General features: G+C 39.0%; 173 protein-coding genes and 1 tRNA gene (2 of these 174 running past the window's edge). 73 read left to right on the forward strand and 101 right to left on the reverse strand.

Going from position 1 to position 230,686, the window contains the following annotated elements; genetic code table 11:
• A protein-coding gene (locus BUR11_RS01070) for a mechanosensitive ion channel family protein (RefSeq protein WP_084560827.1) crosses the window boundary here: on the reverse strand, positions 1–1,495 show its 5' portion. It extends 1,031 nt beyond the left edge of the window; the window shows 1,495 of its 2,526 coding nt (coding positions 1–1,495); its start codon is at positions 1,493–1,495; its stop codon lies off the left edge, out of view.
• Positions 1,496–1,724: 229 nt separating this feature from the next.
• On the opposite strand from BUR11_RS01070, the gene BUR11_RS01075 reads away from it, so the two are divergent.
• From BUR11_RS01075 to BUR11_RS01085, 3 genes are all read left to right on the forward strand, one after another.
• A complete protein-coding gene (locus BUR11_RS01075) occupies positions 1,725–2,153 on the forward strand; it encodes an Hsp20/alpha crystallin family protein (RefSeq protein WP_074223000.1) in 429 nt (142 codons plus the stop codon).
• Between the two features lie 166 nt (positions 2,154–2,319).
• Positions 2,320–3,825 carry a S1C family serine protease gene (locus BUR11_RS01080; RefSeq protein WP_074225045.1) on the forward strand — a complete coding sequence of 502 codons (1,506 nt, stop codon included), beginning with the start codon at positions 2,320–2,322 and terminating at the stop codon, positions 3,823–3,825.
• A gap of 123 nt (positions 3,826–3,948) precedes the next feature.
• Positions 3,949–5,238 (forward strand): serine hydrolase domain-containing protein, encoded by a 1,290-nt coding sequence (locus tag BUR11_RS01085; protein ID WP_074223001.1) that lies wholly within the window; start codon positions 3,949–3,951, stop codon positions 5,236–5,238.
• 39 nt (positions 5,239–5,277) lie between these two features.
• Here the strand turns inward: BUR11_RS01085 and BUR11_RS01090 are convergent, their stop codons facing one another.
• The 8 genes from BUR11_RS01090 to BUR11_RS01125 all read right to left on the reverse strand — a co-directional run bounded on the left by BUR11_RS01090 (position 5,278) and on the right by BUR11_RS01125 (position 19,247).
• Positions 5,278–6,807 carry a SulP family inorganic anion transporter gene (locus tag BUR11_RS01090; protein ID WP_074223002.1) on the reverse strand — a complete coding sequence of 510 codons (1,530 nt, stop codon included), beginning with the start codon at positions 6,805–6,807 and terminating at the stop codon, positions 5,278–5,280.
• A gap of 186 nt (positions 6,808–6,993) precedes the next feature.
• Complete coding sequence (locus tag BUR11_RS01095; protein WP_074223003.1) at positions 6,994–10,131, reverse strand: VPS10 domain-containing protein; 3,138 nt, start codon at positions 10,129–10,131, stop codon at positions 6,994–6,996.
• Between the two features lie 118 nt (positions 10,132–10,249).
• Complete coding sequence (locus BUR11_RS01100; protein ID WP_074223004.1) at positions 10,250–11,668, reverse strand: DUF6600 domain-containing protein; 1,419 nt, start codon at positions 11,666–11,668, stop codon at positions 10,250–10,252.
• 457 nt (positions 11,669–12,125) lie between these two features.
• Positions 12,126–12,635 (reverse strand): heme-binding domain-containing protein, encoded by a 510-nt coding sequence (locus BUR11_RS01105; RefSeq protein WP_074223005.1) that lies wholly within the window; start codon positions 12,633–12,635, stop codon positions 12,126–12,128.
• 138 nt (positions 12,636–12,773) lie between these two features.
• A complete protein-coding gene (locus BUR11_RS01110; protein WP_074223006.1) occupies positions 12,774–13,775 on the reverse strand; it encodes a Gfo/Idh/MocA family protein in 1,002 nt (333 codons plus the stop codon).
• 164 nt (positions 13,776–13,939) lie between these two features.
• Positions 13,940–15,199, reverse strand: coding sequence for a S8 family peptidase (locus tag BUR11_RS01115; protein WP_074223007.1), 1,260 nt, complete (start codon positions 15,197–15,199; stop codon positions 13,940–13,942).
• A 145-nt stretch (positions 15,200–15,344) separates the two neighbouring features.
• Positions 15,345–16,769, reverse strand: a complete 1,425-nt coding sequence (locus tag BUR11_RS01120) for a DUF1501 domain-containing protein (RefSeq protein ID WP_074223008.1) — start codon at positions 16,767–16,769, stop codon at positions 15,345–15,347.
• A gap of 6 nt (positions 16,770–16,775) precedes the next feature.
• Positions 16,776–19,247 carry a DUF1549 domain-containing protein gene (locus BUR11_RS01125; RefSeq protein WP_084560828.1) on the reverse strand — a complete coding sequence of 824 codons (2,472 nt, stop codon included), beginning with the start codon at positions 19,245–19,247 and terminating at the stop codon, positions 16,776–16,778.
• 376 nt (positions 19,248–19,623) lie between these two features.
• Here BUR11_RS01125 and BUR11_RS01130 point away from each other — a divergent pair, with 376 nt between their 5' ends.
• Positions 19,624–20,214 carry a DUF4136 domain-containing protein gene (locus BUR11_RS01130; protein ID WP_074223009.1) on the forward strand — a complete coding sequence of 197 codons (591 nt, stop codon included), beginning with the start codon at positions 19,624–19,626 and terminating at the stop codon, positions 20,212–20,214.
• 149 nt (positions 20,215–20,363) lie between these two features.
• Here the strand turns inward: BUR11_RS01130 and BUR11_RS01135 are convergent, their stop codons facing one another.
• The 8 genes from BUR11_RS01135 to BUR11_RS01170 form a co-directional block, all read right to left on the reverse strand.
• Entirely contained in the window at positions 20,364–21,158 is a 795-nt protein-coding gene (locus BUR11_RS01135) for an SDR family NAD(P)-dependent oxidoreductase (protein WP_074223010.1), read from the reverse strand.
• Positions 21,159–21,263: 105 nt separating this feature from the next.
• Positions 21,264–21,980 carry a hypothetical protein gene (locus tag BUR11_RS01140; protein ID WP_074223011.1) on the reverse strand — a complete coding sequence of 239 codons (717 nt, stop codon included), beginning with the start codon at positions 21,978–21,980 and terminating at the stop codon, positions 21,264–21,266.
• 75 nt (positions 21,981–22,055) lie between these two features.
• The gene (locus BUR11_RS01145) at positions 22,056–22,568 is read right to left on the reverse strand and encodes a DinB family protein (RefSeq protein ID WP_074223012.1); all 513 of its coding nucleotides are present in this window, start codon (positions 22,566–22,568) and stop codon (positions 22,056–22,058) included.
• Positions 22,569–22,679: 111 nt separating this feature from the next.
• The gene (locus BUR11_RS01150) at positions 22,680–25,115 is read right to left on the reverse strand and encodes an ABC transporter permease (protein ID WP_074223013.1); all 2,436 of its coding nucleotides are present in this window, start codon (positions 25,113–25,115) and stop codon (positions 22,680–22,682) included.
• A gap of 310 nt (positions 25,116–25,425) precedes the next feature.
• Positions 25,426–26,262, reverse strand: coding sequence for a prohibitin family protein (locus BUR11_RS01155; protein WP_074223014.1), 837 nt, complete (start codon positions 26,260–26,262; stop codon positions 25,426–25,428).
• Positions 26,263–26,374: 112 nt separating this feature from the next.
• On the reverse strand, positions 26,375–28,072 hold the full coding sequence (gene ggt / locus BUR11_RS01160; RefSeq protein WP_074223015.1) for a gamma-glutamyltransferase: 1,698 nt from the start codon (positions 28,070–28,072) through the stop codon (positions 26,375–26,377).
• Between the two features lie 116 nt (positions 28,073–28,188).
• Entirely contained in the window at positions 28,189–28,680 is a 492-nt protein-coding gene (locus tag BUR11_RS01165) for a helix-hairpin-helix domain-containing protein (RefSeq protein WP_074223016.1), read from the reverse strand.
• A gap of 121 nt (positions 28,681–28,801) precedes the next feature.
• A complete protein-coding gene (locus BUR11_RS01170) occupies positions 28,802–30,271 on the reverse strand; it encodes a Gfo/Idh/MocA family protein (protein WP_074223017.1) in 1,470 nt (489 codons plus the stop codon).
• 407 nt (positions 30,272–30,678) lie between these two features.
• On the opposite strand from BUR11_RS01170, the gene BUR11_RS01180 reads away from it, so the two are divergent.
• The 4 genes from BUR11_RS01180 (at position 30,679) to BUR11_RS01195 (ending at position 35,379) form a co-directional block, all read left to right on the forward strand.
• Positions 30,679–31,803, forward strand: a complete 1,125-nt coding sequence (locus BUR11_RS01180) for a Re/Si-specific NAD(P)(+) transhydrogenase subunit alpha (RefSeq protein WP_074223019.1) — start codon at positions 30,679–30,681, stop codon at positions 31,801–31,803.
• A gap of 14 nt (positions 31,804–31,817) precedes the next feature.
• The gene (locus tag BUR11_RS01185) at positions 31,818–32,105 is read left to right on the forward strand and encodes an NAD(P) transhydrogenase subunit alpha (RefSeq protein ID WP_074223020.1); all 288 of its coding nucleotides are present in this window, start codon (positions 31,818–31,820) and stop codon (positions 32,103–32,105) included.
• Positions 32,102–33,487, forward strand: a complete 1,386-nt coding sequence (locus BUR11_RS01190; protein WP_074223021.1) for an NAD(P)(+) transhydrogenase (Re/Si-specific) subunit beta — start codon at positions 32,102–32,104, stop codon at positions 33,485–33,487. The genes BUR11_RS01185 and BUR11_RS01190 overlap by 4 nt, the downstream gene beginning before the upstream one ends.
• 308 nt (positions 33,488–33,795) lie before the next feature.
• The gene (locus BUR11_RS01195) at positions 33,796–35,379 is read left to right on the forward strand and encodes a calcineurin-like phosphoesterase C-terminal domain-containing protein (protein ID WP_074223022.1); all 1,584 of its coding nucleotides are present in this window, start codon (positions 33,796–33,798) and stop codon (positions 35,377–35,379) included.
• Between the two features lie 13 nt (positions 35,380–35,392).
• Here BUR11_RS01195 and BUR11_RS01200 read toward each other — a convergent pair whose 3' ends face one another.
• From BUR11_RS01200 to BUR11_RS01220, 5 genes are all read right to left on the reverse strand, one after another.
• Entirely contained in the window at positions 35,393–36,892 is a 1,500-nt protein-coding gene (locus BUR11_RS01200; RefSeq protein WP_074223023.1) for a sodium:solute symporter, read from the reverse strand.
• Between the two features lie 23 nt (positions 36,893–36,915).
• Positions 36,916–37,848 (reverse strand): dihydrodipicolinate synthase family protein, encoded by a 933-nt coding sequence (locus BUR11_RS01205; protein WP_074223024.1) that lies wholly within the window; start codon positions 37,846–37,848, stop codon positions 36,916–36,918.
• Between the two features lie 20 nt (positions 37,849–37,868).
• Positions 37,869–38,882 (reverse strand): sialidase family protein, encoded by a 1,014-nt coding sequence (locus tag BUR11_RS01210; protein ID WP_074223025.1) that lies wholly within the window; start codon positions 38,880–38,882, stop codon positions 37,869–37,871.
• Between the two features lie 89 nt (positions 38,883–38,971).
• A complete protein-coding gene (locus tag BUR11_RS01215) occupies positions 38,972–40,105 on the reverse strand; it encodes an alpha/beta hydrolase family protein (protein WP_234982039.1) in 1,134 nt (377 codons plus the stop codon).
• A 63-nt stretch (positions 40,106–40,168) separates the two neighbouring features.
• Complete coding sequence (locus BUR11_RS01220) at positions 40,169–41,620, reverse strand: PhoPQ-activated pathogenicity-related family protein (RefSeq protein ID WP_074223027.1); 1,452 nt, start codon at positions 41,618–41,620, stop codon at positions 40,169–40,171.
• A 268-nt stretch (positions 41,621–41,888) separates the two neighbouring features.
• Between BUR11_RS01220 and BUR11_RS01225 the strand changes: the two genes are divergently transcribed.
• Complete coding sequence (locus BUR11_RS01225) at positions 41,889–44,489, forward strand: alkaline phosphatase D family protein (RefSeq protein ID WP_074223028.1); 2,601 nt, start codon at positions 41,889–41,891, stop codon at positions 44,487–44,489.
• Positions 44,490–44,549: 60 nt separating this feature from the next.
• Here BUR11_RS01225 and BUR11_RS01230 read toward each other — a convergent pair whose 3' ends face one another.
• The 3 genes from BUR11_RS01230 to BUR11_RS01240 form a co-directional block, all read right to left on the reverse strand.
• Positions 44,550–45,008 carry a hypothetical protein gene (locus BUR11_RS01230; RefSeq protein WP_074225047.1) on the reverse strand — a complete coding sequence of 153 codons (459 nt, stop codon included), beginning with the start codon at positions 45,006–45,008 and terminating at the stop codon, positions 44,550–44,552.
• 84 nt (positions 45,009–45,092) lie between these two features.
• Positions 45,093–46,874: a BamA/TamA family outer membrane protein gene (locus BUR11_RS01235; RefSeq protein WP_074223029.1), complete on the reverse strand. Its 1,782-nt coding sequence runs from the start codon at positions 46,872–46,874 to the stop codon at positions 45,093–45,095.
• Positions 46,875–47,002: 128 nt separating this feature from the next.
• Positions 47,003–48,169 (reverse strand): sialidase family protein, encoded by a 1,167-nt coding sequence (locus BUR11_RS01240; RefSeq protein ID WP_074223030.1) that lies wholly within the window; start codon positions 48,167–48,169, stop codon positions 47,003–47,005.
• Between the two features lie 164 nt (positions 48,170–48,333).
• Here BUR11_RS01240 and BUR11_RS01245 point away from each other — a divergent pair, with 164 nt between their 5' ends.
• Entirely contained in the window at positions 48,334–50,151 is a 1,818-nt protein-coding gene (locus tag BUR11_RS01245; RefSeq protein WP_084560829.1) for an alkaline phosphatase, read from the forward strand.
• A gap of 7 nt (positions 50,152–50,158) precedes the next feature.
• Here BUR11_RS01245 and BUR11_RS01250 read toward each other — a convergent pair whose 3' ends face one another.
• Positions 50,159–50,350, reverse strand: coding sequence for a hypothetical protein (locus BUR11_RS01250; RefSeq protein WP_074223031.1), 192 nt, complete (start codon positions 50,348–50,350; stop codon positions 50,159–50,161).
• Positions 50,351–51,180: 830 nt separating this feature from the next.
• Between BUR11_RS01250 and BUR11_RS01255 the strand changes: the two genes are divergently transcribed.
• Together BUR11_RS01255 and BUR11_RS01260 are read left to right on the forward strand one after the other, a co-directional pair.
• Positions 51,181–54,465 carry a SusC/RagA family TonB-linked outer membrane protein gene (locus BUR11_RS01255; RefSeq protein ID WP_234982043.1) on the forward strand — a complete coding sequence of 1,095 codons (3,285 nt, stop codon included), beginning with the start codon at positions 51,181–51,183 and terminating at the stop codon, positions 54,463–54,465.
• A gap of 73 nt (positions 54,466–54,538) precedes the next feature.
• Positions 54,539–56,050, forward strand: a complete 1,512-nt coding sequence (locus BUR11_RS01260; protein WP_234982153.1) for a RagB/SusD family nutrient uptake outer membrane protein — start codon at positions 54,539–54,541, stop codon at positions 56,048–56,050.
• A 111-nt stretch (positions 56,051–56,161) separates the two neighbouring features.
• Here the strand turns inward: BUR11_RS01260 and BUR11_RS01265 are convergent, their stop codons facing one another.
• The 3 genes from BUR11_RS01265 to BUR11_RS01275 are packed head-to-tail and all read right to left on the reverse strand — an operon-like array spanning position 56,162 to position 60,417.
• Positions 56,162–57,640 (reverse strand): sulfatase-like hydrolase/transferase, encoded by a 1,479-nt coding sequence (locus BUR11_RS01265; RefSeq protein ID WP_074223033.1) that lies wholly within the window; start codon positions 57,638–57,640, stop codon positions 56,162–56,164.
• A gap of 48 nt (positions 57,641–57,688) precedes the next feature.
• Positions 57,689–58,903 carry a glycoside hydrolase family protein gene (locus BUR11_RS01270; protein ID WP_074223034.1) on the reverse strand — a complete coding sequence of 405 codons (1,215 nt, stop codon included), beginning with the start codon at positions 58,901–58,903 and terminating at the stop codon, positions 57,689–57,691.
• Positions 58,904–58,908: 5 nt separating this feature from the next.
• Positions 58,909–60,417 carry a sulfatase gene (locus BUR11_RS01275; protein ID WP_084560831.1) on the reverse strand — a complete coding sequence of 503 codons (1,509 nt, stop codon included), beginning with the start codon at positions 60,415–60,417 and terminating at the stop codon, positions 58,909–58,911.
• 176 nt (positions 60,418–60,593) lie between these two features.
• Here BUR11_RS01275 and BUR11_RS01280 point away from each other — a divergent pair, with 176 nt between their 5' ends.
• Positions 60,594–62,147: a carboxylesterase/lipase family protein gene (locus BUR11_RS01280; protein ID WP_074223035.1), complete on the forward strand. Its 1,554-nt coding sequence runs from the start codon at positions 60,594–60,596 to the stop codon at positions 62,145–62,147.
• 66 nt (positions 62,148–62,213) lie between these two features.
• On the opposite strand, the gene BUR11_RS01285 is transcribed toward BUR11_RS01280, so the two are convergent.
• Together BUR11_RS01285 and BUR11_RS01290 are read right to left on the reverse strand one after the other, a co-directional pair.
• Entirely contained in the window at positions 62,214–63,275 is a 1,062-nt protein-coding gene (locus tag BUR11_RS01285) for a hypothetical protein (RefSeq protein ID WP_074223036.1), read from the reverse strand.
• Positions 63,268–63,897, reverse strand: coding sequence for an ABC transporter ATP-binding protein (locus BUR11_RS01290; protein WP_074223037.1), 630 nt, complete (start codon positions 63,895–63,897; stop codon positions 63,268–63,270). Before BUR11_RS01290 ends, BUR11_RS01285 begins: the two co-directional genes overlap by 8 nt.
• 270 nt (positions 63,898–64,167) lie before the next feature.
• Here BUR11_RS01290 and BUR11_RS01295 point away from each other — a divergent pair, with 270 nt between their 5' ends.
• Positions 64,168–65,865, forward strand: coding sequence for a sulfatase family protein (locus tag BUR11_RS01295; RefSeq protein ID WP_074223038.1), 1,698 nt, complete (start codon positions 64,168–64,170; stop codon positions 65,863–65,865).
• Positions 65,866–65,991: 126 nt separating this feature from the next.
• Positions 65,992–67,689 carry a sulfatase family protein gene (locus BUR11_RS01300; protein ID WP_074223039.1) on the forward strand — a complete coding sequence of 566 codons (1,698 nt, stop codon included), beginning with the start codon at positions 65,992–65,994 and terminating at the stop codon, positions 67,687–67,689.
• 161 nt (positions 67,690–67,850) lie between these two features.
• Here the strand turns inward: BUR11_RS01300 and BUR11_RS01305 are convergent, their stop codons facing one another.
• The 6 genes from BUR11_RS01305 to BUR11_RS01330 form a co-directional block, all read right to left on the reverse strand.
• Positions 67,851–69,134 carry an aminotransferase class V-fold PLP-dependent enzyme gene (locus tag BUR11_RS01305; RefSeq protein ID WP_074223040.1) on the reverse strand — a complete coding sequence of 428 codons (1,284 nt, stop codon included), beginning with the start codon at positions 69,132–69,134 and terminating at the stop codon, positions 67,851–67,853.
• Positions 69,135–69,229: 95 nt separating this feature from the next.
• The gene (locus BUR11_RS01310; RefSeq protein ID WP_074223041.1) at positions 69,230–70,135 is read right to left on the reverse strand and encodes a sugar phosphate isomerase/epimerase family protein; all 906 of its coding nucleotides are present in this window, start codon (positions 70,133–70,135) and stop codon (positions 69,230–69,232) included.
• A 76-nt stretch (positions 70,136–70,211) separates the two neighbouring features.
• Complete coding sequence (locus BUR11_RS01315; protein ID WP_200800376.1) at positions 70,212–70,670, reverse strand: RidA family protein; 459 nt, start codon at positions 70,668–70,670, stop codon at positions 70,212–70,214.
• A 67-nt stretch (positions 70,671–70,737) separates the two neighbouring features.
• On the reverse strand, positions 70,738–72,063 hold the full coding sequence (locus BUR11_RS01320) for a Zn-dependent hydrolase (protein WP_143185789.1): 1,326 nt from the start codon (positions 72,061–72,063) through the stop codon (positions 70,738–70,740).
• Between the two features lie 196 nt (positions 72,064–72,259).
• Positions 72,260–73,354 carry a DUF6544 family protein gene (locus BUR11_RS01325; protein ID WP_074223042.1) on the reverse strand — a complete coding sequence of 365 codons (1,095 nt, stop codon included), beginning with the start codon at positions 73,352–73,354 and terminating at the stop codon, positions 72,260–72,262.
• Positions 73,355–73,436: 82 nt separating this feature from the next.
• Positions 73,437–74,756 (reverse strand): aminotransferase class I/II-fold pyridoxal phosphate-dependent enzyme, encoded by a 1,320-nt coding sequence (locus BUR11_RS01330; RefSeq protein ID WP_074223043.1) that lies wholly within the window; start codon positions 74,754–74,756, stop codon positions 73,437–73,439.
• Positions 74,757–74,947: 191 nt separating this feature from the next.
• Between BUR11_RS01330 and BUR11_RS01335 the strand changes: the two genes are divergently transcribed.
• Complete coding sequence (locus BUR11_RS01335; RefSeq protein ID WP_074223044.1) at positions 74,948–78,223, forward strand: glycosyl hydrolase; 3,276 nt, start codon at positions 74,948–74,950, stop codon at positions 78,221–78,223.
• Between the two features lie 75 nt (positions 78,224–78,298).
• On the opposite strand, the gene BUR11_RS01340 is transcribed toward BUR11_RS01335, so the two are convergent.
• The 3 genes from BUR11_RS01340 to BUR11_RS01350 form a co-directional block, all read right to left on the reverse strand.
• Complete coding sequence (locus BUR11_RS01340) at positions 78,299–80,473, reverse strand: TonB-dependent receptor (RefSeq protein ID WP_074223045.1); 2,175 nt, start codon at positions 80,471–80,473, stop codon at positions 78,299–78,301.
• A 55-nt stretch (positions 80,474–80,528) separates the two neighbouring features.
• The gene (locus BUR11_RS01345) at positions 80,529–80,852 is read right to left on the reverse strand and encodes a hypothetical protein (RefSeq protein ID WP_143185790.1); all 324 of its coding nucleotides are present in this window, start codon (positions 80,850–80,852) and stop codon (positions 80,529–80,531) included.
• A 101-nt stretch (positions 80,853–80,953) separates the two neighbouring features.
• Positions 80,954–83,461: a phosphocholine-specific phospholipase C gene (locus tag BUR11_RS01350; protein ID WP_074223047.1), complete on the reverse strand. Its 2,508-nt coding sequence runs from the start codon at positions 83,459–83,461 to the stop codon at positions 80,954–80,956.
• 465 nt (positions 83,462–83,926) lie between these two features.
• Here BUR11_RS01350 and BUR11_RS01355 point away from each other — a divergent pair, with 465 nt between their 5' ends.
• Complete coding sequence (locus BUR11_RS01355) at positions 83,927–84,421, forward strand: cupin domain-containing protein (protein WP_074223048.1); 495 nt, start codon at positions 83,927–83,929, stop codon at positions 84,419–84,421.
• Positions 84,422–84,508: 87 nt separating this feature from the next.
• Here BUR11_RS01355 and BUR11_RS01360 read toward each other — a convergent pair whose 3' ends face one another.
• The 9 genes from BUR11_RS01360 to BUR11_RS01400 all read right to left on the reverse strand — a co-directional run bounded on the left by BUR11_RS01360 (position 84,509) and on the right by BUR11_RS01400 (position 96,501).
• On the reverse strand, positions 84,509–85,837 hold the full coding sequence (locus BUR11_RS01360; RefSeq protein WP_074225052.1) for an ammonium transporter: 1,329 nt from the start codon (positions 85,835–85,837) through the stop codon (positions 84,509–84,511).
• Between the two features lie 253 nt (positions 85,838–86,090).
• Positions 86,091–88,310, reverse strand: a complete 2,220-nt coding sequence (locus BUR11_RS01365) for a T9SS type A sorting domain-containing protein (protein WP_084560832.1) — start codon at positions 88,308–88,310, stop codon at positions 86,091–86,093.
• Positions 88,311–88,442: 132 nt separating this feature from the next.
• Complete coding sequence (locus BUR11_RS01370; RefSeq protein WP_074223050.1) at positions 88,443–88,940, reverse strand: GtrA family protein; 498 nt, start codon at positions 88,938–88,940, stop codon at positions 88,443–88,445.
• Positions 88,941–88,942: 2 nt separating this feature from the next.
• Entirely contained in the window at positions 88,943–90,118 is a 1,176-nt protein-coding gene (locus BUR11_RS01375; protein WP_074223051.1) for a glycosyltransferase, read from the reverse strand.
• A 20-nt stretch (positions 90,119–90,138) separates the two neighbouring features.
• Positions 90,139–90,675, reverse strand: a complete 537-nt coding sequence (locus BUR11_RS01380; protein WP_074223052.1) for a hypothetical protein — start codon at positions 90,673–90,675, stop codon at positions 90,139–90,141.
• Positions 90,676–90,677: 2 nt separating this feature from the next.
• The gene (locus BUR11_RS01385; protein WP_074223053.1) at positions 90,678–91,496 is read right to left on the reverse strand and encodes a hypothetical protein; all 819 of its coding nucleotides are present in this window, start codon (positions 91,494–91,496) and stop codon (positions 90,678–90,680) included.
• Positions 91,493–94,504, reverse strand: coding sequence for a hypothetical protein (locus tag BUR11_RS01390; protein ID WP_074223054.1), 3,012 nt, complete (start codon positions 94,502–94,504; stop codon positions 91,493–91,495). The genes BUR11_RS01385 and BUR11_RS01390 overlap by 4 nt, the downstream gene beginning before the upstream one ends.
• Before the next feature lie 17 nt (positions 94,505–94,521).
• A complete protein-coding gene (locus BUR11_RS01395) occupies positions 94,522–95,607 on the reverse strand; it encodes a mannose-1-phosphate guanylyltransferase (protein ID WP_074223055.1) in 1,086 nt (361 codons plus the stop codon).
• A gap of 15 nt (positions 95,608–95,622) precedes the next feature.
• Positions 95,623–96,501, reverse strand: a complete 879-nt coding sequence (locus BUR11_RS01400; protein ID WP_234982047.1) for a glycosyltransferase — start codon at positions 96,499–96,501, stop codon at positions 95,623–95,625.
• Positions 96,502–96,677: 176 nt separating this feature from the next.
• On the opposite strand from BUR11_RS01400, the gene BUR11_RS01405 reads away from it, so the two are divergent.
• The 5 genes from BUR11_RS01405 (at position 96,678) to BUR11_RS01425 (ending at position 106,024) form a co-directional block, all read left to right on the forward strand.
• Positions 96,678–98,030, forward strand: a complete 1,353-nt coding sequence (locus tag BUR11_RS01405; protein ID WP_074223056.1) for a sigma-54-dependent transcriptional regulator — start codon at positions 96,678–96,680, stop codon at positions 98,028–98,030.
• A 140-nt stretch (positions 98,031–98,170) separates the two neighbouring features.
• Positions 98,171–98,713, forward strand: coding sequence for a heme NO-binding domain-containing protein (locus BUR11_RS01410; protein WP_074223057.1), 543 nt, complete (start codon positions 98,171–98,173; stop codon positions 98,711–98,713).
• Positions 98,710–102,792 carry a PAS domain S-box protein gene (locus tag BUR11_RS01415; protein ID WP_159439195.1) on the forward strand — a complete coding sequence of 1,361 codons (4,083 nt, stop codon included), beginning with the start codon at positions 98,710–98,712 and terminating at the stop codon, positions 102,790–102,792. The genes BUR11_RS01410 and BUR11_RS01415 overlap by 4 nt, the downstream gene beginning before the upstream one ends.
• Before the next feature lie 129 nt (positions 102,793–102,921).
• A complete protein-coding gene (locus BUR11_RS01420) occupies positions 102,922–103,308 on the forward strand; it encodes a response regulator (protein ID WP_074225054.1) in 387 nt (128 codons plus the stop codon).
• Positions 103,309–103,318: 10 nt separating this feature from the next.
• Positions 103,319–106,024, forward strand: coding sequence for a DUF4184 family protein (locus BUR11_RS01425; protein ID WP_074223059.1), 2,706 nt, complete (start codon positions 103,319–103,321; stop codon positions 106,022–106,024).
• 68 nt (positions 106,025–106,092) lie between these two features.
• Here the strand turns inward: BUR11_RS01425 and BUR11_RS01430 are convergent, their stop codons facing one another.
• The 6 genes from BUR11_RS01430 to BUR11_RS01455 all read right to left on the reverse strand — a co-directional run bounded on the left by BUR11_RS01430 (position 106,093) and on the right by BUR11_RS01455 (position 112,005).
• Complete coding sequence (locus tag BUR11_RS01430) at positions 106,093–106,938, reverse strand: N-acetylmuramoyl-L-alanine amidase-like domain-containing protein (protein ID WP_074223060.1); 846 nt, start codon at positions 106,936–106,938, stop codon at positions 106,093–106,095.
• Positions 106,939–107,389: 451 nt separating this feature from the next.
• Positions 107,390–108,058, reverse strand: a complete 669-nt coding sequence (locus BUR11_RS01435; protein ID WP_074223061.1) for a DUF6624 domain-containing protein — start codon at positions 108,056–108,058, stop codon at positions 107,390–107,392.
• Between the two features lie 45 nt (positions 108,059–108,103).
• Positions 108,104–108,313 carry a helix-turn-helix domain-containing protein gene (locus tag BUR11_RS01440; RefSeq protein WP_074223062.1) on the reverse strand — a complete coding sequence of 70 codons (210 nt, stop codon included), beginning with the start codon at positions 108,311–108,313 and terminating at the stop codon, positions 108,104–108,106.
• The gene (locus BUR11_RS01445; RefSeq protein WP_074223063.1) at positions 108,313–108,849 is read right to left on the reverse strand and encodes a DUF2975 domain-containing protein; all 537 of its coding nucleotides are present in this window, start codon (positions 108,847–108,849) and stop codon (positions 108,313–108,315) included. The genes BUR11_RS01440 and BUR11_RS01445 overlap by 1 nt, the downstream gene beginning before the upstream one ends.
• 741 nt (positions 108,850–109,590) lie before the next feature.
• Positions 109,591–110,763 (reverse strand): alpha/beta hydrolase family protein, encoded by a 1,173-nt coding sequence (locus BUR11_RS01450; protein WP_159439196.1) that lies wholly within the window; start codon positions 110,761–110,763, stop codon positions 109,591–109,593.
• A 123-nt stretch (positions 110,764–110,886) separates the two neighbouring features.
• Entirely contained in the window at positions 110,887–112,005 is a 1,119-nt protein-coding gene (locus tag BUR11_RS01455) for an AraC family transcriptional regulator (protein ID WP_074223065.1), read from the reverse strand.
• Positions 112,006–112,615: 610 nt separating this feature from the next.
• On the opposite strand from BUR11_RS01455, the gene BUR11_RS01465 reads away from it, so the two are divergent.
• The 11 genes from BUR11_RS01465 to BUR11_RS01515 all read left to right on the forward strand — a co-directional run bounded on the left by BUR11_RS01465 (position 112,616) and on the right by BUR11_RS01515 (position 130,627).
• Positions 112,616–114,181, forward strand: a complete 1,566-nt coding sequence (locus BUR11_RS01465; RefSeq protein WP_159439197.1) for a MotA/TolQ/ExbB proton channel family protein — start codon at positions 112,616–112,618, stop codon at positions 114,179–114,181.
• Positions 114,182–114,247: 66 nt separating this feature from the next.
• A complete protein-coding gene (locus BUR11_RS01470) occupies positions 114,248–114,895 on the forward strand; it encodes an OmpA family protein (RefSeq protein WP_200800377.1) in 648 nt (215 codons plus the stop codon).
• 2 nt (positions 114,896–114,897) lie between these two features.
• On the forward strand, positions 114,898–116,337 hold the full coding sequence (locus BUR11_RS01475; RefSeq protein ID WP_159439198.1) for an EH signature domain-containing protein: 1,440 nt from the start codon (positions 114,898–114,900) through the stop codon (positions 116,335–116,337).
• Positions 116,337–119,006: a DEAD/DEAH box helicase gene (locus tag BUR11_RS01480; protein WP_084560833.1), complete on the forward strand. Its 2,670-nt coding sequence runs from the start codon at positions 116,337–116,339 to the stop codon at positions 119,004–119,006. The genes BUR11_RS01475 and BUR11_RS01480 overlap by 1 nt, the downstream gene beginning before the upstream one ends.
• A 91-nt stretch (positions 119,007–119,097) precedes the next feature.
• A complete protein-coding gene (locus tag BUR11_RS01485) occupies positions 119,098–119,649 on the forward strand; it encodes a DUF6642 family protein (protein ID WP_074223070.1) in 552 nt (183 codons plus the stop codon).
• 6 nt (positions 119,650–119,655) lie between these two features.
• Positions 119,656–121,137 carry a type I restriction-modification system subunit M gene (locus BUR11_RS01490; protein WP_074223071.1) on the forward strand — a complete coding sequence of 494 codons (1,482 nt, stop codon included), beginning with the start codon at positions 119,656–119,658 and terminating at the stop codon, positions 121,135–121,137.
• A gap of 2 nt (positions 121,138–121,139) precedes the next feature.
• Positions 121,140–122,933 carry a DUF262 domain-containing protein gene (locus BUR11_RS01495; RefSeq protein WP_074223072.1) on the forward strand — a complete coding sequence of 598 codons (1,794 nt, stop codon included), beginning with the start codon at positions 121,140–121,142 and terminating at the stop codon, positions 122,931–122,933.
• Positions 122,933–124,393 (forward strand): type I restriction-modification system subunit M, encoded by a 1,461-nt coding sequence (locus tag BUR11_RS01500; protein ID WP_074223073.1) that lies wholly within the window; start codon positions 122,933–122,935, stop codon positions 124,391–124,393. The genes BUR11_RS01495 and BUR11_RS01500 overlap by 1 nt, the downstream gene beginning before the upstream one ends.
• Positions 124,394–124,395: 2 nt before the next feature.
• Entirely contained in the window at positions 124,396–125,580 is a 1,185-nt protein-coding gene (locus BUR11_RS01505; RefSeq protein WP_074223074.1) for a restriction endonuclease subunit S, read from the forward strand.
• A gap of 30 nt (positions 125,581–125,610) precedes the next feature.
• Positions 125,611–125,970 (forward strand): hypothetical protein, encoded by a 360-nt coding sequence (locus BUR11_RS01510; protein WP_074223075.1) that lies wholly within the window; start codon positions 125,611–125,613, stop codon positions 125,968–125,970.
• 193 nt (positions 125,971–126,163) lie between these two features.
• The gene (locus tag BUR11_RS01515) at positions 126,164–130,627 is read left to right on the forward strand and encodes a sacsin N-terminal ATP-binding-like domain-containing protein (protein ID WP_143185793.1); all 4,464 of its coding nucleotides are present in this window, start codon (positions 126,164–126,166) and stop codon (positions 130,625–130,627) included.
• A gap of 227 nt (positions 130,628–130,854) precedes the next feature.
• Here BUR11_RS01515 and BUR11_RS21140 read toward each other — a convergent pair whose 3' ends face one another.
• On the reverse strand, positions 130,855–131,022 hold the full coding sequence (locus BUR11_RS21140) for a hypothetical protein (protein ID WP_159439199.1): 168 nt from the start codon (positions 131,020–131,022) through the stop codon (positions 130,855–130,857).
• A 12-nt stretch (positions 131,023–131,034) separates the two neighbouring features.
• On the opposite strand from BUR11_RS21140, the gene BUR11_RS01520 reads away from it, so the two are divergent.
• From BUR11_RS01520 to BUR11_RS01560, 8 genes are all read left to right on the forward strand, one after another.
• Complete coding sequence (locus BUR11_RS01520) at positions 131,035–132,357, forward strand: AAA domain-containing protein (RefSeq protein WP_159439200.1); 1,323 nt, start codon at positions 131,035–131,037, stop codon at positions 132,355–132,357.
• Positions 132,350–134,104 (forward strand): RNA-directed DNA polymerase, encoded by a 1,755-nt coding sequence (locus BUR11_RS01525; RefSeq protein WP_074223078.1) that lies wholly within the window; start codon positions 132,350–132,352, stop codon positions 134,102–134,104. Before BUR11_RS01520 ends, BUR11_RS01525 begins: the two co-directional genes overlap by 8 nt.
• On the forward strand, positions 134,101–134,718 hold the full coding sequence (locus tag BUR11_RS01530; RefSeq protein ID WP_074223079.1) for a hypothetical protein: 618 nt from the start codon (positions 134,101–134,103) through the stop codon (positions 134,716–134,718). The genes BUR11_RS01525 and BUR11_RS01530 overlap by 4 nt, the downstream gene beginning before the upstream one ends.
• A 6-nt stretch (positions 134,719–134,724) precedes the next feature.
• Positions 134,725–137,691: a type I restriction endonuclease subunit R gene (locus tag BUR11_RS01535; RefSeq protein WP_074223080.1), complete on the forward strand. Its 2,967-nt coding sequence runs from the start codon at positions 134,725–134,727 to the stop codon at positions 137,689–137,691.
• Between the two features lie 137 nt (positions 137,692–137,828).
• Positions 137,829–138,431 (forward strand): recombinase family protein, encoded by a 603-nt coding sequence (locus tag BUR11_RS01540; protein WP_074223081.1) that lies wholly within the window; start codon positions 137,829–137,831, stop codon positions 138,429–138,431.
• A gap of 894 nt (positions 138,432–139,325) precedes the next feature.
• The gene (locus tag BUR11_RS01550) at positions 139,326–140,969 is read left to right on the forward strand and encodes a hypothetical protein (protein WP_074223083.1); all 1,644 of its coding nucleotides are present in this window, start codon (positions 139,326–139,328) and stop codon (positions 140,967–140,969) included.
• 9 nt (positions 140,970–140,978) lie between these two features.
• The gene (locus BUR11_RS01555; protein ID WP_200800378.1) at positions 140,979–141,152 is read left to right on the forward strand and encodes a hypothetical protein; all 174 of its coding nucleotides are present in this window, start codon (positions 140,979–140,981) and stop codon (positions 141,150–141,152) included.
• Position 141,153: 1 nt separating this feature from the next.
• Positions 141,154–142,707, forward strand: a complete 1,554-nt coding sequence (locus tag BUR11_RS01560) for a recombinase family protein (protein ID WP_074223085.1) — start codon at positions 141,154–141,156, stop codon at positions 142,705–142,707.
• Here BUR11_RS01560 and BUR11_RS01565 read toward each other — a convergent pair.
• Positions 142,670–142,746: transfer RNA gene (locus tag BUR11_RS01565), tRNA-Asn, on the reverse strand. The two genes, BUR11_RS01560 and BUR11_RS01565, sit on opposite strands and share 38 nt — an antisense overlap.
• 244 nt (positions 142,747–142,990) lie before the next feature.
• On the opposite strand from BUR11_RS01565, the gene BUR11_RS01570 reads away from it, so the two are divergent.
• The 5 genes from BUR11_RS01570 to ctlX all read left to right on the forward strand — a co-directional run bounded on the left by BUR11_RS01570 (position 142,991) and on the right by ctlX (position 149,123).
• Complete coding sequence (locus BUR11_RS01570; RefSeq protein ID WP_074223086.1) at positions 142,991–144,280, forward strand: Gfo/Idh/MocA family protein; 1,290 nt, start codon at positions 142,991–142,993, stop codon at positions 144,278–144,280.
• A gap of 50 nt (positions 144,281–144,330) precedes the next feature.
• The gene (locus BUR11_RS01575) at positions 144,331–144,789 is read left to right on the forward strand and encodes a (2Fe-2S)-binding protein (RefSeq protein ID WP_074223087.1); all 459 of its coding nucleotides are present in this window, start codon (positions 144,331–144,333) and stop codon (positions 144,787–144,789) included.
• 24 nt (positions 144,790–144,813) lie between these two features.
• On the forward strand, positions 144,814–147,093 hold the full coding sequence (locus BUR11_RS01580; RefSeq protein ID WP_074223088.1) for a xanthine dehydrogenase family protein molybdopterin-binding subunit: 2,280 nt from the start codon (positions 144,814–144,816) through the stop codon (positions 147,091–147,093).
• Between the two features lie 228 nt (positions 147,094–147,321).
• Positions 147,322–148,188 (forward strand): hypothetical protein, encoded by an 867-nt coding sequence (locus BUR11_RS01585; protein ID WP_074223089.1) that lies wholly within the window; start codon positions 147,322–147,324, stop codon positions 148,186–148,188.
• Positions 148,188–149,123: a citrulline utilization hydrolase CtlX gene (gene ctlX / locus BUR11_RS01590; protein WP_143185795.1), complete on the forward strand. Its 936-nt coding sequence runs from the start codon at positions 148,188–148,190 to the stop codon at positions 149,121–149,123. Before BUR11_RS01585 ends, ctlX begins: the two co-directional genes overlap by 1 nt.
• Positions 149,124–149,181: 58 nt before the next feature.
• Here the strand turns inward: ctlX and BUR11_RS01595 are convergent, their stop codons facing one another.
• From BUR11_RS01595 to purB, 5 genes are all read right to left on the reverse strand, one after another.
• On the reverse strand, positions 149,182–149,826 hold the full coding sequence (locus tag BUR11_RS01595; protein WP_074223091.1) for a carbonic anhydrase: 645 nt from the start codon (positions 149,824–149,826) through the stop codon (positions 149,182–149,184).
• 80 nt (positions 149,827–149,906) lie between these two features.
• Positions 149,907–150,569 (reverse strand): NAD-dependent epimerase/dehydratase family protein, encoded by a 663-nt coding sequence (locus BUR11_RS01600; protein WP_074223092.1) that lies wholly within the window; start codon positions 150,567–150,569, stop codon positions 149,907–149,909.
• A gap of 70 nt (positions 150,570–150,639) precedes the next feature.
• Entirely contained in the window at positions 150,640–151,008 is a 369-nt protein-coding gene (locus BUR11_RS01605) for a DUF1801 domain-containing protein (protein ID WP_074223093.1), read from the reverse strand.
• Between the two features lie 46 nt (positions 151,009–151,054).
• Positions 151,055–151,504, reverse strand: coding sequence for a GNAT family N-acetyltransferase (locus tag BUR11_RS01610; protein ID WP_074223094.1), 450 nt, complete (start codon positions 151,502–151,504; stop codon positions 151,055–151,057).
• Between the two features lie 106 nt (positions 151,505–151,610).
• Positions 151,611–152,954, reverse strand: a complete 1,344-nt coding sequence (gene purB, locus BUR11_RS01615) for an adenylosuccinate lyase (RefSeq protein ID WP_074223095.1) — start codon at positions 152,952–152,954, stop codon at positions 151,611–151,613.
• Between the two features lie 219 nt (positions 152,955–153,173).
• On the opposite strand from purB, the gene BUR11_RS01620 reads away from it, so the two are divergent.
• Positions 153,174–154,268 carry a ferredoxin--NADP reductase gene (locus tag BUR11_RS01620; protein ID WP_074223096.1) on the forward strand — a complete coding sequence of 365 codons (1,095 nt, stop codon included), beginning with the start codon at positions 153,174–153,176 and terminating at the stop codon, positions 154,266–154,268.
• A gap of 13 nt (positions 154,269–154,281) precedes the next feature.
• Positions 154,282–154,770 (forward strand): hypothetical protein, encoded by a 489-nt coding sequence (locus BUR11_RS01625; protein ID WP_074223097.1) that lies wholly within the window; start codon positions 154,282–154,284, stop codon positions 154,768–154,770.
• 50 nt (positions 154,771–154,820) lie between these two features.
• On the opposite strand, the gene BUR11_RS01630 is transcribed toward BUR11_RS01625, so the two are convergent.
• The 9 genes from BUR11_RS01630 to BUR11_RS01670 all read right to left on the reverse strand — a co-directional run bounded on the left by BUR11_RS01630 (position 154,821) and on the right by BUR11_RS01670 (position 163,559).
• A complete protein-coding gene (locus tag BUR11_RS01630; RefSeq protein ID WP_074223098.1) occupies positions 154,821–155,747 on the reverse strand; it encodes a DUF4097 family beta strand repeat-containing protein in 927 nt (308 codons plus the stop codon).
• Between the two features lie 11 nt (positions 155,748–155,758).
• Positions 155,759–156,562: a hypothetical protein gene (locus tag BUR11_RS01635; protein ID WP_074223099.1), complete on the reverse strand. Its 804-nt coding sequence runs from the start codon at positions 156,560–156,562 to the stop codon at positions 155,759–155,761.
• Between the two features lie 40 nt (positions 156,563–156,602).
• Positions 156,603–157,643: an outer membrane beta-barrel protein gene (locus BUR11_RS01640; RefSeq protein ID WP_074223100.1), complete on the reverse strand. Its 1,041-nt coding sequence runs from the start codon at positions 157,641–157,643 to the stop codon at positions 156,603–156,605.
• A gap of 30 nt (positions 157,644–157,673) precedes the next feature.
• Positions 157,674–158,468, reverse strand: coding sequence for a hypothetical protein (locus BUR11_RS01645; RefSeq protein WP_074223101.1), 795 nt, complete (start codon positions 158,466–158,468; stop codon positions 157,674–157,676).
• Entirely contained in the window at positions 158,461–159,030 is a 570-nt protein-coding gene (locus BUR11_RS01650; protein ID WP_074223102.1) for an RNA polymerase sigma factor, read from the reverse strand. The genes BUR11_RS01645 and BUR11_RS01650 overlap by 8 nt, the downstream gene beginning before the upstream one ends.
• Positions 159,031–159,203: 173 nt before the next feature.
• Positions 159,204–159,662: a peptidase associated/transthyretin-like domain-containing protein gene (locus BUR11_RS01655; RefSeq protein WP_074223103.1), complete on the reverse strand. Its 459-nt coding sequence runs from the start codon at positions 159,660–159,662 to the stop codon at positions 159,204–159,206.
• A gap of 29 nt (positions 159,663–159,691) precedes the next feature.
• Positions 159,692–161,092 (reverse strand): MBL fold metallo-hydrolase RNA specificity domain-containing protein, encoded by a 1,401-nt coding sequence (locus BUR11_RS01660; RefSeq protein WP_074223104.1) that lies wholly within the window; start codon positions 161,090–161,092, stop codon positions 159,692–159,694.
• Between the two features lie 96 nt (positions 161,093–161,188).
• The gene (locus BUR11_RS01665; RefSeq protein ID WP_074223105.1) at positions 161,189–163,144 is read right to left on the reverse strand and encodes a PspC domain-containing protein; all 1,956 of its coding nucleotides are present in this window, start codon (positions 163,142–163,144) and stop codon (positions 161,189–161,191) included.
• Between the two features lie 85 nt (positions 163,145–163,229).
• Complete coding sequence (locus BUR11_RS01670) at positions 163,230–163,559, reverse strand: PadR family transcriptional regulator (RefSeq protein WP_074225056.1); 330 nt, start codon at positions 163,557–163,559, stop codon at positions 163,230–163,232.
• A gap of 406 nt (positions 163,560–163,965) precedes the next feature.
• On the opposite strand from BUR11_RS01670, the gene BUR11_RS01675 reads away from it, so the two are divergent.
• Together BUR11_RS01675 and porU2 are read left to right on the forward strand one after the other, a co-directional pair.
• Complete coding sequence (locus tag BUR11_RS01675; protein ID WP_074223106.1) at positions 163,966–165,045, forward strand: putative type IX sorting system protein PorV2; 1,080 nt, start codon at positions 163,966–163,968, stop codon at positions 165,043–165,045.
• On the forward strand, positions 165,042–170,066 hold the full coding sequence (gene porU2, locus BUR11_RS01680; RefSeq protein WP_074223107.1) for a putative type IX secretion system sortase PorU2: 5,025 nt from the start codon (positions 165,042–165,044) through the stop codon (positions 170,064–170,066). The genes BUR11_RS01675 and porU2 overlap by 4 nt, the downstream gene beginning before the upstream one ends.
• Positions 170,067–170,186: 120 nt before the next feature.
• Here the strand turns inward: porU2 and BUR11_RS01685 are convergent, their stop codons facing one another.
• A complete protein-coding gene (locus BUR11_RS01685) occupies positions 170,187–170,882 on the reverse strand; it encodes a VTT domain-containing protein (protein ID WP_074225057.1) in 696 nt (231 codons plus the stop codon).
• Between the two features lie 129 nt (positions 170,883–171,011).
• Here BUR11_RS01685 and BUR11_RS01690 point away from each other — a divergent pair, with 129 nt between their 5' ends.
• The gene (locus BUR11_RS01690) at positions 171,012–172,157 is read left to right on the forward strand and encodes a cystathionine gamma-synthase (RefSeq protein WP_074223108.1); all 1,146 of its coding nucleotides are present in this window, start codon (positions 171,012–171,014) and stop codon (positions 172,155–172,157) included.
• 60 nt (positions 172,158–172,217) lie between these two features.
• Here BUR11_RS01690 and BUR11_RS01695 read toward each other — a convergent pair whose 3' ends face one another.
• The 9 genes from BUR11_RS01695 to BUR11_RS01735 all read right to left on the reverse strand — a co-directional run bounded on the left by BUR11_RS01695 (position 172,218) and on the right by BUR11_RS01735 (position 184,650).
• Positions 172,218–172,709 (reverse strand): hypothetical protein, encoded by a 492-nt coding sequence (locus BUR11_RS01695; protein ID WP_074223109.1) that lies wholly within the window; start codon positions 172,707–172,709, stop codon positions 172,218–172,220.
• Positions 172,710–172,781: 72 nt separating this feature from the next.
• Complete coding sequence (locus BUR11_RS01700) at positions 172,782–173,681, reverse strand: hypothetical protein (protein ID WP_074223110.1); 900 nt, start codon at positions 173,679–173,681, stop codon at positions 172,782–172,784.
• A 97-nt stretch (positions 173,682–173,778) separates the two neighbouring features.
• Complete coding sequence (locus BUR11_RS01705) at positions 173,779–174,315, reverse strand: VanZ family protein (RefSeq protein WP_074223111.1); 537 nt, start codon at positions 174,313–174,315, stop codon at positions 173,779–173,781.
• A gap of 97 nt (positions 174,316–174,412) precedes the next feature.
• Positions 174,413–175,147, reverse strand: coding sequence for a hypothetical protein (locus tag BUR11_RS01710; RefSeq protein WP_143185797.1), 735 nt, complete (start codon positions 175,145–175,147; stop codon positions 174,413–174,415).
• Between the two features lie 437 nt (positions 175,148–175,584).
• Positions 175,585–176,793: a cupin domain-containing protein gene (locus BUR11_RS01715; RefSeq protein ID WP_074223113.1), complete on the reverse strand. Its 1,209-nt coding sequence runs from the start codon at positions 176,791–176,793 to the stop codon at positions 175,585–175,587.
• Between the two features lie 142 nt (positions 176,794–176,935).
• A complete protein-coding gene (locus tag BUR11_RS01720; protein WP_074223114.1) occupies positions 176,936–177,766 on the reverse strand; it encodes a hypothetical protein in 831 nt (276 codons plus the stop codon).
• Between the two features lie 3 nt (positions 177,767–177,769).
• A complete protein-coding gene (locus BUR11_RS01725) occupies positions 177,770–178,720 on the reverse strand; it encodes a Smr/MutS family protein (RefSeq protein ID WP_074223115.1) in 951 nt (316 codons plus the stop codon).
• Positions 178,717–180,015: a cryptochrome/photolyase family protein gene (locus BUR11_RS01730; RefSeq protein WP_074223116.1), complete on the reverse strand. Its 1,299-nt coding sequence runs from the start codon at positions 180,013–180,015 to the stop codon at positions 178,717–178,719. The genes BUR11_RS01725 and BUR11_RS01730 overlap by 4 nt, the downstream gene beginning before the upstream one ends.
• A 9-nt stretch (positions 180,016–180,024) precedes the next feature.
• The gene (locus BUR11_RS01735; protein WP_234982051.1) at positions 180,025–184,650 is read right to left on the reverse strand and encodes a translocation/assembly module TamB domain-containing protein; all 4,626 of its coding nucleotides are present in this window, start codon (positions 184,648–184,650) and stop codon (positions 180,025–180,027) included.
• Between the two features lie 29 nt (positions 184,651–184,679).
• Here BUR11_RS01735 and tsaD point away from each other — a divergent pair, with 29 nt between their 5' ends.
• The 5 genes from tsaD (at position 184,680) to BUR11_RS01760 (ending at position 187,949) form a co-directional block, all read left to right on the forward strand.
• Complete coding sequence (gene tsaD / locus BUR11_RS01740; RefSeq protein ID WP_074223117.1) at positions 184,680–185,693, forward strand: tRNA (adenosine(37)-N6)-threonylcarbamoyltransferase complex transferase subunit TsaD; 1,014 nt, start codon at positions 184,680–184,682, stop codon at positions 185,691–185,693.
• Between the two features lie 2 nt (positions 185,694–185,695).
• Positions 185,696–186,163, forward strand: a complete 468-nt coding sequence (gene smpB, locus BUR11_RS01745; protein ID WP_074223118.1) for an SsrA-binding protein SmpB — start codon at positions 185,696–185,698, stop codon at positions 186,161–186,163.
• Positions 186,126–186,923 carry an SH3 domain-containing protein gene (locus BUR11_RS01750; RefSeq protein ID WP_074223119.1) on the forward strand — a complete coding sequence of 266 codons (798 nt, stop codon included), beginning with the start codon at positions 186,126–186,128 and terminating at the stop codon, positions 186,921–186,923. The genes smpB and BUR11_RS01750 overlap by 38 nt, the downstream gene beginning before the upstream one ends.
• Before the next feature lies 1 nt (position 186,924).
• Positions 186,925–187,434, forward strand: coding sequence for an HNH endonuclease (locus tag BUR11_RS01755; RefSeq protein ID WP_074223120.1), 510 nt, complete (start codon positions 186,925–186,927; stop codon positions 187,432–187,434).
• Positions 187,435–187,496: 62 nt separating this feature from the next.
• A complete protein-coding gene (locus BUR11_RS01760) occupies positions 187,497–187,949 on the forward strand; it encodes a hypothetical protein (protein ID WP_143185800.1) in 453 nt (150 codons plus the stop codon).
• 68 nt (positions 187,950–188,017) lie between these two features.
• On the opposite strand, the gene BUR11_RS01765 is transcribed toward BUR11_RS01760, so the two are convergent.
• Together BUR11_RS01765 and BUR11_RS01770 are read right to left on the reverse strand one after the other, a co-directional pair.
• Positions 188,018–188,620: a ribonuclease HII gene (locus BUR11_RS01765; RefSeq protein WP_074223122.1), complete on the reverse strand. Its 603-nt coding sequence runs from the start codon at positions 188,618–188,620 to the stop codon at positions 188,018–188,020.
• Positions 188,592–191,264, reverse strand: coding sequence for an MGH1-like glycoside hydrolase domain-containing protein (locus tag BUR11_RS01770; RefSeq protein ID WP_074223123.1), 2,673 nt, complete (start codon positions 191,262–191,264; stop codon positions 188,592–188,594). Before BUR11_RS01770 ends, BUR11_RS01765 begins: the two co-directional genes overlap by 29 nt.
• Positions 191,265–191,570: 306 nt before the next feature.
• Here BUR11_RS01770 and BUR11_RS01775 point away from each other — a divergent pair, with 306 nt between their 5' ends.
• Both BUR11_RS01775 and BUR11_RS01780 read left to right on the forward strand, forming a co-directional pair.
• Positions 191,571–191,939 carry a BlaI/MecI/CopY family transcriptional regulator gene (locus tag BUR11_RS01775; protein ID WP_074223124.1) on the forward strand — a complete coding sequence of 123 codons (369 nt, stop codon included), beginning with the start codon at positions 191,571–191,573 and terminating at the stop codon, positions 191,937–191,939.
• Complete coding sequence (locus BUR11_RS01780; RefSeq protein ID WP_074223125.1) at positions 191,936–194,146, forward strand: M56 family metallopeptidase; 2,211 nt, start codon at positions 191,936–191,938, stop codon at positions 194,144–194,146. The genes BUR11_RS01775 and BUR11_RS01780 overlap by 4 nt, the downstream gene beginning before the upstream one ends.
• A 13-nt stretch (positions 194,147–194,159) precedes the next feature.
• On the opposite strand, the gene BUR11_RS01785 is transcribed toward BUR11_RS01780, so the two are convergent.
• Complete coding sequence (locus BUR11_RS01785) at positions 194,160–195,281, reverse strand: glycosyltransferase family protein (protein WP_074225059.1); 1,122 nt, start codon at positions 195,279–195,281, stop codon at positions 194,160–194,162.
• A gap of 1 nt (position 195,282) precedes the next feature.
• On the reverse strand, positions 195,283–196,149 hold the full coding sequence (locus tag BUR11_RS01790) for a UDP-2,3-diacylglucosamine diphosphatase (RefSeq protein WP_074225060.1): 867 nt from the start codon (positions 196,147–196,149) through the stop codon (positions 195,283–195,285).
• A 243-nt stretch (positions 196,150–196,392) separates the two neighbouring features.
• Here BUR11_RS01790 and BUR11_RS01795 point away from each other — a divergent pair, with 243 nt between their 5' ends.
• The gene (locus tag BUR11_RS01795) at positions 196,393–198,876 is read left to right on the forward strand and encodes a S9 family peptidase (RefSeq protein WP_074223126.1); all 2,484 of its coding nucleotides are present in this window, start codon (positions 196,393–196,395) and stop codon (positions 198,874–198,876) included.
• Between the two features lie 54 nt (positions 198,877–198,930).
• On the opposite strand, the gene BUR11_RS01800 is transcribed toward BUR11_RS01795, so the two are convergent.
• Together BUR11_RS01800 and BUR11_RS01805 are read right to left on the reverse strand one after the other, a co-directional pair.
• Positions 198,931–199,392 carry a hypothetical protein gene (locus BUR11_RS01800; RefSeq protein ID WP_074223127.1) on the reverse strand — a complete coding sequence of 154 codons (462 nt, stop codon included), beginning with the start codon at positions 199,390–199,392 and terminating at the stop codon, positions 198,931–198,933.
• 97 nt (positions 199,393–199,489) lie between these two features.
• The gene (locus BUR11_RS01805; protein WP_074223128.1) at positions 199,490–199,804 is read right to left on the reverse strand and encodes a sialate O-acetylesterase; all 315 of its coding nucleotides are present in this window, start codon (positions 199,802–199,804) and stop codon (positions 199,490–199,492) included.
• A 391-nt stretch (positions 199,805–200,195) separates the two neighbouring features.
• Between BUR11_RS01805 and BUR11_RS01810 the strand changes: the two genes are divergently transcribed.
• Together BUR11_RS01810 and BUR11_RS01815 are read left to right on the forward strand one after the other, a co-directional pair.
• Positions 200,196–202,184: a tetratricopeptide repeat-containing sensor histidine kinase gene (locus BUR11_RS01810; protein WP_074223129.1), complete on the forward strand. Its 1,989-nt coding sequence runs from the start codon at positions 200,196–200,198 to the stop codon at positions 202,182–202,184.
• 15 nt (positions 202,185–202,199) lie between these two features.
• Positions 202,200–202,829 carry a response regulator gene (locus BUR11_RS01815; protein ID WP_074223130.1) on the forward strand — a complete coding sequence of 210 codons (630 nt, stop codon included), beginning with the start codon at positions 202,200–202,202 and terminating at the stop codon, positions 202,827–202,829.
• Here the strand turns inward: BUR11_RS01815 and BUR11_RS01820 are convergent.
• Entirely contained in the window at positions 202,826–203,905 is a 1,080-nt protein-coding gene (locus BUR11_RS01820; RefSeq protein WP_074223131.1) for a hypothetical protein, read from the reverse strand. The genes BUR11_RS01815 and BUR11_RS01820 overlap by 4 nt on opposite strands.
• 111 nt (positions 203,906–204,016) lie before the next feature.
• Positions 204,017–204,214, reverse strand: a complete 198-nt coding sequence (locus BUR11_RS01825; protein WP_074223132.1) for a hypothetical protein — start codon at positions 204,212–204,214, stop codon at positions 204,017–204,019.
• Positions 204,215–204,558: 344 nt separating this feature from the next.
• Here BUR11_RS01825 and BUR11_RS01830 point away from each other — a divergent pair, with 344 nt between their 5' ends.
• Positions 204,559–205,359 carry a hypothetical protein gene (locus BUR11_RS01830; protein ID WP_074225061.1) on the forward strand — a complete coding sequence of 267 codons (801 nt, stop codon included), beginning with the start codon at positions 204,559–204,561 and terminating at the stop codon, positions 205,357–205,359.
• Between the two features lie 65 nt (positions 205,360–205,424).
• Here the strand turns inward: BUR11_RS01830 and BUR11_RS01835 are convergent, their stop codons facing one another.
• From BUR11_RS01835 to BUR11_RS01845, 3 genes are read right to left on the reverse strand one after another with little or no spacing between them, the layout of a single operon-like run.
• Positions 205,425–206,951 carry a glycosyltransferase family 39 protein gene (locus BUR11_RS01835; protein WP_074223133.1) on the reverse strand — a complete coding sequence of 509 codons (1,527 nt, stop codon included), beginning with the start codon at positions 206,949–206,951 and terminating at the stop codon, positions 205,425–205,427.
• A 12-nt stretch (positions 206,952–206,963) separates the two neighbouring features.
• Positions 206,964–208,307 (reverse strand): sensor histidine kinase, encoded by a 1,344-nt coding sequence (locus BUR11_RS01840; RefSeq protein WP_074223134.1) that lies wholly within the window; start codon positions 208,305–208,307, stop codon positions 206,964–206,966.
• Positions 208,297–209,679 carry a sigma-54-dependent transcriptional regulator gene (locus tag BUR11_RS01845; RefSeq protein ID WP_074223135.1) on the reverse strand — a complete coding sequence of 461 codons (1,383 nt, stop codon included), beginning with the start codon at positions 209,677–209,679 and terminating at the stop codon, positions 208,297–208,299. Before BUR11_RS01845 ends, BUR11_RS01840 begins: the two co-directional genes overlap by 11 nt.
• Positions 209,680–209,860: 181 nt before the next feature.
• Between BUR11_RS01845 and BUR11_RS01850 the strand changes: the two genes are divergently transcribed.
• Positions 209,861–210,289 carry an FKBP-type peptidyl-prolyl cis-trans isomerase gene (locus tag BUR11_RS01850; RefSeq protein ID WP_143185801.1) on the forward strand — a complete coding sequence of 143 codons (429 nt, stop codon included), beginning with the start codon at positions 209,861–209,863 and terminating at the stop codon, positions 210,287–210,289.
• 46 nt (positions 210,290–210,335) lie between these two features.
• On the opposite strand, the gene BUR11_RS01855 is transcribed toward BUR11_RS01850, so the two are convergent.
• Complete coding sequence (locus BUR11_RS01855; RefSeq protein ID WP_074223137.1) at positions 210,336–211,889, reverse strand: hypothetical protein; 1,554 nt, start codon at positions 211,887–211,889, stop codon at positions 210,336–210,338.
• 195 nt (positions 211,890–212,084) lie between these two features.
• Between BUR11_RS01855 and BUR11_RS01860 the strand changes: the two genes are divergently transcribed.
• Positions 212,085–213,662 (forward strand): solute:sodium symporter family transporter, encoded by a 1,578-nt coding sequence (locus BUR11_RS01860; protein ID WP_074223138.1) that lies wholly within the window; start codon positions 212,085–212,087, stop codon positions 213,660–213,662.
• Positions 213,663–213,702: 40 nt separating this feature from the next.
• A complete protein-coding gene (locus BUR11_RS01865) occupies positions 213,703–214,560 on the forward strand; it encodes an inositol oxygenase family protein (protein WP_074223139.1) in 858 nt (285 codons plus the stop codon).
• A gap of 38 nt (positions 214,561–214,598) precedes the next feature.
• Here BUR11_RS01865 and BUR11_RS01870 read toward each other — a convergent pair whose 3' ends face one another.
• The 4 genes from BUR11_RS01870 to rsfS form a co-directional block, all read right to left on the reverse strand.
• On the reverse strand, positions 214,599–215,429 hold the full coding sequence (locus BUR11_RS01870; RefSeq protein ID WP_074223140.1) for a hypothetical protein: 831 nt from the start codon (positions 215,427–215,429) through the stop codon (positions 214,599–214,601).
• The gene (locus tag BUR11_RS01875) at positions 215,426–216,205 is read right to left on the reverse strand and encodes a UDP-2,3-diacylglucosamine diphosphatase (RefSeq protein ID WP_074223141.1); all 780 of its coding nucleotides are present in this window, start codon (positions 216,203–216,205) and stop codon (positions 215,426–215,428) included. Before BUR11_RS01875 ends, BUR11_RS01870 begins: the two co-directional genes overlap by 4 nt.
• Before the next feature lie 63 nt (positions 216,206–216,268).
• Positions 216,269–218,335 (reverse strand): ATP-dependent zinc metalloprotease FtsH, encoded by a 2,067-nt coding sequence (gene ftsH / locus BUR11_RS01880; RefSeq protein WP_074223142.1) that lies wholly within the window; start codon positions 218,333–218,335, stop codon positions 216,269–216,271.
• Positions 218,336–218,400: 65 nt separating this feature from the next.
• Complete coding sequence (gene rsfS / locus BUR11_RS01885) at positions 218,401–218,748, reverse strand: ribosome silencing factor (protein WP_074223143.1); 348 nt, start codon at positions 218,746–218,748, stop codon at positions 218,401–218,403.
• A 60-nt stretch (positions 218,749–218,808) separates the two neighbouring features.
• On the opposite strand from rsfS, the gene BUR11_RS01890 reads away from it, so the two are divergent.
• Together BUR11_RS01890 and ahcY are read left to right on the forward strand one after the other, a co-directional pair.
• Positions 218,809–219,570 carry a biotin--[acetyl-CoA-carboxylase] ligase gene (locus BUR11_RS01890; RefSeq protein ID WP_074223144.1) on the forward strand — a complete coding sequence of 254 codons (762 nt, stop codon included), beginning with the start codon at positions 218,809–218,811 and terminating at the stop codon, positions 219,568–219,570.
• An 82-nt stretch (positions 219,571–219,652) separates the two neighbouring features.
• The gene (gene ahcY / locus BUR11_RS01895; protein ID WP_074223145.1) at positions 219,653–220,972 is read left to right on the forward strand and encodes an adenosylhomocysteinase; all 1,320 of its coding nucleotides are present in this window, start codon (positions 219,653–219,655) and stop codon (positions 220,970–220,972) included.
• A 46-nt stretch (positions 220,973–221,018) separates the two neighbouring features.
• On the opposite strand, the gene BUR11_RS01900 is transcribed toward ahcY, so the two are convergent.
• Positions 221,019–221,825 carry a hypothetical protein gene (locus BUR11_RS01900; protein WP_074223146.1) on the reverse strand — a complete coding sequence of 269 codons (807 nt, stop codon included), beginning with the start codon at positions 221,823–221,825 and terminating at the stop codon, positions 221,019–221,021.
• A 103-nt stretch (positions 221,826–221,928) separates the two neighbouring features.
• Here BUR11_RS01900 and BUR11_RS01905 point away from each other — a divergent pair, with 103 nt between their 5' ends.
• The gene (locus BUR11_RS01905; RefSeq protein WP_074225062.1) at positions 221,929–222,801 is read left to right on the forward strand and encodes an SDR family oxidoreductase; all 873 of its coding nucleotides are present in this window, start codon (positions 221,929–221,931) and stop codon (positions 222,799–222,801) included.
• A 42-nt stretch (positions 222,802–222,843) separates the two neighbouring features.
• Here BUR11_RS01905 and BUR11_RS01910 read toward each other — a convergent pair whose 3' ends face one another.
• Positions 222,844–223,920: a PAS domain-containing protein gene (locus BUR11_RS01910; protein ID WP_074223147.1), complete on the reverse strand. Its 1,077-nt coding sequence runs from the start codon at positions 223,918–223,920 to the stop codon at positions 222,844–222,846.
• 70 nt (positions 223,921–223,990) lie between these two features.
• Here BUR11_RS01910 and BUR11_RS01915 point away from each other — a divergent pair, with 70 nt between their 5' ends.
• The 3 genes from BUR11_RS01915 to BUR11_RS01925 all read left to right on the forward strand — a co-directional run bounded on the left by BUR11_RS01915 (position 223,991) and on the right by BUR11_RS01925 (position 226,434).
• Positions 223,991–224,599 carry an HD domain-containing protein gene (locus BUR11_RS01915; protein ID WP_074223148.1) on the forward strand — a complete coding sequence of 203 codons (609 nt, stop codon included), beginning with the start codon at positions 223,991–223,993 and terminating at the stop codon, positions 224,597–224,599.
• A 69-nt stretch (positions 224,600–224,668) separates the two neighbouring features.
• On the forward strand, positions 224,669–225,400 hold the full coding sequence (locus tag BUR11_RS01920; RefSeq protein WP_084560837.1) for a DUF2092 domain-containing protein: 732 nt from the start codon (positions 224,669–224,671) through the stop codon (positions 225,398–225,400).
• Between the two features lie 20 nt (positions 225,401–225,420).
• Entirely contained in the window at positions 225,421–226,434 is a 1,014-nt protein-coding gene (locus tag BUR11_RS01925; protein WP_074223149.1) for a DUF6515 family protein, read from the forward strand.
• Between the two features lie 52 nt (positions 226,435–226,486).
• Here the strand turns inward: BUR11_RS01925 and BUR11_RS01930 are convergent, their stop codons facing one another.
• Entirely contained in the window at positions 226,487–226,987 is a 501-nt protein-coding gene (locus BUR11_RS01930; RefSeq protein ID WP_234982054.1) for a DUF4494 domain-containing protein, read from the reverse strand.
• A 215-nt stretch (positions 226,988–227,202) separates the two neighbouring features.
• Here BUR11_RS01930 and BUR11_RS01935 point away from each other — a divergent pair, with 215 nt between their 5' ends.
• A complete protein-coding gene (locus BUR11_RS01935) occupies positions 227,203–229,491 on the forward strand; it encodes a patatin-like phospholipase family protein (protein WP_074223150.1) in 2,289 nt (762 codons plus the stop codon).
• Here the strand turns inward: BUR11_RS01935 and BUR11_RS01940 are convergent.
• Positions 229,485–229,964 (reverse strand): Mpo1 family 2-hydroxy fatty acid dioxygenase, encoded by a 480-nt coding sequence (locus tag BUR11_RS01940; protein WP_074223151.1) that lies wholly within the window; start codon positions 229,962–229,964, stop codon positions 229,485–229,487. The genes BUR11_RS01935 and BUR11_RS01940 overlap by 7 nt on opposite strands.
• A 103-nt stretch (positions 229,965–230,067) precedes the next feature.
• Between BUR11_RS01940 and BUR11_RS01945 the strand changes: the two genes are divergently transcribed.
• Positions 230,068–230,686 carry the 5' portion of an NAD(P)/FAD-dependent oxidoreductase gene (locus BUR11_RS01945; RefSeq protein ID WP_234982056.1) on the forward strand. It continues 479 nt past the right edge of the window, so only the first 619 of its 1,098 coding nucleotides appear in the window; the start codon lies at positions 230,068–230,070; its stop codon lies beyond the right edge, outside the window.

Below are 230,686 nucleotides of genomic sequence, written 5' to 3' on the forward strand. Positions count from 1 at the left end.
AGCCTTTTTTATTGTATTCTGTAAAAAGGTAAACCGCCTCCATGGTTACCATGATAAATAGAAATAAACCAACAGCTCTATAAAAATTGATTACTCCTGTGACAGCAAAGGTTTTCGAGAGATTGAACCTACCAAAGGCATTAAGAAATAGGCTGCATACTTGAAAGATAATAAGAAATATAGAAGCACTTCTGAGGAAAATAGAACCTGTGAAGTTTTTATGTTTTAAATCTTTCAAAGTGAGGATTCCCATCACAATAAATAACACAGAAATGAGTAGGATGAACCATCTTTCTTGAAAGGCTATTCTCCATTGAAGGCCACTGAGAGCGATTAGGATATATGCAGGGAAAAAAGTTAACCAATAGCGATGAAATTTACTTCCAAATTGCTGCTTAACCAGAAATGTCGAGCCAATTGCCAGTAAAAGAGAGAGTATGGAAACAAAAATCAGGGGTGGGTTTTTAAAAATAATCAAACTAAAAGGCATGATCAAAATGATCGTGGAAGCCAACGTGTATTTTCTAAAATATTTTACCCTGTCTAAGATCAACGAAGCAAATTCATTTTCGTTGGAAATTTTTGATACAATCCTTTTTATCTTTAGATAGATCCCAATTATTAATGCGAGTACAAGTAAAAGAGTTAAATATTGCCTCCCGAAATAAAGGACAATAATGAGCAAATTTACCAAGGTAGACTGCTTGGTAATCTCCATAAAAGTGATGGATTGTTCGAAGTTGGAAGGCTCCCAGATAAAATTGATCTCTTTCCCTAAAGCTTCCTTTTCAAGCCGTTTTTGGTTTTCAGTAATGAACTGCCGCATTTCCATTAATAAAATGGCGTTTTCACTAGCACTGGCTTGAAACTTCACCAATGAGATTTCTGAAAAGAGAAAAATACTGTCTACACTCCTAAGAGATTTTTTCAGCGAATTGAGTTCAGAATTAATGATAGGTGCTAGAGTCGTGTCTTTTAGTGATAGGTTGAATAAACTATCACTTTTTATTTCTACTAGTTTATTCCCGATTTCATTGTAGACTTTTACTCTTTCATTGATATTGTTTGCATGCTTTTGGTTTTCCTCATTGACCGTACGGATCAGGTTATCCAATCCTTTTAAATACCTCAGGTTAATAAAATCTTTATTTTCAGAAATATTCTGTTTGATCATATCAGCAAAGGTTTTGATGGTAGGTAATTCATTGCTGATTTCAGTGGTGTCCAGGTTGTCCCCTAATTCCAACTTTATTTCACTTAAAGAAATAGCGTGCTGTTGTGCCTTATTAATTACTCGGGTTAAAACTGAACCAACAGATAGATTGGTTTTTACACCAAGTTTCATTGAATCCGAAGTGATAAATAGACTATCTAATGTTACTTCTTGGGAAAGTAATTCATTACTAATGCTGTCTGAAACCAATAAGTTTTGTTGCGCATGTAATATCGGGAGATAACTTACTATAAATAGTAATAGAGCAAAGAGGCGTTTCATAGAGAAAAGTTTCAAATTCAATATAGAAATAATATGGATTTCCTGCTTAGTGATTGATTAACCAAAATTAGCTATGGTGAAAATTGAATTTTAAATCCCGTCAGATTGACAGTTTTTTCGATTAAAATCGGTGTTATTATGCCGGAATGACTGGGTTTTTTGAGTTGGAATAGAATTTACTGATAGATGTGTATAAAATTTACATTGATCATCTAAACCAATAAAAAAAATGAAACTAGTAAGATTTAACCAAGCGGAACCCTATTTCCCCTCTACCTTTAGTGGGATGTTGGACAAGTTTTTCAACGAGAATATGGGAAGTTCATTGAAACATTTCAGCCCTGCGGTGGACATTTCAGAAGACGATAAGTCCTATGAGATCCAAGTTTCGGTACCAGGAATAGACAAAAAAGATTTCCAAGTTGAATTGTTGGACGGGAAATTGACTATCTCTGGAGAGAGAAAAATGGAAGAGAAAAAAGAAGGAAAAAATTACCATAGCTTGGAGACTAATTATGGAAGTTTTAGCAGATCCTTTTTCGTTCCTGAAGATATCCTAGCTGAAGAAGTTTCTGCTACTTATGAGAATGGATTGTTAACTGTGGTTCTTCCTAAAAAGGAGAAAAAAGTAGTGAAAGCAGCGATTGAAGTGAAATAATTTTAGAGCAGGGAAAACCTGCTCTATTTTTTTTTAGTTTAATTAAGAAAGGGCCTGAATGCGGTTAATTCTTGTTAATTTGGGTGGAAAACCTGTTTAAAAGGTTCAGTTTTTGGATCGATTTTCAACACCAAACGTTGTGGAGGTATAAAAAATGAAAAACAATATGAGCAAAAAGCAATTCTTTATCGGAATTATCCTTGCCTCACTAATCGGAGGTATTGTCGCCTTGGCAGGCGTGGGCTTTTTGATGCAGCCCCAAAGTGCCAACAGTTTTGATGAAAAACAACAAGCTAGCTTTGTGAACCTATTGTCTGGAGAGGATTTCACCATACCAGATGGTATCAATTTCGTCGCATCAGCAGAAGTAGTCACCCCGGCAGTAGTCCATATTACCAGTCAGATTTCGTATACTCAATCTCCGGGTAGAGGACAAAGAGATCCATTGCAGGAGTTCTTTGGATTACCAAGCCCTGAAGGGAGAGATAATCAAAGATCTCCACAAGGAATGAGTTCAGGATCAGGTGTCATTATTTCGCCAGATGGCTATATCGTAACCAATAACCACGTGGTTGAAAATGCCACCAAAGTGGATATTTCCTTAGAAAATAATAAGAGATATTTAGCTAAAGTGGTGGGTACAGATCCAACCACTGATCTGGCATTATTGAAAATAGAAGGTGAGAACCTGCCTTTTGTGAAATTTGGAGATTCTGACCAGACCAAAATCGGTGAATGGGTCCTAGCAGTAGGAAATCCATTTAACTTGAATTCTACGGTAACCGCAGGTATTATTTCTGCAAAAGCCAGAAACATCAATATCCTTCAGGATGAAAACAATATGCAGATTGAATCTTTCTTGCAGACGGATGCAGTCGTGAACCCTGGTAATTCAGGTGGTGCATTAGTAAATCTTGCAGGTGAACTGATCGGGATTAATACTGCCATTGCTACTAGAACCGGAACCTTCTCGGGTTATTCATTTGCTGTGCCAAGTACATTGGTAAAAAAAGTAATGGATGATTTGATGAAATATGGAACAGTACAAAGAGGTTTGTTAGGAGTAACTATTCAAAGTGTCAGTCCAGAACTTGCAGAGTATCTGGATAAAGACTTCGGTGTAGATCAAGGAGTATATGTGAGTGGGGTAAATGAAAACAGTGGAGGAGCGGAAGCTGGCCTGAAACAGGGAGATATTATCATCGGTGTAGATGGAAGGGAAACTAATAACGTTTCTAACCTTCAAGAGCTGGTAGCTAGAAAACGCCCAGGAGACGAAGTTGAAGTGGAGTACCTGAGAGATGGAAAGACTTATAAAACCAAGGCTACCTTGAAGAACTTTGATGGTGATACCAAAATCATTAAGAAAGAAGTTCCTAAAACGTATGAGTTCGGAGGAATGGTATTCGAAGAATTGAAAAGCCAATTAAAAGAAGGCTTGAGAATTGATGGAGGAGCAATGATCAGTGTGGTAGGAGAATCAGAGTGGAGAGAGGCAGGAGCAAGACCTGGCTTTATCATCACTTCTATCATCAGTGATGAAGGCAGAGTGAGAATTAAATCTGTTGAACAGCTACTAGAAGTGTTGAATGATAAGTCAGGAGAAGATGTAGTAGTTCTGGGTATGTTCCAAGATGGTACAGAATATTATTTCGAAGTTGAGTTAGATTGATTGTAGATTGAAAGTAAAGACAGGCCGGTGAAAATCGGCCTGTTTTTTTTGTCTAAAGCATTGGTGGATGGGAGTTTTTGGCTTGATTTTCTTACTTTAAAGGTTCTTTAAACCCAGAATTTCATGAAAATAACCATTCCATTCTTAAGTGGGCTATTGATTTCAGGACTGATTTCAATCCACGCCTTTTCTCAAACAGCGAATGAATTAACTCCTATAGGAAACCAAGATCTTCCTGGCATCTCTGAAGAGAGAATAGATAGAATTGATCAGATGTTAGAGGAGACTCTCTCTAAAAATCAAGTTCCCGGATTGGTAGCTATGATTGTAAAAGATGGGAAAATCGTCTACCATGAGGCAAAAGGATTAGCGGATGTCCCTTCCAAAACGCCCATGTCGAAGGACCAAATTTTTAGGATTGCCTCCCAGTCCAAAGCCATTACTTCTACTGCAATTATGATGCTTTGGGAAGAGGGGAAATTTGGCTTGGATGATCCTATTTCTCGCTATATTCCTGAGTTTGCAGACCCACAGGTGTTGACGAGATTTAGCTATGGTGATACCACTTATTCTTCGCGCCCTGCATCAAGAGAAATCAGAATCCGGGATTTATTGACCCATACTTCAGGGTTGGGGTATGGAGTGATCGATGGGAATGAACAGATGAGAATGATTTATCATAAGGCGGGAATTGTGGATTTGTTTACCACGGAACCCGTGAAAATCAGCGATAACATTAAGAAATTGGCAAAACTTCCCCTTCATCATGATCCAGGTACGAAGTATACCTATAGTGAAGGATTGGATGTGATGGGATATTTGATCGAAATAGTTTCGGGAATGCCTTTTGATCAATTTTTGAAGACCAGAATTTTTGATCCACTTGGTATGGATGATACTGGTTTTTATCTAAATGAGGCCCAAGGTAAAAGATTGGTTACAGTCCATCGTAAAGTAAATGGGGAATGGGAATCCTATCCTGTTACCTTTTACGATCCTGATTACCCTAAAACCGGAGCCAAAACATTTTTTTCCGGAGGAGCAGGGCTTTCCTCCACAGCATTGGATTATGCTAAATTCCTTCAAATGTATTTGAATGGAGGGACCTATAATGGAGTAAGGATTTTGAGTCCTACCACGATCCAAACCATTATGTCTAACCAAGTGGGGGATTTGCTGGGAGACGGAGGTAAAGATTATGGCTTGGCTTTCGGGCTGGTGGATCAAAATGGTGTTGCAAAGGGAGGAATAGGTAGTTTGGGTACCTTCGATTGGGGAGGTTATTTCAATACCCAATATTTTGCAGACCCTGTTACCAAGACGATTGGGATTTTAATGAAACAAACGCAAGGAGGAACCGGAGATCAATCCAGTTGGAAATTCCGACAAATGGTCTTTTCAGCAATTGAATAGGAATAAAAAATGGCAGCAATTAATTGCTGCCATTTTTTATTATAGCTCGTCTACGGCCAGTTTATAATTTGGATCTTCAATGACATTGATGTCAATTAGGTTGTCCGCATTTTGAAGGAGTTTCCTACAATCAGGGCTTAGGTGTTTTAAGTGAATCTTCTTCCCCGCTTTTTGGTACCTCTCCGTGATTTTATTGAGGGCTTCTATAGCTGACATGTCTACTACTCTGCTTTCTGCAAAGTCAATGATTACCTCCTCAGGATCATTGGCTACGTCAAATTTATCTGCAAAAGCAGTAGTGGAGGCAAAAAATAGTGGGCCAAACATTTCATAATGTTTTACTCCATTTTCATCTATATATTTTCTTGCTCTAATTCTTTTGGCATTATCCCAGGCAAAGAATAGGGCTGCTAAGATCACTCCTACCAAAACAGCCAAGGCTAGGTTGTGTAAAACAGCGGTTACCACTGTGACCAAAATCATTAAGAATACGTCTGATTTTGGCATTTTATTCCAGGTTTTTAAACTGGCCCATTCAAATGTTCCGATGGATACCATAATCATCAAGCCTGTTAAAGCGGCCATTGGAACCTGCTCAATCAAGCTTGAGCCAAACATGATAAATACCAATAGCATAACAGAAGCAACGATTCCTGACAGTCTTGCTCTGGCTCCAGAGGATATGTTAATCAGACTTTGTCCAATCATGGCACATCCTCCCATTCCTGAGAATACCCCAGAAAGCATGTTTGCAATTCCTTGTGCTACCGCTTCTTTATTTCCTCTACCTCGGGTTTCAGTGATTTCATCAATGATGTTTAGGGTTAGCAAGCTCTCAATTAAGCCTACGCCGGCTACGATAGCCGCATATGGGAAAATAATCTGTAAGGTCTCAAAAGTCAGAGGGACTGCAGGTAAATGAAAAGGAGGGAAGCCTCCTTTAATATCAGCCATATCACCTACCGTCTTCGTATCAATATGAAGGGCAGTTACTAAGCCAAATACAACCAAAATGGCTGTCAATGAAGCAGGTACAGCTTTCGTAAGTTTAGGGAGCCCCCAAATGATTAACATGGTCAAAGCAACGAGCCCCAACAAAATATAAAGAGTTGATCCTGTTAGCCAATTGCCAGTAGCATCCTTGAACTGGTCTAATTGAGACATGAAAATGATAATGGCAAGACCGTTTACAAATCCAAAAATTACTGGATGAGGTACCAAACGCATTAATTTACCAAGCCTCAAGGTTCCAGCAGCTACTTGAAGAATTCCTGCCAATACCACGGCTGCAAAGACATATTCTACTCCGTGAGATGCTGCCAAAGAAACAATGACCACAGCAACAGCTCCAGTAGCTCCTGAAATCATCCCTGGTCTTCCTCCCAGGATGGAAGTGACAAAGCCCATCATAAATGCTGCATATAGTCCAGTCAATGGAGATAGACCAGCTATAAAAGCAAATGCAACGGCTTCAGGAATAAGTGCCATGGCTACAGTAAGTCCGGAAAGAACCTCTGTTTTGTAATCTACTCGTTGGTTGAAATCAAATAAATTGAAGTACTTTTTCATGGAATAGGTTTGAGTATCTCTTTCAAAGGTTTGGATTGTGAAAGAGGTGGTTTTTGAAAACGAAATGCAAAGATAGATAAAAAAGAATAACCCGAATTTTATTTGGCGAATATCCAGACCCTGATTCTGTGGAAACAAAAAAACTCGCAGGCTGAGACTGCGAGTTTGATAGATGTTTCATCCAAATTAGTTTACAAATAAAATACCTATTCCGGCTTCCTGAACGAGCTTGTTAAAGGCAGGGATGGCTGTTTCCAATAATCTCTTTCCTTCGGCTTCTAATCCTTCCCATTCTTTTTCCAACTCTTCTCTTCTTTTCCTTGAGCCATTATTTACTTTAGGAATGGAACTATTGGTTTGGTTGATCAAATACATGTAATTGGCCGTGAATTTATTTGGGAAATTTTCCACATCATCGTAAGCTTTGGATTTTCGTTGGATCATGGATTCATCCCAAGCTTTCAATTCTTTTAATAATTCTTGACCTGTTGAATAAAGACTGGAATAAGTTTGATCGTCTTTTATTTTTTCAAGGAAAGAAATTAATTGAAGTTGGTAGTCCATTTCTTTATTGACCATCTGATGCATTTTGGTCAGTTCCTGCTCCATACTCCACATAAATTCATGGTATTCTTCATACTCGTCCATGGAGATCTCATAAAGTGGATTTTTAGAGATCATCCCCTTGGACTCTGCATTGCCTAGTTCCGAAGAAATCGTAATGGTGTATTCTCCTGGGATGGCTGTATGTCCACCATACCCTGCTTCTATGTATGCACCCTCTACGCCCGGCATCGTTGGATAATTAAGATTCCAGACAAATCGATTGATTCCTTTTTTTACTGAAAGAGTGGGCTCTGCAGATGGACCACCGTCGTAGGACTTAAAATCTTCATCTTTTATAGAAGTAAAAGTTCTGACCAGTTCACCCTTCGAATCGTGGATTTCCATTTTCAATTCAGTGGAATCAGGGAAACTTTCAGGTAGATGGTAGTAGATGACCATTCCACTGGCTGGATTGACTCCTGCAAAATCGTCAGTACCATCAAAATTATCGATGTTGCCATTCATTCTACTATACCAATTTCCTAGAATCACTTCGTCAGGAGAATAGACGAATGGAGAATCCACTGTTTCTTTCGCTTCTCTCACTAAGTTAAGGTCATCCAAAATCCAAAATGATCTTCCAGCGGTTGCCACAATTAAATCACCATGGGCCTGGATGAGGTCCGTGATGGGTGTGACCGGTAGATTTAATTGAAAAGATTCCCAGTTTGCACCCCCATCACGGGATAGGTACATGCCAGTTTCCGTACCTGCATAAAGTAAATCTTTTACCTGAGAGTCTTCTCTTACTACCCTTGTAAATGCCCCATAAGGAATGTTTGAACTGATGTTGGTCCAGGATTTCCCGTAGTTAGTGGTTTTGTAAAGTCCGGGTGTCTTGTCATCGAATTTATATCGGGTGGTCGCAATATAGGCCGTGGCAGGGTCATGGGGTGAAACTTCAATCGCATTGATTAAACATTCCTCAAGTCCTTTTGGTGTCACATTTTCCCAGTTTTCTCCATTGTCTTTGGTTAGGTACACCAATCCATCGTCAGATCCAGTCCAGATAAAGCCTTCCTCATGGGGAGACTCTTTGATGTAAGAAAGGGTGCCATAGTTTTCTGCACCTACGGCTTCATTGGTATATGGGCCACCGCCATTTCCTTGTTTTTCATCTATGTTTCGGGTCAAGTCAGGGGATATGACTTCCCAACTGTTGCCCATGTCTTGAGTTTTCAAAACGTATTGAGCTCCGTGGTAGAACGTATTGTCCTCATGCGCTGATCGGATAATCGGGGCATTCCAATTGAACAGATACTTCATCTCCCTTGCTTCCATTCCCAGGTATTGGATGGGTTCAATCATGATGTTTGTACTCGCGTTTGATTTCATATCCAGGACTTCAATCGTGCCCAGATAACTACCTCCTAAGACATACCTTGGGTCATCCGGGTCAAAAGCAAGAAATGCACTTTCACCTCCCGCAGAATAATTCCAATGTTCGGTAGTAATGTTACCTCTTCCCAAAGCGATGCTATTGATCACAACAGAGGTGTTGTCTTGCTGTCCACCGTAGATTCTATAAGGAAACTGATTGTCCACATTTACCCGGTAGAATTGTGCTGTAGGCATGTTTTCCTGAGTAGACCAGGTTTTTGCTCCGTTAAACGAAATGGCTGCTCCACCATCATCGGCTAGCACCATGTTTTTAGAGTTTTTGGGGTTGATCCAGAGGTCATGGTAATCACCATGCGCACTGGGGAGATTTTCCCAGGTTTTACCTCCATCAATAGATCTGAGGGCGGGTGCACTCATGACATAAACCGTATGTTCATCGTTAGGGTCAGCAAAAACTTCAATATAGTACCATGCTCTTTGCACCAATCTATTGTCACCACTAACCATACTCCAACTTTCCCCGGCATTATTAGAAACAAAAAGCCCGCCTTGATCTTTATTGGTATCAGATTCTATTAAGGCATAAACCTTATCGGAATTGGCTCTAGAAACTGAAATTGCCATTTTTCCCTTCTCTTCGGGAAGTCCTTTGTGGATTTTTTTCCAGGTCTTTCCTGCATCAGTTGACTTGTATAATCCAGACCCTGGGCCGCCACTGATTACCTTCCAAGGAACTCGCTGATGCTCCCACATGGCAGCATATAATATTTCTGGGTAATTCATGTCCATAGATAATTCTACGGCTCCCGTTTTCTCATCCACAAATAGGACTAATTCCCAAGATTCACCTCCATCTACAGATTTGTAGATTCCTCTTTCAGGATTTGGAGCATGTAGAGCGCCCTGTGCAGCTACATATACAATATCAGGATTGGTGGGGTGAATTTGAATTCTAGAGATATGCTGAGTCGCCTCAAGACCAAGCTTTTTCCATGTTTTACCTGCATCGGTTGATTTGTATACCCCGTCTCCATGGGAGGTCATGACACCTCTTGGAGCATGTTCTCCCATACCTGCATAAATAATATTTGAATTACTTTCCGAAACAGCGATTGCGCCTACGGATGAGGTGGTAAAAAATCCATCGGAAATGTTTTCCCATCTCTGGCCGGCATCTGTAGTTTTCCAGATTCCTCCGCCAGTATTGCCCATGTAATAGGTGAGAGGATCGTCCACTACGCCTGTTGCAGTAACGGAACGTCCACCTCTAAATGGACCGATATTCCGGTATTTCAGAGGGAGGTTATTCTTTTGTATTTCCTGAGCAAAGCAGAAAAATCCTGAAAATATCAGGAGAAGGGTATAGGTGAATTTCATGGTTGAATTGGTGGTTGATCTTCCAAATTACTCAAAAAGTCTTAATTCAACCAGATTAGAAAAGGGACAAAAAAAAATGCCTTGGATTCCAAGGCATTTTTTAATCAGGTTTTTTGGGTTAGATGTTATTTCCTCTTTTTCTACTGGTAGTGCTTCTTTGAGTAGAAGCTGAAGTAGATGATTTTCTGGAAGTGTTTGTTTTACTCTTCACTTGAGAAGAGCTTCTACTGGTGGAACCTCTTTGATTAGAACTTGATGATCTCACAGCAGGGCTGGATTTTCTGGATTGAGTGGGTTGAGAAACTCTTCCTTTCGTGCTTCCTCCATTAGAGCTTCTGACAGCAGGAGAAGATGGTGTTCTAGTTCTGTTGTTTTGCGGCTTTGCCTGTTGGGTTCTATTAGTTGGTTGAGTACTTCTTCCTACATTTCCTTCTCTTGTTGATGTTCTGTTTGGAGAAGATGGGGTAGTTCTGCTTCTAGAAGGTGGAGATGTAGGTTGTTGGGTTTTTGTAGTCCTGCCTTGATTATAAGGTTTACTTTCAAAGGATTCATTTCTAGTGGATGGGGCAGCACTTCTTGACCCATTACCTGACCTACTTGGGGAGGTGTTGGTGCTTCTATTTCCTGAATTAGACCTTGTTGTAGGGCTAGCAGATCGTGTAGCAGGAGCACTTCCGCCACGAGCATTTCTAGAAGGCGAATTTGAATAAGTGTTTCTAGATTGTGCTCTTTGCGTTTTTACTTGCTCAGATGATGCCACTCTACTTGGTCTTGCTTCAACGGTTCTTCCTCTTGAGGCACTCAAATTAGGTTGGTACAACTCCACGCTATTTCTAGAGACAGCCGCTCTTCCTGGGGCTTTACTTCCTCTTACAGAGTAAACAGGTACCGAAGTTCTGGTTACTCTTTCTATTTCCCTTCTGTTAGGTCCAGAAACATAACGGTTGTTGTTATAAACCACTGTATTGTTGATTACAGTAGTATTATTATAAATCTTGATTTTAGTCTTTCGTGGTGCATAGTAGTTATATGCATAGGGATGGTAGATTCTATGAGATGGTAAAAATACCCAATGAAAGCTCGGAATATTAACCCGTACACTTATTGAAACGCCAGGCCCCATTGGGGCCCAACCGTAATGACCTCTACCAGTTCTCCAGTTGACCCAAGCAGGTCCCCAATCATAACCAGGAATCCATGCCCAACTTTGGTAGTAATCGTCAAAATACCAACGACCATAATGGAAAGGAGCCCAGCCCCAATCATAATAAGAAACCCAGGTGTTTCCATATTCCGTCATTACCCAGTGGCCATTGGTACCATAAGGGTGGAAATCCTGATTGACGGCAGGTAGCCAGATGTATCCATAATTGGCATCTTTTACCCAATCTCCATAGGGCATTAATTCATCATAGAAAACCTGAAATGAGACACCATAAGGAGTTTCTGCCATGGATTGTTTGGGGGCAAATAAACTGATTGCCAGCCAAAGCACCAGCGTGCTTGCGAGTCCAAATTTTAAGTTTTTCTGTTTCATTGCTTTGTGGTTTAGTTTGTTGAAATGGTGTCGGTAGGTTTTTTAGCAGGAAAAAGCTTGGTCTTTAGTTCGTCATAGTCTCTTTGGTTAAGTAGATGCAATTTTTTTATAAAAGGATGCATGCATACTAAATCTAAAATCGTTCCAATTTTGAATCTTCTTCAAAAAAAATTCAATTAAGACATAGGAACGGAAGAAATTGAATGGAAGTTTTCGATATATTCTTAAGATAATCTTAAAAATAGAATCCAATTTTTATACTTAATTAAAAAAATTAAATAACTCTCCTAGGAGTGGAATAATTTTTTAGTGAAACGAGGGATGATTTTAGGCGTTGTTTTAGAAAGTTTTTATTTCAAAAACCTTGATGCGATTATTTATTTGGTAAAGAGAAAAAATGAAAAAAATAAAAAAGCCATAAACTTTTGCTTATGGCTTCTAGGTTTGAAGTGTTTCTCTATTGTGCAGGAGGTGGAGTTGGTCTACGACGCACCAAACTGTCAGCGGGGTAGGTGGCTTTTAGCATCGCCATTTGATCTTTTGCCCAATCAATTAAAATTTCCCTTTCCTCTGAAGTCATGTTTGCTTCTGGGTGAAGGCCCAGATAGGTGTAAGATGGCAGAGGCATTTCATTTTCTTCCACCATCTCAATGGTTTCTTCTAATTTATGATTTTGATAGGCCAACGGGCGGTTGATAAACTCCGAAAAATTTAGATGTCGCTTCCCGTCATTCACATGTCCATTTAACCAAAGGCCTATAGGTTGGAGATTACTGTACCAAGGGTAGGTGGTCAAGTTTGAATGACAATCGTTACAGGCATTTTTTAGGATGGTGTTCACATTGTCGGGGATATCATATGATTTGGAGATATGATAAGTATCATCATTACTGATGTTTTTTTCAACGGGGATAAATTGAATTGCTATCAAGACGACAACTATTCCAATTGAGATTTTTTTGATCATAGCTAGTGTAAATGGTAGTAAAAAGGTACTCTTTAGATCGAATTTTAACCAATAGGTTTAAGATATTAAGATTTATTTAAGAATATATTGCTGAGCCCATGTTAATGGACAAAAATAAATTTGAAAACAGGGTATATCTTAACTACGGTTCTTGACTAATTGGTCCATTACCCAATTGGTCCTAGCTCCAGTTATGCCGGTGCTAGGGCAGGTGGAGGTTCCCAATAATTCTCCGACTATGGTTTCAATCAAAGGTTGTTGAATATGTTTGGGTAAATCAAAGTAAAACTTTTCTATAGGCCGATTGTCTAATTGAAGAGTGAATTCCCCTTGCCCAAAAGTTTCAAAACGGATAGTTCCTTTATTGCCATAAATAATTATCTCATCAATTTCTGAATTTTGGGAGCTCGTGAAGCACCAATTTCCCGTTCCAAGTACTCCAGATTCAAAAACAAAGCTTCCTGTGACAATATCTTCTGCTTCATAAGCACCTCCCTGATTGGAAGAAAAACCAGTCGCTTTAGTAACTGATCCGAAAAAGAAGTCCAATAAATCCAATTGATGCGAAGCCAAATCAAAGAAGTAACCACCCCCAGCTATTTCTGGGTCTATTCTCCAATTGTTGTCCAAATTAGCTACAATGGTTGGGGTCAGTACTTGTTTTAAGTTGATGTGAACCGTTCGGATTTCACCAATTCCGCCTTCTTCAAGAATTTGTTTGATTTTCACAAAGTGAGGAAGGGCTCTTCTGTAATAAGCCACAAAAAGTGATACGTTTTCTGACTCGCAGATTTGAATCATTTCTTGGCATTCAGCATAAGTTCTGGCCATTGGCTTTTCTACATAGATGGGCTTTCCCGCTTTGGCTGCTAGTTTCACCAAATCCAAATGGGCATTTGGTGGAGTGGCTATGTAAATGGCATTGACTTCAGGATCATTTATGAGCTCTTGAGCATTTGTATACCATTTTGATACCTGGTGTCTTGATGCATAATCTTTAACTTTTTCTTCATTCCTTCTCATGACAGCTACCAACTTGCTGTTTGGAATGAGTTTCATGGCTGGAGCAGACTTCACTTCGCAAACATTACCTACGCCAAGGACTCCCCAGCGAACTTCTGAATCCTGATTTTTTTTCATTTTCACAATTAAAGACAAAAGTCGATCAATACAATTTTTTAAAATTGATCACTTTCATCAAGTATTTAAAATTGTATGGAACTTAAATAAACTGCATTAAAAAAAATATTCCCAAAAGAAGAAGGCAAGGTGGATTCACCTTGCCTTCTTCTTTTAGATAAAACTTACTTCTTTTTGCCTTTGTTAGGTTTGACTTTTCCGTTAAAAAGAAGGTTGTTGTTTGCTGAATTTGAATTAGTGACAACTCCTACGGTAGCATTTTCCATAAGGTAATCGGTAACTTCTTGAGGTGTGGCAGTGGGGTTCTTACTTAGATAAAGTACTGCTGCACCAGCGACATGAGGTGCTGCCATGCTAGTGCCCTGAAAATTAACGTATTGATCTGGGCCATTTACAGAAGCTGAAGTTATATTTACCCCCGGAGCAAAAATATCAATACAGGAACCATAATTGGAAAAACCAGCTCTACTGTCTGAATCATTCGTAGCCCCTACAGAAATAGCTTCCGGAACAGATGCAAGGGCTTGCCAACATGCATCTTCATTCGAATTTCCAGCAGCCACTACTACCACTATACCATTATTAAAAGCTGACTTAACTGCATTGGATACCGCATTACCAAAGGAGTAACCCTGAATAGACATATTAATTACTGAAGGGCCGGTTTTATTGGCAGATACCCAATCAATTCCTCCGATGATGTTTGACCAAGTGCCCCTATTATCATCACCTAATACTTTAACCGAAACTAGTTTGACTTTTTTAGCTACCCCATAAATAGAGCCACCTACTGTGCCGGCAACATGAGTACCATGCCCAAAAACGTCGGAGGCATCACCTCCATAAAAATCTGCTCCTGGCATTGCTCTTCCATCAAAATCTTCATGATCATATCTTATTCCTGAGTCTAAAATGTAGGCTGTGATATCCGAACCAGGGGAGTTGTAAGAGTATTCTCCGTCCAGTGGGAGTTCGGCTTGATTTATTCTATCCAATCCCCATGTCGCACCAGTTTGTACCACATCGGCACCATAAGCATAACCATCCTGTTCGATATAGGCTACTTTTGGATCCTCCGCCAATAATCTGGCTTGCTCAGAGGTTAATTCAGCGGAAAATCCATTGATCACGTTTCCATATACTTTTTCAACTTTGTTGGATGAAACGCCATGCCTAGCAGCAAGATCATTTGAAATTACTCTCATTCCGGCTTGAACATCTTCATACCTTCCTGTTTTTCTAAAATTTAACGTTTCCTCCTTTAAGACAACAATATATTTGTCAGGTATTAGTGAAGGTTTATTTACCTGTGATAAGACCTCATCTTGAGGTATCTGTACCTGATCGATTTGTAAATCACAGGAGGCAAATGCAAATACAATCAGAATTGCATACCATTTTTGGTTAATTTTTAAGGTTTTCATGTGAAGTGTTTAAAATAAAAATGATTGAATAAAAATTAGGCATGAAAAATTATCAGCCCTTAACCTTGTGTGGTTATTAAAAATGGGAAAAAATCCTGATTTTATCTAATAATTATTGCACTATTTTAAGCGTAACTATTATTTATTAAATAAGAAGATCCAATTCAGCTTTTCCGTGACCGTCTGGTGTGGTGTAAAATGGTCTTCTTTCTATCTCGTAATTGGTTTCCGGAGAAATACCCAAGGCATGATATATGGTCTGATGAATACTGTCTATTTTAATAGGATTTTCTATGCTTTTGCAAGGTCTTTCATCTGCAGTTTTACCAAAAACATGTCCCTTCTTAATCCCTCCGCCAAACATTAAGATGGAACAGCCATCTGTAAAGTGTCTATGCATCCCATAATTTTTCATATCCTCTATGATATCAGGAACCTCTACTTGATCTTTTACCTTTAGACCCGGTCGGCCTTCGGTTAGCATATCTCTACTGAATTCACTTGCTACAATTACCAAGGTTCTATCTAGCTTTCCACTTTCATCCAAATCAGTGATCAATTGTGCAATAGGAGAATCAATCATTTTCTTCATGTCTTTCAATCGGGTATGACCATTGTCATGGGTGTCCCAACCAAAAAATGGTTCATATTCCGTAGTTACCGTGATATATCTTGCTCCCTGGTCTATCAGTCGACGAGCCAATAAGCAACCTTGCCCGAACTTACTGGTATTGTATTTATCATAACTTTCCTTAGGTTCTTTACTTAAGTCAAAAGCTTGAGCTTCCGGAGAGTTTAATAAAATATATGCCTGCTCCATAGACCTTTTTAAAGACTCTTTTTGATAATCACTACCAAAATCTCCCATAGGTCCAGCAGAAAGCAAATCCTCATAGAGTTTGTTTCTAGCCTCAAAACGCTTAGTGGTCATACCCACAGGTGGCCTTACGCTGTCCAATCCTGAAGTTGGATCCGGAATTAGGAATGGCCCGAATTCACTTCCCAAAAAACCAGCACTATGAAAGGCTTTGAGTTCTTCCCCTTCGCCGACTGTAAATCGTTGCCCAATATTGATAAAAGGAGGGATTACTGGATTTAATGCACCTTTTTCTTTGGCTATCCAAGAACCTAAATGGGGAACCACAACGGACTGAGGAGGTTCATAACAAGTATGAAAATGGTATTGATGTCTTGTGTGAAGAATGTGTCCTAAATCTGCAGCGACATAAGAACGAATCAAAGTTCCTTTATCCATGACTTTGGCAATGGATTCCAAACCCTCTGAAAAATGAATCCCATCCAAAGCTGTAGGGATGCTTGGAAATGTACTGAGTACCTCTTTTGATTCCATTCCTTTCCGGAAAGGAGTGTATTTTTTAGGGTCGAATGTTTCCGTATGGGCCATTCCTCCGGCCATGAACAATAAGATCACAGAGTCAGCTGTAGCTTTCATAGTAGGGCTGCCGCAGGAACTTAGCAAGCCGCTCACAGGAGCACCCGCTGCCAATGCAGAAAGCATGGCCGCACTGGTCTTTTTTAAAAATTCTCTTCTGTTATATCCTTCTTTCATATGAGCTCAATAGATAAGTTGGAATTCTGGCAATAACAAAACTGCCCATAGAAAATCTTGTATTTGTTCCTTTTGAGGGTCGCTCCCCATGACTTTTCTTGCCACTTCTAATTCCTTTTCTTCTGGTTTTCGATTTAATGTTTTTTCATAGATCGCTTCAGTAAGTTGATCGGTGTTAGGATAGTTTGCTTCCCAATTTTTTGCCCCCATAATCAATGCAGAATCCAAAAGGATTCCATTGGTTAACTCAAGAGCCTGAAGTAAACTTGCCTGAGAATCTCTGCTAGTGGAGACGATTTCTCTATTGGGTCTTCCTAAAGCTTTCAAAAAATCATTGTTTGCCACTAAAGCTGCTCTGACATAATTGACTGAGCTCCCGCTTTCAGGCGTCAGTTCATAGGGTTGATATCTTTGTTCCTCTGGTTTAAACAGTGGGTACACCACAGTGCTTACGGCATCAGAGAATTGCTCTGCCGTCAACCTCCTCCGTACCATTCCTTCAAATTGAAAATCCTCAGCCAGTAGCTGATCTGCAGTTTTGTATCCTGTGGATTTTGCCTGGTAAATTTTTGAATTTCCTATTTGGGCAATTAAACGCTTGATATTGTATCCGTTTTCCACAAAGTCTGTAGCAAGCCAATCCAATAAATCCTGACTCCATGGCTCATTGTCCATTTCGTCCACCGGTTCTACGATTCCTCTTCCCATCATCTGCTTCCATATCCTGTTTACGATGGTCCGGTACATTCTTCCATTGGCAGGTTGTACTAAGTTCTCTGCCAACTGCTTGAGTTTTTCAGATCGACTGGCAGCATAAGCTATATCCCCCAGTTCTTCCCATAATATTCTGGTGTCAGCCATTTTGCCAGTTGGCTGCTCACATCTACTGATTTCCAAAGTAGAGTCTGCAAAAATATTTGCAAAGGCATAAGACTCTTCCAGTTTCCAGTCACTGATAAATGAATCGTGGCAGGAAGCGCATTTTAAATTCAGTCCCAATATAACCTGTCCTACATTTTGGGCAGCTTGCAATTCAGTTCTCTGGCTTGCATTGACCGTGCCCCTCCATCTAATCCCCTCGATAAAACCTTTTGATTTTTCGCTTGGGTTTAACAGCTCTTTGACAAACAAGTCATAAGGCTTGTTTTCTTCCAAAGACTTATACAACCAATCGGTGATGTTATATCGGCCATTCGTAATGTAGCCAGTTCCGGTATAGTCATTTCTTAAGGCATCGTTCCAAAAGGTTAGCCAATGTGTGGCATAATCCTGATCTCTATTCAGCAATTCATTAAGCCAAATACTCCTTTTGTTTGGACGGTTATCCTTGATAAATGATTCAAATTCCGCCTGAGAAGGGATGAGTCCTATTACATCCAAGTAAATCCTCCTTAAGTAAACTCGGTCCGAAACTTCTTCTGGCCAATTGATTCCATGTTGGTTAAAATACTGATTCACCCATAGGTCAATAGGATTACTTAATCCATTGGAAGGGTTGGGTAATTCGGGAGATCTAGGGGCCAACTCTGCTACTCTATAGACACTTTGTTGAGCTGCTCCGTCCGGCCAAGGCGCTCCTTTTTGGATCCATAATTCCAAAAGCGCTTTTTCTTGATCATTAAGTAGATTTCCTTTGGCCGGCATTACCTCTTTATGACCTTTTTTTAGATTGATTCTTCGAATCAGCTCACTTTCGGAAGGACTTCCAGGAACAATGACTTTTCCGTTTTCACCTCCTTCAAAAACATATTCTTTTTCATCAAGCCTTAGCTCACCTTCAATTTTTGCTCCACTATGACATTTATAACAGTTATGTGCAAATACCATTCGTACTTCACCTATCAATTTCATTTCCTTTTCTGGGGAAAGCTCAGATTGATAAGAAGCCAGGTTAATGTTTAATTTTTCAATGTTTTGACTGCTTTCATTACCGGGAATTACTTCCGTTAGAAAGTCCTCTCCATGTGTCAAGGAACCTCCGAAATGACCCGTGATAGAAACACCAATGGTAGTTAGGAATAATACACTCCTTAATGTTCGGACGTTTGATCTGCTTCGATTTTTATGGATTCGGTAAAGATAGAATAGAAGAAAGGCACTCAGACCAGCTGTTACCAAACCCACCTGTTTGTGAAGATCCAACGTTGCTCCACTGGTTCCCTCTGAGGATGCAAGCAGAAGTCCGAATATGGCAGAAACGATGGCACTGATTCCTCCTGCTATCAATAAAGCTGAAATGGCGGGTCTAAATTTGGATTGGTAATTTTTCAATGAAAAAATCTCCAAAGCTGCAGCGAATAGAAGAAGGGCAATTGGAAAGTGCACGACCATTGGATGGAGTCTTCCCAAAAATGTCCAAAGCCAAAAAGGGCTTGATTCTGCAGGGGCTGTTTCTTGGCTAAATACTGGAAGCGCAAGGAATAGCAATGCGAATGCAAGCAGCCTAAAGATGATATGTTTGCCTATAGTCTTAAACATGTCCACTGATTCAGACTAGAAATTAATGGATTTAGGGAATTATGCTATCCTGATTGAAGCCTGTTTTTATGAATGGTACCTATTTCCTGTATTCTTCCTCCACTTTTTCACTCATGGAAGGTGATTTTACTTAGTTCCATGTCGGGATAAGAAGCTTTATGTAATATCTCCTGAATCCCTTAGTTGATATCTTGGCATCCTATTCGCACTATATATGACCTATTCAGCCATAGGCAGAATGATAGAACAGTATCAAGCTGTTAATAAAATTGTTTTTGTATTAGTACGACTTAAAGATGCTAGACAAAAGTTATTCTCAATTAGAGAAACTTCTGTTTGTGGTTTTACATGATTGTTCAATTTAAAACTAAGAGCCATGAAAAACCGATTAAATATTTTAATGATTTCCATTTTTGCATTTGCAGCATTTGCTTGTTCACCTTCAGGAATGAAAGTAGTGACCCAAGAAAAAGAGACTGCAGATGTAACCGATTATCAAACCTATAATTGGATTTTTGAGGATGCAATTATCCCTGAAGATAAAATGATTGTCGCTTCTGATGGGATTTTGGTATATAATAACCAATCTGACCGTAAGAAGCTAAAAGATGCCATAGAGCTTCAAATGGAGGCTAGAGGCTTTAAAAAGGATGTTTTAAACCCTGATATGCTTGTTGATTTCTCCATTTTGGAAAATGATACCGAGCTGAGGAAGTTCGTCATGACCAATGGACAGGATTACCTAGGATTTGGACCAAGGTCTGAAACCACAGAAATGGTACCTGTCGATGAAGGAACTGTTATCATCAATTTTCTTGATGCAAATACAGGATATCAAATATGGCAAGGATTTGCTTCAGGTACTCTTGAAAAAGAGGACATGAATAACCTATCTACTATTAAAAATAAAGTAGGTGCAATCTTTGAAGATTTCAATTTTGATCAATACGGTACAAGTGGGCAATAAGCCACTAAACCTTACCTAATGTAAAAGGGTAGACGCGATAAGTTGCGTCTACCCTTTTTTTGTGGATGTGGAATGTTTTCCACAATCTGTTACATTATAAAGACAAAAATCAAATCCTATAAATTTGATCTTCAATGAATTAGATTTTTTTATAAGATTGACTTGACCAAGCCACCTTCTACGCGGATGGAGGCTCCATTGGTCGCAGAGGCTAAAGGACTGGAGAAATAAACTACAGTATTGGCAACTTCCTCCACACTTGCAAACCGTTGAATTAAGGAAGTAGGCCTCATGTTTTTGAAGAAATCTTTTTCTACCTCCTCAGTCGATGTTTTATTGCTTTTTGCCAAATCCTCTATAAAGATTCCTACTCCTTTAGATTTGGTAGGTCCTGGTAGAATAGAATTTACAGTCACATTCGTCCCTTTGGTTAATTCTGCTAAACCTCTACTTATACTAATTTGAGCTGTTTTGGTCATGCCATAATGAATCATTTCTTCGGGAATAAAAACTCCGGATTCACTGGATATGAAAATTATTCTCCCCCAGTTTTTTTGAAGCATTTTTGGAAGGTAATGTCGGGAGAGTCTGACGCCGCTCATGACATTCAATTCAAAGAAACGAAACCAATCTTCATCAGGAATTTCTTCAAATGATTTGGGTTCGAAAATCCCTGCATTGTTAATCAAAATGTCAATTTCTGGAACTGTTGAAATTAATCGATTGACATCTTCCACTTTGGAAAAGTCTGCAGCAACCCCAGAGACTTTCTCACTTCCAGTGGAGGTTTTAAGACTTGATACTGCCTTACTAACACTTTCTTCTGTCCGGCCATTGATCACTACTTCGGCACCTTCCTTTAAAAATCTCTCTGCTATTGCATAGCCGATACCTGCAGTAGATCCGCTAATAAAGGCTTTTTTGTCTGCTAATTTTAAATCCATGAAATTGAAATGTTTTAGTTTTTAAAAATGGCGATCGTTTCGCCTTGCTTTTAAACTGATAGGAACTTCATATAATTCGTTTAAATCAGAGAATTTCTAGAAATTTTAGTTTGGTTGGTTGAGGTGGTGTTTTTCTTGAGTTTCTAGAAAAGGTAGGAATTCAATTGCTTCACTTTCAAAATAATATTGAATTACTAATCCATCTGGATTAATAAGTACCGATGTGGGAGATTTTATAATATGATACCTTTCAAAAAAACCACGTCCATTATTAACCAAATGAATAATTGGTTGGTACTCTCCAAATGATGTTTTTAGATCCTCCTCATATGCAAATAGACTGAAACACTCAATAGAATAGTTTTTTTTAGCCTTTTGTAAATCTAGGTACAACTTATCCCAAACTGGTTTTTTAATAAATTGAGTTAAATGATTGAAATGAATCAAAACCCATTTTTCGTTTAATTGGTCTTTTCCAAACTCTTCTCCTTCTATGGTCTTGAATACAAATTCCGGGAAGTTTTCTCCAATCTTTGGCCTTAGTTCTGGGTCTCTACGATATTTTTTATAAGGTTCATTTGGATCATACAAAGCTTTTTCGAGTTCCCCATATTTTCCGTATAAATGTTGTAACTCCAAACCAGGTTTCTCTTTCAACAACTCCATCAATTGTTTATTGGATATTTTTTCGCCGGAGACTTTATTAAAAACCTTGCCTTCTAAGTTATAGTTTGATACTGTTCTGGATCTTGATATAATTTGCTGAGCAGTTATTTTGAAAGAGAAAAGGAAAAATAAAAAAAGAAATAGTGGTGATTTCATGAATTCAATTTGTTCAAAAATAGGGTTCAGGGGCTTGTTTTCAAAACTAGTATCTCTTTAATAATTAAAACATTTTTAATTTCTCCACCAACCATTTTGTTTTCGGATATACACTATTTGGCCCGTATGATAGGCATTGTGGGCAGCGATATTAGCCAAGGTTTCTTTCCAGCCAGCGAATTGTTCCTCATTCATTTTTTTGGTTTCCTCTTCTATATCAGAAAGAATTTGATCCAGTTTCTGAGTCATATTCTTCCAGTCCTCTTCAGATATTTCACTAAAGGTGAGATCATTGTTTCCATCAAATTCTGCTACATCATTTCCTTGCATTGCTTTTAAAAGCCGCTCATTCCAAAAAACCAAATGAGAAACCAATTGAGCAATGGAATGATTTCCAGAGTCATCATGCCAATTTGCATTTTTGGCGCTCAAATCATCCATAGCAGTATTGACTGGGGCAAACCAGTTTTCATTTGTATGGGAATATTCTAACTGTTTAACCAGAAATTCTTGATCTATTTGTCCAAATGCCTGTTGAAGCCCTCCAATTAAGAAGGAGAGAATGAAAAGTAGCTGAAGTGTTTTCATGATGATTGGTTTTTGTAGTGTCTTCTTTATGAAAATTACATCATTTTAATGATTATATCGGGGTTAGCCTTCGTGGATGGACAGTTGATATAGTCTTTTTTTTCTAGAAAATCATCTTTGAAGGGTATCATTACTTCCTTCTTGCAATGAAGCAATAGGATTGATTAAATAGCTTCTAAAGGACTGGATTAGAATTAGGGTAATAGAAAGAAATGAAAAAAGAATTACGGGGGCAGATAGGATCCAAAATGTGATTTTGGTCTGGAAGGCGTAGTTTTCAAGCCATTTATTTCCTAGTAAATAGAGGAATGGGATGCTGAAAATCCCAGCAAAAAGGAGTGAGCCAAACGTGCCTTTCCCAAGGATTTTTGTAATATCCGTAAATCCCGCTCCCAAGGTTTTTCTTACACCAATCTCCTTAATTTTAGAGGAAGCGAGGAAATAAGTTAACCCGAAGAATCCCAAGGAAGCTACTAAAATAGCCAAGCTTGAAAAGATTTGGAATACCTGGAAAAAGTTCTCATCCCGCTGGTATTGTTGATTATAAAAATCATCAAGGAAGTAATAGCTGAATGGGTTCTCTGGAAAAGATGAATTCCAATAATCTTTCATTTCACTTAATAAAACATCTTCCGAAGCTTCTTTGTATTTGATAAAGACGAATAAATCAGGTTGATCTCTAAGCTCAAAAATGATAGGTTGATAGGCCTGTTGAAGTGAAAATTGATGGAAGTTTTTTACCACTCCAATAATTTCGGGTGTTGAATTTACCCTGTAATGTATTTTTTCACCAATAGCTTCCTCAGGAGAATTGAAGCCTAATAATCTTACTGCCTCTTCATTTATGATAATGGATCGCTTTTCATTTCTTTGTACGTCAAAATCTCTTCCAGCTAAAATTTCTATTTTGAACTGGGAAATGAAATTTTCGTCGATTTGAGTAAATGAATACGTATTAGCTTCTTCTTCCGGGCTGCCTATTTTTCTTACATAACCTTCAGCTTGTCCCCGAATGAGTTTTCCCGGAATAAAATTCGCACTTGTCAACCCAATAATCTTTGAGTTTGCAAGAAGTGCATTCTGGAAGCTATTCATTCTCTCCTCTAGGTTAACACCTTCACTTTCTACACTTGGACCAGCAAGTACCAAGGTTTTTTCTAAATCCAACCCAGAGTTCGAGTTCTTCATGAATCTTAATTGGGAAGCAATCAGTAGCGTAAATCCTATGACAAAAATGGAAATTGCAAACTGAAAAATAACTAGGGGGCGCTGGATCCGAAGCTGAATTTGGGACTTGGAAGTGATAGACCGAAAGGAACCTTTTGACACCAACCAGGCAGGATAGATACCTGAAAATATAATGGCTAGGGCCAATATCCCCACTTTTACACTCCAGGAGGTGGAGTATAATAACTGTTGTAAAAGATCGATGCTGGTTATTTTGATTAATAAAGGATTAATCAGAATTATCAATAAAACTGCAGACCCCAATGCGATTATGTTGATGAAAATTGCCTCGAAAAATAATTGATTGAATAGATGCCTTTTTCCTGCCCAGAAAATCTTTCTAACACCGATTTCTTTATTTCTCAAAATCACCCGGGCAGTTGCGAAATTGATGTAATTACATGCTGCGATTACTAAAATCAAAAATGCCAAGGCTGCCAAAAGGAATAAAACGGGTTCGCTTCCATTGGCTTTAAATTCATTGATTAAATTTGACTTGAGATGTATTTCTTCTAATGGCATAGCATGAAAACTGATTCCAGATTCTGGGAAGCCCTTTTCTTCAATAGCCTTTAAAGAGGCCTTGAATTCAGAAGCCTGATTGGAGGAAGGGATTTTGACATAGGTATAAAAATCAGGCCCCCAGTTTGAAAATTCTTGATCTGGATTGGGATAAAGGTTTAAAGAGATCAATGCTGAAAAATCCAGGTGTGTATTTGAAGGCAAATCTTCTATGACTCCAGCTACCGTATAGTTTTTAAATTCTTGGTATCCGTTTTCCTGATAAATTCCATAAACCCCGTTGATGATTAAACTTCTATTGATGGGATTTGTCTCGCCAAACAGTTTTTCTGAAAGTGATTTTGTTAAAATAATTGCCTGAGGGGTATTTTTCCACTGCTCTTCAGAGCCAGCAATGAATGAAAAATCAAAGAAATCGAAAAAAGTGGTTTCTGCTCCAATAATCCCATCTTGGGCGATTAGGTTTTCACCTGCTTTTATGCTGGTATTTTGACCTGCTTTATGGATTCTTAAGACAGACTCGGTATTACTAAAACTGTTTCTGAGTTCTTCTCCTGCTTTTGAATAGATTCTTGCAGAAAAACTGGAACCACCGTTTTCCAAGGATTTTTCCTGATAGATTCTGTATATTTTTTCTGAGTCAGAATGGAAATTGTCAAAACTCTTTTCAAAAGCCCAATAAGAAAAAATCAACAAGCATGAAGCCAATCCTACACTCAAGCCAAGTATACTGATCAACGAATAAAAAGGATGAAACTTGATGCCCCGAAGCGTTGAGATGAAGTAATGTTTAATCATAGTGGAAATTTTTCTCCCCCATGTGAAGGCTAAAGCTATGCCAACAAAAAGCTTTTAAAATAGGCGAAATAGCTGATAGTCTTAATATTAATTTACCAAGGCGAACAAAAACGTTCGAAAATGGACGAGAATATTTTTAGGAATACGCTTCTAGAACATGAGAAAAAACTCCGTCAATAGCAGCTTGTTAAAGGCTATACTCACAGTTGGTAGAATCGAGCATTTCATTCAAGAAAATCTAGTTGAAAAAAAGCGTGTTGTTAGATTTTTGTCCCAAAACACGCTTTTTCAAAACTTTAAGGTTAGAGTTTTATTCGTTCTTGGCAGCTCCTACACCAATGAAAGGAATGGCTCCTGCTCCCGTCACTTCAGGAAGTATACCGTTCCATTTTTCAATGGCTTTTAGGTTAGCTTCAATTTTTCTCAACTCGATCAGATCTGGTGAGATATTCATTTTCTGAAGCCTCAAAGCCTCCGCTTCTGCTGTAGCAGCTGCAATAGTTTGCTCAGCTTCTACCCGAATTCGGTCCAGATCCCGCTTTGCTTTCAAGGCATTTTGCTCCGCTGTTTGCTTCGCTTCAATGGCATCGGTGAAGGTTTTTGAGAAACTAAAGGAAACGATTGAAAAAGCATCAACAGCAATGTTCGATTCAAGTAATCTAGAAGTTAAAGCATCTTTCATTTCTGTACTGACAGCTGGTCTCTTTGTGATTAATTCCTCTGCTGTATATCGAGCGGTTACAGCTTTCATTACCTCCTGAATTGCTGGGTCAATAATTCTTGCTTTAAACTCAACTCCGATAGACTGGTAAACGATATTTGCTTTATCAGGAATCACGTGATAATTAAGTGCTACAGATAAGTCCACATCCTGAAGGTCTGAAGAGGCTGAGGCAGCATCAGTAATTGCTTTTTGGATTTTTACATCCATCAATTCTACAGTCTGCACAATAGGTATTTTAAAGTGGATACCTTCCCCCAATACAGTGTTTTGCACTGCTCCAAAATTCAGGACGATTCCACGTTCTCCAGCTCCCACTTGAGCCCAGGGTTTAAAGGCAAATAGTAGAATTAAAATTATCCCTCCTATAATGACAGGCTTCCATGAGCCCTTTCTCATTTCATATTTTACGTCTTCGAAATCCATTTTTCATTTGTTGTTATCTTGACAAGGTAGTCTTTTCCTACTAGAAAAGGCTTTCAGCAATGAAAGCATGGATTCCAATCAGAATTCAGAGAAAATTAGGGGGGATACTTTGTTAATATCCTGCTGCTTGGCCATCTTTTCGGGATTCAGAAGCCCCAGAATACACTTTATTTTCCAAGTCTACTCCAATAGCTTGGTACCCACCATAAATTCCCACAGCAAATGATATTCTATGCCCCATCTTTCTTAGTTCCCGGAATACTTTCGGTTCAAAACCACTTTCAAGATTGAGGGTGCCTCCATTGGTCATTACGGATCCAGTAGGTTGTGAACTTCCGGAATGTCTCATTCGAGGAGCATCTCCAGCCTCTTGTAAATTCATCCCAAAATCCACCAAATTCACAACAATTTGAGCATGGCCTTGCGGTTGAACGGATCCACCCATCAAGCCAAAACTTACATATGGTTTTCCATCCTTGGTGATAAAAGCTGGAATGATGGTGTGGAAAGGTCTTTTACCAGGTTCCAATGCGTTTGCATGATTTCGATCTTGTACATTAAACATCCCTCCTCTGTTTTGAAGTACAAATCCTAATCCATCGGGTACCATTCCTGATGCAAACTCCGAATAGATACTTTGGATCAATGAAACCATGTTTCCATCCTTATCGGCGACAGTCAGGTAGGTCGTGTTTCCGGATTCAATTTCCATGTCCCCAGCAGGATAGCTATTGGCTGCTTGTTGAGGGTCGATTAATGCACGACGTTCAGCGGCATATTCTTTGGAGAGTAATTCTTCCAGAGGTATTTTATTGAATTCCGGGTCGGCATAAAACTTAGCTCGGTCTTCATATGCCAGTTTTTTTGCTTCCGTCAACACATGTAAATATTCCGTGCTTCCAAAACCCATGGATGCAATATCATATCCTTCTAAAATATTAAGCATTTGCAAAGCTGCAGTTCCCTGCCCATTGGGAGGTAATTCCCAAATATCATATCCTCGATAATTTGTGCTTACAGGTTCCACCCAGTTTGAAGTATGACTCGCTAGATCCTCATAGGAAAGAAAGCCGCCATGTTTCTTCATATAGGCATCAATAGTTCTGGCTATATCTCCTTTATAAAATGTGTCCCGGCCTTCCTTGGCAATTTTTTCATAGGTGTTGGAAAGGTTAGGGTTTTTGAAAACTTCCCCTTTCCTTGGAGTATGTCCATTCGGCATATAGGTTTCTGCAAATCCCGGTAATCCTTCCATTCCCCGATAATTACTTTCCATCTCAAAAGCGATTACCTCTGAAACTGGAAATCCTTCCCTTCCATAATCAATTGCTGGTTTCAAAAGGGTTTCCATGGGGAGTTTTCCGAACCTCTCATGCAAGGCAAACCAGCCATCTACGGCACCAGGTACGGACACTGGAAGTGGACCTAGATTCGGTATATACTTTATTCCTCGATCTAAAAAATAATCGATATTGAGAGATTTAGGAGCTCTACCACTTCCATTAAACCCAATGAGTTTTTTTTCCTTTGCATCCCATACAATCGCAAAAAGATCTCCTCCGATCCCACAACTAGCAGGCTCTACTAAACCCAAAACAGCATTGGCAGCAATCGCAGCATCCATAGCGGTACCCCCAGCTTTTAAAATATCCAAGGCAACTTGGGTGGCCAGAGGTTGACTAGTTGCAGCCATTCCATTTCTGGCAAGAATTTCTGATCGTGTAGTAAACGTTTCTCCAGTCAAGCGATCTTGAGCTGAAAGTTGGCCGATGAGAAATAGAGATAAACAAGCTGTAATTATCCGGTGCATAATATTCCTGATTTGAGAGAGATTTAAGATAGCGAAAAATGAGTTAAGCGATCAAATCAATAATGAGGACAGGTACATAAGCGTTTGAATAGTACTCCTTTTTCCCTAGTTAGTGCTTAGGCCTTTGTTTTCCATTGAATAGGCTTCACCTCATACCAGGCTCTCTTTGGTCGGTCTGCCGGATAGCCATTTTCAAGTCTGTAATTTTTTCTTTCTTGGGTATAGTCCCACCAATTTTTGTCAATTCTAGGATTCCTTGCATAATCAGTAATCAACCAAAACTGATCCTCTACACAAGGGTCTGTCCAATACCCTTGTTTTCGCTCAAACTCTTCGAGTAGTTTTGCCCCGTTTTTTTCTTTTAGGTCTTTCAATGAGTAATATCCCATAACTATCAAATCCTCCGAGAGCTTTACTCCAATGGATGGTACAGTCTGAAATTCTGCCAATGCATGAAGGGTTTTTACCCTTTCAGAACTTGCGTTCAAAATAATTTCCAATTCATCAAAAGGCATTTCCAATATTCCTGAAATCTTAATCTTTGCTTTTCTGAGGTTTGTCCTTTCCTCAAGACTTAGGTTTAGTTTTGGGGACGCTTTTTTCTTCATCCGATTAAATTATTTACGGGGAATATAGTCTTTTCATGATTCCATATAAAAAGAAACAAACCCAGCCAAAACAAGATTGACTGGGTTTGAAATTTTTGGTAAAGGATTAAAGAGAATTCAATTAACCCATTCCAAAGCCTTCTCGGTAAGTTCTGGTGACGAACTGATTGGCATCCTCGAAATTGGTAATTCTCAAATTATCTCCATCCCACAGCAATTTCTTACGTCCATAGAACTCCATTTGACCTTTGCTATTTTCTCTTCTTAACATGTAACTTCTGATAGCAAGATTTCCCATTAAAACAGTTTCTGTCATTGGGCCTGCATAATCAAAAGAAGAAGTTAATCCTTTATGTTCCGTACTTCCAAAACCAGCTTTACAAGCATCCACCCAAAGTCTTTGATGTCCATATTCTGGTTCATCATTCGGTTCTGTTTGAGGGCCAAATTCTTGGGTTCCGTCATTGAGGTAAAGTTTCGGCATGAGAGGTGAGGAATCATTAATATTGGTAGAAATAATTCCTTTGTCTCCTATGATCAATACTCCATTGGCGGAGTTTGCTCCTCCTATATCGTGATCCGCAGGAATAATATCAGGGTGTGCTGGTCGAATTCCACCATCCATCCAAGTCATATTGATTGGAGACTTGCTTTTTGGAGTTGCTGCAAAGTTCAATGAGATGAACGAGGATGCAGGGCAACCATCAGGATGGTAATCAGGGGTCCACATGCCGCTGTATACTGACCCTACGCTACATTCTGCATCAGTAGGATAGTGAAGTCCAAGGGTTCTAAATGGAATATCTATTAAGTGACATCCTACGTCACCAAGGGCTCCAGTACCATAATTCCACCAACCTCTCCAACTAAATGGAGCCAATCCTGGAGTATAAGGAATTTCAGGAGCTGGGCCTAACCAAAGATCCCAATCCAAGGCACTTGGTTTGGCACTTGGGTCTGGTTTTGGGAATGCTCCTCCCTGAGGCCATACTGGACGGTTGGTCCAAACTTCCACCTTGGAAACCTTTCCTATTTTATCCGAATCAATCCATTCTTGAACCAAGTTAAGGAGCGGGTTTGAACCTCCTTGGTTTCCCATTTGAGTAACTACTTTTTGGGTTCTTGCCATCTCTGTAAGCATTCTCGCTTCTTTGATGTTATGGGTCATGGGCTTTTGTACATACACATGCTTCCCTCTTTCCATGGCATATTTTGCAGCTGGACCGTGTACATGGTCAGGGGTGGAGATGGTTACCGCATCTATGTCTTTCTCTGTATCCAGCATTTTTCTGAAATCGGCATAAAGTTTCGCGTCAGGGAACCTTTCTACAGAAGCCTTCGCAGAGCCAGAGAAATCAACGTCACATAATGCAACCACTCTTTCTCTTCCATTTACCGAGGCATTTCTGATATCACTTGCACCTTTTCCACCTGCGCCTATGGCAGCAAGGTTCAATTGGTCAGAAGGAGAGGTAAATCCAACGCCTCCTAAAACGTGTCTAGGTACAATAAAAAATGAGGATGCAATTGCTGCATTTTTAATAAAATCCCTTCGGCTTTGACCTTCAGAATCTTTCTTGTGCTGTGTCATGGGTTTTTGATTAGGTTAAATAAGTTTATGTAAAATAGAAATTTATCCAATAGGTTGAATCCTGTTTGTCTTTAAACTGCCATACTTTAAGGATTAACGGTAAAGATAATTTTCATGTAAAAGTTTGTCAATTTTTTTAGGAGAGGGTTTAAAATACCCGGTGCTGAAGGATTTTTGATGGAAATTTCAGAGTCAAGGGTTAAAATACAGTTGTTTTTGAGTTGGTTTTTGATAATTGCGGTTTTTATAGTTTGAAATAGACTTTGGTTAGGATGTAAAAAGGCCAAAGAAAATATCAAAAAAGTGTAAGAAATCAGGACAATGCAGGTGGGCTAAGCGGTATTTTCAGACTTTCTTTGGATATATTGAATGGATAAAGCATTTAGAATAGATTCAACAGGCCAAAAATGAAAATAGGAGTACTAAAAGAGACAAAAGAGCGGGAAAATAGAGTAGCTCTAAGTCCAGAGGTCATCAAATTATTGGTAAAGAAAGAGTTTGAAGTGTTAGTGGAAGAGGGAGCAGGAAATGCTTCTTATTTTTCGGATGCAGAATATATCTCTGCAGGGGCAAATGTAGTAAAGGCTCAAGAGGTTTTTGGTTCGGATATTTTGTTAAAAGTCAATCTCTTCACGCTTGCTGAGATTGATCAGATGCAAGCTGGCACAGCCTGTATTTCCATTATGTATGCCTATAATCATCCTGATGTCTTGGATGCCATGAATAAAAAATCCATCACGTCCTTCTCGATGGATGCTGTGCCTAGGATTTCAAGAGCCCAGAAAATGGATTCCCTTAGTTCTCAAGCCAATTTGGCTGGATATAAATCGGTAATCATGGGAGCCAATCACCTTGGGAAAATCTTCCCTTTGATGATGACTGCTTCCGGTACCATTACTCCTTCTAAAGTATTGATTTTTGGAGCTGGTGTAGCCGGCTTACAAGCTATTGCTACTGCTAAAAGGTTAGGGGCAATTGTTGAAGTAAGTGATGTAAGGCCTGAAACCAAAGAGCAAGTGGAGTCTTTGGGGGGGCGGTTTTTGATTGTGGAGGGAGCAGAAACAGTGAAAGTAGAAGGAGGGTACGCAGCTGAAGTTTCAGAGGAGTTTTTGAAGAAGCAAAAGGAACTCATTCAATCTAAAATCAAAGAGTCTGATCTGGTAATTACCACAGCCTTGGTCATGGGTAAAAAATCACCAATTCTTGTGACAGAAGAAATGGTGAAGACTATGAAAAAGGGAGCTGTGATCGTAGATATGGCCGTGGAGTCAGGAGGGAATTGTGAGATTTCCGAGAAAGATAAGACCGTAGTCAAGCATGGGGTGACCATCATTGGAGAATCCAATCTGCCTTCCTTGTTGCCTACCAATGCCAGTCAACTTTATGCTACCAATATTAGTACGCTTTTATTGCACTTGGCTAATAAAGATGGCTTTAATCTGGATTTGGAGGAAGAAATCACCAAGGGAGTATTAATCACTTACCAAGGTGAGACTGTCCATGAGTTTACCAAGAAAATCTTAAATAACTAGTAACCCTTTTTATCATGAGCTCAGAAGCATTAATTATTCTGATTTATATTCTTGTTTTGGCAAGTTTTCTGGGATTTGAGCTAATCGCTAAAGTTCCCCCTACACTCCATACGCCCTTGATGTCGGGATCGAATGCAATCTCAGGAATCACGATTGTGGGTGCGCTATTAGCCTGCAATGAAATGGGCTATGTCACACTTAGTAAATGGTTAGGAATGATTGCCTTAGTTCTAGCTACCATCAACGTGGTGGGAGGGTACACGGTGACAGATCGAATGCTTAAAATGTTCAAGAAAAAATGAGTATTGCCATCCAAATAGCCTATTTGATTTCCTCCATTCTATTTGTGTTGGGAATTAAAATGTTGAACAAAACCAAGTCTGCCAGACAGGGAAACCGCTTATCTGCCTTGGGGATGTTTATTGCAATTTTAGCTACCTTGGTACAGATACAAGTCATTTCCTTTGTGGAGATTTTTGCTTGTATTGTAGTAGGTGCTGCGATTGGTTTATATTATGCCAATAAGGTGGAAATGACGAAGATGCCAGAAATGGTAGCTCTGTTCAACGGGTTTGGAGGCTTAGCTTCCTTCTCAGTCGCCTTGTCGGATTATTTCCTTCGAACCAACGTAAATCTGGAGTCCATTGAGCTGGTAACGGTCATCAGTATCATTGTATCGGTTTTTATCGGTGGAGTGACTTTTACGGGATCTATTATAGCATTCTTGAAACTGAATGGAAATATCTCAGGATCCCCCATTACCTTCAAAGGGCAGCATCCACTCAATTTAGCCTTGTTTCTAAGTTTTTTGACTGCGGCAACCTTTACCGTAATTGATCAAACTGACCCAGTGTTAATCATTGTATTGATCGTGATTTCGCTCGTTTTAGGAGTGCTGACGGTAATTCCCATTGGAGGAGCTGACATGCCGGTGGTGATTTCACTTTTGAACTCCTATTCTGGAATGGCAGCCTGTGCGACGGGTTTTATTTTAAATAACAATGTACTGATCGTGGCTGGCTCCTTGGTAGGGGCTTCGGGAATCATTTTGACACAGATTATGTGTAAAGCGATGAACAGGTCATTGGTCAATGTCCTATTAGGTGGTTTTGGTCAGACTGTTTCAAGTGCTGGTGAAGATGGACCTTCCATCACCGTCAAGGAAATAGGAGTGGAAGAAACAGCCATGCTGTTTGATTCAGTGTCTTCTGTGATTGTTGTTCCGGGATATGGGATGGCTGTTGCGCAAGCCCAGCATGTGATCCGAGAATTGATGGAACAATGTGAGAAGCGGAATATAGACTTCAAATTCGCGATACATCCCGTGGCAGGGAGAATGCCAGGTCATATGAACGTGTTATTGGCGGAAGCCAATATATCCTATGATAAATTAATCGAAATGGAATCCATTAATGATGAATTCCCAAATACTGACTTAGTATTGATTGTTGGTGCCAATGATGTGGTGAATCCTGCCGCCAGAAATAACCCTCAAAGCCCAATTTATGGGATGCCTATTTTGAATGCGGACAAAGCAAGAACAGTGATTGTCAGCAAAAGAAGTATGGGTAAAGGATATGCAGGAGTAGAAAATGAACTCTTTGGTTATCCAAACTGCCTGATGCTTTTTGGGGATGCCAAACAAACCATTACAAAAGTAGTCTCCGAAATGAAGGAGATGTAAGAATATTTTTTTCTCAAACCTATACCTAGGGCTACCGGATCACTCCGGTAGCTTTTTTTATTACATGGAAATTAAAAAACTGATAATAAATCCTTGATCTTTAGGTATTATCCTTTCTCCAGATTCAATCTATTTTTGAAAAACCCTGTTTTAAGATTGATTTTCTGATTTTATAAGATTCTGGCTTTTCCTGAATCGATCAGGATAGTAGAGTGATAAGTTTTTGTTATCTAGGGTTTTACCGGTCGGGGTTGCCTGATTGGCAGTCAGATTTACTTCAAGGATTTGTTGAAATAATTGATAGAATAATGCGAATAGTGACATTTACTTTAAAACGGGGGTTTGTTGCAGTGCTCATGCTGTTAAGTATACATGCCTTCCCTCAAGAATTGGCAAAAGGTTATGTTTTCAATGATGAAAATGGAAACGGAAAGAAGCAGCGACGAGAGGCGGGGCTACCAGGAGTCAGTATATCCAATGGCAAGGAGGTGGTGCAAACAGATGAAAATGGATATTATGAAATATCTATAGAAGATGGGCAATTACTATTTGTTATTGAGCCTTCGGGTTATCGTGTTCCCTTGGATTCTTTGAATAGACCCCAATATTTTTACATCCATAAGCCTTCAGGTTCCCCTGAATTGGTCTATCCTGGTTCGGCTCCCACGGGTGATCTTCCCAAAGAAATCAATTTTGCTTTGACCAAAACAGAGGAAAAAGAAGAGTTTACGGCATTGATCTTTGGAGATCCACAACCTTATACCTTAGAAGAAGTGGAATATTTTGACCGAGGGATTGTCAGTGAAGTGGCAGGTATAGAGGATGTGGTATTCGGACTTTCTTTGGGAGATTTGGTAGGGGATGATTTGACGCTATTTACTCCTTATTCTCAAGCGGTTTCCAGGGTGGGAGTTCCTTGGTACAATGTCATGGGAAATCATGATGAAAACTATGATGTAGCATCGGACGAACTCTCAGATGAAACTTTTGAGGCGAATTTTGGACCGAGTACCTATGCTTTTAATGTTGGCAAAGTGCACTTCATTGTGATTGATGATATCCTTTGGCCAGATCCTAGAGACGGTCAAAGTTATTGGGGTGGATTGAGAGCAGACCAGTTAGAGTTTTTAAGGAATGATTTGAAATTTGTCCCTAAAGACCATTTGATTGTGATGTCCATGCATATCCCGTTCTTTGAGCAAGGAGACTCTTTTCGAGATCAGGATAGACAAGCGATTTTCGATATGCTGGAAGACTTCCCATATACCCTTTCCTTATCTGCCCACACACATCTTCAGAGGCAAGATTACTTCACCAAAGTAGAGGGGTGGAAGCAAGACACTCCACACCATCATTACAATGTGGGTACTACCTCAGGTGATTGGTACAAAGGAGTATTAAATGAAAAAGGAATTCCGGTATCTACCATGCGTGATGGTACTCCCAAAGGGTATGCATTTATTCATTTCACGGGAAATCAATACAAGGTGAATTATCAAGTAGCTGGAAAATCCAATGCCTATCAAATGGAAATTTTTGCACCCAAGGTATTGGAGAAAGGGAAGCGGACTACAGCTGGGATTTTTGTCAATTTTTTCATGGGATCAAAAGGAGATGAGGTCTTAATAGGCATTGATGGAGGTGAAATGAGACCGATGTCCTGGGTGGAAGATTACGATCCTGCCTACTTAATCGATTTGTATCAGTGGGACACTACAGAAACCCTACTGGACGGAAGAAGACCATCCAACCCTGCTCAGAGTAAACACCTGTGGAGGATAACTATCCCAAATGGATTGGAAGCGGGAGAACATACTGTAAAAGTCCAGGCGACTGATCGTTTTGGACAGGTGCACCTAGGGACACAGAAAATAATGGTATTAGAAAAGTAAGTTTTGGATCAGTTTAAAATGCCGGGTCAATCGTGGTCCGGCCTTTTTTACTACCTAGGATAAAACCCAGGATAAAAATGGTAAGCGTTCCTACGACTATTGTCATGTTGCTATGTAAAGGGTTTTGAAATGGAGCAAGGTCTCCTAATAGAATATAGGAGGATAAACTCATCCAAATGATTACTAAAACTCCCACCGAAACAGCAATAGAAGCATTTCTGCTGTTGCATTTTTTCACTATAAAACCAAGAAGGAAAAGTCCCAGAATTCCTCCGCTGAAAATAGAAGCCAAGGCCCACCAAGCATCTAATGCGCTGGTGACTCCATTGAATGCCAGTCCTACCAAAATACTGAAAATTCCCATGATCAAGGATGCAACCCAAAGTACTCTCATAGAAGTTTTCTCTGAGGGGTTGGGGTGAATGTATTTTTTAAAGTGATCAGAAAGTATTACTGTGGCAGAGCTATTTACACTGGTGGAAACAGAACTCATCCCCGCAGCAAAAATAGAGGCAATCAAAAGGCCTGTAATCCCAGTTGGTAATTGGGATACGATAAAATATGGAAAGACCTTGTCTGAATTTGCTGCCCCTGAAATGTCTGAGGGAAGTAATTCCGGTTGGGCCTGATAATAGGCAAATAAGGCAGTGCCTATAAAAAAGAAGATGGCAGAGACAGGAACATATAACAGACTCCCTAGCCAGGTTGATTTAATGGCTTCCTTCTCAGTTTTGGCACTCACGTACCGTTGTATATAATTCTGGTCTATTCCAAAATTCTGCAAGTTGATAAATAGACCATAGACTAGGATCATCCAAAAGGTCGAGGTAGTAAAGTCCAGGTCAAAACTCCCTAAACTGAATTTATTTTGGGAAGCAGCAATAGTAAATACTTCGTTGGCTCCTCCAGGGATGTCAATAAAAATCACCAGCAGGCAGGCCAAGGCACCAGCAATTAAGACGATTCCTTGAATGGCATCCGTCCAGATTACCGCTTCAATTCCACCAGACATGGAATAGATGATCACGGATATTCCGGTAATAGTGATAATCATTGGAATGCTCCAGCCAAACAAGGCGTTCATCGGTAAAGCGAGGAGGTATAGGATGGTTCCCATCCTCGCCAGTTGGGTCAATAAGTAGCAAATCGAAGCATAAATCCTTGCCCAAAGCCCAAATCGTTGTTCTAAATAATAATAAGCTGATTCGCTGTTTAGTTTACGGTAAAGTGGGACAAAGTACTTGACAGCAATCAGCGCTGCCAAAGGAATGGATAAACTGAATACAAACCCATTCCAATTGGATAAATAGGCATTACCTGGTAAAGCCAAGAAACTGATACTACTTACAAAAGTTGCAAATATTGACATGCCTATTGCCCAAGAGGGAAGCCTACCACCTCCAGTGGTAAAGTCTAGTGCGGATCTTTTTCGAAAGGAGAAGGATAGACCAAAACCCACGATTGCTACCATGTAGATTAAAAAAACGACTAAATCAAAAATGGGAAGATTCATAGGTTGAATGGGCTAATTGTAAATCAGGTAGATAAAGCCTTTTCTACAGCGTTTTTTACAGTTTCATATTTTTTCTTTAAAGCTATTTTCTCCTCTTCATTAAAAGCACAAAGCGGAAGGGCTAGTATTCCTTGGCACAATCCTTCAAATGAAAGTGAAGCTTTTAGTCCTTTCAAATAATTGGATTGGTAGGTGCCATGACTATATAGGTTTTTGCTTAGAAATTGAACTGTCTCATTGTAAAGCTTGATCTTTTCCAAATCTTGGTATTCAATCGCCTCAAAGAGTTTTACATACAAGGCAGGAAATAAATTGGCGCCTCCGCTTACGCCTCCATGGCCTCCCATATTCATAGTTTCTACGAGAACCTCTTCAGGTCCTACCAAAACAGTAAATTCAGGATCCTCACGAAAATTATCGCAGAGGCTTTCAAAATAGGTTAAATCACCAGAGCTATCTTTAATCCCTATAATATTCGGGTGCTTGGATAAGCTCATCACAGTTTCTAATTCCAGTTTAATTCCTGTATGGGATGGCATATTGTATAGGTACAAAGGCAACTCTACGTCGTCAGCAAGTTTGGAGAAATAGTAGACCAATTCATCTTGTTCCACATTCATATAAAAGGGATTTGTGGCTACTAGAATATCAGCCCCAGCGTTTTTTGCAACTTCAGCTAATCCCAAACTTTCTTCAAAGGAGCAGTCCGTAATCCCCACTAAAACAGGAACCCGATGATTAACCAGTCGACAACTTTGCTCGATGAGCTTCTTCTTGACTATGGAACTGATACTTGGGAATTCACCGGTGGTTCCCAAAATAAAAATGCCATGAATTCCACCGGAGATCATATGCTCTAGAAGGAGAGAAAGACTCTTTTCATCGAGCGAAAAATCCGGATGGAGAGGAGTGATCATAGGAGGGATAATCCCTCGAAATGGCTTTGGAATAGGCATGATAAAGATTTGTGAGTTGTTTATTCAAGGGTAAGTGCAACGTACTTAACTTTCTCTCGATTATAGGTATAAGTCAAGTGAACGGTACCATCTTTCGCTTGAATGATGGCAGGATAGCTAAACTCACCTTTTGGTTGATCCTCTAAAACATGGATTTCTTCCCAATTCATCCCATCGCGAGACATCATCAATGAAAGTTTATTTCTGCCTTCTTTGATAGGATTACACAATAACAATTGAATTCCGTTTTGAAGGGTTACCGCATCAATTCCTGAGTTGTTATGAACCAAGCCTGTAGATTCTATGGTAGACCAGGATTTACCCCCATCGGATGACCAAGTGGTGCCAATTACATGTTCCTGAGTTCGGGCCAATAGTTGGAGCTTGCCATTTGGATAAGATAAAATGGTAGGTTGGATGGCATGGAAATCTCCATTGTCAATTTCTATTTTTTTCCAGTCTTGTACATCCTTTGTTGTGGTTTCCACATGCATACTCCAAATGCCATTGGTTTCAAAGCTACTGGGATGAAGTAAAGTGCCATCTGGCAATAAAACAGATTTGTTTTTCACGGGACCGAGCATTCCTGGAGGAATCTGAACTGCTTTTGACCAGGTTTTTCCTCCATCATCTGATGTTTTATACAAGCCCCACCATTCTCTTGGATTGGGCCCTTCTTTATAGAAAAGCACGATTTGTCCGCTGTCTGGATTTCTATATAAAACAGGGTTCCAAGTTGGGTTTCTAAAGTCTTTATTTTCAATTCCGTCTGCAACTAGGACAGGAGTACTCCATGTATTGTCTTGGAGCATGGAAGTATAAATACTTACATCAGGATGCCGCTCGTATTGTCCACCAAACCAAGAAGCGAGAATTCCTTCTGGTGTTTCTACCAAAGTGGAGGCGTGACAAGAAGGAAAAGGAGCCGTTTCATAGATGAATTCGGACTTTAAAATTTTGACCTCGATACTGTCCTTCGGAAAAAGTAAGGAGTTAAAAGTTGCGAATAAAAAAAGGCTCAAGAGGTATGGCATGAATGAATAATTTAAGTGAGGTTGATTTGGAGTTTAAGCTAACAAAAAGCAATAAAAAGTTAAAAGAACTATCTTGTACTCACCTGAATTTACTTGCTATTCAGGTCGATGAAATCCATGAAATGCTGCCAGTCTTCCAAGGTTAATCCATGTTCCCCTTCTCGGATATGATAGCCCGCATGTTCTTGGTGAATTGGGGCTTGAACATTTTCAAAATCCTCTGGAAACGACACAGACTGTTTGTAAATATCCGAATATATTCTACTTCCAATTTGCATAGAAAGATATTCGCCTTTTGGATCTGCCCAAAGATCTCCTTTGGCACTTGAAATATAAATAGCTCTTGGCGCGATGAGCATGGCAAGCATATGTTGATCTATGGGAAGTAATTCTTCATGGTTATTGTAATTTTTGAAATTGTCATTAAACCAATGCGGAAATGAATGATTGATGATGGTAACTGTTTCGCCAAATTTTCGGCGGGAAAGGGCTGCTCCCCCACATCCAGATTCATTGGATATGACCACTGCCCATCTGGGATCATTGGCACCAGTCCATAAGGCAGTTTTGCCCGAACGAGAGTGACCTACTATCGTTGCCTTTTTTGCATCTATCAAAGGTTCTTGCATAAAATAGTCCATGGCTCTCATGGCTGCCCAACCCCAGGCTCCAAATGTTCGCATGCCAGCAGGGTTTTCTAGCTCCTCCGGATAGAGGGTCGAGAGAATCCCTTGAGTGAACCTTTCTGCATCATCTGGTGCAACCGTTTCGCCATGGAAAGATGCTGTTGCAAATCCTCTGCTTACCAATTCTTCTACCGGCCAATAACCATCTTCTGCGATTCTTCCATCCTCATATGTTGCTCGATGATTGATTAAAAGAATAATTGGGGCAGGTGTATTGCTGGACTTCGGAAAAAACACATTGAGACGCATGGTATGGGATTTCCCATTTCTACTAACAGAAATATCAAGCTCTTTAAAAAGGGTTGTTTCTGGAAAAGGGTTGGGATTCTCTGAAACTTCTTCATAGGAAAAAGAATCGAAATCAGTTGGGATCCCACCATAGACTTCATGGGTAAAAGCTTTCAAAATTTCAGGCCTTCGAATACCTTCCCAGTCTGAGACATTGTTGATGATTTTTCCATGTTCGCTGACAAAAGGATCTGGTAAACTTAATGAAGGGACTTTACTTTCATCTTCATTCACTTTTTGCTGTGCCATGAGAATTGGGTTTTGTACAAGGAATAGGAGAGAGACAACTAAAATTGGTTTGAGCATCTTGTTTTATTTTGAACTGGCACTGGTCAAATGTTCAGGAACGAAGTCTTCGAATGGATAAGTCCTTGGTAAAACTTCAACTCCACTGGTTACCTTCATGGGAGCTTCTCCTGCAAAAGTGACCTCCATGAAATACGCTTGATAGCCATTATCTGGCTGTTTCATTTGATATTGATAATGGCCCCCTTCTTTGGATTCCAGGTTAATAGAACTCCAGTTTGGACCAAAAACATCCACTCTGAAATCTCGGGCTTCTTCATTGGTAGCAGTCCATACTTTTACAGAAATAGGTTGGTTCTTAGGGTCTGCCTGAAAGCTAATAAACTCATCTTCAATCGCCCATTGGTAGCTTGGTCTTGTATGTTGATTTAAAACAGAAGAATAAAAAGAAATCATATTGGGCAAAGCATCCGATTTACTCAAATCATGCCCAAAATTTGGAACGTATTGCAGGTGTTTTTCTCCTTTTAAATCATTCCAATAAAATTCCCAGCTATCCGGTTGGAAAAACTGATCTCCAGCTGCATTGATTAGGAGCTTTGGCATATCCAGGTCAGATAAGAATGAATAAGGTTCTGTGATTTCCAATAATCGGTCAAACTCAGGTGTTCCCATCCATTCCATCACTCCCTCTCTTACATAATCATTAACCGCAGGTGCCCAAAAACCGTAATTTTTCCAATGATGTTTAAATGAGGGTTCTAAATTTAACATATCTATAACGATTGGGACAATTGCTACTACCCGATCATCTACAGCTCCAGTAGTCCAGGTAGTCCAGCCTCTTTTGGAAGCTCCAGCTACCACATATTTTTGGAGGTTCTTATCATAATAGGTTTTTACAAGTTCTGAGGTAGCATCCATCGCCAGTTTGACTGCTTTGGTCATCGGCAGTCTAGCAAGCCAAATTGCATCTTCATCTTTTGCCCCTCCTTCCAGAAACTTTTTCCATCCGTAGGAAATAATCTCGTCCTCATACCGCTCTCCAAAACTGTCATTGGCAAAGGTCAGCGGCTGAAATGGAATGTTGTGCACCTGTGCTACTATTGAATTGGTTTGAGTAGCTGCGGCAAGAATAAGTTCATCTGGGGCTAGAGGCATGTTGGTGTTGGTACTTCCACCGCCTACCCACATCATCCCGGTTTCATAGGGTGTATCTCTTGGGACCACCACTGAAATCCAATGCCACCATTCAGTTTTGTCCACCAGGTCCGGCGTCAACCAATGTTGTGAGGTCATTTTTAAAACATGGTAATCGTAATCAGTACCAGTGACCGTTTGAACCACCTCAAATCCATAAGTGCTATCAGCGGCCATCACATACTCTTTGAGGATGTTTTCTTTTTTTTGTGGGGGAGTTGTTTTTGTTTCAACCGGCTGTTCACATGAAGTTATGAACAGCAATAGGAAGAAAGCAAAAATGTATGAATTTCGGACAGTAGGAAAAAAAATACACATGCAGGGTTGGGTTTTTGTTATTGGTCTAAAATCTAATGATTTATGCGGGGATGAACAATCTAGATTTCCCGAAACTTGAAAGTAGTTCACAAATCCCACTTCCAATTATTGGGTTGATTGGAAATATTCGTCTAATTTTTACCTCCTTTTTGAAGATATGGACTACTGATCCTATGGAATAATTTCCGGTATGGGTAGTCTTTAATAGTGAACTAAAACCTTCCATATATCCATTAGAGAGTTGGATGCATGGGAAAAACAATAAACCATGAAAAGAAGATCTGCCGTAAAGGCGATGGCTTTAAGCTCCATTACACCTTTATTTTTTCCGCAAGGATTTACAGGTATCACCAAGCTGTTAGGCCCCACGAAAACTGCTTTTAAAAGCAATTGGGAAAATTGGCCAACTATGAAATGGATTGGTCCTGAATTTTGGGGGAACAGGCTACAAGATTGGGAATTAGTGGATGGAAAAGCCTGTGCAGTGATTTCTGCTCCAAATCGTGCCTTACATATTTTAACCCACCAATTAGGAGAAGACCTTAGCGATTTTAATCAGGCGGTTACCCTCCATTGGGAGAACTCTGAATTGATAAATCATTCTGAGGCATATGTAGGTTTCCGATTAGGAGCAAAAGGGAGATTCCCGGACTACCGATCAGCAGCTGTTTTTGGGGAAGGACTTGACTTAGGAGTGAATGGGGAAGGAAAAGTATTTATAAGGGAACAACGTTCCAATGAGAAATTAGATTTGAATCAACCTATTTTGCTTAGCCTAAAAGCAGAATACCTAGGGAATAAGTATACCCTGACATTGCATGCCAAACAAAATGAGCTGGAGGTAAAAGTCGTTGACTCTGAGTTGGAATCAGCAAGTTTAGTGGGAAATATCGCTTTAGTAGCTCATTGTCCATCCGATTTAGGAAGTGAAAAACCACTGGTTTCATTTGGTGACTGGATGTTTAGTGGGGATAAAATTGAAGAGTATGCCGACCAGCTATTTGGACCAATTTGTTTTGCTCAATATACATTGCATGAGGGATTGTTGAAAATGACGGCCCAGTTAGCTCCGGTGGAAGAGATTGAAGGGATCAACATCTCCTTGCAGATAAAGAATGGAATGCAATGGGAGACACTCCAGGAAGCAGACTTGGATCCAATCGGGAGAATAGCCCAATTCAGGATTCCTGAATGGAGACACCGTGAAACGATTCCTTATAGAGTTCATTTGGAAGTCCCTCTAAAAAACAATATTCAAGATTTTGATTACTATGGTGAAATCGCCAAAGAACCAGAGTCAAAAGAAAATTTAAAAGTCGCGGTATTTAGCTGTAATGCCGATCATGGATTTCCTGACCAAGAAGTTTCTTACCATGTCAACAAGCATCAACCTAACATGACATTGTTTCTTGGAGATCAGTTTTATGAGGGAACTGGAGGTTTTGGAATTCAAACGGACCGTATTGAAAAATCAAGCTTAGATTACCTTCGAAAATGGTACATGTTTGGATGGTCCTATCGGGATATTTTCAGAAGAATCCCTACCGCTTTTATCCCAGATGATCATGATGTGTATCATGGAAATGTATGGGGAGAAGGAGGTGAACATGCTCCTACCGACGAAGGCTGGGGTTATGTAGCACAAGACCAAGGAGGTTATAAAATGTCGCCCCAGTGGGTTAATATGGTCCAAGCCACACAAACCAGCCATTTGCCAGATCCATTTGATCCAAGACCTGTCAAACAAGGAATCAACGTTTATTATACTGACTGGAATTATGGCGGAGTGAGTTTTGCGATTTTAGAGGATCGGAAATTCAAATCTGCACCTAAAAATGTTCTTCCTGCTGAGGCAAAAGTTCAAAACGGATTTATTCAAAATACGGAATTTGACATTAAAAAATATTACGATATCGATGCAGAGCTCTTAGGTAAAAGACAAATGGATTTTCTTGAAAGATGGGCCGAGGACTGGGGAGCTAATATTCAAATGAAAGCGGTTTGTTCACAGACTAATTTCTGTACGGTAGCGACCCTTCCGGAAGGAAGCATTATTGATGAAATTGTGCCAAGACTGCCTATTCCAGAAAAAGGAGAGTATGTGGAGGGAGATGCACCAACTTCTGATATGGATTCCAATGGTTGGCCACAAAAAGGTAGAGATGAAGCCTTGAGGACCATTCGTAAAGCCTTTGCTTTACATATTGCGGGAGATCAGCATTTGGCAAGTACCGTTCATTATGGGGTAGACGAATTTAGGGATTCTGGTTATGCATTTGCCGGTCCTGCTCTTAATAACTTATGGCCAAGAAGATGGTGGCCGCAAGTTTCTGCTGGCCATCAACCCATTCCTGGGAAAAATAAGAATACTGGAGATTTTATAGATGGCTTTGGGAATAAAATGACGATTCATGCAGTGGCGAATCCTTATAAAACCGGCTTTGAACCATCAAGAATCTATGACCGGGGAACAGGGTATGGCATTATTACGTTTAATAAAGCTGATCGAAAGATAAAAATTGAATGCTGGCCAAGAAATGTAGATCCGATAGCAAATCCATCTGGTCAATATGAAGGCTGGCCAATTGAGATCAGTCAGGAAGATAATTATGCCAGAAAAGCATTCGGGTATTTGCCGGAAATTCAGGTGAAAGGTGCAGTAAATCCCCTGCTTCAGGTTGTGAATGAAAGCACTGGAGAACTCGAATATGCGATTCGACTCAATTCTACTAGTTTAAAGCCAAAAGTATTTTCAGAAGATACTTTCACAGTAAATCTCTTGGATGCTGATTCGGGGAAGAAAATTTCTATGGGACAATTAAAAATTTCTAAAGGAGGTGAATCCCCTCTATTGTTTGATTTTGCTTAACAGTTGGTGTAAGATTTTGCCCCCAATGACCTGTGTTATTGGGGGCTGTTTTTTTATCCTTTAGGAGGCCAGTTCTTTTTGATTTCTTAAAATTTTCAAAATTGGTTTTTTCATCTCCTCGCTTTGTTCCAGATCATAAGATTGGGTAATAAATAGACCTAAAGAGATCAATGCGAGATTTTTGATGATGTATTGTCCAACCAAGGTGGGGGTAAACCAGGTCTGCCATATTTCCTCCGTCAATACCAATACCGGGAGAAAAGTAGTAGCCATATGGAAGAACAACAGGTATAAGGCTACTTTACTGAGTTTTGGGAAAAGCCAAAGAATGCCTAACAAACATTCAAATATTCCAAACCCCATGCAAAACAGGGAGAAATCAAACCAGGTGCCTAGGGTTTCTTGGAAGAGGTTTTCAACCAATGCCTCTGCGGGAGATAATCCAAAAACCTTTAAGATCCCGAACCAGAAATAAATGATAAAAAGGGAGAAGCGACCAATTTGTGATGTGATTTTCATGGGTATATTGTTTAGAATGGTGAAACCTAAACTTTCCCAATGAGGCATCCAATGACAAAAATCAGTTTTTGAATTTTTCTTTGCTTAATAATTATAAGTGATGAAGGAAGGTGCTTTCACAAAATTGTCTGATTTTCTAAATCGAAGGTTTTGGCGTAGTTTGAAGGAAAACTTAGAGCTTCCAAATTCATCCTCGGGAATATAGGTGCCTCTTAATTCGATGGTGCCAAAAATCAGGTTTTCATTTCTAATCCTAAGTCCTGTACTGAACCCATAAAATTGGTAAGAGGATTGGATACATGCTTGGCAATTTAAGGTAGCAGCATTTAGGGAAATAAAAGGAGCGATACGGAAACCAATCAAGGACCAAGGAGTATAGAGTGCTGACTCAATTCTTACAGAATATCGTTCATCAGCCTCAATTTCCCTCACTCGCAGTCCTGGTACCAATTCAGAATATATCTCAAGCCAATTATTAGCATACCTGTTAAACAGTTTCGTGTAAGTTAAACCTGCAGCATTTCTAAGCTTGTAATTTCCCAATGAAAAGACCCTGGTGAAGAAAGAAATGGTGGAATAAATTACCCCGTCTTCAAGACTGGAATTTTTTACGAAGGTGCCTGTGTTGATGCCCATTTCGTAAAAACTTCCTGATTCAAAAACTCCTTTGTAATTGAGCTCTAAAGCTGCATAAGGTTTACTGGCTCCCAGTCTTCTAACCCATCCTATGGTGGGAGTGATAGTATACCCGTAGGGAACATCCTCAGTTCTTCCGAATCCAAAGATGTACTGTGTCTTATAGAAATCCCGTTTGTAAAAAGTCAAGGCAGCCAAGACTCCGTTAATGTTATTGTAATTGTTTTCCTTGTAGAACCCCTCTTGATCTGGCTTATCAATAAAATACCCGTCAAAAACCCTGGCAGCTAAAAATGTACGACTTCTTTTTTCTATGGGTTTATGTATGCCAAAATTATAGCCTATCCAAAAATCGGCTAAGTTGTAATGATAGTCCAGAAATACTGAATCAGGTCTCGAATAGACATTTCTAGACCAGTTTTTACTCCATTGACCTCCTCCAGCCAGTCTGGAATAAGGAGATACCAGTTTACGGTCTATTTTTATCCCAGTAGCAAATTCCTTTTCATCCCCATATGAAAAACCAGTGTTCAGTTGTGTATAGAAGATTTCCAAATCCGCAAAACTTCCAAGAAAACTAGTTTTTTCAAAAGTGGTACTAAACCCTGTCCTAGGTTTTCTGTCTGGATCAAATAGCATAGTGACCTCCAGTCTTTGGCCACGACCATCCAGATTAGCATCATATAATGTAAATTTTGGTGCGGTTGGGATGCTCCCCCCTATGTTCATCCCTATACTAAATACATCCCTGGTGACTACTGTGATATCGACCGAATCAGTTTCTTCAACAGGAGTAATGACAAACCTTGATTCCAGAATAAATTCCTGATTTCGTAAATGCCGCTCATTGTCTCCGAGTTTATAGGGATTAATTTTTTCATTGGGGCGGATAAATAAATTTTGCCGAATAGTTTTCTCTCGGGTGTTGGTATGAAGTTTATTGGCAGTCCTACCAATTTTTTGCACGATGGGCTTTTCATTTCCATAGATAGATTTTTCAAACCCAATACTTTGGACATAGATATTTCGGATGATATTTCCAGAGTAGGGTAGAAAACGTTCATCACTTTCTTCGAGCAAGACACTATCACTCCCAGTCCTGGAAATCAGTTTTATTCCTTCCTCCAGTGCTTTTTTTGAAACAGAGGTCTTAGTACTATCCTTTTTGTCTTGGGCTTTAACCTGAGCGCAAATAAGGAATGAAAAAACAAGTATGATGAAAGCCCTCAAGATTTCAATTTCGGATTAGTATGTTTTGGATAATTTACAAAAATACTAGGAGATTATATCTTTCTATTTTTTAGCCAATTGGAAGAGTGGAATATAAAATAAGTTTAGAAAGGCTCACAGGATTACCATTACCAAGAAATGGATTTAAAGAGTATTTCAGTGTAGTCATTCCTCTCATAAATGATGCCTACCAGATTATCGCTGATTTCTACCAAATCACTATATCCTGTGTAAGAAGAATTGCCGGGATCTTCTACACCATCAATTAAAAGTGATTTAGACCAGGTTTTACCTAGATCATCACTGAATTTTAGGCTCAGGTTATTTCGATGCGCCGGATCGGAATTATTGGAATGAATTAAAGTAAAGGTTCCTTTAGAATCCCTCATGGAAATGATGGATCCCTGGCAAACAGGATCTGGTAGCTGTTCCTCAAAATATGCCTCATCCCAGGTTTTTCCTCCATCCGATGAATAAGCAAGGATTCGCTGACGGATGTCTCCTTTTTGGTTTCTCACACTCATGATCATTCGATCATTAGGAAGTTCGGCAGCGATGGATTCGTTGGATCCAGGGATTTTGACCGACTCAGAAATTTCAAATGTTTTGCCATGGTCATCTGTAAAAAAGCCATGGGCTTGGTATTCAGAAAAACCCTCTTGGGGATCACCTTTTGAATGATTGGCAGCTACAAAAATTCTTCCTTTGTATTTGCCTTCCTGAAATTGAAATGCATGTCCTGGAGTATTTGCATAATGCCTCCAGTCCTCTGGGAAGTTGTAATCTGAATTGAAAGAGGGATTATTCGGTTTGTGTGTTTGAAGGGTGATATTTTGGGGCTCCTCCCAGGTTTTTCCAAGATCGTAAGATTTCATCACCCAAACTTCTCTTACGCCTCGGCCCATCCGAATATCATATTCATGGTTATTTCCTGTATTATAAAACAAATACACCACCCCATCAGGGTAGTTGGGATCAAACCTATCCACTACAGGAGCAGGATTTCCAGCCTGTAAAGAATCATAATCCACCAAAATCTCTAATGAAGACCAAGTTTTTCCAAAATCTTTGCTTCGTTTTAATACCAGGTTCACATCTCCATAATCATCACTGCCATTGACCCGCCCTTCCGCAAAAGCTAAAAGTTCTTGGTTTGGCAAGGAAATGATTGCGGGTATTCTATAAATTTTATGCCCTTCAGTGCCTCCCTTGAACACCATACTGTTAATCTGAGAGTGACCTTGAAAATGAATTACTAAAAAGATTACTGTGAAAAAGGAAATAAATCGAGTCATAGGAATTATTCTTAAAAGATTAGACGAAAATATAATTTTCTTTTCTTTGAGTCAGTTGATCTTGAAAATTATGATAAGATTACAGCTGTTTTATATGATTGTTATGATCAGTGATTAGAAAGGTTCGAAGGATTTTGAACTGAAAATTAAAGCTATTTTTGAGCATGAATAAAGCCAGTTTGATTTTTACCATTTTGTTTTTTGCCTATTCCATTTCGGTTTTAGCGCAACAGGAATCCGATTTTAACATCCATTCTCATAACGATTATTTACAAAAAGCGCCTTTTTGGGAAGCTTTTGGAGCAGGAGCGTCCTCTATAGAAGTAGATGTGATTTTGCAGGATGGTCAACTGATGGCAGCTCATGAAAAAGAAAGTATTCATCCCTCAAAAACCATACAGAGCTTGTATTTGGATCCCATTAGGGAAGGACTTCAAAATGGGGTGATTGAGGAAATCAACTTTCATTTGCTGGTAGACCTGAAAACATCTGCCTTGCCCACCTTAGAGGTATTGCAAGAGATCATGAAAGGTTATCAGGACCTGGCTTATAGTAGTGATCACCCAAAAGGTTTGAAATTGATTATTTCAGGAAATAGGCCTGATGTGGGAGCGTATGCCAGTTACCCGGAATGGATGTTTTTTGACTACCAAAGCAAGGAATTAACTCAGGAGCTCCCTTGGTCCAAAATCGGAATGGTGAGTTTGAGTTTTAGACAGTTTTCGATTTGGAATGGAAAAGGAAGGATGGTGGAAGAGCAACGAGTGGGGCTTCAGAAATTTATTGACTTGGTTCATTCCTTCCATAACTCCGTTAGATTTTGGGGTACACCAGATTCCAAAACAGCTTGGAAGGCTTTCTACGAAATGGGGGTTGATTTTATCAATACCGATCATCCCTATGAAGCCCAACAGTATTTGAAAAACTTAACTTCTACAGTCTATCAGAATCCTACTATTCAACCAACTTACACGCCAAAATTTGAATTGGATGGAGTGGAGTCGCCAGTTCAAAATATTATTCTAATGATTGGAGACGGGAATGGTTTGGCGCAGATATCGTCTGCACTATTTGCTAATGGAAATGCGTTGACCCTGACCAATCTTAAAAAAATAGGATTAGTTAAAACTCAGGCTGCGGATGATTTTACGACAGACTCTGCTGCAGGTGCCACCGCTTATGCTACAGGTCAAAAAACCAATAACAGAGCATTGGGGCTTGGTCCTAATGGGGAGGTTTTAGTGAATATACCGGACATTTTGGAAGATTATGGGTTCAATAGTGGGATCATCACGACTGATCAATTGACGGGTGCTACCCCCGCATCTTTTTATGCGCATCATCCAGAAAGAGATGATTCAGAGCAAATCGCTGCCTATCTATCAAAAAGTAAATTAGACTTATTTATAGGTGGGGGAAGTGAGAATTTTTCAAATGAAATCAACCATTTAAATCAGGCAGGTTTTACAATCATAGAAGACTTCAACTCGGTAGGTATGGAGAGGGTGGGTTATTTTGCCGCTACTGGTTCTTTGCCAAAAATGCTAGAGGGAAGAGGGGATTACTTAAAAAAGAGTACTGGTTTTGCCTTCGATTTTTTTGAGGAAAAAAAAGCTCCATTTTTCTTGATGATTGAAGCTGCGAATATTGATTCCGGGGGCCATTCGAATAGTACTTCTACCATTATTTCTGAAATGTTAGATTTTGATCAAACGATTGGGAAAGTATTGCAATTTGCGGATGAGCATCCAGGTACCTTAGTAATCATTACTGCGGATCATGAAACTGGAGGTGTTTCTATCCCCCAAGGTGATATTGCAAATGCTACTCTTGAATTAGCTTTTCATTCCGATGACCATACTGGAATCATGGTTCCGATTTTTGCATATGGTGCGCATTCCAGTGATTTCATAGGGGTATATGAAAACACGGAAGTGTTTGCCAAAATCTTGGGGCTGGTCAAGAAGTACCACCAGAGATAAGCAAATATTACCTTCTTCCTACCAAGTTGAAAGGAAGCATGAAGATATTTCTGACCAGGTCAAACGAAAGGTCTACTGCAAATCCTAGTAATCTAAAGGGTAATAAGAGTAACCAAACAATTGGGTACAGAATTAAAGCGATGATTGCCAAAGGCCAGCAAAGAACAAATAAGATGCACCAAAGTAAGAAGCTAAGCATGTGTTGATAGTATAGTTTTCATCAATTTTGCAAAATATGTTCCATCTAAAAAAACGGCTCAATTTTGTCTGTCTTGAGGGTTAACCGAAAAACCCTGTTTCAAAACCGTACATGTAAAACATGGAAACGGACATCAATGGGGTAGGGGCGCAAAGAAGGGACTTGAACTAAATAGGTAATAAATAGTTTGTAGGATTTTTTGTTTTTTAAGTTATTGAAAATCAATAAAATAAGTTTTTTAAAAATAGGATTCGTAAATACTAAAGCCTAATTTTAGGATAAGTTTTTGAATGGTAAGGAGCTTCTATAAAATTAATTATTAATGTATTAATAATTAATATTTTTCTAAATTGATCTTAGTCAGAATAAAAATTTGCTCTATTGTATTAGATAATTATAAAAATTGGCTAAAAGTGATTTTTGCATGTTTAAAATTGCATTTTGATTTCTTTTTTAGAGTTTTTTCTCTAGCCAAAAACATTGTTTGCAACCTTGTCTAATTATTGTGGATTGTATTTGATATTGGCAGGTTTCATTTTTTGAATGTACAGCCAAGTTTTCAGAGCTAATTTTTTTCAGCATTAACCCTTAAGAGTGATTTCTTGTGAATCTGTTTTCAGTAGGATAAACAATCGTATCTAGGTGAACTGATTTTTATGTAAAAAGTAAAATTAATTGTTTTAAAAATTTAAATAAACTGCCTATTGACTAGATAAAAGCCTTTCAAAGTGCTTTGAAATTCGAGAGAATTCATCAAAGCTACCTGCTCATCTGACTTTGAAAATTGTCAGGTATCAATTGATATAACCACATAATAACCCCCAAGTACCATGGAAAAAAAATTACTTAGACTACTATTAAGGATGTCTAAAGGAGCACTACAGGTGTTCGTAATTCAGCTGATTTTTACTTCGATGCTACATGCAAATGCTGTAGGATTGGATCAAAAAGACATCGAGGGAGGGAAAAACCCTCCAGCAATTGTAATGACCTCAGAAGGAGTTCCAAAAACTTCGACTTCAGAAGAACATTCTGATAATTTTTTCTTGAATCCAGAAATGGTCACAGTTACGGGTACCGTACGAGATGAGACAGGACTCCCTTTACCCGGAGCAACCATTTCTGTAGCGGGCACGACCAGTGGTACAGTAACCAATGTTGATGGAGAGTATTCAATAAATGTATCTGAAAATGCAGAATTGATATTCTCCTACATTGGATATACACCACAAAGGATTACCGTAGGAACCCAAACGGTCATTGATGTGACCTTGCAACCAGATGCCACTGCCTTAGAAGAGGTAGTTGTAATTGGTTATGGTACTACCAAAAGAAGTGATTTAACTGGTTCGGTCGGATCTGTTGATGCGGAATCCCTTCAAGAACGACCTGCTTCTTCCCTGAACCAAGCCATGGCAGGCAGGATTGCTGGTGTTCAAGTAAATAACAACTCCGGTAGACCGGGAGGAAGAACCACTGTTAGAATCAGGGGATTCAGCTCAATTAACTCCTCTAACAACCCCTTGTATGTAATTGATGGGGTGCAAATGCCAGTAGGAACGTTGGACCAGCAAAGTAGTGCCATTGATTATATCAATCCAAATGATATTGTCTCTGTAGAAGTTCTGAAAGATGCTTCATCCACAGCAATTTATGGATCTAGAGGAGCCAATGGGGTGATTTTGATCACCACCAAAAAAGGAAAATCTGGACAGGGTACTGTTACCTATAATGTGGATTTAAGCGTGCCTGTTATTGGACCGAATAGACCAGAGGTCTTGAATGCAGCGCAGTATTTGGCGGTGGAGGATCTTGCTTGGGCTAATATGGAAAAGTATGATCCAGAAGGATGGGCTGCGGGAAAATGGGCTTATTTGAACCCTGCTTTACGAAGAACAGACCCTAGGATTTTTGATAGCCAGGGGAATCCACTTTACGATACGGATTGGTTAGAGGAAACCACCCAAAATAAACTGTCCCAAAACCATCAATTGGGTTTTACCGGAGGGAATGACCGAACCACGTATTCCCTTTCACTAGGTTACCGAGATGATCAAGGATTGGTAAAAACTTCTTATCTAAAAAGATACTCGACCAGATTTACCATTGATGATCAAGTAAAGCCCTGGCTAAAAGTGGGGGGTAGTCTTAGCTACAATAACCAGTCTGAAAATTTGGTGGATGTGAGTGATGCAGTAGCAAGACAAATGGTGGAAGACTTCCCATTCTTGCCGGTTCGTTATGAGGATGGAACCTTCGCCAATAACAGGGATTATCCTTTTGCAGAAGGAACCATGAGTTCCATGCATAGACTTTATGGTAGAAAGTATATTCTGAACACACAAACCACTTTGGGAAGCTTGTATACAAATATCAAGTTCTCAGATGCTTTGGAAATGAGAACTGCTTTGGGTGTCAATATTCTTACTCAGGAAAACAACCGATCTGAAACCAGAACTTTAGCGATAGGTCAAAGTGGTACAGCTTCTAAGAGTATGTTTAAAGACACATTTTGGTCATTGGAAAATTACTTGACCTATAACAAAATCTTCAAGGATAGACACTCCGTGAATGCTTTGTTGGGGATATCGTGGCAGGAGTCTAATTATACTGCGATGAGTGCCAGTATCCAGAACTTTTCTACCGATTATTTCTTATACAATAATTTAGGTGCTGGTAGCCAATTGCCAAGAGTAGGATCCGGCGCTTCCAGAGAAGCTTTGAATTCTTATTTTGCCAGAGTGAACTATATTCTGGATGATAAATATTTGTTCACTTTCACAGGTAGAGCTGATGGTTCGTCCAAATTTGGTGAAAACAATAAGTACGCATTTTTCCCTTCTGCGGCATTGGCCTGGAGAGTTTCTGAGGAGGGTTTCCTCCAAGGAAATCAAACCATTTCCAACTTGAAAATCAGAACAAGTTATGGCTTAACAGGTAATTCAGAAATTCCACCTTATTCTTCTTTATCACTTTTGAGCTCCAATTATTCTGCTATTTACAATGAAACACAAATAGGGGGTACTGGGATCAACAGACTTTCCAACCCAGATTTGAAATGGGAAAAAACTGCACAGACTGATTTTGGAGTAGAATTGGGAATGTTCAATAACAGATTGAACGTAGAAGTAGACTTGTATTACAGAAAGACCACTGATATGCTTCTGGATTCTCCTGTTCCTCAAACGAGTGGTTATGCAACGATTCGTAGAAACGTTGGATCAATGGAAAACAAAGGGATCGAGTTCACACTTAATTCTGTAAACGTTGATCGAGAGCACTTCAGTTGGAATACTTCTTTTAACCTGTCTCTGAATCGGAACAAGGTACTTTCCCTGGCAACTCCAGCAGATATTTTCGGAGTTGGGGGACCTAACTTCACCAATCAGACCAATATCATCCGAGTAGGTGAGCCAGTAGGTTCTTTCTGGGGATTGGTAAGACTAGGTACATGGAGTGAGGCGGAAAGAGCAGAGGCTGCTGAATTTGTGAGTTATAGAAATGGACTGACCATACTTCCTGGTGATATCAAATATTTGGATGTCAATGGAGACAAAGCAATCAATGACTCTGATAGAATGATCATTGGGAACGGTAGCCCTGATTTCTGGGGTGCATTTTCCAATACAGTACGATTCTACAATTTTGATTTGACGGTAGAACTTCAATATAGTGTGGGGAATGATGTTTTGGATATGACGCTCCATCCAAGTGAAGACCGTCAGGCTTTGGCAAATAGTTATACTTCTGTATTGAATGCCTGGACTCCTGAAAATCAAAATACCATGATTGCAGAAATCAGGGATACAAGAGCTGGATATGTAACCAATGTGGATTCCCACTGGGTGAAAGATGGTTCCTTTTTAAGAGGTAGAAACTTGTTGATTGGATATAATTTCCCAATAAACGTGACGGAAGCTATCAAATTGAGCAGATTGAGAGCTTATGCCTCTGCACAGAACTTTTTCTTGCTTACAGGAAAGGATATTAATGGAGATCCTGAAACAACACCAATTAGAGGTGGAACCGGAAGTAATGTTTTCTCACAAGGGATGAACTGGCACAGTTACCCTAGACCTACGATTTTTATGTTCGGTCTACAAGTAACTCTATAATCCTTAATTACTTAAAGTGAAAATTCAAATGAAAAATAGAATATATAACCAAGCTGGAAAAATTTTCCTAGTCATGGCATTCATCACTGGAATGGTAGGATGTTCAAGTTTTTTGGAAGAAGAAGATCCCTCAAACTTAACACCGGAAAGTTTTTATACCATTCCTGACCATGCTGAAGCAGCATTGGCATCTGTCTATGCAGATACCCGATTTATTGGAGGTGGTTCAGGTATATTTTCCTCTACCTGGCAATTGCTCGAAGCTCCAACAGGAACTTCTACCACTGAGACCGCTCAAAATTCAGATTTGAACAATTTGTATGGGTTGATTTATGATGGAAGAACTCAGCACATCATCAATTGGTGGAATGGGATGTACAAAGTCATCGCACAAGCCAATTTGGTATTGGAAAAAGTACCTGGTATCACACCAATGGATGAGGCTCAAAAAGCCAAAATATTGGGAGAAGCTAGGTTCCTTAGAGCCTGGGCCTACTTCTATGCGGTGAGACTATGGGGAGATGTTCCTTTGATTACCGCTCCTCAAACTGCGAGTTCGGAAGATTTCAGGCCATCTCCGGCAAGTCAGGAAGAGGTGTATGCCTTAATTGTGGAAGATTTAAAAGCAGCGGAAGCAGCAGGTTTACCTTGGACAGATGTTAGTGGAAGAGCTACTTTGGCTGCCACTAAGTCTCTACTTTCCAAAGTGTATTTGACCATGGCAGGATTTCCTTTAAATAAAGGAGCTTCTCATTATCAATTGGCAGCAGAAAAGTCGAAAGAAGTAATTGACTATGCCAATGCGAGTCCAGGGATGATCAATTTATTTGCTACTTATCCTGAGCTACATGATGAAAACAACGACAATAGATTGGAGCATATTTTTATGCTACAATACAATGTGGTGGTTGCCGGAAACCCAATGAATAACATGTTTCCGAACTTTAAACCAGTCACTTTTGCGGGACCTTCAGGGACAGGTAGTACAGTGCCAACAGAAGAATTCTACAATTCTTATGAGCCAGGGGATATTCGAGCCAAAAATCAAAAAGGGTTTTTCTATACCACTTACTATGAAAATGGTAGCGGTGCAGAATTCGATTTGGGAGCACCTTATATTTTCAAGCATTTCAATCAGCAGGCTTTGGGAACCAAAGATCAACCTGGGAATCGTGCGAACAATCTAAATGTACCTTTGATTCGCTTTGCAGAAGTGTTATTGATCTATGCTGAAGCTCAAAATGAAGTGAGTGGACCCAATGCATTGGCTTTGGAGAGTCTCAAAAGGATAAGAGATAGAGCTGGTTTAACTACTCCTTCTTTGGGCGAATTCACTCCGGATTCGTTTAGGGATGCCGTACTTAGAGAGCGTTGGCATGAGCTCTGCTATGAGCAAATTACCTGGTTTGACATGTTGCGTTTGCGCAAAGTGTACAATGAAGCGACCAATGGGTTTGATAATTTTGAGGGGCACGTTAACCCAAGTTCTAATCAAGCCTTACAGGCGAAGCATTATTTGATGCCATATCCGCTACCAGAAATGCAAAACAATCCAAATCTTACTCCTCAAAACCCGGGCTATTAATAGCCTCATTTTTAAGTGGATAAGTGTAAATAAGAAAACTGGATTTAAAAAGTAAAACGGGCTCCATTTGGAGCCCGTTTTCAATAAAGGGGAAGGAGTGAAAGTTAGCTTTCACTTGTCTTTCACTTCAAAATATCGTTTTAAAGTATATTCTGGCTGCCATCTATCTGGCGTTCTCACCAAGGTATCAGGGTCATAACCCATTGGTTTGATGACATCTGCAGTAAGCTTGATCTTATCTTGGAAAGCTTCTTGCCATTGTTGCATCAATTGAAGCATCTCAGCTTTTTTATCTTGATACTCCGAAAGCTCCGCTAGGTTGTGGATTTCCAATGGATCATTTTCTAAATCAAAAAGTTGCGTATAATCTCTTTCAGGATATCTGATCAACTTATATTTTTTATTTCTTACCGCCCTTACAGTATGCTTATATGAAGTGTAAAGGGCATCTCTTACTCCATCTTGTTCGCCTTTGATGACTGGAACTAGGCTAATACCATCGATGTCTTGAGGATCAGGGATTCCTGCCAAGTCAGCCAAGGTAGGATATAAGTCATGGATGTAGGCAAAAGCATCCAACTCTTGATCTTGGGGGACTCCAGGGCCTTTGATGATCAAGGGAACTTTGGAACTATGCTCATAAAGACTCTGCTTTCCCAATAGCCCGTGGCTACCTGCTGCCAATCCATTGTCCGCAGCATAAACAATAATGGTATTATCGTACTGCCCCGTTTCTTTCAGTGCGTTTAAGATTTTGGCAATTTGCGTGTCTAAATGGGTTACCAAGGCATAGTAATCCGATAAAATCATTTGAATGACTTCCGGTTTTCTTGGCCATCCTGTTAAATTTTCATCCCGTACAGTCAACTGATCGAATTCGAATGGGTGATAAGGCATGTAGTTCCCTGGAAGTGGGAGTGTTCCGTCAGGATAAAAGTTGATGTAATTTGCCTCCGGGGAATAGGGGTCATGAGGTGCAGTAAAAGCTACATAGCAAAAGAACGGTTGATCCGTATTTCTCTTCCCATGATCTTTAATAAAGTCAACAGCAGCTTGAGCAAACTGCTCAGTCGAATAGCCTTTTTGAGTAGGTTCACCCAATTTACCATCTGCTCCATAATCTCTCAATGGAAGATCATAATGATCGGCCATCCCTCCCAAGTAAACGTTTTTGGCTTCTTGAAAACTCGCCTCAAACATCTCCTTTTCATTGTGCCATTTACCTGTTCCAAAGGTTCTATATCCGGCACTCGCAAAGCTCATAGTCATGGTATGTTCTCCACTCAACTGATCATGCACTTTGTATAAGTTTTTGCCACTGAAAAGCATGGCTCTACTTGACATGCAAATGGCACCGTGGACACCACCCATGACATAGGCGTTGGAAAATCGGCTTCCTTCTCTCCCTAGCTGATCAATAGTAGGGGTTTGGATATAAGGGTTCCCATTGATACCCAACGCATCTGCTCGTTGATCATCAGCAAAAATGAAAAGAACATTGGGTTTACGTTGTTGAGCAGTTCCGATGATGGGAAGAATCAACAAAAACAGGAATAAAAAAGGAAGGCTAGAAGTTTTGATTAAGCGCATTATTGAACTGTTTCTATCTTTTAGTGTACGTATTAAATTTGAAATTACTCAATTTTCGATGGTTAGTGGTATTTGAATATTGAAAGAGCTTCCATCGTTTTTAGATCCCAAAGGATCCACAGCAGCTGCACAATACAAGACCAATGGAATACCTTCTTCATTTAACAAGAGTTGTGGACGTTCTAATCTATCCAATGAAATGACTTTTCCATTCTCCAGTTTGACTTCTCTTTTCATGAATAATGGATTTTCATTGGGAGTCCATTGAATTCCATCTTTTGAGTGGAGGATTGCTAAGGATTTTTTCTCTCCATTAGTGAGTTGACCCGTGAAATCCTTGACGATTGCAAAGAATAGCTGATGCTTTTTGGAAAACCATACATAAGGATCTTCGCTACTGGTAAAGCTGCCATCAGGCATTTTGATATCAAAAATAACTTCGTCTCTGGCTTTAAAAGGACCCATTGGAGTAGGCCCAGTCGCCACCCCATGAACACCTTTCCATCCCGGCTCATAGATGTTGCCTTTGAAAAATAACAAGTACTCACCGGTGTTCGGGTTGAAGTCTACAGTAGGGTTTACTACAATGAGATTATCGGGCTTTGCAACCGTTCCAGCCGGGGAAGGGTTGACCACATGATCCGGCTTGACACGGGTTCTAGGACTCAATAGGGGTTCATTTGGGCGTTCGAATTTTCCTTTCAGAAGGTCTTCAAAGGAATCAAATTGAATCACTCCCATCTGTTGACTTTGTTGAACTCTATTTCTCTTGTCCACATCTGGAGCAGTTTCTTCTCCTGGATCATTTCCTCCTATATAGTAAAGATAGTAGCTTCCTTCAAACTCTTTCACATGCGGATTATGAACTCCCTGTGCATCCCAGGCATCTGGGTTTCCATCATATCTTGCTCCTTTTAAAACAACTCCTTTAAACTGAAAATTTTGATCAGGAGAGCTAGATACCGCATATCCAATTTTACTTTCCAAAAGCCAACTTGTAGAAAAGACATCTGTTTCCGGTCCACTTTCCCATAAAGCAAAAAGCATATGGTACTTCCCGTCTTTTCCTTTCACGACAGAGCCTCCCCATACAAAATAGTTCTCCAGTTTTAAAACGGAGGGACCATCTAAGAATTGACTGACCCCATTGTTTTCAAGTTTGGCATGGACAGGCTTCCCTTGTATACTTATCTGGGCATAACTGCAATTGAATGAAGCTAAGGCAAGGAAAGTTAAAAGGATAAACATTTTAGGGGACTGCATGAAGGTTATTGAATTTGGTAATTGATATTCAGGTCATTCTCTCGGACCTCTTTTAGTTTGTTTGCTAATTTGGATTGCATTTTTTTGACCACAGGAAGATATTCTGGTGAATTGGCCAGATTAGTAAATTGCTCAGGGTCTCTTTTCATATCGTACAACTCTATACCAGACCCTGCATCCTCATCGTATTGGATATATGCATAGTCTTCGGTACGAATCAAAAATGATTTCCCACCCTGAGTGACAGAAAACGCAAAGTCACGCACTTTTTTTCTTGGGTTTTGGAGTACTGGTTTCAGGTTTTTTCCCTGGATTGCTTTAGGATAGGAAAGACCCGCCAGATCTGCCAATGTTGGGTACAGGTCTAATAGCTCTACAAAGGAATCCGATTGGCCGGGTTTCATTCCCGGAACCTTGATCATCATCGGGACTAGAACAGATTCTTCATGAAGGCTAACCTTCATCCAAAATTCATGTTCGTCTAAATGAAACCCATGATCAGAGGTGAATACCACAATGGTATTGTCTTCCAAGCCTTCCTCTTTCAAGGTGTTCAATACTTTTGCAACTTGAGCATCCATATAAGATACCGAGGCATAATAAGCCGCAATGGCTTTTTGCTTTTGCACCTCATTCATTGCTGCATTGACGCTGGTGACATAATTTATACCTCGTTCCGGGATATCATCCCAGTCATTTTCTACCTGCCTAGGTAGCTTGATTCCCTCATAGGGAAAAGGAGTGAAATAATTGACTGGAGCTACAAAAGGAACGTGGGGCCGGACAAAACCAACTGCCAAAAAGAAAGGCTCTTCTTTGTGTTTTCTGATCAGTTCCGAAGCTTTTTCTGCCGTTTTACCATCCGAGTGGACCAAATCATCTCCATCGGCTTGCACAATGGTCATGACATTGCCACCTTTTCTTTCAATGCTTCCATCTGGGTTGTTTTGAACCAATTCCGCTTTTCCAGGAGCAGTCCATTCTGGACCCTGGGAATTGAATTTCTCAGTCCAGGAAGCAGGATCGTCTTTTCCATCTGAACCTATTTCAATATCCCCCGGTACCCCCATGTGGTAGATTTTGCTTACTCTAGCAGTGTAATAACCGTTTTGTTTGAATAATTCGGCCATAGAAGGTCTTTCTGGCCCTACATTTTCCCTCCCACTGACATAACCATAGGTTTGGGTGGCGTTGGGATAATATCCAAACATAAAAGAAGCTCTTGAGGGCCCGCATACGGGATATTGGGTGTAAGCTTTGGTGAAAACCATGCTTTCCTTTGCCAATTGATCAATGGCAGGCGTTTGTGCAATCGGGTTTCCATAAGCCCCCAAAGCAGTTGTAGTCAAATCATCTGAAATGATAAATAGTACGTTCGGTTTCTTTTTGGTCTGTGCTAATCCTAATTCTATAAATCCAATAGTGATTAAAATAAAAAAGGAGATGGACCTCCAAAAAAAGCGACTATTATTTTTTAGAAAGGATTTGCAAAAGAATGGCAAAGGAAGTGACATGTTCAACTAGTTCTTTTGAACCTGCTAAAATAGGCCAAATGAGAAGTCATCACTAATCAAAATCCCACTTTTTGGATAGCTGGTTGGCAATCAGGGGCTAATTCTTTTTTTAATCTATTGTTTCGAAATGAATCAATAATTTTTCATATTTAATTTCCCTAATAACCTTTGTAACTATGAATCTCAATCCGGCACTGCTCTTTGGAGTTTTTTTAACTATAATAATTTCATGTTCTCCTAAAGAGGATATACAATCCATTGATGTTCATTCCGTCACAGTAACTGGTGGGAAAATCTCCGGAAAATTGGTAGGTGCTGATTCCATCAAAACATTTATGGGGATTCCTTTTGCAGCACCTCCAGTGGGAGAGTTGAGATGGAAATCCCCGCAGCCAGTTATACCATGGGAAGGTATTCGGGAATGTGTAGATAATCCTCCTTCCTCGATTCAGAATCCACCGGTTCCATTTTTTGCATGGTCAGCGGAGTTTTTGATTCCACCTACACCTATTTCAGAAGATTGTCTGTATCTAAATGTTTGGACGGGAGCAGCATCTGCAGATGAAAATAGGCCGGTAATGGTTTGGGTACATGGCGGTGGGTTTTCGGGAGGATCTGGAACCGTTCCACTCTACGATGGTGAAGAGTTGGCAAAAAAAGGAATAGTCGTAGTGACCATCAATTATAGGTTAGGGGTATTAGGCTTTATGGCACATCCTGAGTTATCCAATGAGTCCGCAAGCGGAACCTCTGGTAATTATGGAATTCTTGATCAAATCGCAGCACTCCAATGGGTTCAACAAAATATCCATCAATTTGGAGGAGATCCTCAAAATGTCACAGTTGCAGGGCAATCTGCCGGTTCAATGAGCGTCAATGCTTTGGTAGGTTCTCCATTGGCCAAAGGACTATTTTCCAAAGCAATCGCCCAAAGTGGGGCCATGTTTAACTACGAAGGTGGAAGAGGGAGTTTGAACAAAGAAATTGCCGAAAAAACTGGGCAAGAATTCATGTCAAAAGTAGGGGCCAAGAATATAAAAGATCTACGAGAAATCCCTGCAGATAGCCTTTTGAAGGCCGGAGGGGCATTTTGGCCTTACAAAGATGATTATGTGATTCCAGTTGATTTTGATGAGACTTTTAAAAATGGTCAAGCTAATCCAATCCAACTATTGACTGGATGGAATGCTGATGATAATGTTTCTTTTGGAGGTTCTTTAAGCCCAGCACAATTTAAGGAACAGGCTCAAGAAAAATATGGTAACAATACGGAGGAATACCTCAGGCTATTTCCAGCTGAAAATGAAGTGGAGTTAAATGAGACCAGGAGTACGATTTCAGAGCTGATGTTTGGCTATCAAAATTCTACTTGGGCAAAAATCCAGTCTGAATTGGCGCCTGGCTCTTCTTATCTCTACTATTTTACACGGGTGCCTCCCGGGGAACCAAATTATGGAGCCTTCCATTCTGCAGAGTTTAGCTATGCTTTCCACACATTGAAGTATTGGGATAGACCTTTTGAATCTGTGGATGATAGGTTAGAGGATATCATGTCGGAGTATTGGGTAAATTTTGTAAAAACAGGGAACCCTAATGGAGGGGATTTGCCAGAATGGCCTGTATACTCCAATCGAAATCCTCAAGCGATGGAATTGGGAGTGAATATAGGGCCGATCAGTTTGCCACATTTGGAACAAATCAGGTTTATGCAATCCATTTATTTGAAGTGAAGGATTAAAGGGTTTTATTTTTATGGATTTCACCTATCTGTAAAAGGCCTTTTGAGACAGCATCTTTTAATTTAGATAAGGCCTTCTGATCTGATGAAGGAAGAAAGCAAATGGAATCAATGCAAAGAGAAGGGCTGGAGTGCTGTAGATAATGGCTAAAAAAGCTCCGAAAAAACTCCATATGGGGAGGAGTTGAAATCGAGAAGTTTGAAATTTCAATCGGCACATGGAGATCAATCCTAAATTCAACCCAATCCAATAAATAGCCCAAATTAAACATCTCCACAATCCCCATGTTTCCAAGCCTTGAAATAGCATTAATCCTATTTCTGGAAGAATAAAAATGCAGGTTGTACGAAGCTCATTTTTCAATTTGAATCCAAGAGAAAAAGGAAGGTTATTGAAAATACTTAATTTCCTATGGGTGAACTCAGATTTATCTAGCCATAATGGGAAGTGAATAAAACTGGTAATTAGCATGCCGAATAGTAGCCATCTTTCATCATAGCCTCCTTGATAATAAGTATAGAAAAATCCATTCAATACAAAAAGACTAAAAAGCTTACTTAAGAGTAATAGTAATGGTCTTTCTTCTTGAAGGTGAAAATAAAACCAAACAATAAAAGGGCGCTTCCTTTTAACTTTTTTACCACTCACCCCACTGACAATTTTAAATTTTTTAATTTCTATAAACCCCAAGTAGAGATGGACAAACCCTATTAAAAAGATAAAAGTTAGAAGTAGAATTGATCTCTCCCAAAATCTCAAAAAGATGCCTTGGTAGAGCACGATTAAGGCATAAAATAAAGGAAATAGATGGTTGGAAATCCAAACTGGAATTAGCCGTTTGCAATATTTTGGAAATGACAAAAACGCCAATTTGGAGAAAATCCAATAATTGGGTCTTTGGATAAGTTTACTATAAAAGCTGAATTGGAAGGCAGAAAATAGGATCCACAAACAAAGAAAAGAAGCAAACCAAGCGGTTCTTTCCAAGATCTTTTCGGCAATCATCAAGTGCTGCCTCATTTCCATAAATACCCCAAACACTAAGGTTGTCAGGATGAAAAACCCCATATTGGCCTTATAAAAAGGGATCGTAAAGGATTTTTGAAAAAGCTTATTCATGAGGATCAATCAAATGCCCATTTTCCATGCTGGTGGTAGAGGAATAATCAAATAACTCTTCAAAATCAGCCAAGTGGGAGGTGATCAGAAAGCTACATTCTTCTAATCTGTGGAGGATTAATTTTTGAAGGCTTTTCTGAGTATCCAAGTCAATAGTGGTAAAAGGCTCGTCCAATATGATCAGTTGGGGATTACCTAAAAAAGCCAGCATCAACCCGGTCTTTTTCAACATACCAGATGAGTAAGATGCAATAGGTTGGCTTGCATATTCCCCAATGCCAAGTATTTCTTTTAGTTCTGTTACTTGGTTGGGATTGAAGGGAGTGACAGTAGATGTGAATAAAATCAACTCGTCCAAACTTAGGAAATCGGGGAATTGAGGTTCGGCTTCCGAATAGTTGACCAGTTTTCGATAGGGGATAGGCTGCTTTTTTTGAGAAATGTTTTCCAGAACAATATCTCCTTGAAAAGAATGGATTCCAGCAATTGCTTTGAGCAGTGTGGATTTCCCTGAGCCATTCTTCCCCTTGATCAAATGAATTCCTTTGTCAAAGCAAAGAAAATCGATCTCCATATGAAAACCGGAATCATAAGTCTTTTGGAAATTTTCAATGATGAGCATGCTCAGGGTATAATGGTAGTGATAGCAATAAAATTAATTCAAATTCCCATTCGCGTATAGGTAAAAAAGGTTAAAAAAACAGGGAAGAATGGAACGGGGAGTTCCTGGTTGTTTTGACCAAGATCACTAAAATTTTTTAAAAAGGCATGATGATATCTTTAAGTTTTTTTTGAATGAAATACGATAGAATTGGTTCAAATGCTGATGATTTTATACTTTTAACTAGTTAGGAAAATTATATTCCCAATCAATCCAATAAACCTGAAAAAAATGAGCAAAACATCTTTGCCGATTTTATTACTGATTCTTCTTTTTGGGGCTGTAGGTTGCAGTCAATCCCAAGAAAAAGCAGAGCGGCCCAACATCGTTTTTATTATGTCAGATGATCATGCCTATCAAGCAATCTCTGCCTACAGTGATAAGCTCATAGAGACCCCCAATATTGACAGAATTGCTAAAATGGGGATGTTGTTTACCAATGCCTCAGTTACCAATTCCATATGCGCACCATCCCGTGCAACGATTTTAACAGGGAAGCATTCACATATCAACGGCAAGGTGGACAACCATTTTCCTTTTGATACCACGAACGTAACATTCCCTCAAATCTTTCAAAAGGAGGGATATCAAACTGCGATGTTTGGAAAATTGCACTTCGGGAATAATCCAAAAGGTTTTGACCAGTTCAAGATACTTCCTGGCCAAGGTAAATACTATAACCCTGACTTTATCACCAAGGACGAAGGAACAATCCAAGTAGAAGGTTACGTGACAGATATCATTACCGACATGACATTGAATTGGTTGGAAAATGAGAGAAAAAAAGATGATCCTTTCCTGCTATTTTATTTACATAAAGCTCCTCATAGAGAATGGTTACCAGCTGGAAGGCATGTAGCTGAATTTACCCAAAGAACCTTTCCAGAACCCCCTACCTTGTTTGATGATTACTCTGGGAGAGGTCGTGCCGCCCATGAGGCAGAAATGAATTTGCTGGAGGATATGCATTGGGCGGGGGATTCCAAAATCCCACCTGCTGTCATGGATCAACTGGGAATCGAACCCAATTCAGGATGGGATAAGGCTGCATTTGAAGGAGAAGTTGGAAGAATGAACCCTGAGCAAAGAGCAGTTTGGGATGAATCCTACAATAAGATGATTGAGAAGTTCAAGGAAGCTTATCCCAATATGACCGAAGAGGACAAAATGAAATGGAGGTACCAACGCTATATGCAGGATTATTTGGGAACCATTAAAGCCGTAGATGAAAACGTTGGTCGGGTATTAGATTATTTGGAAGCCAATGATTTAATGGATAATACAATTATCGTTTATACTTCTGATCAAGGTTTTTACCTGGGAGAGCATGGTTGGTTTGACAAGCGATTTATCTACGATGAATCTTTTAAAACACCTTTATTAGTGGCTTGGCCTGGAAAAGTAGCGCCAGATTCCAGATCAGATGAGATGGTGCAAAATCTTGATTTTGCACAAACCTTTTTAGCAGCAGCTGGCATCCAAGCGCCAAGCGATATGCAGGGTGAAAGTTTACTTCCGCTTTTGACTGGTGAAACGGATAAATGGACCCGTGATGCAGTGTATTACCATTATTATGAATACCCTTCCGTTCACATGGTGAAGCGTCATTATGCGATCGTGACGAAGGAATACAAGCTGGTTCACTATTATTTTGATGCGGATGAGTGGGAATTAATAGATCGAATCAATGATCCAATGGAGTTGAAAAATGTATACGGTGATCCCGCCTATGCCGAAATTCAGGCTGAGTTGCATGAGAAATTAGACGGACTGAGAGAAAAGTATGGGGATAACTCCGAAATCTCTCAGCAATATCTCAATGAATATTTAGACTATCTCCAGGAAAATAATTCCTACGCAGGCGGAAAGAATACCGAGTTGTTGGACAAGATCTTTAAGGATAGGAAGATTTCTACAGAAAAGCAGTAAGGAGTATCAATGAAAAGTCCGCAGTCCACCGTCGACTGGGGTCCTATCAAAAAAGCGTTAGATATAAACCATCAAAAGAAAACTATAACCATAGAAATTAGATAGTAAGAAGCCTATACCCAACCTATGAAATATACCCAGCCGATTTTCCTTTTCTTCATTGGAGTCACGCTTTTGACAGCCTGCCAGCAGAGTTCTGACGAGCAAAAACAAGAACGTCCCAATATCATATTTATCATGTCTGATGATCATGCTTACCAAGCTATTTCAGCCTATGATAATAAACTGATCGAGACGCCAAATATTGATCGTATCGCAGAAATGGGGATGCTGTTTACCCAAGCATCTGTTACAAACTCCATTTGTGCTCCTTCCAGAGCGACAATTTTAACGGGGAAACATTCCCATATGAATGGAAAAATCGATAACCATTTCCCTTTTGATACCACCAATGTTACATTTCCTCAATTATTACAAAAGGCTGGTTATCAAACAGCCATGTTTGGAAAATTGCACTTTGGGAACAACCCAAAAGGTTTTGACCAATTCAAAATCCTTCCGGGACAGGGGAGTTATTATAACCCGGAATTTATCACCAAGGAAGAAGGAAATATCAAAGTGGAAGGGTATGTGACGGATATCATTACCGACTTTACTTTGGATTGGATGGAAAATGAACGTAAAAAAGAGGATCCTTTTTTACTGATGTACTTGCATAAAGCCCCACACAGGGCATGGTATATGGCAGAGCGGCACTTAGAAGAGTTTACCAATAAGACCTTCCCAGAGCCTGCTACCTTATTCGATGATTATTCTGGAAGGACATCCCCGGCAGGAGAAGCAGAAATGAATATCCTAGAGCATATGGGATGGTCTGGAGACAATAAGCTATTTCCGGAGGTGCTGAAGAAAATGGGAATTGCTGATGTAGGTGGATATGATACCAGCCGGTTTATTGGGCAAATGAATCGATTTAACCCTTCGCAGGCAGAAAGCTTCAAGAAATATTACGAACCCATCAGTGAAGAATTTACTCAAGCTTATCCAAGTATGAGCGAGGAAGATAAAATGCGTTGGAAATACCAGCGATACATGCAAGATTATTTAGGTACAATCAAGGCGGTAGACGAAAATGTAGGAAGGCTTTTGGATTATCTGGAGGCAAATGATCTAATGGAAAACACGATCATCGTGTATACTTCCGACCAAGGGTTTTACCTAGGAGAACATGGGTGGTATGATAAACGATTCATTTATGACGAGTCATTCAAAACCCCTTTGTTGGTTGCTTGGCCAGGTAAAGTAAAAGCGGGTACCAAATCCGATGAATTGGTTCAGAATCTAGATTTTGCGCAGACCTTTTTGGATGTGGCAGGAGTGGAGGCTCCTGCAGATATGCAGGGTGAGAGTATGGTTCCAGTACTAACCGGTAATTTGGAGAATTGGGATCGGGATGCCGTGTATTACCATTACTATGAATATCCTGCTGAACATATGGTCAACAGACACTATGCGGTCATCACCAAGGATTATAAACTCATTCACTATTATTATGTCACGGATGAATGGGAATTGATTGATCGTAAAAAGGATCCTCAGGAACTTAAAAATGTATATGATGATCCTGCTTATGCGGAGATCCGTGCAGAGTTACACCAAAAATTGGATGAGCTTCGAGCCAAATACAAAGATAGTGAAGAGGTCAGCCAAGGGTATATTGATCAATATTTGGAAGATGCAGGAGAGGACAGAGTATATGGGATTGATAAAGTAACCATACAGGAAATTAAGGCAAGAAAAGAGAAAGCTTTGGAAAACAATTAAATTACTCCTTAAGTATTGGAAAAAGGGGCTGTTTCATAAGCCTATTTGAAGTCACATTTAGTATTCCGACAATTGAACAGGATCGAAATGTGACTTCACCCAACTTTATTTGGTGATTACTTTTCATTTAAATGGCTGATCACATTCCATTCTTAGTCCAATTATGCCCTCGACAATTCCTGAATGCCTTTAACCAATCTGTCTAATTCTTCGGTTTTTGTATAGATATGTGGGGTTACCCGCATGCCGTGAAATTTTCCTGTTTTATCTCCCTTTTGAGTGACATGGACCTGGTAGTTTTTCAGTAGTTTTTGGACTACTTCTCCATCAGGCATATTCTTTAAGGAGAAGGAACCCAAAGCACAGGCAAACTCAGGTTTCATGGAAGTTTTTATTTCAACATTTGGGATGTCATGGACTTTTGAGATCCAATAATCTTTCAAATATCTTAATCGGGCTTCTTTTCTTTCGATCCCAATGGCTTTATGAAAATCGATCGCCCTGGCAATGGAAAGTTCAGCCGGCAAATTTCTGGTCCCAAACGTGGCGAATTTGTTGATGTTGTCACTTTGTGGGTCCACATGGGTGAAAAGAGGCCAAAGGCCCTGAATTTCAGATTTCTTGACATACAACATACCAGTTCCAAAGGGTGCACAAAGCCATTTATGCAAACTGGTACCATAAAAATCACATCCTAATTCTGAAATCTTGAAATCAATATGGGCAAAGGAATGGGCTCCATCTACCAAGACTTTGATTGCCGGGTTGATGTCTTTTATAGCTGCCGTGATTTTCTTTACAGGCAAGATATTTCCATTGATATTATTGACATGGGTGATCATAACCACCTTTGTTCTGTCCGTGACAGCTTGGGTATAAGCATTCACAATTTCTTCATCATCCTCAACAGGCAAATCAAGTGAAAGCCATTTTAAAACGACTCCATACCGAGCCTCAGCTTCTTGCCAAGTATTCATCACAGAAGTGTAATCCTGTTCGGTAAGAATGATTTCATCCCCTTTGTTGTAATTCATTCCCCAGATCACCGTATTAAGCGCCTCTGTAGTATTGCGGTTTACGGCAATTTCTTCAGGACTACATCCCGCCAATGCAGCCAATTGTACTCGTACGGCATTGGAAGTGTCTCCTTCGCTCCACATATACATGGAAGGGATCGTATTGAATTCTCGGGTGTAATGTTCCAATACTTCCTGAACCACCTTCGGTTGAGGACTAACACTTCCATTATTGAGATTGGCAATGGTGGAAGAAACTGAATACTCATTTCGAACCCAGTCCCATAGAAAATCATCGTTATTGAACCGAGGAAGTTTTTTCCATAGGTTCAACTCTTTTTCTGTTGCATGAGAAAAATGGGGGAAGGTAAAGGCAGTGGAGGCTGCAGCCAAACATCCTTTCTTCAGAAAGTTTCTTCTGTTTGTCATTTAATTAGTGCGTAAGATTAGAAAAAATAGCGCTTTTTTGGTTTTTATCTAGAATTTGAATTTTGAAGCTAGGGTAGGCAGCTTGCTTATTCCGATTAGGAAATTATTTCATAAGCTCTTTTAAATGAATTAAACATGGAAGAAATGATTTGTTTCGGATCTCCTTCACTCAGGCTTTCGAACGACACATATCCTTGATAACCTTGGTTTTTGATAATTGAGGAAATTCTATTCATATCTACTGGAGTCCTTGTTCCATTTGGAAAAACATGCTCCTTAATAAACCAATAATTGGCAAAGGGAGCTAATGTTTCGATTTCCGCGTAAGGGTCTTTCGAGTGCAGACTTCCAATATCTAAAATCAACCCAAACCATTCAGAGTCCACTCTTTTCAGGATGTCAATTACTTCACTACTTTCAAATAAAAACTCATTGTGATTTTGTAGACCTACGATTACTCCTTTTTCCTCCCCGTAACCTGCGCAGGTTTTAAATTCCTCCACCAACCAATCTTTTACTTCATCCTTGGTAAAGCCTTCATAGGCTTGACTTCCTGTAAAGACTCTCATAATTGATGCTCCTAGGCTGGAAGATACTGTTAGCCATTTTCTTATTAATTCTCGATCAGCAGCTCTTCCTGTAGCATCAGGATTCACAAAGTTGTTTCTTACTCCTGTCCAAGAGATATTCAGTCCGAGTTCAAGAGCTTTCCTTTTTAGTTGAAATAGTTCAGTGTCCTCCGGGATTTCAGGATAGGAAGGGAAATAATAACCAGTTAAGTCTACCGCGTTTAGTCCGATAGCTGCAGCAAATTCCATCATGTCAAAGAATGACATTTCTCCACTTCTTAACTGGGAGTTGAAAGAAAAGGCATTGAGGCTGTACTGTACCCTGGTTTGGGGCAAAGGTTTTAAAGCCGAATGTGCAAAAGAACTTTGAATCCCAGCCAAAAGAGGTGTCAATGCCAGACTTCGAATAAAATTTCTCCTTTTCTTATCCATGCTTGAATAGATTTTTAAAAAAGAATCAAAACATCTTACTCCTGAAAATCATCTTTCCTAGTAGGTTGAATTTAAGTCACTTATTTTTAAGATAAGCCATACACTCTATTTCCACTCGAGCATTTAGAGCTAATCCGTTTGTTCCAAAAGCACTTCTTGCCGGTTTGTTATTAGGGAAGAATTTTAGGTATTCATTATTTAAAATAGGCCATTCACTCATGTCAGCCAGCATACAGGTGCATTTTATGACATGATCCATCGAAGAGCCATTTTCTTCTAATATATTTTTAATGTTCAACATGGTTTGTTGGGCTTCTGGAATGATTCCTCCTTCAACAAGTTTAAGACCTATGTTTCCGATTTGTCCTGACACATAAATAACTCCGCCATATATAACAGCTTGCGAAAATGGAAGATTGAGCGCTCTAAACTCTTCAGATGCAACATAGATTGCCTCCTCATTTGAGTTGCTTTCTTGGGCTAAAGCTATTGACATAGAAAAAATAGCTATCGTAAATAGTGTAATGATTTTCATAAATAGTTTTGTTAAAAAAAAGGACTAGTAAAGAAAATTCAATTCAAAAATAAGCTTGGAATTTTTTCTACCCTTGCTTATCTAAAGCCAAAACGGAATGCAAAAGCACATTTGCTCCATTCTCCATGTCTTCAGCTTTGGTGAATTCATTAGGTGAATGGCTGATTCCACCCACACTGGGAACGAAAATCATTCCTACAGGAGCAATAAGGGAAATTTGCTGGGTATCATGACCAGCTCCACTTTGCATGTGTTTGGTTTTCAAACCAAGGGCATTGGCAGATTCCTGGATTTTTAGCTGTACTGAAGCATCTGTCAAGGCAGGAAGATTGAAGCTGGGCTCTCTTCTAAAAGTAATAGTTGTCTTTGTTTCCTCTGCGATTCTCTGAGCTCGCACTTGGATTTCACCCAGCAGCATTTCGATTTTTTCAAATGATAAATCCCGAATCTCCAAACCCATCATTACCTTACCGGGAACAACATTGTAGGCGCCAGGTAAAGCTTCGATTTTGCCCACTGTGCCCACTTGTGTTCCTGGAACACTGTTGATGATTTCATTGACTGCAACAGTTAATTTAGAAGCCGCTAACAACGCATCCTTCCTTAGTTTCATGGGGGTGGTCCCTGCATGATTGGCAAATCCCTCTACAGTAATTTCACAATCCAAAATTCCTACAATTCCTTCTACTACCCCGATTTGTAGGTTTTCACTTTCCAGGATTCCTCCTTGTTCAATATGTAATTCCAACCAAGCATGAAGGTCCCCTTTTTTTCGCTCAGCACTTCCTATTTCCTCAGGATTTCCTCCTATCGCCCGGATTCCTTCTCCCATTACTAAACCACTTTGACTGACCTGTTGAAGTCCCTCTTGGGTCAGTTTGCCAACCATGGCTTTACTTCCGATCAGCCCGCCTTCCTCGTTGCCAAAAACGATGACCTCCAAAGGATGCTCAGTAATGATCTTGTTTTCATTCAGAATTTCAATCACTTCCAAAGCGCTTAATGATCCCAGCGTGCCGTCGTAATTTCCTCCATCAGGGACCATGTCTATATGTGAACCGAAACCGATAGGCTTTAAATTTGGGTTTTTTCCATTTCGACTTCCTATAATATTCCCTCCTGCATCGATTCGGGGATTCAGTCCTGCCTTTTCCATCAGTTCCATCAACCATTTTCTCCCTTCAATATCTCCTTGGGTATAAGCCACCCGATAACCATGTCCGTTTTCATCCTGGCCATACATTGCCAATGCCTGGATACGATCTTCAATTCGCTTTCTGTTTACTTTGGGAAGGCTTTGGGAAAATGCAACTGCATGGGAATCTAGCCATCCAAAAGCAGATAATCCCAATCCTGTCAGCGCGGTTTTTTTTATAAAGGATCTTCGACTCATAGTAGGGGAGGTGGTTCAAGAATAAGGTAAGAAATTTTGATTAGAAAGGGGGAAGAATTTTGAAGCTGAATCTTAGTTGATGGCAATTGTGGACTTCATTTCAAATTTGAAGTCGAGGCAAAACAGGAAGTAACTTAAGCGACACCGAGTGAAAAATGGGTTGGAGGGAAAAAATGCAAAGTCTTAAAAGCCAAGATTAATTCCGACGATTGAATTTCAGGTCTGTCACTTCCAGTTTTAACCAAGTCCAATCACCTTCATCCAGTCTCCATGTTGCAGTCATTTTAGAAGGTACTTTGATGCCTTCAAATACTTGATAATCTGAAATATCCATGATCCACTCTTTTCTTTCAGCTTCTTCATTATTATCCATATATCTCAAGGCAGAAAACCGTACTACATCTCCCTGATCGTTGAAATAAAAAGTGCCTGATCCGCTGGTGCCTTGAAATTCCATGGAAGCTTTCGCCGTATTCTCATCGATCATTTCCCAGGAAATAAAAGGACTTAATGCCAGAGAAGGAAACCACACCATTTCACCCAAATACCGCTGCAATGAGCCCTCGTCCAATTTCTCTCCCGATTCATTGACTATGTTGACAAGGGAGTTCAATTTAATGAGCATGCGGCCTTTCCCATTTTCAAATTTATCTCTACCCTGGAAGTTTAAAAAGGGATTCATTTCCACATCCACTGTCCAGATAAAAGCAGGTAGGTCCATCCGTGTATATTGTTTTGCGCTTGCCTGCATCCAATTTTTTTGATCGGGCTTCATACGCATTTCTGCTTTCTGCATCACTTCACCTACTTGGACTAGAGGTCTTCCAACAGCTCCTGAATTGTGAAGCCATTTTTTTACTGGAGTAGGTAATTCACTTAAGTCATTTTCTTGGAGGTTTTGATGCTCTTGGTCATGGATACCCCGTAAAAGATGCTGAGTCTCTTGATCAACCTTAGATTGAAAATGCCATTGTCCCCATGCAATAAGAGAGATCAATAAAATGAGTAAGTTAGGAAAGGTCCCAAACTTGGCGTCTTTCCAAAATATGATGATTAAGATTTGGGAAATCACAACTCCAAGGAGCCCAACTAACCAGGCATATTTTGAATGAATAAGATAAAGGATTCCATATGTAATAAGTAGGATTGCGGCAAGCAACCAAGTGATTCCCATGGATTTCGAAATAGGTAAGGTCAATTCCTTTACTTCCTTGATACCTAGTCCTTTCACAAACCCAAGCAAGTGAATAGCTCCGTGTAAAGCAACCAGGATAAAAAATGCAATTTTCATGGGTTTTTAGGGTTTGGTTTTGTCTTAATCCAAATCTTCACTAGTTCAGGGAATAAGAAATCTACCTATCTACTGCTTGGAATTAGCCATTTCTCTTCTTTAGAACATATTCCTTTATTCTGCCCATTGCTATCTCTAGATCTGAGTGATCAAAACTAGTGATTACCATTCTAAATAAACCTTTTTGCTGATGACCAAACCCATGGGTTGGAGTTAATAAGATCTTTGTTTGTTGATAAATGTCCAACCATAACTCTTCTTCCCCCAAATCAGATTTCTCGTTTAGAAATTCAGATAAGTCCATCCAAGTAAAAAGACTACCATAGGAAGGATTGAAAGGGATACTAAGATCCTTGAGCGTACGACTTACAATTAGGTAAGACTCGGTTAGGGCTTTTTGGAAAGAAGAAAAATACTGTTCAAGGAATTCCAAATCATTTAATACTTCTGCAAGCACCCATTGAGTGTAGTTAGAGATTGAATGACTCAATCCGATATTTCTATAGGCTTTGATCAAGTCTTCATTAAGAGAGTGAAGCAGGCCTACTCTAAACCCAGATATTCCAAAATCTTTTGAAAAGGAATACCAGAAATGAAGAAAAGGGCTATGATATTCAGCCATGATTTTACCAAAGGAAACAAATTGGATCGGGTTCGGATAATCATCCTTTATTTCAGGGTGCCGATGGTTGATGGGAGTGAGCCCATAAATTTCATTAACCACTAAATGGATTTGATGTGAAATGCACCAATCTGCAAGTTGACGTAATTGTTGCTCGCTGTAAATAGCTCCAGTAGGATTGTCAGGACTAGTTAAGATTAACATCCTGAATCTGCTACCGGCCGCTTCTATGTCACGTTTTGCTTGTTCTAATTGATCGGTATGAATAGGAATCCCATTATTGAGTTCCTCCATTTTTTGGTGCGTTTGTAGGTCATAGCGCTGTATGCTAGGAAACACACCAATATCCCCTGTGTACACGGGGTAACTTGGAGCAGGAATCACTGCAGTATCTCCCGGATCTCCTAGTAAAAATGCGGTCATTTCAATTACGGAGGTAGCTCCTACCGAGAAAGCCAATGATTCAGGGTTGACCTTCTCTTTAATTAAAAATTTGGATAAAAAATTGGCGGTAGCCTCTTTAAATTTCGGAATACCAGATGGATCCCCATAGCTAGCAACCCAATTGGGAATGTTTTTTTCTCTTGTTACTTTTTGGATTCTATTTTTCAGCATTTCCCAACAAAGGTGATTCTCTGCCACGTTCATTGGAAATGCTCCTTCTGGATTCTCTTGAGCGTGAAATCGGTTTTTCATGGCTTCAAAATAAAGGTCCATGTCAACCCTTGCGGGTTTTTGGGCCGCCGCAGTGCCTTTTTTAGAAAGAAAAGCTGAATTCATTACTTATTAAGATTGTAAAACAAAAACTAATCATAGCTTCATTGAAATCCAATAATATGTAGTAGTAATCTAAAACTTGGTAATTGTTAAAAAATTTGGGAATAAGGATAGTACAGAATAGTTGTATTGTTTCATTTTGTTACATTAATGATTGTTTCTACAACTATGTAAACTTCAAACCCAAAATTTCCATGAAGAAACTAATCTATATCCTATTTTTTGTGGGATTGACCAATCATGCTTTTTCACAATCATCCATTCAACAATCTAGTTTTCTTCAGCCTCCCCAAGAAGCAAAACCTAGGGTTTGGTGGCATTGGATGAATGGAAATATTACAAAAGAGGGGATAAGGAAAGATTTGGATTGGATGGAGAAAACGGGGATTGGAGGCTTTCAGAATTTTGATGCCAACTTATTTACTCCAGTAGTTGTGGAGGAGAAGTTAGTCTTTATGACTCCTGCCTGGAAGGAGGCATTCCAGTATGCCACTGATTTAGCAGGAGATAAAGAGCTGGAAATGGCCATTGCGGGTTCCCCTGGTTGGTCGGTCACAGGAGGGCCATGGGTTACACCGGAAGATGCCATGAAAAAATATGTCTGGACAGAAACCTTGGTAAAAGGAGGTGAATCCATTCAGATTTTATTGCCTCAACCTTCTGCTCAGACAGGGAAATACCAGGATGCACACGTGGAAGGCGGAGGGATTTCTGGAGGTTTTATAGGTGAGGAACCCAAGTTTTACAAAGATGCTTTGGTCGTGGCATTTCCAGTTCCAGAAAATGAGAAATCAATTCAGGAGTTAGACCCTAAAATCACCAGAAGTGGGGGCGACTTTGACCCAAACTTGCTTTTGGATGGTCAAATTGACGAGGGTGGATTTTTGCCTCCCATGGAAGTTGGAGAGGATATGTGGATTCAATATGCATTCGACCAGTCTCAAACTTTCAAAGCAATGAGTGTTTCTGGAGCAATGAATGGTGCTTTAGCAGAATTCAATGGAGGTCCGGAGAACCGTAGTCTCAAAGTCAGTGAAGATGGCGTGAATTTCAGGACCATCGCCAAAGTTTCAGGAAGTACCGTTCCTTTCAATACCGTTTCATTTGCTCCCGTTACTGCTAAATATTGGAGAATCTGTTTCGAAACTTTACCCGGTGAAGTCAACTTATTTGCTGCGATGGCAGGTGGACCCATGGAAGAGCCCAAACCTGCTGGGGTTCAAGTAGCAGAATTTCAATTGTACACTACATCCAGAATTGATCAGGTGGAGGATAAGGCTGGGTTTTCTCCTTGGACTGAAGATTATGCGCTGGCAGAAATGGAAGTCAACTTATCAAGTGATGAAGTACTGCCAAAGAACCAAATCATTGATCTTACTTCTCAAATGAAGCCAGATGGTTCCTTCAGCTGGAATGCACCTGCTGGGAAATGGAAAATTATCCGCTTCGGATACTCGCTTACAGGCCGCCAAAATCATCCTGCATCTCCTGAAGCTACCGGTTTAGAAGTGGATAAGTTAGACAAGGAAGCAGTACGAAGGTATATCAACCATTATTTGGATTTATACGAAGATGCAACGGGTGGGAAGTTAGGCCCTGAAGGATTGGAATACATGATTTTGGATAGTTATGAAGCAGGGCATATGACTTGGACAGCAGACTTTCCTATTGAATTTGAGAAGAGAAGAGGATATAGCATGGTGCCTTATGTTCCTGTACTGACAGGGATGTTAGTAAACAGTAGAGAAGATAGCGAGAAATTTCTCTGGGATTTTAGAAAAACCATCGGGGAAATGATATCTGATAATCACTACGATGTGATTGGGGAAGAGCTTCATAAAAGAGGGATGCGCCGCTATACGGAATCCCATGAAAATAAGAGGATTTATTTGGCTGATGGAATGGATGTAAAGCGTCATGCGGATATTCCTATGTCAGCCATGTGGACGCCGGGAAGTTTGGCAGGTGGGTCAGATGAAGAAGTAAGAAGTGAGGCCGACATACGAGAATCCGCCTCCGTGGCAAATATTTATGGAAAACCTTTTGTCGCAGCCGAATCCATGACTTCAGTAGGAAGGCCATTTCAGGAATATCCTGAACGTTTGAAAAGGACGGCTGATCTGGAATTGGCCTCAGGCCTCAACCGTTTTGTAATTCATACTTCCGTTCACCAGCCTTTGGATGATAAAAAGCCTGGATTTTCCTTGGGGCCATTTGGTCAGTACTTTACCAGACAAGAGACTTGGGCAGACATGGCCAAACCTTGGATTGATTATTTGGGCAGGAGTTCCTATATGCTTCAACAAGGGAGGAATGTAGCAGATATCCTTTATTACTATGGTGAGAACACCAATATTACCTGGCTGGCTAGAGAAGAGCTCCCCACTATTCCAAGTGGGTACGAATTTGACTTTGTGAATTCTACTGTTTTGAAAGAGGCAATTACTGCTGATGGAGGAAGGCTGAAAGCCAAAAGTGGGAACACCTATGAAGTGTTGATGCTGGATGAAAGTGCGAAATTAATGACCTTGTCTGTATTGGAAAAGCTAAAATCTTTAGCTGATGCAGGAGTGAAAATCATCGGAAAAAAGCCTGTTAAGTCCCCAAGTTTGTCGGATAATGAAGAGGTCTTCAAACAGCTAGCCAATGAAATATGGGAGCTGGAAAATGTAGGAGAGAATTTACAACTACCCGTCCAGCCTGATGTAAGCGTAAGCGGAACAGACCATGAAATTCTTTTCCGACATCGAAAATCAGCTACCGCAGATATTTATTGGTTTAATAACAGGAATGTAAATCCAACCCAAGCTTTGGTTAGCGTCAGAACCTCAGGAAAACTTCCCTTAAAATGGAACCCGATCACAGGGGAAACAGAAGGGGTATCCTATGAGGTAATAGATGGAAGGACTGAAATTCCATTGGATTTTGAGTCTTGGGGTGCTTTTTTCATCGTTTTTGAAGGAGATTTGACCGTCAATTCAGTCACTTTTGCAGAGAAAAGTGAAACGGAGGTTCAAAAAGTAACTGGACCCTGGAAAGTGGATTTTGGAGGACTAGTTAAAGATTTTTCAACCTTGACTTCTTGGTCAACCAATGAAGATCAAGAAATCAAATACTATTCTGGAACTGCTAATTATACGAACATTTTTAATCTTCCAGAAAAAGAGAATGAGGCAAAATATGAGTTGGATTTGGGATCTGTGAAGTATCTCGCAGAAGTAATCCTAAATGGAAAGAATCTGGGGATTGTTTGGAAAACCCCATTCAAACTGGACATCACCAAAGCTTTGAAGCAAGGAGAAAATCAATTAGAAATTAGGGTAGTCAATACCTGGGTCAATAGACTCATTGGCGATGCGCAAACGGAAGCCAATACATCTACTTTTACCACCATGCCATTTTACCAGGCAAATTCCCCATTAATGGAATCAGGATTGTTGGGGCCGGTTAAGATCATGAAAGTGGATTAGTGATGGCAATTTGAACTTAAAAATCCCTGGAGGAATCCAGGGATTTTTAATCTAAGGTTATATGTGATTCACATTTTACAAGAGTCTGAATTTGATTCCTCCATTGATAACAAATCCATCCACAGGGGCGTAAATATCCCTGAATTCTGGATTGGAAATACTGCCTGTATAAATGGTGTCAAACCGGGTTTGGCGGGTATCCAGAAAATTTTCAAAATTCAGGAATATGGAAAAAGATTCTCCAAATTTCTTCTCACTCATCAATCCCACAATCCAATAGGATTTTCCTTCCTCCCCATCATTCAGTTGCTGAGGACTGAAATAATATGCTTCCAGACCGATCCAAAAATTCTCATGCTTTTCATACATCAACACATTGTTGATGCGGTGTTTTGCCACCAAGGGGTAAGTTGATTTTATATCATTGTATTGTTGATGAACATCGGCAAAGGTATATCCTACAAATAGTTTAAAATCCTTGTAATTCCATTTCATGTTAAGTTCTAGGCCTTTGGTCTCCAAGTTTCCTGTGGGCTGTTGAAATTCATAATTATTCCCTGTTGGAGTAAGTAAAAGTGGGTTTTGAATGCTGGTATAAAATAAAAGGGTATTGGCTACCAAAGATAGTTCCTCTCCAAATGCGACTTTATAATTGAGGTCCAGGTTGGCTCCAGATGATTTTTCTGCCTCAAAAAGATCCGGATTTATGGGGGAAATATATTGGAAATGAATCCGCTCGGCATCTTCTGTAAATACGGTTGGGGATTTATATCCCAACCCGCCACCAAGTCGAAATGTGAGTGCATCGGTAGGTTTGTACATGGCTGAGAACTTCGGCAGGGGAAATACTCCATACTCTTTCTGATAATCCAGCCTGAATCCTGTTTCAAAAGTCCATTGCTCGGATGCATTCCATAGGTTTTGGACAAAAGCCCCATAGGTATTCAGATTGTAATCAAGGGGAGTGTCCTCATTTCCTTCTTGTTGGACGAATTGATCCGTCCATAAATTCAGTCCTCCTATCCATTCTGATTGGTTTCCTTTGGTGCTGATATTTACTTCAGAGAAAGAAGAATATTGCTTCCCCGAAAACAGGAAATCAGGGATTTCTATGCTTCTGTCATAATAGCTGTAACTGTTTTTTACTTGAAATTGAGTTGCTTCATTTAGTTGAAGATCATAGTTCAGGCTAGTGGAAACACGATCCGTGGTATTCTTTTCAAAATAAGGGTTTGACACTTCCGCTCCTTTAATAAAATCTAAATTTCCTCCCAATCTATCTTCCTTCATTAAGTTCAATCCCAGGGTTAAGCTTGAATTGGGATGGATGTCCCAGAAAAGTTTTGGGTTGATGGTCCATCGGTCGAATTTTGGGATGGCAGTCAATCCGATATCTGCAGGATCATAAGCAGTTCCTTTGTTGTAGGAGGTGAAAATGGTAGTGCCTATTTTTCCTTTTTTTGCCGCATAAAAGGCACTTGCATCTAATCCCAATGCGGAGGTGGCATTAAGCATTATGGACAATTCGGGTTCTTCCTGAGGGCTTTTGGAAATCAAATTGACCAATCCAGCGATGGCTCCTCCTCCATATAGGGTAGAGGAGGCTCCTTTGATCACTTCCACTTGAGCTAAGTCCAATGGTGCAATTTGCATCAGGCTCAACCCGGAAGAATACCCTGCATATATGGGAAGTCCATCTCTCAATAGTTGGGTGTATTTTCCATCCAAACCTTGTATTCTAATGCTGGAGTTGTAACTCGTAGCGGAGGTCTGCTGAGTTTGAATCCCCGTACTTTCATTGAGAAGCATCCGGATATCTCCAGGTTTCATGTTTCCTTTTTCTGAGAGTTCTTCTCCTGCAATGATTTCTACCCTTGTCGGAACATCCTCTATGACTCTGGAACTTCGATTGGATTGAACGAGCAGTTCTTCCATCTCTTCCTCAGAATGATCAAGAGAAAATTCTTCTGGCATCTCTGAAAGGCCCACAGGAAAAGCCCGTTTGATTCGCAGGGTTTCATACCCCAGGTACCGAATTTCCAAGGTAAAGGTGCCATCTGGAACTTGTTCAAGAAGTACCAAACCATTTTCATCAGAAACAGCTCCGAGAGGTATTTCTTTTATCAATATAGTAGCTCCTACCAAAGGAGCTCCCGAGTCTTTATCACTGATTTTAGCTTGGTAGTCGGTTTGGGAATAGGCAAGGTGACAGATACCTAGGGAAATGCCTACTAATAAATATTTTAGCATGATTGATTGATCGTATGGAAACTAGACGAGAGGTGCTCGGTTTGAGCGAGGCGAGTTAGGAGATTGGATCGCCCGGTGGCTTTTCGATTCTCATGCTATGTTGCTCCGAAATAGGTGCTTTCCAAAAAAGGATCGGTTGGGATTTGATTTCTTCGGAAATGTGAAGAATTGGGAAGGAGAATTTTTCTGTGGAAAATCCAGTACAGGTTCCACAGGAATAGAATGGGGAACAAGGCAGATGATCCTCGCAGTCTTCCTCTGAGCCAACGTCTGATGCTAGGTTGACCTCGGTAGTATCACAGCTTTTTTCCATGCTGCAACAAGGCATACCTGTCAGCCAAAAAGAGAGCAGCGCCATTAAAACCGATAAAATCTTCATCCTTCAAATGTAAAAAATTGATCACTAGATAAAAGAATCAAGTCGCAAATAAAAAAGCCTCGTGGCTTACGAGGCTTTTGAAAGTATTGGTGGTTTTTAAATCAGGAAATGAGCGGATCTGATATACTTTCTTCTCCATTTTCCGATCTTCCGGCAAAGGTGCTTTCCAGTCCATCGGCTTTGACAGTGAAATCGTACCATCCTTGTGAAGATTCAAAATTCAATTCTTTGAGGATTGATTTTCCTGTCGCCAATGAGAATGAATAGTTTCCTTCTCGATAATTATTTTCTACGATTTGAATGGCAGAAGGCCCCAATTGACTGGTCAATAGTAAGTTCACAGATCTACTGATGGATCCACCCATTTGAATGGGTTGCATGTCAATTTCCAAAATGGATGAAGACGAGGATCCTTTGAACTCTCTGTAAAAGCCATTAGGTCCATAGACCCTGAGATGGAATTTTCCGTCTTCAAAATCAGTCAAAGGCCAAACATATTCCAGTTGGTCCCCAGCTTTCACTGCAAACTGCCAAACTCGTGCTTCTTCCCAATTATTGGAATCCATGCTTTTGAATTTTCCAGGCGCATACACTTGAAATGGGGCGCCCCAGGAATTCTCTCCAAAGAGTTCCTGAGAGGCTTCAAAACTGATTTGAAAAGATTTTTTATCAGCGCTGAGTTTTCCGTTGACCCGAAGATCATAATTCAGAGGATTGGAGGGTCTACTTCCTTTTTCCTGACCAGGGAGACTTCCTTCTTTTTGTAATCGAGCTGTATCCCAATTATTAGCTTCAGAAGCTGGAATAGCCATAAAATTATCTGGCAATGACTTGAATTGTGCTTTATGAATTTGAGTCATCAACTCATTTCGATCCAGGGGCTTTAACTTTTCCAGTGGTTCCCCATGATAGGGTCTAAAAGCAGAAATCAAATCCCCGGAAACCATACGTCTCCACCCAGAAATGTTAGGCTCCTCAACCTTTTTACCTGACTTTTTGCTTAGGAACTTTTCCAGAAACTGGATGGTGGAGGTAATGTCTGATACCTGAGAATTAACATATCCACCTCGAGACCATGGAGAAGCTACGATTAGGGGTACTCTATATCCTAAGCCAACCGGGCTGGTTCTGCAATCTTCCTCCTTAAAACCCGCTGTTTTTTCCTCTTCTTTATAGACATATTCTCCCTCGGTGTTTACACCATTTGAAATAATGCCTTCTTCTAGATTCTTTGGATCTGGAACTACAAAAGGAGGCTGATGATCAAAATAGCCGTCATTTTCGTCATAATTCAGTATAAAAATGGTTTTTTTCCAGACTTCAGGATCCTGGGTCAAGATATCCATGACTTCAGATACATACCAGGCACCATACCATGGAGCACTAGGGTGATCAGAGAATTTTTGAGGGGCGACCAGCCAGGTAACAGCAGGCAAATTTCCCTCTTTCACATCTTTTCTGAATTGATAGAGAATGTCCCCTTTAGGAACCGAAATGGTTCGTTCTTCTCCATTTTCTGAATAATCGATCCGTTCGATTTTTTGAAAATCCTCATCCCCTGTGTTTCTGGCAAATGCCTTGCGATGAATACTTTTTTCAAATTCAGAGAGCTTTTCAAAATTGTCTGGATGGTATTTGACCAAGTGTTCCTTTACCATTTTTAGCTCCTCCCGCTTTTTCTCAATTTCTTCCAAATAACCTTCTCCAGCACCTTCGGGCATTCCGTTCTTTTCGAAATTGTTCAATTCCTGTTCAATGATGGGCTGTTGCTTCTCCAGAAACTCATAATATCCAGAGCTAAAAAACACATGGTATTGAGAAAACCATTCCAGGTTATTGTCAGTGAAATTTGCCAATAAGGAGGAATCCTCTACCAAGGAAGGAATGCTGATTTCATTTTGATACACTTTCCAGGAGATTCCCAGTTGTTCTAGTCTTTCCGGGAAAGTTGTCCAATTAACTTCCTTACTGTAGGTTGCTTCTCCATTTCTAACCTTGGCTTTATCCCCTTTTTCTCCATGGGTTTTTCCGGTCCAGAAATAACTTCTATTCGTAGTGGTCCCAGTTAACGCTGCACAAAAATGCTGGTCAAAAACGGTAAAGGCATCCGCCAATGCATAGTAGAATGGGATGTCCTCTCTGGTGTAATAGCCCATAGTCAAGGGGATTTCTTTAAATTCTTCCCTTCCTGGTCTTTTGGCTTCAATCCAACCATTGTATTTTCCTTGGTTCCTAGCATCTACTTGGTCCTCCCAAGAATGTGGAATGTCACGCATCCAAGTAGCTTTAGTAGCCTGAATGTCTAAACGGAAAGGAGGGAAGTGGGTGCCTTGATTATCCGCTTGCATCCAAACTGGAAGTTTTCCGGGAATGGAAATGGCTCTTGGGTCATTGTAGCCTCTTACCCCTCGAAGTGTTCCAAAGCAATGGTCAAATGATCGATTCTCCTGCATCAGCATGACCACATGCTCAGCATCTTCAAAAGTAGTACCTGGGTCAGGACTGATAGCCAATGCTTTTTCTATAGAACTTGGTAATACTTGCCAAAGTCCCGCGGCTCCGCTTAATAGTGCCGTCTTTTTGAGAAATTCTCTCCTTGATTCTTTCATGGTGGAAAATTACTTGGGTGCCTGATTTAAGGCGGAAAATAAATGGTTAATAAATGGTTAGCTTTTCATGATCAAAAGTGAAAAATCAAAAGAGTTCTTTTTAGCTAATGAAGAAACGGGAAGATAGTATGAAATCCCTTGAGATACAGGCTTGCCCTTAAATTCTTACATATTTGGTGAGTAAACCTTTTGAATTTAATCATTGGATATGCGATCTTAGTGGGCATTAACCCAAGAAATCCGAGAACTTCCAGTGAATAGCCACTGGCTTTTCCGAATCTCTTGATCCAATTTTTTAAGGATTTTAAAATAATTTTTGAAACTGAATCGAGTTAGTATTGGAAAGTGAATTTGTGATTAAAAGGAGAGCTAGAAGTGTGAGGGAACTGTAGGAAGCGGGTAGTGAATCCTTTTGAAATTATTCGGAATTTAACAATAGGTGATCTATAGAAAATCAATAATTGAATGAGAGTAAAAGAAGAAGTTTTTGAAAAAGCAGAGGGCTTAATGGCCGAATTAGGTTTTACCATTGTAAAAGAGGACAGAGAAAGACCTTGGGGTGGATTTTTAGTAATTGACGAATCTCAAGCAGCACAATTTGCCAAAGAATTTTTTCCAGAGGAGAATTTTGAAGCCTTGAAGATTTCAGAAAAACTGAGTCCAAAAATATTGTTGGTAGCTCCTGAAAAAAGGTTGAGCTGGCAATATCATTTCCGAAGAGCTGAAATTTGGAGATGTATTGAAGGGGAAGTAGCTGTCGCGACGAGTTTGACGGATGAAGAAAGCGAAATCAAGAATTTATCAAAAGGAGATAAAATCAAGCTTCAACAAGGAGAACGTCATCGCCTGATTGGCTTGAAGGATTGGGGAGTTGTGGCTGAAATCTGGCAACATACAGATGCCGAAAACCCATCAGATGAAGAGGATATCGTCCGCCTTCAGGATGATTTTGGAAGATGATTTAAGGAGGTTGCTAACAAAATAATTTGCATTAAAAAAGTGCCTCAGACATTCTCTGAGGCACTTTTTTAATGTTAGTTTGATCTATTAGATGGACTCTCCATGTTGAGAAATATCCAGGCCTACTTCCTCGTATTCCTCGCGAACGCGAAGTGTGACAAATTTATTGAGGACAAAGAAGATCAAATAGCCCATTCCGAAGGAGAAAATACATACTCCGATTAAAACTACCATGTGAGAAGCAAACACTCCGATTCCTCCATGGAGTAAGCTTGAACCTTCTTTACCAGCAAAAATGGCGGTGAGAATCATTCCCATAATTCCTCCGATCCCATGGCAAGCAAAAACGTCCAAAGTGTCATCAATTTTCTTTAAGAATTTGGCATTCATTGCAAGGTTTGAAACGATCGCCCCCACTGCTCCAAAGAAGAAGCTTTCCGGCACCGTGATGTAGCCTGCAGCAGGCGTGATGACAACCAACCCTACCACAGCACCGATACATGCTTGAAGGGCCGATATCTTTCTTCCTTGTATTCTGTCAAATAAAACCCAGGTCATCATCGCAGTTGCGGAACTGATGGTCGTCGTAGCAAATGCAATGGCTGCAGTTCCATTTGCTCCGAACGAAGAACCTGCATTGAAACCAAACCATCCAAACCAAAGCATTCCGGTACCAAGCAATACATAGGTGATGTTAGAAGGCTCATGATGGGGTTTGTTTCTTTTACCTAAGAACAAGGCTCCGGCCAGGGAGGCCATCCCTGCACTGATATGTACGACAGTTCCTCCGGCAAAATCCAACACTCCGAAATAGGAACCGATGAGTCCATTCGGATGCCAAACCATATGGCATAGGGGCGCATATACGAAAAGACAGAAAATACCAATGAAGAATAGGTAGCCTATAAACCTTACTCGTTCTGCAAAAGACCCTGTGATGATTGCTGGAGTAATCACTGCAAACTTCATCTGAAACAACGCAAAGAGGATAAATGGAATGGTGCTCCCCAGCGCTTTATGAGGCAATTCAGCCACTTGATCAAAGAATAAATATTGGAAAGGATTCCCAATGATTCCATAGGTGTCACCTCCAATGGTAATGCCGATTGGATCCCCAAATGCAAGGCTAAATCCCACGACCACCCAAAGCATGGTTACAACACCAAGTGAAATAAAACTTTGTAGCATGGTAGAAATCAGGTTTTTCTTACCTACCATTCCCCCATAAAATAAAGAGAGACCTGGGGTCATCAAAAGTACCAGACAGGAGGCCGTCAAAAGCCAGGCGATGTCTGCAAATACTAAATCTTCTGCGGTTCCAAAATTTTCTAATACCGGGCTGGCATGCTTCCAAAATAAGCCCAGTACCGGTGCTGCAATTGTAATCAAGAAGGCAAGTTTCCACTTGAACTTCATACCTGTTTTATTCATGGCCCAAAAATAATGGTTTTAATTTTTTATTCTGAATAAATTGATGAATGCAGAATTAAAAACCATTATTTATCGATTCAGGACTATAAAGTAATGAAAAGTAATGTTTTGTAATGTGTTTATAATTAAAGGGTTATCATAGATTTTAGCCCCAGATGCCTTAGAGTGATTTTTTTAAGGACTGAGATGAAATTCTTTTTACAGGTTTTAGTAAATGCTTTCATAGGTAAAAACGCATTTATTGAACCAGTAATTTTGAAGTCAGTAACTCCAAATTGGATGAAATTTTTAGAATGTAGATTCCTTTTTTTATTCCTTTCCCAAATTCAAGTTGTTGTTGGTTTTGACCAGCTTTTGTTTCAATGAGGTGGCGTTCTACCAGGTTTCCAGAATCAAGTTGATAAATTCCCAATTCCATTTGACCTCCAAATTGAGATTCAAAGAGGATGCTTGTCTGCTCTTGAAAAGGATTGGGGTATACTTTTATTTCCCTGCTCTTTGAAAGGGCAACTTCTTTTTCATTGGAAAACCGAATGTTACTTAGGTTTATCTCAATGTCTTTTTGGTTTTCTCCGGTAAAAGATAAAATAACCAGGTCATTTAGATTTACTTTCTCTTTTAAATCCGTGGAACTAAAGCGATCCAATGGAATGCTATAAGCCTTAGATTCTTGTTGCAAATCAAAGGTATAGCTATAATGAGCATTGAAGTTTTGGATGGAGGATTTGACCAATCGAATCGTCATTTTTCCAGTCCCTGAAGCATTGAAATTCAAGTAGGAATAATTGCTTAAATCTGCAGGGATCGCGCCCCCTTTAATGGTTTTATACACGGTGGCATAGTCGGAACCGGAGGAAGCAAATGTCACATTTCTGAATATGGGGTATTCTCCATTTTTATGACCCTTATTGGGTTCATTCTGAATTTGGTATTGGAGGAGCTGTCCTCCTTGAGGAAGATAATGTGCCCAGATACCATCACTCTGATAGAGATAATCAGTTTTACTGGTTTCATCTAAAAGATCGACGGCTACCTCTGCATAATCCTGAATGTCCAAAGTTAAGCTAGTGGATCCTAGTGGGTTTAAGGAAACCTCTAGTGTACTGATTTCCGGAGTATCGGCGTTTTCATTAGGCTTTGAGGTAAGCTGAAGGATAGCGGAATTTTGTATTGATCGGTTCCAAATAGTGAGATGAACTTTGCTAGGATCGAAGAGATCTCTTTCTGTTTTACTTACAAATAGGGTTGGATTGGTTTTGGAAACGGTCTGGCTTAGTTTTCCAAAAGAGGTCAACTGAGCAAGTACGTTTTCAATCATAGATTGAAGGAGTTTTCCATCGGCACTCCAAAACTGAAAATTATAAAAGCTTTCTTCATTCTCGTATTCTTCTAAAAGCCAAGCAGATTGTAAATGGAGTTCATCGGAATTAGCATTCATTCCAACCGAAAAGGAAATCGCATATTCATTTAATCCAGACACAGGTTTCAATAAGCTTCGGATGAAGTTGAATTTACCCACCTGCACACTGTCGATAGAAAGGATCTCGGCACCTTTGAGTCTATCGCAAACGTATTTGGAATGCTCGTAGACGTTGGAAGAGGTTTTGGTGGCAAAGAAAGTTGCTAGGTTGTTTCCTTCGGTTAAATAGTCTACTGAGATTACTTCTTCAGCATTTGTCATTCCCAATAATTCTGTGGGACTGGTGATATATCCCTTAAAATCTGATCCCAAAACCTGCTCATCTGGTATAAAAGCAGAGAGCTGCATTCCATTTATTTTGGCTTTTTTGAAATTTTGAAGATCTTCTTTTTTTCGGTAATCCAAAGGGGCGTTTCCATTTGAAAATCGCTCAAAAACTTGATTGACAACTGCCGTTCCCAAGCTCTTACTTTCCAATCCGCCGTCACTTCCTGAGCTAACACGTAAGTTTTCCTGATTGATCAAGGAACCTTCTGTGGAGGAGCCAGAGGTTAAAGGGTAAGTACAAACGCAAAGTGGCAATCCGTCTTGAGAATCCGTAAATTCAATCGTGATCAAACCAGCCGTTGGAAGGTTATTGTGATAGAATGTGTATTGAACTTCATTTCCTGAAGGGATCCCTGGTGGGTTGAATGGACTTCCTGTGGTATTGTTTCCAAATGCCCAGTTCAAAGCTTGTACACCTTCTGTGGAAGTAACCCATGTTTTTGAAATTACTGGTGGGTATAAAATTGGCTCTCCCCAACCAAAGGTGAAATTCCCTTGGTTAAACTTCGAAAGTGCACTTAAGTAATAAATGCTTGCAGGGCTGATATTCGAGGCAAACTCAGTGACTTGCTGCCCATTCCCATTATTTCTTTTATAGACCTGAGGGCATCTCTTATTATCCACTTCCTGACTCATAGCATAATGACTTAAACAGACTAATATTGTCCAGAAAGTAATGAAGCGAATGTAGGAAAGAATAATTTTCATCATGACATTGTATGTTGATCTGTTTGTATATGCCAATTCAGAAGCCAAATTATAAGTAACTGAAAATCAACACTTAATAAATTTTAATTTTCCGTATTTAGGAATACTTGATTCGATATTCCATATTTTGGAAAACTAAACCTCAGATTTTTTGAATGTGAAGTACTTTTGAAGCAGGTAGTTGAGGGTTAGCACGATGATAGTGGAGAAGATTTTGGCGAGGGTTGGCTCCATATTTACAAACAGAATCAATCCCTTTAAAATCAGGTAATCGCTCCCTAAACCTTGTCCCACGACCAAGATGTATTTCAGGAGTTGTTTGCCTGTTTTTCTGGTTCCCATGGCTGTACTTCTGAAAGCAAAATTTTTACTGAGCCAAAAACCGGTTGGAATGGTCACAAGGAATGCTATTAATAAAGCAACGGTATAAGACGCCACTGTATATCCAGCTAGGGTCCAGCCTTCTTTTGGAAGAATAAATTCGTATAGGATGGCAAACAAGAAGATGTTTAATGCAGTGTTGATTGCACCTACAGCTAGATAGGCATAGATGTCAAAGGCCAACCATTTTCTGAAGATGGGGTAAAAAAGCTGCAAAAAGCCTTCAATTCCTCGGTTTAGTTGTAAGATCATGATTAATTGGCGACAAGTTGATGGATATGACTTAAATACCATTGAGCTAATTCACTCATTGGGAGACCTTTGGCAGCTTTGTAGTTCTGATCCTCGATCTTTTTTCTTTCTTCAGGGTTTTCTACCAAATAGGATACTGCATTGGCTAAACTTTCTGCATTGTCTGTTTCAAAATAAGCTCCACCATAACCTTCTTCTTCTACCACTCGCTCCAGGTCATCTATTTTGGGTAGTATGCAAGCTCTTCCATAGCTTCCCGCCTGATGCAAAATTCCCGAACTCCCGGTAGTAGTGGTATAAGGAAATATCACGAATGAACTATCCCAGAAGATTTGGGATACTTTTTCCTCAGGGATATATCCAGTATACTCCACATTTGGTAAGTGAGCATATTTGCTTTTTAAGCCATCGATGTATCCTTTCACATTTGGGTTATCGGTACCGGCCACGGTGGAGGTGAATTTCAAGTGAGGGTATTTTTGTTGCAAAATTTCCATGGCATCAATCATGACCTCTGCTTTCTTGTAGGTGCCAAATTTTCCAAATGCCATTAAGTTGATTTCCTTGGAGTCTTCAGGAACATAATTCCGCTCAGGAAGCTCAAAATTCCCATGGGGAAGCAGAATCACGTTTTTCGCTTTGTATTTGTCTTTTAGGATGGTGACATACTGGGAGATGGTCACTCCCACCAAATCCGATTTCAGGATGAATTTCGTCAATTGCTCGCCGATCCATAGAAAAAGCTTTCCTTTCAATTTGCTATTTGCCATGCCAATCGTCTCCAAGTTCACCGTTTCGGTGATGTTATGAAGAATGGTCACGGAAGGGATGCCAAGCAATTTGCACATCCAAGGAGTCAAGAGACCCAAAGCAGCTGGGATTTTTCCAGCTCCAAACGTCATGAACTGGAGATTTAAAATCACAGCATCTGGCTGAAGTTCTTTGAGTTTTTTGCGAAGGTTCAAAACCGTAAACCAACTGTCGAAATTCCAGCAAGGAATGATTTCCAGACCTTCGGTTGCATAACGTGAATAGTCAGCGTTATCTTCTAGGTTATTGGTAAGGATGTAGATTTTCTCAATACCATTTTTGCCCAAAAAGCTTCTGGTTAAATGATAACCGTACTCGTTTAAAGTCACTTGACTTGGAGGGTAAGGGGTAATAAATGCTAATTTCATGATTGTATTTTTTAAATTTTTTAGTCTATAAATCGGATGGCATCCAGTCTCCAGTTGTCTCCTTGAAATAATAGGCTCAAGGCAATTTTGAAGGTTTGAGTCTCTGTCGAGCCATCAGGGAATGTTAAGTTGAATTCGGCACTTTGGTCCAGAATATTGCATGAGAGTCCGTCTCTAGACCAGGTTTGTATCTGAATGGAATGGCTGATATCTTTTCGTTGGATGGAGCCAGAAATTCCTTCTTGGTAGTTTTTCGCAAGATGTAGGTAGAATCGCTCCGTAAATCGTTCCTTGCTAGGTTTTGGGTTGGGGTACTGATAAAGCTGATTTAAATGTGCCCAGATCGCAGCATAGTCCTGTTTCAATTTTTCCAATTGCTCCTCTGTAGGAACTTGAGTAGAAATCACCTCTAGCTCTATGATTGGGTTGGAGTTGGCTGCTAGAGAATCGTACCTAAGAAAATAAGGAATGTCATCATTCTTTTCCTGTAACCTGGCCATAGAGGCAAGGAGGGTTCCCACGATGATCAAAAAGCCCAAGAATATCCATCTAGTCATGATTAATCGAGCGTTAAGGTTTGAGAAATGATATGGGCAATTCTTGCAGTGATACTGCTATTTCCGGTTTCCGAAACCGGAAGAGTAAATTGACTATAAGCATCCTGCACTACTGATTCTATTAGTTTCTTTTCTCCTGCTTTTTCCAAGGAGAAAATGACGAGCGTTCCATTGGAAACAGTGTTTTCAAATTGATCCAGTAGAGGGCCAGCCTTGATTGTTACCGTTTGGTTAATTGGATCTGAGAAATAGGTCAAAGGAATAGTTTTAACTGTTCCTGGGTCCACATAAAAACTGGATACAGCTGTGCTGGTAATTCCTTTAAATGTGCCTGTTTTCGGAGCTAATTCCAGGTAGTTTTCTTGGAAATACTTGCCTTCCTCCAGTTCTGTCAAATTCCCAGACCCGTCAAAAGCATACAAAATTTGCTGTTGAATCATTGATGAATCCGTGTTGACAGTCTTGGGACTTCTCAAATCCTCTAATTGAAATTTAGAAGCCGGGTTTTTAAGATAAATAGGAAAATTAAACTGCTGGGCTGCTGCCTGAAGTGTGACAAAAGCCGGACCTTCAATTACACCTTCTTTTGAAGTAAGATGAACAGTCAATTGGCTGTTTTGCTGAGTCAATTCAGGGTAGATTACTTGAACAGGTGTTTGAACCCAAGCAGTCCAATTTTCTCCCTTAACCTCAAAAGTCAAACTATCTTGGTTGACCACATAGATAGCGCGTGAGTTTAAAACTATAGGTTGGCTCACAGGTTCTTGTTGACAAGCGAAAAGAACCATAACCAAGAAGAGGATATAAGATGTTCTTCTCATTGTAAGTAGATTTCTTGGGACAAAAAGCAATGCGGCAAGAAGCTGATGCTTTCTTTGGATGTAGGTTGGTTTTCAAGCAATTGACGGTCTTGACCATTTATTTTTAACTGAATTGGGATCTGGTTTAAGACGTTTGATTTACTTGCAATTTTTTGGAAAGGAATCTCAAAAGAAGCTTCCAGCCCACTTCGGATAGATTTTGGATAAGTCCAAAGATCCACTTGTACAATTCTACCTAGAGAATCCTTTTCCGAAATCAAAACTCCTGGAATAGTGATTTCCCCGGTAAATGGATTTTTCATGGAAGCTTCAAAAAGTGTGTTTTGAGAGCCATCACTTAAGACCCTGTAGGTAAGTTCTCCTCCCCGGATATAGCCACGCTCACTGATGTCAGTTTCCAATTCCAATGAAATGGATTTGATTTTTGCATCTCCTGATAGCGCTTGTAAACCCAAAGGGATCTCAAACCAAGTGGAAGCTTTTGGAGCCAAGTTGTAATGGATTTTCCGTTGTGGGAAAAAGCTGGCTATGCTGTCATTTTCAAAGGTGAGTATGGCTTTCAATGCGAGCGTAACCGGAATGTTGTCCGCATTGATCAATTCTCCAGTGAGGTTCAATTCTTCGCCCACCTGAACCAGGTTTGCTTGATAAAAACCTGCAAATGGTTTTTTGATCCGATCGTCTTTGACAGTTGGAAAACTGCTGACCACGCGTTTCCCCATTTTTTTAAAGAGGGTATAGGTATAGGTGATCACCTGCTCTTCCGGAATTTCCAGTTCAAACTGTGGGGGAAGGATGAACCATTTGTTTTCAATCTTTTCCAGGTTCATTTCTTCCTCCTTTTCTCTTGGACCCAATGAAGTTCTCCACGTGCTATGAATCCTCATTTTTGCCGAATTCTCCTCCAGCTTCAAAGTGTCGATCTCCAAATGATCCAGTTTGGCAAAAGAAGGTAGAAGACCTCCGTCACTTACTGATTTTTCAAGTAGATATTGGTCTAAACTATAGGCGGGTCCAGGTTTGAAAAACTGGAATGCGTCCTCAAATCGCTGGAAATCCAAATGGTTAAAATGAGAGTATATGGTGGTTGCTGGGTCTTTTTGCTCATCGATTAACAGCAATTCGTAGATCTGATAGATCAAAAAGCTGCTGAAGAGGATAAATGGAATCCAGGCAGAAGTATGAATAATCGTTTTGGGATAGATGGAAACTTCTTCCTCTGCGATCAATTCATTTTGGGTTTTTTTGAAGTAGAACAAATAGACCAAAGTTAATCCCATTGCCACGATTAGGGTGCTGACAGGTAGTATTCCCCATAGTTTTTTCAGCATTGGATTTAACTCCGTTGGTTTGATGGGTTGGATGGTGGAAATATTTCCCTTTTCCCAAACCATGATTCCGTTTTCCAATCGGATGGTGCGATTCCATCCTGAATAAAAAAGCAGCGGATCATAGTAGCGATCATTGCTGAACACATATTTGAGTTGGTATTTTTCCGCCAGGGTAAGGAAATCATTCAAGGAAGCCATTCCATCTTCCATCAGGTATTTGGCATTTTCCAATCGCTCTACAGCCCGGGAAGTCATTTCAGGAAGTCTTCTTGCAGAGTGGTAATTGCCATCGATTGTCGCAGCCAGGGTATTGGATGAAAGCCAGGCCATTTGGTCACCAAAACCTAGAGTCAGGTATCTCCAACGCATGTGGTCATCCCGGTTCAAGAAGTTGATGATAGGCTCGATTTCAACTGCTTTAGGTTGCAAAGGGCGGAAACTTGCCAAGTGGAAGATATAAATGATAAAGAGTAAGTAAGAAAATCCACTCAATCCAGAAATCAGGAAATGGGAAGTTTCTCCATATTTTCCAGTCCAATAATTTTTGATGGATCCTCCGATGAAGGAAACCAAAAAATGGCTGATGTAAGGAATCGCAATGATGGATGCCCAGAAACCGAATCGATCCAAGGTCAGGATATTGAAGGCATTTTCTCCTAAAAGCATTTTCGGCAAAGGAGTGGTGCCGCCGCTACCCAATAGCAAACAGGCAAAGAAGGAAACTGCCCAGCCCAAATGTCTTTTCTTTTTGGTGATCAAGAAAGAAATCGCAGGTAAAAGCGCGAAGATCAATAACAAAGGAATGATGTAAAATACCAATCCGGAGCTAGTTTCTTCTAGAAAATTGTCTCTTGATCCATGAGGTATAGAGACCTGTGTAATTGGGTCTGTGCGGCTCCAATACCAGTAAGGGAAGATTAAGGCAATGGCCAAGAAAATGGTGGAGAATCCAAAAAAGAGGATCTCTTTCTTTTTCTTCCAAGCAAGAACCAAAAGCTCTGGAATGAATTTTCCGAATAGACTTTTTTTGCCCAATTCAGGATTGCCATCTACCAACGCCATCAGCATTGCTGGAGCGATGAAAAAAACCATTCCGAAGATGGCAGTCACATGGTGAGAGCTTACAGTTACCGCAATAAATGCAAGTGCCATGATCAAATACCTCCAGTCTGAAGTTTTGAGGTATTGGTACAGGAAAGGAAGTGCATTCAACAAAAAGGCAAGACCGGTGAGGGTAGGCACTTGCCCGTACACGTGAAGAGTTTCTACCAAAGAGCTCAACACCACCGCCAAGATTGCCGCTACTCCCGCGGTCTGTTTGGAGTAAAACATCTTGGTAAATCTATATACCCCAAGAATCAACGCTTCGAAGATGGTGATGGCATAGATGGCGAAAGCGATTTTTAGCGGAAAGATTTTACTGATCAGCGCAATCAACTGATGTACCAAAGGTGGATAGCTGATGGTCAGAAAACCAGTGTACCAACGGTATTCCCAAGGCTCAAACCAGAATCTGGAATAATGATCCGCAAAAAACATATGTACATACGCATCATAAGTTTGCGGCAAAGTGAAATACACAATGATACCATGAGTCAGGAGCCCTAAGGATAAGGCTACCAAAAGAAGCCTTTTCCCTAGAAATTCACTCCAAAGCATGTGATCTTGATTTTTCACTTTTTAAATCGGTTTGATTAGATGTATAAAACTCCTTTGACTTCTTTCACCTTGGCTACGTATTCTTTGATCTGCTGCTCATTTTCTTTCTTGCAGATCAGAAGTGCTTCCGGCGTATTCACAATGATCAGGTCTTCCAAACCTCCAATCACCATTAGTTTTTGTTCGTTGGAATGTACCAAGCAACCTTTACTGTCTACCAGAATGGTGCTTTTGCTATTACTGGCGTTCATTTCTTCGTCTTTTTGGAAATTGTCGTAGGCGCTGTTCCAAGTGCCCAAGTCATTCCAAGTGAAGTCAGATGGAATCAAAAACACATTGTTGGCTTTTTCCATGATCGCATAATCAATGGAAGTGGAAGGGCATTTTTCGTAAATTTCAAGGATTGCATCAGCTTCTTTTGGGGTGTTCAGATCAGCATTTTTCTCTTGAAATAAATCGTACATAAATTGGAAATGCTCCCAAAAAGCACCCACGATATCCTCTGCTTTCCAGATGAAGATTCCAGAGTTCCACAAGTAATTGCCTTCAGAAAGAAATTCCTTAGCAGTAGCTAAATCTGGTTTTTCTGTAAATCTGTTGACTTTGAAAACTCCGGATTCGCTCTTTTCTTGATCAAATTGAATATAGCCATAGCCAGTGTTGGGATGATTAGGTTTGATGCCTAGCGTCACAAATGCAAAATGATTGGCCGTGTAATCCAACGCTTTTTTGCAGGTTTCGGTAAACAGCTCCAAATCACCGATCAAGTGGTCACTAGGAGCCACGATCATATTGGCATTGGGATTCATTTTCTTCAGCTTGAAGGAAATGTAAGCCACACAGGCAGCTGTGTTTTTTCTTTCAGGTTCCGCTACGATGTTCTCTTCTGGCAACTGAGGAAGTTGCGCTTTTACGATTTCAACATACTCGGCTGAAGTAACCACAAAAATGTTTTCTTCAGGGATGAACGTAGAAAAGCGGTCATAGGTGGATTGGATCAAGGTTCTCCCTGTGTTTAGAATGTCCAAAAACTGCTTCGGATAGCTGGTTTTACTCATTGGCCAGAATCTGCTTCCGACTCCTCCTGCCATGATGGCTACGTAGTTATTTTGATTTTTCATGGGTTGTGTGATTTATTAATTGGATGATAAAGCAACTTTCAACTGTTTGTTAGTCAGGATGCTCTTTGGTTTTCTTTTGACTTGGTAGTGATAATAGAGACCTAGTAATTGTAATGGTATTTTGATGGTGTCTTTCAGTTTCAATCTGGAATCTCCAATCTCAGACCACTGAAGTAGGGGGTATTCCAATACTCCTTTTTGAAGGGTGGTTTTTCCGAACTTTTGCTGAAGTCTCAAAAAGATCTCTACATCGAAAAGCCAAGGAGTTTCAAACTGGTTTTTGAATAAAAAGGGTACCAGGTTTCGTTGGAAGATTTTAGCTCCACACTGAGTGTCTTGGAAGTTTGCCCGTAGGATGGATTTGATGATTTTTTTGATCATGTTACTTACAAATGATCTGCTGTCATCCCGATTGATATCTGCACCCAATCGCTGGATTCTACTTCCCACAATGGCGCCATACTTTGGATGAGCCTCTTTGTATTTAGCCATTTGTAACCATTCATCAGGATGTGTGGCTAGATCAGCATCTAGAAAACCGATCAACTTGGAGTCATAATTTTTGTGAACAAACAACATCCCCTGTCTCACTGCTTCAGATTTACCAGCGTTTTGGGGCATGTCAAAAACCACAATATTACTGGGACTATCGGTCTGGATTCCTCTAAGTACTGCCAGCGTTCTGTCTTTACTTCCATCATTCACCAAGCAGAGTAAAACCTCTGGATGCTTTTGGGCAAAGGTTTTGAACTCCTGATAGGCAAACCTTTTTTCTTCATTGTAGCAAGGAACTACAATTGCATATTGGTGCTGAATCTCTGGTTCATAATTCAATGCACTTTGGAGCATTTCGGTGATCTCATTTTTTTGTATTTGATTCTGTGAAGTCTTCATCCTTGTTGTTTTTCGGTGTGCCAACAATTATTCAAACCTTAAACCAAAATATTAAAATACTGATAATCAATAGTTTGATTAGTTCTATAAAGTTTGTTTTTCCAGAAAATGGAATAAATTCCAAAAATTGTATTCTTTCTAAACCTTTTTGTAACTTATAGGACTATTGAAATGCTATGAGCCAGTTTAAAATATTTATCGTAGAGGATGATCCCTGGTATGGACAGATTCTGGAGTATCACCTAGGCTTGAACCCAGATTATGAGGTACATCTTTTTTCCACCGCAAAGGCTTGTTTATTGAAGCTTCAGGAAAAGCCTGATTTGATTACGGTCGATTTTTCGTTGCCCGATATGCCCGGAGATAAACTGTTTCAAAAAATCAAAGAGTTTAACCCTACGATTCCAGTTGTGGTGATTAGTTCTCAAGAAGATATCAGTGTGGCGGTAGGCTTGTTAAAAGCTGGGGTGAGCGATTATTTGGTAAAAGATGATGCAACAAAAGATTTGCTTTGGAACAGTGTCATCAAGATCAGGGAAAATCAATCCTTAAAGAAAGAGGTAGAGACTTTAAAAGAGGAGTTGGGTCAGAGGTATACTTTTGAAAAGACCATTTTGGGAAATAGTCCTGTGTTGAAGGGTGTTTTTACTCTGATTGAAAAAGCAGTTAAGACCAATATTAATGTTTCAATTACAGGAGAAACAGGAACCGGAAAAGAAGTGGTGGCCAAAGCCATTCATTATAATAGTGATCGGAAAAAGAAAAGCTTTGTGGCAGTCAATATGGCTGCAATTCCAAAAGACCTGATAGAAAGTGAACTATTTGGATATGAAAAGGGGGCCTTTACGGGAGCAGTAAGCCGGAAAACCGGAAAGTTTGAAGAGGCAATAGGGGGAACCATCTTTTTGGATGAAATCGCAGAGATGGATTTGAACCTCCAATCGAAATTGCTTCGAGTACTTCAGGAGCGAGAGCTTACTAGAGTGGGAGGGAATGAGGCAGTAAAATTGGATGTTAGAGTAATCACGGCTACGCATAAAAATTTATCCGAAGAAGTCAGAAAGGGGAATTTTCGGGAAGATCTATTTTTTAGAGTGATGGGCTTGCCGATTGAGCTTCCTCCGTTACGGGACAGAGGGTCTGATGTACTGATTTTGGCGAAGCATTTCATCGATGATTTTGTTAAAACCAATAAATTATCCTCACTTTCTTTAGCAGCTGATGCCAAGGATAAGCTTTTGAAATATCCTTTTCCAGGCAATATCCGGGAACTAAAAGCGGTGATTGAGTTGGCAGCGGTCATGGCTGAGGGGCAAGAAATCAAAGCCAAGGACATCAGCTTCTTTTCTCTTCAAGAGGAAAATATGTTCTTGATGGAGAATAAGACTTTGAGGCAGCATACCTGCGATATCATCAATCATTACCTGAAAAAGCATCAGGGGGATGTCATAGAAACAGCCAAAGCATTGGATATTGGAAAAAGCACCATTTATAAAATGATCCAGGAGGGAGAGGTTAATCCCGAATGATTCCAGAATCTGGAAAAAAATTCCAAAAAACGGAAAATTAAAATACTTTTTAGTTTAAAACAGGTTCATATGAACTCCTGGTAAGGCTTCATGAATTGGCTTGGTTTTTCTACAGTATGTGCCTATAAAATTGTTAAACTATGTATGGGTTAGTAAATAAGTCGATTCAGGAGCTCATCACCACCAATTATGGACAGGAGAAATGGGAACTGATCAAGCTAAAAAGCGGGATAAATATTGATTATTTTATCAGTACAGAACCTTATGATGATGCTGTTACCTACCAATTGGCGACAGCTGCTGCTGAGGAATTGAATATTACAGTAGAGGAAGTATTGTTTGCTTTTGGAGAATGGTGGATTCTCAAGACCGGAAGTGAAAAATACGGAGGATTAATGAAAGCTGGAGGGGCTAATCTCAAGGAATTTTTGATTAATCTTCCGCTTTTCCATGATCGAATTATGTTGATTTACCCCAAATTGACTCCTCCAGAATTTAAGGTGGAAGATATTGAAGCAAACTCATTGGTCTTACATTATTTTTCCAAAAGAGAAGGGTTAGTAGGTTTTGTCAAGGGATTGCTGTCAGGGTTAGGTAAATTATTTGAAACTAAAGTTGACATTGTTCATATATTAGGTAAATACAATGGTCATCCCCATGAAGCTTTTAAAATTGCTTGGTGAGTAACAATGAATTCCATATCGAAATCAAAAAAAGTCATTTAGACAGGACTTTTCCCTTTCATTTTGCGCTGTCAAAAGATGGTGAAATCTTATTTATAGGTCCCGGTCTATGGAAAATGCTGGGTGATGTAAGAGGGCAAAGGGCAATTGATTTATTTCTAATAAACAGACCTAAGGATACTGATTTTGATGTGGAATATTTGTCTCAAAGTTCCTCTAAAACATTTTTATTGAAGCTGAAAAATGGAAAGGAAACGCTTTTCCGGGGACAATTCGAATTTTTCGAAGAAAAAGAGCTACTTCTGTTTTTGGGTTCACCTTGGTTTAGTTCTATTGAGGAATTGGTTGCCAATGATTTATCTATCTCAGATTTTGCTCCTTTAGATCCTTTAGTAGACCTGCTACATTTAATAAAAAATCAGGAATTGGTTACTGCTGATCTCAAGGAACTGATCGGGACCATTTCCCTTCAAAAAGAAAGGCTAGAAAATCTCTCTTACGTGGCAAGTGCCAATTTGGATGGGATCATTTTTACCAATGAAGAGGGAATTATTACCTATGTCAATGAAGGATATCTTCATCAGACTGGATTTGAGAGGGAGAAAGTGATTGGTAAAACACCGATTGAATTAGGAAAAGGGGAGGAAACCCAAAAAGAAGAATTGAAAAGAATGCTGGAGTCCTTTTTTAAAAAGGAACCCTTTAAAGTTGAATTAAAGCACTATAGAAAAGATGGCACTTGGTTTTGGGCCAGGGTGAATGGTCAAGTGATTTTAGATAAAAAAGGAGACTTTTTACATTACTTCACATTGGTAGAGGATGTGACAGAAGAAAAGATATCCAAGAATAGAATACAGGAATTTGAGCAAACATTCCGTCAAGTATTGGAATTTTCTGGTGACAATGTCTGGGAACACGACTTCAAGACCAGAAAAACCAGCTTTTCGAATAAGGCAAAAAATTTCCTAGGTCTCAAATTTGATCCATCCACCAATTTGGAAGATGTTTGGTATGGTCATGTGTATGAACCTGATCTTCATTTATTAAATGAAAATGACAAAAATTATAGGCTGGGAAAAATCTCTTCCCATCAGTTGGAATACCGAATGCTTCATGAAGATGGGAGCATTAAATGGGTAAAAGACAGAGGGATCGTCATCGAGAAAGATTCAAATGGACTTCCTTTAAAAATCATAGGTACCCATTCCGATATCACCGAACAAAAAGCCGCGGAGAAAGAACTGATCAACCTGAATAAAAAGCTGGGAAGTGTCTTGAACGAACTTCGAGATGTGATTTGGTCCGTCAGTTATCCAGAATTTAAGGGAATCTTCTTTACCCCTTCCGCTGAGGATCTGTTTGAACTGGATATGGATACCTTGATGAAAGACACCTCTTGGTGGGAAAAATCGATCCATCCAGAGGATCTACATATTTTAGATGAAATTCTTGAGGAAATAAAAGAAAATCAGGAATACACGAAAGAATATAGAATTATTACCCCTTCCCAAAAAGTAAAATGGGTTCAGAATAAAGGGAAATTGATAGTAGAGGAGGGAATACCCGTTCGAATGAATGGGATTTTGGTGGATATCACGGAGCGTAAAAAAACTGAAGCGCTCCTAGAAAATCAGGAAAAGCTCAAAAATATTCTCATTGATATTTCTTCTACCTACATCAATATTGACTTGGATGAGGTAGACTCTAATATAGATGCATCCTTACAAAGAATAGGAGAGTTTGTCGATGCGGATCGAGCCTATATTTTCTCCTATAACCTTTCTGCGTTTACCTGCTCCTGTACGCATGAATGGTGTGCGGAAGGAGTTTCCAAAGAAATTGACAATACCCAGGATGTTCCTTTGGAATATGTGCCACAATGGTATGAAGTTCATTCTCAAGGGAAGCCTTTTTCTGTAGAGGATGTTTCCTTGCTGAAGAGCAAAGGCATGGATGGGCTCTATGAAATCTTAGAGCCTCAAGGCATCAAAAGCCTGATCGCCATTCCTATGATGTTTAAGGATGATCTCCTGGGGTTTGTAGGATTTGATTCAGTCAAAAAACAACATACTTACTCCAATAAAGAAATTGAGTTATTGTTTGTTTTTGCTCAAATGCTGGTCAATGTACAGAAGAGAAAGCAATCTGAATTGAGATTGTTTCAGCAAGAGGAGAAATTTAGAAATATCATTTCCAACATGAATCTTGGTTTGTTGGAGGTGGATCTGGAGGACCATGTCCTACATGCCAACCAGACATTTTGTAATATGGCTGGTTGGGATTTGGAGGATTTGATTGGGAGAAAAGCCATTGACTTGTTACTGAATGAATCAGATAAGAAGCGTTTATTGGCAAAGTCTGAAAGTAGGAAAACAGGGCTTTCCGACTCGTATGAACTGAAATATCGAAAGCCTAATGGAGAATATCGATGGTGGTTTATCAGTGGTGCTCCAAATTATAATGATAAAAATGAATTGATAGGGTCTATCGGAATCCACCTGGATATCACTGATCAAAAAAGATTAGAGGAAGAATTGATCCGACAGCGGGAGGAAGCAGAAAAATCCAAACGAGCCAAGGAAATCTTCTTTGCCAATATGAGCCATGAGATCAGAACCCCGATGAATGCTATTGTGGGAATGGGTGAGCAATTGGCTAAAACCAATCTCAATGACCAACAGGAAAAATACATCAAAGCGATTCAGAATTCTGCCAGCCATCTGATGGTTATTATCAAAGATATTCTGGATTTATCAAAATTGGAGGCTGGTAAAATGACCATAGAGTCCATAGGGTTTAGGCCAAAAAATATTATGGAACACGTCTTTGGGATGATGAATTCCAAAGCGGAAAGTAAGGGATTAGAGTTTTCAGTTTTAAACTATGATCCAAAGATCCAAGAGGTATTAATAGGAGATCCAATAAGAGTGAATCAAATCTTATTAAATCTCCTCTCTAACGCCATCAAGTTTACAGATATGGGGAAAGTTATCCTTCAATGCCATCTTCTTTCAGAAACCAAGGAAGAGCAAGAACTGAAATTTACGGTGATTGATACTGGTATTGGCATGGAAGAGTCATTTGTGAAAAGTAATTTTGAGAAATACGTGCAAGAAGATACCACCATTACTAGAAAATATGGGGGTACAGGCCTGGGACTAAGTATTACCAAAGAACTGGTTCAATTAATGGATGGTGCGATGCAGATCGAATCACAAAAAGGGGTTGGGTCCATCATCTCTGTTGTCTTAAAATTCAAAAAAGGAGAAGAGCGGGACCTACCTAAAGATCAACCTATTTCCATAGAGCCTTCACTTCTCAAAGGAAAAAGAATTCTAGTTGTCGATGACAATGAATTCAATCGGCTGGTGGCATCCACGATTTTGGAGCAGAATGAAATGGAAATTTTTACCGCCAACAATGGAGAAGAGGCCATTGATGCGGTGAAGTCTAATTCCTTTGATTTGATTTTGATGGATGTCCAAATGCCTGTCATGGACGGGATTATGGCTACACACATGATAAGAAATGAATTGAAGTTAGCCATTCCTATTATCGCCTTGACGGCTTTTGCGATGAAAGGAGATCGTGAAAAATACCTTTCACATGGAATGAATGATTTTCTGGCCAAGCCATTTCAGGAAAAACAATTATTACATCTCATTTCCCAGCAGTTTCAAGGGATGCCTATTGCTGTAAAAGCGTTGGAGAAAGATCATAAGGAACCCTTAGAGCGCTATTCACTGACAGAACTGGAGGCTATTTCCAAGGGAAATGTTGAGTTTATGGCAAAGATGATCCTTTTATTTCAGACCAATGTGATGAACTCCATGAATGAGGCTGTTCAGGCATTTGAAAGATCCGATTTCGAAGAAGTAAAGAAGTTGATTCATAAAATAAAGCCTTCCATAAAAATGTTGAGAATTCATGAAGTGGCAGATGAACTGAGTGAAATTGAAACTCAGGTTTTGGAGCAACAGAATTCTGAAAGAATGAATTATTTGATGAAGCATTTAAAAGAAGTCCTTGATTGGGTTTCCATGGATTTGGGAGAAAGGAAAGGTATAAAGCCAAATTAAGGGTTTCCAAAATATGGAATTAAATTCCGATAACTGGAATTGGGATTTTAAAAAAGTGCCTTAGAGTCATTCTAAGGCACTTTTTTGTTTTGGTCTCAAATTGGAATAAGGGGTAGGAAAAAAGAAAAGATGAAAAATATTAAAATCTTACCTGCCTTTATTGTTGATGACGATCCCTTTTGGACTGAAGTCTTAAAACAGATTCTTCAGAAGATCGGATTTACCAAAATCCACACCTTTGAAGATGGACAAAGCTGTCTAAAAAATATCCATCTCAACCCAGCATTGGTTTTTTTAGACTACCAAATGGAAAACTCCAATGGATTGGATATCCTTCAGGAAGTGAAAGGGTACTACCCTGGCATCGAAGTGATCTTTTGTACAGCATTGGAAAACCTGGAAGTGGCGATTGCAGCCATGGAATTTGGTTCCGTAGAATATCTACTCAAAACTACAGTCACTGAGGAACTGGTGACGGATCTGGTTTCCAATTTTCAATCTTCTCAAGTAGCCTAATCCCATCATCATGCCCTTTACGTTTTCACATCCAGCTGCAATTCTTCCTTTTTCAAATACTTCCAACCGCCTTTCTCAAACAGGATTGGTCATTGGGAGTATCGTGCCTGATTTGGAGTTTTACCTTCAGCTAAAATTAAATGAAAATATTGGGCATACACTGAAAGGTATTTTGCTTTTTGACCTACCGGTAGCGTTTATGATGGCATTGATCTTTCATTGCCTGATTAAAATCCCATTAGTTAAAGCTTCACCCGTGTGGATTCAATCCAGAACCATCCAATACCTGGGATTGAATTGGCTGAGCTCACTGAAAACAAACTGGATAGGAATTTTATGCTCTATGCTTCTGGGAATCCTTACCCATTTGATTTTGGATGGAATGACTCATTACGATGGATGGATGGTGGAGCTATTTCCCGTATTTCAAGAAACATTAGGGGACGGACTGTTAGAGATTCCGATGTACGATTTCTTGCAGTATGCCTTCAGCTTCCTTGGGCTGGTTTGGGTTCTTTATTCCCTAACCCAGTTAAAGGTCTTGATTGTACTAGACTTTGAAAGCTCCAAGAAACGTAGATTTTGGAAGATGACCTTCATGGGGTTTGGTTTGGCAGTCCTATTCCGAATGTTATTCTATCCTGATTTTATCTCCTTTTGGGATGTATTTATGATGGGAGTAGGGGCTTTTATTTATGGAGTCATCTTCGCGTCAATAGGCTACCTACTGGCAGGAAATAGAAGCTTAAACCGTGATCGCAAGCTCCACGAATTTGTCAATTCCAGAAGTGTTGATCCAGGGTTCAAAAGCAGATCCCTTTTGATAAAGCAAAATCAATTTTTTGGATTGTTCGGCCAGCGTATAATGAATGTGAATTACCTCGTTAACGAAACCCAGGTCATTATCAGTCAACCCTCGGATATCCAAATAGACGAGATCAGCCTCATTCGAAAGTATTTCGGGCAATTTACCTCTCAGGGATTCGGTAGCACTGCCTTTAGCCTCGCCGATCACTTCCACTTTCAAGGCGGGTTTTTCGTTTCCAGTTATCGAAAAGTTGCTGATCTGTATTTCCATGTTTGCAAGAGTTTGAAGAAATATATCAATACTCCTCTTAAACTTATAGGCTTTTTGGGATTAATTTTTATTCCGATTGCCGCAAATGGACAGGAAAAGCCTTTTGATCCAGCCCTTAGAGAACAGTTTATCCAGAAAGCAAGTGAACTGAGAGCGGCAGAAAAATATGGGGAGGCGATTAGTCAATTGGATAGCATCCTGCTTCACCATCCAGCCGATGCACAGATTTTGTTATTCAAAGGAGATCTTTGTTTGCAGAATCAGGATTTTTCCCAAGCGGTAGAGGTATTCCATCAATTGATTCCATTGGACTATGAATCCACCATTGTCAAAATCAATCTTTCTTACGCCTTGTTCATGAGCAAAAAGCCTTCCAAAGCTTTGGAAGCAGCATTTACCGCTTGGAGTCAAGATTCCAAAAACAAAAGTGCCACGGTCAATTACTTCAATGCACTTCTTTGGAATATCAAAACCAAGGAAGCTGAAGCTTTCCTTTCTGAGAATACGGAATTGGTAGATCCGGACCAATCCTTGGTGATGAAAGCCAGATTGTATACCACGGCAGGAAATTATTCCAATGGGCTAGCCTATTACGATTCTTTGGTCCAGCAATTCCCGAAAGCTCCTTACATCCAAGAATATGCAGAGGTTTTGATCGGTAAGAAACAATGGAAGAAAGCAGATCATATTCTTAAGAAATACGAACCTGAACTTTCCTCTTCTCAACTCCAGAAATTGAATGGATTGATCAGTGATCGATCTGTCCAAACAGTGGGAGTCACCCTTGGGTTTTTTGCTGATGTTGCTAAAAACACAAGAACTGAGCAAGCTGCTTTTTGGCAAAATCCAAGGAATGCCCCGGTACAAATCGGATTCCGGGCTGGGGCAAGTCAGGTCAAAGCTCTAGAAGGACAGGTTACCAACTCCAGTTTTTTAGCGGGTGGCGCTAATATAGTATGGAGTCAAGCTTGGCAGAGTAGTGGGGAATTGATGGTTCAGCAAGTGAAACCAGGTACTGGAGATTCTTTTATAGGAATTACCGGGAAATTCGAAACCAAGTTCCAGCCCAATGATCGACGGATGGTTGGGATCACCTATGGGTCCGACTTGTTGAACTTCACTGCAGATCTCTTAGGCAAGAATATCAGAAGTCAAAATCTAGGGTATGTAACTCACCTGATGTTTGGTGGGAAAACCGGGTTTTATTCTCAGGGAAGTTATGGGATCCTCAATGATCAGAATTCCAGAATCCAGTTTTTTGGATCAATCTATCGACTGCTCAGAACAGAGCCTACCCTAAAAACGGGGGTGAACTTTTCTGCCTTGAGCTATCGTGATTCTGAAACTACTTTGTATTTCGCTCCGAATCGATTTATGAGTGCAGAGGTATTTGTGGATTATAGCACACCCATGCCTTTGGTATCTAAAATGGCTTTCAAAATACAAGCTGCCGGAGGATTCCAACAAATCGAAAAACAACCATTAGCCCCTTCATTCAGGGCCCAAGCAGAATTGAATTACAGAGTCAATGGGTTTGATTTAGGGCTCAATGGGCAGTTTTCCAATGTGGCTGCTTCTTCTGGAACAGGATATAAATTTCAATACTTCACCTTCAAAGTATCTAAAAACTTTAAGTAGAGTCGGAGAGGTTGCTCTGATCACCCCGCCCTTCCTGTATAGGATTTATCTTAGAGGGGAGGGCTTTTTTATGGGGTTACCAATCTTGCTACCATGATTCCAGATTGGGATTTGTTCCCAGCCAAATAATCGCTGAGGGGTTTCTCAGAAATCTCCACTTCTTTATTTTTAGAGCTAGCATGCAGCAAATGGATTCTTCCGTTTTTCTGAATTGCAAAACCCGTATGCACAATGTCCAGGTTAGACATGGAAGTCGTGATAGCAATTAGATCCCCTGATTGGATATTCTTCTCTAAGCTGCTGATCTCGGTTTTTGGAATATAATAATATCCCCTTTTTTGGATCATGCCTTCTGTGATTTTGATTTCATCCAAGTTTTTAGAATCACTTAACTGAGGATAAAATTGAGGATTTTCAGACATAAAAGTAGGCTGGTTGGGATAAGGAACGCCGCCCACTTCCGCCGTCACATTGGTGATAATTCCCTTATCCTGGTTATCAAAAATCCAATCCGAAAAATAGTGAAGGCGAGAAGGATAGCCTTGGTTTTTACCTTCACGGTAGCGGAGTTCTTCCAGGTTTTTCTCAAAGGCATCGAAGGTGAATTCATTGCTTTCAGCCAATCTGGTTAGAGTAACCACGGTCTCCAAAAAGGTGGTGCAATCCACTCCCATCAGGTTGATGACCAATTTTTCAGACCCTGGGACTTCCAGGGTTTTTTCTACATAAGGAGTTTCCAGAAACCATTGCCCAATTATGGTATTCAGTTCATTTGGACTCTTCCCAGAGAGGTTGCTTTCGGCAAGTTTCTCCAGAAACAATTCCAATTTATCCCTGCTCTCCAATGAGCAAACGGTTTGGGCTTGAGTGAAAAGGGAGGTAGTAAACAGGGCTATTAGGATAATGTATTTCATGGATTCAGAACCAAGATGAACGAATGGTTGAAGATAAATGAAATACCAAGATCATACCACTCCTACAGGCAAGGAGTCAGAAAGTATCAAAAATTTCGTTCTTCTGCTTTCCTGGGTGAAGGCTAGTTAGGTATGTTATTTGCCTCCATAATTCCTTTATTACATGTTCCAAGGAAGGTTATATGATTTTGTTTTTCAATAAGTTGAATCAGGTAATTTTTTTTTTTGGTCATGAGTCCCATGTTGAGATTATATATTCCTTCTTACACCATACTTGCCAAAATTCATGATATTCATCTTTTGGAAAGAAATGAAATATTTGCCTTACTGAATCAAATCTCTTCCTGCTTTTAGTGACTCAAGGTAGAGTTACATTCTCCTAATCGATCTGGAATTGCCTCTATTGATTTCGTAAAATTGACTTTCGTATTTTTTCTTGTTATTTCCATGATTAATTACCTTTTTTCAAGGCATTCACCTGTTCCAGTGTAAGGTTAGGATCCCATTCCATTTTTACCTGAAAAGAGTCTTGCGCAATTTTAAAATACGTATCCATATCAGGAAGTCCTACACTTTTTCTTCGCAGATTTAAAGAGTCTGGATTTTGAACAGGCCAAACATAGGTGGTATTCGAATTTTCTAAAGCAAGTGTTTGTGTTCCGTAAAGTTGAAGTTTGTTTTCATTCATCAACTTCCTATCGAGCATGGTGGCGTAATCATCTGGTTTGAGTATTTCTAGCTCTACTTTTTCCTTAACCCAAGAAATGTATTTTTCTATGACGGGTGCATCAGCATGTTGAAGAACCAAGAAAATGGTTTCATGTGAAGATTTAGGCAGTTTATTATTCCAACCGCATTTCTCCAATAACCTCAATACATAGTCTTGATTCCCTTTATCTATTCTTTCCATCTTTCTGCTTAATAAAAGAAGTTTAATTCCACCTTCACCGGTTTCTTGGTATTTTCCAAGGAGAGCCATTAGTTCTTTTCGAACTTCTTGGTCTTTTTGATAGATTTCATCCAGTTGGCTTGCTGTTTCTTCAAGATTACATTCTATTTTTTGGCCAAAGCAGGCACATACTAATGGCATCATGACCATCAGGACAAGTAAGTTTTTCATGTTTAAAGTTTTGATTTAGAGGGGTATGTCCCTGTACTTTTTAAATTATTTTTCAGGGATGAATTCAAGTAGGTCTCCAGGCTGACATTGAAGAACCTCGCAAATTTTTTCTAAAGTAGAGAGCTTGATAGCTTTTGCTTTTCCCGTTTTTAGGATGGACAGATTTGCCAATGTAATATCAATCGCTTCTGCCAATTCTTTGGATTGCATCTTTCGCTTGGCTAGCATGACGTCTAGGTTAATAATAATTGGCATCAGATAGTTAGGTTTTGTTCTTCCTGTAATTTATTTCCTTCCCTAAAGACCTCCGATAATATGTAAAATATCAGTGCCATAAGCAGCGTTCCAAATTCGATTCCAATTTTTATGTCAAATCCCCCTCCAGTCTGAGGGAGAAACTTAATCAATTGTAGAGCAAAAAGAATGAGCACTAGATTGCCTAATTTTCGTAGAGCGGTGGCATTTTGAATATTGAAGGTGTCAAAGTTCTCAATGGATCGAATAATGAGTAGCGATGCCTTGGTGATTTTCCAAAAAAGAAATGTTTGAAAAATCATGAGAAGGAAAATAAGACCAATTAACCAATGGTTGAATTGAAGTTGATTGTTTTCAGGTTCTGTAGAAAATAAAACGGTACCGTCTGATTTAATTTGAATCCATTGACTTACTAATTCTGGGGTGAACAAGGCCAAAACCAGAAAAGCTAGCTCCAAGCCGATTAAGATCAAAAGAACAACACCCAATACGTTGGCGCAAATCTCTGCCATCTTTAAAACTGAATTTCTATTCATAATTCTAAATTTTATTCTTCAAAGGTAAAAAATTATTGTAAAACAATAAAAAAATATCGAAAAAAATTATTCTGTACCTCTAGGCTAATAGAGTGTTAAACTTGATTGCTTATGTTTCCCAACTAGAGAGGTTCTAGAATGAATAGGTGTCTTGAATTTCTACTACATATATAGGAGGACTATCTGAATATACTTTAGTCTTCAAAAATCTCTTTATTATCTGTTAATTTTACATAAAGACCAAAATCAATACAATCTCATACTTTCACTTCTATCCTTTTTCTATTCTATCGAACAGTTTAAAAAACAATAATTACGTGGAATACAATGGATTGAACTATTGACTGAGGTAGGTCTAACTAAGGTTCATTTTATTATTCACTGTTAGGTGTTTTCTTTTTCCTTTTACTTGGGCTTTTGAGTGTGTCAAAATGATTATTCGCTTAATTCTTACTTGGATTTGAGGATGGGATTGATTTGACTCCTCCTCCTCCACGATGAAGAAAAGTTGGACTCGTCCCGAAAACCACTGTGTACAAGAATCTTCTTACCACAAGAAGAGCCGGATATACCTTAAAACAAAAAAAAACCTGACACTTTCGTATCAGGTTTTGCTCCCCCTATCAACGATAGTTGCAACCGAAGTCTACTTCCTTTAAGATTGAAGGAAGTAGAAGATTATCTAAATCAGATTGATTTTTAATCTATTTAAAACAATCGGAGATAATGAAATTGTCTCCATTATTCTGACTGGGTTAAGACTAGAGATTTCAATTTTGAGTCAAGTTCTTTTTTCTCTTCCCCCTTTAGGTGTACATCAAAAAAGTTTCTGACCAATTGGCGGGTGACTTCATGATGATTTTCTCGTTGAGGAGCAGTTATAAAGCCCATTGGGAACATAAGTGTAAAATCTGAAAAACTCATGTGATTGGCTCCTTCAATAACATAGCTTTCGTAACCACCTCTTGCTAATCCCTCCAGCCTTAATTTCCATTCTACGAATAAAAAGTCATGATATTCTTCTTGGGTCATTTTCCATTCCTTCAGATCTTTTTCACTCATGGTTTCTGCAGGAGGGTTGTCTGCACGAATCTCCATGAAAGGCTGCTCAAAGCCTTCTAAATGACCTTTTCCAAAGTAAAACCCATCCAGATTGATTCCGGCTAAAAATCGTTTATCCCGAATCAAAGTGTTTGCAGAAGTAGCTCCACCAAAGGAATGACCGAAGACACCGATTTTTTTAAAGTTTATCATGAGAGGAAAAGGAACTAGGCTTTCATTTGTCAATTTTTCTAATTGGTTCAAAACAAAAATCTGATCATCGCTCCACTTGAGAATTTCTCGATCACTGTAGGGTTCATTTTGCGTAACCGAATCAAAAGGAGTCAGTCCTCCTATACTTAAATCTTCAAAGACAGTTCCTGCCGCTGAACCTGTATGCTCGATACTAGCTACTACATAACCATGAGAAGCCAAATCAGGGAGAAGAAAACTGTTTTGAAAGCGACTTCCATTGAAGCCATGTGAGAATAGTAGTAATGGGAAGCCTGAATCAGACTTTTGGGGTTTTGCCAAATTTTTGGTCGGTATTGTGGATCGACTGAGTTTTTTGATCAGGATTTTGGGGATTCCATAGAGGGATTTAAGATCCTTTTCCAGAGAATCCGGATAGGGATGATAAGGAATAGTCTCTTGATGAATTTCTGCTGCCGGATAGAAAAGAATGACCTTTAGTTTCCTTCCTTCTCGATTTGGATCTTGGAACTCCAGTTCAACAGAGCCAACTGAATAGTCTCCTGATGGGGCGGGGATTTTGGCAGATTTAAAAGCCATTATACTCAGACTAAACATTAGTAGTACAAGGACTCCTATAATAGATAATGCTTTGTTTTTGATTGTTGATTTTGCTGACATAGTTTTTTTGTTTGATATGATGTCGCAAAACTCTGGATCATCCACAGCATTAATGCTCATCCCAATTAGTCCGAACCTTTTTTGAAAAAGTGGTTAGGTTCAGGGTTCTTAGGATATTGAAAATCAGTGATTTGACCTTTTGAATTCGGAAGGACTCATGCCAGTAAATTTTTTAAAGGCCGTGTTAAAAGTAGACTTGGCATTGAATCCAAACTCAAAAGCAATCCCCAAAATGGTTAAATGTGCATAGTTTGGATCAGAAAGGGCTTGCTGAATTTCGCGGATTCTATGAGAATTGATCAGGTCGTAAAAGGAGGTTTTTCTGTATTTCCCAAGTACTTCTGAAATGCGATAAGGTGAAACTCCAATGGCATCAGCCATAACGCCTAAGTTTACTTCGGGATCAAGGTATCCCTTATTTTGAATCCATTGATCAATTTTTTGATTGATTTTGGCAACTTCATATTCTTTTAATCCGCTTTTCTCATACTTTGGATTTTCTTTTTCCGCAGTCCAAGAGAATTGTATTTCTTTAAACTTGAACCTAAAGTCGAAAATGCTCTTCTGATGAAAAGAATAAAAAGTCAGGGAGATTAAAAAAGCTGAAAGTAATATCAAATTGAAAAAAGTAATCTCTTTCTGCCAGTTGGGATTCTGTAGTGCAAAAAGATAAAAACCGAAGGAAATCAAACTAAGAGCTAAAAAAGAAATCAGAATATACCTTACCCAAAGAAGGTCCTTTCCTTTTAGATTAGAAAATATTTTTTGGATTCGATCTTGATGGTTTCTTAGTTCCCAAAAACTTAAACCCACATAAATCAATAAATGAGCAAACTTGAGAATTCCCAATCCAACAGCAAACCCTGAACTATAGATTAGTTGAAGTGATTGAGGATCTGCTTGCGTCTTATAAACTTTTAAGGCAAAAAATGCTAATAGTGGTAAATAAAGAAAGAATGCTAAGGTGTGAAATTTGAGACTTTTTTCTTTTTCTGGTCTTGAGAGCAATAAAATATATCCGTAGAAAGATGGGCCAATTAAAAGAAATAAAGGGTCTACCAGAAAAGATCCCCAAGGTTCACCTATCCATTGATTCAAAAGTGGACCAGCAATAAAAGCAGAAATTAACAACACAAAAAATCCCATCAACCAAGTGAAATTCTTGTTTTGAAGGGATTTAAGAAACAAAAGGGAACTTAAAATCAATCCCTGAAAAAATCCTATGGCAAGAATTTCCTGCATGTAACTGAAGATTTTAGGAAAATAAAATAAGAAAAACTCCTCTAAAGATTAATTAATTAAAGAGATGTTTTTGGATTGAATTCAATGTTGATGGCTTGGTAAATAAAAATTTCAGATTCAAATTTCTTGAAATGAAAAAAATGTTGCAACCATAAAAACCTGATTTCCTCGAAAAGGAGAGGGATGAAAACAAAAAAAGAGGTCATTTTGACCTCTTTTTTGATTTGGCTCCCCTTGATGACTTTTTTTCGAACCAATTACGGTATGATCTGGAACAAGTAATAGAAATAGAAAAAATATTCAAGGGAAGGTAATTGTTAAGGGACAGTCTAAAAACTGTGGAAAATCCCTAATTAACTTAAAGAGAAATTGAAAGAGGGTGAAAAATACCCAGTATTGGGTATTGTAATATTCAGAAGATTGTGACTTATTAGTGTCCCAAAAAAATTAGTTTATCCCCATTACAATGAATTTCTTTCCATTTTTTACTCCTGCTACTGCAGGAGACTATGTTACCATTATATTTCTAGGAGGAATATTTCTGTTCTTTTTTATAGAAGGATTTAGACTATACCTAAAAGTAAAAAGGTTAAAGGAATCAATCAAACAAGTGGTAATCAACTCACCTACTTCATTTGAAAATTCGGAAATGCTAATAAACCATTGGATATCATATCATTCCACATTTGGTTTTGGATCATTAAATAAAACAACCGAAGATGCAAATGACTATTTTGATGAGCATACACTTATCCTAAACAATGCAAATTTTAGACACTATTTAACCCTGCCTAGTGTTTTTGTTGGGATAGGCATTCTTGGAACTTTTGTTGGATTGGTAGTCGGGATAAGTTCATTTGACCTTTCTAGTTCTAGTACTATTAAAGACAGTATTTCAATTTTATTGGGAGGGATGTCAACAGCATTTTACACTTCCATTGCTGGAATGTTTACATCTATATTTTTTAATCTATTTGAAAAATATCAATTCCATTCAGTTTATAAAAAGATAAAAAATCTTGCAAATGGATTAAATGAAGAATTCAGAATTTCCAAAATTGAACTGGAAAAGCATCAAGCCCAAAGCCAGTTAGCTTTAATTCAAGAGGCATTTGGATTTCAAGATGAAGATGGAAATTTCATCAAACCTAATCTAGTATTTTCGACTATCTATCGGGAATTGCAAGAATCAACCAGAGCACTTAAAAGTTTCTCTACTGATTTAGCGAATAGTATTGAGGCTACTCAGGCAATTATCATGGAAGAATTTGATCAAAGTTTCCAAAAAGCATTTAAAGAAACCCTTTTGCCGGTTATTCAAAAATTAGATGCAGCTGTAGAAGCATTAAAAAATGAAAAGACTTCGACGAATGAACATTTGATTAGTTCTACTATTGAAAAGCTTGAAAAATCAATGAAAGAAATGATAGAATCTTTTAAGGAGGAAATTTCTGGAAATGCCAAGTCCGAATTGGATAATATGCTGAAAACCTTGTCTGCTTCATCAGAAACTCTTTCCAACTTACCTAGACTCCTAAACTCATTCGATGAAAGTTTAAAAGTGACGACTGCAAAATTCGAAACTATTGTGGAGGGAACTTTAGAAAGAGAAAGAATAAATAATGTAGAAAATGATAAGCGGATAAAGGAGAGAAACGAAGATGCACAAAAAATCCATTCTGGAGCCTTGGATGTTATTACTAAAGTAACTGAGTTCATAGAAGGATTTGCAGAAGAAGCTGAAAAAATGTCTTCATCAATTAAAGATTATAATTACCTAATAGAAAAAATAACTGAGACAGGAGATAATTTACAATCTAGCTCTGAAAAACTATCTCAATCAGTTCAACTCAATAATGAGTACAATTTAAGGACAGCAGAAACTAACAGACAACTTACTGAGAATTTCCAAAAGCAACTGGAGGAAATTACTAGATTAAATCATGATCATCTAAAGAACTACGAATTAATTCAAGAATCTATAACGGAAGTCTTTAAAGGTATAGATGAAGGATTAAACAATTATCGGTCTCACACTGTCCAGACATTAAATGATTACTTGGGGGAATTTTCCAATAAACTCTCAAAAGCCTCGATTGCTTTGTCTGGAAGCATTGATGAATTGAATGAAGGTCTTGATGGCCTAAATGAAATTTTCGGAAAAATTAGGCAATAAGAGATGAGCAAAGGGAATACCTTTCAAGAAGAGGAAAATCCATTTTCATTATCCATAGGAGATGCTATGGCTGCACTTCTTCTTGTTTTTGTTTTAATTCTGTCAGCTATCCTTTTGGAGTTGGAAGAAACCAAAGAGAAACAAAACTTGGTGATAACAGAGTATAAGAATCTCAAAAATGAAATATATGAGAAACTATACGAAGAATTTAAAGATGATTTAGGAAAGTGGGGAGCTGAGTTAGAAAGGTCAAATTTGTCCTTTAAATTCAATGAACCAGATGTGCTGTTTTCCACAAATAGTTCAGTTTTGAAAACGGAATTCAAGGAGATTCTCTCAGATTTTTTTCCAAGGTATATTTCTGTTCTTAGAAGGGATGAGTTCATAGAAAGTATCGAGGAAATAAGAATTGAAGGTCATACTTCTAGTGAATGGATTTATAATGCCTCTGAGGATTATGCATATGTTGAAAACATGAGGTTGTCACAAGACAGAACTAGGTCCACATTGAATTTTGTCTTGGAACAAATTACAAATGAAAATGCAAGACAATGGACAAAATCTTTGATTACTGCAAATGGGCTTTCATCAAGTCAATTAATTGTAAATGAGGATGGAACTGAAAATAAACAAGCTTCAAGGCGAGTTGAGTTTAGGGTAAGAACGGATGCTGAAAAAAGAATAGATGAGCTTCTAAAAATAATTGATGAATGATCATGGATGGGATTTTTTCAAAACTCAAATCGTTAAGTAGTTCTGGGATTCCAAAGTTTGAAATTTCAGAATATACAATTAGAAAGCTTCAAGAGTCTAATAAAAATTTGGATAACATCCTTCAGAATTCAGGAAGGATGGGGCAACCTAAAGTGGATCACTACAAGCAGGTGTTAACTTATTTCCATGATATCGAATATAGAGATAGGTATTTCACAAATTCTTTATCAATTAAAAGACTTTGCTGGGCTCTAGATTACACAGACGAGGAATTCCCAGAATCTATACTTGAAAAAGGTCAATTGGTTTTAGCATTAGAATATATTGATAAATATTTTTCTAGTTCATGTATAACAGCTCTGATTTTTATTCTTTTCAATAATTGGCAAAGTTCAAAAGTGGATTTTCTCAGAGATTATTTGAGAAATAGAATCATTGCAGAAAAAAATGAGCGTCCAAAGCTCAAATATTACCGTGAAAACATTGATTATCTCTGCCAAAAGAATGGACCAGTTAGATGGTCACAAAATTCTTTCAAATCACTTCAAGGAAAAATTGATTTGTTTTTTGAATCCAATCCATATATATCATACGCAAAAGGAACTCAATATTTCAAGTTGTTCTTAATTGAAATGTTTGAAAATACAGTAAGAAATGCAACTTTAGATGATAGAGGAAACTGGAAAGGAATATTAGACTTTGCTAAAGAAAATTTTGAAAGAAATTTACCCAAATACTTTGTTTCATCCGAGATTGTCAGATTTAAAGATGAAATAAAAGGGTCCACTTTTCAAGATGTCATTAAAAACGAAGCCTTCGAGTTTATAGGCGATCCAGGTAAAGAATCTAATTGGGTTTTACCCTCATCGGAATTCACTACATACCAAATTCAAGTAGTTCAGGAAGCAAGACAAATTTTAAATGTCTGGATAAATGAGTCCTTAGTAGATTTGTTTTTTTCTGAAGTAGTCGAGGATTTACCCAGAAAGAGATTCTGGATGAATTACGTTTCAAATATGACTACAGTTGATATTTTCCTTTCAATTCAGAAGCTTGAGGAGATTTTTTTAGATAGTAGGGTCGAAAATGGAATGGAACAAAGATTTGGAGTCCTTTCCTCAGGAGGTAGTACTAGTAGTGTTATTATTTTTACCATTAAAAAATATCGATTCGTTTTAGCTGGAAGTTTGGCAGGTGGAGCATTATACGTTCATCCAAATACTAGCAACATATATCCAAGAATTGAAGAACTGAGAAATGAATGGCCAGTGTTGGGAAGACGACTTAGAAGATTGGATAGGGGGCTTTTAATTCATAGTTATCTTCGAAATTTGATTTCTGAAAATGGCAATTACCTCTATTTTGAAAATGAAGGAAGGATGGTCCATACAGGAAATTGGCAATACCGATTAAGAAAATGGATGAATAAAAAGGTTGAATAATGGAACAAGAATTTTTGTTTGAAAAGCCAACACTTAGCATTCTTCAAAAGACCATATTAGAAAGCTTAGAATCGGACGGGCTATCAACACAGAATGAGGATAGTTTTAATATTTCTATTGATCAGGCAATTGAAATTTCTGACACCAATAGAAGTGTATTAGGAATCCCATTATCTATTCCAGTTCAAATCCACATTGGTTCATCTGGCACCCTTAATATGGAGGAATTCGGATTTATTTTGTCTTTTAAAGAAACCAGAGCTTCATCACCTATTCATTTTTCAAAAGAAGGAGATTTTTTCCACATAAATGGGAAAAGGTATCTTGGTTCATCTGATCAAATCAAGGTTCTAAGAACCTTGACAAACCATCAAAAGGTTAATAATCATAAGTTTGAAGAGAATTTAATGGCGCTTGGATCAATTAAGCGTTATGGTGCCAAATTAATTGAAAGTGGGAGTTTGGTATTTGACAGTTACTTGAAAAATGAACAAGTAGAAGTTGCTGAGAAGCTGAGGCTTGATTTTCGAGAAAATCCAGATGGTTCTATTAACGTGGTACCATCAATTGATCATAATGCAGATGAGGGATTTCAAAAGGCATATGATATCTATCCAAAGGTAAAAGATGTCTACAACTCCCAGGATGGTGACCGTAGGGTAAGAGTTGTTATTCCAGAAGAGTCGAAACCTTCTTTAAATTCATTGAAATCTGAATTCAAAAGGATTAATGGAGAGAAAAAAGATAGTGTTTTAAAGAACCCTTCCAATTATTTCGACGAGTCAACTTTTGATTTGGATCATTATTCTAAAAGAGTTTATGAATTAGGGTTATATGAACCAAAATATTACCCCTTCATAAAGCCTTTTTCAACGAATTGGGTCAGTGGAGTTACAGTTGAAGAAGCTTCTGGTAAAAGATCAGAAATATTGATCGAGGATGAAGGGGAATACAAAGCACTCCATTCAGGAATCCAGATTGCAGAAGCAAAAGGGGAAGATAAAGTAGAATTCAAAGGGAGTTTACTTCCTGTTGATGATGCAATTTCTCTAAGAGATTCATATATAGCTATCCAAGAAAATAGGGTGGATAAATCGGGAATTAGAGATTCAAATGGTAGAAAGGTCTTAATTATTCATGAAAATGTGGAAGACCTTGAGTTCTCGATTGATTCACTAATAGAAATTCCCCATGTCTTTATTCCTCCAAAAAGGTTAAAATCTAAATTTTCACTTTTACCACATCAAGTGGAGGGGGTTGCTTGGCTTCAGAGTTTATGTAAATCTAACAGTGGAGCATTGTTGGGAGATGATATGGGGCTGGGTAAGACGTTGCAAATATTATCCTTTATTGATTGGAGTTTTGAATATCAACAAGAAATCGGGATTTCTAAACCAAATTTAATTGTCGCTCCTGTGACATTATTGGAAAACTGGGAAAATGAATTCAAGCTTTTTTTTGAGCCACATTTAAACTTCATTCGGTATTATGGAAAAGAAATAAAGGAGATCGATTTATTCGCTTTAGGCAATAAAGATGTTCTTCTAACCACCTATGAAACGCTACGCTCCAAACAGCTGCTGTTAGGAAGGATTAATTGGTTTAGTGCTATATTGGATGAAGCTCAGAGAATCAAGACTCCTGGTACAATGGTTACCAATGCTGCAAAAGCTCTTAATGCTGAGTTTAAAATTGCCATGACTGGTACACCTGTAGAAAACTCTTGGATGGATTTGTGGTGTTTATCAGATTTTGTTGCACCAGGTTTACTAGGAAGTGCAAGAATATTTAATAGTAAGTATAATAATGCATTAAAAGAGGAGGAAGCCGATATTAAGGCCCTTGGAGATGATATCAGAAGTCAGTTAGGGATTTATCTCAAAAGAAGGGTGAAGTCTCAAATTTTGAAGGATTTGCCTTCAAAAGAGCAGGTTTTTTTTCCGAGGGAAATGCCTGATGTTCAAAAGTCAAAATATTTGAAAGAATTAGAGTTTTACCAGAATAATCGAGGCTCACTAAATCAACTTTTAAGTACGATAAGTAAGCTTAGGATGATTAGTGATCATCCCTATTTGGACTTAGCTCCAGAAGACCTCAATTCATTTAGTACGCTTCAATTAATTAATTCTTCAGCTAAAATGATTGAAACCAGTCAAATTTTAGAGAGTATTAAGGCAAAGAATGAGAAAGTAATTTTGTTTAGTCCATTTGAAAAGGTTCAGAATATCCTTTCAAGAATGGTGATCGATCTATTCGGGATTCCAGTAAGTATCATTAATGGTCAAACTGCAACTGTGGAGTCCAAAGGCAAAGTGTCAAGACAAAAGCTTATTGATAAATTTCAATCTGTTTCAGGTTTTAATGTGATTATTATGTCACCTATTGCAGCTGGATATGGATTAAATGTGACAGGAGCTAACCATGTTATTCATTTTACAAGACATTGGAACCCTGCAAAAGAAAATCAAGCAACTGATCGAGTTTATCGAATAGGTCAGAAGAAAAGTGTGCATATTTATTATCCCATGGCGACGATCCAAGGGAAAGAGACTTTTGATCAGAAATTGGATAAACTTTTAACTATGAAAATTCAACTTTCTGATGCCTCACTTTATCCATCAGATGCAGCTGAAGTTAAATTTTCCGATTTTGAGGAGCTGTTGGCATAAGGTTTTATAAACAAAATAGGGTGAATCCAAAATGAATTAAATTTCCATTTCTGTATTATATCTTTAATTTCGATTTTGAATATGTCTTATAATGACCGCTAAAATTTTTTGTCTTGAAGGAGAATGGGAAAAGTCTCTTAAACCAAAGTATTCTGTTGAATCCTATCTTAAATATTTAGATGAGGCATTTGGAGTCGGATATATCTATCGAAAAGTGAACTCCAGAGATTCTTTGAGAAAATACCTAAATGCGATCATAAAAAAGGAATATGACAATTATTCTGTGGTTTACTTAGCCTTTCATGGAGAATCTAAAAAGATAGAAATCGATCATTCAGAGAATATAGATCTTGATCAGCTGGCTAAATTAGCTGGAGATTCTTTTCAAAATCGAATCATCCATTTTGGCAGCTGTAGGACTTTATTGGGTTCAGAAACCAAACTTCAGATGTTCAGGAAATCAACTGGAGCAAAAATGATTTCGGGCTATACAAAGTCCATTGATTTCTTTGATGCCTCTCTTTTAGACATGGCTTTTCTAAAAAATATTGTAGAATATGAACGGCCTGGTCATATTGAAAATTGGATTAAAGACAAGTACCCAAGATTATCTAAAGATCTTGGCTTCAAAGTAATAAGATAAAATTTAATGACTAATATAAAGCTTACACTCTCGCAACTCGAGCAATACCTATCCAAGGCTGCTTGGATTCTAAAGGGTCCTGTTGATGCTTCCGACTTTAAGGTTTACATCTTCCCTCTCCTATTTTTCAAAAGAATATCGGATGTCTACGATGAGGAATTTAGGATTGCGCTTCAAGAATCTGAAGGTGATTCAGAATATGCAAACCTTCCGGAATTTCACCGATTCCTAATACCGGAAGGTTGTCATTGGAAAGACGTAAGAGAGACGACAAGCAATGTAGGCCTTGTGATAGAAAAAGCCCTTCGAGGAATTGAGCAAGCAAATCAAGAATTTCTTTATGGCATTTTTGGAGATGCCCAATGGAGCAATAAGAACAAGCTTTCTGATAGGTTACTCATTGATTTAATTGAGCATTTCTCGCAATACGATCTATGCAATGGCAATGTGGATTCAGATTTATTAGGGAATTCCTATGAATACCTTATAAAGCACTTTGCAGATCTCACAAACAAGAAAGCGGGGGAATTCTATACTCCACGATCGGTAGTTCATTTACTAGGATTGATTCTAGATCCGCATGAAGGCGAAACGATTTATGATCCTGCTTGTGGGACAGGAGGTATGCTTTTAGAATGTGTAGATCATTTGAAACACAATAAGGAAGATTACAGAACACTGAAACTCTTTGGTCAGGAAAAAAACCTAACCTCCAGCTCCATTGCCAGAATGAATATGTTCTTGCATGGCATTGAGGATTTTCAAATTTATCGAGGCGATACACTTCGCAATCCAGCATTCTTTGAAGCTGATGGTTTAAAAACCTTTGATTGTGTCATCGCCAATCCACCTTTTTCACTCAAAGAATGGGGAGCAGAAAACTGGGCAAATGATCCTTACGGGAGAAATATTGCTGGCGTACCACCTCAAGGAAATGGTGATATGGCTTGGGTGCAGCATATGATCAAATCCATGAATAGCACAGGTCGAATGACTGTGGTTCTTCCTCATGGAGCACTTTTTAGAAAAGGTGCTGAAGGAAGAATTCGTGAGGCTTTGCTTAAAATGGATTTACTGGAAGCGGTAATTGGCTTGGGCTCCAATATCTTTTATGGAACCCAACTAGCAGCTTGCGTACTGGTTTTCAAGCAAAATAAAACAGCAGATCGAAAAGGTAAAGTGCTCTTTATCGATGGATCTGAGCAAGTTCGAGTAGGAAGAGCGCAGAATTTCCTAGAACCACAACATGTACAACAACTTTTTGACTGGTACAGAGATTTCGCAGACGTTGAAAATTTCGTGAAAGTAAGCAGCATAGATGAAATCGCTGAAAATGATTTCAACCTCAACATCCCACTTTATGTAGAAAAAATCATCGAGGACAATCTTCCATCAGTGGAAGAAGCATTGGCTGATTTAAAGAAAGCGTGGGATGCAAGCCAAAAAGCAGAAGAAAATTTTAAATCCATTTTATCCAAATTTTTATAAAAATGGCATACGAAGCCCCCATTACTATCAAAAAGGCGATCGATAACATTCGAAAAAAACATTATGTTTTGCCTTCTATTCAGCGAGAATTTGTGTGGGATACAGATCAAATTGAAAAACTTTTTGATTCATTGATGAGGGATTACCCTATAAGCACATTCCTTTTTTGGAAAGTCGAAAAACACAAAATAAAAGATTTTCAATTCTATGAGTTTCTTAAAAATTATCATGAAAAGACCTCTAGACATAACAAAAAGGCAGATTTAAGTCAGGAGGAAGATGTTATTGCTATTCTTGATGGTCAGCAACGGATGACCTCCATGTACATTGGACTTACTGGAACCTATTCAAAAAAACTTCCTTATTATGGCTGGAATAGCCCTCACGCTTTTCCCGAGAAAAAACTTTATCTCAATCTCTTAAAAAAAGCTTCAAACATTGAATTTGAGTATGATTTTCGATTTCTCACTTCGGTAGAAGCCTCACAGAATGACGAAAACCATTTTTGGTTTAGCGTTTCTGAAATAATGGAACTTTCCGACATGAGTAAAGTCTCCAAATTCCTATCGAAAAATGGACTTCTTGACTCCTCAAAATATAATGAGGAGAAAAGAGATTTTGCCATTGATACCCTGAATGAATTTTACAATGTTGTACATCAAAAAGGCTCCATAAGCTATTTTCTAGAAGAAGGAGAAGAACTAGACAAAGTCCTCCAAATTTTTATTCGAATCAATAGTGGTGGGACTAAATTAAGTTATTCGGATCTCTTACTTTCAATTGCTACTGCTCAATGGAACGAAAAAGATGCAAGAGAAGTAATCCATGAATTTGTTGATGATATTAACAAAATTGGGGATGGATTTGATTTTAATAAAGACTTTGTCCTTAAAGCATGTCTAGTTTTAAGTGATTTTCAAGACATCAAGTTTAAGGTTGATAATTTCACTAAACAGAATATGGAAATGATCGAACAGAATTGGGAGAAAATCTCAAATTCTATTCGATCTGCAATTGAATTAGTAGCTAAGTATGGGTACTACAGAGAAAACCTTTTAGCCTCGAATGCTATAATTCCGATTGCTTACTTCATCTACAAAAATTCTTTAACGGAGAAAATCCTGCATTCGGGTTCTTTAGAGAGTGATCGAAAGTTAATTATGGAATGGCTATCTAGAGTACTCTTAAAAGGGACTTTCGGTGGTACTCCAGATGGTATTTATCCTGTTATGAGAAATATCATCAACCAAAATCCTGGGCGGTTTCCTCTGTCGGAAATTGTTGAGCATTATCGAGGAAAACGCAAATCTATTTCCTTTTCTCCTGATGATGTAGAAAGCATCTTAGATATAAATTATGGGACAAAAAGAAGTTATAGCGCCTTATCCCTGCTATACTCATCTTTAAATTTCAATTTTAAATACCATCAGGATCATATTCATCCTAAATCATTTTTTAACAAAAGAAAATTAAAGGCTCTGGGTATTCTAGATGAGAAAACCCAAGATGAATTTATTCTTAGGTTTAATAAGTTGGCAAATCTTCAATTATTACAGGCAACTTCCAATGTTGAAAAAAAAGATAAGCCTTTTGAAATTTGGCTTTCCGAAAACTTCCAAAATGAAGCTGATAAATCCAGTTATTTATCCCTAAATCATATTCATAATGACACTTCATTAAAACTTGATGATTTTCTTGAGTTCTATGAAAAAAGAAGAGCTGATTTTAAATCGAAATTAATGGCACTATTGAATGTTAAAGCTGGAGAAGAATTAATTATTTCAGAGGAAGACTAATGACCCAACAACAACTTGAAAAATATCTCTGGGGTGCAGCTACGCAATTGCGAGGCACTATCGATGCCGGAGATTACAAACAATATATTTTCCCTCTACTCTTCTTTAAGCGGATCTGCGATGTGTATGATGAGGAGTTTGAAAGTGCCTTGGCAGAAAGTGAAGGGGATATGGAATATGCTGCCTTTGCGGAGCATCATCACTTTATCGTTCCAGAAGGCGCACACTGGAATGATGTCCGGGAAACCACTACTAATGTGGGGATGGCTTTGCAAGATGCGATGCGCCAGATAGAAAAAGCCAATCCAGATACGCTCTATGGGATTTTTGGGGATGCCAGTTGGACAAATAAAGATAGACTCAGTGATGAGACACTAACGAACCTAATCGAGCATTACTCTCAGCATAAACTGAGTCTGAGTAATATTCCTGATGATAAACTGGGAAATGCCTACGAATACCTGATCAAGGAATTTGCTGACGATAGTGGGCATACGGCTGCAGAGTTTTACACCAATCGAACAGTAGTCAAACTCATGACTATGATAATGGATCCTCAGCCAGGAGAATCGGTTTACGATCCTACCTGTGGCTCCGGAGGCTTACTGCTCAACTGTGCATTGCACCTGAAAGAAGAGGGAAAGGAATATAGAACGCTAAAGCTCTACGGACAGGAAATCAATTTGATCACTTCTGCCATCGCCAGGATGAATATGTTTATGCATGGCATAGAGGAGTTTAGTATCGTACGAGGAGATACGCTTGCCAGACCTGCCTTTCTACATCATGATGAACTGAAGAAGTTCAATGTGATCCTTGCCAATCCACCTTACTCGATTAAGGCATGGGATCGGAAAAGCTTCGAAAACGATCCCTATGGACGAAATATCTGGGGTACACCTCCTCAGGGCTGTGCAGATTATGCCTTTCAGCAACATATCCAAAAGAGCTTGGATGATAAAAATGGCAGATCCATTTCACTTTGGCCGCATGGGATTCTTTTTAGGGAGTCGGAAGCAGATATGCGGAGAAAGATGATCGAAGCCGACTTGGTGGAATGTGTGATTGGCTTGGGGCCAAATCTCTTTTACAATTCTCCCATGGAAGCCTGTCTCCTGATCACCAAGACCAATAAGTCAAAAGATCGAAAGGGAAAAGTATTGATCATCAATGCTGTAAAAGAGGTCAAGCAAGAGAAAAATATTGCCTACTTGGAAGAGAGGCATATTGAACGGATTTATTCAAGCTACCAAAACTTCCAAGATGAGGAAGGTTTTTCTAAGGTATTGGATATTGATACACTATTGGAAAACAAGGGTAGCCTAAACATTGCCCAATATGTCAGTAATGTGAATACCGAAGGAACCACCATTTCTTTTGAAACTGCTTTAAGAAATTGGGAGCAAAAATCACTTGAACTCAAGGCAAGCATGAATGAACTATTTGAAATATTAGGCTAAGGATGGAAGAGACTTTGGAAAAAATCAACCTAAATCATCTGGATAAATCTACTTGGGAATCCTTCCGATTTGAGGAGATCGCCCAAAAGATATCCAAGACAGTCGATCCTAACTCGACCACCTTAGAGACTTATGTGGGTTTGGAACATATTGATCCGGATGATATCCATATCCGCAGATTTGGATCACCGGATGATGTCAGTGGTGGCAAGCTAAAATGCTATCCCGGAGATGTGATTTTTGGGAAAAGACGTGCTTACCAGCGAAAGGCGGCAATCGCAGATTTTGAAGGGATTTGTTCTGCCCATGCATTTGTATTTCGAGCCAATCCGGAAGTTATTGATCCCAAACTATTCCCATTCTTTCTTCATTCCGATCAATTTATGCACAGGATGGTAGACATCTCAGTAGGCGGACTTTCTCCTACGATCAATTGGGGAGACTTGAAGCATCAAGAATTCCTCCTTCCTCCCAAATCCGAGCAAGCCCGCTTGGCGGAATTGCTTTGGGCAATGGATGAGGTGATTGAGAGGGAGAGGGAAGTTTTGAATTCTTTTTCTTTATTAAAGCAGTCAAAAATCAGAGAATTATATTTTGGTGATAATGCCGAAAAAATTTATATAGAACTAAAAGATATAGCTGAGTTAATTACAAAAGGAACAACTCCATCATCAATTGGTGAGTCTTTTACTTCTGAAGGTATAAACTTTATTAAAATTGAATCACTAACTCCTGAAGGTTATTTTATTGATGAAAAGTTTGAACATATTGATGAAGGAACCCATAAAAAGTTAAAAAGATCTCAACTAAAACCAAATGATATTTTATTCTCAATAGCCGGTGCGTTGGGTAGAAGTGCTATTGTTCATGAAGAACTATGTCCTGCTAACATTAATCAAGCATTGGCATTAATTCGATTAAAAGAAGGGGCAATTGCCGAGTATGTCTTAGAGTATTTAAAAAGCGATTTAATAAAGGATTATATAGATAAAGTTCATGTCAAAGGAGCTCAGCCAAACTTGAGCTTGAAAAATGTAAACGAAATAAAAGTCCCTTTTCCTTTACATAATATCCAAAAGGAAGTGGCAAACAAAGTAGCTGGCTTGAATTCTAGACATTTTGAAATTAAGAATAAAATCTCCAGCTCCCAAGCCCTCCTAAAATCCTTAATCAATCAAATTTTTTAGTCTTTTCGAATAAATATAGCTAGTGAGACCATGAACAAGAAGCAGCTTATTGACCGCCTCAATACCCAGTTTGGGGCCATCCTTTACTCCGGCAACACCTGCTTTTCAAGTATCAATAAGTCGAAGCGAGTATGGTGGGCGAATATCCCTGTGTTCAAATTTGTCGATGAGGTTCATTTGCTGCTAGCTGACACGGATCATTTTCATTGGATCAGTTTGCCCAAAGGCTTTGTCCCTAATTTGACCGACACTTTTAGAATTCGGGAAGATAAAAATGCGGTGGATTTAGAGATTTCGGCAGATCAGAACTTCAGGTATTTGGTAGATGTAAAATCTGGGGGCAACGGTTTTGATTTTAGAAAGTATGTGAGGGAGGAAGTAAGATATTGAAAAGCTCGGATTGTGTTATTCAGCGAACTCAACTACATAGAGAATTAATGATCAGATAAAGATGATAGCTAGGGCAAAAGCTTTGCAGATTCTAAAGGATTACTGGGGAACAAGTGAATTAGTTTTTCAGGCAGACTTCCTTATACCCAAAAATATAACACTGCGAGAGGGCACTAAGCCTTTTGGCTATTTCATGAATTTCCGATTAAACGGAGAAGTAATTGATTACCCTCCTGAAGCACGCAACGAGAGAAGACTAAGTATAAAATACCCCATCAAAGATGGCCTGAAAGAAAAGCAGCGCTACGAAGTCAAAGTTGAGTTAAGTGAAGATAAGTACAGGGTTACTAATCCATTTTCACTTCGGGTGACTGAGTTTAAAGAGATTCAAGCTTCAGTTTCTCAAAATCAAGATTCCTCTTTAGAAGCAGCCATCAAGGAAATATTCGAGGAAAATTTAACGATCAATTCGCCTTTTCAAGTAGTAAACCTTGCTAATTCTGTAGAATCCCTTGCAACGGATATCTATTCCGAAAACAAAAGATTTATCTATGAGCTCATCCAAAATGCGGATGATGCAGCTTTGGATGAAAATGCTGAACTGTCTATCCAAATCCTGGAGAATTATGTGGTTATTTCTCACAACGGGGCACCATTTAACTCTCGAGACATTAGAGGATTATGCAGTATAGGAATTGGCACCAAAACTGACGATGCCTCAAAAACAGGGTATAAAGGAATTGGCTTTAAGTCAGTTTTTGGTCAGCCGGATGGTATTGTCTATGTAAAGACTGCAAACACTTTATTTCGTTTCGACCGAGATTATGTTGAAAAGAAAGGTTGGAATTCAAAATGGGGGGATCAAGAAGCTTGGGAAAAAAAACACAACGTCCAATTTCATTGCCCATGGCAGATGATGCCCATCCTATCCAATAGAATTGATGATTCGGAGGCAGCCCAAATTTTGAATGATGAAAACTTCACGGTAAAGACTGCCATTAAAATCCGAGATGGAAAACGGCTTTACAAGGATATAATAAGTCTTTTTGAGGACGCCAAGTTTATGCTCTTCCTCCGGAAAATCAAGTCAGTCAAACTGGTTAGAAATGACAATATAATAAGCCTTGAAAAAGTTAAAAACGAAGAAGACTCAAACCAAGTCTCTCTTTTTAAAAACGATAAACTGCTTTCTAATTGGTATGTAATAAGTTGGATTCATGATATCCCGGCTGAAATAAGAAAAGAATTAAAGTCAGATATCAAGACTCCCAAGAAAATTCAGGATATGGAAAAAACTGAAATTTCTTTTGCAATTCAACTTAATGGCCAAAAAACAGAAATAGAATTATTGAAAGAAAATGAGAGTCCGATATACACTTACCTGCCTACCTCTGAAAAAGAATTCAATTTCCCTTTTATAGTTAATAGTAACTTCCTTTTAGATGCGGGCAGGGAAAAAATCCACAAAAACCGGATTTGGAATGAATGGCTTTTTCAGGTAATTGGATACAAAACAGTGGAATGTTGTGCCCACTTTGCTCAAAAGAAGATTTTTGAATCATCTTACCTTTCATTATTTCGAAATGGGTTTTATACCCAAACGGATAATCTGAGAATTAAACTAAATCTGGGGCTTGAATTCGGGTTTGAAAAACACCCCTTTATTAGAAATCGGAAAGATGAACTGAGTAGGTTACTAGATGTTTGCTTTGACCCGTATGATTTAAACAGTGTTGACCCAATAATAAATGAGAAGATAGCTGGATTTTTATCTGTTTCTGAAGATGGTTTTCAAATTGAAAGTAAGAACCTTATACCTCAAACTGATTCGAATAAAATTCTCAAGAAGTTTAATCCAAAGGAACTTTCTGAATTACAACTTCAGAATTTTTTTTCCTCAGAATCTCTCAGGAAATCAATTTCATTGGAAAACAATTTAAAAATCCTTGAGTTTCTCAAATCCTTTGAAGAAAAAGATCCCTCAGGAAAATGGTATTCGGTAGTTACAAATCATAAGTTGATTGTAAACAATGATGGAAACCTTGATTACATCACCGGGGTTTGTTTTCCAATGCGGATATCCTCTCCGATTGGAGACCAGTATAAAAACCGATTAATTCATCAAAAGGTATATGATGAAATAAATGATCCGGATTTTATTTCTTGGCTAAAAAAACTTGGAGTTACCGAACCTGGAGAAATTGCCTATTTAGAAAAAGAAATTATAGGGAGAATTGATTCCTGTATCAATGGGGTAAATTTTCTGGAAATTACCAGCTTCATTTTTGATTTGCACTTATCTGGTAAACTAACTCAAAACCACTACATAAGTCTTCAAGAACTTCCTCTAAAAACCAATCACGGATTTAAAAAAGCGAATGAGTGTGTATTGCCCGAGGAATACAATCCAACAATAGATTTCAGCAAAGTAATTCGGAATACAAATTCGGTGGTTAAAGAATATCTTGAAATTGGCACCCCGCAAGATTGTCGGGTATTTTTTAAGGCTCTGAATGTTATTGATGACATCGATTTTATTAAATCAGCTAAAAGGTCCTCCTCAGAGCTGCCACTAGCGTATGTCAACGGTGCGTATACTTTTTCTAAAGATGGACACGTCTATCCCCATTTGGTAGGAGTATATTATGTTGGTCCTCTTAATCAAGGGGTTCCATTTTTTATTCAGACTTTCTCATTTTTTGATCAAGTCACATCCTCTTCAATTGCAGAACTGTTCTGGGAAAGGCTATTCATCAAATTCCATATAAAGAGAGATAAATCTGGGGAATTAGGTGATGGATATGAAAAAAAGAAACCCTACACAGAATATAGTCTTGGAAATGGTCATTTTTTAAGAACTCTTGATAAAATGAAATGGGGCAGATATCCAAATAATGAAACATATACCTTAGGCTACTTTTTTTGGAGAATAGAAAATGTGAGCTGTTTGCCGACTTCTTGCGGCATGAAAATACCCAAAGAGGCATTTGTCAATTCAGACTACAATAAGGAGCTTGCCGGAGACTATCTGCCTATAGTCACACTGAAGGATCAGATTCCTGAAGATTGGAGAAAAATTTTAAACCTAAGAACAAAATTTTCTCTTTCAGATCTGCTTTCGGTTCTCGATCAAATTGCCCAGGAGGTTTCCAGCAAAGGGAAACTTGATCGGGAGAATCAAAAAAGAATTGGATTGATCTACAATGAAATTTTCCAACAGATAGAGAATAATGAAGAGATATCGTTAAGCGAAATTGAAGAATGGGGTAAGAATCACTGTTTGGTCAGCTCATCATTCAAAAGTATAATCCCAAAGGAATTACTTTGGATTAAAGTGCCCGGATTTGAGAATGTTTCAATAGGCATTGAAACCATATTTTTACCTCCAAATCTTGATAAAAGGAATAGTGCTTTTGAGCCTTTTTTGGAAGCGTTTGGGGTTCGAATTATTGAGGATTTCAGTGTCGAGGCAGATAATCAAAATGAATTCTATGACCTTAAAATCAAGTTGTTAAAATTAATTGGTCCTATAGGATTGCTTTTAAGGCAAAGAATGCAAACATCCAATTTGGATAAATTTATCTACGAACGGTACGAAAGAATTTCAAAAACTAAATTCATCAAATGTTCAAATCTAAGACCTGTATTTTTTCACGGTTCAGAAAAAATCGAGGGAGAGGGAATTTCATATTGTTATGAAAAAAACAAAGATGAATTCTTGCTCACTTTCAATTGGGCAAATCCAATCTCTTTGTTAAACATCTCCCATGAATTGAGTCTCTTAATTTCAGCTACCAAAGTCGAAAAAGAGTTAATGGTTTTATTAGGGTTAAGTGACTTGCAGGTTTCAGAATTTCTAAAAAGCATAAAACTGAATCCTGAAGATTATCAAAAGTGTTCTAGCTATCAGGATATTTTGAAATTAATCGAAGAACTTGAGAAAAAATCAAGGCCTTCGATTAGTCCAAATTTGAAGGCCGTACAACCTATCCCAGAACCATTACCGCAAAAGGAATTAGACGAAGACTATGTCTCTAATGAGAAGATTGAGAGTCCTACTGTTCATAAAATCAAAAAACTCGAGTATGACGATGACGAAATTGCACAGATAAAAAAGTTGTTTGGAAGGGAATTAGAGGATAGCGAATTAGAAGAGGAAAATTTATTCGCTCAAGTTAAAGCATTAAGATATTTTAAAAACCAAGGGTACGATATTTCACAAGCTGAGGCTCAATTTAAGCAAAACTATGAGGATAAGTTTATTTATCCCATTATTGACCAAAGGGGAGTTGCTTTCAAAGTAATGTGTCGAAGTGCCAGAAGAGGGGTTCTATTTTTGGGAGGCTATGCTTGGGTAAGTTTAAAGAATGAGGATACTATTCTTTACATCTTGACAGGAGATGTATCTACAGATTGCATTTTAATCAAAACTCAAGAAGAGTTGGAAAAGAAGCTGAATTCTTATTTCAAAGTAATTCGAAGAATCAATTCAACTATAGAAGATCTCCGGACAATTATTGAAGCAGAGACGGAATTAAGCGACCTTCAACTCTTGTATAGAGCTAAAGAAGGACCATTTGATGTTATTTTTAATCCTCAGCAAAACAAACCCGGAGAAACAGAAGGGCCATTGACAGATATTGGTATTGACATATGAGTGTATCCATAGATAATCAGATTCTTTTTTATGATTGGCAATTACGTGAGATGGATATTTCATGGGCAAAATACCATAGTGCTTATATCAAAGACCTTTATGCCTCAAATAAATTGTATTTAGGTAGAATTTGGGGATATGATGAAAAGAGAGGGGTGTTAATATTGAAATTTAAGAAGGGAAAGTTTCCAAGACTAAAAGAACCCTTAACCATTTCATATCCTAAATCATCGATAGGGCCATTTCAAAATTGGAATTTTTCCTATGGTTACTTCCGAGAAAACTTTACTGAACAATATTCCACCTGTACCCCAATATTCTATCTTGAAAATGATCTCAATGAAGATGACAGGTACGTCGGAGTTAAAAATATCAGTATGGATTTTTTCCATCATATTCAATCCGATTTGAGAGAAAAAATGCATCCAATAATTGTTTTGGGGAAAGAAGATCCACCTAGAGATTATTTAGTAGCGCTAAAATTTTTCACCAAAAATAATCCAACCGATAATATCCTAAATCTTGATTCAGGAAACCCAGACGATTGGAAACCAAAGAATTTAGGAGGAAATGGGAACGTAATTCTAGAAACATTATCTCTAATTGATCAAAAGGACCAAATCGTTGTTCAAGGACCTCCAGGAACGGGGAAAACATTTCTTATTGCTGAAATTTGCAATCACTTTTTAAATTTAAATATGAGAGTTTGTATTGCCGCATTGACTCATAAGGCGTTAATGGAGGCAGCATTGAAAGATGGTTTACAAAAGCATATTGAGGAAGGGAGAGTGTACAAGACAAACCTGTCAGCAGATGAATCAGTTGAAATCCCAGGATTGAAAAATCATGAAGTTACAACACCTATTGCCCTCGGCTCCTTACTCTTATCTACCTATTATTCTTTATCAAAATTACTGATCGATAATCAGCACCATGTGTACTTTGATTTGCTAATTATCGAGGAGGCCTCACAAGCCTTTCTAACGACAATTGCTGGATTTTCGAAGTTGGGAAAAAAAGTAATGGTTGTAGGAGATTTTAAGCAATTAACACCCATCGTTTTGGAGGAAAAGCGTGCTACGAATATTGATAAAGAAATATCTACTTTGATCAATGGTTTGAAGACTTATTCCTTAAGTAAAGTCGAAGACTCCTATAGATTAATCAATTCTTACAGATTAACTGAAAGAGCGGTAAGCCAAACGGGAGTCTTTTATAACGACTCCATTACGTCAAAATCTGACGAGAAAGGTGTTAATTTAATTGGAGGATACTCGGAATTGTTCTGTCTTTTAGGTGGATCGACTTTGGTCTATCTGGAAAACATGGATGAAGGCAAAACTCCACAAAATGTAATTCTTTTAACTATCAAACTGATCAAAAATATTAAAGCCCAATTTCCTGATAAAAAATTAGCCATTTTATCAGCTTTTAAAGACACAGTAAATTCTTTGACTGATACAGTACTAGCTTCAAAGATTTCCTTCAAAAATTTAGAAATCAACACAATTGATAGGATACAAGGAGCAGAAGTTGATTTATGTATCTTTTTAATACCATCTTACGACAGGAAATTTTCATTTAATCCAAATAGATTCAATGTGGCAACTAGTAGAGCTAGAAATGGAACACTGATTTTGGCGGAGGATATAATAAGTCAAAGTCTGACTATATCAAAAGATGTCCTGGCTTTTATGAGTAGAATTAGAAAAATAAAAATTAATGAGTGAGGTACTTTTTAAATATTTTGATCCTGAAGCCATAAAACTTGCCTTTTATAGGGTTCAATGCTGGTCTGATAAAACGGTTAAAGATCAGGTGGGGCTAAAGGCATTTGGAGCTAATTTAGACACGAATGCTAAGCGTTTGCATGAAAAGATAATGGATGGAATATACACTCCTCAGAGAGGGTTTAAATTCTATATGCCAAAGTCGACCAGAACCTTGAGAACTAAAACAATGCTGGAGGTGGAGGACGCTTTAGTATACCAAGCAATTGCGAACAAAATAGCAGAATTGCATCAGCCTAAATTATCCGAATTAGAAGAATTTGTCTTTGGAAGTGTATTGGCACCTGATGTGACAAAGGGGGTTGCGCTGATTAAGGATAAAGAACCTAATTACTTCTTTTTTAAATTTTGGAAAGGGCTATTCCGAAAATTTAAAGAGTCTGTCTTACACAGTATCGAAATAGATAAAACAAGGTATAAGTTTGAAACGGATATTACTGGTTTTTTTGATTCGATACCCCATTACAACCTTCTTCTGGTTTTATCCGAAGAATTTGGAGTAGAGGATGAAATATTAGACCTACTTTCTGACTGCTTCAATGTTTGGTCTGGAACAAAGGAAAGTATGACTCCAGGAGTAGGAATACCGCAAGGACCAATACCATCTTTCTTTTTCGCCAATTTAATTCTGCATGAGCTGGATGGTCAAATTGTTGGACAGGGCTATAAGTACTACAGGTATATGGATGATATTCATATTTATGGTTTTGAGGAAAATGAGTTAGTAGAGGCTCTTTTGATTATCGACAAATATACCAAAGGCAATGGCCTTTCAATTAATTCGAAAAAGACATCAATTCAAGAAATCGAAGATGGAAAAGAGGAAGAAACCATCAAGAAGGAAATCAAGAAGCTTTCACTAAGTGCGCTTTACAGTGAAGATCCTGATGAAATCATCAATACTGATCTTTTTGATGATAACAAGAAGGAAGAAATAAACGATAATTCTAAATTACTTGATAAGGAGGTTAACAAGTTAAGTGAACAGGACCAAGGACCAAGGATAGATAGTTTTTGGAAAAACGTAACTACTCTAAAAGATGAAAAAGAAATAAAGGAATTCTGGGAGGAACAGTTTCGAGAAGTTGAGAAAAAATTGCCCGAACTTTTCATAAATAGCGGCAATTCAAAGAACCTCCAACTCAATGAGAGAGTAGAAGATATTGATTTTATCAAACTAAGTGTTCAATACTCCAGCAGCAAAAAAGCTTTATTGGATATTGGAATAGAGAAAGAGGTAGACACCGCATTGATCAAATATTGGTTATTTGCCTATCAAAAGTTTTTTTGGAGAGTCAATAATTTGGGAATCATACTTGGTGCATATGGTGCCAATCAAGAAGTTAAAACTGCTTTAATGAAAATGTATGAGGTTCAGTTTAAACCCTATGAATGGGTCAGATACTACATCATCATGATACTTTCATTTAACCAGGAATTTAGTGATAAGGAATTGCGGCAAGTATTCTTTAGGTGGCTAAAGGAAGAAAACTCAGATCTGGTTAAAATCTCTCTTTATCGTCTTTTGTTCAAACACTCGAAAAGCAAGCAATTCTCGTCAAGTTTGAAAAAAGAACTTCAGAAAGAACCTTCGGTTCAGCTGAAATTAATTATTGCAGATTTCAATAGAAGTAATCGTCAGCAAGAAATAGATATGGTTGAATTTATAAATACTATAGGTTTATGAGTTTTAGCCAACAAAGAAATAAAATAGAAAAGCAGATCGCTAAAGTTAATTCTGTTCAAGAGTACCAGAAGGAGTACCTGAGTGCTCCTATAGTAAATTGGTTGGAAGAGTTGGCTGGTAGATATATTTATCATCTCTACAATAACTTATATGGCCAAGAGACACAAAAGAACCTAAAAGCATTTTTGGATGATTTTTACGGGGCGTCTGAAGACCATGCAAAAAATTGTATTTCAATTGCCGTTGATGTAGAGCATTTGTACGGTTCAAAAGTAAAAGACTGGACCCTTTCTTCTCTACCAGCTTTTGACAACTTTTTACTTAAATTGATCAACGTAGTACTTGGTGAGAAAATTATGAAGTCGAAAAAGGATGTATACGAAGCAGATACATATCTGCACCTGATAAGAAAAGGCGAAATTTATCAAACAATAGGTCAGGCATTTCAATCCATATATCAAATGAGAAACTCTTTTCTACATGTTCAAGTCGAGGATGAAAATGGTGTTCGTAGACAAATCCGATGGAACAATAAGAAATATGCTAATGCCAAAGAACTAATAGTTTTTCAATATAGAACTGCCTTTAGAGTCCTTGACCAATTAATAAATTAATTGGTCATGGCATTCACCGAACTCAATAGCGTAGAACATTATATTATTCACCAGCTCAGTGGAGTGAATTTGAATAGTAACGGTGTCCAAGAATCCAAAGCAAGTTATGCTGCTACTTGGATTTATAAATCTGCCAAGGATATTCCACGCGGAGTGAATGAAGTATTGGTAGAATCAGAACTGAAAGCTGCTTTGATTCGCCTGAATCCTGAGATTTCGGATAATCCTGAATTGGCGGATGAGGTGATTTATAAGCTAAGAGCGGTACTCATTGCAGTGACGCAAGTTGGTTTGGTAAAGGCAAATGAAGAATTTTTTAAATGGATGTGTGGTGAAAAAACCATGCCTTTTGGAGAAAACAATCGCCATGTTCCTGTTCATTTGATTGATTTTGATAATTTTTCCAATAATACCTATGTAGCCACCAATCAGTATAGAATACATCATCGGGAGACGAAAATCCCGGATATCGTACTGCTGATTAATGGAATTCCGGTGGTTGTCGGCGAAGCTAAGACTGCCATTCGTCCCTCTGTCAGTTGGCTGGATGGGGCACATGAGATCCACGAAATTTACGAAAATACGGTACCGCAATTATTTGTATCGAATATTCTATCCTTTGCAACAGAAGGCAAAGAACTGTTTTATGGTGCTATTCGATGTCCTTTGGAATTTTGGGCACCTTGGCGCATAGAAAATGATGAGGATGCGCTAGCAAAAAGATTAGGACTTGGAGATGTAGGAAAAGAGCTTTCGGATTTATTGAATCCGGTTCGATTACTAGATATCCTACGGAATTTCTCTTTGTTCTCCACAGACAAAAAGAAGCGTAGAATCAAGATTATTCCACGTTTTCAGCAATACGAAGGAGCTAATAAGATTGTAGAGCGAGTGAAGGAAGGTCGAATTAAGAAGGGATTGATTTGGCATTTTCAAGGTTCAGGCAAGTCCTTTTTGATGGTTTTTGCAGCGCAAAAATTAAGAAGAACTCCAGAGCTTAAAAGTCCTACAGTCATCATTCTTGTTGACCGGACAGATTTGGATACTCAGATCAGCGGTACCTTCAATGCGGCAGATATCGCAAATGTAGAAACCACGGATAACATCCGTGAGCTGCAGGAAATGCTCGAGCGCGATACCCGCAAGATCATCGTGTCGATGATTCACAAGTTCCGCGATGCCAAACCCAATATGAATGCTCGGGAGAATATCATTGTTTTGGTGGATGAAGCGCATAGAACACAGGAAGGTGATTTGGGTCGACAGATGCGAGCGGCCTTGCCTAATGCATTTCTATTTGGACTCACCGGAACTCCCGTAAACAAAGCAGATAAAAATACCTTTTGGGCTTTTGGTTCCGAAGAAGATACAGGAGGCTACATGTCTCGCTATACTTTTCAGGATTCAATACGGGATGATGCTACCTTGCCTTTACATTTTGAACCACGTCTAGTGGATGTTCATGTAGATAAGGAAACCATCGATAAGGCTTTCAAGGAATTTCAAGAGGCGGCTGCGCTCACAGATGAAGAAGCTGATGCCTTGAATCAGAAGTCAGCTAAGATGGCTGCCTTTCTAAAGTCTCCTGAGCGAGTTGAAAAGATAGTTGCTGATATTGCTACCCATTTTAATGAAAAAGTAGCTCCGCATGGATTTAAAGCAATGATTGTTACTCCTGACCGATATGCTTGTGTACAATATAAAGAGGCATTAGATCAATATTTCTCAGAGGAAGCCAGTGCGGTAGTGATGTCAACCACCGCAAATGATAAACCAGAGTTCAAGCAGAAATGGGCGATGGATAAAGGCAAGCAAGAGAAAGTGGTTGATGAATTTAATGATACCCTGTCTGATCTAAAGTTTATCATTGTGACTGCCAAGTTGCTAACTGGCTTCGATGCTCCTATTCTACAGACCATGTACCTGGACAAATCTCTAAAGGACCATACCCTACTCCAGGCAATTTGTCGTACGAATAGACTTTACCCCAATAAATCATTTGGAAGAATTGTGGATTATTTTGGGGTATTTGATGATACAGCTAAGGCTTTACAATTTGATGAAAAAAGCGTGCAAGCTGTAATCTCAAATCTTTCAGAACTACGGGGCAAATTACCTCAAGCAATGCGCGATACATTGAGTCATTTTGAAGGAGTAGATAGAACTATCGTAGGATTTGAGGGGTTGGAAGCTGCACAGAATGCAATCCGAACAGATGAGAAAAAGGATGCTTTTGCCAAGGATTTCAAATTCCTATCAAAACTTTGGGAATCCCTCTCGCCTGATAATATTCTGGATCTTTACAATTCGGATTATAAATGGCTTTCTCAGGTATTTGAATCTGTCCGTCCAGCTTCCGATAATATTGGTAAACTACTTTGGTTTTCACTCGGAGCTCAAACAACCAAGCTTATTCATGAAAACATACACGTCGGCGATGTTCACCAATTAGAGGAGTTTGTACTGGATGCAGATGTGATCGAGGAGATTTTCAACAACCCAGATCCCAAGAATGCCAAGAAATTAGAGAAGATCCTGGTCAAGCGATTTAAAAAACATGCTGGCAATCCAAAGTTCAAAAAGCTTAGTGACCGTTTGGAAGAGCTTAGAAATAAAGCAGAACAGGGTTTGATATCTTCTATTGAGTTTGTGAAAGAGCTTTGCAAATTAGCTAAGGAAACTGTTCAAGCTGAAAAGGAATTAGAGGATATTTTACAAGAGAAAACTCCTCAAGCAGCACTGACTGAACTCTTTTTGGAATTGAAAACCGATCAAACTCCTGCAGTTGTGGAGCGAATAGTAACAGACATTGATGCTATAGTTCGGGTAGTTCGATTTCCTGGATGGCAAGATTCTAATTCAGGTGAACGGGAAGTTCAGAGTTCATTACGCAAAATTCTTTGGGCAAAATATAAAATCAAAGATCAAGTTCTTTTTGATCGAGCTTATGCCTATATCAAGGAGTATTACTAATAATAAAGAGCATAGGAGTCTAATTTTTTAGGGTATACCCTAAGATGTGATTTTTTTCTTTAAGATTTTATTTGATTTCGGTCGAAAAATGTAACATTTATCACAAAAATAGAGTATTAAATCTAAAAATGTGATTTATGAAAGTCCGTTATTCTAGAATTAGCTCGATTTCCCAAAATTTGGATCGTCAAAAGGTGAAAGGTTCTTATGACAAAATAGTGGAGGATAAATGCAGTGGATCGATTTCTTTCTTCAAAAGACAAGGAGGTCAAGAGATATTGAAATATATACAACACGGTGTTCTCAAAGAATTACAAGTGTGGGAGATTGATAGATTAGGTCGGAATCTTCGTGACATCCTCAATACGATTCATTTTTTTACTGAAAAACGGATTCCAATTCATTTTATAAATCAAGGTTTAAAAACCATTGATGAGAGTGGAAAAGAGAATCCAATCGCCAAATTGATGATATCTATCTTAGCTACTGTTGGGGAGATGGAACGAAATCAAATTAGAGAAAGGCAACGTGAAGGCATTGAATTAGCCAAGCATAAAGGAAAATATAAAGGTCGTAAAGAAGGAACCAAGGAATCAGTTTTGGATTTTCTATCCAAGCCTAAGAATAAACAAGTTCTTGAATACCTAAAGAAAGGATATAAGTCTAAAGAAGCCGCAAAGTTGGCTGAAGTTCACGTGAATACCGTGACTAAAATCAAGAAGCTCGGAGGGTTAGATTAGTGTAATAAATGTATTTTTTGATCCTATTAAGGCTTTTTAGCGTACCCTGTTCTTATAAATGATGTATCACTCTTAGAGTAACATATTAAGAAAATAGATGTTTGAGACTTCTATGATAGGCTTTTGGGGGGCAACCATAAGGGGATTTATTTTCTAAAACTGGCATTAGAAACCGTATTTCAATGTTTCTAATGGGGTAGGTATCCTACGTCCCCCTCCCAGGGTATACAGGGGGCTCCCCTATACCTTGATAGGCCTACACGAAAAATTTTTTTCAAAAAAATTCGAGCTTTTGGAGAAAACAACTTTTTGAAATTATGAATCCAGGAATCATATGATCCGTTTATTGAGACTCATTCTCTAATAAATATGGATTTATTTTCAGATAGCAGTAGCCACTTAGATTCTTACTATTTAGTAAATGGGAATGGTACTATTTGTACCCAGTTTGTGAGACGGTCTTTCGATTCAATTACATTTTTTGATTTGATATCCTGTGAAATCAAATGGTTTGGGTGTGACGAAGAGTTTTTCCATTTCTTTAATAGAGAAAAGGGAGGTGAACCAGACCAATTGATCGAGCTAGATTTTGATTGTTTTAAAGATTTTTTGATCACTATCCTCTGTATTGAGGATTGTATCTCGAAATTGAACTGAAATAAAACAAAAAAAAATAAAATTTTTTTTCATCTAAAAATAAGATTATAGGTGAATAACTATAAGTAAAGAAGTCTCTTTTTGAACCATATTGAATGATTTTATCTAATTAAATTATGTAAAATAAATAATCTGTTAATAACTTATATACATTATATAATTTTGAATAAAATGATTTGACAAAATAAAATTCTTTTCATTAGGTTTGTGGTAAATAAATTTTAAAAAAATCAAAAAATGGAAAAAGATTTCAAAAAATTAAAACAAGCAAAAATGAAAAGAAAAAAAAATGAAGTAAATCAAACAGGTTCAAGCGGTGTGTTTTTGCAAAGAAACAATCCTATAAATGACCCAAATCAGGCTGATTTGAGGGTAAAAGAATTAGAAAAGATGTGTACCTATAGTAATCTAATTAATTCTTCTTCTATTGATTCAGATGAATCTAGTAATAAGTCTATTTCTTATCCAAAGAAGTATTTCTTTTTAAATGCTCCTTTTGAGGTGATCAGAAATAAGATTTCTGTCGTACTAATTGATTATCTGGGTGATGAATTGAAGGTGAATAACCATTTAAAATATCATTTGGTAAAATACCTATATGTAATTGATAGGATTTTGAGAGCAAATGCCTATTGGAAAAAAAGAATTGAAGGGTTTCATTTTATTGATTATCAATCTCTTTATTTTATCACAAATCACAAATCAATCCAATTAAAGAACGGGGATAAAATGACTTTGGCTCGGATGTTAACGAAGGTGTTAATTGATTCAAAACTTTTAAAAAGATCAAATTTATATTCGAAGGTTCAAAAGAAATCATATGAATATAAAGTTCTAAAAGTCAGGGGGTATGATTTTATGCTATATCCACTGAATGAATTAAATATTCAAATTACAGAACAAAGTTTTCTAGAGAAAATCAGTTTGCATCTGGCAAAGAAGTTTTATTTGGAAGATGAGATTGCTAAAAAACTCTCTGAATGGATGGAGAAGCTGGATTTTTCGCAAGTTAAGGTTCATAAATTATCTAAAAATCACCAAAATATCTTTTTCTTATTCGAAGAGTCTAAATTTCAAGTTTTTTCTGACTCAGGAAGATTTTACAATAGTTTTACAAACCTGCCTAAGACAATTAGGAAATTCCTCAGGGTTGAAGGGGAGCCTATTGGTGAGCTTGATATGGCAAATGCTCAAGCAATTTTTCTCAATAGGATCATTTTGGAGAGACTGGAGAATTTAGGAGTGGATATTCTTGACTCAACACGAGAATTTATTATTTGGTCGGAACTGGGAAAAGCTTTTGAATTTTTGAATGATAAAAAGTCATTTAAACATGGTAAAACTAGAAAATCATTTAAGGAATCTTTTTGGGCAATGATTATGGACTCAAATGACGGTTCAAAATCAAATGATTTGTATTCTCAGGTCTACGAGTTGATTCCTCAAATATTGGATGAGGTGGAGGAAATTAAAAGAGGTAATTATAAGAAAATTAGTTATCTCTTGCAGAAAGAAGAGTCCAGAGTGATTCAATCATGCTACAAAGAAATAATGAATGAGGTTATTTCCTCGACATTGCATGATGGCATTTATTTCCAAATAAGTAAAAAAGATTTTGTTGTTAATAATGTAATTGATGTTTTAAGAAAACTACAGATAAAATGTACCCTAAAATGGGATTTAGGTTTCAGAAATAAAAGTGCTAAAAATGGGATTGAAATTAGCTTCCCACTTGAACTTGATCACCTTGGAGTGATTGAAAATAATCCGAAAGTTTTCAGAAAATATCCTCTTTGGAAATTTGACACGGTAGATGTTGAATCTTATCCAGAAGACCTTTTTAATGATGATTCCGATGAACTTATAAACGATTTGAAGTAAATGATTTCAATGGAGAGAAGTAAAGAAATCCTTAATTCTGGTACTAGGAAGTATACAGATATAGAAGTGAAAGAAATTAGAGATTGGGTTTCAGATTTGGTTCTGATTGAGATTCAAGATATTGAAAATCAAGTTGATGTAAATTGTAATCAACTTACTATTAATACTAAAAATGTAGCATGAAATGAATGTGATTTCTTATTCCAGGGTGTCAACGGACGAACAGGCAGAAAAGGGCTTTTCACTTTCACATCAAGAAGAAGCTATAAAAAGATATTGTCATCAAAAAGGGTATAATCTAATTCAATCATTTAAGGAGGATTATACAGGTTTTAAGGATTTTAATCGGCCTGAATGGTTGAAATTGGAGCAGTATATCAAAGAGAATAGAGGTCTAGTAAAAGGGGTAATTTGCCTTAGATGGGACCGATTCTCTCGTAATGAACCTGAAGCATCAGCGAAAGTTAGAGAGTTTCGAAAGAAAGGGATCGAAATTATTATGACAGAAAGCTACGCTGATCCGAAAAGTATTGAAGGAGATTTTCTTAATTCCATTCATATGCACATTGCTCAAATGGAGAGTAAAAAGATTTCTCAGAGAACTAAAGATGGAATGAGACGGGCAATGGTGGAAGGTTGTTGGATGTATCGGGCACCGTTTGGATATGTGAAAATTCGAAATGCCAATGGTAAATCAACTCTTGAGCCTCATCCAGATCATTCAAAGATTGTTAAGGAGGTTTTTCAAAAAATGGCATCAGGCATATATACTGCTGAGGAGGTAAGAAAAATCTACTACAATGATTTGGGGAAAATGGGTAAAAATAACTTTCTGCTTCTTCTCCGAAGAGTTGTTTTCACTGGGAGAATCAAGGTTAATAAAACTGATTTAGAGCCTGAGCAGATAGTATTAGGACTTCATCCTCCTATTATTTCTATAAAACTATTTGATAAAGTCCAGGAGGTGATGTATGGTAGGAAAGTAAAATTACGGTCATCAGAGCAAAATATTGAAGAATACCCTTTGAAAGCATTTCTATTTTGTGCTGACCATAATAGGGCACTTACAGGAAGTGGTTCTAGAAGTAGAAATAAGAAGATTCACCATTATTATCATTGCACGAAGAGCAAGTGCAAAAATCGATTCTCTACTAAATTGATGGATTCATTGATTTTGAATTTTTTTTCAAAATTGAAGTTCCCTGAAGAGGTGGTTTCACTTTATCAAGAAATTATAATAAAGGAACTGAAGGATAGAGGGGAAAATAGAAAGAAGAACAAAAAATCATTAAACTCTGAGCTAGAGAAATTAAATAAGAAATATGATTATCTAAAGAGTCAATTCTTAGATCAAGGAATTGATTCTGAAACTTTTATGGAGTTGAAACAAGGAATTAAAAATCAAATTCAGAAACTGGAATATGAAAAAGAACATTCTGATAATGAGTTTATTCCATTTCTCTCTCTATTTGAAAAAAGTCTAAGGGTATTGCAAGATTTAGAGAAGTATTATGTAGAAGCAGACGGGGAAACCAAACAAAAGTTGGTTGGTTCGATCTTTTCTGGAAAAATAGAATTCTCAGATAAAGAAGTTCGAACCGCTTCCTATAAAGATTTCATATCCCGTATCTTTTTGATTTCCAATAATTTGGAAACTGGTAAAATGAAAAAAGCCGATAAAAATATCGGCTTTTTCACTTTGGCTCCTCCTCTTGGGCTCGAACCAAGGACCCTCTGATTAACAGTCAGATGCTCTAACCAACTGAGCTAAGGAGGAATTTTGTGTTTCTTTTCGGAGCGTTTTCCGAATTGGTGTTGCAAATGTAGGGGGCTATATTATTTATTCCAAACCCATTTCTAAAAAATCTTACTTAATATTTCACTCATTCACTTTTTTGCTTCACAATCAGTTACTTATTTTTTTAAAAAATCTTCAAAAAAGGTTTTTGCGGGACAGGAGAGGAATTCCAATCCTATTTAGTAATTTAAATAGCTTTAATTTTTACCCAAGATCTCACTACATGAAAAAATCATTGAATCGCAGAGAGTTTGTCCGCTATTCTGCATTGACCACACTAGGACTTCAATTTTTACCATTCCAAGGGACGAAAGCAGCACCTTCCGATAAAGTCAGAGTAGCCCATATTGGATTAGGGGGAATGGGCTTGAATCATTTAAACTGGTTTGCCAATTTGCCTGAAGTGGAAATTGTAGCCCTTTGTGATGTTGATGACACCCATGCCCAGGAAGCTTTGGTGAAGTTGAAAGCGATTCACCCTGATACAAAAGCACAATTGTATTCGGATTTCCGAAAAGTACTGGAGAGATCAGATGTAGATGCGGTCACCATCGCCACACCGGATCACTGGCATGCCCAGATTACCATTTTGGCTTTTCAGGCGGGAAAGGATGTTTACAGTGAGAAACCTCTTTCTTATGCTAAAAGGGAAGGTGATTTGATGTTGGCCTCCCAAAAAGATACAGGAAGAATTTTTCAACTGGGAACCCAAATCCATGCCGGAGATAATTACCACCGAGTAGCTGAAATAATTCAATCTGGCGTCTTGGGTAAAATTAAAACCGTTCGTCTATGGAAAACGGGTGAGCCCCCTTTGATTGAAAAACTGAATTTTCAGGCTCCTCCATCCCATTTGAATTGGGACATGTGGCTAGGTCCAGCCCCCTATGCCGAGTATGCTCCCGAGAAATGTCATTTTTCCTATCGCTATTTTATGGAATATTCCGGAGGGGTATTCCAGGATTTCTGGTGTCATATCGCAGACATTGTGTGGTGGTCCATTGCTCCAACCGGGCTAAAAAAGATCTCAGCAAACGGTGAAGTTTCAGATGGAGTTGGAGATACTCCGAAGTGGATAGATGTCGATTTTAAATTCAAGAAACTGGACTTGCATTGGACTTCTGTTCCTCCTGATGTTCCAGGAGCAGCTGGGAGAGGGATAGGAGCTTATTTTGAAGGAACAAAAGGAACGCTGGTTTGCGACTATAACAGTAGGGAAATAAGAATGGACGGAAAAGTAATGGATGATATTCCTGAAATTCCGAAAACCATTGTTCGATCACCAGGACACCAGCAGAATTTTATAGATGCAGTAAAATCCAGAAGTCAACCGGAATCCTATTTGGAATATGCCCGAAATATGACCATGCCCATGCATTTGGCCTTGATTTCCTTTAAACTCAAAGAAGAACTAAAGTGGAACGCGAAAAAAGAATTATTTAAGAATCATTCCGCAGCTAACCAAATGTTATTCAGGCCTTATCGGGAAAAGTGGAATTTAATTGGAGCATGATTTCAGAAGCATTAACTTAATAAAAGAAATAACCCCTAACCCAAAAAAAAATGCCAAACTATACATTAAAAATTAACGGCGAATCTAAGGAGGTCGAGGCAGTAGAGGATATGCCTTTACTCTGGGTGATTCGTGACCTTTTAAAAATGAAAGGAACCAAATTTGGTTGTGGACAATCATTCTGCGGTGCCTGCACAGTTCATTTGGATGGTAATGCTGTTCGGTCTTGTTCCCTGCCGATATCTGCAGTAGGGACAGGTGAAATCACTACGATTGAAGGACTCTCTGAGAATGGAGATCACCCTGTTCAAAAGGCTTGGGTAGAGCATATTGTTCCGCAATGCGGCTATTGCCAATCGGGCCAGATCATGAATGCTGCTGCATTACTGAATTCCAATGCTAGTCCAAGTGAGGAAGAAATCGAGCAAGCCATGGCTGGAAATCTATGTCGCTGTGGTACCTATAACCGCATCAAAGATGCGATTGTCACTGCATCTAAGTCCTTATAAAACACCCAAATAAAACCCAATCTCATGCTTCCAAATATTCCATTTATACAAAAGAAAAAAGGGCAGGATAAAAGCAAGGTTTTTGTTCCCTCCCGAAGAGATTTTTTGAAAATAGGGTCCCTTGCTACCGGGGGACTTATACTTGGTGTCAACTTCCAATGTTCAGGACCAAAAGGTGAATTAGTGACGTTTGCACCCAATGTTTATCTCTCCATTGATTCAACTAATCAAGTTACCTTAGTCGCCCACCGATCTGAGATGGGGACAGGTATTCGAACGTCCCTTCCACAAATTGTGGCTGATGAACTTGGAGCAGACTGGTCCACCATCAAAATTGTTCAAGCGGAAGGGGATGAAGAGAAATACGGAAATCAGAATACCGATGGTTCATTCTCTGTTCGGATGTTTTTTGAACCCATGCGAAAAGCGGGGGCCACAGCCAGGCATATGCTGATCGCTGCCGCTGCTGCGGATTGGGGAGTGGATCCTTCCCAATGTGATACCCGTGATGGGAAAGTCATCGGGGATGGGAAAGAAATCCCGTTTGGGGACTTAGTGGGTAAATTAAAGGATACCCCTGTTCCGGATCCGGAAAGCATTACACTGAGAGAACTTTCCAGCTATAAATTGATCGGGACGGATGTGCCGATTTACGATTTGAAGAATATTGCCATGGGCAAGGCGGTTTTTGGGGCAGATGTGGATCTTCCGGATATGAAAATTGCTGTAGTCCGGAGAACTCCGGTAATAGGCGCGAAAGTGGTTTCCTATAATGATGAAAAAGCATTGGCGGTACCAGGAGTCGTTCAAGTAGTAAAAATTGAAGGATCAGGAAATCCTCCTGGTCTGGATAAGGCTTTAGAAGGAATTGCCGTGATCGCTGAGAATACCTGGTCTGCTATCAAAGGGAGAGATGCGCTGGAAATAGAATGGGACCTTGGAGAAAATAAAGATTATAGTTCCAAAAAACAGCTGGTAGAAATGCTTCAAAGTACTCGGAGCAATGGAAAAGTAAGAAGAGAAAGAGGGAATTTTGATTCGGCAAACCGATCCGCTTCCAGAAAAATAGAACGCACCTATGAGGCTCCGTTTTATGCCCATGCTACCATCGAGCCACCAGCAGCCATCGCTCATGTAAAACCAGATGGATCTTGCGAAGTGTGGGCGCCAACTCAACACCCGCAATGGGCAAGGGGAGCAGTGGCAGGAGCTTTAGGAGTAGATGTAAGTCAGATCAAAGTGAATGTGACACTATTGGGTGGAGGCTTTGGAAGGAAATCCAAGCCAGACTTTGTAGTGGAAGCAGCCTTGATTTCAAAAGCAGCCAATGGACCAGTTCGGGTACAATGGACTCGAGATGACGATCTTCATTTTGACTTCTTTCATTCCCATAGTGCCCAGCGGATTATTGCGACCTTGGATTCTAGTGGCGACCTGACGGGATGGAATCACCATACCGTTTTCCCGGCAATCGGTTCTACCAGTAGTAAGGAGGAATTGCATCCTTCAGACGGTGAAATGGGCCTAGGTTGTGTTGATTTTCCTTTTAATGTTCCGAATATTCGAGTGGAAACACATGAGTCCACTGGAAATACAAGAGTAGGCTGGCTTCGATCGGTAAGTAATATTCACCATGCTTTTGCCATTCATACGATGTTGGATGAAATTGCAGAAGCGAGAGGGAAAGATCCATTGGAAAATGCAATCGAGCTCCTGGGAGAAGATCGGGATATCACTTTCCAGTCAGAGATGGTAGGAGGAGAATATGGGAATTATGGGGAAAGTATTGAGAATTATCCTTGGAACACTGGACGAATGAAAAATGTCATTCGAACCTTAAGAGAACAGTCTAATTGGGATGCGAATAAAGCAGCAGGAAAAATAATGGGCTTTGCAGCACATAAAAGTTTCTTGACCTATGTAGGCTGTGTGGTCCTATTGGAAAAAGGTGCAGATGGAAAAATTCTGATTCCAGAAGTGTATTACGTGGTGGATTGTGGGGTAGCTGTCAATACAGATCGAATCCGATCTCAGTTTGAGGGAGGTGCTCAATTTGCAACCAGTTTGGCCACTACTTCTGAAATCACGTTAGAAAATGGGCAGGTGCAGCAAAATAACTTCGATACTTATCAAATTATTCGAATGCCTGCTGCCCCGAAAAAAATACATGTCCATATCGTAGAAAGCCAAATTAAACCAACCGGAGTAGGAGAGCCTCCTGTGCCGCCGTTTATTCCTGCGCTTGCCAATGCCATGTATCAGATGAATGGACAACGAATCTACAAGTTGCCATTCAAGGTTTAGGTTAATTTTAAAGGAGCTGTCTCATCATTTACCAATCCTTCACATTTGGATAGAGAATTAATGGTGGGACAGCCTATTTTTTTTGTCTTCCTGGTATCCCTCTATTTTTATCTGGGTGCCATCAATAATGATGAGTATTATCAATTCGTTAAACTCCTTGTGGAGCCTTATCAACACCTAGTTTGGGAGTTGATTTTCCCTATTTTTGGCTTCTTCTAATCAAACAATATGAAATCCGTCCTTTTTACTTTTCTAGGGCTTGCATCTGTTTTTCAGGTGTTTGCTCAAGATGCTTCCGTAGATTCTGCTTTTTCGGTAGGTATTCCTGTCAAAACAATTGACGCCCAGATATTGAATGAGGTGAGTGGATTGGCATTTGGCAAAAGCCAACCTGGAATTATCTATGTACACAATGATAGTGGAGGTGAACCAAAAGTCTATATGCTTGATTCCTTGGGGAATGTAGTAGGGGATGTGGAGCTATTGGGAGCCACTAATCGAGATTGGGAAGATATCGCTGTAGGACCAGGGAAATATGGAGAAAGTAACGTCTATGTAGCAGAAATAGGAGATAATGTAGCCCAATATGAAACCATTAGAATTTACAGATTTGCTGAACCGATACGTTCGAGAGGCTCTGTAAAAATAACCCCAGAGAGAATAGATTTAACTTATCCCAATGGAGCAATGGATGCAGAAACTTTGATGGTGGACCCAGTTTCTGGAGATATTTTTATCCTGTCCAAAAGAGATAAAGAAAACACCTTGTTCCGCCTTCCCGCAGAGAAATTTCAATCAGGAAGTGCAGAATTGGAAGAACTGATGAAGCTTCCTATTACGAGCTCAGTAGCAGGGGATATTTCTCAAGATGGGAGTCAAATCATAATAAAGAACTACCTTGAGGTATTCTATTGGAAGAGAAAGAAGGGAGAGTCAGTGATGGAAGCATTATCGCGAGCTCCGGTCATTGTTCCATATGTTCCGGAACCACAAGGGGAAGCCATTGGTTTTTCTCCAGAAGGAAAAAGCTTCTTTACTCTTTCTGAAGTTCGGTTTGGTATTCAACCCGTGCTCTACAGGTATCCCAAAAATTAATTACTATGCAAACTTCACCAAATATCTTGATGGTTCGTCCGGCCAATTTTGGATTTAATGAGGAGACTGCCAATACGAATTTTTATCAGCAGAAGGATCATCGTGAAAAAGGTAAAATCAGGGAGTTGGCTAAACAAGAATTTGATGGATTTGTAGCATTGTTACGAGATCAAGGGGTGAATGTCGAGGTGGTGGAAGATACTGAGAAACCTATTAAGACAGATGCAGTATTTCCAAACAATTGGTTTAGTACGCATCCTGATGGCAAATTGATTCTATACCCTATGTATTCCCCAAATAGGCGTTTGGAAAGAAGAAAGGACTTGGTGGAGATGCTCATTCAAAAGGGGTATCAAATTTCAGAGATTTTGGATTTGAGTTTTTTTGAAGAGGATAATCAATTTTTGGAAGGGACAGGAAGCATGGTTCTGGACCATGATAGTAAAACTATTTTTGCCTGCTTCTCTGAACGAACCCATCCGGTTCCACTTAATTATGTTGCGGATATTTTGGGGTATGATTTAGTAGGGTTTAACTCAGTCCAAGAAATTGATGGGGTCAAAAGTCCTATCTATCATACGAATGTGATGATGCATGTGGGAAGGGATTTAGCAGTGGTATGTTTGGATAGTATTCCAAAAGCATCCGAAAAACAGGGTGTTCAAAAGGCCTTAACCAAAGCAGGAAAAAAAGTGATCCCTATCACTGCTAAACAGAAGTTTAATTTTGCCGGGAATATGCTAGAAGTGACCAATGACGGAGGGGAGAAATTTACTGTGATGTCACAGACTGCTTTTGATTCCTTGAATGTGGGGCAAATCCAAATGATTGAAAAGTACACTACCATCATCAGTCCTTCTATTCCTACCATTGAAAAATTAGGTGGAGGAAGTGCTCGCTGTATGATGGCAGAGATTTTTTTACCCAAGGCTTAAAAGCGCTATGTCTTCACAAACCTTGGCTGGAAAATCAAATTAAAATTGTTTCATGATCTCAAATTTCGGTAGTACCTAAATCATAGATTTCCCGAATACCTTTCACTATTGTGGGGACATCAATATTTAGATCAATCAATTTGCCCGTTTGGATGTCGAAAACCCATCCATGTACATGTGGCAGCCCCTCCGTTATGAATCTTTTTTGCCAGGAAGCCATTTTCACCACATTGATACATTGTTCCTGTACGTTAAGTTCTACCAGCCTTTTATACCGTGCATCCTCGTCTGCAATGTCATTTAATTCCTCTCTATGAGTTCTGTACACATCTCGAATATTTCTTAGCCAGGGATTCAAAATCCCCAAATCTTGGGCCTGCATGGCTGCTTTCACCCCTCCGCAAAAATAATGGCCACAAACAGCGATATGCCTAACTTTTAAATGTGAAATAGCATACTCTATTACTGAAGCAGAGTTTCCATCATTATTAGGAACCAAATTCGCCACGTTTCTATGTACGAACATCTGCCCTGGTTCAATACCGGTCATTTCTTCTGCGGTGACCCTACTATCACTACAACCTATATATAATATTTCTGGACTTTGTCCTTTAGATAAGTTTTGAAAATAATTTTCATCTACTGCAAGTTTAGATTCAACCCATTTCTGGTTATTCTCAAAAATTTGTTTGTAAAGATTCATGAGTAATGGTTTTTAATAAAAGTATCACTACGTTTTAAGATAGTTCTATAAATTTAATTTTCTTGATCCGAAATGCGTATTTATTCAGCAAGTTTGTTGATGTCCTTGTTTTCTAAGAGGGATTTGGAAAATTCTTTGGTTAGGGCATGGACCATGGCCTTTCCAATCTTTCTGGTAGTGGTTACGTTTTTGGAATTCTTTATCCAGGAATAAAAAGGAGTCAATAACACATAGATGGTATTGTAGAGTTTGGTTTTTGACTTGATACCATCTTCTGGTAAAACAAAGCCAGGTCTAAACATATAGGCTTTTTTAAACCCGAGAGATAAAATATAATTCTCAGTTTTCCCTTTGACCCTTGCCCACATAATGCGCCCTTTTTCAGAAGAGTCCGTTCCTGTGCCAGAAACATAGCAGAAAACAAGATCAGGATTTAACTCAAAAAGGGTGTCAGCTAAGGATTTGGAAACCCCAAAAGTCAATTGGTGGTATTTATCTTCTGATATGCCTACTGCGGATACACCCATGCAGTGGAAGCAGGCATCGTAGCCTTTTAATTGTTCTGAATATTCGTGGACTTGAGTAAAGTCCTGTAGTAGTAATTCTTTGATTTTTGGAGACTCCATCCCAACTGAACTTCTGTTAATCAATAGCACCTCCTGTATCTCCTCACTGTTCAAACAGGCCAGAAGGACTCCTTTTCCGATCATTCCCGTGGATCCTGTGATGATGACGTTGTACATGGCTTTGCTTTTACTAAAAAATAATCGCTTGAATTTCTACTTATCTAAATTAGGCAAAAAGAAATGAAGTCTATTTGATTTTTATTTTTCCAGACTTATATAAAGCTAATGCATCTGTCAATAACAGATGAATTGTTTGCAAGGGTAAATCTTCTTTGGGATCTACCGTGAAGGTCTTCATTCTTGATCGAGTGCCTTTCTCTAATTTTGGATGGTGGAGAAAATTTCCTTCCACAAAGAGCAAATAGGGAAGGCTCGTCTTTTTATCTGTCCATAAATAGCAAAACATCTTTTTTTGATAGCAAAAACAAGGCATCCCATATTTTACGGTTTCTGTCACATCCTTATCCAAATCTAGAATGATGCTACGCAAAGCCATAAAACAACTTTTGTTGGGTTCTGATTGGTTCAAATAAAATTGTTCTAGCACTTCATGCATGGCATTCCTATTGTTTAAAATGGGGGGACTTTACTTCCAATACTCCTTATAGCATTTTTTGAAAACAGACACTGTTTTCAATCCCTTGATATTGACCATAATTCGGAATGAGTTGGTATCCGGAAGATTGATAAAGTGCAATTGCATCTGGTTGACGCTTTCCTGTTTCCAATACGCAGAATTTATATCCCAACTCTTTTGCCCATTTTTCCAATTCAGAAAGGATACTTTTTGCATATCCTTTCCCTCTCGCGGAAACATCAGTATACATTCGCTTTACCTCCATGGAATCAGCGTCCAATTCTTTGATGGCCCCGCATGCTACGGGAATTTCACTTTCTAAAATCACGACCGCATGTTTAAGCAAGTCTATTTTATTGTACTGGGCATAAAATGCATTTTCCTCTCCATCGATTCGGGCTAAGTAGGTATCTAATTTTCGGACTAATTCTTGGAAGTTAGGGTTGGAGGAGTCAGTCCGGTGAATGTGGATCATATGAGACAGGAGTTGAATGAGTTAATTTAAGGAATTGAAATTTAAACCATAAAAAAACCGAGACATTTCTGGCTCGGCTTTTAGGATTAGCTATATCAAGTTCTGTTTAAATTCCAGTATAATTAAATGGAGTGATCTGATTCAATTCAGCCTTTAATTCATCTGAAATTGGAAGATTCGAAATGAACTCCCGAATGGAACTTTCGGTGATTTTAGTATTCGTTCTTGTCAAGTCTTTCAAAGCCTCATAAGGTTTTGGGAAAGCCTCTCTTCTCAATACAGTTTGGATGGCTTCAGCCACTACGGCCCAGTTATCTTCCAAGTCGGCATGAATTGCTGCTTCGTTCAATTCCAGTTTATCCAGTCCTTTGGCTAGAGATTCCAAAGCAATGACCATATGTGCCAATGGCACACCGATTACTCTCAAAACGGTACTGTCCGTCAAATCCCGTTGAAGTCTCGAGATTGGAAGTTTGGCAGCCAGATGTTCCAGAAGTGCATTTGCAATTCCTAAGTTCCCCTCTGCATTTTCAAAATCAATCGGATTTACTTTATGTGGCATCGCAGATGAGCCGATTTCCCCTGCCTTGATTTTTTGCTTAAAGTAATTCATCGCGACGTACTGCCAGATATCTTTTGCCAAGTCAAGCAAAATAGTGTTGATTCGCTTTAACCCATCAAAATGAGCGGCCAAGTTATCGTAATGCTCGATTTGTGTAGTAGGGAAACTACGGACCAATCCAAGATGGTTTTTGACAAAATGAACGGCAAAATCATTCCAAGCCACTTCCGGGTATGCTACCTGGTGCGCATTCATATTACCGGTGGCACCACCAAACTTAGCCGTGTAAGGAATTTGGTTCAGCAACTCTAATTGCTTTTCTATTCTCACCACAAATACATTGATCTCTTTTCCCAATCGGGTAGGAGAGGCTGGTTGGCCATGTGTTTTTGCCAGCATAGGAATGGACTTCCATTTCTCTGCTTTTTCCTCCAATTTGAGCAATACCGCTTCCAATTGGGGGTAGATGACTTCTGTCATCCCTGTTTTAAGCATCAATGGGGTAGAGGTATTATTGATATCCTGGGAAGTCAATCCAAAGTGGATGAATTCCTTTTGAGCCTCCAGACCCAATTCATCAAATTTCTCTTTAAGGAAATATTCCACTGCTTTTACATCATGGTTGGTGATTCGTTCAGTGGCTTTGATTTTTTCAGCATCTTCTATGGAGAAATGATCTACAATCAATCTCAAGTCTGAAAACAACGCATGGTCAAAGTCTTTAAGTTGTGGCAAAGGCAATTCGCAAAGCGCTATGAAATACTCAACCTCTACATGAACTCGGTTTTTGATAAGTGCAAATTCTGAAAAATAAGCTCTTAAAGGGGCGGTTTTGCCGGCATAACGGCCATCTACGGATGTTACCGCTGTCAACGCATTTAATTCCATTGGACTATTCCGTTTGTTTTTGGAAGCTGCAATTTAGCTTTTTGCCTCCAAATCATTGACCTTCACCCTTCGATTTCAGAAGTTTTGTTGGATTTTTCCGAACCTCAGGTCAAGAAATCAGGTTATTCATTGGAATTTATCCTTATCCAAAGCAATTATTTGGGAGGAGAAGTTAATTTTGCAGTCAAATAAAAAATACCTATAAAGTTTAATTCAAGGATGTTCAATTTATTTAAGAAAAAGAAAGAGGTAGCAAAGAAACAAACTTTCCTGCCTTTGAAAGTGAGGGAGGTAGTAAAAGAAACAGCTGATACTGTTAGTATTTATTTTGAACAACCTGAACCCTATTTGGAGTACAAACCAGGTCAGTTTCTGACTTTGGTGATGGATTTTGAGGGTAAGGAACAACGTAGATCTTATAGTCTTTGTACCTCCCCTTATATGGATCCTTTTCCTGGGATTTCTGTAAAAAGGGTGCCTGGAGGTCTCTTTTCTAACTTTTTGAATGAGAAAATCCATCCAGGTAAAACGATCAATGTCCTCAAGCCCCTGGGTAATTTTACCACGGACTTTCATTCCAAAAATCAAAAGCATTTCTTTTTGGTAGCGGGGGGCAGTGGAATTACCCCCATCATGGGAATAATGAAATCTGTTTTGGTCAATGAGCCCAATTCCAAGGTGACCTTATTGTATTGCAGTCGACATGAAGATCATATCATTTTTAAAAAGGAATTGGATGAATTGGAGCATAAATATGCAGATCATCTGAAAGTCATCCATAATCTAAGCCAACCTACTGAAGCTTGGACTGGGCTGAAAGGTAGATTGTCCAGTGAAACCTTAAAAGGACTGGTAAATACAGCTGAGTCTGAATCAGAATTTCAAACGGAATACTTTATTTGTGGACCAGAAGGGATTTTGGAGACTACCTTGGAGGTTCTTTCTTCTCTACAGATATCTAGTGAAAAAATCCACAAAGAAAGCTTTTTCTCTGCGGCAGCTGAAGCAGCACATGAGGCGGCAGCCACTGCTGGTGGTCTGACTAGGGATGTGACCGTCTTGTTGGAAGGAGAGGAGCACCTGGTAACTGTTACTCCGGATAAAACCATTTTGGAAGCAGGGTTGGATCAAAATTTAAATATGCCTTTCAGTTGCCAAAGTGGTCTTTGCACCGCATGTCGGGGCAAGTTGATCAGTGGTGAAGTAAAAATGGATGAGGATTCGGGACTAAGCCAAAATGAGATTGATGCAGGTTACGTTCTTTGCTGCGTAGGAAGACCTATGACAGATGACGTAAAAGTTCGTATAGAGTAATTCCAATCTACTTATGGAAATCGAAGAAATCCGGAAAATCTACAAAAATCTGGAGCAGTTAGTGTTGATCCTCATGTTGATAGCTTTGCCGATTTTTGGAATGATTTACCTGTACTATAATTCCGGAAACCTGGATTGGGGACTCCCTGAGCTTCCAGGCTTTCTAAACGGAATTTTGTCTGGAGCTGGCACAGCCTTGTTGCTGGTCCAGTACTTATTGTTTCATAGGAAACTGAAAGAATCCTTTAAGAAGGAAGAGCTGCTTGATAAGGTGAAGGTTTATGCCAAAGCAACAAAAGAGCGATTTTATATTTTATTCATCAGCTCGTTGGTGGCTACCTTAGGTTTATTATTCTACGGGAATCCTTACTTTATTATTCTTTTTGCTGGAACCTTGGTGTTCTTTTCTTTAGCAAAGCCTACTCCCGATCGATTAGGGAGATTGATGAAATTGAAAAAAGAGGATCGGGATTTGATTCATCAAGCCTCGAGACCTGAGTAAAAAAAACGCCAATCTAAACTAGATTGGCGTTTTAGTTGATAGCAGTTGGTTTAGTTTTCTATAATGATATTTCCGGAAGAAATAGAACCTTTGACCCAATCAGAAGAACCATTGTCTATTTCTAGATTTCTACCGGTGTTGATTCCTCCAACTTTAAGATTTCCAGAGGAAGCTCTTAATGAGAAGTTGAGAGATTTTAAGTCAGATGGAGTCTGAATTCTAAAGGAACCTGATGTTCCATTAAAACGGGTGTTCCCATTCAGGCCAGCGTTGGTAGCTCTGATATTTCCGGATGTAAATTTCAACTCTCCTAAATATCCAATGTTACTTAGCTTGGCATTTCCCGAAGTCAAGGAAGCACTTAATTCTCCCCCAATCGTATCTGCCTCCAAAGAACCGCTAGTAGATCCATAGTCTACATTGCCTGTAACACGGGTAATGTCCGCATTTCCTGAGGTTACACTTGCTTCCACATCCCCATCAATTTCGTCGATATACAAAGACCCTGAACTGGCCTTCACTCTCAGATCACCATTGATGTTAGAGGCCGAAACTTTTCCAGAGCTAACTCTCAGGATGGTTTCATCATTGGTCACCCCATCCACGGAGATGGTTCCTGAACTGTTTTTAATATCCAGTTCCATGGCCATAGGACCATTGATTTTGATAAATCCTTTGTTTCTATTATTCCCCCAGGAGCTGTTATTACTACGCTCATAAGAGATCTTCAATACATCACCTACGGTCACAAAGATGATGTCTTGGTCTTCGTCATTTGACTCCAGATAGGCTTCCACTTTTACATCAGCGCCAGAGCCTCCATCATAGGAGACATCAAGCCAACCCCCGCTTACTTCAATTTTGCTGATATTGGAGTAGGACTTATTGGCATCAACAAGTACTTTTTGGGCAAAACCCACGGTAGCAAACAGAAGTAAGGCTATCAGTAAGGGACTTATTTTGAAGAAATTTTTCATAGTTTAATTGATTATCTTATTGTTATTCCAAAGCTCATTGCATTTACTTCAGGACCTAGATTTTCCTGAAATAGATTGTTTAAATCATAGTTGAAAAAGAGAGTAATATCTCCAACCCCTACTTCCCCTCTGGCTCCATAGCGGAAGTTTTCTATGTACATATTGGATTTTTCAAACTGCTTTTGTTTGTCTCCATTTTCATCGTCGTATACAAACTTACCTCTTCCGCCTATTCGAAAACCTGCATATCCACCTAATCCCAATCTTAGCTTATGGTTATTGGTTAAGAGGGTTGGGACCAACGTGAAGTTTGCATAGGATGCAGAGATTTTAGATTTGGTCCCGATGCCTCCTTCGAATTCCTCCCAAGCAATGCCGTCTGGGTTTTTCACCGCAATCAGACTTCTGTCTTCAAGCTTGAAATTATACCAGCTGACTCCAATGCTTGAAAGAAGGTGAAAGTTTCTGGAAGGCTTATAAGTTCCTTCAAAATTGATGGCATAATACCAGGATCCCCAAGGTTTCACATCTGGCATTTCACCGGTGGGATTCACCAAATTGATCCCTAATTCAGAATTAAAATCAGCTCTGAAGTTTCGATTTCTGGATTTATATCGTTCTTTGATTTTAACCTCATCATCCTCTTCTACCTCCAAAATCCATTTGTTGTCATCATTTTTATAATATCTCCAGGAGTTCCCAAAGACGTTAATGACTTTGTCTTTGGTGTAAATAACCGTGTCAGGTTTGTTTTGCGCAATAGAAGTACTGATCGAAAAGACAAATAGTAGTAATAGTAGTAGTTGGTTTTTCATTTTCAAAAGTGGTTAGAAAATAGGGCCGAAGCCCTGTTGATTAGAATACTATGCCAAAAGTGATAGGGTTCAACTCAGGTCCTTTTTCATCTTGGAAAAGCGTGTTTAAGTCATAATTGGTGAAGAATTTAACTCGACCAATGCCCAGTTCACCTCTGATTCCGTACCGGAAATTATTCAAGTAAAGCCCTGTGTTTTGTTTGTCCTTTTTACGGCCAGAACCTCCCAGTTCTCTGTATACATATTTGGATTGTCCTCCTAATCGATAGCCCGCATAAGGTCCCGCAGCGATTCTCAATCCTTTCCTTCCATTATCGTTCATTTTTCCAAAGTCCAGCTCAAGCATGGTCATTGCCATGATGTAGGAAGCAGAGATTTTACTTTTAAAGCCATCCACATCGGTACGTTGTACAAAGTCAATCATATCATCGCCTCTGACAGCTTGGAAATCCCGATTTTCAAATTTGAAATTGTAGAAGTTGAAACCCAATCCAAAATCCCAGTAAAAACCTTTAGAAATTCTCTGGGCAGCCATCCAGTTGATTCCTACATTCCAGCTCCCCCAACCTTTTACCGCATATGGATTGTCAGAGGTTGGGAATTTGCCTTCACCATTCAGGTAGTTGTTGACCCCGAGGTCTACATTAAAGTAGGTACGGAATGGGGGGTCATTATTTTTCTTCATTCCTGATTCAACTCGTACTTTGGTATTGGCACCGGACTCATCTACCAGGATCCGCATTCCACCAATATAGACCTCCGTTTCTTCCCAGTCTTCTCTTACTTTTACCACTTCTTTGGTAGTACCGTCCTTCTTTTTGATTTCAACGATGGTCAATTCTCCTGAATCTTCATTTTCCTCCAGATCCAATTCTCGAATGATCTGGTTGATATTCATCAGCTTTAGCTTTTCAAAGTCCTCTTTGCTGTCCACGATGATGACTACTTTTCCGGACTTTCCGAATTCTACGACTACACTGTCGCTCATCACAGTCTTGTAGGTGTCGTTAGATGGCATGGTACCGGCGATGCCAATTTGAACCAGGGCCATCAGGCAGAATAATAAAAGATATTTTTTCATGATTTGATTTCGATTTCTTGTGGCGATTTTTTATTTGTCAGCTCGTTCTTTTTTAGAAGTAAGATTGGTAAAGAGGTTGTTTTTGGCATCTTGCAAGTCTGCCAATCCCTGGTCTACTTTTCCTAACAATCCGCCGACATCATTCACTGTTTTGCCAATTTCGGCAATCAGGTTTTTGTCTTTGGGCTCTTCCTTCAGTCCTGAGGAGAAAATCTTAATGCTGTATGCAGGGGCTTCTTCGGTCTCTGTCTTTTCCTCTGCTACTGCCTTCGTGATATCCAAAGTAGGAAGCTCCATTTCTGGGTCAACCATTGGTTTCAACTCTGGCTTCTCTTCAGGTATAATTACTTCAGATACTGTTATTTCCTTTTCTCGCGTTTCGGTCATCGCAATTAGGTTTTGAGTAGGTGCTTCAGTAATTACCGGCTTTTTATTAGATGGTTTGTTACTTGTGATTTCTGCTTTAGGCTCCTCCTTGATTTCTACAGGAGCAGGTAACTGCTCTTCTTCAATTTCTGTAGGTAACTCATCAGGAATCGTAGTTTCTGAATTGCGGATGTCTGAATTATCAGGAGAGATGATTTCTTGGTTGGTAGCCAGTAATTCATCGGAATTGTCTTTGGTTTCAGAAGGATAAAAGAAATACCCGGCTGATAGTAAGATCACCACGGAAGCAGCCGCCGCCCACCAGAATCCTCGATTGGATTTAGGTTCTTTAGGAAGCTCTTTTTCTAGTCTCTCCCAGGCTAATGCACTGGGTTTGACTTCATGTTGGTCCAGTTTTTCCTTGAAAATCTTGTCCAACTTTTGTGATGAATTAGCCATTGTTTCTCCTTTCGTTTGGTATTAGACAGGCAATTTTTTCTTTTAAGACATTTCGGGCTCTGTTGAGCTGCGACTTGGAAGTGCTTTCGCTGATTCCAAGTAGTTCAGCTATTTCCTTGTGGGAATAACCTTCTATAGCATACAGGTTAAATACAGTTCTATATCCTACTGGTAAACTTTGGACCATTTCCATGAGCTCTTCAGTTTCCAAATGATTGAGTTCATAATTTTGATCCTGAAATTCAGCTTCATTTTCCATATTCACTTCCATCATTAGGTGTCTGTTACTCCTCAATGTCATGAGAGCCTGAGTGACGATGATTCGTTTCATCCAACCTTCGAAACTTCCCTTGTTCTGAAATTGGGGTAGCTTATCAAAAATTTTCATGAATCCCTCGATCATCACATCTTCCGCATGTTCCCGGTCTTTCAAATACCGGATGCAGATGGCCAGAAATTTCCCCGAATACGAATCATACAGGTGCCGCTGGGCGGACCGATCACCTTTTAGGCATCCTTGTATTACTCTTGTCTCGGTAGAAAAATCGGTTCTGCTGAACATTACTAGTGGCTTTCAATTAGGTAGATGCAAAGCTTGAAAGAATGGTTGCTTCAGTGTGTGAAAAAAAAATAATATTTTTTTGATTTCTCTATAAAAATACTCGTAAAATATTGATTTATAATTAATTATAGTTTTTAATCTTTCTTAGTTAATTGGGAAATAAAAACCATATTTTAATAATATGCCTTATAATTGATGAGGATGTCCAATAAGGTCCATTCATTTTCCTTCACCGTAACTGGTTGTATATTTCCCTCCCCGTCGAAGATACTTGCGAATAATCCATCTTCTTCTACAGTCAGTACCGTGTACCTGCCTGGGCTAAGGTCTACTGCATATTTTCCTGTCCCATCGGTTTTTACTTCTTTGATCTTGGTGGTAGCTATGGAACTGATTAAGCCTTCTTCCACTTTTACATCCGAAATATTAGTCAATGGAAAAATATGGAGGGTTCGCTCTACCTTTTTTGCCCCTTTTTCGGGATCCTCTCCATCTTGGATCATAGGCATCTGATTCCCTTCTATCCAGGTGATGGTTCCAATAATGCCCTGACCTTCCGGTTGGTAAGGTTTACACTGGAAAAATAGCAGTATGGGTAGGAAAAAGGAGAGTATTTTTACTAATTTTTTCATTTTAATAAGGGGGAGTTCCTATTTAGTTTTTAAATATTTTCAAATAGCAGAAACGATTCCAAATACTGAGGAAGGATAGTTCGCCATCCCAATTCTTCATGGAGTTTTTGTCCCAAAACACTGGCACTTTTTTCTTCCCCATGAATGATAAATGCGATTTTAGGTTTTTCGATAAAACCTTCTGCCCAGTCCATCAATTCATTTTGGTCTGCATGTGCTGAGAGCCCATCGATTTGATAGATTTTGGCCTTCACAGGAACTTCTCGACCATAAATCCGAATTTCAGGTTCTCCTTCCAATAATCTCCTTCCTCGGGTGCCCTCCGCCTGGTACCCCACAAATACCACCCCATTCTTTTCGTCAGGTAAATGGTGAAATAAGTGGTGAAGAACCCTACCCCCGGTTGCCATCCCACTCGCAGAAATAATAATGGCATTCCCTCGGTATTCATTGAGTGAACGGGACTGCTCTTGTTTTTGGAAATAATGAAGTTGGGGGTGATCAAATGGATGATTGTTATCATCCTCTAAAACAGCAGTCAATTGGTGATCACTTTTGAAGTCCAGGTAAAGTTTAGTCGCATTGATGGCCATTGGAGAGTCCAGGAAAATCGGGGCTTTAGGGATTTTCCCTTTTTCCATTAGCTGGAATAAATAATACATCACCAATTGGGTTCTGCCCACCGCAAAAGCCGGAATAATCACCAATCCACCTCGATCAAAGGTGTCTCTAATGGCCCTTCCCAATTCTTCCTCAGGTTTGACTGGAGGACTTACCCGATCACCATACGTGGATTCAATCCACAAAATGTCAGCTTTTGGTATCCGGGAAGGAGGGTACAAAATAGGGTCATGGTATCTGCCTAAGTCCCCTGAGAACACTAATTTCTTTTCCTGTTCTTTCCCTTTTACTAGTATTTTCACAATAGATGCTCCTAAAATATGTCCAGCATGGTAATAGGTAACCGTTACATCTGGATGGATCGAAAAAGGCCTTTCAAATTCCTGAGGAACCAGTTTGGGGAATACGGCTTCTGCATCCTCTTGTGTATAGAGGGGTTGTGGATTGTCATGTTTTGAATAGCCCTTTTTTCTTGCGTATTCAGCTTCCTCTTCTTGTAGCTTACCTGAATCCAATAATAAGATTTTGGCTAATTCAGCGGTTGCTTCTGTACAATAGATAGGGCCTGAAAAACCCTGCTTGACTAATTTGGGTAAATAGCCTATATGATCTAGGTGCGCATGAGTAAGTACAATGGCTTCCATCTCCATAGGAGGCATAGGGAATTTATCCCAGTTTCGGTCTCGAAGTTCTCGATTTCCTTGGTATAGTCCACAATCCACCAAAAATTCAAATTCTCCTAAGTCAATTAGGTATTTGGATCCGGTGACTGCCCCAGCCCCTCCCAAAAATTTTACTGTAACATCCATTGTTATTGGGTTTTTGAAAATAGAAGTTACAAAAAAAGAGGCATCCAATTGGATACCTCTCCTATTTTAAAACTGAGATTTTGGATCCCGTTCCACTTATTGAGAAATACTATCTGCTTTTTGTAAGTACTTCGCCTTGCTGATACTGTCCAATTGTGCTCGAGAAAGCGAATCCAGATACACTTCTTCCGCGTCATCTTCCTCCTCTTCGTTGTCATCATTACATGTGACACAAACCAGTCCAGCCTCATTAAATACCCAGACATTTCGCTGATTTACCTGGGAGGATCTATAACCATTTCTATAGATGGTATTTCTGATGATTTCTAGCAGTGATCGTTCCATAATGAAAGGCTTTTCATAAGGGATATTAAGTACCAAGTTTACTTTTTGATCTCTAAACGTCCCAAGGGAATTGACATCAAAGCCTTCGTCAAAGGTTACCACAGAATCCCTAACGGCATAGTTGTATACGATTTGCTCGGCATTTTCCATGGCCTCTGCTTTAGACCTTCCTCTGGAGAAAGCGTCTTTTGTCAAGGTTACCAAAGAGTCTGAAGTTCCTTCCAATCTCAAGCTTACTCGATTGAATGTAGCTTCTTCACTGATAGGGTTTAGGTTTAAAATCATCGTACCTGCAGTAACCGGCAATACTTCTTCACTCTTAAACCAGTTCTCAGATTTGAACAGTGCTACAATTCTAGGAATCTGGAATCCGCAAATTCCAATACACAATAACCAAAGACCTAAGGCTACCAAGCCGAATCTTCCCCCAATGATGCTTTTCTTAGCAAGGACACTTAAACCTAATAGTAATAAGATAATACCAGGAATAACCAATAAGAAAGAAGCTGCTACTACCAACCAAACAGGGACTAGATTAGAGAACAATTCAATTGGGAAATTATCCATCACCATTACATAGTCGTCATTGGTGAAGATTCCAAAATAAACACCCAAGGCGATCAATGGAGCGATTGTTATGACAATTCCCAAGAAGAATACGAAGAGTCCAAATAACACCCGGATTACCGCTAATACTGCTCTTCCTACCGGTCCAAGCGCTTTTCCGATTGCTTCGATTACTTGTCCGATAATTCTAAAAGGAGTTAGTAAAATCTTTCTGGTATTTGATTCAGGAATAGGAGGGATGGGGTTTTGGCTCTCCTTCACAGTCGTATCTATATTGTCCAAAGTGATTTCACCACCTTTCATTTGGATTCGTTCGGTAATCGAACTGGCCACAGGGGTGATAATCCATAGTACCAAGTAGATTAAGAATCCGGATCCTCCGGCCAAAATCAGCAATACAAAGGCAAGTCTGGTCCAAATTACTTCTATTCCAAAGTATGCAGCTAACCCTGAAGCGACTCCTCCTAAGACTTTGTCATCAGGGTTTCGATAAAGTTTTTTGATGTTTTTATCCTCTTTTACATCATATGACACAGGTAAGATGACCCAAAGTACGATATAAGCCACCACTGCAATGAAGCCAAAACTGAAGTTGAACCTAAAGTTGTCAAATGGCATGATATCGAATAGACCTGGGTTTAATCGGATGTTACCACTGAACAATACCAATATCGCAATCAACCGGGTCCATAAGGGATCTATGGCAAAGTATTGGGCGATACCAGCACAGACACCTCCAATAATCTTTTTGTTTTCAAGTCGTACTAATTTTTTATATCCTCCTTTTTCTCCTTGTTGGGGAGTGACATATTTATAGTAGTCTTCATCTTTTGGGTTGGCTTGCTGCTCATACTCCTCTTCCATTTTTTCTTCCTCCACGGTAGCGAAGTCAGCTATGGTTCCCATTTTTTCAATGAGTTTGTCCACATTTTCTGCGGTGATGACCTGCTTGTTGTTTTTGAGGTTAGACAAGAAAATCTCAGCGATCCGATTTTCGATATCGGAGATGATCTCATGATTGTCCTTATAGGAAGAAAAATGCTTATTGATCGCATCGAGGTATTTCCGAAGCGTATCGTATCCGTCTTCTTCAATGTGGAAGAGAATTCCACTGATGTTAATGCTTATTGTCTTTTTCATGTGTTGTTCAATTTAGAGGGTTGCCACATGTCCGCCTGTAAGGAACTTCAACAGATTCTGGAATGTGCTTCTCAATTTCATAGGTTCAATTCTTAGAGGTGATTTCTTGCGTGGAATTGACTAACGAGGTCCAGGTTTCTGAAAGCGTACCTAGAAATTCTTTACCTTCCTCGGTAATGGAATAATATTTTCGAGGAGGTCCCGATTCAGATTCAACCCAGCGGTATTGAACTAGTGAAGCAGACTTGAGTCTGTTGAGTAGGGGATATAGTGTGCCTTCTACTACGATCATCTGAACTTGGGTAAGTTCATCGATCAAGTCTGAAGTATATACCTCACCCCGAGAGATAATGTGCAAAACGCAAAACTCTAAGAGCCCTTTGCGCATTTGAATCTGTGTGTTGGCGACATTCATAGTAAGGTGATTTTTTTTCCTTGCTTTTGGAAAATTTGATTTCCGTTTCCTCATTTGTTAGAAAAATGATACCAATCTTTTCTAAGCTACCTTGTATAACCTAATTCCTTGCTATAAAAAGCTAGTTTGGTATACCAAATCCGGAATAATCCTACCATAGAGCCTTTATTTGCACTTTTTGAATTTTTAAAATCTTTGAAAAAAAATATGGGCAAAAGTGTAACATTTTATTTCTGCTGAAAAAACTGCAACATAGTGAACAGAAATATGTACGATGGCGTACAGTGTATCGATTCTTTAAAAGAAAAAAGCCAACAACTATTAACGGCTTAGATATTTACTTTATTTTGGTTTTGTGAAAATCACTAGACTTTTAATAGGTGTTCTAATTTTCTTGCCTTCACTGATGCTTTTTAGTATCAGGGCTGGTTTTTCGCAATCCATTGCACCTAAATATTCCAATGAATTTTTAAGTATTGGTGTTGGGGCTAGGGCCTTGGGAATGGGAGGCGCCCAGGTGGCAGCCTCGCGAGATGTAACTTCTGCTTATTGGAACCCAGCGGCCCTGATGGGGATTCAACATAAATATGAATTTACCTTAATGCATTCCGAATATTTTGCCGGTGTGGCCCAATACGATTACCTGGGTTTCTCTACACCTATCAAAAATGAAAGCCAAGTGGCTATTTCATTAATCAGATTTGGAGTGGACGATATTCCAGATACCAGATTTTTATACGATGCAAATGGCGCCTTAAATTATAACAATATCCAATTTTTTAATGCTGCGGATTATGCCTTGTTGTTGAGTTATGCACGGGATCTCTCGGATAAATTTAAAGTGGGAGCAAATGCCAAAGTCATTCACCGAAATGTTGGAAAGTTTGCTCAGGCATGGGGCTTTGGTTTAGATATAGGAGGTATTTACATTCATAAAAAATTGACCTTAGGGTTAATGGTGAGGGATATTACCACCACCTTCAATGCTTGGTCTCATGATGCAGAGTTGGTACGTGATATCTATTCCCTGACAGATAATGAAATCCCTATAAACTCCGTGGAGCTTACCCTTCCAAGAGCCATTGGAAGTATTGCCTATGATTGGAAATTGGGTACAAATTTCAGCTTATTGACCGTGGCGGATTTGGATATGACTTTTGATGGCAACAGGAATACCCTAATCCATAATTCGGTATTTAGTATTGATCCCAGGCTAGGGATTGAGGCTGGTTTTCAGCGAATTGCTTATTTAAGGGCAGGTATTGGGAACTTTCAATACATCAAAGATTTTGAAGGAAATGAATCCTTGAATATGCAACCAAGTATGGGGGTAGGAGTGGTTTTAAACGAAAAGTTCCAAATTGACTATGCCCTTTCAGATATAGGGAATGTGTCTGAAACTCCTTATTCTCATGTTTTTAGCGTGAAAGTAAGTTTGGAAAAATTGGACTCGGAATTCAGGAAATTTAAAGGATGGGACCGATGAAAAAATTGAAAACATGCTTCTTATTCCTTGGCTTATTGTTCTTAAGCAACCTTATCCAAGCCCAGCAATCTAATTGGTATACCTATAACCAGACCTATTATAAAATCCTGACAGCAAAAGATGGCATTTATAGAATCACTCCTGAAGTCCTAGCTGCGAATGGAGTAAATGTGAATGCGGTTGATCCAAGGACGATCCGGCTTTACCATCGTGGGAAAGAAGTGGCTGTTTCTTTGGTTGGACAAGAGGATGGAAGATTTGATTCAGAAGATTACCTGGACTTTTATGGATTAAGAAATGATGGAACATTAGATTCTTTGCTGTATACCAAGTTTGACCGCCTTCCAAATCCTTATTTCAATACTCATTCGGATAGTACTGCCTTTTTCTTGACCATCACTCCAGGAGAGTTTGGTCTACGAATGGCAGAACGCCCGGCTCCCGAAAACAACCTAGCTCAATTGACCAGCTTTGGGACGGAAAAATTAATGGCCTATGGAGAGCAATATTCATTAGGAGTAGGATATGCTTTTGATTTTAGGTTGTCCATTTATGATCAGGGGCAAGGATGGATGAGTTCCATTATTACCAAAGGGAATACCCGAAGTTTCACATTGACCGATTTAGGGAATCCCAGCAATTCTGGACCTGCAACGCTCGAAATTGGATTAGTGGGACGTTCGTTGCATAATCATAGCACAAGGATTTCAGTGGGACCTACCGCTGCTTCCCAACGCTTGGTTCAAACGGAAAATTTCTACGGATATGAATACCCCCAATTGACCTTACCTCTGACTATGGGGGATTTTAATGCCGATGGAAGTATTGTGATCAGCGTGCAATCCTCTGGAACGGAGGCAGCAGACAATGTTTCGGTTGCTTATACCAAAGTAATATTTCAGGAAAGGGTGGTGCAAGGAGATTTTTCTTCTAAACTATTCCTTGTGCCGCCAGGAAATCAGCAGATCTCCATTTCTCAATTGAATAGCAATTATGAGGCTTTTGAAATTTCCGATTACCGAAGGCCTGAGAAAGTAATACTTTCCAACACATCGAATCAACTCAGGTTCCGAGCGTCAGTGTCATCCGACAGCAGCAAAATTTGGCTTCAAAATGAGGAGACGATTCTTCCGGTCTCGAAACTAGAACCTGTACAGTTTAAGAATTACCTCACTCAGGAAGCAGATTATATTCTGGTGGGCCACCATATTTTGGAACAGGCCGCCAATCAGTATGAAAATCCACTACAGGCTTATGCGGCACATAGGGCTTCCCCTATGGGGGGAGGTTTTAAAACCATGACAGTCTTTATAGAGGATTTGTACAATCAATTTGCATATGGAGAAGAATCACCAACTGCTCTTTTTGAATTTTTAAAAGCCTATTACCCCGTACACAAACCAAGTCACCTATTGTTAGCAGGAAGATCTTTGACCATGTATTCTACAGCCAGACAGGGAGGCGTTAACTATTTTTATAGAAATAATCCTAGTGCTTTTACGTTTCAAAATCTGATTCCACCAGGAGGATATCCCATCTCTGATAATAATTATGTGGTAGGTTTGGACCCTTCCAATTTGGATGCACCCGCCATGGCTGTGGGAAGAATCCCTGCCAAAAACTCCCAGCATTTAGCCGATTATTTGGATAAAGCCATTGAAAAAGATGCTTTGGGTGTAACAGCACCTTGGCAAAAAGAATTGATTCACCTGAGTGGAGGGGTTTCCGAGTTTGAGTTGAACAGGTATTTCAATTACCTCAATGGATATAAAACCATTGCCGAAGGCTTGTATTTGGGAGGAAATGTGACCACTTATAGAAAGCGTTCTAATTCCACCATTGAATTGATTGACATTACAGGCGATCTCAATGAAGGTCGATCTTTGGTGACATTTTTTGGACATGGGGCACCGACGGTCATTGATATTGAAATTGGATTTGCCTCAGATCCAACCTTGAATTACCAAAACAAAGGAAAGTACCCCGTGATGCTTTTCAATGGTTGTGATTATGGAAGTGCCTTTGGTACCACCTATACCCAAGGGGAGGATTGGATCATTACTCCAGAAAAAGGCGCTTCTAATATAATGGCTAATACCTCTGTGGGAGTGGATGTCATCCTCAATCGATATTCAAATGCCTTTTATTCCAAGGCTTTTGCGGATAGTTCCAGTATTTACAAAACAGTAGGAGAGGTCAAGCAACTGGCAGAGGTGGATTTTGTAGAGAATTTTGGATTGGTTCCTCTAAGCTATTCCCATATGGAGCAAATGGTTTTGCTTGGAGACCCTGGTACACGTATGTTTCCTGCAGATAAAGCAGATTATTCTTTAGATGCAACAGAAGTATTCTTTGAAAGCTTTGATGAATCTCCCCTCAATGCCCTGTCAGATAGTATCAAATTGACTTTTGTGATTCGGAATATTGGCCTAGTGAATACTGATTCTGTTGCTTTTAGAATAAAGCGTAAGCTTCCAGATGGAACGGAAGTAGCCTTTGATCCGAAAGAAATACCCTACATCTCCAGAAAAGATACCTTGGAATTTTCGATTCCGAATATTGGTCTGAATGCTGCAGGAGATAACACCTTTACGTTGGAGGTAAATCCGTCGAAATCTATCCCTGAAATGACTTTTGCCAATAATTCCATTTCTATAACCGAGTTTATTCCTTTGAGCGGTACCTTGAACCTGTTCCCCTTGGACTTTGGAATAGTTTCAGAAGCCAATGTGAATTTAATAGCCCAGATTCCTGGAAATCCCAAAAAGGATCGAACCATTATTCTTCAATTGGATTCGGCTGCTAATTTCAATTCATCATATAGAAAGGAAATCAGGATTACTACTTCTGGAATAGCAGATTGGCCCGTGACTTTGTTGTCGAATCAAGATTCCGTAACCTATTATTGGCGCACGAAATTTCAGGAACCTCAATTGGGTGAAACTGATTCCTGGACCGCTTCCAGCTTTTCTTTGATTCCAAATGGAGCAAAAGGTTGGACCCAACGGACCAATGACCAATTGGAAGAAAATCAGTTGACAAACCTAGCGTTGAATAGCCAAAGAACAGAATGGAAGTATTTGGATAAAAACCTCGGATTTGAAGTGTTTACGGTGGGAGCAGGTGTGGATACTTTGAGCTACAAAAACACCCAGTTCTACCTTGATCAGGTTCCTCAAATCATAGACAATGTCAATAATGCCAATAGCCGACTCTGTCCCAATGGATCTTTGGGGATGGTTGCTTTCGATCAAACATCACTGACTCCTTATTTATCTATTCCAGTTCCGGGCTTTGATATTTTGGATCCTAGAGCCTGCGGTCGAGTACCTCAGGTGATCCAGAGTGTTCAAAATTCTTGGATCACGACTCCAGGTCAGACGTTTTTAGAGCAATATGTGAATGGGGTAAAAGAAGGGGATTATGTGGTCATTTTCTCTGTGGGCAATGTGACGTTCGATGCCTGGCCAGATGAAGCCTATGCTTTATTAAAAGAATTTGGAGCTAACGAAGCTACACTCAGAAACCTGAATACAGGAGATCCTTATATCCTTTATGGCCAAAAAGGGATGGCCCCGGGTGAGGCAATAGAAATTGTTGGAGATACCAATCAGGAGTTCCCTCCTAACCAACAAACCCTTTCATTTGATACGGAACTCGAAGGGTATATTACTTCAGGGGTAATTCTGACCCCTAGAGTGGGGCCAGCTAGCAATTGGGAGCGGTTTTTCCAACATGTCAATGCCAGAAATTGGATCAATGAAGAGGATAATACCTATTTTGATATCATAGGGGTCAAGGCAGATGGACAGGAAGAAGTGATCTTAGCGCAAGTGTTGGATCAGGAAATGGATCTTAGCTTTATCAACTCCACTACCTATCCCTATTTGAGATTACGGTATGCGATGGATGATCCTGAATCTACTGCTCCGGCTCAATTGGACAGATGGCAAGTGAATTATTCGGGAGTTCCTGAAGGCGCTTTGTTTGTGAAAAATTCCAGAGATCAACTGTCTTTGAAAGAAGGAGAACAGGCAACAGTGGATTTGATTTTCAAAAATGTATCAAAATACAACTTCCTGGATTCGATTCAGGTGGATTGGAAATGGACTAACCTGAATTCTAAAAAGGTGGAGAATTTCACTAAAAAGTTCCCAGCATTAAAAGCTGGAGAATCCATGGAGTTTAGTATTGAGTTTAATTCCATTGGAAAGGCTGGTGAAAATGAGTTAGAGGTTTTTGCAAACCCCAGAATTCAACAAGAACAGACATTTAGAAACAACCAAATAGACTTTGAAAGCTATATTTTGGTGGAGGCTGATGAAACCAGTTCTTTATTGGATGTGAACTTCGATGGGATTTATATCATGGATGGAGACATTGTTTCTCCTACTGTGATGGTGACTGCACAGCTGGTGAATGACCAGACCTTATTGTATAAGCAAGATACGGTGGGGATGGATATTTTCTTGAAGCAGAACTGTGAAGGTTGTGAATTTTCGAGGGTCAACTTTTCAAACCCCAACCTCACTTGGACTCCAGCTTCTGAGGATTCCCGATTTAAAGTTTCCTTCCTTCCAGGACCTCTGGAAGATGGGTTATATACCTTAAAAATTCAAAATGAAGATTCTCCTCAGCCCTATGAAATTACTTTTGAAGTGATCAATGAGTCTCAGATTACGAATTTTTACCCATATCCAAATCCGTTCAGCACCAGTGTCAGGTTTGTATTTACAGTAACTGGATCTGAGGTGCCTGATGAGATCAAAATTCAGATTATGACTGTGACGGGAAAAGTGGTAAGGGAAATTTTACAAAATGAATTGGGGCCAATTCGTATCGGGAATAACTTGACTGAATATGCCTGGGATGGAAAAGATGAATTTGGAGATCAATTGGCCAATGGGGTGTACATTTATCGGGTATTGGTTCGAAAGAATGGCCAGTTCATGGAGCATCGACCCACTGCAGGGGACAAAGCCTTTAAGAAAGGTTATGGGAAGATGTATTTATTGCGTTGATTAAGTGGCCGCCATTAGTGGAAGGTTTTCAATAGATCGAGATTTTTCTGAAATGGGGAGTTGACTCCTCATCAATTGAAAATTAGGCTTTAAATCGAACTGCTGATCACTGAATACTGTTCACTTCTTCCTCTTTCTCACATATCCATAAATACCTATTCCTCCAATAATCAACAATGCTAAGCCAATTCCCCATTGTAGAGGAGAATTCATGGATTGTTTAGCAGCCAGATAGGAACTAGCCAATACTCCGGCAGTAAAAGCGATCACAGTTCGGGTAAGCATACCAGGAATTCCAAAAATCAGCACTTTTGCCAGACTCACATTCATTGAAGCGAAGAGGAAATTGGAAATAGAAAAGGGGACTACAGGGCTGATACGAACAAAAAACACCAAGGAACCTTCTTTTTCTTTTCGGGCTTCTACTTCCGCATGAAACTTCGGGTTTTTCTTAAAGACTTGCTCGGTGAGTTCCATATTGATGAATTTCCCAATACCATAACCTATTACAGAAGCGAGGGAGTATCCTAAAATTAAAAAAGGCAATGAGACCCAGCCGAAATAAAATCCGGAAGCCAGTGCGATCAATGTGGTGGGTAGTAAAGCTAAGCCCATGATCATTGCTCCGATCAACGTGTATATTATGTAATCAACTCCAGAGCTTAGACTGTATTGTTCAAGGAAATCATAATTCACTGCAAAAACAGCACTACCAATGAAGGGCATTGTAGTCACCCAAAGCCAGGCAAGGATCCCTGTGGGATGATCTCCCAAGTAGGAGGAAATAGTTTTGAAAATACTACCCTTTTTTGTCATCTTTGATTGGCCTTCAGGAAAATGTTTCTTCCAAGAGCCTACAAGTTTAGTGAGCAAAAGCCAAAAACACCCTACCAATTAAAAAGATTTCCCTAAAAGCTAATTGATAAGAATTAAACCCATAAGCATATGAAATTTGGAACCAAAGCAATCCACGCAGGAGTAGCGCCAGATCCAAGTACCGGAGCGATCATGACTCCAATTTATCAGACATCCACCTATGTGCAGCGATCTCCAGGAGATCATCAGGGCTATGAATATTCACGAACCCATAATCCTACCCGAACTGCCCTACAGGATAATCTAGCTGCCTTAGAGAATGGAAAACATGGGATTTGTTTCTCCTCTGGATTGGGAGCGATCGATGCGGTGGTGAAATTGTTCAATCCCGGAGACGAGATCATTTCTACCAATGATCTGTATGGAGGGACCTATCGCTTATTCACCAAAGTCTTTGAGCGGTATGGAATCAAATTCCATTTTGTTCCCATGGGCGATCCAAAATCCATCGCTACTTATATCAATGAAAACACGAAGATGATCTGGGTGGAAACTCCGACCAATCCTATGATGAATATTATTGATGTGGCAGGGGTAGCCAAAGTTGCCAAGGAACATGGAGTTTTACTAGCAGTTGACAATACCTTTGCTTCTCCCTACTTACAAAATCCCTTGGATCAGGGAGCAGATATTGTGATGCATTCCGTGACCAAATACCTGGGAGGACATTCTGACGTAGTTATGGGCGCTTTGGTGTTGAATGACGATGAACTTGCATCCAAGTTGGTGTTTATCCAAAATGCCTGTGGGGCGACACCAGGTCCTCAGGATTGTTTCTTAGTGCTTAGAGGCATTAAAACCTTACATCTAAGGATGGAGAGACATAGTCAAAATGGAAAGACCATTGCTGCCTATTTAAAAAACCATCCTAAAGTGGAAAAAGTCTACTGGCCTGGATTCGAAGATCATCCAAATCATGAAATTGCAAAAAAGCAAATGCGTGATTTTGGAGGCATGATTTCCTTTACTTTGAAGGGAAATAAGCAAGAAGATGCGATAACCGTCATGGAGAACTTCCATTTGTTCGCTTTGGCAGAATCTTTAGGTGGAGTGGAGTCTCTATGTGGTCATCCTGCTTCCATGACTCATGCAAGTATCCCTAAAGAAGAGCGGGAAAAAGTAGGATTGGTGGACTCCTTAATCCGATTGAGTGTGGGAGTGGAGGATGCAGAGGATCTCAAGCAAGATTTGGCAAATGCCCTTTCGAAAATCTGATTTTAGAACATTCATTTATATTAAAAAACCAGCTGATGAGGCTGGTTTTTTTGAAATGTATTAAGCAATATTATTTGTTTTAATTGATAAACATTTCTTAGTAGTTAGGTTAATACGGATGTTAAAAACGCAATTTCCTCCATCTAAATAATAGATTATCTGTGTCTTCCAGTTTGGTTCAGCATGATTGCAAAATCCGTTAATCCAAACTTCTTTTTGCCCTTCATCATTTAAATAAGGAACATATTGAACCATGTAATTTTTTAATTCTTTAATCTGGTACAATTCTATGAATTGCTCAGATCTGCCATAATTTTTCGAACTTTCACTAAGTTTGTCATTATAGTTATCAATTGATTGTTTCAGCAATTTTTCCAATAAATTGATTTCTTTTTTTGTCAGATTCACCGTCTTTGCGGACTTTTCTACTATGTTTTTTGAGGAGATTAATTCATCTATTCTTTTTTGATCTGATAAAATCACATAATCTGACTGCCCAAAACAGAAGGCAAAATTAAAAAATCCAATAATTAGGAATATGCTTTTTCTCATTATTAACTATTTGATCTTTCTTCTGATTCCATATTATTGATTCATATAATTGTCTAATACTGTTCAGATTAATTAAGTATTTTGGATTAAAAAGCAGGCAACCTTACTTTCTGGTTCAAAAAAAACAAAAAGATCACCATCTGCTGCAAAATTCAATTTTTCTAAATAACGTTGAAGGCCATCATTTGAAGGGACTACATTACTACGCTCAGTTTGAATACCAGTAGTGCTTCTCAGTTGCATAACAAACTTCATAGTTTTTTTGGATTTGGGACATGATGGGATGTCAGGGAATTGAATCCAGCTTGGAACTCCAGTATGCCCCATTACTGATTCCTCCATATCATCTCCAATGTAATTGGATTTTCGGCCTCTGAAATATTTTTTCTGAAATACAATTTCAGAATCGGATTTTAAATTCCCGAATGGGCTTTCTGTCTTCTTAAGTTCCTCTAAATCCAGAACCCTTGGGTTCATTGGATCTGTGTAATCCAAAAAAATCTTATCCAGCTCCAAAAATAATGGAGCTGTTAAATGGAGATCAAAAGGAAGCCATAGGAAAGGCTCATCTGACTTGGAAACTTTTCCTATATATTGAAAAGGAGCTATAAAATCGAATTTTGGGATATTAAATTCTTTTGGTGTTTCCCCTCCTAAATAACTTTTGCCATCGCTTGATTCTTCGAGATTAAATATGGAATGTACCGGTGCATCAAAAAAAGGCTGGCCAAGTTCTTCCTCTGTGAGTTCTCTTGATTGTTTATCACCTTCTTCCATATCAAATGCCCTAACTAATTTTCCATCCTCAAATTCCAATTCAATGGCTGAAAAAATGGAATAAGCAGTTTTTTTATCAATGCCTTGTGTTTCTATGAACTTTTGATTTCGTTCATCATTGTTAAACTCTACTTCCCATCCAGCGAAATAAACATGTTTAATATTTTTTTTAACGAAAGTATTAAATATCCCCATTTGAATTAAAAGGGTGAAATTGTTAGTGATTTTTTTATCAGGATTGAGAAATATAGGAAATTGTATTAACAAAATAGTTGACGAAGTGTGATAATTCTTATTGGTACCGGATCGGTAGCATGTTTAACTTGAGTAGGATTAGAAGGGTGATCATTAAAAATGTTCCTATACTAGCAATCCTATTAACGATTTGCTGAGTTTTTACAGTATCCTTTAAAACCTGATGGAATATTTGATATAAAAGGTATCCAATCCATCCTCCCATGGTATTGGTGATTAGATCGGTAACGTCAAAAGTTCCGATTTTTAAAATGATCTGCAGGCTTTCAAAGAGGAGGCTAAGTAGGAAAAAGGAAAATAGTTGCTTTGAAAAACTCCATGATTTCATCAATGTGGCTGTATAGGTGCCAAGGGGAATAAATATCACCACATTTAACAGGACTTCCATTTTGCTCAAATAGAGCGTTATAAAAGGAATGAGGTTCACACTCCTCTTTTCCATATAAGAAAACTGCACTCCAAGTTTCAATAATATGATCCAAACCAATACTAGCAGATAGATTGCCAATAATGCTTTGGTCCATTGATTTGCTTTTCGAATTTTTGGATCATTCGGAATAGAGTGTGAATTCATTTGGACGTTATTTCTATCAATAGATCTATTGTTATAGACGTCTTGCCTGCTTGAAGGGTGATTAGGGTTTATTTAAAAAAAAGAATGTTAGTTTCTTTCAACTTTCACTGTCCGAATCTGAATCATGTTCATTTTCTAAATCATCTCCATAAATAAAACGAGGAGGGATAATTTGATCATATCCCTCATTTGGATTGTTCACTCTTATCTGATGTTCGTCATCTTTTGTTACGTACGATTGAAATTTCCTATTGAAACGTATTTCAGGTTTTGATAATAACTGATTGCTAGTTGAGATCTCTAAATGTTGAGCATCTAATTTCCCTTTTTCTTTTGCCCTGGCAATTTTTCTAGTTTTTACAAAAAGTCTTTTGGCATTATTCCCTCCATATGCTTGTCCACCATTTTGTGGATTTGGTCCCGTAAAAGAAATAATATTACTAGTTCCTTTATTTAAACTATCTTGATCAAGTTGGTCTAAATTGGAGATAGATGTATTCCCTGCTGGGGCTAGGCCTTCATTAGTTAGATGTGCTTTCCCTTGCCCACTTCTATTTGTTTTTGAAGGGAAATTTCTATCGGTCCTACTTACCTCTAAAGGGATACTTTTTAATTTTTCCTCCCTTATCCTCAACGCTTCGATTCTCAATTCCTCCCGCTCCATTTCTTCTTTTTTCCGGAGTGCTTCTTTTTTTAACTTTTCTGCAGCTTCTTTGTTAATTCCTGATGGATTTAGTTCGTATTCTTCCTTGGAAATCCATTTTTCCTTTTTCTTCTTTTTGTAGTCATCAGGAACTTCATAATTCTTACCACTTCTTTTAATATATCTCATTAATTGTATTGTCAAATTAGAAGCGGGCCTCCTATCGAGTAATTCTTGGTACTCTTTAGTTTGACTTATTGCAGGGCTATTATTTCCATATTCTTGGATTTTTTTTTGAATTGAAGATTCAGTCCTATTATCAACCATTTGAAAAACCGAATTGCTTTTACTTCTACCGTTCTCTCGTTGAGTAATTTGTGGAGTTTTGTTCTCTTGGGATTTATCGAAGAATCTATTCAATGGTTTTAGGATCAAGTGAATCAATAAAAAATATATCCGAATTAGAGGAAGGCCATCCTTTCAAAAAATATTGACCTTATCCCCAAAGATTCAGTTAATTTAAGGAATCACTAAATAAATTCCAATCAGGTATTGGGAACTCGATGCGATATGGTTAAACACACTATCAAATTGAATTCAAATTGGTTTTGATAAGACTAACCTTTTCAGTTTTTCAACTGGATAGCTTCTGTATTCAATAAATCTTGGATAAAACCATAAATGTCAATAAGGTCCCAATGGGTTAATAAAAGTTCTTGAATCGTATCAAAAGTCAACCATTCTCCAGAATTTAGTTTTTCAACCAAGACGGATAGCCCAGGGTTCTTTTTAAAATGGATCCGATGACCACGGGCAAACAATAAAATTCGTTCAGATTCTGTTTCGTCCAATAGGATAGGGAAAATCCTTTTCCCTTGGATGCTGAAGTTTCCTGATATGGGTAATTGCTTTTGGATAAGATTCGATTTTCTACGAATCCCTCCATTACTTTTTAGAGCAGTGATTTTACGTTCAAAGGCCTTCTCCAGCTTTTTCCCAATGGACTCAATATCAATTCTATTCCTCAAAAAAGAATTGGTTTCTTCTAAGCGGACTGGAGTACCGTAACCTACATGCTGCTTGAAGTTTTCTTCTGCTGTGAGTTGTAAGAGTTCGTTTTCAAGTTGATCTACAGGTGGATTGATATAGTCTAAAACGAAACTCATTGAAAAATCAGGAGTGTCAGCCACATGGTATACATCATGCGGAATAAACATGGCATCACCGGGTTTCAATTGATATTCTTCAGCTGAATCCATCATCTCCTGAATATTGTGAAATACTTCCGAGTTATGTGCAATTCCATTGTATTTTGGATCGTCCCAAGTGTAGAAGTTTTTTAGCCCTGGGCCCAGATGAAAGAGTATTCCATCTTCTCCTGTTGATTCTTTATGAATCCCAAAAGGAGTGAAACCATAATTTCCCATAAAAAAAAGAAAGGAAAGTCCATTCAAAGGCATTCCTGCTTGTTGCAAAAGCGGCCTTACAATTTCTGCTGCTTTTTCAGCAAAAGCATTGCTGTATTCCTCCAAACCGATCAAGATCATTCCAAATTTTTGATCGCCAAAAATCTCTTTTGACCATTGTTCTAGATTTTGGTTTTTACCTGGAGGATGAGCAATCATTTTCTCGAGGTATTCATGCTTAAGTTCCTTATTGATGTAAACTTTAAGGCCTATGTGAATATCTTGCTTCGCTAAAAATCCTCTCAAGACTTCAATCAACAACTCCTGTATAGAATCAATTTCGGATTCTGAAATCAGTTGCTTGGCCTGAGCCGGTTTGGCTAATTTGGAAGTGTCTTGTAAAAAACGTTCCCAGAGATTTGAATTCATATTTAAAAAGGAAGACAGAAGCCATGAGGGATAATCAGTGGCCTATTGGTTCGATATAAAATGGGTTGAACAAAAGAAAAGATTCAGGTTACTCGCTTCCTGAAAATGAAGGAATGCTTACAACTTTCAAGCAAAATAAGAATTAGACCAATTTATCAAAAAGTAGGTGTGCTTGTTTTTCCGCTTGAGAGGAAAGCAATTTCTTTTGAACCTTTAATTCGTTGGTCCAATCCAGATATTTTTTGGATGCATTTTCTTTTTCCGCTAAAAAATGTGTGAGCGACTGGAGGCACAATTGGTTAGAGTACCAAGGTTTTAAACTATTCTTGAGCAAATTAATTTCTTCATGAATGCTCGGAACAAAAATAGGATTAAAGCCTAAATGGATCAATAAGTTTTCCAGCATGATGATGGTCCTCAATGCATCAAATATTTCTTTGAGGGCTTTACTGTCCAAACTGGCTTTAAGATCCAACTTGATGAAATCGAGTTCCTCTTGGATGATTTGGTTAATCGCAGAGCTGATGGCTAAGGGTTTCAGACCTTTGCTCGCTTGTTGCGCGTTTTGGTAAAGTTCATCCCAACTCTTTAATGTACTTCCTACCACTAAATCGAAAGATTCATTGTAGAGTTTCTTTTTTTGCTTGTCTAAATAAAGATGATAGCTGTTAAAGGTTTGCTTGGTTTTTTTTTCTCGATCCAGAATATTCCTTTCTACCAATTTGAAATGATGAATCTTCCGGAGATTTTTTTGAAACTTCTTGAAAGGAGAAAATATATCAAATTTCAAGCTTTCTTTTTCAAAATGGATTTTCCCCAGTAGGTTACAATAAAGCTCCATGAATTCCATTTTGGCGAGTAATTCAATGGCCTTCTTGGATTTAATCTGCTTCCCCAATGCCAAAAAGAGACCTTTAGCATCGGAATGCTGGCGTTCAAAAACTTGAAAAATCGGGGAGACCTTCGTCTGCATGATTTAGGAAATTTTCACCAAGGTGGCACCGTAACCCCATTGGTCTTTCTGCGTGTCTTGAAAGTACTTAATATTTCCTAATTGACTCAAATGACGATGAATTTCTTTTCTCAAAACTCCATTTCCTAAGCCATGGATAAAGGTGATTTCATCCATACCACTGGCTATTGCCTGATCCAAATTCTTTTCAAACACCTCTAATTGAAGCTTCAGCATGGCAGAATTGCTCATTCCTTGGGGATTTGGGGTCAGTTCCTCAATATGTAAATCCACAGATTTTGGGGGCTTTTTGGTAGGAATAGCTTGCGCTTTAGGTTGCAGGCTTTCCAGTTCCTGATTCAAGGCCCGGATATCCAGCTCCTTGGTGGTTTGTTCCAAGGAAAATACATAGGCACTTTTTCCAAGCAATGGTGCCTTGCTTAAATGCTTAAAGAATTGAGTTGGCTTCATTTTTAATTGCCTTTCAAACGCGGGCAATGCGGTTTCCAACTTGTTTTGGATAGGAATAAAGCGCAGTAAAAAGGAAGGCCATTCATCCATTTCTTTTAAGAGGCGGTCATCAAACTTTTTGGATTCACCTACCCCTAAAGATCCAGCCATCAAGGTCCGGTGGTTATCTCCAAATACTTCGGAGGCATGTGCTAAATAAGGCTTCTTGCTATCATTTATAAGATAAAGACTTAAACTTTGATCATTGATAGGAATGAAGGCTAGGTACAAACCCTGATCTTTTGGCGCTGAAAGCGGGAGGGGGGCTTCAGGTTCTTTTGCTTTATTTTCCTGTTCACCGAAATAACTTTTTTCCGTGGCATGAATGACAACCACTTCATTTTTTAAGGCAGGAATAATAAAGCCATCTTCAATTTCTATTTCTACTCTTCCACTAGATGAAATTTTTCGAATGATTCCTTCTTCCGTCCCTTTGATTAATCTTACTTTATCTCCAATATTCATCGATCCAAGGCTTGTTTATACGTGTCCAACGCTCTTTGTCTTGCGAATTTATGATCTACAATTGGATTTGGGTACTTTTCAGTTCCTAATTCTGAAACCCATTTTTTCACATACTTCAACTCTTTATCAAATTTCTCAGTTTGGGAGGCTGGATTGAATATCCTGAAATAGGGTTGAGCATCAGTTCCCGTACCTGCAGCCCATTGCCATCCTCCATTATTTGCAGACAAATCGTAGTCAAGTAATTTCTTGGCAAAATAGGCCTCCCCCCATCTCCAATCAATCAAAAGATGTTTGGTCAAGAAAGAAGCAACTATCATTCTGACTCGGTTGTGCATGTATCCAGTTTGGTTGAGTTGGCGCATTCCAGCATCGACAATTGGGTAGCCAGTTTTGCCTTGGCACCAGGCTTCAAATTCTTTTTTATTGTTTCTCCAAGGTATCTGATCGTAGGCTGGTTTGAAAGCCTTGTCCACCACCTGCGGATTATAAAACAAAATCATCATGTAGAATTCCCTCCAAATCAATTCATTGAGATAAGTCTCATTGAGTTCTTTTGCTTTTATGGCCAACTTACGAATGGAGATGGTCCCAAACCTCAGATGGATGCCCAAACGTGAAGTGCCATCTAAGGCAGGGAAATTTCTAGTTTGGTCATAATGCTTGATGATTTCCTCATCTGGGTTGGAACTAGGAATATTTTGATCTGAACTTTTAAATCCCATTTCTTCCAAGGTGACTCCCTTGATGGGTTCAGTTTCCAATAAGTTCTTCCAATGGAAATAGTTGAGCGGTTCTACCTTGGTTTCTGAAAATTTCTGAAGCCAGACTTTACTAAAAGGGGTAAAGACTTTATAAAATTCCCCTGAGCCATTGAGTATTTCTCCAGGTTCAAAAACCACTTGATCTTTAAACGTCAGAAAAGTAGTTCCATGCTCTTTGGCCATTTTTTCGATGGTCTTATCCCTTTTGATGGCATAGGGTTCATAATCCCGATTGGTATAAATTGCCTCTACCTGATAGTTCTCAAAAATCTCAGCATAAGCCTGTTCGGGAGTCCCGTATTTTATCAAAAGAGTGCTCCCTTTTTCTTCCAGTTCTTTTTTTAATTGAAGGACTTGCTCATAAATAAAAGAAACCCGAGGGTCCTCTTGATCCTCCAGGTCATCTAAAATATTTCGGTCAAAAATAAATAGGGGAAGTACTCCTGTTTCTTGTTGCAAGGCATAATAAAGCCCGGTGTTATCTTCTAATCTTAAATCTCTACGGAACCAAAAAAGGGTGATTTTCTTCATGACTAAACTTTAATTGAAAAGCTTGTTTTGAATGAAAATGTTTAGAGAATCTTTCTTGGCGGGTATAGAGTCAGGGACGGGAGTGGATTGGCGGATTCGCTCTAAAGAGTCCAATCTATTTTCCAGATTCTCCAAATTGATCGGAGTCCAATTTTCTCCATTTTCATAATTATAACGAAGGAAATCATCCGTGTCATTGATTCGGAGTTTTTCATCTTTCTTTCTGGTCAATTTCTGGAAAAGCTCAGAAAAAGAGTTGAAAGAGACATTTTGGGAGACAGAAACCCCATAGGTTGCCACGTTTTTTGAAAGAGATAAGGAGGTAAATACGTTGAAATTATTTCTGTTGAAAATTCGGATCCTATAGACTCCGTCTTCTGTCAGTAAATACTCCGCTTGCCAGTCTCCGATAATGGAAGCGGCATTTGCAATTCCCTGGTTATTCGTAAAACCCCCATCTCGAGAAACCCTCAAACGTCCATCCAAAAAGGTGTAGGCTACAGATAACTGGAAGGTCTCCAAGGTGTTGGCGTCCAATGATGCTAAGTCCACATCTATTTCAAGATTTTTGTCCACTTGCCCTAAAAATGCATTGAGTTGGGAAGAAAGTAACTGGCCTAAACTAGAGGAGATGTTTGCCACTCCTGAAAATTGGCCTTCCGGAGAAAAGGATCGGCTCATAATGACGGAAAACACTTGTCGGTTTTTTTCCTGTTCATCATTTGCAATTCTATTTTGGAAGGCTGATATAGTTGTTTGGATGTCTCCACTGGATGGAAATTGGGAAAAGTCAAACCCGAAATTGATGTCGGGGGATAGTAAGGCTCCTTCCAAATCCATGATCACTTTTACAGGGTATCTTCTATTAGATTGTGTGTTGTCCGGATCTGTAGTGGTTGTAGCATTTAGCAAAGGCTGAATGGATACATTGTCTTCATATTCGGCCACTAAATTCATGACCCCCTCATAAGGATCTCCATACCAGGTGATTCTTCCTCCCGGCCGGATATTGAACTGTTTTTTTACAATGTTATAAAGTGAGAAGTTGTATTTCCCTTCGGTGATTTCATAGTTACCAGTCAGGGAAAAATTCCCCTGAGTATCCACATTTAAGGTCAATACTCCTCTTCCCCTTCCAGAAATTCCCTCCTCTGTTCTGGGGTCAATGATGATTTCTGCCAAAGCATCCGGAGTAACATCCAGGATGAAATTCATCCGAATGTTTTCAATGTCCAATCGATTGATTTCTTCATTTACCTCACGGATCCGAACGGTGTCCTGAATATTGATAATATGTATAAAATCCTCCTGAGCTATTCGATTATCATCTGTCAAAGGAATATAAATCCGGGTATTGGGTTGGCTGGTCGCTCTTGCATTGATGTCCAAGTTGGTAGTACTTCCCAAAAAGTCAATGGTTCCTGTTACATAGGCGTTTCCATAAAACGTTTCATTGTCACGTGAAGTGGTATTGAGCACCTGGAAGTTGGTGAGGTTGGAATTGATGTTTAAATAAAAATCCTTGAATCCGCTGTGGTTGATTCCTCCTTTCAGATTAGCCACGTTTCCATTCACATCCTGAAGGATCAAATCTTTAAAATTTATTTGATTGGGAATAAATGCGATACTTCCATTCAATTGGTAATTGGTATTCAGGTAATTGATACGTAATCTTCCATTGTCTACTATTCCTGTTCCTAGAATTTCAGGATCTTTGGTAGTTCCTCTGATTTGAAAATCTCCCGTCACACTGCCACCCATTTGGGAAACATATTTGGAGAGAAAAGGCTCTAAAATAAGTAAGTTGGTTTCACTTAAAATGGCATCGATATGGATGTCTTGATTTTCCAATTCAATGTTTCCATTCATATCAATGGTCTTTTTTCCATTTCTGGTATTGGAGAGATTCAACGCCAGAATTTCTCCGTTCAAATTGGCTGTTCCTCTTAAATTTCCAATTAGAAATGAATTGATCCTTAAGCTATCAATACTGATGTCACCTTGTAACAGAGGGGCTTCATAGACATCTTCTACTTTAAGTATCCCGTTTGCCGTTCCTTCAAATTCTTGAGGCACCAGGGTATTTAATATGTCAACATTGACTTGGTTGATGGAGAGTTGAAGTTCTTTGGCAGGATCCTCAGATATGACTCCTTCTAATGCGATGAACTGATCTTCGTTGAAGATTTTTACATTAGAAAAATCTATTTCTCCAGGAGTCAAGGTGATTAGATTATCGTTAACAAATTTCCATTCCCTATCCAATACTTTAAGAGAAGAAGGAGCAAAATTGATTTGGGTGTTCTGAGCTGAAAACTGGGCATTGGCATTTACTCTGGCAGAACTTTGGGTAGAATCTTGATCTAAGGTAAAGTCCAGCGCTACCTTATTTTGATCCCAGATTGCTTCAAGACCCAAATTGGAAAACTCCACGCTTTTGCCTACCTGTTGAGCTTTGGAATAAATATAAAAAGAGGCCAAGATCTCTTCGCTATTGATGATTTTAGAGGTGTTAAAATCAATATTTGTCGCAAAAGCAGTCTTGTCTTGGTATTTAAGAGTATCAATACTTGTGAAAAAGTTGAATACGGTATTTTCTGGAGTTTGGTAGAAAGCACCTTCTAGAATTGTGTTTCGGGAAACTGAAAGATCTGGTTCAAAAAGCTGGACAATCGGATTGACATTGAACATGCGGATGTTCAGGTCCAAATTGTAGGTTTCTGAAAAGACTGTCTCTAGATCCGCTACAGGCTGGGGTTCATTGATGATAATTGCAATGTATTGGTCTAATAATACATTCAGATCTTGATAGATCTGTTCCAAGTTGAACTGTCCAGAAGCGGCTGCCACCAGATAATCAGAATTAATGGACATGGTCCGCGTCCCACCAGCAAAAAGAGATTGAAAATTGAAATCTCCTAATTCCAAAAAGCGGTCTTCAAACCCCAGAGCCATATCAGTAAACCGGGCAATTCCCTGTATGTCATCAATATTGATTCCTTTGGTGTCAATATTAAGGTGGCCGCTAAGGAAGTTGAGTTTGTTGGTTAAATTGATATTCGCCAAAAAGGCAGTATCCAGATCAATCTGCATCCGTACGGAATCGATCGATTCATTTAGATTGAGTAGACCCGTGGCTTGCATTTTAAGGTTGGGATCTTCTATATCCAGATTTCCCTTGAATAGATTTAATCCATAGGTAGCATCGGTAGTGATATTACTGTATTCGTAATTTCTAAACCCTACTTTATCAATCTGGGCATCCAAGCCGATCAGAATGTTTTCTCTGGAATTTCCTTTCAGCGTCACATTTCCATCTAGGGAGACTTTCTGGAATTGTTCACGGTCTTCCACAAGTATCCCCAGATCTAAGTTGGAGATGGTAACCCGGGAAACCACGGAAGGCATGTTGTCTACCAAGTCAAAATTGATCCTTCCTTCAATATCTCCTATGGTAGTTTGGAAGTCTCCTGACGTACTAAACCTTCGTAAGTACCCTGCAAAATCAGCATTGAAGCGGATTGTATTGAACTTGAAAATTTGTTTTTGAACTTCCTCGCTCACGTAAGGAGCTAAATCCTTGGCTAAAGCCGTGGAGTTCTGGAGGGAAAGGTTGATGTAGGTATCCTGAATATCCGGGAGTCCCTCTAGTTCAAATGCTCCAAACAATGCTGTTTTTTCACCTAAGCGAATTAGGAACTCTTCAGATTTGAAATCAGCGATGGTTCCTGTTACTTCTCCAATCAGATAGATTTCATCTTCTATTTGAGGGAGAGTCGGGGCAAATTTTCTTAAATCCGTAAGATTCAATTTCGACTCTTCCATGTTGGCTGTGATCTTTACATCGGTCACAAAATTGGAGAGTGCGGAGTCAGACAGCATATCGAACCGTAGGTAATCTTTGATATGCGATTTATCAGATTTTAAGCTGAGGTTGGCAAACTCCATAAATTTCGGAGAAAACTTGAAGTCAGTTTTTAATTCTTTGATTTCCAGTTCTGAAGAAGATTCAATTCCAGTGATCATTTTTACATTAATCCCAATTTCTCCTCCCTCCACATAAAAATTTTCAGCATTACAGAATACTCCATCAAATTTTAAATGATTGTAATCAAAGCCTACTTCAAAGGGATCATAGCTTAGATTTTCAATGTATACTGTTCCATTTCGAATTTGAACGTTTCCGATTTCGAATTTAGCACCTCCTCCTGAGCTACTTCCGGAACCAAAAACCTCTGACATTTGTATAACCCAGAGATTAAGATTCATCAAGCTGTCTTCAGGATGGGTAATTAAATGTAAGTCTGGTCTGGAAAGTCTGACTTCTTGAAGCGAAGGATTTCCGGGAGATAATAATGAGTTTAAATCAAAATCTACTTCAATCGTCTCCGAACCAATCATCAGGCTGTCTTTATGATCCAGGATTTTGACATCTTGGAGTTTGACAGCATCCCACCAGTTTAAAGTGATTTTACCAATATCCGTTTTAAAGTCACTTCTTTCGTTGATATAATTGGTTACTTTGTCAAGGGCCCAATTTTGAATGAAGGTAACTTGAAGGCTTATCGCCAGAAATATGAGTAGAAGTAAGACAGAAAAAACTAGCCAAAGGATTATACGAAACGCTTTGTGCAAAAAATCCGTAACTTTCGCGTTCTTTTCCAATGAGTACAAACGATAACTTTATTCTAGCAATTGAATCCTCGTGCGACGAGACTTCTGCCTCTGTAATAGTAGACGGCAAAGTACTTAATAATATTGTCGCTACACAATCCGTCCACGAAAAATATGGAGGTGTGGTTCCCGAACTAGCCTCTCGTGCACATCAGGAAAACCTGATCCCTGTGGTACAGGAGGCTGTTTTATCTGCTGGGATCAGTTTGGATCAACTTTCGGCTGTAGCTTTTACCAGAGGTCCAGGATTGATGGGCTCTTTGTTGGTAGGAGTGAGCTTTGCCAAAGCGTTGGCTTTTGCCAGAAAAATCCCGTTGATCGAGGTTAATCATATGCAAGCTCATATTTTGGCACACTTCATTGATGATCCAAAACCTAACTTTCCTTTCATTTGCCTGACCGTGAGTGGGGGTCATACCCAGTTGGTTTTGGTAAAGGATTATTTGGATATGGAGGTGATCGGAGAGACGCAGGATGATGCAGTGGGGGAGGCATTTGACAAGACGGCCAAACTTTTGGGGCTTCCTTACCCTGGAGGACCTTTGATCGATAAATACGCCAAGGAAGGAAATCCCAAAGCCTTTAAATTTCCGGTTACTCGGATGCCGGGCTTGAATTACTCTTTTTCTGGTATAAAAACTGCGGTATTGTACTTCCTAAGGGATCAGCTTCAATCTAATCCGAAATTTATTGAGGAGAACTTAGCGGATCTTTGTGCCAGTATTCAATGGACATTGATTGAAATGCTGCAGATTAAGCTTAAGGAAGCGGTCAAGCAATATGGGGTTACCGAAATTGCTATTGCTGGTGGAGTTTCTGCAAATTCTGGCTTAAGAACAACCCTTCAAGAATTGGCTTCCAAAAAGGGTTGGAATCTGTACATCCCTAAATTTGAATACTGTACAGACAATGCAGGTATGATTGCCATAGCTGCGTATTACAAATACCTAGCAGGAGAGTTTTCATCGTATGATGTAACCCCGCTGGCAAAAATGAAAATCTAAAAATGGCGAAGGCTAGTAAATTTGATAAGATCGTAAACATCAAAAATAAAAAAGCGAGTTTTCAATTTGAATTCATCGAGAAATTTGTTTGTGGAATGGTGTTGAAAGGAACGGAGATAAAATCAATCCGGGAAGGAAAGGTGTCTTTGACAGAGGCTTTTTGCGTATTCCTGAGGGGAGAATTGTATGTACGCCAAATGCACATCGCTCCTTATTCAATGGCTGCTAGCTATAATCATGAAGCCGTGAGAGATAGGAAGTTGCTATTAAGTAAGAAAGAACTTGAAAAATTAGAAACTAAGTCTCAAGAAAAAGGGCTGACTATCATTCCTGTTCGTATATTTATAAATGACCGAGGTTTAGCAAAAATGGAAATTGCCTTGGGTCGAGGCAAAAAGCTTCATGATAAACGACATGACCTGAAAGAAAAAGATGCGAAAAGAGAAATCCAGCGAATGGCCTTTGACTGATGTCTTTGGTATATGCCGCCAGACCATTTTACCGCTCTATAGAAAACCTACCTTTGAGTCCGCGCTTATCTCCCAGTTACTTTTTGGGGAGTGTTATCAAGTCAAAGCGATCAATCCTGATCAAAGTTGGTATAAAATTTTTCATGAGGATACAGGATTGGAAGGATGGATTACTTCCAAATCAATCAAAACCATTCAACCTTCCGATTACCAGAATTTTCTAAGTCAGGATTTTCAGGTGGTTACCAGCCCTATTGCAGTAATCGAATATTTGGGATCCAATTTATACTTGCTACCAGGCAGCCGTCTTCATTTTTCAGAAATAGAGTTGTTTAACTGGCAAGATCATATCGGATTTACCGGGACAGTACGTAGCCATGCTGTCAAAGCAGGCCGAGAGGAATTATTGGAAATTGCATTGAAGTATTTGAATGCTCCTTATCAGGCTGGAGGAAGAAGTATTTTTGGGTTGGACGAAATAAAAGGGTTTGAACTGATCTATGCCGCAGCTGGATACCGATGGACCTTAGATAAAATGCAGGGAAAAATGATTGATCCTGAGCAGGTAATCCCAGGAGATTTGTTTATTTTCAAAGATTTAGAAACCAAAGTTTCTCAAGTGTCCATGTATTTAGGAGCAGAAGAAGTACTCTGGATGGATGGGAAAATGAGGATTTCTGATATCGATGAATGGGAAAGCATTCAAATAAACAATTCGAGTAAACAATATGTTTTGAAAGGCCACTCAATAGTAAGTTAGCATGGAAAAAAGAGTATTGGTATTAAACTTAGATCATTCTCCGGTTGCGGTAGTTCCTGTACAAAAAGCCATAGTTCTGGTCTTGATGGAAAAAGCCAACTGTCTTTCAACTTACGAGCTTCTTAAAATCCGGACAGTTAGTCGAAGTTTCGAATATCCTGCGGTGATTCGTTTGGTTTCTTATAAAAACATACCCTATCGAGGGGTACTTCTAAATAGGTCCAACTTATTTAGAAGAGATAATGGGGAGTGCCAATATTGTGGAAGTAAGAGACACCTGACCATTGATCACGTAATTCCCAGGTCCAAAGGTGGAAAAACCAACTGGATGAATTTGGTGACCGCCTGCCATCGATGCAATGTCAATAAGGGAGATAAATCTCCTGAGCAGGCTGGATTAACGCTTAAAAACCAGCCTTTTAGACCTACGTTATCATTCTTTCTATCCGAATATGCGGAAAGACAAGCAGAGGAGTGGTTGCCATTTTTAGCCAGTAAGGCAGTGCATTGATCCCAAATACCTTTCTGATTCCATCCTATATTTTTTGGCAAAATAATTGCCTAGAAGAAAGTATGAACCTTTCTTTTATTTACACCCTGTTATTGTCAGTTATTTTGGGCTGGTCGCAGATTCAATACCAAGAACTTATTGGAGAATGGCAGCTTGTTGATTTTGATGGAATCAAAAAGATTAAAACTTCTCCCCAGTACCTGAGCTCGAGTGCTGCCTTTCGTGCAAACTTGGAAACAAAAATCAATTACAGGTTAGAGAATACAGTGTATAAATTCCTGGAAGGAGATAGTTTGGCATACACAGATTTTGTAAACCAGGAGATTGTATTGAAAAAAGCCAAAATCGAAATCAGTGAAGATCATGTAATAACGATCCTAGAAGGAGAAGATAGCAAACAGGCAAAAATCCTGGAGTTTGACGGAAATCGACTTGTGTTAGAGCCAGTTTCTACTAATGGAAATGGAGCAGGAAAATTGGTGTTTGAAAGGATCATCAAGAAAAAAGAAAATTAGACCCTCAATCCCTTTTTTATAAACTTAGGCAAGCCAATTTCTTGGCTTGCTTTTTTTTGAATCAATTTTTACAATTCCATTTTCATCTGGCTACTTAAGAGCCGAAAGCTTTTTCTATGCCAGATACAATCCCCGTGTTCCTCAATCCCTGTCCGATGGGCTTTGGTAGGATACCCTGCATTTCGTTCCCATCCATAGTGAGGGAATTCTTCTGCCAACTTTTCCATGAATTGATCACGGTGCACTTTGGCTAAAATGGATGCAGCGGCTATACTGGCAAACTTACCATCCCCTTTGATCACACAGGTATAAGGCAAGGTTAGTTTTGATTTGAACCTGTTTCCATCAATTAGAAGATGTTGGGGAAGGATGGATAGCCCCTGCACGGCCCGGGTCATGGCCAGGAATGAGGCATTCAGAATGTTGATTCGATCAATTTCCTCCACGGATGCTTCGGCAATTTTCCAAGCCAAGGACTTCCCTTTTATTTCTTCAATCAGGTCTTCCCTTTGACGTTTGCCTAATTTTTTGGAATCATTGATCCAGCGATTGGAATAGTCTTGAGGGAGGATTACCGCAGCAGCTACGACAGGCCCTGCCAAACAGCCTCTTCCTACTTCATCACATCCAGCTTCTATTCGATTAGCTTCTAAAAAGGGTTTTAGAGTCATGCTCCTTATCTTCTCTTATTTTGTAGTATTTATGAATCATTTCTGCTACCAAACCCGTCCATCCTGTTTGGTGGGAAGCTCCCAGACCTAGGCCTGAGTCGCCGTGGAAATATTCATAAAATAGAATATAATCTTTGAAATGGGGGTCCTTTTGAAATTTTTCAATGTTTCCATATACTGGCCGGTTTCCCTCTTCATCTCGCATGAATATTTTCATACATCGGTAAGAAAGTTCCTTGGCGATGATGTCCATGGTCATATATCTTCCAGAACCAGTTGGGTATTCAATCGAAAAATCTCCTCCGTAGTAGAAGTCAAATTTCTTTAAGGACTCTATGATTAGGAAGTTGATTGGAAACCAAATGGGCCCTCTCCAATTTGAGTTGCCTCCAAACATGACCGTATCGGACTCTCCAGGAGTATATTTGACGGAAAGCAAGTCACCTGAAATCTTCATGGCATATGGGTGTTCCAAGTGATATTTTGAAAGCGATCGGATCCCGTATTCACTCAAGAATTCCTCTGAATCGAGCATTTTATGAAGAATACTTTTCATTCTATGACCCCTCAATAGTGAAAATAATCTTCGTCTATTAAAACCCGGTTGAATCCAACTAGATACTAAGGCGGCCAATTTTGGTTTTTCCCGAAGGAAGAATTCCAAACGTTGTTTGAATTCAGGTAATTCATTAAATAGATCTTCCCGGATGGGTTCCACTGCAAATAGAGGAATCAATCCTACGATGGATCTTACTTTCATTCGCTTCGATTCTTTGCCCGGCACATGAAAGACATCATAAAAGAAACTATCCTCATCATCCCATAGAGAAATACCTTCAGAAGAAATGTTGTTCATCGCTCCGGCAATGTATAGAAAGTGTTCTAGGAATTTTGTGGCGGTAAACTGGTAAACCTTATTGTGCTCACAGAGGTCTAGGCTGATTCTTAGCAGGTTCAACGAAAACATAGCCATCCATGAGGTGGCATCCGCCTGTTCTAATTTACCTTGATAACGCTGGGCGTGACTTCTATCGAATACAGAAATATTATCTAAGCCCAGGAATCCACCCTCGAATATATTTTGCCCATCACTGTCTTTTTGGTTTACCCACCAGGTGAAATTGAGCATTAATTTATGTAAAGCCCTTTCAAGAAATTCGTAGTCCGCTTTTCCGCCGTTTGCTTTTTTATCTATTTGAAAGACCCGCTGCACGGCGTAAGCATGTACAGGAGGGTTAACATCCGAGAAATTCCACTCATAGGCAGGTATTTGCCCATTCGGATGCATATACCATTCATTCAGTAGTAGGAGCAATTGATCTTTGGCAAAATCCGGATCAATCCTGGCAATAGGAATACAGTGAAATGCTAAATCCCAAGCCGCATACCAAGGGTATTCCCACTTATCCGGCATGGATATGATATCGTAATTTTGCAGATGTTTCCAGTTGCTGTTTCTTCCTTTTTTGCGTGAAATAGGAGGGACATATCTTCCGGGATCTCCTTCTAGCCAACGTTCTACATCATAATAATAAAACTGTTTGGACCACATCATTCCTGCGTAAGCCTGACGCTGGATCCGCTTTAGGTCCGGGTCTGTTACCCTTTCTTGCAATTCCTCATAAAATTCATCCGCTTCCACTTTGGCTTTTTCCATGATGTCATCACAAAAAGACAAGGCATCTTCAGAAAATTGGTGCATTAAACGAAGCTTGATGGTTTTGCTTTCACCTGGAGGTATTTCCAAATGGTAAATAGCAGAGGCTTTGGTACCGAAGTTTTCAGGATTGATGTGTTTGGAGTCACCATCGACTACATAGTCGTTGATCGCATCTTTGAGAAATTTTTTCTCATTTCCGATATGATATATTTTTTCCCGATTGGTCTCATTATCACAAAACTTGAGCTCAGGCTCCCCTTCAAATGAAATGGTATAGTTTCCGGATTTCGGGCTGAATGCACGAATCGTGTTTTCATTAAACTTGCTCAGTTTAGGCAAAAAGGGCTCATGTCCCGTAAACCATGTTTTTCTAAGCCAAATCGTAGGCATGACACAGATATATGCTTTTTCTGCACCTCTGTTATGGATGGTCGCAGTGGCTACAATGTCTTCAGCGTCATTTTTAGCATATTCGATGAAAATATCGAAGTATTCATCTTGGTCAAAAATCCCTGTATCCAATAATTCATACTCGGGATCAGTTTTGCCTCTTTTTAGATTTTCTTCGAGAAGGTCTTTGTAAGGGAATTCGGCTTGAGGATACTTATAAAGCATCTTCATATAACTATGGGTTGGGGTAGAGTCGAGGTAATAATATAGTTCCTTTACATCCTCTCCATGATTCCCTTGGTTTCCGGTAACCCCATAAAGTCTTTCTTTAATAAATGGGTCCTTGCCATTCCAGAAGCCCCAAGCTAAACATAGCTTTTGCTTATAATCAGATATTCCTCCAATTCCTTCTTCTCCCCAGCGATAGGCTTTACTTCTGGCTTCATCATGGGTGACATTTTCCCATGCTGAACCATCAGGACTGTAATCTTCTCTTACAGTACCCCACTGTCTTTCTGTGAGATAAGGCCCCCATTTCTTCCAATGCTTGATCCGCTCTCTATCTTCCTGTAAACGTAATTTTTCAGCTACCATATCAATCTCCAATAAGCATTATTCGAAATTATGATTTTATATGAATAATGGGCTATTATTCGACTATCTGTTTAAAGAAACAGTTATTTATTTTTTTAAATGGCAATTAAATGCATGAATTATTCAATTTCCTTACTTTAAATTATCCTATTCAGAATACTGTTTATAGCTGCCATTTCTTTTATTGAGGGCGTAAAAATGAAGCCTTTTACTTGATTTTCAGGCAATCCTTTAAAAATAAATTATATTCTACATTTGTAGAATTAAAATTATGTTCTACATTTGTAGAAGATCAAAGATGAACTTATGAAACTTTCTCCCACCGAAGAAGAATTAATGAATCATTTATGGAAGCTTAAAAAAGCGTTTATGAAAGATTTATTGGAAGAGTATTCAGACCCTAAACCGGCAGCTACTACCATCTCTACTTTATTAAAGAGAATGCAAGACAAGGAATTTGTGGCTTATACTTCAAAAGGTAAGTCACGGGAATATTATCCTCTGGTCTCCAAGGAGAATTATTTTTCCAAACATATGAAAGGATTGATCAAAAACTTTTTTAATGATTCTCCGGCACAGTTTGCTTCATTCTTTACCAAGAAGGCAGAGTTCACAGAAGCCGAACTGGAGGAATTAAGGGAAATTATTGATGGAAAACTAAACAAAAAGAAATGATGGAATACCTGTTAAAATCCATGCTTTGCTTAGTGCTGTTGCTTTTGTTTCACAAACTATTCCTGCAGCAGGAAGTACTTCATCGCTTTAACAGATTTTATTTGTTGGGAGCGGTAGTGTTTTCCTTTTTGATTCCTTTATATGTAGTGGAGGTTGCGTCAGAAGAGCCGATTGTACTACCTGAACCTACCGCATTTGAACCTCAGGTATTCCAATCGGAATACGAATTTCCTGCTCAGACATTTGACAGCCCATCAGTGGAGGTTCAAACGTCTGAAAGTTTTCCTTGGTCGGAGGTTTTACTAGGTGCCTATTTGCTGGTAAGCTTGGTTTTCTTGATTCGGTTTTTTCAGAATATCCGGATTCTCTTCAATCAAATCCATCGAAATGCAACAGTAATTTTCAAAGGTTATCCCGTGGTATTGCTGGAAGAAAATACGCTTCCTTATTCCTTTCTCAAATTCATTTTTGTATCAAAGAATACCTATGAATCGGGTGAGTTTTCCGAGGAGATTTTCCAGCATGAATTGACTCACGTCAAGGAAGGTCACAGCTGGGATGTTTTGTTTATCGAATTGTTGCTGATCCCCCTCTGGTTTCATCCTGGGCTTTATTTTGCCAAGCAGTCAATCCGTCTCAATCATGAATTCATAGCAGATCAGGTAGCTTTAAAATCCACTTCAATCCAAGCCTATCAGCGTCTTTTACTTTCCATGACACTTACCAATACTCACAATTCTCTGGTGAGCAGTTTAAATTTTTCTTTAACCAAAAAGAGATTGGAAATGATGAAGAAGAAATCCAATCCAATTTTTAAAGGAGTCAAACTTCTTGTGTTGATTCCAGTGTTAGGCGTGATGGTATATGTGTTTAGTGAGAAGGTGACAGCACATCAAGAACTGGAAAAAGTGAAGCAGAATGATGTGCTTTCTTCCGATGAAATCCATCAAGACTTTACGTTAAAAAGTGATGGAAGCTTCGTTTATCAAAATAAAAGGTATCAACTTTCTCAGTTACCAGGAATTTTGGAAGAGCTTGACAAGGAAAAATCCATTATTAACATCATTGCCAACTCAGAGGTGAAAATGGGAGTGATTCAGGATTTTCAAAGGATTTTAAGGGAAAGCGATTTTCGAAAGATTAATTACCAAAAGCCTGAACTTCAGGTAAGCAAGTCATCTAAAGATGAGTTTTACAAGAATGTCACTTTCATTTTGCGCTCTAAAGATGGAGAAGAGATCGAAAAAACCTATGATGAATTATCAGAAGATTTGAAAGCAGGTTTAATGGATCCTCCGCGCAAGCCAAACTATCAAGTGCCTAGCAACCAGCAATTTGAATCATGGAAAAATAAAGATGAATTTGCGATTTGGATTGATGGTAAAGTTTCAGAAAACGAAGTTTTGGATAAAAGAAATCCATCGGATTTTGTCTACTATACAGATAGTTTTGTGCATAACAATGCCAGATCTGAAAGATTTCCGCAAGCACATCAAGTCTCATTATTTACAGAGGAAGGATTTGAAAAAGCATATGGTGAAAATTCAGGATTTGGTAAAGCAACTAAAGGAATAACTATATTTTACCTGGGAGAACATGAAGATTATCCTCCTACAGAAGAGAAAGAGGAAGAATTAAGTGCGATACAAAACTATAAAAAGCTTCATGACCAATACGAAAAAAATAGAACCGAAGGAACTCATTTTGTAAACCGGTCTGAAGACGAGCAGCAAAAGTTACAAGCGCAATTCTCCGAATTGGGAAGTTTGTATTTCAGGATTCCATTGGAACTGAAAAGAACTGTCTCAAGACCTACCCATCCTTTTGCCCCTTATCTTAAATTGGAAGCTGAAGGTAAAGTATATTACAAACTTGCGGAGGATTTGACTGCCAAAGAGAAAAGTCTATTACCTCCTCCTCCGCCAGCCTCTAAAAATAAAGTGGAAGCCTATCATCAGCTATTTCTCAAATATGAGTGGATAAGAATGGAAGGAAGGAAATATTCCAACAAAAGCCAGGAGGAGCGAGCATACATGTATGAGCTTTACAATGCGATGCAAGAACAGTACATGGCCATGGATCCTATCCAAAGACGACAGGTAAAACGTGTCAACTACCCCTTTATACCTTTGAATGAAAATGGCCATTTAACCTTCAAGGTCTTGGATGAACTGACGCCGGAGCAACGGGCCTTTGCAGGCTGCTAACAGAAAAAATGCGTTATGAAAATGACTGGGTAAGTTCTAATACCGGCTCAGTCATTTTTGTTTCTGGCAAAATCTGACTGAGGATGACATTCCATTTGCCTGCCCAGTCCTGAAAATCGTCCTCTGTTTTTTGATTGGAAGCGATCCATGTTTCCAGTTTTCCAAAGTCAAAATTTTTAGAAGAGATACCTACTCCAGATTCCACCGTATCTAGTGCATTACAGGCTTGTTCGTATTGGCCTTTAACCGGGATCACCAGCACCGGTTTTTTCAGAAACAATGCCTCGCAGACGGATTCAAAACCAGCTGTACAAACCAATCCGCGGCATGCTGCCATATCTTTCAAAAAATGCCTGTCATGGATTTTATGAAAGGATAGATTAGGAAGTGGGTGTTCCGTTTCCTTGGCGTTCTTCTTATCCCAATAGGCCATGATTCGTAGATGTGGATATTTTTTGGCAAAAGAAATGACTTCTGTTGCATACCCAGGGTTTACCATGTATGCCAAGATAAAATTGCCTGATCGTGGTTGTAGATGCTTGACTTCTTCCCGAAGGAGCGGGGGCGCAACTACCAGTTTGTGTCCATGAATTTTGGATAGAGGTTTGAATGCCAACGCGATTTTTTTATCTGCCCCAAGAGCTGTCAGCCAGGTGTTGAGCTGAAATAGTTCTTTCTGAAAAGCGACAGACCTGGCAAATTTAAAGGAAGGATGATATATCAGGTACTGGTGTCCGATTACCCAGAAATGGGCTTTGGGACGGAAAAAAGCATTGTATAATCCTCCAAGCAAATCGTAAAAATTAAGGATGATGTCTGGTGCTGCGGCTTTGACTATTTCATCTATCTGCTGGAGACTTTTGAAATACACGGGTGATTTCCTCAGGTTTTTGGTAATGGTCTTTCCGATCAGAATCCTTTTTTCCCCTTTGTCAGTTTCAAAATTCGGACTTTCTACGGGATGGATTTTTGCAGGAATCTGCTCAATAAAAAAATCCGGGATAATCCTCCTTTTGCTTTTCCCAACAATGACTCCCGTAAGTTGATGGCCTTGGGCCTCCAACATTTTTGAGAAGGCAATTGCTTGGGTCAAATGTCCTCTGCCTTCCCCTTGGATGATGAATAAAAATTTCATTTTACAACCTAAATGAAGGATTTTCCAAATCTGGATCATCCGATTTGTTAAAGGATACTTCCTTGAATGGAATAATTTGGTGTGTTGGGTTTTGAACAGGAAGTATTACATGGTCTTCCGAGGACTTGAAGTTGATTTCATTATAATAAATCAATTGCCAGTTCCCCTCATGGTCCTCTGCCAATGCACTCATGGTTTCTACCCAATCTCCCGAATTCAGGTATTCTATCCCATCAATCATTCGGTTTTCGGCTTTATGAATATGTCCGCAAATGATTCCATCACAACCTTTGGCCTTCGCCATTTTGGCTAACTCTTCCTCGTATTGGTCAATGTAGGAAACGGCGGATTTCACTTTTCCTTTGACATATTTTGATAAGGAAAAATAAGGAAGACCTCTTTTGTACCTGTAAAAGTTGACCACCCGGTTTAGCCAAAGCAAAAAGGTGTAGCCCACATCACCGATGTAGGCAATCCACCTTAAATTTGTGGTAATGCTATCAAAAACATCCCCATGTGTGATGAAGTATTTTTTACCATTACTCTCATAAATCATGTCTAGTTGGATGGAGAGATTTCCAATTTGAAGAGGTAAAATTTGTTCCAAAAAATCATCGTGATTTCCCCGGAGATAGAAGACTTTGGTGCCTGTGTTTTCTATCATTTTTATTATTCTATTAAAAAATCGTGTGTGTTTCCTTTTCCAGGATCCTGATTTTTTGAGCTGCCAACCATCTATGATATCACCATTCAGGATTAGGTTTTCACATTCATACATCTTTAAGAATCTGGAAATTTCTTTGGCTTTGGAGCCTTTGGTTCCCAAATGCACATCGGAAACGACGATTGTTTTGAATCTGGTTTTCACACTTCTTGTTTTGATCTCAATGTATACACTGAAAATCAACTAAGAATGAAATTGGTTTTATCAAAAAGCTATGATTATGGAGGCTTTCCAGTTTAGTGTGATGATAAAATTAAGCCAAGATTAAAAATCCGGATAAAGAAGTTAGAATGGTCAAGGCTAGGCTCAAATACCGCATTTATTACATTAATGGTGGTATAAAAAATTCACTTTCACCCTAGATTTATTGGTTCAAATGTAAACCCTATGAAGAAACTCTTACTCTTTTCAACATTATTCCTGATTCTTTCAGGGGCTATTGCCCAGGAACAAGTTTATCAAGGAAATTATGAATTGGCAGCTCGATTTTCACCGGAAAAAATGCGAAAAATGGTTTTTTCAACTGCTGTGTCTCCACATTGGTTGAAAAAATCCGATCGATTTTGGTATGAATACAAAACCAGTGATGGAAATAACTGGTACATCGTAGACCCAGTACGGAAAACCAAATCCAGCCTTTTTGACAAGGATAAACTGGCCATGGAAATCACCAAAATCATGAAAGATCCGGTAGATGGGCAGCACCTGGATTTAGATGATTTAAAGTTTTTAGAAGATGAAAACACCATCCGGTTTAAAATCAAAGGCACCGAAGAAGTCCTGAAAAAAGACTGGGCTGAAATCAAGGAAAAAAATAAAAATGCAAAAGATTCCCTAGAGAAAAAGACTTTTGTGTTTGAATACCATATCGGTAACCAGCAGTTGGTGGAAATTACAGATGCGGAGGAAGACCCAAAAAGATTGTCCTGGGCTTCTATTTCTCCGGATTCATCCAAAGTGGTATTTGCAAAGCACCATAATTTGTTTTGGATGGATAAAGAAAATTTCCTCAAAGCTGTAAAAGATGAGAAAGACAGTACCATTGTGGAGCATCAAATCTCTACTGATGGAGAGGAAGACTTTGGGTATGGCTTCAGTGGTAGAGGAGAGGATAATGTGGAAGTTGAAAAAAATAAAGATAAAAGAAAGCGAGTAGGGGTGCTTTGGAATGAAGCCTCTACCCAATTTGTATTTACCCGGTCTGATGATAGAAAAGTAAAGGACCTGTGGGTGCTGCATAATACGAGAGATCCTCGCCCTACTTTGGAGACTTATAAATATGCCATGCCCGGGGAGAAGGAGCAATCTATTGTCTACTTATACCATTATTCTTTTGATACGGAAGTGTTGAAGAATTTGCCAGTAGGTACTTTTAAAGATCAAACCATTTCTCTTTGGTCCACTCCAGCTCCTGCAAATGCAAGAGATGATGATTTTAGAGCTGCAACATGGTTGGGTGATGAAGATGAGTTTTATTTTGGGATCACTTCCAGGGACCTGAAAAAAGTAGACATCGCGAGATGGAACCTTGCTACTGGAGAAAAAGAGGTGGTGATTGAAGAGCGTAGCAATACCTATATAGACTTAAGCCGCCCTGAATTGGTGAACGGAGGAGAGGAGTTGATTTTCTGGTCAGAGCGTGATGGCTGGGGGCATTTTTACCTTTATGGAAAAGATGGGACCTTGAAGAGACAGTTGACTTCAGGTGCATTTCATACCGACCGTGTAGAGCGTGTCGACGATAAAGGTAGAAGATTGTTTTTCGTTGCCAATGGAAGAGAAAAGGGAGAGGATCCTTACTATGAACATTTGTATTCCGTGAGTTTAGATGGAGGTGCGATCACCCTATTAAATAAAGGAGATTTCAACCATTCTTCAGATATGAATGATGGCGGAACCTATTTTGTCAACACCTATTCGAGGGTGAATACTACCCCAGTTTCCGAATTGAAAGATCGAAATGGTTCGAAAGTGATGGATTTGGAAACGGCTGATTTATCTCAATTGTTTGCTGCAGGATATCAATTCCCTGAACCTTTTACCTTTAAAGCAGATGATGGGATCACCGATTTGTATGGGGTAATGTACAAGCCTTTTGATTTTGATTCAACCCGCAAATACCCTCTGATTGAATATGTGTATCCTGGTCCTCAAACAGAAGCGGTAAACAAATCCTTTTCTGCGAGATTGGATCGAACAGATCGGTTGGCTCAATTTGGTTTTGTCGTGATCACTCTTGGAAACAGAGGAGGGCATCCTGGAAGATCCAAGTGGTATCATAACTATGGATATGGAGATTTGAGAGATTATGGTTTAGCAGATAAAAAGGCTGCAATAGAACAATTGTCAGATCGACATGATTTCATTGATAAATCCAAAGTGGGAATCCATGGTCACTCAGGAGGTGGATTCATGTCCACTGCTGCCATGTTGGTCTATCCCGACATTTTCAAAGTAGCTGTTTCTTCAGCGGGGAATCATGAAAACAATATTTATAATCGTTGGTGGTCAGAAAAGCACCATGGCGTGAAAGAGCAAATTTCTCCTAAAGGGGATACTACTTTTGTTTACCAGATCGAGAAGAACCCAGATCTTGCCAAAAATCTAAAAGGGCACTTGATGCTTTCTCACGGAGATGTAGATAACAACGTGCATCCAGCGAATACCATTCGGATGGCGAATGCTTTAATCAAGGCAGGAAAGCGCTTTGACTTTGTAATGCTTCCTGGTCAAAGACATGGTTACGGTGATATGACCGAGTATTTCTTCTGGAGGATGGGAGATTATTTTGTGCAGCATTTATTGGGAGATAATACACCACCTCCTGTGGATATGTTGGAATTCCAACGTGAAAAAGCCCAAACAAAATAGCCCTAAAATCCCCAGAGATCACAAAATGCCTGATTCATGAAGAGTCAGGCATTTTTAGGTCAAAATGATTCTAAATTGGCCTTCTTCAAATTTTATGGACACTTTCATCAGTACATCCACGTTTCGATTTTTTTGTTTTCCAGCATCCCATTCTATTTCTTTCTGAAAAATTTCCAGCACTTGTTTACACACGAAGGCAGTTTCTGAATTACAGGATAGTAACTGAAAATCACTTGCCTTTCCTTCACAGTTTATTAGGGTTTGAAAGACGATTGGTCCTGTAGGAATGTCTTGGTGTGTCACCTTCTTTTGGAGAAGTTTCTCAATGGAGCTTAGTGTCTTTTTGGGCCTAGGCATTTCTTCCACAATAAAGAAATACCCTGTTTTGTACCCCTCGGGTTTAATGGGGTTTGCATACGAACAGGCATTTGTTGGGTCTAACAAAGGCTTGAAATCTTGTGCAAAGGCAACATGCTGAATGAAAAAAAGAAAAATTGAAAAAGCTGTTAATTTCATTTATTGATATTGATATTGATTTGATCCACATTAATATAGTCAATTATGAAAATGAATAGTTGAGAAATAGAATAAAATTTTAATTATTTAACTATTTTTATTGTATAACCGAGGAACAAGTGGTTTGAAGTTCAATCATTTTTTGAGCATACCGACGTCCCAATTCATGATAGGAATCAGAGTCAAAATGGGTTTGATCCCCTTTATGGTTTAGACCTTGGGCACTGACCAGATTTAAGCATGCATTTTCTGAAGCAAGCTTAGTCAACTCCCCATTTAACTGCTCCGCCAATGGGGACCTTTCATAAAAAAAGTATCCTATTTCACCTGTTACAACAGGGATTGATTTTATCCCTAAGTCCTTTTTAAGAGAATCTACCATGGCCAAGAATTTTTGGGAATACCCAGCCACAGACTCTTCATTCCCTGGGTTATCCCTCTTATGAAGGCAATCCTCCCAAAGTTTTCTTCCAAAGGGTTGAAGTATTGTTCGGCTTGTTGTTCACCAAACATTTCCAAGCCATATAGGAACATTTAAATTAGATCTTCCTCAGCAAGATTAGGAAGAAGAAGGAGAGGTGAAATCCCCAAAAGTGGGGATTTGTGATCAGTGGAAGTAAGTATATTAAAAATTTCATGTGGCAATAAAGGTTTAGCTCTATTGAATTATAGTCTTTTTTAGTTTCATTGATATTACAGAATAAAGACCGAATTATTTGTGGGAAAAAATAGTAGTCTAATCCAAAAAAAGAATTTGAAAAATGTAGGGAAGGGCTTACTTTGAATAATTAAATCTTTCGCTCTTGTTTCGTTTTAGCCTATTTTCTTTCCTTTTACTTCTTTTTTATGGTGCTTTACCATCTTTGGGAAGACAGCAAGTCCAACTCGATAGTTTGGAACAAGTTTACCATAATCAAAATCTTTCCGATTCGATTCGCTACCGCGCGATTCAGCAGCTTACTTTTTCGATGATTTTTAGTGATGGAGATCAAGCCAAGACTAGGATTCAAGAAGTCTTGAAATTAGCCGAAAAGGAAGTTGGGAAATCTAGGATTTACTTTGAAATCCTTCAAAATCTTGGCATCTACTATGATGTTAATCAAATGACCGACAGCTCCCTGAGGATCTTTTCTGAGATCTTAGAAGAAAGTAAAAAACAAGGTTGGAAAGCTCTCGAGCAGCGCTCCAACAACAATCTAGGTATGAATCGCCTGAATTCCTCGGACTACAAAGCGGCGATTGAGTATTTTTCCAAATCCTTGGAGCTTAGCAGAATTGATCCCTCTGCTCAAGAGGCTAATTATGTTCATAGCATCTCCAATTTGGGATTGGCTAATCAAGAACTCGAACTCTACGATCAAGCGATCAAGTATCATTTGGAGGCTTTGGAGATTCGGGAGCGTCTTGATGACCCAAATGGTATAGCGATCTCTTGTGCTAACTTGGGGATTTGTTTCAAACTAATGGGAGAAGAAGACCTGGCTGAAAAGTACTTTCAAAAATCAATCGAGAATGCCAAAATCGCCGGTAACAAAGTACTCTTTCACCGAGTGCATGATAATCTCGGCAGTCTTTACATTGGGCAGAAAAATTATGATAAAGGTTTAATGATGCTTGATATCGCTCTGGATGATGCAGATGGATTTACTCCCGACCCCAAAATGGAACTCAGCATAGTCAGTAATGCCGCTGCGGCTCATATTGAATTGGGGCAAACCGAACGAGCTTTGGGATTTGCCAATCGCGGTATTGGAATATTGACTGAAAGTCCGGAGTTGGTTAACTATTCACTGACGTTGAAAAATACCCTGGCAAAAATCTATTTTAGAAAAGGGGACTTTGAAAAAGGCAATGCTTATCTCGAGGAATATCAAGAACTAAATCGGAAAGTTTTTCAGGAAGAAAATGCCAAACTCCTTACCGATCTTCAAGTGAAGTATGATTTAGATAAAAAGGAAAGCCAAATTGCACTTCAGAACGCTGTGATTCTGGAAAAAAATGCGACTCTTCAGCGAAATTATTTCGCTTTTGCAGCCCTAGGACTGCTGATACTTTTGATCGGTGTTGCCTTTTTCTATTACCAAAACCGGACTAAGCGAAAGCAGGAACTCCTCGTCAAAGATCGGGAGTTGAAAGTTAAAGAAGCTTATATTCAAGCTTCGCTGGAATCTCAGGAACAGGAGCGGCGCCGTATGGCGCAAGATCTTCATGATGGATTTGGACAATATATTTCTGCCCTTCGTATGTATGTCTCTCAACTTAAAAGCAATCAGACAAAGGAGGAATTCAAAACCGAACTGGTCAGCCGCACCGATTCGGTTTTGGATGAAATGTCAAAGGAAATAAGCAATGTGGTTTATGACTTAATGCCGGCCACTTTGATCCGCTTTGGATTAATTGCGGCATTGGAAGACTTAGCTCACCGAATCAATAGTGGGCAAAAAGTAAAGCTCCATATCGAAGCAGGAAACCTTTCCGATAGCATGGATAAATTGGAAGAAATCAATCTATTCCGTATCTGTCAAGAATGGATTAATAATGTGCTCAAGTATGCTAAAGCGGAAAATATTACCTTGAAATTATCCCAAAATCATGGGATGACAAGACTTCAAATCTTAGACGATGGACAGGGTTTTGATACCAGTATTTTTCGGCACAGCAAGCGAAACGGCTGGAAAAACATCAGTACCCGAGCAGAGTTGCTAAATGGTAAATTGGAACTATATACCCAGTCTGGACAGCAGGGCACCGAGTTATTGGTCACTTTTCCGTATGTTCATCGTGCCAATTAAATTCGTTAAAATAAAATGAAAATTCTTCTTGCAGATGATCACCGCATTCTTTTGGATGGGTTGAAATTTTTAATTCAAAATCAGGACGAATCTACCGAAGTTAAAACGGCAACTACCGTGGAGGAGGCTTGGGAAAAAACTGTAAAGAAAGCTCCCGATTTGATCATTTCGGATATTTCTATTCCCAAAGAAGGCGGAATTGCTTTTGCCCAAAAAGTCAAGTCGCATTTTCCGCAGACCAAACTAATTTTTCTAAGCATGCATGAAGAGCCCTATCGAGTCAAAGAGGCTTTGGCTACAGGGGCGGAAGGTTATATTTTAAAGAAAGCTGCCCACGAAGAATTGTTAAAAGCAGTGAGAGAGGTAGCTTTGGGTGGAATGTATTTTAGTAGGGAGATTCAAAAAATCCTGATTCAGCGAATGAGATTCCCTACGGATGAGCGTATCCTTACCGAAAGAGAAAAGGAAGTGTTAAAGTTGATTTTTGAAGAGTTTTCCAACAAACAGATTGGAGAAATGCTTCATATATCTGAGCGAACAGTAGAGACTCATCGCAAAAATATCTACCAAAAAACAAAGACCAACACGCTGGTTGGCCTTTTGAAATTTGCCTTGGAAAACAATCTGGTGGGAGGGATGTCTTAATCTTGAGTCATGGAAACGAAGTTTGAAATCCCGGTATCCATCATGTCCCGAATAGCACCTGATGCAGCACTTACATATTTCTTCTGATCACACTCTGCAAAATGTGAGGCTACAGTTTTTTGCTCTCCCGATACCATAACCAAAGTAGAGTAGCCTGTTTTTGAAAACATGTCAGATTGAGCTTGGGTAACTTCTTTGATTTTCTTGTCCTTGAAGACATCCTCAAAGTAGACTGCCTTCTTCAGTTCCACTTTGGCATCAAAAAACGGATTGTTTCCAATATCATTTCCCGAAATAAAGCGTACTTTAGAACTGATAGTTTCAGAAGCCCCCATACTTCCAAAACCTTTGACAAGTCCAGTAAGTGAAGTTTGATTATTCACATCTGAAGTATTTATTATCGGCTCGATTCTATAACCTATTTTAGCTTTGACCGAAGAGCTATTAGTCCACATCGAAGCATCAGCATCCAGATCTACGAATGGAAAAATGAAATTGACATCGGCTACATAGACATCTCCGAGTTCTTTTGATATCTTGGGAGCCATGTCTAGAAAGGTACCTTTTTCTCTGCCGCTTTTAGCCACTCCCTTCACTAAGTAGTCAAAGCCTTTCGGAGTGATCATCACAAAACCAGCTGCTTGATCGTCGGAAGAAGCTCCTCCGGATACTTTAGTCCATCCCTGGAAAAAATCAATTTTTTCCGCTTCATCAATGCTTAGGATTTCGAATCCCTCACTTGTCAGTTGATTGAGGAAGGATTGATAGGCCTCATCGATGATCTTTTGGAAATCCTCCACATCTACGCCTGAGATTTGTACTCCCATCTTGGTATAGGTGCCGGAAGTAAATGTAGTTCGGTTGGCACGGTCATTTTTTGATCCGGAGGTTCTTGCCGAAGCCTCTTCAAAGACTTCGAAAAGGCCCTTGAAGCTTCGAATAAAAACCTTTTTTGGCGCTTTTTGATGTTGCTTTTTCTTATTGTAGCTAGTGACTTTTAGATCCTTGTCATTGATCGTAGTGCTTGGAAAGGCATGTATAAAAAGTAGGAGGAAAATAATTGTTAGACTTTTCATATGTTCTGTTTTTGGTTAGGGAGGATAAAGGTGGCCAAAGCAGAAATATGGAAGAATCCCCTAAAACACAGATTTTTTATCAGTACTATTACGGATACCTAGTCCAATTCATTACTGATCCCCATTGTTGATTGTATCAATTGATTGTACGAATCCTCTCCTCGCCATATTAGACTGGCTCATTAATAAATAGAGATGAAAATCCTTTTTCGATACGTTTGAGTTTTCATTCCTATATAGTTCGGTTGCATCAAGTTGGATCATCAACAACCCGCAGAAAACGGAAATGATCAAACTAAGTGCTTTCATTTTTTTCTAAAAACGGTTTAATTCAAAAGTAGAGAGAATCGAATTCCCTGATTTGGGGAAGAAGTTCTCATTACATTAAGCTAGACCTTTATGATGGATAATCCTTTTCCTTTTTTTATGGGGAATATCTTTTTCAAACTGGAAGTTATTCTTTTAAAAAAGCCCGTAAAATTGGATTATGGAGGGCTTCTTGACTAATTTCACGTTAAAATGAATGTTAATTCAGCGCTTTATGTTTAAAGCCTTGAAAATGAGATCTAATCTTAGACCTAGGATTTATTCAACGAATTGCTGGAATAGCATTTGTGACTTTTATCTAAAACAACTACCAAAAAATGAAAATTATGAACATTAGAATAGTAGGAGCAGCTGCAGCATTATTAATTGCCGCAAGTTGCCAGCCTCAAAAATCAGAAAATGAAGAAATGATGATGGAGGAGACAGAAATGAGTACTCCCGCAAGCATTTCTATCGAAAAATTTACGGACTCTCCTGCTTATGCTAATTCATCTTTGAAACTGACAAAACCTAGCAATTTGACCATTGCAACCCCTGGAGAAGTGGATTTTGCATTTGAAGTGGGAGATTATGAGTTAGGAGCTCAAACAGAGAAAAATGGAGTTGCTGCCCAATTGGCAAACTCTGGTAATGGTCAACATATTCACTTCATTATGGACAACGATCCTTATTCAGCACATTACGAGCCTGAATTTAAAAAGGAAGTATCCGAAGGAACTCATTACCTAGTAGCATTCTTGAGCAGATCTTATCATGAATCAGTGAAAAACGCCAATTCGTTTGTAGCTAAAAAAATTGTAGTTGGTGATGCTGGAGATGATCAAGGAGTAGATTTGGAGAAACCAACCCTAATTTACAGCCGCCCAAAAGGAGAATATAGCGGAGCGGATACTGAGAATTTAATGTTGGACTTCTTCTTATTGAATACAACCTTGTCTGAAGATGGAAACAAAGTACGAGCAACCATCAATGGTCAAGAGTTTATGATCACGGAGTGGGCTCCTTATATTATTAAAGGACTTCCTAAAGGCGAGGCAACGATCAAGTTGGAATTATTGGATGCAGAAGGAAATATGATTCCAGGTGGATTCAATGAAGTAACCAGAACGGTAACTTTGAAGGATTAATAAAGATCCTTTTATCATGAAATTTATAGATCCGTGCGATTCAAATTGCACGGATTTTTTTTGACCTACTCTCTCAGTTCAGCTCTTTTTTCCTCAATTTCACCAGCCAGAATTTCATTGACATCGGTTTTAGCACCAATTAGCAGATGGACAAGCGTTCCAAATTCTCGGGAATTAGGGTTGGAAATACTGCCAATCGGCTCTGATCTTTCAAACAGGGACTTTTCTCTTTCACTGATCCCGTCATCCACTTCCCTGACCAAGATTACATTTTTGATCGGTTTACTGAGGTCGATCCAGTTTACATAATCCGCATTCATCGTCACCGCTTGCAAGCCTTTGGTTTTGCTGTAAAAGTTTATAGCTCCAGCTTGTCCATAATTGTCACAGATGATGACGGTATATTCATTCTTAGGAGCTTTGGAATAGGCGAGATCTACTTTTTCTGCCAATTCTTTCCATCCCAACATATCGGCAAAATCTTGAGGTATATCATAGGTTTCTCCATCCTCCCAGCGTGTCAGTCCCAAATTCGGATGCTTCTCATATACAGATTTGAGGTTTTTTGGGGTACTAATTGGAAAGATCAGAGGGGCTAATGCTATAAAGATTCCAATGGGAAGGATTAAGGCAATAGGCTTGAGGTAGCGTTTCTTCCCGTCTTTTAGAAGTTGGGATAAGTAGATAGCTCCAAAGGAGAAATAAATAGGATAGAGGCCTATGGCATAATATGCCTTTGCTCGGAAATAAGTAAATACCGTCAGTGTAGCTATAAGCGTAAAAAAGAGAAATCTATAATTTTTGAATTGCGGTTGCGTGAAAAATGAAATCAATCCCGCAATGATGATAAATAGAGATCCGATAAAGAAGGTGGGTTGGTCAGTTAAAAAATCCAATCGGTTTATATTCACCAATTGATACCTGCTGAGCATACGCATATGCCAGATTACTGGAAAATCATTGGTCCATTGCCACCAAATGTTAGGCAATGCAATCAGGGTCGCTACTCCTAGACCACCATAAAGATGCGGGTTTTTGAAGATTTTTCTTTCGGGAGTAACCAGTAAACCAATGAATAATCCGATGGCGAGAAAAGCAACATTGTATTTATTTAGAAACCCAAACCCAAAACCGACTCCCATCCAATATAACCAAGTCGTTTTTTCTGTTTTGAAAAAGTTGACCAAGGAATATAGAATGAAAGTCCATGCGAGAATATCGAAGGAATTGGGTTGAAAAAGCATGTTTAGCCTTACTAAGGCAGAGAAAATCAAGCCGATGGCAGCTAATGACAATGCAAAGAGATTACCTCCAAATCCTTCTATGGTTTTCCAAACAATTACAATGGTCAAAGCACCCAAAAAGGCGGGAATAAACTTTACCCAAAATTCTGTGTAACCAAGCAGGTAAATCAGATAAGAAAACCAAGAAGTGACTGGTGGAACAGAAATATAGCCCCAGTCCAGGTGATGGGCTTGATCCAGATGCAGGAATTCATCGCGGTGTAGTTCATAACCAGAATCGATCACGAGATATTGCAGCAAGATTTTGATCAGTACAAATCCAACTAAGAACCAATTATTGCGACTCATTTAACTATTGGATTACCCGTTAAAGATCAGCTTGAATGTAGTCCCCTCCTCGATCGCAGATCGAACTTGAATATTGCCTTTGTGTCTACGCATGATTTGCTTGGATAAACTCAAGCCAATTCCTGAACCTTTCTTTTTGGTAGTGAAGAATGGAATGAAGATTTTGCTCAGCGCCTCTTCTTCTATTCCTTTTCCGGTATCACTTACTTCCAAGATGATTTTACCAGCTTCATCAATAAATGCCCGGAAGGTGATCACTTTGATCTCTGCATCCTCCACCGCGTGTATGGCGTTTTGTGCAAGATTGATCAATACTTGCTCGATTTGAGTCTGATCTCCAAAAAGGATTAATTCAGGCGGATTGAGTTCCTTTCGTAAGGTGATGTTTTTGCTCTCTAATTGGTGTGCAAGCAAGACTTCGAGTTGGTCAAATAGTTTTGCAATACCAATACTGCTGAATTTAGGCGTAGGGATATGTGCCAAACTCCTAAAGTCAGAGACAAAATTGATCAAACCTTGGCTTCGTTTTTCAATGGTGCTGATTCCCATCAGGTAATCCTCCATGTCAGAAGGACCAACTTGGCTCAGGTCATCCATCTTGGACTCGATTTCTTCTTTGATAGTTCCTGCCAAAGAAGAGATCGGAGCTATGGAATTCATGATCTCGTGGGTAAGAATCTTCACAAGATTCTGCCAAGCTTCCATTTCTTTCTCTTCGAGTTCAGACTGAATGTTTTGTAAAGAAACCAATTTGAATTTTTCACCTCTCATCAAGAGTTCTATCACATAGACCGATAACTGCATGATTCCATCTGGATGGGCAATTTTAATTAATTCGGAGCCTCCAGTCCTTAAGTTTTGGATTGCTAAATGAAGCTCCTTATTTATTCCTTCTATTTGAGAGATGTTTTTTAACTCTTCTACATCCAAAATTCTTTTGGCTGCGGTATTGATGATTTGAATATTTCCATTTTCTCCATAGGTGATCAAGCCGATGCTGAGGTGTTTGAACACAGATCTGAAATACTGGTATTGTGCTTCTTTTTCTGCTTGATCCTCTTTTAGTTTTGCCAGTATGGCATTGAATTCAATGTGAAGATCATCAGTTTCAGTCCCATCAAATTTGACGGGATAGAGTTGTGTATATTTATCCTGTTTGATGTTATCCAGGAATACCCGGACTTTCTTAAACGAGCTTTCAGAGTATTTTAGGAAGAAAATAATCTGTATCACTACCAAAATCAAGAAAAGGGAGATCATAAAGACTCCCCATTCATCGAAAATGGTATATGCCAATAGAAAAAGAGTAGCGGCTAGAAAGGCAATTCTACCCAGTAAGCCAACTTTATAATCCATATTTTTCTAATCTTCTATAAAGAGAAGCTCGGGTTAAGCCCAGTTCTTTTGCTGCTTTGGAGATGTTTCCTCCATTTTTGTCTATTGCTCTCTGAATGGTGCTTCTCTCCATATCATCGAGGTTCAAAGTATTGTTTGCAGGAACCTTATCTGAGGAAGGTTTGGCAGAAAGGAAGAAGAAGTCTCTGGAGTCTAATTCTTCTCCTTCGGCCATGATGATGGCTCTTTCTATGGCATGCTGCAGTTCTCGGATATTACCTGGCCAGTTGTATCGTTGAAGTAAATCCATGGCAGACTCATTGAATCCGGTGAAATTTTTACGGTATTTCTGACTGTAGTTTTTCAGGAAATGATTTGCCAAGACAGGAATATCGTCTTGTCTCTCACGCAAGGGAGGAAGGAAAATTTCCACCGTATTTATTCTATACAATAAATCTTGGCGGAAGGTGTTTTCCATGACCATTTCATGTACATGCATATTGGTAGCGCAAATCAACCGAATATCTACCGGGATGGCTTTGTTGGTACCTATCCTGGTGACTTCCCTTTTTTGTAGTACAGTCAGTAATTTGGATTGTAATGGCATGGATAAATTCCCGATTTCATCCAGGAACAAGGTGCCTTTATCCGCTACCTCAAACCTACCGGCTCTATCGTCTTTTGCATCTGTAAATGCACCTCTTTTATGGCCAAATAGTTCAGATTCAAAAAGCGTTTCAGTAATAGCTCCCATATCCACCCCCACAAAAATTTCATCTTTACGTAGTGAACGGTCGTGAATAGCTCGGGCAATCAATTCCTTACCAGTACCGTTTTCTCCCAATATCAATATGTTGGCATCGGTTTGAGCGACTTTATCGATAATAGAAAAGATGTTTTTCATAGAAGCACTTTGCCCGATGATGTCGCTATAGGGCTTTTTCAAATCAGACTGAAGTTGCTTTTGCTTCTTATTCAGCTTTTCTACCTCGTTGTAACTTTCTTTCAGCCTTACCGCAGAGGATAAGGTAGCCAATAGTTTTTCATTTTGCCATGGCTTAAGAATGAAGTCCGTAGCTCCCTCTTTCAAGGCTTGTACCGCCATTTCCACATCTCCAAATGCAGTAATGAGAATAACCACTGCCTTTGGGTCAATTTCCTTGATTTGCTTCAACCAATGAAATCCCTCTTTTCCGGAAGTGGTATCTTCCCGGAAATTCATGTCCAGCAAAATGACATCATAAGAATTGTTGTTGATCAAAAAAGGGATTCTTCGTGGGTCTTTTTCTATGGATACTTCTTTGGCATGCTTCTTTAAGAGCATTTTTGCTGCAAATAGTAAATCTTCGTTATCGTCAATGATGAGTATTCTTCCCAGATCTTGATTTTCCATTGGTGTATTGTTTGGCCTATACTAGGGGGAAAATAGTGCCAAGGCTGATTTTGGCCTTTAAACCCTATTTTTTTGATTGAAGTGTCCATAAATGTACGATTTTATACTGTTTTCGGACAATAGTGTCCGGGTTTTTAGGCCCAAAAGATTTATGTAACTTTGTGCTTTAACCAAATGAAATATCATGCAAGCTAAAAAAGGCGATGCGGTGCAAGTGCACTACACCGGTAAGTTGAAAGATGGAAGTGTTTTTGATTCTTCAGTAAACAGAGAACCTCTAGGTTTCACTCTTGGTGCAGGTCAAATGATTCAAGGATTTGATGCAGCTGTTGATGGAATGGCTGTTGGCGATAAAAAAACTGTGACTATACCTGCAGCTGAGGCCTATGGTGAAAAAAGAGACGATATGATGATCGATGTTCCTATTGAGCAGGTTCCAGCAGACATCAAACCAGAAGTTGGAATGCAATTGACTCTTCAGGGGCAAAATGGTCAGCCAATGCCTGTTATTGTAACTCATGTAGACGAACAAAAAATCACATTGGATGCAAATCACCAGTTGGCTGGGAAGGATTTGATTTTCGACATTGAATTGATGAAAATCGGTTAATCCTGAGATGAAATCTAAAAAAGGCCCATTTCGTAATGGGCCTTTTTTAGTTCAAGAGTTGTATGGTTACCTCTTCTCCAGGTGAAAGCTGAGCTACAACGCTTGATTTTTCTACTCCCTCTTCCTGGTAGGTTTGGGCTTTCACTTTCTTTCCATTCACCAACAACTCTGGATGAGTTCCTAAGAATTCAGCATTCCACGTTAAAGGTTTGGTACCTGTTTGATAGTTGAGGGTGCTTTTTGTAGTTCCCTCATGGTGGACGGCAAGCTTTGAACTACCCAATGTGATATTTTCTACTCCCAAAAACTCCAATGCGGTAGGTAGGTGGGATAAGGTTCGGACTTCATTTTTAGCTGCATTGGGTTTAACCCCAAGCAGGTCTATAATCACATTTCGTATTAATACATAAGATACTTCTGGATAATCCCCATTTCTTCCCGTAGCAGAGGAATAGGAATGTTCCTGATCTAATTTTTCTAAAATGTAAGTCAGCCATTTCCAGCCCAATTCATTTTGGTGGTGGAGAAAAAACGTTTCCGGAATGTAACTGATTGCCTCAATATTATCCGGGATATCTGCTTTGGACTCCAGTCGCTCATCAATGAATGCCAAATAGTTTAAGGTTCTTTCGGAACCAAACTCAGTGATGCCTTTCATTGGCATAAACCATGAATTTTCTTTTCCCCATCCATCCACAGGAGTTCCATTTGCTACATAACCTCTATTGTAAAGTGGGGTGTTTTGGATCCCCCAGGTTTCATTAAAAAGGTTTTTAAGTTGTTCAGCTTTGAGAGAAAACTCATGAAAGCCCTTTTCATCACCCTTTAGTTGGGCAAATTGTGCGGAAGCTAGGTAGGCCTTGTATTGGCTCGCTAATGCATCCCCTGCTTCGATTAGTGGTTGGTCTTTTTGTTCGTTGTAGGAAGCAGCTCCATCAAAAATCCCTTTTCCTGTACCCTCGGCAATACCATTAGGGATTTGTTGATCATGAAGTTCTATAAATTCCGAAACTGATTTTTCATAGAACTCCCACAATATGGGATCCTGAATATACCTGTCATCTCCAGTCCAGCAGTATAACTCATAGGCTTTTTCCACCAGTTCAAAGGTAGCAGGAACTTCTCTGACAAAATTTGAATCAGATTTATAATCAATAGTATAGGGAGAACCATCGAAATTAATGGCCCATAAGGGAAACCACTTTTTACTGGAATTGGCTGATGCCGCAAAGGCTTTCATCATGGTGAAGTTTTCATCCTCCAATCCCAAGAAATGGGCTCCTTCTAATTGATGGCAGAAATCTCTTGAATAAAAAGCGGTGCGTTTGGGATATCCTGCCCAATAGGAGGGAAGATAATTAACTGTATCCGTCCCTGCTCCATTTTCCCAAGCATTGATGGGTCCTCTCTTTCCGGTTTGCACATAGGATAGGGCTTTTTCCTGAGCCCAATTGAATGCTTCATTCAAGTCTTGATTCGACGAATGGATGATCAATGGGAGCCTTGAAGTTTCATTCTTAAAAACAGGATCCTTCGTAGCTGTATAACTGGCAGGAGCTAGTAATACAAGAAGTAGTACAATGGATTTAATAGTGGGCATTGGTTGGGTTTATGGATGGTTTTTTCAATTGACAATGTTACAAATATTATGAAAGTTGGATTTTTAGGATTCGGTCATTTTCTAAGAAATTCTTGATCAAATGGAGGAAAGTGCGTAATCGATTTCGTAATTACTCCCTAAATTTTTATTTATCTGAAGTATATTAAGTCGTTGGTTTAACCCAATCCAATTAGCATGACCCTAACCATAATTTCCTTTTTGGCCTTCACGGCATTTGTAGCGTTTTTTTCTTGGTATAAACTCCGAAAAGATCATCTGGATACCCAGGATGGATATTTTTTAGGAGGGAAAAGTTTAACTGGAGTGGTCATTGCCGGATCCATGTTGTTGACCAATATATCTACGGAGCATCTCATAGGGATGAATGGATCTGCTTATAAGAATGGGTTTATTATCATCGCCTGGGAGGTCACTTCGGCCATTGCTTTAGTAATTGGAGCCCTGTACTTCATCCCAAGTTTTCTCCGAATGGGCTTGACCACCATTCCTCAATATTTGGAATACAGGTTTGATAAAATAACACGGACGCTGGTTGCATTATTTCTGATTGTCTCTTTTGTAGTGACTCTTTTACCTATTGTGTTGTATACGGGAGCCATCAACCTAGAAAGTATCTTTAATGTATCCGAAACCTTACAAATCAGTCAACAAGAAGGGCTGTGGGTTACGGTCATTGTGATTGGAGTGATTGGTTCTATATATGCGATTTTTGGAGGGCTTAAAGCTGTAGCATTTTCAGATTCCATCAATGGGATTGGCTTGTTTGCGGGAGGACTATTGGTATTAGGATTTGCACTGTGGGATATAGGAGAAGGGAACATGATTGCTGGTCTGAGTAAGGTGTACCATGCTGCTCCTGAAAAGTTCAATGTAATAGGAGCAAAGGACTCTGTGCTTCCTTTCGAAACGATATTTACCGGTTTGATGATCAACCAGCTTTATTTCTGGTGTATGAATCAAACGATCATTCAACGGGCCTTTGGAGCCCAAAATTTGGCAGAGGCTCAAAAAGGGTTGTTGTATACTGGTGTGCTAAAGCTGTTCATTCCCTTAATCATCATTTTACCAGGCGTGATAGGGTTTTACTATTTTGGAGATAGCCTTTATGACAATCAGGATATGATCTATCCGGAACTGATCAAAAAAGTGCTGCCTGTAGGGCTTACAGGCTTTTTTGCAGCAGTAGTGATGGGAGCGGTGTTGAGTACCTTCAATAGTGTTTTAAATAGTACTGCTACCTTATTCAGTTTGGGTATTTACAAGCGACATATTAAGCTGGAAGCCAATGAAAAAGAATTGGTTTGGGTAGGGAAGTTAACTTCCATTGTGTTGGCGATTTGCGCGATTATGGCAGCTCCTCTGGTTGCTGGAGCTCCAGATGGTCTTTATCAATTGCTACAGCAATTAAATGGGATCTTCTTCATCCCTATTGCCTCGGTCATTATAGCGGGGTTGTTTTTGCCTAGGATTTCGGCCTTAGGAGCAAAAGCGGGGTTATTTGTCGGTCTTGCTTTTTATATTTTAACTGTATTTATTCTGAAAGTGAATATACATTTTGTCCATATTTGGGGCATTGAATTTCTATTGAATATGGCGGTCATGTTTACGGTTTCCTATTTTTCTCCAAATAGCAACACCTTTAAACCTTCTGATATCAGCCCTATAGAATTGCAGCCCTGGAAATATGCGAAGCTACTTGGGTTGGTCCTAGTGGTCTTGACCATCTTGATTTATGTTTGGTTAGGTAATTAACATTTTGAAATTCTTTATATTAGATTAAAATTTTAAGAGTATGAAAGATATAACTCCACATCAAATGGAAGAACTCTGGGAAGAGGATCTTTTACAACGTTATCCTGAAAATGGAAAGCCTGAAAAAGCGAAAGAGGAGTTTAGAAATTACGAAGATCCCCAGCGGGAAACAGTGAAGGAATTTTACCGAATCAATCACCTGAACCAGACTTATGATTTTGTTTTGGAGAAGGAACAGGAGTTTTTAAAATTCGATAAAAGAGAGATGACGCTTTGGGAGGCCGTAGAGTTTCTAAATACTTTGGTGGATGATTCGGATCCAGATACGGATTTGGATCAAACACAACATCTACTACAGACCTCGGAGGCTATACGTGCAGATGGGCATCCTGATTGGTTTGTTTTGACAGGGTTTTTACATGATTTGGGTAAAGTACTCTGCTTGTTTGGTGAACCTCAATGGTGTGTGGTAGGCGATACTTTTCCGGTAGGTTGTAAACATTCTTACAAAATCGTTTACCCTGAATTTTTCAAGGAAAATCCAGATTACCACAACCCAAGGTTTAATACCAAATTCGGCGTATATGAACCTAATTGTGGTTTAGATAATGTCCATATGTCTTGGGGGCATGATGAATACATTTACCAAATCATGAAAGACTATTTGCCGGAGGAAGGCTTGGCTATGTTGAGATATCATAGTTTTTATGCCCAACACCGTGAAAATGCCTATAGTCATTTAATGAATAAGGACGATCACCGCTTGTTTGAATGGGTGAATAAATTCAATCCTTATGATTTGTATTCCAAGGCAGCTGTGCCTCCCAATGTGAAGGAATTGAGACCGTATTATGAGGATCTGGCTTCCAAATATTTGCCAGACACCTTAAAGTTCTAATTTTTAAAAAACACCGAAGTAAAATTGCTTCGGTGTTTTTAATTCAAGTCATTGATCTTATCCGGAAAGGGGTAAACTGTAATTTTGTCCTTTGAAATTAATGTAATGATTGCTTGTCCCATTTGGATTTGCAAATCCCTTGGGTCAGGACTTTTGGCCACCTCTTGGACTTCTTGATTTAGAAGAGAAATAGCCTTGATCTTTCCTTCCTCTAGCCAAAAAAGATGTTCTTTATAAAAGCAAAGTCGTTGATCTGTCTGTAGATTTATTTTTTTTAGAAAGTTGCCTTGATTGTCAAATAGGAAGACTCCTTCATTTTTCACATTCATGAAAAGTCTGTTTTTGAACTCGCGGATTTCTAAAACATTCAGATTCTCCAGATTTAGGATCAAGTTCAAGGGTTGAGATTGAGTAATTAAGTTTCTCCTATAGTCTAAAATCTTCAGGTTGAGATCAGACTCATCCCAAACCCAAATAATATTGTTATTACCTAAGGTAGCGGCTTTGGCGAGCTGGACTCCTGTTTGAAAAAATCCTTTTTCAGAAAGAAGATTCAGAAATCGATCAAGTATTCGATACTCTTGAAGATCGGCAGAAAAACTAAAAATATTTACAGTCCAAGCAGCTTCCAATTGATGAAGCCTTCCTTGTCTTGTAGGGGAAAATAGATTCAGTTGTTCTCCTTTAGCATTGTATTGGAAAATATCACCACGACTATTGCTAATAAAGATCTGGTCCTTCGTATCCATAGATACCAGGTCTAAATCCCTGATACTAATTTCAGCAAGCGGCTTGCCAAATTCTTCTAGTTCCTGCCCCCATGAAAGAAGGGGGAAAAGTAGAAATAGAAAGGCAAGCAGGTTTTTCATCCTTCAAATGATTTTAAAACAGGCTTGGAATTGCCGTCAAATTCAAGATAAGTATATTGACTAACCCACTCCCCAAGATTGAAATAGGTAGCGTTGGTTGCTACTTCCAGTTCCAGAGGCAAATGTCGATGGCCAAAGATGTAATAGTCATGATGAGATTCTGCTTCAATTTCCTTACAATAAGCCCACAGCCATTCATCATCTCCTAAGAAGCGGTTTTCATCTTTTTCAATATTGGTAATTCGACTATGTCCTGACCAGGCATGCGCGATAGCAATGCCAATGTCTGGATGGAGCCATTTAAAAAGCCATTTGGATAAGGGATGGACAAATACCTTTTTTAAGAATTTATAGGAATTGTCACCTGGTCCCAATCCGTCACCATGGCCGACCATAAGGGTCTTGGAGCCTACTTTGATTTGAATAGGATCATGATAAACAGGGATACCCAATTCTTCTGTAAAATAGTCTTTCATCCATAGATCGTGATTTCCTGTAAAGAAATACACAGGAATATTCATGTCTCGTAATTGGGAGATCTTAGAAATGAAGGGAATAAATCCTTTGGGGATTACTTTCCCATATTCGAACCAAAAATCAAAAATATCACCTACCAAAAAAATGGCAGATGCCTGATCTTGTATGCTATCCAGCCATCGAATGATTTTTTGTTCTCGCGTTTTGCTGACCTTTGAATTGGGTGCACCTAAATGAAAATCCGAGGCAAAGAAGATCTTCTTTCCGTTGGGTTCGATGGTTAGGTTGGCTACTTGCATAAATAAAGATAATCGGGAAGTGGATTAAAAAAAAAGCCCCTTCTGAAGGGGCTTTTCAATTTACTATTTTTCTTCCTTCGGTTCCGTGACTGAAGTAGCCTCATCTGTTGTTTTTTCATCAGGATCAAGGGAAGGTTCCTCTAGTTGATCAATGACAGGCACAGGGGCACTTTCTTTTTTATTGGTATAAGCCTGATAGGTAGTCTCCGTTTCAAAAGGTCTTTTCCCAATCAAACGCTCCAGATCAGCTTGGAAAAGGATTTCTTTTTCAAGAAGTTCTTTCGCTAAGATTTCCAATTCTTTGATTCTATGCTCCAATAATTCCTTGGTTCTGGTATAGGCTTTCTGGATCAATTGTCTTACCTCCTCATCAATTGTTTCTGCGGTAGTTTCGGAGTAAGGCTTGGTCATTTTATAGTTGTCTCCTTTGGAATCGTAGAAGGAAACATTTCCGATCTTATCGTTCATACCATAAACAGATACGATTGAATAAGCCATTTTAGTAACTCTTTCCAAGTCACTTAAGGCTCCCGTGGAGATTTTTTTGAAGATGATTTCTTCCGCTGCTCTACCACCCAAAGTCATACACATTTCGTCTATCAATTGGTCTGTTTGATATAAAAACTGTTCTTTGGGTAGATACTGGGCATACCCTAGTGCTGCAATACCTCTTGGTACGATACTAACTTTTACCAATGGGTCAGCATGCTCCAGGAACCAGCCAGCCACGGCATGTCCAGCTTCGTGGTAAGCGACGATTTTTTTCTCTTCAGGAGAAATGATCTTATTTCTTTTCTCAAGACCTCCGATGGTTCTGTCAATGGCATCTTGGAAGTCTTCCATGTCCACTGCAGATTTATTTCTTCTTGCTGCGATCAAGGCAGCTTCGTTACAAACATTAGCGATTTCTGCTCCGGCAAAGCCTGGAGTTTGTGCTGCCAGTTTTTTAGGATCAATATCCGGACTGGTTTTGATAGGCTTCAAATGCACTTTAAAGATGGCTTCTCTACCCACAATATCTGGTTTGTCAATAGAGATTTGTCTATCGAATCTTCCTGCTCTCAGTAACGCGCTATCCAATACATCAGGTCTGTTGGTAGCTGCCAAAACGATGACACCAGAGTCTGTTCCAAAACCATCCATTTCTACCAACAGCGAGTTCAATGTGTTTTCTCTCTCGTCATTGGAACCAGGCATTTGGCCTTTCCCTCTAGATCTACCGATTGCATCGATCTCATCAATAAAAATGATACAAGGAGCCTTTTCTTTTGCTTGCTTAAACAAATCTCTTACTCTAGCAGCTCCTACTCCTACGAACATCTCTACGAAGTCAGATCCTGATAGGGTAAAGAAAGGTACTGCTGCTTCACCTGCAACTGCTTTGGCTAGTAAGGTTTTACCTGTTCCCGGAGGTCCTACAAGCAATGCTCCCTTAGGTATTTTACCCCCTAGTTTGGTGAATTTTCCTGGGTTTTTAAGGAATTCTACAATTTCCTGAATTTCCTCTTTTGCTTCATCAAGGCCTGCCACATTGTCAAAAGTGATTTTGACTTTGTTTTCGGCATCAAATAGTTGAGCTTTAGATTTACCTACATTGAAAATTTGTCCTCCAGGACCGGATGGGCCTGCCATTCTTCTCATCATAAACCAGAAGAACACGAACAACAAGATCAAGAAGCCGAAACTGCTGAAGTAACTACTCCAATTCTCCTCTGTGGATACTTCTAAATCAATTCTATTTGCAGGATCTGCTTGCTCTTTCAGCGCGTCAAAATCATTTGCAAACTTATCTACTGAAGCTACTTGAAACGAGTAATGTGGCCCAGAGGGATTAAAGAATGTAGAGTTGGACTCCAATTCGTTTTTATACTTAGGCTCAGATAATACAGAAGGCTTGAGGGTGATATCAACTCTTTCCATGTTTTTGACCATCACGACTTTAGAAACATCTCCGGCCAAGTACATGTCTTCAAACTTCTTCTGTGTAATATCTATCACTGCTGACCTTTGTTGTATCCAAGTAAGGCCTAGTAATACCAAAACTGCCGCAATGATCAACCAAAGTTGAAAATTCGGTTTTTGTTGAGGTGTCTTCGGTAATAATTTTTTGTTTTTATTTTTATCGCTCATCGCATAATGGGTAATTCTGTAAACTTAAGGTAAAACGGAATAGGTTGGGTAAAGTTTGTGGGTTTTTAGCCTATGTGTGTAACTTTTGCATCTCCCCACAAATCTTCGAGGCCGTAAAACTCCCGTTTGTCTTTAAGAAAAATGTGGGCAACTACATCCACATAATCCATTAAAATCCAATTTCTGCTATTTTTTCCTTCATTTCTCCAAGGTCCTTTATCACCAGCTTTGATGACTTGTTCCTCTATAGAATCAGAAATTGCATCCAATTGTGTGTCTGAATTGCCGGAGCAAATCACAAAAAAATCGGTAACGGAATTCTTTATATGTCTAAGGTCCATCAAGATAATGTCAGAAGCTTTTTTTTCTTCCATTCCCTTAATGATTACTTTGCTCAGCTCTTCTGCTGTCATTATTATTATTTTATTTTTGTGAGCTGGAAAATCCTGCTTTTTCCAGTGAATCTAAAATTTATGTATAAAATTCTTGCCAACACCATTTTTTTAGGGAAAGATGTACATTTCCTGCCAGACTGTCACTCTACCAATGACATTGCATTACAGATGGTCAGGCTTCGTCAGGTTTCTGAAGGCAGTATCATCATCTGTGGTCATCAGACAAAAGGTAAAGGCCAGCGTGGGAATGTTTGGGAATCAGAAGCAGGGAAGAATCTTACGTTCTCTTTAGTTCTGAAACCTGATTTTTTGGATATAACAGACCAGTTCTTATTGAACATGAGTATAGCGAATGGAGTTCGTATTTTCTTAGAAGATTATTTACCAGTGGTAAAAGTGAAATGGCCAAATGACATTTTAATTCCAGGAGAAGGGAAAATAGGAGGGATTTTAATAGAAAATACCTTTTCCGGAAATTCTTGGGAACATGCCATTGTGGGCGTAGGCTTGAATATCAATCAAAAATCATTCTTTAACAGCAAGGCCACTTCCTTAGCTAAAATTACTGAAAACATTTTTGACCTAAATGAGCTTTTCAGAGTATTGATTACTAGAATCGAGCAAAGTTATTTGTCTTTGAAGCGCGGAAAGGAAAAGGAAATTAAGAACGCCTATCTAACCCATTTGTATCTAAGAGACCAACGTGCTCCATTTGAGTCGAGAGGAGAAAAGTTTTGGGGGGAGATTACTGGAATAGATTCATTCGGTAAGCTGAATATAAGGTTGGATTCCGGAGAAATTCAAACCTTCGATTTGAAGGAAGTGATGTTTTTGGAATAGGGTTAGAATTTTAGAATCCGAATTTTAAACGGTACCTTTGCCCGAGTTTTTAAAAGAATTTAATTCGTTAACTATCAATATTATGTCAGAAACTAAATCTGAAAAATACGTAAAGTACAAGGTTAAAGATATTTCTTTAGCTGAGTGGGGAAGAAAAGAAATCAAATTAGCGGAAGCTGAAATGCCAGGATTGATGGCTCTTCGCGAAGAATTTGGAGCATCCAAGCCATTGAAAAATGCGAGAATTGCAGGATGTCTACACATGACAATTCAAACTGCAGTATTGATAGAGACCTTAGTGGAGTTAGGGGCAGAGGTTACTTGGTCTTCTTGTAATATTTTTTCTACACAGGATCATGCTGCTGCTGCTATTGCTGCTGCAGGGATTTCAGTTTATGCATGGAAAGGCTTAACCGAGGAAGAATTTGATTGGTGTATCGAGCAAACCTTGTTCTTTGGCGAAGATCGTAAGCCTCTAAATATGATTTTGGATGATGGAGGTGATTTGACCAATATGGTGTTGGATCAGTATCCTGAATTGGTTGCTGGAATCAAAGGTCTTTCTGAGGAGACTACTACTGGCGTTCATAGATTATATGAAAGAATGAAGAATGGAACGCTTCCTATGCCAGCGATCAACGTAAACGATTCTGTTACCAAGTCTAAGTTTGATAATAAATATGGTTGTAAAGAGTCTTTAGTTGATGCGATCAGAAGAGCAACCGATGTGATGATGGCAGGTAAAGTCGCTGTTGTTGCTGGATATGGTGATGTAGGTAAAGGTTCTGCGGCTTCTCTAAGAGGTGCTGGTGCAAGAGTAATTGTTACTGAAATTGATCCAATTTGTGCGCTTCAAGCTGCAATGGATGGTTATGCTGTCAAGAAAATGGTGGATGCTGTGAAAGAAGCAGACATCATTGTTACTGCTACTGGTAACAAAGACATTCTTTCTGAAGAGCATTTCAAAGGGATGAAGGATAAGGCAATTGTTTGTAACATCGGCCATTTTGACAATGAAATTGACATGGCTTGGTTGAATAAGAATTACGGTCATACTAAAAATGTCATCAAGCCTCAGGTCGATTTATATGATTTAGATGGTAAAGAAATCATTGTATTGGCGGAAGGTAGATTGGTGAATTTAGGTTGTGCCACAGGACACCCTTCCTTTGTGATGTCAAACTCCTTTACTAACCAGACTTTGGCACAACTTGAATTATGGCAAAATAGTGAAGACTATAAGCCTGGAGTATATGTGCTTCCAAAGCATTTGGATGAAAAAGTTGCAGCCTTGCACTTGGCAAAACTAGGAGTTGAACTTGAAACTCTTTCTCAAGAACAAGCTGAATATATCGGTGTGACGGTAGAAGGACCATTCAAGCCGGAATACTACAGATATTAATCAACGATTGATATAAATGAAAAGGCAGCCCTAGGGCTGCCTTTTTTTATGGGTTCAAGAGCAGGGATCTTCCATCGGGTAGTATAACATTTGCTGCCACATTGCAGGAATCCAATAATTCATATTGAAGTTGATAGGTAACATTTTTGGATGCTCCCCGGCTAATACTCCAAACTTCAGACCCTGCTACGGGTACCAATTTGTTTTCCTGGAAGCAGGAAGAAAGCATCAACCTATCAAATGGGATTTCGATGTTGAAATCCCTTCCTGCCGGATTCACCCCATGGAGGTTTCCTCCGGAGATAAAGCCAATGGCATCGGAAATTGTCGAACCCCCTGAATGCTTAATGTCGCCCGAGAAGACATGGGTCAATTTTTTCTCTGAGGTGATGGTTAAGGGATTAAAGTTTTCAATGATTTGATTGGAGCTTTCCTTTTTAAAGTTCCGGATCCCTCTGATACTACTTCCATTGAAGGAATAATCGTCATACTCTAGAGCCCATGAGGCGGAGTTACTTTCTGAAAGTGCATATTCCAGCACGATTTTCCCGGATCTTTTATCATTTCCAGCCTGTTGACACTCACTTTCTGGATCAAAATTCAACCATACTTTTCTTGTATCCTCTTCCACCAATAATTCTGGACAGCCTGGTAGCGTATTGGTCGTATCCATCCCTTGGTATTCATCAAATGAAAGTAAGGCAAAGTATAAACTCTCGCTCCAAGCAGTGCTGAGATCAAAAAGCTGATTGGCCTCTGTGGGCAAATCTGTGTGAATAACCTTATCGGCATCTTCCTGACAGGAACCGAATGCCATACTTAAAAGGATCAGGAAAAAGTTGAATCTTTTCATGCGTAAACTACTGCTGTAAAATTAGAATCTTTTTGCGAACAATTCTTCCTTTCAATTACTAGGCCGAATGCCTATCTTGGGTAGGAATGAATCCAAAATAAGTATGAATTATTTAGATGGCATGCTCAAAGAAGGAGCCTTAAAAGGAAAGAATATTCTCATTACAGGAGGAGGAACTGGATTGGGGAAATCAATGGGAGAGTATTTTTTGGAATTAGGGGCGAATCTGGTGATTACTTCGAGAAAGCTGGAGATACTTCAGGAAACTGCAAATGAAATGATGTCTCAAAAAGGAGGGAAGGTAATTCCTTTGGCTTGTGATGTCCGGGATATTGAACAGGTTGAAGCCATGTGGACTGCTGCATTGGTAGAACTGGGGCAGATCGATGTGGTCTTAAACAATGCCGCAGGAAATTTTATCAGCCCCACAGAAAGGTTGTCAACCAACGCATTTAATACCGTATTGGATATTGTACTGAAAGGCACCTCTCAAGTGACTTTAACAGCAGGAAAAAGTTGGATTGAGCGTAAGCAAAAAGGAGCATTCTTGAATATTGTGACCACTTATGCCTGGACAGGTTCCGGTTATGTTGTTCCATCCGCAGCAGCAAAAGCAGGAGTTCTAGCTTTGACGAGATCTTTGGCGGTGGAATGGGCAAAGTATGGAATCCGCTCCAATGCCATTGCCCCTGGCCCATTTCCGACAGAAGGAGCTTGGAGTAGGTTGTTGCCTGGTGATTTGGTAAAGAAATTTGATCCCGCTAAAAAAGTGCCTGTTGGTAGAGTGGGAGAACATCAGGAGTTAGCCAATTTAGCAGCTTATTTAGTTTCTGATTTTTCGTCTTATGTCAATGGGGAGGTAATCACCATTGATGGTGGTGAGTGGCTAAAAGGTGCAGGGGAGTTTAATAATTTGGACCAAATCCCTGAGGAAATGTGGGACATGATGGAAGTGTCAAGAGGAAAAAAGCACTAAGCCCCAAAGTGATTTGGGGCTATTTAAAATCCAAATGGAAAATCAGGAACTCTTAAGTTCTCTTTGAATAGATGAAAGAGAGTCTGAATCCTTTTCAAAATTTTTATTTTGATTAACGGACTCTTTGATACTTTTTTTCAATGCTTGATCAAGTTGAACCGTTTCTTTTTTGATGATGTCCAATATGCGCTTGGACTCTATTGATTGCTGTTCGATATCCAAAATATCAATTAGTCCTAAGATATTGGCCACTCTAGCACGAAGGGTGTGGGATTGCTGGAATGCCAATTCTTTCAAAAAATATTGGTGTTCCTTCATCCAAAGATCCTGTTTTTTCTTTTCTGTAATATCCAAAATAATTCCTTGCACTTTTTTAGGCATTCCTTCCATGGTCCATTGGATGGTTTTTCCGAAAGCGATTACCCATATGGTCTGATTTCTTTTAGAGACTAACCTAAACTCTTTTTTAAATGGGATACTTCCTGGGGATTTAAAATGAAGGGTTAGTTCTTGAGTTAATAATCGATAATCTTCCTGATGGATGTGTTTCTCCCAAGAAATTTTGCCTTTCGTTTCTATTTCTTCCTCCGAGTACCCTAAGGTTTGGGCTAGACCAGAGCTAATGGTATTTACTTTTTCAAAAGGGTTGAATTCCCAAAAGCCCAATAATTTATCTTCCAAAAGGGTGTCGATAATTTCAGAGGAAGATTCTTCACTATCCATAAAATCTCCCAACCTTATATTGTATGGCTTAACGGGATCTACAGGGTGACCAATCCCTAAACAGGTTCCAAAATCCTCTGAAATGAAAAAAAACTCCCATTTGGTTTTTATTAAATTTCCGGATGGATAGTTAATTTTCTGAAGATCTACCAGAAATGATTGCTGATGATGATGCCAAGCTTTTATTCTATTATTTTCATACTTTATCCAATCTGAAGAGAGGAAACAGTCAGCAAAATGAACTGGTTTTTCGGTTTTGTCAAAAAGTGATGGAATAGGTCCAATGCCTGAATCAGAACTTAGAACTAAGCCAGTCTTATCCATGGTCACCTGCATGAAATACTCAGAAGTGATGGCTGCTTGTGCTAATAGTTCTAAAGCTTTGACCTCGTTCATTTATAAAATTAACCAATTTTGCATCTAATTACATAAAATATAATTTAAAATACAAAAAAATATATTTGAAATGAATCAAGAGTCATTGAATTTAAATAGAAATAGTTTTGGAAATCCTCAAAATGCTGGGAATGCGATGTCAAATGAGGAGGCACTAGCACTTTTGGATGAATGGGTAAAAAATGAAAAATTAAAAGTTCATATGCTTCAAGTAGGGCATTTAATGAAAAAATTTGCGCAAAGTAAAAACTACCCAGATGAAGTTCAGCATCTCTGGTATTTGGCGGGCTTGCTTCATGATGCCGATTGGGATCAATGGCCCGATCAGCACTGTAAGAAAATAATTGAAGAATTAGAGTCCAGAAATTTAGATCCAGGAATGATAAGGGCCATCGCCTCTCATGGACCTCGGTATTTTGGGGTAGAGCCTGAATCTGAAATGGACAAAATGTTGTATGCTTTTGATGAATTAAGTGGATTCGTACATGCTTATTCTTTGATGCGTCCTACAGGATACGAAGGAATGGAAGTCAAAGGAGTCAAAAAGCGATTGAAGGATAAAACTTTTGCAGCACAAGTGAGTCGGGAAGATATTCAGGATGCTTCTCAACGTGCAGCTATACCTGTAGAAGATTTAATTCAATTTGTGATCACCCACCAAATTACAGCACTTGAATGATTGGAATAATAGAATTTAATTAAAAGAATTTTTATCTTGATTTTATTTTTCATATTTAAATCAAGTAATATGTTGAAAAAGTTATGTTTTGGGCTTATGCTTTTACTGGTTTTTGAAATCGCTAAAGCTCAAGAGAAAAGCATAGATACCACTGCGGTCATTATCTTAGATAGGATGAGTTCTATCTTCGGAGAGTTAAATAGTTTGGGATTTACATCCAGCGTATCAAAGGATGTAGTATATGCAGAGGATTTTTTCATCAAGGTTTTTTCAAGTAGCGAGGTAAAAATTAAGGGTCCTAATAAACTTTCGGCCCGGATTCACGGGGAAAATAAAGAGGATTTATATTCCTATAATGGGGAGCAGGTCATTTATTATTCCTACCAAAATAATATCTATACCGTAGCAGATGCTCCAGATAATTTGATCGAAACCATTGATTGGTTATATACCGATTTTGGGATTGAATTAACAACAGCCGACTTTTTATACCCTAGCTTTTCCAAAGACTTTACTGAACAGATGGATTATGTGGAATTTTTGGGAATTGCTCTGGTAGATGGAAAGCGAGCTTTTCATATTGCGGGAAGCAATGAGTCGATTACTGTACAACTATGGATTTCTGATGATTCTTATTTTCTGCCCATCAAAACACTCATTACCTATTTTGATGGGCCTTATGCGAATCAGCATGAAACGGACTTCTCGGATTGGGAAATCAATCAAGATTATCCGGATTCCATATTTGAATTTTCTCCCCCACCAAGTGCAAAACAAATTACCTGGATGAGCCAGAACTGATTAGTTAACGAAATTGAGCAATGGAAAAGTTAAGCATTAAATTTTTGATCCTGGGTTTTGGGTTGATGGGTATGATATTCATTTCCGACTTAGCCCAGGCGCAAAGAATGAGAGCAGGAGCGGGTAGAGCTGGTGCAAGACCGGCTACCACGCGACAAGCTCCATCTAGACAGATGAGTAGGCCACCATCAAGACCTTCCACTAGGCCTGCTACAAGACCTACAACAAGACCTACTACGCGTCCTTCTTCAAGGCCTTCTATGAATACCCGGGATAATACCCGTCCAAAAAATTCCAGTTCACGGCCCACCTTAAATGGAGGAGCAAACAAAGTAACAAGGGACAGAACCAATACTAGTAAGGTGTCCAATATTCGAAATAACTCTTCAACTAATCGAGGAGGAGGTAATCGAAATATCGTAAACAACAATATTACCATCAATAGGAACAATGTCAATGTCCGAAATAATCATGTTCGGAATTACCGTCCATACAGACCTCCCTATAGACCTTATCCTAGGCCTCCCTATATCTGGGGTGGATACGGGTTTAGTTGGTTTAGACCCTATTATTACCATCCCTACAGCCCCTATTATTGGGGACCAGTTTGGCATCCATGGGGATTTTTTGTAGCTGCATTGGCTACTACCGCAATCATAGTCTCCATTGAAAATCAGGATTACAATTATGATGAAGGGGTGTTTTATGTGGAAACGGATGATGGATATGTAGTAGTGGAAGCTCCTCAAGGGGCGACTGTGAAAGTGATCCCTAAAGAATCAAAAGAGGTAGAAGTGAGTCCGACCGTAAACAACTATTATTATGGTGGCACCTTTTATGAAAAAAGTGATGGTGGCTATACGGTAGTTCCACCCCCAGCAGGTGCAGTGGTGGATGCTTTACCCGAAGGAGGGGAAGAGGTGAAAGTCGGAGATCAGACGTATGTCAAAATAGGTGATACGTATTATATGCCTGTCCAAGAAGATGGAAAAGATATGTATGAAATAGTGCAGGTTGAAGAAGTGGAGGGTTGAACTTGATTTAATGAAATTAAAAAGGGCCTTGATTCTTCAAGGCCCTTATTTTTTATTCTTCAGTTCCCTGAACTTCAGAGAGTGGTTTGAAATTTCCTTCCGGCAATTGTTCCGCTATCTCATCTTTCTCATAAGGGAACACCTCTACAATTGGGCTTTCCACAATATCAGGAACTCTAAAGCTTACCAACATATTGTTTAAGCTTTCTTGAATTCTATCATAAGCTTCTTTGACATCCGAGGCCGTCACAATCATGTATTGAGTGACCTTTTTCTCCTTACCGCTCTCTCCATCAGAAACTAGATAGGACACTTTACATTTATACCAGATATCGGCATCTTCGAAGAAAAAGACATCCACAATGTTACTTTTGCTTAAGCTGGTAACCTGGAAATCGCCTCTAATTTGAGAGCCAAGACGGTCATATATTATTGCTTCCGCTTCTGTGAATGATACAGCATCTACCAAATACTGTTCAGAGATGTTTTTTAACAACCCTTCTTCATTCTCCTTCGCATATTTTACTTTACACAAAAACCAAGTTCTCATCATTCATTATTTTGAAGTGTGAATCTAAATCTTATCATTTGAACAACCATAAGATTCATGTTAAAAGTACTTTCTGTTTATTTCGGTTTTTAATTAAATGATTGAGAATAAATGATATACCATTTGAAATTTTTTTAATCTAGATTTTAAGTTTTCCTTTTCCTGCGGAATTGGTTCAGGTTTGATAAAAGCTGTAAATTGAAAACAAATAGTAAAGTATGCGCGAAAAAATCTGGTATAGTTTTCCAGTACAACTTTTACTTCTTCATCTGAGAAAAAATCTTGCCCTTATTTTGATTTGGGTAGTGCTCTTGGGGATTATCCTGGAAAAGTTTGGGGTCATGTTAGGGATTCCCTTCCTTTTTCTAGACCCAGAATACTTGCATCAGGTATCTTGGGTAAGCTTTATGATGATGGGGATTGGTTTTGCAGTGTTGACTATGGCGTTCCATATGACTACCTATATTATGGATGGAAGCCAATTCAAATTTTTGGCGGTATTATCAAAACCCTTTATTCATTTCTGTATAAACAACTCCATTGTTCCTACCATATTTTATTCCATTTATTGCATCAAATTTATCGTATTTCAATTAGGAAATGATTTGTCTTCAGAATGGTTTGTTTTTCATTATTTTCTGGGTTTCACGGGAGGAAGTTTATTGTCCTACGCACTGATTTTCGGATATTTTTCATTCACCAATAAAGACTTTTTTATTCTTTTTGCCGGCTCAGTGGATAAGCGGCTTAGAAAGGTCCGGCTTACACGGGCTAATGTAATCAGTCAGTACAAAGAACTGAAGTCCAAACAAGATAAGGTATTGTACTACCTAAACTTGAACTTAAAATTTGAAAAGGTTCGTCCGGATATCTCCAGATTTGAAGGGACTAAATTGCTTAGGGTATTCGATCAAAATCACCTGAATCTATTTTTAATTCAGGTATTTCTCATTCTGTTTGTTTTGTTTCTGGGAGTTTTTAAAGAGAATCCCATCCTTCAATTCCCTGCAGCGATGAGTGTGACCCTGTTATTGGCCATCCTTGTGATGTTAGTAGGGGCTGTAAGTTTTTGGTTGAGAAAATGGTCTACTGTAGCCGTCATTGCTATGTTGTTTCTGGTCAACTATTTCTCCAATTTCTCTTTTTTAAATAGGCCTCATGAGGCATTCGGGATCAATTATTCAATCAAACCAGAACTGTATAATCTACAAAGACTTAATCAACTTTTACATCCAGATACGGTCGCCAAAGATCGAGCGAGAACCATCAAAACCTTGACTAATTGGAAAAATAAATTCCCTGAAGAGGAAAAACCAAAACTAGTAATTGTTGCAGCAAGTGGTGGAGGACAAAGAGCATCACTTTGGACTTTTCATGTCCTTCAATCCATTTATAATATTCAACAGGGTGAGGTGATCCAACATACAGAGTTATTTACAGGTGCCTCAGGAGGGGTGATAGGAGAGGCCTTTTTTAGGGAGATTTACCTTCGGTCCCAATCGGACTCTTCAGTAGATCCAATGGATCCGAAATATCTGGATCAAATATCTGCAGACAATTTAAACCCTATCATTTTCACCCTATTGGTCAATGATTTATTAATTCGAAATCAATACTTTGAATACCGAGGATATAAGCATTTAAAGGACAGAGGCTATGCGTTTGAAAATCAGTTAAACCTCAATACAGAAGGGGTAATGGACAAACCCATTTCTGCTTACAAAGAACCTGAACAATCCGCAAAAATTCCAATGCTTCCTGTAACTTCCTTGATCACCAATGATGGAAGGAAATTGGTGATTTCCCCTAATTCCATGTCCTACCTTGGAACATCTGTTCTTGGTAAAAGTGGAAAAGATGAGAAAAAGCAATCCATCGATTTTGTTCGGTTTTTTCATGATCATGATCCTGAAAACCTTCGCTTTTTATCCGCCTTGAGAATGAGTGCCACGTTCCCTTTTATTACTCCAAATGTCCAATTGCCTTCCATTCCGGAAATGGAGACCATGGACACGGGCTTATCGGATAATTTTGGAGTGCAAGATGCCCTTCGGTTTATTTATGTTTTTCAAAAATGGATTTCTGAGAATACTTCCGGGGTGGTATTAATAACGATTCGGGATTCTGAAAAATCCACAGAGATTCCCCCTACGGATCCTTCGAAAATCTTAGAGAAAATATTTATTCCATTAAAAAACATTTACTCGAATTGGGATAATGTGCAGACGATTCAAAATGAAGTGTTGTTTAATTATATGGATGAGTCTATGCCTTTTGAACTGGAAAAAGTCGAATTCGAATATGCACCAGAAAAGGTACAGCCTGGGGAATTAAGTGGTAGCCAAGAAACCATGCAGCGGGCTTCTTTAAACTGGAGACTAACAGCGAGGGAGAAAAAGTCTATTCTCGCAAGCATTTACACCCTGAAAAATCAACAAAGCCTAAAACGCTTGGAAGAGATTTTTGAGGATTCACACAACACTCAGTCCACAGATTCAATTCAATAGGCGATTCCAATTTTCTTGTAGATGAAATGCATCAGCCATGCGGGCCCAATCAATAAGAATTGGATGTCTTTGAGAAAAGATGGTTTTTTCCCTTCGATTTTATGCCCCCAAAACTGAAATACCCAAGCAATCGCGAAAATCACCAAACTGATCAACCATAACTTTCCGGGAAATTCCAAACTGATAAAATTAGCCAAAGCCAAACACATGGCAGAAAAGAAAAACATCCCTAGGGCCAGTGGAGGAGAAAGCGATACATAATAAATCAAGACCACTGCCAAAGCCAAAGTGGCCCAATTGGCAAAATCTTCTAAAAACGGAGCAAAGTCATGCAGGCTCTCGGAAGGTATAGCATAGATCAGGCCTACGATACTGAAAAATATGGATGGTACGCAGATCCAATGTATAAATTTATTGGTTTGGTTTTGATGGCTTAAGCCGTATTCCTCCAATAATGCATCTATTTTTCTCATGGCATTTTGGGTATTTATCAACAAGTTTCATCAAATTAATAAATCAATTGATCATTTAAGGAGGAAAAAAGAAATGTTTAGCTACTGGGAGAATAAAAATTTTTTGAAATACGACTTAATCGTGATTGGGTCCGGTTTTGTCGGGCTTTCTACTGCCATTCACTTTCAAAAGAAACATCCCAAAGCAAAAGTAGCAGTGCTTGAAAGAGGCGCATTCCCAAGTGGTGCAAGTTCAAAAAACGCAGGTTTTGCATGTTTTGGTAGCCTCACTGAAATATTGGATGATTTAGAGAATATGTCTCAAGCGGAGGTATTGGGTTTGGTAAAAAAAAGGTATCGGGGGCTGCAGCAAATTCGAAAAAAATTTGGAGACAAGGCTTTAAATTATCAGGCTTCAAATGGGTTTGAACTCTTAGAGGAAAGCCAATTGCTAGCTGCGGATCGCATGGACGAGATCAATAAATTGCTTCAACCTCTTTTTAAAAAGGAGGTGTTTTCCATCGTTTCCGATCATGATCGATTGGGTTTTTCTTCCAAAGTGAAAATGGTAATCCAAAATAAATTTGAAGGTGAACTTGATCCAGGAATGTACCTCACTAGCTTGTGGAAGTTGGCGGGTAAATGGGGCGTAAGGATTATCAGCGGAGTGAACGTCAAGCGTATAGATTTGGATTCGGGGGTAGTGTCTGTGGAGAATAATTGGGATCAGGGTCAATTTGAAA

Origin of the sequence: Algoriphagus halophilus (genome assembly GCF_900129785.1) — a bacterium.
Classification (GTDB): Bacteria; Bacteroidota; Bacteroidia; order Cytophagales; family Cyclobacteriaceae; genus Algoriphagus; species Algoriphagus halophilus.

Coding starts and splice junctions, on each gene's coding strand:
- BUR11_RS01305 (WP_074223040.1), bottom strand. CDS start 69,134: ATGACAAACAGAAGAAACTTTCTGAAGAAAGGATGTTTGGCTGCAGCC.
- BUR11_RS01395 (WP_074223055.1), bottom strand. CDS start 95,607: ATGAAAAATCAAAATAACTACGTAGCCATCATGGCAGGAGGAGTCGGA.
- BUR11_RS01125 (WP_084560828.1), bottom strand. CDS start 19,247: ATGTTTAAGACTATAGGCAAACATATCATCTTTAGGCTGCTTGCATTC.
- ftsH (WP_074223142.1), bottom strand. CDS start 218,335: ATGAGCGATAAAAATAAAAACAAAAAATTATTACCGAAGACACCTCAA.
- BUR11_RS01830 (WP_074225061.1), top strand. CDS start 204,559: ATGAACATTAGAATAGTAGGAGCAGCTGCAGCATTATTAATTGCCGCA.
- BUR11_RS01285 (WP_074223036.1), bottom strand. CDS start 63,275: ATGAATAAGCTTTTTCAAAAATCCTTTACGATCCCTTTTTATAAGGCC.
- BUR11_RS01425 (WP_074223059.1), top strand. CDS start 103,319: ATGCCCTTTACGTTTTCACATCCAGCTGCAATTCTTCCTTTTTCAAAT.
- BUR11_RS01505 (WP_074223074.1), top strand. CDS start 124,396: ATGGAAGAGACTTTGGAAAAAATCAACCTAAATCATCTGGATAAATCT.
- BUR11_RS01315 (WP_200800376.1), bottom strand. CDS start 70,670: ATGAAAATCATTACACTATTTACGATAGCTATTTTTTCTATGTCAATA.
- BUR11_RS01440 (WP_074223062.1), bottom strand. CDS start 108,313: ATGCCAATTATTATTAACCTAGACGTCATGCTAGCCAAGCGAAAGATG.
- BUR11_RS01720 (WP_074223114.1), bottom strand. CDS start 177,766: ATGCAGACGAAGGTCTCCCCGATTTTTCAAGTTTTTGAACGCCAGCAT.
- BUR11_RS01575 (WP_074223087.1), top strand. CDS start 144,331: ATGCCAAACTATACATTAAAAATTAACGGCGAATCTAAGGAGGTCGAG.
- BUR11_RS01755 (WP_074223120.1), top strand. CDS start 186,925: ATGGAAAAAAGAGTATTGGTATTAAACTTAGATCATTCTCCGGTTGCG.
- BUR11_RS01150 (WP_074223013.1), bottom strand. CDS start 25,115: ATGATTAAACATTACTTCATCTCAACGCTTCGGGGCATCAAGTTTCAT.
- BUR11_RS01200 (WP_074223023.1), bottom strand. CDS start 36,892: ATGAATCTTCCCATTTTTGATTTAGTCGTTTTTTTAATCTACATGGTA.
- BUR11_RS01610 (WP_074223094.1), bottom strand. CDS start 151,504: ATGATCCACATTCACCGGACTGACTCCTCCAACCCTAACTTCCAAGAA.
- BUR11_RS01475 (WP_159439198.1), top strand. CDS start 114,898: ATGGATGGGATTTTTTCAAAACTCAAATCGTTAAGTAGTTCTGGGATT.
- BUR11_RS01080 (WP_074225045.1), top strand. CDS start 2,320: ATGAGCAAAAAGCAATTCTTTATCGGAATTATCCTTGCCTCACTAATC.
- smpB (WP_074223118.1), top strand. CDS start 185,696: ATGGCGAAGGCTAGTAAATTTGATAAGATCGTAAACATCAAAAATAAA.
- BUR11_RS01645 (WP_074223101.1), bottom strand. CDS start 158,468: ATGGCTAATTCATCACAAAAGTTGGACAAGATTTTCAAGGAAAAACTG.
- BUR11_RS01180 (WP_074223019.1), top strand. CDS start 30,679: ATGAAAATAGGAGTACTAAAAGAGACAAAAGAGCGGGAAAATAGAGTA.
- BUR11_RS01165 (WP_074223016.1), bottom strand. CDS start 28,680: ATGAAGAAAAAAGCGTCCCCAAAACTAAACCTAAGTCTTGAGGAAAGG.
- BUR11_RS01635 (WP_074223099.1), bottom strand. CDS start 156,562: ATGAAAAACCAACTACTACTATTACTACTATTTGTCTTTTCGATCAGT.
- BUR11_RS01230 (WP_074225047.1), bottom strand. CDS start 45,008: ATGAAAATCACATCACAAATTGGTCGCTTCTCCCTTTTTATCATTTAT.
- BUR11_RS01845 (WP_074223135.1), bottom strand. CDS start 209,679: ATGGAAAATCAAGATCTGGGAAGAATACTCATCATTGACGATAACGAA.
- BUR11_RS01420 (WP_074225054.1), top strand. CDS start 102,922: ATGAAAAATATTAAAATCTTACCTGCCTTTATTGTTGATGACGATCCC.
- BUR11_RS01530 (WP_074223079.1), top strand. CDS start 134,101: ATGAGTTTTAGCCAACAAAGAAATAAAATAGAAAAGCAGATCGCTAAA.
- BUR11_RS01320 (WP_143185789.1), bottom strand. CDS start 72,063: ATGAGTCGAAGATCCTTTATAAAAAAAACCGCGCTGACAGGATTGGGA.
- BUR11_RS01220 (WP_074223027.1), bottom strand. CDS start 41,620: ATGTGTATTTTTTTTCCTACTGTCCGAAATTCATACATTTTTGCTTTC.
- ggt (WP_074223015.1), bottom strand. CDS start 28,072: ATGCACCGGATAATTACAGCTTGTTTATCTCTATTTCTCATCGGCCAA.
- BUR11_RS01655 (WP_074223103.1), bottom strand. CDS start 159,662: ATGAAAAAATTAGTAAAAATACTCTCCTTTTTCCTACCCATACTGCTA.
- BUR11_RS01620 (WP_074223096.1), top strand. CDS start 153,174: ATGTTCAATTTATTTAAGAAAAAGAAAGAGGTAGCAAAGAAACAAACT.
- BUR11_RS01935 (WP_074223150.1), top strand. CDS start 227,203: ATGCGCGAAAAAATCTGGTATAGTTTTCCAGTACAACTTTTACTTCTT.
- BUR11_RS01445 (WP_074223063.1), bottom strand. CDS start 108,849: ATGAATAGAAATTCAGTTTTAAAGATGGCAGAGATTTGCGCCAACGTA.
- BUR11_RS01310 (WP_074223041.1), bottom strand. CDS start 70,135: ATGGATAAGAAAAGGAGAAATTTTATTCGAAGTCTGGCATTGACACCT.
- BUR11_RS01700 (WP_074223110.1), bottom strand. CDS start 173,681: ATGGGGATATTTAATACTTTCGTTAAAAAAAATATTAAACATGTTTAT.
- BUR11_RS01100 (WP_074223004.1), bottom strand. CDS start 11,668: ATGAAACAGAAAAACTTAAAATTTGGACTCGCAAGCACGCTGGTGCTT.
- BUR11_RS01455 (WP_074223065.1), bottom strand. CDS start 112,005: ATGCAGGAAATTCTTGCCATAGGATTTTTTCAGGGATTGATTTTAAGT.
- ahcY (WP_074223145.1), top strand. CDS start 219,653: ATGTCAGAAACTAAATCTGAAAAATACGTAAAGTACAAGGTTAAAGAT.
- BUR11_RS01705 (WP_074223111.1), bottom strand. CDS start 174,315: ATGAATTCACACTCTATTCCGAATGATCCAAAAATTCGAAAAGCAAAT.
- BUR11_RS01600 (WP_074223092.1), bottom strand. CDS start 150,569: ATGTACAACGTCATCATCACAGGATCCACGGGAATGATCGGAAAAGGA.
- BUR11_RS01375 (WP_074223051.1), bottom strand. CDS start 90,118: ATGAAATTAGCATTTATTACCCCTTACCCTCCAAGTCAAGTGACTTTA.
- BUR11_RS01910 (WP_074223147.1), bottom strand. CDS start 223,920: ATGAACGAGGTCAAAGCTTTAGAACTATTAGCACAAGCAGCCATCACT.
- BUR11_RS01250 (WP_074223031.1), bottom strand. CDS start 50,350: ATGCTTAGCTTCTTACTTTGGTGCATCTTATTTGTTCTTTGCTGGCCT.
- BUR11_RS01265 (WP_074223033.1), bottom strand. CDS start 57,640: ATGCGCTTAATCAAAACTTCTAGCCTTCCTTTTTTATTCCTGTTTTTG.
- BUR11_RS01195 (WP_074223022.1), top strand. CDS start 33,796: ATGCGAATAGTGACATTTACTTTAAAACGGGGGTTTGTTGCAGTGCTC.
- BUR11_RS01245 (WP_084560829.1), top strand. CDS start 48,334: ATGAATAAAGCCAGTTTGATTTTTACCATTTTGTTTTTTGCCTATTCC.
- BUR11_RS01215 (WP_234982039.1), bottom strand. CDS start 40,105: ATGGCACAGCAAAAAGTGAATGAAGATGAAAGTAAAGTCCCTTCATTA.
- BUR11_RS01185 (WP_074223020.1), top strand. CDS start 31,818: ATGAGCTCAGAAGCATTAATTATTCTGATTTATATTCTTGTTTTGGCA.
- BUR11_RS01675 (WP_074223106.1), top strand. CDS start 163,966: ATGCTTTTTAGTATCAGGGCTGGTTTTTCGCAATCCATTGCACCTAAA.
- BUR11_RS01890 (WP_074223144.1), top strand. CDS start 218,809: ATGTATAAAATTCTTGCCAACACCATTTTTTTAGGGAAAGATGTACAT.
- BUR11_RS01450 (WP_159439196.1), bottom strand. CDS start 110,763: ATGTCAGCAAAATCAACAATCAAAAACAAAGCATTATCTATTATAGGA.
- BUR11_RS01535 (WP_074223080.1), top strand. CDS start 134,725: ATGGCATTCACCGAACTCAATAGCGTAGAACATTATATTATTCACCAG.
- BUR11_RS01205 (WP_074223024.1), bottom strand. CDS start 37,848: ATGCCTATTCCAAAGCCATTTCGAGGGATTATCCCTCCTATGATCACT.
- BUR11_RS01340 (WP_074223045.1), bottom strand. CDS start 80,473: ATGCTAAAATATTTATTAGTAGGCATTTCCCTAGGTATCTGTCACCTT.
- BUR11_RS01135 (WP_074223010.1), bottom strand. CDS start 21,158: ATGGATTTAAAATTAGCAGACAAAAAAGCCTTTATTAGCGGATCTACT.
- BUR11_RS01900 (WP_074223146.1), bottom strand. CDS start 221,825: ATGAAAAGATTCAACTTTTTCCTGATCCTTTTAAGTATGGCATTCGGT.
- BUR11_RS01470 (WP_200800377.1), top strand. CDS start 114,248: ATGGCTGCACTTCTTCTTGTTTTTGTTTTAATTCTGTCAGCTATCCTT.
- BUR11_RS01085 (WP_074223001.1), top strand. CDS start 3,949: ATGAAAATAACCATTCCATTCTTAAGTGGGCTATTGATTTCAGGACTG.
- BUR11_RS01270 (WP_074223034.1), bottom strand. CDS start 58,903: ATGCAGTCCCCTAAAATGTTTATCCTTTTAACTTTCCTTGCCTTAGCT.
- BUR11_RS01350 (WP_074223047.1), bottom strand. CDS start 83,461: ATGAAAGAATCAAGGAGAGAATTTCTCAAAAAGACGGCACTATTAAGC.
- BUR11_RS01560 (WP_074223085.1), top strand. CDS start 141,154: ATGAATGTGATTTCTTATTCCAGGGTGTCAACGGACGAACAGGCAGAA.
- BUR11_RS01495 (WP_074223072.1), top strand. CDS start 121,140: ATGGCATACGAAGCCCCCATTACTATCAAAAAGGCGATCGATAACATT.
- BUR11_RS01780 (WP_074223125.1), top strand. CDS start 191,936: ATGATGGAATACCTGTTAAAATCCATGCTTTGCTTAGTGCTGTTGCTT.
- BUR11_RS01410 (WP_074223057.1), top strand. CDS start 98,171: ATGTATGGGTTAGTAAATAAGTCGATTCAGGAGCTCATCACCACCAAT.
- tsaD (WP_074223117.1), top strand. CDS start 184,680: ATGAGTACAAACGATAACTTTATTCTAGCAATTGAATCCTCGTGCGAC.
- BUR11_RS01095 (WP_074223003.1), bottom strand. CDS start 10,131: ATGAAATTCACCTATACCCTTCTCCTGATATTTTCAGGATTTTTCTGC.
- BUR11_RS01485 (WP_074223070.1), top strand. CDS start 119,098: ATGACCGCTAAAATTTTTTGTCTTGAAGGAGAATGGGAAAAGTCTCTT.
- BUR11_RS01835 (WP_074223133.1), bottom strand. CDS start 206,951: ATGAGTCGCAATAATTGGTTCTTAGTTGGATTTGTACTGATCAAAATC.
- BUR11_RS01260 (WP_234982153.1), top strand. CDS start 54,539: ATGGCATTCATCACTGGAATGGTAGGATGTTCAAGTTTTTTGGAAGAA.
- BUR11_RS01525 (WP_074223078.1), top strand. CDS start 132,350: ATGAGTGAGGTACTTTTTAAATATTTTGATCCTGAAGCCATAAAACTT.
- BUR11_RS01480 (WP_084560833.1), top strand. CDS start 116,337: ATGGAACAAGAATTTTTGTTTGAAAAGCCAACACTTAGCATTCTTCAA.
- BUR11_RS01640 (WP_074223100.1), bottom strand. CDS start 157,643: ATGAAAAAATATCTTTTATTATTCTGCCTGATGGCCCTGGTTCAAATT.
- rsfS (WP_074223143.1), bottom strand. CDS start 218,748: ATGACAGCAGAAGAGCTGAGCAAAGTAATCATTAAGGGAATGGAAGAA.
- BUR11_RS01925 (WP_074223149.1), top strand. CDS start 225,421: ATGGAAAAGTTAAGCATTAAATTTTTGATCCTGGGTTTTGGGTTGATG.
- BUR11_RS01865 (WP_074223139.1), top strand. CDS start 213,703: ATGAAAGATATAACTCCACATCAAATGGAAGAACTCTGGGAAGAGGAT.
- BUR11_RS01595 (WP_074223091.1), bottom strand. CDS start 149,826: ATGAATCTTTACAAACAAATTTTTGAGAATAACCAGAAATGGGTTGAA.
- BUR11_RS01795 (WP_074223126.1), top strand. CDS start 196,393: ATGAAGAAACTCTTACTCTTTTCAACATTATTCCTGATTCTTTCAGGG.
- BUR11_RS01210 (WP_074223025.1), bottom strand. CDS start 38,882: ATGCCATACCTCTTGAGCCTTTTTTTATTCGCAACTTTTAACTCCTTA.
- BUR11_RS01860 (WP_074223138.1), top strand. CDS start 212,085: ATGACCCTAACCATAATTTCCTTTTTGGCCTTCACGGCATTTGTAGCG.
- BUR11_RS01940 (WP_074223151.1), bottom strand. CDS start 229,964: ATGAGAAAAATAGATGCATTATTGGAGGAATACGGCTTAAGCCATCAA.
- BUR11_RS01905 (WP_074225062.1), top strand. CDS start 221,929: ATGAATTATTTAGATGGCATGCTCAAAGAAGGAGCCTTAAAAGGAAAG.
- BUR11_RS01770 (WP_074223123.1), bottom strand. CDS start 191,264: ATGGTAGCTGAAAAATTACGTTTACAGGAAGATAGAGAGCGGATCAAG.
- BUR11_RS01685 (WP_074225057.1), bottom strand. CDS start 170,882: ATGACAAAAAAGGGTAGTATTTTCAAAACTATTTCCTCCTACTTGGGA.
- BUR11_RS01435 (WP_074223061.1), bottom strand. CDS start 108,058: ATGAAAAACTTACTTGTCCTGATGGTCATGATGCCATTAGTATGTGCC.
- BUR11_RS01625 (WP_074223097.1), top strand. CDS start 154,282: ATGGAAATCGAAGAAATCCGGAAAATCTACAAAAATCTGGAGCAGTTA.
- BUR11_RS01275 (WP_084560831.1), bottom strand. CDS start 60,417: ATGTCACTTCCTTTGCCATTCTTTTGCAAATCCTTTCTAAAAAATAAT.
- BUR11_RS01130 (WP_074223009.1), top strand. CDS start 19,624: ATGAAAAACCGATTAAATATTTTAATGATTTCCATTTTTGCATTTGCA.
- BUR11_RS01785 (WP_074225059.1), bottom strand. CDS start 195,281: ATGAAATTTTTATTCATCATCCAAGGGGAAGGCAGAGGACATTTGACC.
- BUR11_RS01930 (WP_234982054.1), bottom strand. CDS start 226,987: ATGATGAGAACTTGGTTTTTGTGTAAAGTAAAATATGCGAAGGAGAAT.
- BUR11_RS01690 (WP_074223108.1), top strand. CDS start 171,012: ATGAAATTTGGAACCAAAGCAATCCACGCAGGAGTAGCGCCAGATCCA.
- BUR11_RS21140 (WP_159439199.1), bottom strand. CDS start 131,022: ATGATGGAAAAAATCCATACTGATATTTTTAACTCCGACGTACCTGTC.
- BUR11_RS01170 (WP_074223017.1), bottom strand. CDS start 30,271: ATGACACAGCACAAGAAAGATTCTGAAGGTCAAAGCCGAAGGGATTTT.
- BUR11_RS01345 (WP_143185790.1), bottom strand. CDS start 80,852: ATGAAGATTTTATCGGTTTTAATGGCGCTGCTCTCTTTTTGGCTGACA.
- BUR11_RS01605 (WP_074223093.1), bottom strand. CDS start 151,008: ATGCATGAAGTGCTAGAACAATTTTATTTGAACCAATCAGAACCCAAC.
- BUR11_RS01730 (WP_074223116.1), bottom strand. CDS start 180,015: ATGAAGAAAATCACCCTTTTTTGGTTCCGTAGAGATTTAAGATTAGAA.
- BUR11_RS01760 (WP_143185800.1), top strand. CDS start 187,497: ATGAACCTTTCTTTTATTTACACCCTGTTATTGTCAGTTATTTTGGGC.
- BUR11_RS01365 (WP_084560832.1), bottom strand. CDS start 88,310: ATGATGAAAATTATTCTTTCCTACATTCGCTTCATTACTTTCTGGACA.
- BUR11_RS01115 (WP_074223007.1), bottom strand. CDS start 15,199: ATGAAAACCTTAAAAATTAACCAAAAATGGTATGCAATTCTGATTGTA.
- BUR11_RS01295 (WP_074223038.1), top strand. CDS start 64,168: ATGAGCAAAACATCTTTGCCGATTTTATTACTGATTCTTCTTTTTGGG.
- BUR11_RS01335 (WP_074223044.1), top strand. CDS start 74,948: ATGAAGAAACTAATCTATATCCTATTTTTTGTGGGATTGACCAATCAT.
- BUR11_RS01715 (WP_074223113.1), bottom strand. CDS start 176,793: ATGAATTCAAATCTCTGGGAACGTTTTTTACAAGACACTTCCAAATTA.
- BUR11_RS01140 (WP_074223011.1), bottom strand. CDS start 21,980: ATGAAATCACCACTATTTCTTTTTTTATTTTTCCTTTTCTCTTTCAAA.
- BUR11_RS01665 (WP_074223105.1), bottom strand. CDS start 163,144: ATGAAAAAGACAATAAGCATTAACATCAGTGGAATTCTCTTCCACATT.
- BUR11_RS01400 (WP_234982047.1), bottom strand. CDS start 96,501: ATGAAGACTTCACAGAATCAAATACAAAAAAATGAGATCACCGAAATG.
- BUR11_RS01875 (WP_074223141.1), bottom strand. CDS start 216,205: ATGCAAGTAGCCAACCTAACCATCGAACCCAACGGAAAGAAGATCTTC.
- BUR11_RS01225 (WP_074223028.1), top strand. CDS start 41,889: ATGAAAAGAAGATCTGCCGTAAAGGCGATGGCTTTAAGCTCCATTACA.
- BUR11_RS01765 (WP_074223122.1), bottom strand. CDS start 188,620: ATGACTCTAAAACCCTTTTTAGAAGCTAATCGAATAGAAGCTGGATGT.
- BUR11_RS01570 (WP_074223086.1), top strand. CDS start 142,991: ATGAAAAAATCATTGAATCGCAGAGAGTTTGTCCGCTATTCTGCATTG.
- porU2 (WP_074223107.1), top strand. CDS start 165,042: ATGAAAAAATTGAAAACATGCTTCTTATTCCTTGGCTTATTGTTCTTA.
- BUR11_RS01775 (WP_074223124.1), top strand. CDS start 191,571: ATGAAACTTTCTCCCACCGAAGAAGAATTAATGAATCATTTATGGAAG.
- BUR11_RS01725 (WP_074223115.1), bottom strand. CDS start 178,720: ATGAATATTGGAGATAAAGTAAGATTAATCAAAGGGACGGAAGAAGGA.
- BUR11_RS01075 (WP_074223000.1), top strand. CDS start 1,725: ATGAAACTAGTAAGATTTAACCAAGCGGAACCCTATTTCCCCTCTACC.
- BUR11_RS01515 (WP_143185793.1), top strand. CDS start 126,164: ATGAATTTCCGATTAAACGGAGAAGTAATTGATTACCCTCCTGAAGCA.
- BUR11_RS01105 (WP_074223005.1), bottom strand. CDS start 12,635: ATGATCAAAAAAATCTCAATTGGAATAGTTGTCGTCTTGATAGCAATT.
- BUR11_RS01695 (WP_074223109.1), bottom strand. CDS start 172,709: ATGAGAAAAAGCATATTCCTAATTATTGGATTTTTTAATTTTGCCTTC.
- BUR11_RS01500 (WP_074223073.1), top strand. CDS start 122,933: ATGACCCAACAACAACTTGAAAAATATCTCTGGGGTGCAGCTACGCAA.
- BUR11_RS01110 (WP_074223006.1), bottom strand. CDS start 13,775: ATGAAAAAAAATCAGGATTCAGAAGTTCGCTGGGGAGTCCTTGGCGTA.
- BUR11_RS01240 (WP_074223030.1), bottom strand. CDS start 48,169: ATGACTCGATTTATTTCCTTTTTCACAGTAATCTTTTTAGTAATTCAT.
- BUR11_RS01915 (WP_074223148.1), top strand. CDS start 223,991: ATGAATCAAGAGTCATTGAATTTAAATAGAAATAGTTTTGGAAATCCT.
- BUR11_RS01405 (WP_074223056.1), top strand. CDS start 96,678: ATGAGCCAGTTTAAAATATTTATCGTAGAGGATGATCCCTGGTATGGA.
- BUR11_RS01870 (WP_074223140.1), bottom strand. CDS start 215,429: ATGAAAAACCTGCTTGCCTTTCTATTTCTACTTTTCCCCCTTCTTTCA.
- BUR11_RS01325 (WP_074223042.1), bottom strand. CDS start 73,354: ATGAAAATTGCATTTTTTATCCTGGTTGCTTTACACGGAGCTATTCAC.
- BUR11_RS01145 (WP_074223012.1), bottom strand. CDS start 22,568: ATGAAAACACTTCAGCTACTTTTCATTCTCTCCTTCTTAATTGGAGGG.
- BUR11_RS01255 (WP_234982043.1), top strand. CDS start 51,181: ATGGAAAAAAAATTACTTAGACTACTATTAAGGATGTCTAAAGGAGCA.
- BUR11_RS01490 (WP_074223071.1), top strand. CDS start 119,656: ATGACTAATATAAAGCTTACACTCTCGCAACTCGAGCAATACCTATCC.
- BUR11_RS01800 (WP_074223127.1), bottom strand. CDS start 199,392: ATGAAATTAACAGCTTTTTCAATTTTTCTTTTTTTCATTCAGCATGTT.
- BUR11_RS01155 (WP_074223014.1), bottom strand. CDS start 26,262: ATGGATTTCGAAGACGTAAAATATGAAATGAGAAAGGGCTCATGGAAG.
- BUR11_RS01815 (WP_074223130.1), top strand. CDS start 202,200: ATGAAAATTCTTCTTGCAGATGATCACCGCATTCTTTTGGATGGGTTG.
- BUR11_RS01430 (WP_074223060.1), bottom strand. CDS start 106,938: ATGAAATACATTATCCTAATAGCCCTGTTTACTACCTCCCTTTTCACT.
- BUR11_RS01920 (WP_084560837.1), top strand. CDS start 224,669: ATGTTGAAAAAGTTATGTTTTGGGCTTATGCTTTTACTGGTTTTTGAA.
- BUR11_RS01290 (WP_074223037.1), bottom strand. CDS start 63,897: ATGCTCATCATTGAAAATTTCCAAAAGACTTATGATTCCGGTTTTCAT.
- BUR11_RS01380 (WP_074223052.1), bottom strand. CDS start 90,675: ATGACTAGATGGATATTCTTGGGCTTTTTGATCATCGTGGGAACCCTC.
- BUR11_RS01370 (WP_074223050.1), bottom strand. CDS start 88,940: ATGATCTTACAACTAAACCGAGGAATTGAAGGCTTTTTGCAGCTTTTT.
- BUR11_RS01585 (WP_074223089.1), top strand. CDS start 147,322: ATGAAATCCGTCCTTTTTACTTTTCTAGGGCTTGCATCTGTTTTTCAG.
- BUR11_RS01280 (WP_074223035.1), top strand. CDS start 60,594: ATGAATCTCAATCCGGCACTGCTCTTTGGAGTTTTTTTAACTATAATA.
- BUR11_RS01825 (WP_074223132.1), bottom strand. CDS start 204,214: ATGAAAGCACTTAGTTTGATCATTTCCGTTTTCTGCGGGTTGTTGATG.
- BUR11_RS01710 (WP_143185797.1), bottom strand. CDS start 175,147: ATGAGATATATTAAAAGAAGTGGTAAGAATTATGAAGTTCCTGATGAC.
- BUR11_RS01540 (WP_074223081.1), top strand. CDS start 137,829: ATGAAAGTCCGTTATTCTAGAATTAGCTCGATTTCCCAAAATTTGGAT.
- purB (WP_074223095.1), bottom strand. CDS start 152,954: ATGGAATTAAATGCGTTGACAGCGGTAACATCCGTAGATGGCCGTTAT.
- BUR11_RS01510 (WP_074223075.1), top strand. CDS start 125,611: ATGAACAAGAAGCAGCTTATTGACCGCCTCAATACCCAGTTTGGGGCC.
- BUR11_RS01820 (WP_074223131.1), bottom strand. CDS start 203,905: ATGAAAAGTCTAACAATTATTTTCCTCCTACTTTTTATACATGCCTTT.
- BUR11_RS01855 (WP_074223137.1), bottom strand. CDS start 211,889: ATGCCCACTATTAAATCCATTGTACTACTTCTTGTATTACTAGCTCCT.
- BUR11_RS01750 (WP_074223119.1), top strand. CDS start 186,126: ATGCGAAAAGAGAAATCCAGCGAATGGCCTTTGACTGATGTCTTTGGT.
- BUR11_RS01580 (WP_074223088.1), top strand. CDS start 144,814: ATGCTTCCAAATATTCCATTTATACAAAAGAAAAAAGGGCAGGATAAA.
- BUR11_RS01385 (WP_074223053.1), bottom strand. CDS start 91,496: ATGAGAAGAACATCTTATATCCTCTTCTTGGTTATGGTTCTTTTCGCT.
- BUR11_RS01670 (WP_074225056.1), bottom strand. CDS start 163,559: ATGAATGTCGCCAACACACAGATTCAAATGCGCAAAGGGCTCTTAGAG.
- BUR11_RS01190 (WP_074223021.1), top strand. CDS start 32,102: ATGAGTATTGCCATCCAAATAGCCTATTTGATTTCCTCCATTCTATTT.
- BUR11_RS01360 (WP_074225052.1), bottom strand. CDS start 85,837: ATGAAGTTCAAGTGGAAACTTGCCTTCTTGATTACAATTGCAGCACCG.
- BUR11_RS01120 (WP_074223008.1), bottom strand. CDS start 16,769: ATGAAAGAAGGATATAACAGAAGAGAATTTTTAAAAAAGACCAGTGCG.
- BUR11_RS01630 (WP_074223098.1), bottom strand. CDS start 155,747: ATGAAAAATTTCTTCAAAATAAGTCCCTTACTGATAGCCTTACTTCTG.
- BUR11_RS01330 (WP_074223043.1), bottom strand. CDS start 74,756: ATGAATTCAGCTTTTCTTTCTAAAAAAGGCACTGCGGCGGCCCAAAAA.
- BUR11_RS01300 (WP_074223039.1), top strand. CDS start 65,992: ATGAAATATACCCAGCCGATTTTCCTTTTCTTCATTGGAGTCACGCTT.
- BUR11_RS01355 (WP_074223048.1), top strand. CDS start 83,927: ATGAGAGTAAAAGAAGAAGTTTTTGAAAAAGCAGAGGGCTTAATGGCC.
- BUR11_RS01650 (WP_074223102.1), bottom strand. CDS start 159,030: ATGTTCAGCAGAACCGATTTTTCTACCGAGACAAGAGTAATACAAGGA.
- BUR11_RS01090 (WP_074223002.1), bottom strand. CDS start 6,807: ATGAAAAAGTACTTCAATTTATTTGATTTCAACCAACGAGTAGATTAC.
- BUR11_RS01550 (WP_074223083.1), top strand. CDS start 139,326: ATGGAAAAAGATTTCAAAAAATTAAAACAAGCAAAAATGAAAAGAAAA.
- BUR11_RS01555 (WP_200800378.1), top strand. CDS start 140,979: ATGGAGAGAAGTAAAGAAATCCTTAATTCTGGTACTAGGAAGTATACA.
- BUR11_RS01840 (WP_074223134.1), bottom strand. CDS start 208,307: ATGGATTATAAAGTTGGCTTACTGGGTAGAATTGCCTTTCTAGCCGCT.
- BUR11_RS01660 (WP_074223104.1), bottom strand. CDS start 161,092: ATGGATGTTACAGTAAAATTTTTGGGAGGGGCTGGGGCAGTCACCGGA.